Genomic DNA, 228036 nt, shown 5'->3' with positions numbered 1-228036 from the left:
CATTCGTTGCTCCTGTTAGTTATCCCAGCCGCGTCATTGCCGGGCTTGCCCCGGCAATCCATCTCTTGAAATCTGCGGCCATCGTTTGAAGGATGGATACGCGGGTCAAGCCCGCGTATGACGAATCCCCTACGCCCAGCTCACGTCATGACGCGCGAGCACCTCGCGGACGCCGGCGACGAGCTCGTCCTCCTTGCAGGAGAACTGCGCCGGGCGGCTCTCGCGCCATTCCTGGTTGGAGGCGATTGCGGCCGCCGCCTTGGCGCCCTCGATCAGGTCCTTGATCTGCACCTCGCCGCGTGCCTTCTCGTCACTGCCCTGGATGATGACGCAGGGCGCGTTGCGGCGGTCGGCATATTTGAGCTGGTTGCCCATGTTCTTCGGGTTGCCGAGATAGAGTTCGGCGCGGATGCCGTGATTGCGCAAGGTCGACACCATCTTCTGATAGTCGGCGACGCGGTCGCGGTCGAACACGGTGACGACGACGGGGCCAAAGGCAGGGCGCGTATCGAGCTTGCCGAGCAAGGTCAGCGCGGCCTGCAAACGAGAAACGCCGATCGAGAATCCGGTCGCCGGCACCGGTTCGCCGCGGAAGCGCGAGACGAGACCGTCATAACGGCCACCGCCGCCGACCGAGCCGAAGCGCACGGGACGGCCCTTCTCGTCCTTGGTCTCGAGCAGGAGCTCAACTTCGTAAACAGGGCCGGTGTAGTATTCGAGGCCGCGGACGACGGACGGTTCAACCCGAACGCGGCTATAGCCATAGCCGGCCGTGCTGCACAGCTTGGCGATCTCGGTGAGCTCGTTGATCCCTTCGGCATAGGCCGGCGAGGACATGAACAACGTCTGCTGAGCTACGCTCTCCAAAACCTGAGCGTTGAACTGCAAATCCTGTTCCTCGCTTTGGATTTGCGGCTCCGCGACCTTCATCTCAAAGAAGGCCAGCAAGGAGTCGATCTGGCTTTCAGTCAGACCCGCGCCCTTAGTGAAATCGCCCTTACCGACTTCACCGCCATCCCAGCGGCCCTCGCCGAGCAGCTTCTTTATTTCAGACACCGGAAACTTGTCGGCCTTGTCGATCGCTCTGAGTACGGTGAGCCGACGCCCTACGTGCTCCTCGCCACCAACGCCGATCGCCTCCATCACACCGTCGAGCACCTTCCGGTTATTCACCTTCACCACATACGAGCCACGCGGAATCCCGAGCGCCTCCATCGTGTCGGCCGCCATCATGCACATCTCGGCGTCCGCCGCCGGCGACGCGGAGCCGACCGTGTCGGCGTCGAACTGCATGAACTGGCGGAAGCGGCCCGGGCCGGGCTTCTCATTGCGGAACACATAGCCCGAGCGGTAGCTGCGATAGGGCAGCACCAGGCCATCGGTGCCGTAGCGTTCACCGACATAGCGCGCCAGCGGCGCGGTGAGGTCGTAGCGCAGCGAGATCCACTGCTCGTCATCGTCCTGGAACGAAAAGACTCCCTCGTTCGGACGATCCTGGTCGGGCAGGAACTTGCCGAGCGCGTCGGTGTATTCGAACGCCGGCGTCTCCACCGGCTCGAAGCCGTAGCGCTCATAGACGGCGCGGATCTTCTCGACCATCTCGCGCGTGGCGGCTATCGCCGCGGGGCCGCGATCCTCGAGCCCGCGCGGCAGCCGCGCCTTCAGCTTCTGGGGTTTCTTCGGTTTGTCGGACATGGGGACCGGAACGTAGGGTGGGCCAAGCGCAGCGGGCCCACCATGGCTGATAAACGCCGAAGTGGTGGGCACGGTCCGCTACGCGGCCCTTTGCCCACCCTACGGGATGGAATGCGTTGCTTGGTTGGTAGCAGCCGGGGCCCGGGGCGGCAACCCGAAGGCCGATCACACGCTGGCGCGTGGTACCGTTTCCAGCATTTCAGTAAGAGCCAAGCTTGCGCCGCGCATTCAGTGCGCCCCTCCCCCGCTTGCGGGGGAGGGTTGGGGTGGGGGCGCCCCAGCGGCAGTCTTTACGGGGCTTCCCCCTTCCCAGCCCTCCCCCGCAAGCGGGGGAGGGAGCAAACCGTCATCGCGGCTAGACTGTGCCCAGAACCTGCAAGCGCAAGGGAGCCCGGCCCCTCACTTCACATCCCGGATCCACTGATGCGGATCGGGGCTGCGGCCGTACTGGATGTCGACCAGCTGCTTGCGCAGGCCCATGGCGACTGGGCCGGCCTCGCCGCCGTTGATCAGGACGTCGCCGGTCGCCGAGCACACCTTGCCGATCGGCGAGATCACCGCGGCGGTGCCGCAGGCGAACGCTTCCTTCAGCTTGCCGCTCTTGGCGTCCGTCCGCCACTGGTCGATCGAATACGCCTCCTCGCGCACCTCGCGGCCGGCATCACGCGCCAGCTTGATGATGGAATCGCGGGTGATGCCGGGCAGGATGGTGCCGAGCGGCGGCGTCGACAGCGAGCCATCGTCGAACACGAAGAACACGTTCATGCCGCCGAGCTCCTCGACATAGCGGCGCTCGATCGCATCGAGGAACACGACCTGGTCGCAGCCATGCGCGATCGCCTCGGCCTGCGCCTTGAGGCTCGCGGCATAGTTGCCGCCGCATTTGACGCCGCCGGTGCCGCCGACCGCAGCCCGCGTGTAGTTCTCCGAGACCCAGATCGAGACCGGCGCCGGCCCGCCCTTGAAATAGGAGCCGACCGGCGAGGCGATGACCGCGAAGATGTATTCCGCCGACGGCTTGACGCCGAGGAACACCTCGTTGGCGATCATGAACGGGCGCAGATACAGGCTGCCCTCGCCGCCCGGGATCCAGGCGCGGTCGATGCGGACGAGCTGCTCGACCGCCTCGATGAAAACCTCCGGCGGCAGTTGCGCCATCGCCATGCGCTCGGCCGAGTTCCAGAACCGCTTCGCGTTGGCATCGGGGCGGAACAGGTTCACGCCGCCGTCGTCACGCTTGTAGGCCTTCAGGCCCTCGAAGATCTCCTGCGCGTAATGCAGGACGGCCGCGGCCGGATCGAGCGGGAAGTTGGCGCGGGATTCGACCCGCGCGCTGTGCCAGCCCTTGTCCTGGCTGTACTGGACCACGGCCATGTGATCGGTGAACACCCGGCCGAAGCCCGGGTTGGCGAGCTTGGCAGCACGCTCCTGGTCGGAGGTCGGGTTCGTCGTCGGCTTGATGTCGAATGTCAAAGTCATGTCCTTGCTTCCCCCGCTTGATCGCCATTCGCGAGTTCTGGCGCCGACCCGTCCGATCGGGCCAGTCGGCTTTTTGAATTTCGGACCTGCCGCGACCGGCTTTTGAGCCGGTCACCGGGCAAGCATGCCACCACAGGACATGCTTTTGCGCCCGGCGGAAGTCCAGTATGGTTTGCCGAAATGCCGCTCGACATCACACGGTTGTTCGATACGTCGCCCAGGGATGCCCGTCGGGGTTGCCTTCGGCCCGTTCAGACACGCCTGGAGACCCATCGCCCGCCGATGAAACGATCTAAAATTTCGTAGCGGACGATTGTTTTGTAACATTGAACCGCAGAAACGTCAATATGGCTGACATAAATTTCTCGTCTCCGACGTTGAGCCCCGAGCTGCGCGCGGCTGAGCCCTCCGCGACGGCCGGCGAGCCGCTGCGCTGGGACATCATCGAGCTTTTGTTCTTCGCCTACCGCGACTTCGTCGGCGATGCCGACCATGAGCTGGAGGCGTTCGGCTTCGGCCGCGCGCATCACCGCGTGATGCATTTCGTCACACGCTATCCCGGCCTGAAGGTCGCCGATCTGCTCGACGTTCTCCGCATCACCAAGCAGTCGCTCGGCCGCGTGCTCAAGCAGCTGCTCGACGAGGGCTACATCGTGCAGAAGACCGGCAACAACGACCGCCGCCAGCGCCTTCTTTTCGCCACGCCGAAGGGCGAGGCGCTGGTCGCCAAGCTGGCCGGGCTGCAGACGCGGCGCATCGATCGCGCGCTGGAGCAGATCGGACCGGCCGGCGCCGAGAAGGTCCGGCAGTTCCTGCGCGCGATGATCGATCGCGACGATCCGGACAAGGTGCTGGAAGCCATCTTCAAGACGCCTGTCGCCGCTGCCAAGGAGTGACCGTGACGATCGCCGCCATCGCCCCGCATCATCAGCAGACGCCGGCCGACGACGCGCCGCATCTCTTGCTCGTCGACGACGACCGCCGCATCCGCGACCTGCTGTCGCGCTTCCTGCGCGGCGAAGGCTATCGCGTCACCACCGCGGCGAGCGCGAGCGATGCCCGCGCCAAGCTGACGGGACTGCATTTCGATCTCCTGATCCTCGACGTGATGATGCCCGGCGAAAGCGGCTTCGACCTCGCCCGCTTCATCCGCACGCAATCGTCGGTGCCGATCGTGATGCTGACCGCGCGCGCTGAGCCCGACAGCCGCATCGAGGGCCTGCAGCTCGGCGCCGACGACTACGTCGCAAAGCCTTTCGAACCGAGAGAGCTTGCGCTGCGCATCGGCAACATCCTCAAGCGCGCCGCGCCGCCTCCGGCGGAAGAAGTCGTCGAGCAGATCGCGTTCGGCCCGTTCGTCTATCATCTGGCGCGCGGCGAGCTGAAGCAGGGCGAGGAGATCGTCCACCTCACCGACCGCGAGCGCGAGATGCTGCGCATCCTCGCCAATGCCCGCGGCGAGACCGTGCCGCGCGGCGCGCTGACCGGCAACGGCACCGTCAACGAGCGCGCCGTCGACGTCCAGATCAACCGCCTGCGCCGCAAGCTCGAGAGCGATCCGGCCAACCCGCTGTTCCTGCAGGCCGTGCGCGGCATCGGCTACCGGCTGATGACGTCGGGTTGAGATGAGCGGTTGATATGCCCGGCCATTCCGACCACGTTGCCTTGAAAGCATCTGAGCTAGCTTCCTCACCGCAAGACCTGAAACGACCTGGCATCTCCGCGTCATTGCGAGCGAAGCGAAGCAATCCAGAGTCCCGCGACGATTCTGGATTGCTTCGTCGCGGAGCCTGCCCTCGGGCTCGCCGCGGGCGAGACCCGGGGACTCCTCGCAATGACGGAAACGGCGAGCGTTAGGATTATCATGAGCACGCTCGACACCGGCCTCACCCTGATCCGCACCGCCTCGCGGCGGGTGTCGCGCGCCAACAGCCTGGTCGGCAACGCGTTCAAGGGCTGGATGCCGACCGGCCTCTATGCCCGCGCGCTCTTGATCATGATCGTGCCGATGGTGATCCTGCAGACGGTGGTCGCGGGCGTGTTCATGGAGCGGCACTGGAACACGGTGACGCGACGCCTCTCCGCCGCAGTTGTGCAGGACGTCGCCGCGCTGATCGACATCTACAAGGGCTATCCGCAGGACAAGGACCGCACCATGCTGCGCCGGATCGCGCAACAGCGGCTCAACCTGGTGGTCGACTTCCTGCCCGCCGGCGATATGCCGCCGCCGGGGCCAAAACCGTTCTTCAACCTGCTCGACCAGTCGCTGTCGAGCCAGATCGGCCGCCAGATCAGCCGTCCGTTCTGGATCGACACCGTCGGCCGCTCCAATCTGGTCGAGATTCGCATCGCGCTCGATGACGCCGTGATGCGCGTGTTCGCGCAGCGTGGCGCGGCCTACGCGTCGAACACCGATATCTTCCTGTTCTGGATGGTCGGCACCTCCTCGATCCTGCTGATCGTCTCGGTGCTGTTCCTGCGCAACCAGATCAAGCCGATCCTGCGCCTTGCAGATGCCGCCGAGAGTTTCGGCAAGGGCCGCGAGGTGCCGAACTTCCGGCCGCGCGGTGCGCGCGAGGTGCGACGCGCGGCGCACGCATTCCTGGAGATGAAGGCGCGCATCGAGCGCACGCTGGAGCAGCGCACGGCGATGCTGGCCGGCGTCAGCCACGATCTGCGCACCATCCTGACGCGCTTCAAGCTGGAGCTGGCGCTGCTCGGCGACAGTCCCGAGATCGACGCCATGCGCAAGGACGTCGACGAGATGTCGCACATGCTGGAGGACTATCTCGCGTTTGCGCGCGGCGACAATGGCGAGATCGCGCAGCCGACCGACATCTCCAACGCGCTCGAGGAGCTGCGCGGCGACGCCGAGCGCAACGGCCATTCCGCCACGGTCTCGTTCCACGGCCTGCCTGTGGTCACCGTGAAGCCGCAGGCGCTGAAGCGCTGCCTCGGCAATCTCGTCTCCAACGCCGCCCGCCATGCCGATGCGATCGCCATCACCGGCCATCGCGACCACCGCTACCTCACCATCACCGTCGACGATGACGGCCCGGGCATCCCGGCCGACATGCGCGAGGAGGTGTTCAAGCCGTTCCTGCGCCTCGACGACGCGCGCAACCAGGACGAGGGCGGCACCGGCCTCGGCCTCGCCATCGCCCGCGACATCGCCCGCTCCCATGGCGGCGACATCACCCTCGGCGACAGCCCGATGGGCGGGTTGCGGGCGAGCGTGCGCATTCCGGTTTAGCGCGCTGCTTAGCTCATTCCTGCGCGACCACGGCGTCGAGCCAGGCGCAGTTCAGTGCCGGAACGCGAGGATCCGGCACGCGAACGCCGCGTGCAGCCGCGGACAGCCGCATATCGCGCAGGCGCTTGCGCTGCTCATCCGGCAGGTACAATCGCTCGTGCCCCCACAGCGACGGGCCGTCAAAGGTCTCATGCGGCTGCCAGGTCGCGGGATCGATCACCCGACCGCCCCAGCCATATTCGATGAAGAAGCCGGAGGGCGTGTTGACGTAGAACGAGGTCATGTGGTCGTTGGTGTGACGGCCGAGCGTGTAGGCTACGCGCCCGTCGTCGAGCTGTGCCAGGTCGTAGCCCTGGCCGACGTCATCGAGACTGCCGAGTTCCACCATGAAGTGATGCAGTGTGCGGCGACCGGAGCCGACCATCGCGAAGCTGTGGTGGCGGCCGTTGACGTGGAAGAAATAGAGCTTGTACGGCGTCAGGCCGAAGTCGGACACCTTGAAGCCGAGCAGGTCGCGATAGAACCGCAGCAGCGGCTCGACGTCCTCGACGTTGAGCACGACGTGTCCCATGCCGAGCGGCCCGGTGCGAAAGCCGGAGATCGGACGTCCCGGCCTGAAGGGATCCGAGGCGACGGCTGCACCCCAGAACACCTCGATCGTGTTGCCGGCGGGATCCTGAAAGCAGATCAGCTCGGTGACATGACGCTCGTCGACCAGTGCCTGCGAACCGCGGGCCACCTTCACGCCGTTGTCGTCGAGACGGCTCGCGAGGCGCGCGAGCGCCGCGGCGTCGCCGACCTCCCAGCCCATGACGGCGAGCCCGCCATCGCCGCTGCCATCGACGATCAGCCGCTGCTTGCGATCATCCATCCGATAGGCCCGCACGCTGGCCGCGCGATCCACGCGCTGCATCCCGAGGAGCTCGGTCGCCATGCGTCCCCACTGCTCCGCTTGGGACGACTTGATGCCGATGTAACCGAGCGCCGTTATTTCCATCTTGTTTTCTCCCGAAAGGTGCGGGCGGAATTTCGTATCAGCTCCGCGCGGTCCTGCAGTAGACTGCCGCCCCTGCATCCGGCTCGCGTTCTCAAGACGGTATCGGCGGACGGAAACGAAGAACAGGGAGGATTTTCCAAGTGTCCAAGCAACGGACGCGATCTCCGCAAGCCCGTCCTGCGGAGGGTGTCCGCGCCTTCAAGCGGGGGCTCGACGTGCTGCGCGCGGTCAATCGGTCCGGGGGCATTCGCGCCGGCGACGTGGCGCGCCAGCTCGATCTACCGCGGCCCACGGTCTATCGGTTGCTCGAAACACTCGAGGAACTCGGCTATGTCGCGCGCAGCGCCAGCGACGACCGCTTCCGGGTGACGCGCCACGCATTGAGCCTCGGCGACGGCTATGATCCCGGCATCTTCATCTGCCAGGTCGCCGCGCCCTATCTCGCCGAGCTCAGCCGCAGCCTGATCTGGCCGGTCGATCTGTCGACTTATGAGAACGGCGCGATGGTCATCCAGGAGACTACGCATGCGCGCAGCCCGCTCTCGATCGACCGCAGCATGATCGGCAAGCGCCTGCCGATGCTGCAGACCTCGGCCGGCCGGGCCTATCTGGCCGCTTGCCCGCCCGCAGAGCGGGACATCATCATCAACCACCTGCGACGCATCGAGAATGCAGAGGACGTTTCCTTCCTGGCGCCCGAGCGGCTGCAGCGCATGGTGACGGAAACGGCTCAGCGCGGCTATGCAATCCGCAACGAGGGCGAATTCAATCCGAAGACATCGTCGATCGCGGTGCCGATCGTGCGGGGCGACGTCGTGTTCGGCTGCATTTCGATCATCTGGATCCGCTCCGCCATGACCCTCGAGGAGGCTGTCGCTCAGTACGCGGCCCCATTGCGCGACGCCGCGGCCGCGATCCCCGTCCAGGCCTGAGCGTCCGCTGCGCGGACAGTTTGCGACCGCGCCTTGAAGGTGCGAGGCGGTTGCGGAACAGATGCGGCCATGAGCAACATGGCTGCACATTCCGGAAGCTTCGACGTCGTCATCGTCGGTCGCGGGCCCGTGGGCTCGACGCTCGCCAACCTGCTCGGCCTGTGCGGCATCCGCACCCTGATCCTGGAGCGCGAAGCCAAGGCCTATCATTTGCCGCGCGCGGTGCATTTCGACGACGAATGCATGCGCGTGTTCCAGACCATCGGCCTTGCCGACGCCATCCTGCCCCACCTTACATTGAGTCCCGGCATGCGCTTCGTCGATGCCGAGGGACGGCTGCTGCTCGACTGGCCGCGCACCCCCGAGCTGACCTCGATGGGCTGGAATCTGAGCTACCGATTCCACCAGCCCGATCTCGAAAACGTGCTCAACAAGGGACTCGAGCGCTGGCCTCATGTCGAGCTGCGCACGCGCTGTGACGTCTTCGCGCTCGAGCAGGACCACAACGGTGCGCGCGTTCGCTATGAAGACCTCGGTACCGGCCGGCTCGTCGACATCTCCTGCGCCTATGTCATCGGCTGCGACGGTGCACGTTCGCTGGTGCGCCGCTTCATCGGCTCGGCGCTGGACGATCTCGGCTTTCACGAGCGCTGGCTCGTCTGCGACGTGCTGCTGAGGGAGGAGCGGCCCGATCTCGGCGATTTCAGCGTCCAGCACTGCAACCCGCAGCGTCCCGCAACCTATATTCGCGGCACCGGCAACCGGCGCCGGTGGGAGATCACGGTTCGTCCTGACGAGGACGCGGTCGAGATCACCCAACCGGCTCGCGTGTGGGAGCTGCTCTCGCCCTGGCTCCAGCCCGCAGAGGCCGAGATCGAACGCGCCGCCGTCTACACATTCCACTCCGCGGTCGCCCAGCAATGGCGCGGTGGACGGTTCCTGCTCGCAGGCGATTCCGCGCATCAGACCCCGCCTTTCCTCGGTCAGGGCATGTGTGCCGGCATTCGCGACGCAGCCAACCTCGCATGGAAGCTGGCCCATGTGATTGCCGGCAAGGCAACGCCTGATCTCCTCGACACCTATCAGAGCGAGCGCGCGCCCCACGTGCGCGAATTCATCGAGCTCGCGATACGGCTGGGCGGACTCATCAACACCAGGGCGGTCGAGGCGGCGCTCGCGACCGGCACGGCACAGGGCGACGGCCAGCTCAAGCTCGACGTGCAGAAGCCACTGCTCGGCCCGGGCCTTGCCGGCGGCGATCGCAGCATGACGGGAAAGCTAGCGCCGCAATTCCGCAGCCGTGATCTCGGCCGCAGCGACGACCGCGTCGGCTATCGCTTTGCGCTGTTGTGCCGGTCTGGCCTTGGTGCCGCGGTCATCGAGCAGGAACATGCTAGCTCGGCGGTCGCTGACGTCGCCATCATTTCCGGCGAGGAGGCTGGCGGCCTCGACGGTTGGCTCGACGAGCACGGCTTCGCCGCCGTGCTGATGCGCCCGGACCGCTACATCCTGGGTGCCGTGCAGAAGAGTGAGGATCTCGCCGCGCTGTTGTCCGGCCTCGCCGTCCTCGCGCCGCGGCCGAGCGCCGCCTGATCGTTTCCGTTTTGCTGAGAGGGTTCACGTATGAAGCTGGTTTCCTTTGTCATTGACGGGCGTCCCGGATACGGCGCGGTGAAGGGAGACGGTGTGGTCGACCTCGGCCGGCGCCTGCCGTCGAAGAGCCTGCGCGCGCTGCTCGAGGCGGATGCGCTCGGCCAAGCCGCCGCGCTGCTCACCTCCGAACAGCCCGACTATCCGCTCAGTGCGATCGCCTTCGCGCCCGTCATCCCCGATCCCGGCAAGATCATCTGCGTTGGCCTGAACTATCGCGACCACGTCGCCGAGACCGGGCGGGCCGTCACCGAGAAACCTGCGCTGTTTGCGCGCTTTCCCACCAGCCAAGTCGGCCATCTGCAGCCGGTCATTCGCCCTGGTGTCTCCGAACATTTCGACTACGAGGGCGAGCTTGCGCTCGTGATCGGGAAAGCCGGCCGGCATGTCCGGCGCGAGGACGCGCTCACGCACATCGCCGGCTATTCCTGCTACAATGAAGGCAGCATCCGCGACTGGCAGCGCCATACATCGCAATTCCTGTCGGGCAAGACCTTCGACCGCTCCGGCGCGTTCGGCCCCTGGCTGGTCACGGCTGATGAAATTCCCGACCCGTCGAAACTGACGCTGCAGACCCGCCTCAATGGCGAGACCGTGCAGCGGACCACCACGGATCTCCTCATCACCGATGTCCCCGATCTGATCGTCTATTGCTCGACGATCATGACCTTGCTGCCAGGGGACGTGATCGTCACCGGCACTCCGGGAGGCGTCGGCTTCAAGCGCACCCCGCCTCTGTTCATGAAGCCCGGCGATACGGTCGAGGTCGACATTTCGGGCATCGGCGTGCTGCGCAATCCCGTGGCTGCCGAACCGGCAGCCTGACGTCTCCGCCTCGCGGAGAACCGCGAGGCGCACCAATCAAACACGACAAAAAACCAAGTCTTCAAATCCGGGGAGGATCATCATGTCGCGCTGTCTCAGATCCAGCATCGCTGGCCTGCTGCTGCTTGCAGGCTCATCCGCGCAGGCCGAAATCAAAGGGAGTGCCATCCGTATCGGTGTGCTCACCGACATGACGGGCATTTTCGCGACCGCGATGGGGCCCGGCTCGGTGGACGCGGCACGGATGGCTGCAGAGGAATTTGGCGGCAAGATCAACGGCAGGCCGATCGAAATCATTCAGGCCGACCATCAGAACAAGCCGGATATCGCGGTCGCGATCGCCCGGCGCTGGTTCGAGCAGGACGGTGTGCAGGCGATCGCCGACGGCGGCAGCTCCGGCGCGGCCCTTGGGGTCCAGGAGCTGGTGCGTAGCAACGGCAAGATCTTCCTCATCTCGGGGGCCGGCGCCAACCAGCTGACCGACGAGGCCTGCGCCCCGACCTCGGTGCAATGGACGCACGACGCCTATTCGACCGCGACAGCCGTCGTGTCGGGCATCATGCAGACCAGCAAGGAGCCGTGGTTCTTCATTACCGGCGACTACGCGTTCGGCCATTCGGTCGAGGCGACCGCGCGCGCCCGCATCGCCGAGCTCGGCGGCAAGGTCGCCGGCAGCGTCAAGGCGCAGCTCGGCACGCCGGACTACGGCTCCTTCCTGCTGCAGGCCCAGGCCTCCCGCGCCAAGATCCTGGCGCTCAACGTTGCCGGCGACAATGCCACAGCCATCAAGCAGGCCGAGGAATTCGGGCTTGCGGCCCAGGGCATGAAGATCGTGCCGATGTCGTTCCAGAACGTGGACATTGAAGCCATCGGCCTCAAGGCGACGCAGGGCGATCTCATCGTCACCAGCTTCTTCGAGGATGCCTCTCCCGCCGCGCGCCGCTTCTCCGACGCGTTCTACGCGCGCCGGAAGGCGATGCCGTCACAGATACAGGCCGGGGTCTATTCGGCCGTGCGGCACTATCTGCAGGCGGTGAAGAATGCCGACAGCGACGACGGCGCAAGCGTGATGGCGAGGATGAAGGCGACGCCGGTCTCGGACGCCTATGCGGACCACGGCCAGATCCGCGACGACCAGCGCATGGTGCACGAACTGTATCTGGTCCAGGTCAAGACCCCCGCCGAATCGAAGGGCCCCTGGGACTTCGTCAAGCTGGTGACGAAGATCGCCCCCGATCAGGCGTTTCGCCCGCTCGACCGCAGCAAGTGCAGCCTGGTCGGTAAGTGAGCACATGAGCGACCAAGCATGATTCCGGACGATCAGCGCGCCGTCATCATCACCGCCGCGGGCGGCCCGGAGGTCCTGTCGGAGCGACAGGACTGGCCGGTCCCGCGCCTCGGACCAGACGATGTGCTGATCGAGGTCGCAGCCGCCGGCATCAACCGTCATGACTGCAACCAGCGCGCTGCCGGGCCGTCGCGGGAGCCCAATCCCGTGCCGGGGTTGGAAGCCTCGGGGCGCATCGTGGCCTGCGGCACCAACGTTCCCCGGGAACGGCTGGGTAAAGCGGTGATCGCACTGACCGACGGCGGCTCATACGCGCAATACGTCGCCACCGATCAGCATCTTGCCCTGGACTTGCCGAGCGGCCTCGACTGGATCCAAGGCGCCGCCCTGCCCGAAGCGCTGTTCACGACCTGGTTCAATTTCTTCGAGCTGATGCGCATGGCGCCCGGCGAGACCGCCTTGATTCATGGCGGCAGCAGCGGCGTCGGCACGATCGCGATCCAGCTCCTGCGCGCGCTGGGTCATCCCGTCATTGCCACCGCCGGCACCGCAGAGAAGCGCGCCGCGGCGCTCAGGCTCGGCTGCAGCGCCGTGTTCGACTACGCCGATCCTGATCTCGCCGAGCAGATCCGCGCGGCGACGGGGACGCGCGGTGTCGACTGCATCCTCGACACCTCCGCAGGCGCTCACATCGCGCAGGACCTTGCGGCGCTCGCAACGGGCGGACGGATCGCCCTGCTCTCAGCCGGACATGGGAACGAGTTGGCGGTGCCGCTGCGGGGCCTGATGGCGCGCCGGGCCAGCATCACCGGCGCATTCCTGCGTTCGACGGCACTGGACCTCAAACGACGCATCGCGGCCGACCTGCGGCAACGCGTCGGGCCCCTTCTCGGGACGGCCATTCGGCCGCACATCGACAGCACCTATCGCTTGTCTGAGGCGGCCGATGCGCACACCCGAATGGAGACGAGCCGACACATCGGGAAGATCGTGCTTTGCGTCCGCGAATGAGCGACGATCCATGTCTCTGCGCTCGTGCCGCCAAACGCAACGGCCGCCCGCCTACTGCTTGGCGCCCGGAATGAGGTTCTTCAGCTTGTTCATGTCCTTGATGTTCATCTTCACGCCACCGGGCATGACGATGTCGCCGGGCTTCTGGTCGGGCTTGCAGGCGCCGAGCCACTTCGCCTCGATGGTCACCGCGGTTTCCTTGGCGGCTCCGGCGGCACCGCCCTGGATGCGCGAGGTGGTCTTCACCGTGTAGGCAGAGTTGAAGTCACCGGTGATGTCGGCATGCGAGGTCGTGTTCATGCCGCCGAAGCTGCAGACGGCATCACTGACATAGCCGGTTGCGGTCTTCTGGATGTCCTGCTTGGAGCAGACCTGCTGCGCCATCGGCGAGGCCATGTTGTTCATGTCCCTGTCGGTGGTCTCGTCGGTGCAGTGCTGCATGGTCATCTCCGGCAGCTGGCCGCCGGACCTGACCATCTTCAATTCCCACAGGCCCGCCTTGCGCACCGGCAGCTCGACCGCCTGTGCGGTGCCTGCGGCGCCGCACAGCACGCCACAGCAAAGCAATCCGAAGGTGAAGCGCAGGCGTGTCATGGTTCGGTTCCGGGCTTGATGGCGACCGGCGGACCGATGACGCCGAATCGTGGCGTTAGTACAGCGTCCGCAGCGGCCGCTGCGCCGAGCCATAGGGCACCCAGCGGCAGGCGAACGAGACGTAGCCGCCGTAGCGCGCATCGACGGCGCGGAACTTCGCGACCTTGCCGTAGGAGGCGCAATGATCGACCGCGAGCTGACGCGCATCCGTGCGCTGGGCCAGCTGGTAGGCGATGATGCCGCCGGTGTCGTTGCCCTTGAAGGGCGGCACCACGTCGGCGTGGGCCGATGCGGCAGCCAGCAGCATCCCAACGGCCACGAGGCCTGCAGTCTTCACGAATCCGGCCTTCAGCGTCCGCATTGCATTCTCCTCGATCTGGCGTGCCATCCTAAAGGTCCTGTGCGGTCAAGAAAAGAACACCAGCCTCGCGTTAACAGGACTAATCGTGGAGTGTTGCCGCGTTGCACTTGACCTCCTGTGGCCGCCGCGGCACGGTCCACGCTCCCGGATCAGCCTTGCGGACGGCCCATGCGCGACTTCAGCTCACCTTTCAAGATGTTCGGCGCCGCTTGTGGCGCGCTGCTTGCCGCCATTGTCGCCACCGCCCCGGCTCAGGCCGCCAATCCGCTCGAGATGAACTTCTGGCTGTCCGGCCCGAAATATGAAGGCCGGGTCGCGCCTTGCGAGGCGGCCATTCCGACCATCGTCTCGCGGTTCCAGGACAAGGAGAGCACCTTCTGGAATTCCTCGCTGACGATCACCGGCGTCGCCAATGTTCATGAGATCGCCTTCCGCCCCTGGCAGTCCGACAATATTCCGCGCCGCTTCTGCACCGGCAGCGTGATGATCAGTGACGGCAAGGCGCGCACCGTCAACTTCTCGATCATCGAGGATGGCGGCTTCGCCGGCTATGACCAGGGCGTCGAGTTCTGCGTCGTCGGCCTCGATCGCAACTGGGCCTTCAATCCGGCCTGCCGCGCCGCCAAGCCCTGATTCGACTTTGTCGGACCATCGGCCGCTCGCGCGGGCGGCCGGCTGACGAATGGCTGCCTCGGGGCAGCCATTTTTGTTCTTGAAATGTTCCAGCGCGCTGCTAGGCTCCTGGCATTGTCCGGGGAGTTCGCCATGTTCGATTGCCTGCGCCGACCTGCCGTCCTGTTGTCCAGAACGATCGCCTGCTTTGCCCTCTTGCTCGGTGTGCTCACGGCTGGCGCCGCCGAGGCGCAGGACCGCCGCCAGAATGCGCCGGGCGCGTTCGACTTCTACGTTCTCTCGTTGTCGTGGTCGCCCTCGTACTGTGCCGAAGCCGAGGAGCGCGGCGGCCGCGGCAACCGGTCCCAGCAGTGCGGCGGCCGACCTTACTCGTTCGTCGTGCACGGGCTGTGGCCGCAATACGAGAACGGCTACCCCGAATATTGCGAGCAGCCGGCGCCGCGCCTGCCGCGCAACATCATGACCTCGATGCTCGACCTGATGCCGGCGCCGGGCCTGATCTACAACGAGTGGGACAAGCACGGCACCTGCGCCGGCCTGTCCGCGAAGGCCTACTTCGAAATCATCCGCAAGGCCCGCGCCGCCATCAAGATCCCGCCGGAATTCCTCGATCTTGCGGAGGCCAAGACGGTGGCGCCGGGGGCGGTCGAGGAGGCCTTCATCAAGGCCAACCCCAAGCTCACGACATCGGGCATTGCCGTCACCTGCAACCGCACCAGGCTGAGCGAGGTCCGGATCTGCCTGTCGAAGGATCTGGAGTTTCGCAACTGCGACGAGATAGACCGCCAGGCCTGCCGGCGCGACGAGGTCAACATGCCGCCGGTCCGCGGCGGCTAGCGACTGCCGAATTGGGCGACCGCAGTGCGTCGGCCTGCGGCGCCTCTCGGCGCGGCGCTGATCCGATGCTCTCTGGATCCATCCGGCGCATCGACGGGGTACCCTTTTGACGCGGAACGGCGTAACTCGTGCCGCATGAACTACCGACACGCCTTTCACGCCGGCGGCTTTGCCGACGTCATCAAGCACATCGTGCTGACGCGCATCCTGGTCTACCTCCAGGAGAAGCCCGCTGCGTTCCGGGTGATCGACACCCATGCCGGCGCAGGCCTGTACGATCTCACCGGCGATGAGGCCATCCGCAGTGGCGAGTTCCTCACCGGCATCGCTCGCGTGCTGCAGGCGCGCTTCTCCGAGCAGGCCTATGCACTCTTGTCGCCCTATCTCGACATCATCAGATCGTTCAATCCGAAGGCCGAGCTGGTTGCCTATCCCGGCTCGCCGCTGATCGCCCGGGCGCTGCTGCGGCCGCAGGACCGCATGACCCTTTGCGAGCTCGCACCGATCCCCCGCAAGCAGCTGATCGATCAGTTGCGCCGCGACACCCAGGCCCGCGTCGTCGATCTCGACGGCTGGGTCGCCCTGCCCGCCTTCGTGCCGCCGAACGAGCGCCGGGGCGTGGTGCTGATCGATCCGGCGTTCGAGGCCAAGGATGAGTTCGAGCGGCTCGCGGACCGCTTCGCTGCGGCCTTCGCAAAGTGGACCACCGGTATCTACGTGCTCTGGTATCCCGCCAAGAGCCGGCGTGCGACGGAAGAGCTGACCGATCGCGTCGCGGCGCTCGCGGCCGCGGCCAAGCCACCGGGCAAGGTGCTGCGGATCGAGTTCAGTGTTGCGCCGCAGATCGAAGGCGAGGCGCTGACCTCGACCGGGCTGCTGATCGTCAACCCGCCCTGGACATTGCATGACGAGTTGAAGCTCATCCTGCAGGAACTGCAGAAGCCGCTCGGCCAGGGCGGCGCGGCGCGCTTCCGGATCGAATTCCCCAAAGCTTGAAACGGCGACTGGTCGAAAAGCCGTAGTCAATCGGCGCGGAACCGTATTATTGTGTCTGATTGTAAGACTGGCTTTACGTTCCGCTTCCGCGAATGGTTGCGGCGGGGTGATCAAGGCCTAACAAGATCCAGACGATCCGGCGTGGCGAGCGCTGGGCGTTAAGGTGGCCAACGCTTTCCGATCAAAGTGATGTCCGGTCGGACGCTGCGCAGAGCGCGCAGTGGAGGAAGCATTGCGGGGGAGGAGTTTCCCGATGGCCATGACTGGGACGGTCAAGTTCTTCAATGGTGAGCGCGGCTACGGCTTCATCAAGCCGGACGACGGTGGACGCGACGTGTTCGTGCACATCACGGCGGTGGAGCGCGCGGGCCTGAAGGATCTGACCGAGGGACAACGGATCAGCTTCGAGGTCGAGCCGGACAAGAAGGGCAAGGGCCCGAAGGCGGTGAACCTGGTCCTGTCGTCTTAGGGCGAGCCCGCCAGGCGACGGTTCACGCACCAGCGTGAGACTGCAGCCGCGGGCGCCTCGACGGCATCTCATTCGTTCGTTTGGAAGCTGCCGGCAGCGCCGCCGGCTCGCATGCACAGCATTGCCGGCTCGTACGTGCAGGCCGCGCGCGATGATGCATGCCTCCAGATTGCACGGAGCGCTACGACAAAAGGGACTACGACGAAAAAATCCCGGCCGCGCGAGCGGCCGGGAGGTTGTCGTTCGACGTTTCTTCTTCCTATTCCCTCGTTGCCATCAGAAGTGGAAGTTGATGCCTGCGCGCACAACTCCAAACCGATAGTCGTTCTTCGCCCCCGTGATCACGAAATTGCTGCTGTCGAGATCGACGTAGAGATACTCGATCTTGGCGGTCCAGTTCTGCGCCAGGCCGAACTCGGTGCCGGCACCGAGCGTCCAGCCCACCGTGGTGTGCGATTCCGAAAGACCGAAGGTCTCGGCGCGCAGGCCGCCAAAGGCGAGGCCGCCGGTGCCGTAGAACAGGATGTTGTTGAAGGCGTAGCCGGCGCGGCCGCGCAATGTGCCGAACCACGGGTTCGAGAACTTCCACGGCGCGAAGGTGTCGTTGGCGCCGGTCAGGTTGATGTCGCCCTCGGCGCCGAACACCCATGGGCCGTTCTGCCAATTGTATCCCGCGGTCAGGCCGCCGGTGAGACCGGACGGCTTGGTCGGATTGTTGCCGACGGTGCCCCATTCGTAGCCCAGCGTGCCGCCGAGATAGGGGCCGGCCCAGCTATAGGCGTTGAGGGGCTGGTTCACGGTATAGGGCGCGCCGCGCCCATAGCCGAGATCGGCCGCCTGCGCCGAGACCGATCCGAGAGCCGCCGCGCCCAAGCCCGCCGCGGCGGCAGCACCGACCAAGAACCTGTTCATCGCTCACTCCACGCAACTCGCCGTCACCACCCGGAGCATGCGCCGCGCGACTGTGCTGCGCGGGCCGACGTGGTTACGGAACTCTCGCTTCTTTCGTGAGCATTTATCGAGAGTTTTAGGTTAAGCCGTTGTTAAGCCGGGTTACCCGGCCATTAACGTGCTTAACGAAGCGTTACCGCCCTGCCCTGTGCATGGCGCCATCGCAAGCTGGCGAGGCGGCGCGGCAGCGCTTAATTTGTTGGACATGACCACCCACAGCTCCGACCCATCCAAGGCGCCGACGCCCCCGAGCCGGCGTGGCGCCTCTGCCGACCTGCCCCCCGAGGCCATCGACACGCCCGACCTCGATCCCGCCGCCCCGGCTGCGGACGAGGACGATGACGGCCGGCTGCCGGAGCTGGCCGAGGAGAGCCTGGAGGCGGTCGGCGAGGGCCCGCTGGCGATCGGCCATGCCGCGATCGAGAACGCGGTGCGGCTGGCGCCGACCTCGCCCGGCGTCTACCGCATGCTCAACGCAGCCCATGACGTGCTGTATGTCGGCAAGGCCAAGAACGTCAAAAAGCGGCTGTCGTCCTACGCCCGCGCCAACGCGCCGCTGCCGGCGCGCATCCTGCGCATGATCGCCGCCACCGTGACTGTCGAGATCGTCTCCACCACCACGGAGACCGAGGCGCTGCTGCTCGAAGCCAACCTGATCAAGCAGCTCAAGCCGCGCTTCAACGTGCAGCTGCGCGACGACAAGTCGTTCCCCTACATCCTGATCACCGGCGACCATTGGGCGCCGCAGATCCTCAAGCACCGCGGCGCGCAGTCGCGACCCGGGCGTTATTTCGGACCGTTCGCCTCGGCCGGCGCCGTCAACCGCACCATCACAGCGCTGCAGCGCGCCTTCCTGATCCGCTCCTGCACCGATTCGTTCTTCGAGAGCCGCACCCGCCCCTGCCTGTTGCACCAGATCCGCCGCTGCGCGGGTCCCTGCACCCAGGAGATCGACTTCCCCGGCTACACCGAGCTCGTGCGCGAGGCGACCGACTTCCTGTCCGGACGCAGTCAGGCCGTGAAGGCGCTGCTGGCGACCGAAATGGAGAAGGCGTCTGGCGAGCTCGAGTTCGAGACTGCCGCTGTCTATCGCGACCGCCTCGCGGCGCTGTCGGCGATCTCCTCGCAGCAGGGCATCAACCCGCGCACCGTCGAGGAAGCCGACGTGTTCGCCATCCACCAGGAGGGCGGCTATTCCTGCGTCGAGGTGTTCTTCTTCCGCACCGGCCAGAACTGGGGCAACCGCGCCTACTTCCCGCGCGCGGAGAAGAGCTATCTGCCGGAGGAGGTGCTGTCGGCGTTCATCACGCAGTTCTACGACGACAAGCCGCCTCCGAAGCTGATCCTGCTGTCGCACGAGATCGAGGAAGCCGAGTTGCTCGCCGAGGCGCTGTGCGTCAAGGCCGGCCACAAGGTCGAGGTGTCCTGCCCGAAGCGCGGCGAGAAGAAGGACCTGGTCACCCATGCGCTGACCAATGCGCGCGAGGCGCTGGGCCGCAAGCTCGCCGACACCGCAACGCAAAGCCGGCTGCTGGAGGCGATGACCACAACGCTCGGCCTGCCGCAGGTCCCGAAGCGCATCGAGGTCTACGACAACAGCCACATCCAGGGCACCAACGCGGTCGGCGCGATGATCGTCGCCGGCCCCGACGGCTTCATGAAGAACCAGTACCGCAAGTTCAACATCAAGTCGGAAGGGCTGACGCCCGGCGACGACTACGCCATGATGAAGGAGGTGCTGCAGCGCCGCTTCAAGCGGCTGGTGTCGCCGTCGGAGAAGGATGTCGCACGCGCGGCCAAGGAGGACGACGTGCCGCAATGGCCCGACCTCGTCATCATCGACGGCGGCCGCGGCCAGCTCAATGCCGTCCGCGAGATCTTCACCGAGCTTGGCGTCACCAACGTCGCGCTGATGTCGGTCGCCAAGGGCCCCGATCGCGACGCCGGCCGCGAGACGCTGTTCATCCCGGAGCGGGAGGCGATCAAGCTCGAGCCACGCGACCCCGTGCTGTATTTCATCCAGCGGCTGCGCGACGAGGCACATCGCTTCGTCATCGGCTCACATCGCAAGCTGCGCAAGAAGGACATCCGCGAGGCCGGCCTGCAGGAGATCCCCGGCATCGGTCCGTCGCGCAAGCGCGCGCTGCTGCACCATTTCGGCACGCTAAAGGAGATCGAGCGCGCCTCGATCGCCGACCTCGGCAAGGTGCCCGGCGTGAGCGCCGAGAGCGCGCGGAAGATTTTCGAATATTTTCACAGCAACGCGGGTTGAGGCTGCGACCTCCCGATCCGGCGCAAGCCCGGCTCTCTCGGCCCGTTCATTTCGGGGGAGCCCGCAGCGAGCCCGGAATCCATACTCACAGGCGGCGTGGGGACCGGACCCGTTGTGGCGCTCACCCCCGCATCATCCAGACAATCGTGGTTATGGATTCCGGGCTCGCGGTACGCGCGCCCTGGAATGACGGAGCGGCCGGGCCCGCCGCCTCCCGACGGCGATGCCAGCACGCAGAAAGTATTTTACCCGGATAGAAATATCCGATATACGCCCGGGTGATAATCAGGAGCCCGTCATGACCCCCGACCAGCGCAAGGTGGCCGTCGCCGCCTACAAGGAGCGCAAGAGCCCTGCCGGCATCTTTGCCGTCACCTGCGCCGCCACCGGGGAGCGCTGGATCGGCTGCGCGCCGGATCTCGACAAGATCCAGAACCGGCTGTGGTTCACCCTGCGCCAGGGCGGCCACCGCCGCGGCGGGCTGCAGGCGGCGTGGACCGCCCACGGCCCTGACGCGTTCAGTCTTGAGGTGATCGAGACGTTCGATGAGGAGACGCTGGCCTATGTCCGCGACCGCGTGTTCGCGGAACGCCAGGCGCATTGGTGCGCGGTGCATGGCGCGGAGGCCATCTGAGGCTTCCGCTCAAGCATTCGCCCGGCTGTCACCGCACTGCAATAAGGTCGCGGCCACGCGTCGCGGCCGCCGATCTGGGCACTGGCGCGACCGCGTCCGGTTGCTTAATGAAGCGTTGCGGCTCGCGTTGCCTCGCGCGCGAGAGTTCCTATCTCCGCAAGGCTTTGTTGCGATTTGCGTCATATCTGCGTCATCCTGTCCGGGCGGCTCGGCTCGAAGGTTGACGTTCGCACGGCATCAGTATTGGTACACCGGATGAATATTGCGACCACACGCGTGCCCAGCAAGACGTCGACGTCCCTGCCGAACATCCTGACCTATACGCGGATCGCCGCGATACCGGTCGTGGTCGGCTGCATCTACGCGCAGTCGATCATGGACTATCCGCTGTGGCTGCGCTGGGTTGCGGTCGCCGTGTTCATCGCCGCCGGCGTCACCGACTATCTCGACGGCTACTACGCCCGCATCTGGAACCAGCAATCGGCGTTCGGCCGCATGCTCGACCCGATCGCCGACAAGCTGCTGGTCGCCTCGTGTCTGCTGATGCTGGCCGCCGACAACAGCATCCATGGCTGGACCCTGTGGGCCGCGATCGTGATCCTGTGCCGCGAGATCCTGGTCTCGGGCCTGCGCGAATATCTCGCGGCGCTGCGCGTCAGCGTGCCGGTGACCAAACTCGCGAAGTGGAAGACCACCATGCAGCTGATCGCGATCGGCTTCCTGCTCGCCGGCGAGGCCGGTGACATGGTGGTACCGGTGGTGACCATGACCGGGATCGTGCTGCTGTGGGCTTCGGCGATCTTCACGATCTACACCGGCTATGACTATTTCCGTGCCGGCATCCACCACCTCATCGAGGAAGATTCGCGATGAAGGTGAAGTATTTCGCCTGGGTGCGCGAGCGCATCGGCAAGGCCGAGGAGACCATCGAGCCGCCGGCGGATGTCCGCACGGTCAGCGAGCTGATCGCCTGGCTCAGCGCGCAGGGCGAGGACTACGCCTATGCGTTCGAAAAGCCCAAGGTGATCCGCACCGCCATCGACCAGACCCATGTGCAGCCGGATGCGGCCATCGCCGGCGCCCGCGAGATCGCGTTCTTCCCGCCGATGACCGGCGGCTGAGGCCGAGCGCCGGACCGGCAGACCAGGACACGGCATCATGACCGCGATCGTCACCGTCCGCGTGCAGCACGAGGATTTCGACACCGCCGCCGAGATCGCGGCGCTCAGCCATGGCCGCACCGACATCGGCGCCGTCGTCAGCTTCTCCGGCCTGTGCCGCGGCAACGACCATGACACGCCGATCAGCGCGCTGACGCTCGAGCACTATCCCGGGATGGCGGAAGCGGAGATCATGCGCCATGCCGAACAGGCGATGACGCGCTGGCCGCTGCAGGGTCTGACCGTGATTCACCGATTCGGCCGGATCCGGCCGGGCGAGAACATCGTGCTGGTGGTGACCGCGTCGAGCCACCGCCAGGCGGCGTTCGAGGCCGCGGAGTTCCTGATGGATTATCTCAAGACCAACGCGCCATTCTGGAAGCGCGAGGAAACCGAGGACGGCGGCAGCTGGGTCGAGGCCAGGAGCCACGATGACGCCGCCGCAGCGCGCTGGACAAGGTGATGGCGAAGACGGTCAAGACGGCAGCGCCGCGCAAGGCGGCGGCACTGAGGCTGCCGAAGGTCAATGCGGGCGAGCTGGTGAGCCTGCTCGACTACCTGCGCTACGCCGTGAGCTGCTTCCAGAACGCCGATCTGGTGTTCGCGCACGGCACCACCGATCCGGTGTCCGAGGCCGCCTTCCTGATCGGCGAGGCGCTGCATCTGCGCCCCGATCAGTTCGAGACCTTCGTCACGGCCCGGGTCACCGCCGCCGAGGGCAGGCAAATCCTCGACCTGATCACCGCCCGAATCACCACGCGCAAGCCGGCGGCGTATCTGGTCAACAAGGTCTATATGCGCGGCCTGCCGTTCTATGTCGACGAGCGCGTCATCGTGCCGCGCTCGTTCATCGGCGAGCTGCTGGAGACGCATTTCGGTGGCGCCGAGGGCGACGGCACCTCGCTGATCGACGATCCCCTGGCGGTCGACAGCGTGCTCGACCTCTGCACCGGCTCCGGCTGCCTCGCGATCCTCGCGAGCCGCCACTTCCCGAATGCAGTCATCGACGCCGTCGACATCTCCAAGGACGCGCTCGCCGTCGCGGCGAAGAACGTCGCCGCCTACGACCTCGGCGAGCGCATCTCGCTGCACCGCGGCGACCTGTTCGCCCCCCTCAGCCAGCGCCGCTACGACCTGATCATCACCAATCCGCCCTATGTCGATGCCGAGGGCATGGCCGGCTTGCCGCGGGAATGCCGCGCCGAGCCGGCGCTGGCCTTCGATGGCGGCGCTGATGGCCTCGACATCATCCATCGCATCCTCGGCCAGGCGCGCGACCACCTGACCGCCGAGGGCGGGCTGTTGTGCGAGGTCGGCCGCGACCGTCCGCAGATCGAGGCGGCGTATCCCGACCTGCCGCTGCTCTGGCTCGACACTGAGGACTCCGAGGGCGAGGTGTTCTGGATCACCGCGCGCGATCTCGTCTGAGACGCGGCTGCCTGAGGCGCACCCGCGCGGTTGGCGCGAAATGACGCGGCGACTTCCAATATGCGGCACAATCTGCTGCTGCTGTGCAGAATCCGCTCACCAGGGCAGCAGGAACGCCGGACCTTTGACATTTCCGTCTGCGCGCGAAGCTGATAACTTGCAACAGGCCTGGATCAGCGGCTGACAACGTCGGCGTACGCATTCAGGCCCATCAAGCACGATCCGTTTCGGCAAGCTTTTCTGGCACCGGTTCGCCACCTTTCCGGATCATGCTGCCGCCGTCGCACAACCGTCCGAGAGGTCCCCATGCTGGACAAGAGCCCCCGCCCCGCCGTCACCGTTCCGAATGATCTTGCCGCGCATTGGATGCCGTTCACCGCGAACCGCGCCTTCAAGAAGAACCCGCGCCTGCTCGCCGGTGCCAAGGACATGCACTACATCACCGTCGATGGTCGCAAGATCATCGACGCCGCCGCCGGCATGTGGTGCTGCAATGCCGGCCACGGCCGAACCCAGATCGCCGAGGCGATCGGCCAGCAGGCCGCGGCGCTCGACTATGCGCCGCCGTTCCAGTTCGGCATTCCCCAGGCCTTCGAGTTGGCGAACCGCATCGCCGACCTCGCGCCCGCCGGCCTCGATCACGTGTTCTTCTGCAACTCCGGCTCGGAGGCGGCCGACACCGCGCTGAAGATGGCGCTGGCCTACCACCAGATCAACGGCCAGGGCAGCCGCACCCGCCTGATCGGCCGCGTCCGCGGCTATCACGGCGTCGGCTTCGGCGGCACCTCGGTCGGCGGCATCGTCAACAACCGCAAGCTGTTCGGCACCTTGCTGACCGGCGTCGACCACATCCCGGCCACCTATGACCGCGAGAAGCAGGCCTTCACCAAGGGCGAACCGGAATACGGCGCGCACTTCGCCGATGAGCTCGAAAATCTCGTCAACCTGCACGGCGCCAATACCATCGCCGCCGTGATCGTCGAGCCGATGGCCGGCTCGACCGGCGTGATCCCGGCGCCGAAGGGCTATCTCAAGCGCCTGCGCGAGATCACCCAGAAGCACGGCATCCTGCTGATCTTCGACGAGGTCATCACCGGCTTCGGCCGCCTCGGCTACGCCTTCGCCGCCGAGCGCTACGGCGTGACGCCTGACCTGCTCACCTTCGCCAAGGGCGTCACCAACGGCGCGGCTCCGATGGGCGGCGTGCTGGTGCGTGACACCATCCATGACGCCTTCATGAGCGGCCCCGAGCACATGGTGGAGTTCACCCACGGCTACACCTACTCGGCGCATCCGATCGCCTGCGCGGCCGGCCTCGCCACGCTCGACATCTATCGCGACGACAAGCTGTTCGAGCACGCCCGTGCGATCGAGCCGAAGTTCGCCGACGCGGTGATGTCGCTGAAGGGCCTGCCCAACGTGCTCGACATCCGCACCGTCGGTCTCACTGCGGGCATCGATCTCGCCTCGCTGCCGGACGCGGCCGGCAAGCGCGGCTACTCGGCGATGGAGACCGCTTTCCACGACAACGACCTGATGCTGCGCATCGCCGGCGACACGCTGGCGCTGACCCCGCCGCTGATCGTCAGCGAGGATCAGGTCGGCGAGATCATCGAGAAGGTCGGCAAGGTCATCAAGGCCGTGGCGTAGGCCGCGGGACGATAAAACGGCAGCAAGCAAAATGGCGGCTCAAAGAGCCGCCATTTTTATCTGCGGGCGCCTCGCCCCAGCGGAGCATTTGCTATGCTTCCATAGTCGCCGAACTATCCGTTCCCTCCCCCCTTGTGGGGGAGGGGTAGGGAGGGGGGTAGCCTAGGATGCCGCACGCAGTCGTGAGCGACCGCCATCGCAACAGAGCGAAGCAACTTCGCCAAGCGATGACGCGTGCCGAGACGCTGCTATGGCGGTATATCAAGGCGAACCGAATGGACGGCGTGAATTTTCGCCGTCAGGTACCAATTCAAAACTATATCGCGGACTTTTTCTGCTTCTCGGCAAAGCTCGTGATCGAGCTCGACGGCGAGTCACACGATTTCGCTCAGCGCCAAGCAAAAGATGCCAAGCGCGACGAGTTCCTTGCAACCGAAGGATTTGAAGTCCTTCGGTTTACCAGCGCGCAAGTGACGTCGAACCTCGAAGGCGTCGTTGAGGCGATCCGCCAGGCCCTTGCCAATCAAGCCCGCGGCCTACCCCCCCTCCCCGGCCCTCCCCCACAAGGGGGGAGGGAGCGGAGAGAGTTGCGCGAGCGGCAAAGACGACACGCGCGACAAAAGCCCCAAGAGGACCAGAGGCAGGCAGCCATGACATTCACGCTGTCCTAGCTTAAGGACGATCTCGACGTTGCGCCGCAGGGAGAAGCAACGGCGCCCGATCTGCACCCGCCTTCCCGCAGGGAACCTTCGCAAATCCTCCACGTTCATGTCGCGAGCCGGCGGTTTGCGCGGCGAACGGATTGTCGGAGGACGCGCATGCTTGCACCGCCAGGAGAGCTGTTGCGCTTGGGACTCGAGCAGAGGCTCAACCGCGTGAAGCGCGCGACCCAATCCTACATACGTGATCGCGCGCGGCAGGCCACCGGCACCGTGACGTCCTACGCCGTCGCGGCCGGGATGTTCGCCACTGCTGGCGTCTTCCTGATCGCCGCCTGCATTGTTGGGCTGACGGCGCTGTTCCGCTGGGTGGAAATGACCTACGGCCTGTTCACCGCGTTCGCGGTGGTCGGCGGCATCCTGGTCGCGCTGGCGGTGATCTGCGCGATCATCGCCGCGGTGAAGCTCCGCAGCCCGTCGCCGCATTATCCTTCGCTCTCCAGCCGGCTGCGCGTGGCGATCGCCGCGCCGGTGGCCCAGGAACCCGATGCGGACGAGATCGATCCCGACACCATCCCCTTGGCGCCGTCATCGACGTCGCCGAATCACGCGAGCGGAGTTGCGGGCGCACTCGGACGGGTCAACGTGCCCGTCGGTGTCGCCGTTGCGGCACTGCTGCTCGGCGTGGCCGCCCTGCGCAGGCGTCACCGCAGCAAGTGAACCTGCCCGGACAGCGACAGGCGCGGTTCGACGGACATCGAAGCATAACCGGCTCAGTTGAGCTGATCCGCGTCGGGATCGCTGCCGCTCCTGGAGCGCCTACATGCGCCGATCAGCCGAAGGGCGTCGCGAGCATGTCTAAAGATGTCTGGAATCCGCACGGCGCGTACTCCGGCGTTCTACGGACCCGCGACACTACGATGACACTCCGCTTGCCGAGCTGAACTTGCGTAAATGACACGCAGACGAGAAATCATCGGCGTCTCCCGGTATTTGAATCCCGCCCACTATCCTCGCGAATCAACAGAAGTGCTAAGGTTGCGTTCGGTTGGGAGCGTCGCGCAGCATGATCCGTATCTCCACGATTTTCATTGCCGTTTGTATGGTTCTGGTCGCGGCCTCGCTCGGCCTGATCCTGTATTCGGTGGCCGGTATCAGTGGCTCGGAATCGGCGATCGTCGCGCTCACCGCACTGACCTTCCTGATTCTCTACAACGCCGTGTCGATGCGACTGCGCGACCGCACCGATGTCGGCAGCCAGATCGCCGATCTGTCACGCGGCACCGCCGACCTCGCGCGCCAGGTCGCCGAGTTCGGCCGGCGCCTGTCGGCGGTCGAGGGACGCATCGTGTCGTCGAACTCGGTCAGCGTGGATCGCCTGCAGGGTGTGATCGGCGAGATCAATGAGCTCGGCGGACTGATGAAGCAGCTCGCCGTCACCGTGGCCCAGCACGAGGACCTGATCGCGGCCATCCCGCCGGCAACACCACCGGGAGCTGGGGCCAGCACGGTTCGCGACGCCGATCGTCCGCTCCCGGCGGCCGCTTCCTCCAGCGGCGCGCTCGAGATGAACGCGCTGCCGTCGAGCGGCGTCGAGCAGAAGGTGGCCGAGACCTCCAAACCGCAGGCCCCGGCGGTCGCTGCCGTGCCAGCAGCCTCCAAGATCACGACGCCAGCTCCGTCGGCGCCGGTTGCCCCCGCCGTGCCGCGCAGCCAGCCGCAGATCCTCGCCGCGGTCAAAGGTGCGATCGAGGACAACCGCCTCGACATCTATCTGCAGCCGCTGGTAACGCTGCCGCAGCGCAAGGTGCGCTTCTACGAGGCCGTAACCAGGCTACGCGACGAGCGCGACCAAGTGGTCGCGGCCGAGGACTTCATCGGCATCGCGGAAGCCGCCGGCCTGGTCGGGCGCATCGACCACATGGTCCTGCTTCGCTGCGTCCAGGTGCTTCGCCGCCTGATGGTTCGCAACAAGGACGTCGGCATCTTCTGCAACATCTCCTCGGCCACCCTGAGCAGCCCTGCAAACTTTTCACAATGCCTCGATTTCCTCGAAGCCAATCGCGCCCTGGCGCCGTCCTTCGTGCTCGAATTCAAGCAGTCGACCTTTCGCAGCCTGGGCCCGACCGAGACCGAGCACCTCGCGGCCCTGGCGCAGCGCGGTTACCGCTTCTCGATCGACCACGTCGCCGACCTCCGGTTCGAGCCGCGCGAGCTCGCTGATCGCGGTGTCCGCTTCATCAAGGTTCCGGCCGCGCTGCTGCTCGACCCCAAGCAGAGCTCGGCCTCGGACATTCATCCAACCGATCTCTCCGATCTGCTGGGCCGCTTCGGCATCGACCTGATCGCCGAGCGGATCGAAGGCGAGAACAGCGTCGTCGACCTGCTCGACTACGACGTCCGCTTCGGCCAGGGCTTCCTGTTCGCGCCGCCCCGCCCATTGCGACCGGAGGGCGCATCTGCTACCGGCGATGCCGCCGCCGGCCCATCGGGCGGGCAGGACATCAAGATTCAGGACCCCAATGCCGCCGGCACCACCTCTCTCGACGTGTCACACACCAACGCTCCGACGCGCAGCGGCAATGCTGCCCTCGCCCGCCGTGTCGCCGGCACCATCTGAGATCAGCCGCCTGCCATGACCGTTCTCCGCTTCGAAGAGCGGCTGCGCGATCTTGTCGGCCGCAAGCAGGTTTTGCTGAGCGACATCTGGGGCGTGGTCCATAACGGGTTGGAGTCCTTCCCCGACGCCTGCGACGCGCTGCACCACTTTCGCCGCCAGGGCGGTACGGTGATCCTGATCACCAACGCACCGCGTCCGGCCGATTCGGTCCAGCGCCAGTTGCGCAAGCTCGGCGTCGCCGACGAGGTCTACAGCGCCATCGTCTCCTCCGGCGATTTGACCCGCCACTACGTGGCCGATCATCCCGGCGGCAAGGTGTTCTGGCTCGGCCCCGAGCGCGACAACTCCATCCATCGCGGTCTCGACCTGGCGCTGTCGCCGCTGGAGGAAGCCTCCTACATCATCTGCACCGGCCTCTACGACGACGAGACCGAGACCGCCGAGGACTACCGGCCGATGCTGCTGCGCGCCCGCGAGCGCAGGCTGCCGCTGATCTGCGCCAATCCGGACATCGTGGTCGAGCGCGGCGACCGGCTGATCTATTGCGCCGGCGCCATCGCCGAGCTCTACCGCGAGCTCGGCGGCGAGGTGATCTTCTACGGCAAGCCGCATCGACCGATCTACGAGCGCGCCATGATGCTGGCCGAGCAGCACGGCGGCCGGCCGGTGGCGCGCGAGGAGGTGCTCGCGATCGGCGATTCCGTGCGCACCGATCTCGCCGGCGCGCACGGCTTTGGCATCGACTGCCTGTTCGTGACCCGCGGCATCCATTCCGAGGAGTTCGCCGGCGTCGAGCAGCTCGACCCGGCCTCGGTCAAGGAGCTGTTCGGCCACCCGCCCCGCGCGCTGATGCGCGAATTGAAGTGGTGAACGGATCCTGAAACGAAAAACGCCCGGCCGAGTGCCGGGCGTCTGTCCTGTGGGAGTGGATCAGGCGGGCTTCAGGCCGTCGCCATGTCCGGGAACACCGCCTCGATCTTGGTCTTCAGCGTCGCGGCATTGAACGGCTTGACGATATAGTTGTTCACGCCGGCCTTCTTGGCCGCGATCACGTTCTCGGTCTTGGATTCCGCCGTGATCATGATGAACGGCGTGGTCGCCAGGTTCGGATCGGCACGGACCTCGCGGAGCAGGTCGTAGCCGGTCATCGGCTCCATGTTCCAGTCCGAGATCACGAGGCCGTATTTCTTGGCGCGCATCTTGTTCAGCGCCATCGAGCCGTCGCTGGCATCGTCGATGTCCTCGAACCCGATCTGCTTGAGAAGATTCCTGATGATACGGATCATGGTGCTGTAATCGTCGACGACGAGCACCGGCATCGTCAAATCAACCGCCATCTTGACTCCCCCAGACGCGAACACAACGCGCAGACTGTTACAAAAACGCTGTTGCGGCACGGGTCGTAACCGACCCCGCCATCCGCTCCGAGCAGTAGCATCAGCCGTTAAACAGCGCGTTAACTGCGCTGCGTCTGCATGTCGCTATTGCTGCGCTGCATGAGCGGAGGAACCCCTTCGGCTTGACTTCGCGGAGCCGGCCGCCCACGGTCGAGGGCAACGCCGCCAGACGGCGGCCCACCGAAATCCGCGAGATATTTCCGTCACATGCCCGATTTCAAGATCATCCGCGATTCCACCCCGCCGTCGGACATCCTCAGGGGCGCGGTGGTGGCGATGGGCAATTTCGACGGCGTCCATCTCGGTCACCGGGCCGTGATCGAGGCGGCGATCGACATGGGCAAGGCCAAGGGGCGGCCGGCGCTGGCGCTGACCTTCGAGCCGCATCCGCGGCGCTTCTTCAGCCCCAATACCCCGCAGTTCCGCCTGACCGACGAGACCGCCAAGCTGCGGCTCCTGGCCGGAACCGGCCTTGCCGGCGCCGTGGTCATGGCCTTCGACAAGGGCCGCGCCCAGACCTCGGCGCAGGATTTCATTCACCATGACCTGATCGGGCGGCTCGGGATCGCCGGAATCGCGGTCGGCTACGACTTTCATTTCGGCAAGGGCCGCGTCGGCTCGCCCAGCCTGCTCGCCAACGAGGCCCCCAAGCTCGGCATCGAGGTCGACATCCAGGCCCATGTCGACATCGACGAGCGGCCGGTGTCCTCCACCGCGATCCGCGAAGCGCTGGCGGAGGGCCAGGTCAGCGAGGCGACCGCGATGCTCGGCGGTCCCTGGTTCGTGAGCTCCGAGGTCATCCACGGCGAGAAGCGCGGCCGCGACCTCGGCTACCCCACCGCCAACATGCGGCTCGACCGTGATTGCGGGCTTCGGCACGGCATCTATGCCGTCCGGGTCGGCCGCGGCCGCGGCGCGAGCCGGGTGCTGATCGACGGCGTCGCCAATTTCGGCCGCCGGCCGACCTTCGACAATGGTGCTCCGCTGCTCGAGACCTTCCTGTTCGACTTCCATGGCAGCCTCTATGGCGAGGTCCTGGACGTCGCCTTCATCGGCTTCATCCGCGAGGAGGCCAAATTCGGCTCCATCGAGGCCCTGATCCGGCAGATGGACGACGACAGCGCCATAGCCCGCGCCCTGCTGGCGGCCCATCCTGGTCTCTTCCCCCGGCTTGGCGAGATCGGCTGATCCTCCTGCTCCATCGGTGACGTCATTCCGGGGCAGCCCGCCAGGGCTGAACCCGGAATGACGCTGAACAACGATCCCGCAGCGTTGCTGCCGCAGGATCGCTTTGCGATTTCGCAGGCCCCCTGCTATGAGGGAGCCCCATGTTGATACGGCGCATCATCGGCATTAGCGGCCCGGCTTCCGCCTGAGCTTTGAGCTCGGCGCAAGACCGGGATGTCTCTGCTCGTTCCGCCGCCCGCGATCGAAATCGCGTCTCAGCGCCTCATCTCTCAGCCAGCCAGATCACGATGTCCGAAAAGCCGCAAAAGCCCGACGCCCAAAAATCCGACGCCAAGGACTATTCCAAAACCCTCTATCTGCCGCAGACGGACTTCCCGATGCGCGCCGGCCTGCCGCAGCGCGAGCCGGAGATCCTGAAATACTGGGGTGACATCGACCTCTACGGCAAGCTGCGCGACACCGCCAAGGGGCGGCCGAAATTCGTCCTGCATGACGGCCCGCCCTACGCCAACGGCAACATCCATATCGGGCACGCGCTAAACAAGATCCTCAAGGACGTCGTGACCAAGAGCCAGCAGATGCTCGGCCACGATTCCAACTACGTGCCCGGCTGGGACTGCCACGGCCTGCCGATCGAGTGGAAGATCGAGGAGGAGAACTACCGCAAGAAGGGCAAGACCAAGCCCGACTTCCGCGACTCCGCCGCCATGGTCGCCTTCCGCCGCGAGTGCCGCGCCTATGCCGATCATTGGCTCAACGTGCAGCGCGAGGAGTTCAAGCGTCTCGGCGTCATCGGCGACTGGGACCATCCCTACGCCACCATGACCTATCCGGCCGAAGCGCAGATCGCGCGCGAGCTGATGAAGTTCGCCGCCAACGGCACGCTGTATCGCGGCTCCAAGCCGGTGATGTGGAGCGTGGTCGAGAAGACTGCGCTCGCCGAGGCAGAGGTCGAGTACGAGGACTATCAGTCCGACACGGTGTGGGTGAAGTTTCCGGTGACCTCGCCGGCGCATGGCGCGCTCGCGGGCGCCTCGGTCGTGATCTGGACCACCACGCCCTGGACCCTGCCCGGCAACCGCGCCATCTCGTTCTCGCCGAAGATCGCCTACGGTCTCTACAAGGTCACGGATGCGCCCGCCGACAATTGGGCCAAGACCGGCGATCTCCTGATCCTCGCCGATGCGCTTGCCGATGGCGTGTTCAAGCAGGCGCGCGTCACGTCGTATGAAAAGGTGCGCGACATCCCCGGCGATACGCTCGATGCCGTCGAATGCGCGCATCCACTGAAAGGTCTCGCCGGCGGCTACGGCTTCACCGTGCCGCTCCTGCCCGGCGACCACGTCACCGACGACACCGGCACCGGCTTCGTGCACACCGCGCCCGGCCACGGTCGCGAGGACTTCGACGTCTGGATGGCCAATGCCCGCGAGCTCGACGGCCGCGGCATCGCCACCACGATCCCCTACACCGTCGATGAGAACGGCGCGCTGACCGACCACGCGCCGGGCTTCACCGGCAAGCGCGTCATCAACGACAAGGGCGAGAAGGGCGACGCCAACGAGGCGGTCATCAAGGCGCTGACGGACGCGGGCATGCTGCTCGCGCGCGGCCGGCTCAAGCATCAGTATCCGCATTCCTGGCGCTCCAAGAAGCCGGTGATCTTCCGCAACACGCCGCAATGGTTCATCGCGATGGACAAGGACATTGCCGATGACGGCAAGGCCAAGTCCGGCGACACGTTGCGCGCCCGAGCCCTGCGCGCGATCAGCGTCACGCAATGGGTGCCGGCCGCCGGCCAAAACCGCATCAACGGCATGATCGCCAACCGTCCGGACTGGGTGATCTCGCGCCAGCGCGCCTGGGGCGTGCCGATCGCGGTGTTCGTGCGCGAGACCGGCGACGGCTCCGCCGAGATCCTGCAGGACGAGACGGTCAACAATCGCATCACTGATGCCTTCGCCAAGGAAGGCGCCGACGCCTGGTACGCCGACGGCGCGCGCGAGCGCTTCCTGGGCTCGCGCGCCAATGAGGACTGGAAGAAGGTCGACGACATCTGCGACGTCTGGTTCGACTCCGGCTCCACCCACGCCTTTGTGCTCGAAGACCCCGTGCACTTCCCCGGCCTCGCCGGCATCAAGCGCAAGGTCGATGGCGGCCGTGACACCGTGATGTATCTCGAAGGCAGTGACCAGCACCGCGGCTGGTTCCACTCCTCACTGCTGGAGAGCTGCGGCACCCGCGGCCGCGCGCCGTATGACGTGGTGCTGACGCACGGCTTCACGCTCGACGAGAACGGCCGCAAGATGTCGAAGTCACTCGGCAACACCGTCGAGCCGCAGAAGGTGATCAAGGATTCCGGCGCGGACATCCTGCGGCTGTGGGTGTGCGCCACCGACTACGCCGACGACCAGCGCATCGGCCCGGAGATCCTGAAGAACACCATCGAGACCTACCGCAAGCTGCGCAACAGCATCCGCTGGATGCTCGGCACGTTGTATCATTACAAGCGCAGCGATGCCGTCGCCTTCGCCGACATGCCGGAGCTGGAGCGGCTGATGCTGCATCAGCTGTCGCAGCAGGCCGAGGTCATCAGCCGCGCCTATGCCGCGTTCGACTACAAGACCGTGATCGCGAGCCTGGCTGCGTTCATGAACACGGAGCTGTCGGCGTTCTATTTCGACATCCGCAAGGACACGCTGTATTGCGATCCGCCGTCGTCGGTGGCGCGCAAGGCGGCGCTGACCGCGATCGACCTGATCTGCGACGCCATCCTGAAATGGCTGGCGCCGGTGCTGTCCTTCACCACAGACGAGGCGTGGCGGATGTACCGCCCCGACGCCGAGCCGTCGGTGCATCTGACGCTGTTCCCGGAGGCGATGGACCAGTACCGCGACGATCATCTGGCGGCGAAGTGGGAGACCATCCGCAACATCCGCCGCGTCGTCACCGGGGCGCTGGAGCTCGCGCGTGCCGCCAAGACCATCGGCTCCTCGCTCGAAGCGTCGCCGATCATCTATGTGGCCGATCGCGCGCTGCTCGGCACCTTGTTCGATACCGACCTCGCCGAGGTCTGCATCACCTCGAACTACGAGGTCCGCGAAGGCGACGCACCGGCCGATGCGTTCCGGCTCGATGCGGTGCCAGGGGTCGCGGTCGTCGTCGAAAAGGCCGTGGGCAAGAAGTGCGCCCGCTCCTGGAAGATCCTGGAGAGCGTCGGCGACGACAAGGAGTACCCCGACGTCTCCCCGCGCGACGCGCAGGCGCTGCGCGAGTGGAAGGCGCTCGGGGTCGGCGTGTGAGGCTCGCTGGTACGACACCCACAACTGTCGTCCCCGCGAACGCGGGGACCATAGCCACCGGCGCCCTTTGTAGACAAAGACAGATGACCCAGAGCCTTTTTCAACAATTGGCCATCCGCGGTATGGGTCCCGGCCTTCGCCGGGACGACAGCGGTGTTTGCCGCGAGTGGCCCGGCATGATCGCCAACACGCAATGACCTCCCGCCTCCGCCTCGGCCTCATCGCCGGTTTCGCCACCCTGGTCGTCGACCAGGCCTCCAAGCTGTGGCTGCTGTACGTGTTCGACCTGCCCAACCGCGGCACGGTCAGGATCACCCCATTCTTCGACCTCTACCTCGCCTGGAACATCGGCATCAGCTTCGGCTGGCTGCAGAGCGAGAGCGCGCTGGCGCAATATGGACTGATGGCGGTGAAGGCCGTCGCGGTGGTCGCCCTCGCCATCTGGATGGCGCGCGCGGAAAGCAAGCTGGCGACGGCGGCGCTCGGCCTGATCATCGGCGGCGCCATCGGCAACGGCATCGACCGGCTGGCCTATGGCGCGGTGGTCGATTTCGCGTTGTTCCACATCCAGATCGGCGGCACGGTTTACAACTGGTACATCTTCAACATGGCCGACGTGGCCATCGTTGCCGGGGTGGCGGGCCTGCTGTATGACTCCTTCTTCGGGGCTCCCGCCGCAAAAGCGCCCTGATCCGGGTCGATACCGGCCGGTGCCGATCCAGGGTCAAGAGCCTGATGATCTTCACGTTTTCGAGATCGGCGCGATGCCTGGACGGCCCCCGTCGAATCGAGGATCGCAATCGGTGGGTTCGCGGCCGGTTCGTCGGAGCACGAGCACTGGACAAGCGAGGACAGGGAAAGCCATGCGCAAGACCGAAGTCAGCGGCCGGATCATGACCTACGCGGCCTTTCGCACTCTGCGCCTGTCGGCGGCTGCGCTTTGCATCGGCGTCATCATGGCCGCGGGCGTCGCCCGTGCCCAGGAGGACGAGGAAGACGACAAGACCTTCGAAGAGAAGATCATCGACAACCTGATGCGCGGCCTCGGCGGCACCAACATGGAGACGCCGACCATCAATTATCGCGAGCGCTCGCCGCTCGTCGTGCCGCCCAAGCTCGATCTGCCGCCGCCGGCTGCCGCGACCCAGGCCAATGCCCCGAACTGGCCGAAGGACCCCGACGAGCAGCAGCGCCGTGCCGCCGCCGCCGCGCGCAAGAAGGAAAACAAGGATCCGGTCAATGCGGCCCGCCCGCTGACCCCGGCCGAGATGAAGATGGGCCGGACGGCGGCGGCGAAGCAGACCGAGCCGGTTCAGCCGGGCGTCAGCAACAATCCGATGATGAGCCCGTCCCAGCTCGGCTTCAAAGGTACCCTGTTCGGCCTGTTCAAGGGCAATGACAGCGAGACCAAGCCGTTCACCAGCGAGCCGCAGCGCGAAAGCCTGACTCAGCCGCCGCCGGGCTATCAGACGCCGTCGCCGGGCTATGCCTACGGGACCGGCCCGCAAGAGCCGCTCGGCGGCAAGCAGATGGACATCATGACCGGCAAGGAACGGTGACGGCGGCCAGCCGCCGGAGTCCCGGACTTGCCGCGTTTGCCGGGCATTAGTGAAATTTAATGTCTCGCGGCGGCACCATGCCATCGCCGCTTTGTGACGCCGGGCTCCGTCCGGCGCGATGTAGCATGCTGCGCTCAAACCCGATCGCCCCTCCCCGCGGGCCCTCAGAAGGATCATGATGTCCTCGCACCGGTTCATTCCCGTCGCCGCCGCGCTCGTCTCCATCATTGCGTTCACGGCCGGCGCTTCGGCGCAAACGACGTTCGCCTCCGAGCCCCCTGCCAGCTTCACCCTCCCCAACGGCCTGCAGGTCGTCGTGATCCAGGATCACCGCACCCCCGTGGTGACGCAGATGATCTGGTACAAGGTCGGCTCCGCCGACGAGACGCCCGGTAAATCAGGCCTCGCCCATTTCCTCGAGCATCTGATGTTCAAGGGCACCGAGAAGCATCCGGCCGGCGAGTTCTCCAAGACCGTACTCAAGATCGGCGGCAACGAGAACGCCTTCACCTCGGTCGACTACACCGGCTACTTCCAGCGCGTGCCGCGCGACCAACTGCCCAAGATGATGGAGTTCGAGGCCGACCGCATGACCGGCCTCGTGCTGAAGGACGAGAACGTGCTGCCCGAGCGCGACGTCGTGCTCGAAGAATACAACATGCGCGTCGCCAACTCTCCGGAAGCCCGGCTCAACGAGCAGGTCATGGCGGCGCTCTACGTCAATCATCCCTATGGCCGCCCGGTGATCGGCTGGAAGCCGGAGATCGAAAAGCTCAGCCGCGAGGATGCGCTGGCGTTCTATCGCCGCTTCTACGCGCCCAACAATGCGATCCTCATCATCGCCGGCGACACCGACGCCAAGGAAGTACGTCCGCTGGTCGAGCAGACCTTCGCCAAGATCCCCGCGCAGGCCGACATTCCCGCGCGCCGCCTGCGGCCGCAGGAGCCGCAGCCGGTGGCGCCGCGCACGGTCACGCTGGCCGACCCACATGTCGAGCAGCCCTCGATGCGCCGCTTCTACCTGGTGCCGTCGGCGACGACGGCCGCGCCCGGTGAATCCGCCGCGCTCGACGTGCTGGCCCAGCTGATGGGCAACGGCAGCAACTCCTATCTCTACCGCGCGCTCGTCATCGACAAGCCGCTCGCGATCAGCGCCAGCGCGTCCTATCAGGGCACCTCGCTGGATCCGAGCCAGTTCTCGGTCGCGGCCGCGCCGAGACCCGGCGTGGAGTTCGCCCAGGTCGAGGCGGTGGTCGACAGCGTGATCGCCGAGCTGGCGCAGAACCCGGTTCGCGCCGAGGATCTCGAACGGGTCAAGACGCAGCTGATCGCGGAGGCGATCTACGCCCAGGACAACCAGGCCACGATGGCACGCTGGTATGGCGGCGGCCTCACCACGGGGCTGAGCATCGAGGACATCCGGAGCTGGCCCGATCGCATTCGCGCCGTGACCGCCGAGCAGGTGCGCACAGCGGCGCAGAAGTGGCTCGACAAGAAGCGCTCCGTGACGGGCTATCTGATCAAGGACAATGCGGCCAAGCGCGAGGAGAAGCGGTCGTGATGAACACAATGACCTTCGCGCGCCGCTTCGCCTGCACGCTCGCCGTCGCTGCCGCAGCGCTCGCCGTCACGTCGGCTGCACAGGCCGCAACCAAGATCCAGCGCTTGGTCTCGCCCGGCGGCATCGAGGCCTGGTTCGTGCAGGACGCGACCGTGCCACTGATCGCGATGGAATACGCCTTCCAGGGCGGCGCCTCACAGGATCCCATTGGCAAGCCCGGCGTCGGCAATCTCGTCGCCGACCTGCTCGACGAAGGCTCCGGCGATCTCGACTCCAAGACCTTCCACGAGCGGCTCGACCGCCGCGCCATCGAGCTCAGCTTCCAGGTATCGCGCGATCAATTCCGCGGCTCGCTGCGCATGCTGCGCGACAACAAGGACGAGGCGTTCGAGCTGCTGCGCACCGCGCTGACCTCGCCGCATTTCGACAGTGCCGATGTCGAGCGCATCCGCTCGCAGGTGATCTCCGGCCTGCGCCGCGAGACCACCAACCCGAGCTCGCTGGCAGGCCGCAAGTTCCTCGAGCTCGCCTTCCCCAACCACCCCTACGGCCGTCCGGCCAACGGCACGCTGGACAGCGTGCCGACGATCACCGTCGACGATCTCAAGGACTACACCGGCCGCGTTCTCGCCAAGGACACGCTGAAGGTCGCCGTCGTCGGCGACGTCGATCCGGCGACGCTCGGCAAGCTGCTGGACCAGACCTTCGGCGCACTGCCGGCGAAAGCGACCCTGACGCCGGTGCCTGACGTCATCGCCACCAAGCCGCCGCAGCGCGTGCTCGTCTCGCTCGACGTGCCGCAGACCGTCATCACCTTCGGCGGCCCCGGCATCCGCCGCCACGACCCGAACTTCATGGCGGCCTATGTGGTCAACCACATCCTCGGCGGCGGCGGCCTGTCGTCGCGGCTCTACAAGGAGGTGCGCGAGAAGCGCGGCCTCGCCTACTCCGTCTATGACGCGCTGCTGTGGATGGATCACTCCGCGCTGTTCATCGGCAACACCGCCACCCGCTTCGACCGCGCCAGCGAGACCATCGCCGCGGTCGAGGGCGAGATCCGCCGCATGGCCGAGGAAGGCCCGACCCAGCAGGAGCTCGACGAGGCCAAGTCCTACATCAACGGCTCGCAGATGCTGGCGCTCGACACCTCCTCCAAGCTCGCCCAGGCGATGCTGCAATATCAGCTCGACAAGATGCCGATCGACTACATCGAGAAGCGCAGCGAGATCGTCAAGGCCGTGACGCTCGATGACGCCAAGAAGGCGGCGAAGCAGCTCTGGAGCCAGGGCCTGCTGACGGCGGTCGTCGGCCGCACGCCCCAGGCCGCCGCCGAGCCGTCCCAGGCGCCGGCCACGGCGCCAGTGACGAAGACGAACTGAGCGGGCGCGGCACTCTCGTCGCACGACGCTTCGAGGTCGCTGACCATCGCTGTCTCCACAAAAATGGTGTCGTCCCGGCCTTGAGCCGGGACCCATACTCCAGGGAGATGTTTGAGGCAGGCAGGTCATTGACACCTCCCGCCTCACGTCGGCTGCGGCGTATGGGTCCCAGGTCGGCGCCGTCAGCCACGCTTCGCGTCGCTGACGGCTTGCCCGGGACGACAGCGGAGGATCGCGCGTCGACTTCCGATAATAATAATTATCTTGCTATTTTTCGGAAATCATGTTCTTCTCCGCCATCCCGCCTCACTGCGGAGGGGCGTTGCGCGCGATCGTCACGACACGCGAGGCGGGGAGCGGTGGCCGCGAGAGATCGCAGCGTCTTCTTGCGAGGGCGCGGACGAACGATCGCTTGCGGACGTGAAGTCGCAGCGTCCTGACACCCCGATGCTGGTGTCACGTTCGCGACGGCGCTAACGCGCCGCGTGGATCATGGTGGCCAACAAGCCCGGCGCACCAGGGAGACTGCGTATAAGCGTGAAGACCACCGCGCGGGGAATGCCGGGATGTCTCGGCTGAACCTGTGGTACCTGCCGCCTGCATTTTTTTCGCAGGCGGGCCATGGGTGCGGCCAGCGCCCGGCATTCCCCGCGCCCTCTGCACTTTCAAGAGGGACGAACTGATCGCAGGGCTCGGGCATGAGATGCCGCGAGAACGCAGCGTCATGACTGAGCTGATCGACACCTGCTGTTTGAGCCGTGAATCCGCCATCCCCACCGCTGTCGTCCCGGACAAGCGGCGACGCGCGCCAGCGCGGCGCTGCGCCGATCCGGGACCCACACTCCGCGGCCGACGTGATACGGGAGGTGTCAACGACCAGCCTGCCTCAAACTTCTCCCTGGGTTATGGATCCCGGCGTTCGCCGGGATGACAGTGGAGGTTCTCGCACCGGCCCCTGGCCAACCCGCGACGCAATGGTGCGAACCCGCGCACACCGGCCCTAAACCCGCTATGGTGCGCGCGAAAGCCTCGATTCCACCTGGTGCCCCATGCTGCGGATCTCCCGCGACCTTGCCATCGACGAGAACGACATCGAGATCTCGTTCGTCCGCGCCTCCGGGCCCGGCGGCCAGAACGTCAACAAGCTGTCGACCTCGGCGCAGCTGCGCTTCGACACGACCCGGATCACACTGCCCGAGGATGCCGCGGCACGGCTGGCGCGGCTGGCCGGCCAGCGCATGACCAAGAACGGCGTGATCGTGATCCAGGCCGAGCGCTTTCGCACCCAGGAGCGCAACAAGGCCGATGCGATCGACCGCCTGGTGGCACTGTTGAAGGAGGCGATGATCAGGCCGAAGGTGCGGCGCCCGACCAAGCCGACCTTCGGCTCCAAGCAGCGCCGGCTCGAAGGCAAGAAGCTTCGCAGCGACGTCAAGGCGGGACGCGGCACGCGCCGCTTCGACGATTAGTTGGACTGCATCACACCCACCGTCATTCCGGGGCAATCGTCGATGCGCCGCCGCGCATCGGCGATTGAACCCGGAATCCCGAGATGGGTGGGAATGAGCGCCAGCCAAACGCGCGATTCCGGGTTCAAGGCCTGCGGCCTTGCCCCGGAATGACGCTGGTGCTGATGCAGAAGATGAGTTCGCACCACGCCCGTCCCGACCACACCGCACGACGCCCCATGACGATGAGTCTGCATTGCTGACGCACCTTGCGCACCGCAAACACCTGCGCATGCTTTGTTCTCGCTGAAACAGCCGGCTACTACCACGACGCTCCGGCCGCGACCTACGCTCAGAAAAAATCGAGAGCGAGGACCGATGTCGGGACGGCGTGCGGCGCGATATGCGCCTCTTCTGTGCGGGTCATTCGTTGGCGCGGTGCTGAGCACCACGATCGCCTCGGCGCAGATGGCGCTGCCCGCACCCAAGCCGGCCGACGGCGCCACCCTGTTCAAGCAGCAATGCGGCGTCTGCCACACGCTGAGCAGCGGCGAACCGATGCGACAGGGACCGCCGCTATCGAAGATCGTCGGCCGCCGCGCCGGATCGATCGACGGCTTCCGCTACTCGGCCGGCTTCGCCAAGGCCGACTTCAGTTGGGACGAAGCCAAGCTCGACGCCTGGCTGACCAATCCGCAAGAGCTGATCCCCGGCGCCGTGATGGCCTATCGCCAGGCCAAGCCCGAATTGCGCGCCGCGATCATCACCTATTTGAAGGACAATTGAGATGGCAAAGCCCGTTCATTCCATGATCCGCGTGCTCGACGAGGCCAAGGCGCTCGACTTCTACACGCGCGCCTTTGGCTTGGAGATCGCCGACAACCTGCGCTTCGACGGCTTCGCGCTGATCTATCTGCGCCACCCGTCGTCGCCGTTCGAGGTCGAGCTGACCGTCAATTTCGACCGCAAGGAGCCCTATACGCTCGGCGACGGCTACGGCCATCTCGCTGTCGTGGTCGACGATCTCGATGCCGAGCATGCCCGCTTCGAGCGCGAGAACCTGGCGCCAGGCCCCTTGCGCGATTTCAAGCACAATGGTGCGACGCTCGCGCGCTTCTTCTTCGTCACTGATCCCGACGGCTACAAGATCGAGGTGATCCAGCGCGGCGGCCGCTTCGGCTGAGCCGCTGAACTACGACCGTACATCAACAAAATCACACGGAGGATACCCATGAGAGAAGTCGATCGCCGCAACAAATACGACCGCCGCGTCTTTCTCAAGGGCGCGGCCGCGACCGTGCCGGCCGCGGCCGTCGCCTCCGCGACGGGCCTCGGCGTCACCGACGCCTGGGCCGAGGACGCCAAGGCGCTGACGCCGGCGACCCTGAAGACGCTGGTGAAGGTCGCGCGCGACATCTACCCGCACGACTTCCTCGCCGACCGCTACTACATCACCGCGGTCAAGCCGTGGGACGGCAAGGCGGCGGAGGACGCCGCCGTGAAGGCGATGATCAATGACGGCGTCGCCCGGCTCGACCAAGACGCGCGCGACCGCCACAAGGTGCCGTATGCGCAGGTGCCATGGGAGATCGACCGTGTCGCGCTGCTGCAGGGCATCGAGCAGACGACCTTCTTCAAGACCGTCCGCGGCGACCTCGTCGTCTCGCTCTACAATCAGAAGGAGCTCTGGCCGAAATTCGGCTACGAGGGCTCCTCCGCCGAGCATGGCGGCTACATCAACCGTGGCTTCTCCGACATCGACTGGCTGCCGAAAGCCTGACGCCGGCGAACAACAGAGAACACGGAGGAAACCACCATGGCAAAATTCGATCAGAACGATTCGAGCGTCATCGTCATCATCGGCTCGGGCGCCGGCGGCGGCACGCTCGGCAACGAGCTCGCACAGAAGGGCATCAAGGTCGTCATTCTCGAAGCCGGCAATCGCTACGAGATTCCCGACTTCATCAACGACGAATGGGAGAGCTTCACCCAGCTCGCCTGGACCGACATGCGCACCACGTCCGGCACCTGGCGGGTGGCAAAGGACTTTGCCAACCTGCCGGCCTGGATCGTCAAGGCGGTCGGCGGCTCCACCGTGCACTGGGCCGGCGCCTCGCTGCGCTTCGACGAGCACGAGTTCAAGGCGCGCACCACCTATGGCGGCGTGCCCGGCACGAGCCTCTTGGACTGGCCGGTGACCTTGGCCGAGATGGAGCCGTGGTACGCCAAGGCCGAGTTCAAGATGGGCGTCACCCGCACCAACGACATTCCCGGCCTGCCCGGCAACAACAATTTCAAGGTGCTCGAGGCCGGTGCCCGGAAGATCGGCTACAAGACCGTGCACACCGGCAACATGGCGATCAACTCGCAGCCGCGCGACGGCCGCGGCGCCTGCCAGCAGATCGGCTTCTGCTTCCAGGGCTGCAAGTCCGGTGCGAAATGGTCGACCTTGTACACCGAGATCCCGAAGGGCGAGGCCACCGGCAATCTCGAGGTGCGGCCGGGCAGCATGGCGATCAAGATCGAGCATGACGCCTCGGGCAAGGTCACCGGCGTGGTCTATGCCGACAGCCAGGGCAAGATGCAGTTGCAGAAGGCCCGTATCGTCGCCGTCGCCGGCAACTCGATCGAGAGCCCGCGGCTGCTGCTCAACAGCGCCTCGAACATGTTCCCGGACGGCCTTGCCAACTCCTCCGGCCAAGTCGGCCGCAACTACATGCGGCACATGACCGGCAGCGTCTATGCGACGTTCGAGAACCCGGTGCACATGTATCGCGGCACCACGATGGCCGGCATCGTCCGCGACGAGGCGGCGTTCAATCCGAAGCGCGGCTTCGTCGGCGGCTACGAGATGGAGACCTTGTCGCTCGGCCTGCCGTTCATGGCGGCGTTCCTCAATCCCGGCGCCTGGGGCCGCAGCTTCACGGCGGCGATGGAGACCTATCCGCGCATGGCCGGCATGTGGCTGGTCGGCGAGGACATGCCGCAGGAGACCAACCGCATCACGCTCGATCCAGTCGCCAAGGACAAGTTCGGCATGCCGGTGGCGTCAGTGCATTTCGACGATCATCCGAACGACGTCGCGATGCGCGCCCACGCCTACAAGCAGGGCTCGGCGATCTACGAGGCGGTCGGCGCCACCGTGACCTATCCGACTACGCCCTACCCCTCGACCCACAATCTCGGCACCAACCGGATGAGCGAGAAGGCCAAGGACGGCGTCGTCAACAAGTTCGGCCAGACGCACGACATCAAGAACCTGTTCGTCTCCGACGGCAGCCAGTTCACCACGGGCGCGGCGTGCAATCCGACGCTGACCATCGTGGCACTGGCGATCCGGCAGGCCGACTACATTGCGGGAGCGATGCAGAAGAAGGAGATCTGATTGGCTGGCAGCGGTGTTGTGCACGCACTCGCCGCGCAATCGGTCAGCGCCTCCCCCCGCTTGCGGGGGAGGTCGGATCGCATCGCAGATGCGATCCGGGTGGGGGAACGCTCCGGAAAGACCGCCGCAGTGGCGCCCCCACCCGCCCTCCCCCGCAAGCGGGGGAGGGAGACGAGGCAGCGAATTCTTGGCTACTCCGCCGCGTCCATGATCGCGGCCGCGGGAAAATCCGGCAGCGCCGCGGTCGCCTTGGCCCGGTAGATCAGACAGGAGCACCTCAACAGCGACGCAAAATTCTTCACCTCGCCGTGATGATCGAGCACCTCGGCGTACAGCGTGGTCACGAACTTGGCGAGGCTCATGCCCTCCTTGGCGGCGATCTCCTCGAGCGTGTCCCAGAACGCCATTTCGAGCCGGATCGAGGTGCTATGGCCGCCGATCCGCAACGAGCGGGTCTGCGATGCATAGTCGCGCTGAGGCTGGTGTGCGAACAGATGGCACATGGGCTTCCTCCGGCTGATCGTTATTTTTGCGAAACGATATACTGGCCCCGCCCGCCTCACAATCCCGTTGGAGAACGCCGCATTCGTCTGCCGCACTGCGTGAAAAACGCTATTCTCCCGGCAACACAAGTGGCGCCGCGACAGCGGCGTCGCATCAACGTTCCGAGCCGCACCATGCCCGTCCGCCAGCTTCCCGAACAGATCGTCAACCGCATCGCCGCCGGCGAGGTGGTCGAGCGGCCGGCGAGCGTGGTCAAGGAGCTGGTCGAGAATGCGATCGATGCCGGCGCGAGCCGCATCGACATCTTCACCGATGGCGGCGGCCGGCGAAAGATCGCGATCACCGACGACGGTGGCGGTATGACGGCGGCCGATCTTGCGCTCGCGGTCGAGCGCCACGCGACCTCGAAGCTCGACGACGAGGACCTGCTGCAGATCCGCACCCTCGGGTTCCGCGGCGAGGCGCTGCCCTCGATCGGCTCGGTGGCACGGCTGTCGATCACGACGCGGCACAAGAGCGAGCCGCATGCCTGGGCGCTCGCGGTCGACTGCGGCGACAAGTCTCCGATCGTGCCGGCCGCGCTCAACCAGGGCACCCGCGTCGAGGTCGCCGATCTGTTCCACGCCACGCCGGCCCGGCTGAAGTTCCTCAAGACCGACCGCACCGAGGCCGAGGCGATCCGCGAGGTGGTGCGGCGGCTGGCGATGGCGCGGCCCGATATTGCGTTTACGCTGGCCGGGGAGGAGCGCGCGCCGGTGACCTGGGCGGCCGCGCTGCCCGGCGCGCCGGGCCAGCTGACGCGGCTTGGCGACATTCTCGGCGCCGACTTCCGTAGCCATGCGATCGCCGTGCGCAGTGAGCGCGATCATGTGATGATCGAAGGCTTCGCCGCGGCGCCGGCGCTGACGCGGGCCAATGCGCTCGGGCAGTATCTGTTCGTCAACGGCCGCCCGGTACGCGACAAGCTGATCCTCGGCGCGGTGCGTGCTGCCTATGCCGACTATCTGCCGCGCGACCGCCATCCCGTCGTAGCGCTGTTCGTGACGCTCGACCCGCGCGAGGTCGACGCCAACGTGCATCCGGCCAAGACCGAGGTGCGCTTCCGCAATGCCGGCCTCGTGCGCGCGCTGATCATTCACGCGCTGAAGGAAGGCCTCGCCCGCGAGGGCCGCCGCACCGCAGCCAATGACGGTGGCGCGACCATCGCCGCGTTCCGCCCGGCGTTCGCGCCGCAGCCGCGGCCTGCAAATTGGGATTGGCAACGCTCGCCGTCGGCGCCTGTGATGCCGCACTTCGGCGGCTCGTTCCCATCAGCCGCGCCCTCGCCCGCTGCCACATCATTTGGTCTCGCCGAGTCGACGCAATCCGCATTCGACGTCGGCGCGCCGAGAGCGGACATACGGCTGCATGAGCAGCCGGCCGCGCCCGACCTGCTCGATCGTCCGCTCGGCGCCGCGCGTACGCAGATCCACGACACCTACATCGTGGCGCAGACCCGCGACGGCCTCGTCATCGTCGACCAGCACGCCGCGCATGAGCGCATCGTCTATGAGCGATTGAAGGCCTCGCTCGCCGCGCATGGCGTGCAGCGGCAGATCCTGCTGATCCCCGACATCGTCGAGCTGGACGAGGCGACCGTCGAGGCGCTGCTCGCGCGCTCCGACGAGCTCGCCTCATTCGGGCTCGCGATTGAATCCTTCGGCCCCGGCGCCGTTGCCGTGCGCGAGACACCGTCGCTGCTCGGCAAGATCAATGCATCCGCGCTGCTGCGCGATCTCGCCGAGCATATGGAGGAATGGGGCGAGGCGCTGCCGCTCGAACGCCGCCTGATGCACGTCGCCGCCACCATGGCCTGCCACGGCTCCGTCCGCGCCGGCCGCCGCCTCAAGCCGGAGGAAATGAACGCGCTGCTCCGCGAGATGGAGGACACGCCCAACTCCGGCCAATGCAACCACGGCCGCCCGACCTACGTCGAGCTCAAGCTCGCCGACGTCGAGAAGCTGTTCGGGAGGAGATAGCGGCCACGAATTGGAGCACGACGAGAGCGACAAACTGGCTGTCGTCCCGGGCAAGCCACCGGCAACGCGCAGCGTTGTCCGGCGGCGCCGACCCGGGACCCATACGCCGCAGCAGAAGTGGCGTGCGAGTACGCCGTCGCGAGCGTCGCGCGTCCCAACCCGATCCTGTGGTTATGAGCCCCTGCGTTCGCAGGGGCGACAGTGAGCAAGGATCACGCGCTGCGCAAAAATACGAACTCGGTGTCGTCATAGGCGCGGCGTTCGAGTTCGGTGAAGCCTTCAGGCACCTTGAACGCGGCCTTGGCTTCCTCGACGACCAGCAGCGCCGATGGCGTCAGCCAGCCGCCGTCGCGCAACGCGGCCAGCGCCTTCTCGGCCAGACCCTTGCCATAGGGCGGGTCGAGGAACACCAGCGAGAACGGCTCGACCGGATGCGCAGGACCGAGATTGGTGGCATCGCGGCGGTAGACCTTGGTGACACCGCCGAGGCCGAGCGCCTCGACATTGTTGCGCAGCAGCGCCCTTGCCTCGGCGCCGTTGTCGACGAACAGCGTGAACGCCGCGCCGCGCGAGACAGCCTCGATGCCGAGCGCGCCGGTGCCAGCGAACAAGTCGAGCACGCGCGCGCCGTCGATCGGATCGTCGTAGGCGTGGACGAGGATGTTGAACAGCGCCTCGCGCAGCCGATCCTGCGTCGGCCGAATCTCGCGCGACGCAGGCGAAGCGATGTTGCGGCCTCTCAGCCGTCCACCGACGACACGCATCGCAACGCCCTACTCGTCCTGCGGCGTGATATCGCGCTTGCCGTGATAGCCGCGCTTGGGCCGCCGCGGCGGGCCGGGAAAGCGCGCCTCGGCCTCGTGGCGCTCGCGCGCCTCGTCGCTGCCGGTACGCTGGACCAGCACGCGGCGGCCCTTGCGATCGGCGACCACCTCGCGCTTCGGCTTGGGCTTCGGATCCGGCAACGGCTCGCGATTGCCCTTGCCGGCCGGACCGAGATCGGCGCCCGATTGCGCGATGACCTTCTCGCCGAGCTGCTCGCGCAGAACTCGCGTCTTGACCTCCTGCACCTCGCCCTCGGGCAGCTCCAAAAGCTGGAATGGGCCGTAGGAGACGCGGATCAGGCGGTTCACCTCGAGGCCGAGATGAGCGAGCACGTTGCGCACCTCGCGGTTCTTGCCCTCGCGGATCGCAACCACGAGCCAGACGTTCGCACCCTGGTCGCGTTCGAGCGTGGCTTCGATCGGTCCGTATTTGACGCCGTCGACCTCGACGCCTGCGGCGAGCTGATCGAGCTGCGCCTGCGTGATCTCGCCATGGGCGCGGACGCGATAGCGCCGCGTCCAGCCGGTGTCCGGCAATTCGAGCACGCGCGCCAGGCCGCCGTCGTTGGTGAGCAGCAGCAGGCCCTCGGTGTTGAAGTCGAGCCGGCCGATCGAGATCAGCCGCGGCAGGCCCTCGGGCAGATTGTCGAATACCGTCGGGCGACCCTCCGGGTCGCTGTGCGTCGTCATCAGCCCGCGCGGCTTGTGATAGAGGAACAGCCGGGTGCGCTCGCGCTCCGGCAGCGGCGCGCCGTCGACCTGGATGACGTCATTCTCGGTGACGTCGAGCGCGGGCGAGTTGATGACGCGGCCGTTCACCGTCACGCGGCCCTGCGTGACCATCTCCTCGGCGTCGCGGCGCGAGGCGAGGCCGGCGCGGGCCAGCACCTTGGCGATGCGCTCGCCCGCCTTCTTCGGCGCGGCCGGTTCGGCCGCAGCGCGGGCACTGCGCTTGTCGGTCTCGGGCTTGCGTTCGCGATAGGCGCCGCGGCCGCCGAACGCCGGACGCTTGGCGAAGACCTTGCTGTCGTCTTCATTCTCCCGGCGCGGCCGATCGCCGAAATCGCCGCCGCGGCGCTCGCTGCGCGGATGCTCCTGCCAGTCGGTGCGGCCCTCGGGATGGCGACGCGGCTTGTCGAAGCCGCGGTCGTCGCCGCGATCACGCGGACGATCGAATTTCGGCCTGTCGAACTTCGGCTTGTCGAACTTGGGACGATCCTCACGGCTGCGCTCGGTGCGCGGCCGGTCAAAGCTGCGCCCGCCTTCTCGCGACGGACGCGCACTGCGCTCCGGACGATCTCCCTCCGCGCCGCGCTTCTGCCACGGCTTGCTCTCGCCACGGGCCGGACGATCACCAAATTCCTTGCGCGGACCACGCGGTCCGGCCCCGAACTTGCGCTCTCCACGATCGCCATCAGCACCGCGGGAAAACTTCCTTTCGCCGCCGAACTTGCGCTCCGGCCGATCGCCGCTGCGCTGCGGACGGTCGCCGAAGCTGCGCTCGGTGCGCGGCCGATCGCCGCGATCACGCGCGCCTTCGCCGCGCGGCGTATAGGGCCGCTTGTCACCGTCACGCTCGCGCGCGGCGTAGGGCTTGCGCTCGCCGAACTTGCGCTCGGACGATCGCCCGGCAGGACGAGCCTCGTCGCGACCAGTGCGCGGCGTGTAGGGACGCTTCTCGCTGCCCCGCTCGTCCCGATCGAATTTGGGCCGGTCACCCCGCGGCTTGAAGGCGCGCTTCTCGCCATCGCCGTCCCGCGCCGGGCGAGCGGCATAGGGCCGATCGCCACGCGGCCGCTCATCGCGGTTGAACCGTGGCTTGTCGCCAAAGGATTTGCGCGGCGCATCGCCCTCGTCGCGGCGGCGCGGCGCACGGCCCTCGTCGAAGGAGCGCTTGCCCCGGCCCCCCGCTTCCTTGTCGCCGAAGCCGCGCTTGGCGAACTTCTTCTCCGGCCCGCGCGCGGCGCCCGAGCGTCCCTTGCCGCCCTCGGACCGCCCCCGCGGGGCGCCGCCGCGGCGGCCGCGGGAATCGTTGTCTTTGTCGGTGGTGCGGGGCATGAAGGTCTCACTTCGAGGTGCAGGACGAGGCGTGAACCGCGCGCTTCTGAAGCAGCGCATGTCACGCAGGAAATCGGGGTCCGGTTGTGCTGAAGGGCGATCCAGTAGCAGACTTGGGCGGGCGTGACGAGCCATGAACGGCCCTTCTTTCATGGATTTGGCGCTGAAAGCGGCCGAATCGGCCGCACTTTCCGGCGAGGTGCCGATCGGCTGCGTCGTGGTGCGGAACAACGCGGTCATCGCCACCGCCGCCAACCGCACTTTGACCGACCGCGACCCGACCGCACATGCCGAGATCCTGGCGCTGCGGCAGGCGGCCCAGGTCGTCGGCAGCGAGCGGCTGGTCGAGTGCGACCTCTATGTCACGCTCGAGCCGTGCACGATGTGCGCTGGCGCGATCTCCTTCGCGCGCATCCGACGGCTGTATTACGGGGCGGCCGATCCGAAGGGCGGCGCGGTCGAGTCGGGTGTGCGCTTCTTCACTGCGCCGACCTGCCATCACGCGCCGGAGGTCTATTCGGCTGTGGGCGAGCAACAGGCGGCGCAGATGCTCAAGGAGTTCTTCAAGGCGCGGCGATGAGGCTCGGTCAGCCTATGCAGCCGCCTCGTTGCGCAGCGCGCGAAAGCTCATGCGAACAGGGAGGCTGGAGACGCCGCTCATGAAGGGCGACCGCACCCGGCGCACCCGCCCGGCCAGTTCGATCCGCTCGGTCCGGCGCAGCAGTTCCGCAAATAGCACCCGCATCTGCATCCGCGCCAGCTGCAGTCCCATGCAGATGTGCGGGCCACGGCCGAAGGCGATGTGCGGGTTCGGACTGCGATCGATCCGGAACGCGCCGGCATCCTCGAACACGGCCTCGTCGCGATTGGCCGAATGGAAGAACAAGGCCAGCGCATCGCCTTCGCGAATGCGCTGCCCCGCGACCTCGGTGTCGCAGACCGCGGTGCGCATGAAGTGCCGCACCGGCGAGGTCCAGCGCAGCATTTCCTCGATCGCCGGATCGAGCAGCTCCGGCTCGGCCCGCAGCCGCGCCATCTGCTCGGGCGCTGCAAGCAGCGCCGCCAGGCCGCCGGCCAATGCGAGCGCCGTCGTATCGTGGCCCGCCGTGACCAGCAGGATGAAGTAGGAGATCAGCTCGTAATGCGGCATCGCTGCGCCATGCGGCGCGGCATGCGCAATCAGGCTGGCGAGATCGTCGCGCGGCTGGGCGCGCCGATCGGCCACGACGGCTTCGAAATAATCGCGCAGCGCCAGCATGGCCGTCCGCATCGTATCGCCCGGCGACTCGGCCAGACGGCGCTTCGGATCCTCGGCGCCCACGAAGGCCTGGGCCAGCCACGCAAGCCGGGCATCGTCGGCCTCCGGCGTGCCCAGCATGCGGCCGATCACCCGGAAGGTGAAGGGCAGCGCCACGTCGCCTGCGAAGTCGCAACTGGCCCCGCGCGCCGCAACCCGGTCGATGATCTCGGCAGCCCATTGCGACAGCCATGTCTCCATCTCGCGCAAGGCCGACGGCGCAAAGGCGCCCTGGATGATGCCGCGATAAACGCCATGATCCGGCGGATCCATCTCGGTCAGGCCGCGCACGAGTTGCGGCTTACCGGTGACACGCTGCAGCACGGCCTCGGAGGTCTCGCTGGCAAGATAGGTGCGCGGGCCCGCGGCAAACTCATTGCTCCGTGTCTCGATCGAGACAATGTCGGCGTAGCGCGTGACAGCCCAGAACGGACGAACGCCCGAGCGTTCGACCCAATGCAGCGGCGCGCGCTGGCGCAGCCGCGCGCAGGCGCGTTCCAGCCGCGTTGGATCAGCGTGACCTCGCGAGGAGATCAGCACGTCCACAGCGCGCTCGATGGCGGCGCTGCGGCGATCTGTCTGCGAGGATAGCGACGGAATAGCCGACATCAGTGCGAGGGCCCCGCTTGCGACGGAGCGGCATCGAGGCAAGCGGCGCACCAGGAGCGTGAACTCCTTCATGCCGTAGTTGCCGATGACCTCGACGGCCGCCGCAAACTCCTGCTCGCAGTGGGTGGCCCAAACGTCCGGCGTCGTGCGATACAGGCGCGCCTTGGCAGGATCGCCTTCCTGCTCCTCGTCCGCGGCAGCTCGCATGAAATTGACGGCAAAGCCGCGCCGGCTGGTCGCGAACATGCGCTGCAACATGGCCTTGATGTAGCCTTCCCAGGCGTCGCGCGAATAGCCGACATTGACGTTCATGATGCCGGAGGCGACCGAATAGTCGGCGATGCGCGGGCTTTCCGCCGCCACGATGAAACGTCGCTGCGGGCCGGCAAAGCGCCGACGGGCGCGGCTGATCATGGCGCGCGACAGATCGATGCCGAGATAGTCGATCTCGCACGCCGGATAGCGCGCAGCCAGGAACGGCACCAGCGCGCCATAGCCGCAGCCGATGTCGTTGAGGCTGAACGGCGCAGACGCATCGCAGAGCTTCATCAGCTGCACGAAGCGCAGGCCCTGCGTCGCTTCGCACGACCAGTCGACGCCGCGCGGCGTCGCGCCATGACGCGCGACGCACGCTGTGTAGTAGGCATCGACGTCGGAGCAGATGGCTTCACCAGAAGGAGCCTCGTGTCCGACGACGCTGCCCGAGGTCCCACTCATTTCTTCTTGCCGCGCTTCTGAACACGCCTGGTGCGCGCAACCTCGGCCAGATTCTGACGCGCCTCCCGCCCAGGAGTGGTCGGTATCGAAACGATCACGTGCGTTTCGAGCGAGAAAACGACCGGACGGCCTTGCGTAACCGTCACCCGAGGATCGTCCGCTGCCGAATGGCAGACGATCGAAACAGGCAAGGGCTTCTCGGATTCGAGGTCGTCCTTGAAAGCACGGATGACACGGTCGTGACCATTCACGCCATCATGATCCGACGGATAGGTCCTGAGGTGTTCCAAGAAGCGGTACCAGCGGCGACGCTCAGTCCAATCCTGCGGCACGATTCCCAGCAAGGCGAAAGACTGCTGCAAACCATGCTGCAGGGAAAAAACTCCGAACTCGCGCTGCAGCTCGACCATCTCCGGCAATGCTTCGGCCTCGAAACGCCTATTCAACTGCACCAAAATATCGAGTGTCGTACTGTCTTTAATCATCATCCCCATGTGCCCAGCCCTCCTAATAACGCTTCATGGAAAGCGGGCATACTGCACGGGTCATCTAGTACCTTCAAGGGACGATCGGCACGCTATCAACATGGGTCTGTAGATCTCGGCACCGGAGACGTCCAGCAGGCGCTCGGCGTCGAGCAGCGAGACGAAAGCTGCTGCGTCGTTGCGCAAGTCGGAATCGGTCGCGCTGACCAAACATTGCAGCAGCACGGCATGGAGTTCGCCGATCCGATCAGTCCTGCGCCGGGCGATGACGCTGGCTTCCTCAGCAACATCGAACGCGCCACGCAGGTCTCCTGCGCGATACAGGACGTCAGCCAGATCACTCATCATGCGCGCCTCGAACTCGAGGCCTGCTCTGGCGCGCCTCGAGTACTCGATCGCCTCCCGGAGATCATACGCAGCGTGAGTGAAATCGCCTGCGGCCGCCCGGGCAAGACCAGCCCCCGCCAACGCCTGCACACGAATATACGGCATCCCCGACGCTTCAGAGATCTGAAACAGTTCGGCCGAGTGCAGGGCTGCGGCCTCAGCACGATCTTGGCATCGCGCAAACTCGATTGCAGCGAAGTGTGGGATAAAGCGTATGACGGGAGCCAACTGTTCGGGAGGGGTGTTCAACAGTTCGAAAAGCTGGATTTCAAGTTCGGCGAAACGGCCGAGCTGCACCAGGATTCGCGTCTTGAGGCATTTGATCCAGTATTCGACATCGAACCCCAGGATCTGATTTGGCGTCAGACCCAGGGTCACATTACTGTCAAAACCACCTTGGCTGGCGATCGCCTCTTGGGCCGTGTCGGCCGCCGCCAGCGCTTCTCGTGCCCTGCCTGACATAAGAAGTGCCTGCGCCAGCATGGCGTTGACAGTCGCGTAGCGGCCGACATCCCCCTCCTCCGAGGTCAGCTTGACCGCGTTCTGCACGAGGTTAACGTAGTCGTCGGCCGCGCCCGTCGATGCGAGGACGCGGCCGTAAGCGCCGAGCAGGATCGGCTCATGCATCTTGTCGGAGGAGCGGGCATAGCGCAGCGCCTCCTCAGCGAAAGGCCTCACCTCCTCGGCCGAGATGCCCTCGCGCCATCCGCAGTTGAGGATCTGGCCGCTGGCCAGGGCGCGCAGGCGATCGACGTGCTCTGACGGCGGCAGCGTCTGCAGCATGGAGCGGATCTTTTTCCAAAGCCGCAGCGCCTCCGCCGTGTTGGTGCGGCCGATCCAGCGCGCCGCGCGCTGCAGATGCTCGACGGCCTGCATGGTCTGGCCGGCGAATTCGTAATGCGAGGCGATCAGGGCGGCGAACTCGTCCTGCGTGCCCCAATCCAGCGCCTCGATCGCCTTGGCCACGGCCACGTGCACGCCGCTCAGGCGCGAGCGCAGCTGCATGGCATAGGCCACCTCCTGGATCAGCGGATGGCGGAAGGCGAGCACGCCCATGTCGAACGGCGGCAGATCATAGAGAAGATCGGCATGTCTCAGTTGTGCGAGCGCGTCGAACAGGTCCGCCTCGCTGAGCCCGACGACCGGCTTGAGCACGGCGAGCGCGACCGAGCGGCCGATCACAGCCGCTGTTTCCAGGACGCTCTTGGCGGTCTCGCTCAGACGGTCGATGCGGGCCGCTACCACGGCATGCACCGTCGGCGGCAGCGGAATCGGGCCGATCCCGCCCTTCAGCCGATAGGCGCCGCGCTCACCCTCGAACCCGCCGCTCTCGGAGACCGCGCTCGCCAATTCCTCGAGGAAGAACGGATTGCCCTGAGCGCGCTCGACGATATCGCGCGCCAGCACCTCCAGCGAAGGATCGTCACCGAACACCCCGCGCAGCAGCTCGCTTGCCTCCTCGGAGGCCAGCGGGACGATGTGCAGTTCGTGAAATGGGACCTGCTGCATGAAGGAGGCGGCGAAACCCGGCCTGTAGTTCACGACCAGCAGCGTCTTGGTGCCGATCGTGGCCTCCGCGAGCGCCTCGACGAACTCCTCGCTGGCCTCGTCGATCCAATGCAGATCCTCGATCATGATCACCATGGCGCCATCAGCCGGCGCGGCGCGGAACAGCGTCTTGAACACGTTCAGGAGACGGGTCTTGAACACGCCGGGATCGAGCCGGAGCGCCGGACGTGACGGATCGGCGAGGTTCATGAAGTCCAAGAGCAGGACCAGCGCCGTGTCGGGCATGGCAATGGCTTCGAGCCGGTCGACCACGCGCTGGCGCGACACCTCCACCGGCTCCTTCGGCCGGATGCCGAAGAAGTCGCGCAGCAATTCGAGCACCGGCTGGAACGGGGTGGCGCGGCCATGCGCCAGCACGCGCGCCTCGTAGACGCGAATGCCCTGGCGGCGACAGTGCTCGGCGAACTCGAAGCACAGCCGGCTCTTGCCGATGCCGGCCTCACCCACAATACCGACGACAGCGCCGCGCGCCGCCGGGACGTCGTCGAGCTCGCGTTCGAGCACGGCGAGCTGAGCGTTGCGCCCGATCAGCGGCAACAGGCGCTGGCCGCTACGGAAGACGTCGCTCGCCGGCGCACTGAGGCGGCCGATCAGCTTGTAGATCGACACCGGCGAGGCAATGCCGCGCAGCGTGTGGGTGCCGAGCGGCTCGGCTTCGACGAACTGCCTGGCGCCGGTGTAGGTTTCCTTGCTGATCAGGATGGTCCCGGGCTCGGCCATGTGCTCCAGACGATTGGCCAGATGGACGTTGGCGCCGGCCGCGTCGTAGGTCTGGTACATGCTGTTCTCGACGACCTGGACGATCACCTCGCCGGTGTGCAGTCCGACCCGGACCTGCAAATGCGGGTCGGCGAGGCGCGCGATGGAGTCCTGCATCGCCAGCGCGCCGAGGCAGCCGCGAACCGCATGATCCTCATGCGGCACCGGCGCTCCGAACAGGGCCATGACGCCGTCGCCCTGCGTCTTGTTGACGACGCCATCATAGCGGTGAACCGCCTCCTTCATGAGGTTGAGCACCGGGTCGAGCCGCTGCATCGCGAGCTCGGGATCGCCGAGGCTATCGATCAGCTGAGTGGAATCGCGGATGTCGGCGAACAGGATGGTGAGACGCTTGCGTTCTCCGCCCTTGCTGCTCAGCGTCCTCAGGACGCGCTGCGCCGCCTGGTCGGGCGGAGCCGGCCGGCCGGGCAACGGCGCACCGCATTGGCCGCAGAAGCGATTCGACGGGCTGTTGGTCTGGTTGCAAGCCTCACATCTGAGGCCGAGCGGCTCGCCGCACCGGTCGCACGAGGCTCTCCCTGGCTGATTCTGCCTGCCGCACCGCGCGCATTCCATGGCCCCTCCGTTCCACGGCGGAACTGATTCATCCCATCACGGCATGAGTCTATGGAACTGCCACAATTCTCGCGGGAAAAATAGCCTTGTGGGGCCGAAGGCGGCGATCACGATGCTCAGCCCTGAGCGCTTTCCTGCGCCACCGCCTGCCAGGCAATGTCGCGCCGGCAGAAGCCGTCGGTCCATTTGATGCGGTCGACGGCCTGATAGGCCCGCGCCTGAGCCTCGGTGACGCTCTTTCCCGACGCGCAGACGTTGAGGACGCGTCCGCCATTGGCGAGAATGGCGCCGTCCTTCGCCACCGTGCCGGCGTGGAAGATCTCCACGCCCTCGATCCGCGCGGCGTCGTCGAGCCCCTCGATGACACCGCCTTTGGCGTAGTCGCCGGGATAGCCACTCGCGGCCATGACCACGGTGACGGCGGCGTCGGGAAACCAGCGCAGGTCGAAATTCTTCAACTGTCCGTCGCAGGCGGCCAGCATGGCGGGCACGAGATCCGACATCATCCGCAGCATCAGCACCTGACATTCCGGATCGCCGAAGCGCACATTGTATTCGAACAGCTTCGGCCCCTGGGCGGTCAGCATCAGGCCGGCATAGAGAATGCCCTTGAACGGTGTGCCACGCGCGTTCATGCCGGCGATGGTCGGCTGAATGATCTGATTCATGATCCTGTCATGAATCTCCTGCGTGACGAACGGCGTCGGCGAATACGCCCCCATGCCGCCGGTGTTCGGTCCCTGGTCGTGATCGAACACCCGCTTGTGATCCTGGGCGGAGGCCAGCGGAATCGCGGTCTCACCGTCGCACAGCGCGAAGAACGACACCTCCCGACCTTCGAGAAACTCCTCGATGACGACCTCGGCGCCAGCGACGCCGAAGCCGCCCTCGAACATCATCTTGATGGCGTCCTCGGCCTCGGCAACCGTCTTGGCCACGACGACACCCTTGCCGGCCGCGAGCCCGTCTGCCTTGACGACGATCGGAGCGCCGTGCTCGCGGACATAGGCGAGCGCCTCGGGGGCATTGTCGAAGCGGCAGTAGGCGCCGGTCGGGATCTCGTATTCGGCGCAGAGATCCTTGGTGTATCCCTTGGAGCCCTCGAGCTTGGCGGCGAGCCTGGACGGGCCGAACGCCTTGATGCCAGCAGCCTCGAGATCGTCGACGATGCCGGCGGCGAGCGGCGTCTCGGGGCCGACCACCACCAGATCCACCTTGTTCGCCCGGCAGAAGGCGATTACCGCCACATGATCGGCGACGTCGAGCGCGACACATTCGGCCTCCTTGGCGATCCCGGCATTGCCGGGCGCGCACCACAGCTTGGTGAGCAGCGGCGAGCCGGCAATCTTCCAGGCGAGCGCGTGCTCGCGGCCGCCGGAACCAAGGAGCAGAATGTTCATCGTGGATGCCGTCGCAGGGGTGGGCCAATTTGGACGCCCCAATTGCCCGGCCGTCGCTACAGAGTCAAATCATGGCTCGGACGGCTTGACGGCGGCGCCGGCGATGATCTCCTGCAGGCTGGCGACGTGGCGGGCGAACGCCGCCCGGCCGGCCGCGGTCGCCGTCACCGTGGTCTGCGGCTTCTTGCCGACGAAGGCCTTGTCCACGGCGACGTAGCCGGCGCGCGCCAGCGTGTCGATATGGGCGCCGAGATTGCCGTCGGTGGCGCCGGTCAGCTTCTTCAGCCGGACGAATTCCAGCCCGGCCCCGGCAGGCAGGGCATTCAGCGCCGCCATGATCTTCAGCCGCAGCGGCTGGTGGATGATCTCGTCGAGCTCCGCCAAACCGTCAGCTCCGCCGCATCCACAAGCCGCCGAGAACCAGGCCGCCGCCATTGACGAACGCCATCCACAACGGGAAAGCCGCGCCGATGAAGAGGTAGCCGACCAGGGTCAACGCGGTGACGCACAGGCCGAACACCGTGAAGGCCGCGCCGAACCACAATCCGGCAAGGCCGTAGAACAGCATGAAATAGACCGGCCAGAACGCGCCCATTTCACGCGGTCCGAAATGGCCAATCGCTTCGACGAAGAAGCCGAACGCAAAGAACATGACGAAGGCGAGCAGCGCCCGGAGATCGAAGCTGCGGACGCCGGAACGCGCCTTCTCCGTCGCGCCCAACACCACCGAGCCGGCCAGACCGAGGACATAGACCGACAGCCAGGCCTTGTCGGCGTGGTAAGGCGCCAGATAGGTCACGAGATTGCCGGCAAAGACGAGGACGCCCCAGAGGATCATCATCAGGCTCGACAGCCGATAGATCTGCGACTGCCGCACGCGCTTCGTGACATCCTCGATGTCGCTGAGCGCCCGCGCGGCTTCCAGGCTGTCGATCATGCGGCTTGAACCCCTAGCGCGTCGCCACGTCCTCGGCGATCGCGCTTACCGCCTGCGGCGCCGACACGATCTCCATGTGATTGACGCCCGCGATCAGCTTCACGTCAACACCGGGCGCGACGGCCTGCACCGCGCCGGCATATTTGTCGGCGCGCATCAGCTCGTCGTCGGCGCCGGCGATGACGGTCACCGGGTGCTTGGCCGCAGCGAAATCGGCCTTGTAGCCACGGGTCGCGAAATTGCGGAACAGCCGGTAGCTGTAGGTCGAGGCCACGAACTTCTCCGAGTTCGGCCTGACAGCAAAGGCCAGCGCGGGCAGCGCCTCGCAGCATCTCAGGCCGACGCGATCGAGCACGCCGAGCGCGAGGATGCGCGGAATGTCGGGACTGGCCCAACCGCCCGAGTTCTCCCGGTTGGTGGGCGCGTCATAGCCGAGATAGGGCGACAGCAGCACGGTGCGCGCGAACAGGTCCTGAATCGGCGCGCTCGCGGCGCGCAGCGCGAAGCCGCCGCCGGCCGAATGGCCGAGCAGCACGATCGGCTGGGACGGCGCGGTCCTCCTGACCTCTGCGACGAGATCGGCCAAATCGTCATCGAGCTGGCCGAGATAGCCGATGTCGCCGCGGGTGCCTGAGCCGCCATGGCCGCGAATGTCGGGCGCGAACGTGTCGATGCCCCGGGCGGCGAGCCCATCCGCCAGCGCATGCACGGCGACGCTCGAGCCGGAGGAGCCGTGCACGAGGATGGCAACCTTGCCGATCGGCGTCGCCCGCGCCGGATAGTGGCGGTAGGCGAGCTCCGTGCCGTCCCGGGCGCTGAAGCGCTGTAGGGCTGGCATGGTGCTCCGATCGACACGCCCGACGGTCTCCGAGATCGATTTCAGCTCGGGCGGGCGCACCAACGGCGTCGCGATCATCCCGCCCAGAAGAAGGGCAAGGGCCCCGGCGAGGCCAAAGCCCCAACCGATGAGCCGACGCACGATCTTGATGCTTGCCCGCATACCCCTCTCCATCTCCTATCTATTTAGAGAACTCTGTATTACAGAGTTATCGAAAAGGCAACGGCTTGATTGGCGGCGAACGCGGAAAGCCCCTACCTTGGCAACTGCTCCCCGAACCGAATCAAACAGCGATGCCGCCTGCGGAAGCCTTGCCCAACGCGCCCGAATTCACCGTCACCGAGCTGTCCTCGGCGCTGAAGCGCACGGTCGAGGACCAGTTCGGCCATGTCCGGGTGCGCGGCGAAATCACCGGCTTTCGCGGGCCGCATTCCTCGGGGCATTGCTATTTCGCGCTCAAGGACGAGAGCGCCAAGATCGAGGCGGTGATCTGGAAGGGCGTGCATGGCCGCATGCGCTTCAAGCCCCAGGAAGGGCTCGAGGTGATCGCCACCGGCAAGCTCACCACCTACCCGAATTCGTCGAAGTACCAGATCGTCGTCGAGGCGCTGGAGCCGGCCGGGATCGGCGCGCTGATGGCGCTGATGGAGGAGCGCAAGCGGAAGCTCGGCGCCGAAGGACTGTTCGATCCCGCACGCAAGCAACTGCTGCCGTGGCTGCCCGAGGTGATCGGCGTCGTCACCTCGCCGACCGGGGCAGTCATCCGCGACATCCTGCACCGGCTCGAGGACCGCTTTCCTCGCCGCGTGCTGGTCTGGCCCGTGAAGGTGCAGGGCGAAGGCTCGGCCGAGCAGGTTGCCGCCGCGATCCGCGGCTTCAACGATTTGCCGCAGGATGGCCCGATCCCGCGGCCCGACGTGCTGATCGTCGCGCGCGGCGGCGGCTCGCTGGAGGACCTGTGGTCGTTCAACGAGGAGATCGTGGTCCGCGCCGCGGCCGAGAGCATGATCCCGCTGATCTCGGCGGTCGGCCACGAGACCGACGTGACCTTGATCGATTTCGCCGCCGACAAACGTGCGCCGACGCCGACGGCAGCCGCGGAAATGGCGGTGCCGGTGCGCAGCGAACTGATGCAGGAGGTCGCAAGCCTCGCGCGCCGTGTCAGCGTCTGCTGGCAGCGCGGCCAGGAGAGCCGCCGCAACGAGCTGCGCGCCGCCGCGCGCGCCCTGCCCGGCCCTAGCGATCTGCTGGCCATTCCCCGGCAGCGGCTGGATTCGGCGGCCGCCAGCCTGCCGCGCGCGCTCAAGACCAACACGCATGTGCACTTTCGCCAATTCGCGGCGGCGAGCGCCAAGCTCACTCTGCGCGTGCTGCACGCGCAGATCGCGCAATCGCGCCATCGTCTCATCGCGTCGTCCGAGCGGCTGTCGCTGTCGTCGCGCGGCCAGTTGCACCGGCGGCGCGAGCGATTCGAGGCGCTCGACGCCCGCTTCAAGGCCTCGCGCCAGGCCTATGCGCAGGCCAAGCGCCAGGCCATCGGTCGCGAGCGCGACCGAACCGAACGTCTTGCCGAGCGGGCCCGGCGCGCGTTGCAGACTCAGCTCCAGCGCCTGACGGCCCGCGTGGGACAGAACGAAAAGCTCCTCACCGCGCTGTCCTATCGCAGCGTGCTGGCGCGTGGATTTGCGCTGGTGCGCGACGAGGCCGGCCATCCGTTGCACCATGCGGCGAGCATCGGTCCGGGCGCCGCACTCTCGATCGAATTTGCGGACGGCAAGGTCGCGGCCACGGCGGGCGCGGACCGCCCGCTTCCAGCCGCGGCGCCAGCATCGCCAAAAGCCCCGCGTGAGGGCAAGCCTTCGGCGCCGAAGCGCACGCCCGATCCCGCCGATCAGGGCAGCCTGTTCTGAGTGGTCCTCAGCGCGCGAGCCAATCGGCCACGAGCTTCTGCGCATCGGCACGCGCCTCGGGATCCGAGCCGACATGGCCGCGCTCGGGCGCCCCGGCGTCCGACCCTGCGACCTGATGCAGCGGCAGGTTCACACGATCGAAATCGTGATAGGCGCCGGGATAGATGACGATGCGGGTCAGCGCGCTGCGGCCGCGCGCGCCATCGATCATCTGCCGGCACGCCGGCGGCGAATAGACGTCGTCCAGGCCGCCGATCAGCACCAATGTCGGAACGCGCGTGCTCCAGCCGAGGCCGGACGAGGCGCGGCAATCCGGATAGAACGCCACCGCCGAGCGGAAATCCGGCGAGACATGCTCGGGCAATTGCGGGCGCACCGCCCACAACAGCGCGCTCGCGCCGCTGGCCCAGCCGACGAGGCTGACCCGGTCGGGCATCGCCCAGGCTTGCTCGGCCAGCCATTTCTGCGCGATCACGATGTCGGCGACACGCTCGCGCCGGCCGCTGATACGACGCTCCTTGACGCGGCATTGCGGCCCCAGTCCGCGCGAGCCGTAGCTGTCCGGCAGCAGGACGGCCTTGCCGTCCTTGACCAGTTCCTCGGCCCAGTCGCGATAGCGCGGCAGCACCGGCTCGGAGCGGCCGGAAAGCCCGCCGCAGCCGTGCAGCGCAACCACGACCGGAAATGGGCCGGCTCCCTTCGGCCGGTAGAGCTGGGCGCGCAGCACATAGCTTCCCGAGGGGATCTCGACCGCGATGGGCGCCGGCAACGGCTCAGCCAAGGCCGAAAACGCCATGGCGCAGAGCATTGAGACGACGATGGCGACGAGGGAGCGCATCAAACCAGCCGGGCGGGACAAGCGGCGGATATTGAAACCTAGCTAGCACGGAGTTTCGAGCAGAAGCATCACAAATCAGTGGGTTTGCGCGGGGGGACAGCGTCCCCCATCTATGCTAGGAAATCATCGAAATTCGGCCTGTCGTGTGCGCGCTGCGCCTGCGTAGGGGGACTTCACGTCAAGAAATTGGAGATCGCGGACGTGCTCAACAAGTTTGGTCCCTCGGGCCAGGGCGAGGCGCAGGTGCAGTATCTGGATGGCGATTTCCGCGTGATCTCACCGGGAAGCTATGTGCGCTGCGCGGTCACCGATGTGCGGATTCCGCTGGACGAGCTGAAATATTGGAGCGTCGATCTGCAGGAAGCCTACGCCCTGCCGAGCGCCGTGCTGCAGCGGCACTATCCCGGCGCATTGAAAGCCAGCGGCTGACCGTTCCGCTTCGCTGACAGCCGCTGCACAACCAGCGCGCGCAACGCGGCGAGATCGCCGAAATGCAGTGTCACCGGGAATGCCATGACATCGGGCGCGGCCTCGTGGCCGCGGAACCGCACGAGATCTTTTTCCGTGGTCACCAGGGCAAATCCATCACGCCTGGCTTCGTTGGCAAGGGCTATGACGTCACCCGTCGTGAATGGGTGGTGATCCGGAAAGGCACGCTCGCGCCTGACGTCGAGACCGGCGCCGCGAAGGGTGCGGAAGAATCGGGCGGGATCGCCGATCCCGGCGAACGCCAGCAGCGGCCTGCCCTGCAACGCCGCGACGGTCTGGGCATCGGGCTGCAACGCGGCTGAAAACACCGGCTTGCCGGCCGCCAACAGATGTGAGGCGACAGCCTCGCTGGCTCGGCCGCTACCGATCACGACCAACGCGTCGGTGCGCGCCAGCTGCGGTGGCAGCGGCGCGCGCAACGGGCCCGCGGGAAACACCTCGGAATTGCCGAGGCCGCGCGCGCCGTCGATCACGATCAACGCGAGATCCTTGGTGATCGACGGATTCTGGAAGCCATCGTCCATCAGGATGACGGAGGCGCCCTGCGCCTTGACGAGACCGATGCCGTCGGCGCGGTTGCGCGCCACGACGACCGGCACTCGCGCCGCCATCATCAGCGGCTCGTCACCGACATCGGCAGCCTCATGGACAGCTGGATCGACGACGACGGGCCCGTGCAGCCGGCCGCCATAGCCACGGCTCAGCACCACCGGCTGCTCGCCGAGGTCACGCAGCATATCGGTCAGCGCCAGCACGGTCGGCGTCTTGCCGGCTCCGCCGACATGGAAATTGCCGACGCAGATCACCGGCAGGCCGGCATCGACGCCGCCTTGTGCCATCCGGCGTGCGGCAACGGCGCCGTAGAGTTTCGAGAGCGGGAACAGCAGACGCGATTGCCAGGACGGCGGCCGATGCCAGAAGGCCGGCTCACGCATCGCCGGCTGCCCCCATTTCGAGCCTGACCTGCAACAGATACGGCTCCAGCGCCGACAGCGTCCGCTCCAGCGCGCCACCGAGCTGATCGACCACGCGCGTTCCTGCCGCAACCAGGCTGTTGCCGGCTGCGGGATCAGCGAGCAGCTGCCGGAGTTGGCGGATCAGCGCCTCCTGATCGTGGGCGAGCCTGGCTCCCCCGGCTTTGTCCAGCGACTCATAGACGTCGGTGAAGTTGAACACGTGGGGTCCGTGCACGATGGCCGCGCCGAGCTTGACGGCCTCGATCGGATTCTGGCCGCCATGCTCGACCAGCGACCCGCCCATGAACACGACCGGCGCCAGCCGGTAGAACAGGCCGAGCTCGCCCATCGTGTCGGCGACGTAGATGTCGGTGCCAGCGAGCGGCTGTTCCTCGCGCGAACGCAAGGCGCCCTGCAGGCCGGCGCTTGCGACGAGTTCGGCGACGGCCGGGCCACGATGCGGATGGCGCGGCACGACCACGGTGAGCAGCGACGGATAGGTAGCCGACAAGGCCTTGTGGGCCGCGATCAGGATCTCGTCCTCGCCGGGATGCGTGGAGGCGGCGACGACGACCGGACGGCCGCGCGTCATCGCCGTGAGCCGATCGAGCTTCGCCGGATCGGCGGGCGGCGCCGGCACGTCGAGCTTGAGATTGCCGGTGGTGATGACGTTGCGCGCGCCGAGCGCGGAGAACCGGTCGGCATCCGCCTGCGACTGCGTGAGGAAGAGATCGAAGCGTCCCAGCAGGGCGGAGATGGTGCCGGACATGCGGCGCCAGCGCGGGAACGAGCGCGGCGACATGCGGCCGTTGATCACCACCATCGGCACCCGCCGCGAGGCGCCGGCGAGAATGAGATTCGGCCAGAGGTCCGACTCGATGAACAGCCCGAGCGAGGGACGCCAATGATCGAGAAAGCGCTCCACGAAGCGCGGCGTGTCATAGGGCACGTATTGGTGGATCACGTCGGGCGGGAAGCGCTTGGCCACGATGGTGGCCGACGTCACGGTGCCGGACGTGATGAGGATGCGGATGTTGAGCTCACGCAGCCGCTCGATCAGCGCCGCCGCCGCCAGCACTTCGCCGACGCTGGCACCGTGAATCCAGACCAGCGGACCCAGCGGGCGCGTGTCGTGGCTCAGGCCGCGCCGCTCGTCGGTCCGCTCGGGATCCTCCTTGCCATGCTTGAGCCGCTGTCTGATCAGTGCCGGCGCAAACGGCACCGCCGCCGAGGACAACCCGCGGTAGACACGCAGGGCCATCGGCAGCGGGCTAGGCACTCGATGCTCCCGACGCAACCGGCGGAGGACAGGCCTCGGGACGGCCGACGATCTCATAGGCGCGGCGCATGCACTCGTTCAGCGTCGCCTCAAGGTCGAGACGCGCCTCTTCCATCATCGCGGCGTCGGCATCGCGCGGCACGTTGATTTCCTTGATTCCCACCAATGCGCCGCGGCCGAATGGCAAATTGATGGTGGTGCTGTCCCAGTTCTTCAGGCGGATGAAGCGGCTCGTGACCATTGCGAACGGCATGATCGGACGTCCTGATTCGCGCGCGAGCATGATGATGCCCAGCCCCGCAATCCGCGCACGCTTCGGCACATCGGCGGTCGATGCAACATTATAGTTGTCTTCGAGCGCCCGCACCATCTCCTTGAACGCCCCCACCCCGCCTTTCCGGTGGAAGGAGGAGCCATGATCGCCGGAGCCGCGGATGGTTCCGATGCCGAGCCGCTCTGCGGCGATCGCGTTGAACTCGCCGTCGCGATGGCGGGAGATCAGCACCTTGGCGCGATAGCTCGGCTTGTTCTTGATGAAGGGTGTCAGCAGATGCTGGCCGTGCCAGAACGCGAAGATCGCCGGCATCTGCGGCTCGACGATGTCGTAGACCTCGGGCGGCTCATAGGTGAAGCGATTGGTCAACCACACAAGGCGCAGGTACTCGGCCGCGAGGAACCCGACGGCGCGCTGGAACCAGCCGCTACGCAGCGTATTGCGGATCAGGTGTTTCAAGTCGCGAGCTTTGCGTCTTACTTCGCATCCTGACCGGGATCGAGCAGCCGGTGCAGGTGAACGATGAAATAGCGCATGTGGGCGTTGTCGACCGTCATCTGCGCCTTGGCTCGCCAGGCGGCGTGGGCCGCCGCGTAGTTCGGATAGACGCCAACGATATCGACCTTGTCGAGATCCTTGAATTCGTTCTTGTCGAGATTGATGAGCTCGCCGCCGATCACGAGGTGAAGGAGCTGCTGCGAGGCGCTATCTGTCATCGGTATTGTTTCCTAGTCAACGCCTTGCAGGCGACGTGGAGGGTGCGATCCAAGGGCGTTCAGTCCGGCGGTAACCTGCGATACTGCGCGACGATGTCGGCATGTCGGTCGCGGCCCGCTGCCACCAGCATCCCGTGCACCACCTCCGGACGATTATAGAGGATCGCCTCGCCGGACAACGCGGTCATTTTACCCCCCGCTTCCTGCACGATCAAATGAGCCGCCGCAAGATCCCAATCGCGGCTTTGCCCGCCTGCAAAAGCGGCATCGAGCCCGCCATGCGCGACACGGCACAGGCGCAGCGCCAATGATCCGATTCGCGGATGGAGTTCAATCCGCGCAGAACTCGGAGCCAACCGCTCAACCAACGGTTTTGGACCGGCCACCCGCGCGAAGTCGAGCACGCGTCCGGTCGAGGCCTGAACCGGCTCGTCGTTCAACGTGGTGCCGCTGCCGCGTGCGGCAAAGAAGAACTCCTCGCTGACCGGGACATGCACCGCGGCGAGTATCGGCGCACCGTGCTCGACCAGCGCGACGCTCACGCACCAGTCGTGGCGGCCGCCGAGATAGGACCGCGTGCCATCGATCGGATCGACGATCCAGACCCGCGACCGACCGAGTCTCGCCCGATCATCCGCGCTCTCTTCGGACAGCCAGCCGTAATCCGGCGTTGCCGATCGCAGCCTGAGCTCAAGCAGCGCATTGACCGCCATGTCGGCTTCGGAGACGGGCGACGACGCACCCTTGGTCCATTTGCGCAACTCCGTTCCGAACATCGAACGTGCGAGCTCGCCGGCTTCGCGCACCGCCTCCTTCAGGAGCCTGGCGTCTGCCGCGAGGCTGGTCTCGTCCGGTTTCTCGATCTCATCGTCCGCCAAGCGTCAATCCTTCGATGCGCACCGTCGGCGCATTGACGCCATAGCGGAATTCCAGATCGCTGGCAGGCGTCATCGACTTGAAGATCTCGAACAGATGCCCGGCGATCGTCACCTCGCTCACGGCATAGCCGATCTCGCCATTCTCGATCCAGAAGCCGGACGCGCCACGGCTGTAGTCACCGGTGACGCCGTTGACGCCCGAGCCGATCAGGTCCGTAACGTAGAAGCCCTGCTTGATGTCCGAGATCAGCTCCTTCGCTGTCACGACGCCGGCTTCGAGATGCAGATTGAACGGACCGGGCGAAGGCGACGACGACACGCCGCGATGGGCGTGGCCGGTCGTCACCATGCCGAGCTCGCGCGCGGTGCCCGAATCCAGCAGCCACGTCGTCAGCACGCCATCGTCGACCAGCGCGGTCTGCTTCACCTTCACGCCCTCGGCGTCGAACGGCTGCGACCGCAGCCCACGCTTGCGCAGCGGATCATCGATGATGCGGATGCCTTTGGCGAACAGTTGCGCGCCGAGCTTGTCCTTGAGGAAGCTGGTCTTGCGCGCGATCGAGGCGCCGTTGATGGCACCGACCAGATGTCCGACCAGCGAGCCCGACACGCGGGGATCGAACACGACCGGCACCTGGCACGTGGCAACCTTGCGCGGATTGGCGCGCGCCACCGCGCGTTCGCCAGCGCTGCGCCCGACGGCCGCGGGCGCCAGCAGGTCGGCGCCGTGCGGAGCCGCCGTGTAGTCGTAGTCGCGCTCCATCCCGGTGCCTTCGCCGGAAATGGCGGTCGTCGAGATGCTTTGGCTCGAGCGCAGATAGGCGCCGTGAAAACCGTCGCTCGTCACCAGCACCATGCCGCCGATGCCGGTCGAGGCCGACGCACCACCGGACTTCGTCACGCCCTTTACACCGAGCGCGGCAGCCTCCGCCTCCTGGGCACGGCGCTCCAGCTCTGCGGTCGAGGGAATCTGCGGATCGAGCAGGTCGAGCTCGGGAATGTCGCGCGCCAACAGCGCCGGATCGGCGAGGCCGACATATTGGTCGTCAGGCGCCACCCGCGCCATCGCCACGGCCCGCTCGGCCAGCCGCGCCACGCCGTCCCCGCTGACGTCGTTGGTCGACACCACGGCCTGGCGCTTGCCGACGAGAACGCGCAGGCCGACATCGTCGCCTTCCGAGCGCTCGGATTCCTCGACCCGCCCGTCACGGACCTCGACGCCTTGCGAGATGCCGCGCACCGCGATGGCGTCGGCGGCATCGGCGCCGGCCTTCCTCGCGGCTTCAACCAGCCGCTCGGCGAGCGTTCGCAGGGCAGATTGGTCGAGCAGATCTGATTGGGCTGATGTCGACGATGAGGCTGAGGAAGAGGTCACGAACACGATCCGATCGATGTCAGGTGGGCGGCGAAGACGGCTCAATCCAAAGGAAATGTGGCCTGTTCACGCCGACTTCAAGCAGGACGGCAGACGGCACATCGGATTGTCGGCAAATCGGCAAGGTCTCGTCAATCATGCGGGGCAAGCGCTTGTCAATCATGACGGTAGGAGGATCACGCGTGAGATCTGATTAACCAGGCTTGTTAAGCCGATACGGGCGATCCGCGTGGCAAGGTCACACGCATCGACCGGGAGCATAATCCCGGCGGGGAGACCAAGCCGTGAGGCGTCAAACAGCAACAGGCGGAAGCCATTCCGCTGGGTCGGGCCGCGCCCTGCGGCTCGACCCTCTTTCCCTGCCCGTCTCGTACAGCGCGCACGATACCCGTGCCGATGGCGGAATCCGGCAGATCGAATTGCACCGGGAGCGCGTGGTCCTGCGTCGTGCCGTCAGCGGCATGCGCATGGCCCTGAACCTCCGCGTCAGCGATTTCCTCGGCATCGGCGTGCGCGAGATCGACGACACCCAGGTGATGCTGGTGCTCGTTCACCGCGACCCTTCCCTGACCATCCCGCTCTGCGTCAGCGACGACCAGAACGAGATCGTTGCCGCCTGGGCGATGTGGAGCGAGACCTTCGCGCTGCCCCAGTTGCAGGACACGCGCCGGGAGGCCACGCCGCGCCGCCGCCGCCGCAACGCGATCCGCTCGCGCCGCCCGCGCTTCCTGATGCGACGCCGTGTCGGCTACCAGCTCAATCCAGCCTCGATCCATCGCGGCGAGCGCGAGATCGTCGCGCGCAACTGATCAGGTTGCGCGCAGCACGGCATCGACCAACAGCCCTGCGAACAGCAGCAGTCCGGCATCGCGGTTCGACTTGAACACCCGCAGGCACAGCGCCGGATCGGCGATATCCAGACGCCGGATCTGCCAGCCGAGATGGGCGGCAAAACACGCCAGCCCGAGCCACGCCGCGACATGCACGTGGGCGGTCGCGAACGCGGCCCCAATCAGGATGACGGCCAGACTGTAGAAGATGACCAGCGCCAGATGCGTGCGGTCGGCAAACAGGCGCGCGGTCGACTTGATGCCGATCAGCGCGTCATCCTCGGCATCCTGATGCGCGTAGATCGTGTCATAGGCGATCACCCACGAGATCGACCCGGCGTAGAGCAGCAGCGCGGTGGCATCGATGCGGCCGAACGCGACCGCAAATCCCATCAGCGCGCCCCACGAGAAGGCGAGACCCAGCACGACCTGCGGCCACCAGGTGACACGCTTCATGAACGGATAGATCGCGACGATCAGCAGCGAGGCGATGCCGGTGGCGATCGCGAACCGGTTGAACTGCAGCAGCACCACCAAACCGATCAGGGCCTGCGCCACCAGGAAGGCGAGCGCCTGCTTCACGCCGACCTGACCGGCGGGAATCGGTCGCGAACGTGTGCGCTCCACCTTGGCGTCGAGATCGCGGTCGGTGATGTCGTTCCAGGTGCAGCCGGCGCCACGCATGACGAACGCGCCGACGAAATAGAGCCCGATCCACGCCGGCAACATGGATAGATTCCCGGCGATCCCAGCAGCCAGAGCGGCCGACCACCAGCACGGCATCAGCAGCAGCCACGATCCGATCGGGCGATCGAAGCGGGCGAGACGCAGGTAGGGCCGGCTCCAGACCGGCGCCAGCGTATCGACCCAATTGCCGGTCGCGTCAGCAACGCGGACGGCCGTGTCGCTCATCGGGTGAGAACGTTGCCGGTCATGGTATCGAAGGCGGATCCGCCCTTCTTGGTCGTGTTGGCCTCAGGCAACGCGGCCGACGAGCCCAGGACGTCGCTCAGGCTCGGAGCGGAGGGCCTTCCGGCCCCCGACTGCATCTGCGCCGCCACGGCACAAACCTTCTTTTCCAGCGCGTCGGTGTTCTTGTGACCGGCCTTCAGCTGATCGGCGATCTGCTGAGGAATGCCGCAGCTCGCCGAATGCGCCTCGACATATTTGATCATCTTCACTTCGGCCTTGCCGAAATTTGCGATCAGCTTGCAGGCCTCGTCAGGCGAGGCCTTGCGGTCGCTCGCGGCCTTGATCAGCTTGCCGCGACGCTCGGCTTCCTCGCGCAGCGGAATGAACTCCTTCATGCAGCTCTCCGGCGGGCCACCCTGCGGCGCGGCTCCCATCGGGGCCGGCTGGAAGCCACCACCGCCGCCGAACGCCGAGGCGCCTGGACTGGGGAACGGACTTGCCGGGGCTGCGGCTCGGGTCGGTGCCGCGCCGTTGATGGGCGGAAACGGCGAGTTGCTGGTCTGGGCCTGGCCAGGCATCGGCGCGGGAAAGGAGCTCTGCGCGAAGAGCTGCCCTGTGGAGAGCACCAGGGTGGCAATGGCGAGCGGCATGAAAGACTGGCGGACGATCAAGGCTGGTTCTCCGGTAAGACCAAGAATCCTCAACACTTCCGGATGAAAGCACGATCCGATCCGGGGCTTTTACGATTCTCGCCCGTCCAGCACAACCGCGGAGTTGATCACAGCCGCGGCGGAGGGACGCAGCCGGGTTCCAACCGGCGCGGAGGCCCAAAACGAGGCCCTTCCCGAACGTCGGGGCCCAAAATCCGTTCACTCCGCGCCCTCGCCCACCTGGTCAGGCCGGAGTTGCCAGTTCGGCGGTCGGCGGGACGGTTCACGTCGCCGTGCAGACCTTGCGCATCACGGCCAGGGTGTTTTCGTGATTCGCCTTCAGCTGATCGGTGATCTTGGGCGGGATGCCGCAGAGCGAGGCATGGGCGACCGCATAGTCGATCATCTTGGTCTGGGCGAGCTCGTAGTCATGCACCAGTTGGCAGGCCTCGCCGGGCGCAAAGCGCCGCTCGGTCGCCGCCTTGAGCAGCTTGGCCCGGCGCGCGGTCTCGTCCCGCAGCGGGGTGAACTCCTTCAGGCAGGTTTCGGGCGGGCGAAAGCCGGCCGCACCGACACCGCCCGGAACCGCGGGGGCCGCCCGTTGGGGCGGCGCCGCCTTGTCATCGGCCCGGGACGGCGCAGCGACCATTACCGGGACGATCGCGGCGAGCGCCCAAATCGCAAGCGCCCAAGTCGAAGGTCTCAAGATCAAGGCCGTTCTCCGCTTCAAGGCTCTCGGAATCATCGGATGCCCGTCCCCGAAGGGACGACAGCGGGATCGAACCGGTAAAATCTGTCGACAGCACGGCCGAAAGGCGCCATCGCCAATACCCGATACAACACCCCGTGACGGCCCCGCCGGCTTTGCGGCCGGCGCGCGGTCTGGTTAAGCAACATTCCATCATCGGCACCGCTTCGCTCCATGCCCGCATACGACTTCACCGCCCCGCGCCTGTTCGTCGACGCCCCCTTGCAGGAGGGAGGCACGGTCGCGCTCGACCGCAATCAGGGCAACTATCTCGGCAACGTCCTGCGTCTCGGCACCGGCGATCACGTCTTGGTCTTCAACGGCCGCGACGGCGAATGGCGGGCCGTGATCGAGGGCCGCAAGCGGCCAGATGCCCTGACGATCCAGCAGCAGAGCCGGCCCCAGGATCACCTGCCGGACATCGCCTACGTCTTCGCGCCGCTCAAGCACGCGAGGCTGGACTACATGGTGCAGAAGGCGGTCGAGATGGGCGCCTCGCGCCTGGAGCCGGTCATCACCCGTCACACCCAGGTGTCGCGCGTGAATGGCGAGCGTATGCGCGCCAACGTGGTCGAGGCCGCCGAACAATGCGGCATCCTCAGTCTCGCCGAAGTCAAGGACCCGGTGCCGCTGGAGCGCTTCCTCGCGCAGCGGCAACCTGAGCGGCTGCTGGTGTTCTGCGACGAGGCCGCCGAACTGGCCGATCCGCTGCAGGCGCTGCGCGGCGGCAAGGACCCGGCCGGCATCGACCTGCTGATCGGACCGGAGGGCGGTTTTGCCGACGACGAGCGGGCGCTGCTGCTCCGCCAGCCGCACGTGATCAGGCTCGCGCTGGGCCCGCGCATCCTGCGCGCGGATACGGCCGGCGTTGCCGCCCTCGCCGTGATCCAGGCGACGCTCGGGGACTGGACCGGCCCCCGCGGTTAAGGCATCCGGCCAATTGTGGCTTGCCGCGGCCATTCGCAGTCGAAACCGTCAAACGGCCATGCTAAGGGGCAGCCGCGGCCTCCAGAGGCGCTCACTCCACTTTGGAACTCGATCGACATGACCGGACCCGCTCCAACCGGACCCGCCGCGTGGGCGGACATGCTGCTGCAATCCTTCGCCCAGGCCGGCTATGAGCGGGCCGAACCGGCGATCCTGCAGCCGGCCGAGCCGTTTCTCGATCTCTCCGGGGAGGACATCCGCAAGAGCCTCTATCTGACCGGTGACGCCGCCGGCGAAGAGCTCTGCTTGCGCCCCGACCTGACCATTCCCGTCGCCCGTGACTACCTCGCCTCGGCCCGCGCCGGGCATCCGGCTGGCTTCAGCTATCTCGGTCCAGTATTTCGTTACCGCGAGGGCCGTCCGAGCGAGTTCCTGCAGGCCGGCATCGAATCGTTCGGCCGTCAGGATCGGCCCGCCGCGGATGCCGAAATGCTGGCGCTGGCGATCGAGGCGACCGCCACCGCCGGCCTTGCCGCGGTGGATATCCGCACCGGCGACGTCGCGCTGTTCACGGCCTTGATCGACGCCCTCGATCTCTATCCGGTATGGCGGCGGCGGCTGATCAAGGACTTCAACCGCAAGCGCACCCTGGCGCAGGACCTCGAGCGGCTGGCGATCGCCTCGGTGGCCCCGCGCAACGAGTATGAAGGGGTGCTCGCCGCCTTGGCCGGCTCCGACCGCAAGGCGGCGCTCGCCCTGGTCACCGACCTGATGTCGATTGCCGGCGCAACGGCGGTCGGCGGCCGCACGGTGGCGGAGATCGCCGACCGCTTCCTCGAGCAGTCCACCCTCAAGAGCGGCGCGCTGCCGCGTGACGCGCTGGACCGTATCAAGCGCTTCCTCGCAATCAGCGGGAGCCCGACCGAGGCTGTCCAGCAGCTTCGCGCGCTCGCCGCCGACGCCAAGCTCGACATTTCAGCGGCGATCGACACGTTCGAGGCCCGCGCCGGCTTCATGGCCCAACGCGGCATCGACATCACCAAGGTGCGCTTCGCCACGTCGTTCGGCCGCGGCCTCGACTACTACACCGGTTTCGAGTTCGAGCTGCATCATCCGGGCAATGGCGACGAGCCACTGGTCGCCGGCGGCCGCTATGACGGCCTGCTGAGCCAGCTTGGCGCCGCCGAGTCGATTCCGGCCGTCGGCTTCTCGATCTGGATCGAGCGCCTGGCCCAGAGCAGCGCCGTGGGCAAGTCCTCGCGCGGGAGAGCATCATGAGCGGCCCCCTCGTCCTCGCCGTTCCCTCCAAGGGGCGTCTGCAGGAGAATGCCGAGGCCTTCTTCGGCCGCGCCGGACTGAACCTGTCCAAGCCCGGCGGCGCGCGCGACTATCGCGGCACCATCGCAGGTCTCGACAATGTCGAGATCGCCTATCTGTCTGCGAGTGAGATCGCTTCGCAACTGGCGCGCGGCACCGTGCATCTCGGCGTCACCGGCGAGGACCTGGTTCGCGAGAGCATCACGGATGCCGACAAGCGCGTGCTGCTGATCGATACGCTCGGCTTCGGCGGCGCCAACGTCGTCGTCGCCGTGCCGCAGGCCTGGATCGACGTCCGCACCATGGCCGATCTCGATGACGTCACCACCGGATTTCGCGCCCAGCACAATCGCCGGATGCGCGTCGCTACCAAGTACATCAACCTGACGCGCAGCTTCTTCGCCGCCCATGGCATCGTCGATTACCGCATCGTCGAGAGCGCCGGCGCCACCGAGGGCGCGCCGGCGGTCGGCGCTGCCGAGCTGATCGTCGACATCACCAGCACCGGCTCGACGCTGGTGGCCAACGGGCTGAAGGTGCTGGACGACGGCGTGATCCTGCGCAGCCAGGCCAACCTGGTCGCCTCCCGCGACGCCGACTGGTCGGAGGGGCCGCGCGAGAGCGCCCGGATCATTCTCGACCACATCCATGCCCGCGCCCGCGCCAGCAAATACCGCGAGGTCCGCACCCGCTTCAAAGGGTGCGACGCAACAATGCTGACCGAGGCGCACAACTGCTTCGGCGTCGTGGCGCCGTTCGGCGGCCCGACCTCGTCCGGCATGCTCACCCTGCACTGCCCGCCGGCGCAGATCTACGCGCTCGGCAGCTTTCTGCGCGCGCATGGCGCCGAGACCGTCTCGGTCGCCTCGCTCGACTATGTGCTCGACCGCGAAAATCCGCTGTTTGCTCGCCTCGAGGCCTTCCTGCGATCATAAATCGCCGTTCATCGTAGCGACAGGCGAGCGCAGCTACCATATGTTGGTAGCAGAACGAGGACGCTGAGCAATGCTGGGAACTGACGTGTCGGATCTGACCACGACTGCGGCCGACGCCGCGTCGCAGGGATTGTCGATCGTTATCCCCGTCTACAACGAGGGCGCGGGACTGACGGCGCTGCACGAGCGGCTGAACAATCTCGCCCGTACGCTGCGCCAGCGCTTCGGCCTCGCCTGCGAGCTGGTCTATGTCGACGACGGCAGCCGCGACAACACGCTCGCGATTGCGCGCACCTTGCAGGCCGATGCGCTCGACATCCAGGTCGTCTCGCTGTCGCGCAATTTCGGCAAGGAGGCCGCGCTGATGGCCGGCCTCGATCATGCCCGGCGCGGCGCCGTGCTGTTCATGGACGGCGATGGCCAGCATCCGCCGGCCCTGGTCGAGCAGCTCGTCACGCACTGGATCAAGGACGGCTATGACGTCGTCTATACCGCCAAGGCGCATCGCGACAACGAGCCGTTCCTGCGCCGCGTCGCCGTGCACGGCTTCTACGCGCTCATCAACTGGGGGGCGCGCCAAAAGATTCCCGAGGACGCCGGCGACTTCCGCCTGCTCTCGCCGCGCGCGGTGGCGGCGCTGCGGCAGTTGCCGGAGCGCAACCGCTTCTTCAAAGGACTGGCGAGCTGGATCGGCTTCCGCCAGATCCGCGTCGACTACGAGCCTGCCGCGCGTGCCCATGGCGTGACGGCCTTCAACCTGACCAGCCTGCTCGGCCTGTCGATCGAAGGCCTGACCTCGTTCTCGGTCGCCCCGCTGCGGTTCGCCAGTCTGCTCGGAATCCTGCTCGCCTCGGCGGCCTTTCTGTTCGGCCTCTCGATCCTGTGGGAGACTTTAGCTACCGGCAAGTCGGTGCCCGGCTATCCTTCGCTGATGGTCGGCCTGATGACGATCGGCGGCGTGCAGCTGATCATGATCGGCATCATGGGCGAGTATATCGGCAAGATCCTGTCCGAGCTGAAAGCGCGTCCGATCTACTTCGTCGCCGAGCACAGCGAGAAGCGTGCAGCGCTCGATGCGCGGAGCGACGGCGCCGAGAGGAACGCCGCCGAATGAACGCGACGCCGCGCCGGCGCATCTGGCTGTGCGCCGATGACTATGGCATCAGTCCCGGGGTTAACAGCGCCATCCGAGACCTGATCGCGCGCGGTCGGCTGAACGCAACCTCGGTGATGACCGTGGGCGCCGCGATCGGGCGCGACGAGGTGACGGAGCTGACCAAGGTCGCGTCCGACAGCCCGCGTTGCGCCATCGGCCTGCACGTCACGCTGACCGCGCCGTTCCGGCCCCTGACGATGCATTTCCGTCCCTCGGAAGGCGGCATGTTCCTGCCCTTCCCGAAGCTGCTGCGCGCCGGACTGACCCGCCGGCTCGATCCCGAGATGATCCGTGCCGAGGTCCTGGTTCAACTTGCAGCGTTCGGCGATTTGTTCGGTCGCGCCCCCGATTTCGTCGACGGCCACCAGCATGCCCAGCTCTATCCGCAGGTGCGCGAGGGCTTTCTCGCCGCCGTCAAGGAAACTGCGCCCACGGCCTGGGTGCGCCAGGGCGGCCGCAATCTGCCCCTGATGCAGCGGCTGACGGCGCCGAAGGCGCTGCTGCTGGATGTGCTCAGCGCGCAATTCCGCCGTCAGGCCAGGCGGGCCGAGATCGCCTTCAATCCCGGCTTCGCGGGCGCCTACGACTTCACCAAGGCCTCCGACTTCGGAGCTTTGATGGATGGCTTCCTCGACGAGTTGCCCGAGCATGGGCTGGTGATGTGCCACCCCGGTTTCGTCGATGACGTCCTCATCGAGCTCGATCCGCTGACGGTGCAGCGCGAGCATGAGCACGCCTATCTTGCCGGCGAGCATTTTCCGGGCCTGTTGGAGCGCCGCAAGGTGACGCTCGGCTGATGGATGTTTCGCGTGCCCCGGCGAACAAAACCCGGCGCGGCGGCGTTCGAAGTGGGAGGGAGGCAGGCATGCCGTCCGCCTTCGGCTTCCGAAACGCCTCGCAAGTGCAAAGACGCTTTGTCGCATACGGAAATTTAATCCGCGCCCCGGCTGGCCGGGCCACAAAGTCCCCCTAAATCTTGGCCGCGCTTGGCCGGAACAAGGCAAGCGGCAGGAGAACGACATGACACCGCAAGAACGCCAACTCATCGACGATCTGTTCGACCGGCTTGCCACGTTGGAGAGTGCACCGCGTGATCCGGAGGCTGCCGCCGCCATCGCCCAGGCGCTGCAGCGGGCTCCCAATGCCGTCTATGCGCTGGTGCAGACGGTGCTGGTGCAGGACGAAGCCCTGAAGCGCGCCAACGCCCGCATCGAGGAGCTGCAGCACGCCCAGGCCCCGCAGGGCCAGTCCGGCGGCTTCCTCGATTCGATGCGCGACAGCATCTTCGGCTCGGGCAGCCGCGGTTCGGTCCCCAACGTGCCGCCGCCCTCGCAGAGCCGCCCGGTCTGGAACAGCGGCCAGGCGATACCCCCGGGCTACCAGGGCCAGCCCGGCTATCCCGGCCAGCCCAGCTCCTATGACCAGGGCGGCTTCGGCCAGCCGCGCGGCGGCATGTTCGGCGGTGGAGGCGGCTCGTTCCTCGGCACGGCGGCGGCCGCAGCGGCCGGCATGGTCGGCGGCTCGCTGCTGCTCGGCGGCATCCGCTCGATGATGGGCGGCGGGTCGCATCAGGCGTTCGGTGACACCACGATCATCGAGGAGCGGGGCGGCGGTGCCAGCCCGTGGAGCGGCGACCAGTCCGGCGGCTCGCTGGCGCGCGACGCCGGTCTCGAGGACATCGGCCGCCCGGGCGGCGACGGCGGCCGGGCCGGCCTGTTCGACCAGGCGAGCCATGACGACAGCGGCAATGACAGCGACGCGGCCGACTTCGATGCCGATGACGGCTATGGCGACGACGACGGTGGCAGCGACTACGCGTGAAGCTCCCGGGTCGCAGCCAACTCAAGAATGCAAAGGCCGCCCCCACGGGCGGCCTTTTTCTGTTGCTGATGTCGCGCAGCGGCCGTCGTCAGAGCACGATGACCCGGGCACCGACGTTCACGCGGCCATAGAGGTCGATGACGTCCTCGTTGCGCATCCGGATACATCCTGACGAGACGTTGGTGCCGATCGTCCATGGCTCGTTCGAGCCGTGGATCCGATACAGCGACGAGCCGAGATACATCGCGCGTGCGCCGAGCGGGTTCTGCGGCCCGCCCTCCATGTGCCGCGGCAGGTCGGGCCGGCGCGCGAGCATTTCCGGCGGCGGCGTCCAGTCCGGCCATTCGCGCTTGGCCGAGATCGTCTTCACGCCCGACCAGGTGAAGCCGGGGCGGCCGACGCCGATGCCATAGCGGAGCGCCCTGCCCTCGCCCTGGACCAGATAGAGGAACTTGTTCGGCGTATCGATGACGATCGTGCCCGGCCGTTCTTTGCCGTCATAGTCAACGATCTGTTTCTCGTATTTCGGATCGAGTGGCCGCTGCGTCTGCTCATAGGCCTCCTCATCCGGCACTCCCTGCTGCGGGACCATGCCCGGCGCCAGCCGCTGCGGCTCGTAGTAGGACGGCTGCTGCTGGTACATCGGCTGTCCCGGCGGAGGCGCGCCGCGGCCGCCTTGCTGATCCCCGAACAGGAATTCGATGAAGCCGCCACCCATGCGCGAGCGTTCAACATAGGCGGTGCGCACCGGCGCGGACTGCTGCGGCGGGCCGCTATAGATCACGGTCGGCTGCTGAAACCCCTGGGCTGCGGCGCGGCCCAGACCTGCATGGAAAACGCATGCGCCGGCCAGCAGCGCTGCGGATACTGATTTGAACATCGACGTACTCTGTACTGTTTCGTCTGAAGACTGTTCATCGCGCGAGGCAAATGCGCCGCCGCGTATCGTCAATAAAGAGCAAAACCCGATCGCTTTGGTAAACGCAGGAGGCGCCGGGATTCACCATCGCGGCACACCGCGGCGGTTTTGATCGCTAGCGTTTATTTTGCGTGAAGGCCGGCGGAGCATGGTTAATCGTTGACGCACGATGCACGTCAGCGTTGCTCAACGGCGGTTCCTGGCGTGAACGCGATGTTAAATAGCCTTTGCGTAGAACTGATCCGAGCAAAAGGTCAGGGATACTATCATGGCTGTTCGCAAGCGTTTCCGTATCGAAGAAGCAATCGTCGGCCATATGCCGGAGCCTGAATTCGTGGGCGGCGAGATCGGCCCCAACCACAAGGAAATCATGGACGAGCTCCGCGCGATCCGCTCCCAGATGGCCAATGCAATCCGCAGCGGCGGCAGCAACACGGCGAACGCCGCCATCGAAGAGTCCGCCGCACGCGAGGTCGCCGAAGCGCGCGCGCTGCTCGAGACCTATCGTGCCCAGATCGAGCAGTGCGAAAAGCTCAAGGTCGAGCTCGACCTGATCCACGACGCGATCAACCGCACCAAGGGCGAGATCGCGACCCTCCATGCCAAGAGCTTCAACGGCGAGGAGATGGCCAAGGTCAACGGCGAGCTCGGCGCGGTCGTCGGCGGCACCGAGCAGGCGACCCAGCAAATCCTGGAAGCCGCGGAGGCGATCGACCAGGCCGCCAGCGCGCTGTCCAAGGTGGACTCGGCCGACCAACAGAAGATCCTGAGCGAAGAGATCCAGGAGCGGGTGGTCTCGATCTTCGAGGCCTGCAACTTCCAGGACCTGACCGGCCAGCGCATCAACAAGGTCATGACCACGATGAAGTTCATCGAGCACCACATCGTGGTGATGATGGACATCTGGGGCGGCGTCGACGCCATCAAGGCGCATACGCCGCCGATCGTCGACCACCGCGAGGGCGACGCCCGGCTGCTGAACGGCCCGAAGGCGGAAGGTGACGTCGGCCACGCTTCGCAGGACGACATCGACGCGATGTTCAACTGACCTCGTCGGCCATTCCCAGCGACCGCTCTAGGCAACGTCACCCTACAGGAACGCCGGCGCTATCGCCGGCGTTTTTCGTTCGACTCTCGACCTTTGCAGAATGTTCGCCCGGATCTCAGGCGCGCGGTCCGCAGCGGACGTAGACCATCGTCTGGTAACGGGTCGCCGCATCCTTGTCGACGAAGCGGGTGATCAGCACACGGCCGTCAAAGGAGACGACCTCGCGGTCCTGCTCGCCGCCAGGCGGTCCGGCCGGGCCGATGTAGTTCTTGCCGCTGGCCGACCCCTTCAGGCGCAGTTCCTGGGGAGTCGCCTGGTCGGCCAGATGCATCACGACACCGCCGGACGTGCCCGCCCCGATGACATAGGGCTGTTTGCACTGCGCCAACGCCATCTTCTCGGTGCGCGGACGGTCGTTGGGGTTGTTGTAAGCGGCGAGGCCCCATTTGCCGACGAGATCCTCGGGGCGGATCGTCGCCGGAACCTCGGGCTCGACCGGCGCCTCGGTCTGCATGGGGGGCGACGGCGACAGGCTGAAGCCCGTGCACGCTCCCAGAAGCATCGTGAGCGCCGACGCGATCGCGAGATTGGCAACCGGCCGCGCGCACCGTGAACTCGTCATGGCATCCCCTTAGGAACAAGATCGTAGCTGCCCCGTCCGGCAACCAAACCCAAAACGCTCGTCAGAGCAATGACGTCGGATGACGACGCCGCTCCACTAACATGTCTGGCCCGGGACAACATCCCCTAACAGCCTCAAGAACGGCTTAACTGCCGGCCGTTGCTTGACAGGAACAGCCGCAAGCCATATTTCCCCGAGCGGTCTTTAGCACTCGGAGGGCGCGATTGCTAAGGCTGCGAGCCAGTTGGCGCCAAGTGGGCGTCAAATGTGGCCGCATTCAGATTTCCTCCGACAGCAACAACTTATCCAAGCACCCCAAAAGGGATCCGTCATGGCCAAATCGAAGTTTCGTCCCCTGCACGACCGCGTCGTGGTTAAGCGCATCGACGCCGAAGAGAAGACCAAGGGCGGCATCATCATTCCCGACAGCGCCAAGGAAAAGCCCTCGCAGGGCGAAGTCGTCGCCGTCGGCCCGGGCGGCCGTGATGAGAGCGGCAAGCTGATCCCGATCGACGTCAAGGTCGGCGACCGCGTGCTGTTCGGCAAGTGGTCCGGAACCGAGGTCAAGCTGGACGGCGAGGAGCTCCTGATCATGAAGGAGTCCGACATCATGGGCGTCGTCGCCTGATTCCGACCTGCCGGGGGCGGCGATCAGCCGCCCCGGGCGAAAATGCTCTGCAACCTCGTTCCGGCGACAGACGGGCGATCACGCCCCTCGCCGTCGAGGTCTACTCCAGGAGAATTTTGAAATGGCAGCCAAGGACGTCAAATTCGCCGGCGACGCACGCGACCGCATGCTGCGCGGCGTCGACATTCTCGCCAACGCCGTCAAGGTGACGCTCGGCCCGAAGGGCCGCAACGTCGTCATCGAGAAGAGCTTCGGCGCTCCGCGCATCACCAAGGACGGCGTCACCGTCGCCAAGGAGATCGAGCTGGAGGACAAGTTCGAGAACATGGGCGCGCAGATGCTGCGCGAGGTCGCCTCCAAGACCAACGACACCGCCGGTGACGGCACCACCACCGCGACCGTGCTGGCCCAGGCCATCGTGCGCGAGGGCGCCAAGGCGGTTGCCGCCGGCATGAACCCGATGGATCTCAAGCGCGGCATCGACATCGCGGTCGCCGCCGTGATCAAGGACATCGAGAAGCGCGCCAAGCCTGTCGCCTCGTCCTCCGAGGTCGCCCAGGTCGGCACCATCTCCGCCAATGGCGACGCCGCGATCGGCAAGATGATCGCCCAGGCGATGCAGAAGGTCGGCAACGAGGGCGTCATCACGGTCGAGGAGAACAAGTCGCTCGATACCGAGGTCGACATCGTCGAAGGCATGAAGTTCGACCGCGGCTATCTCTCGCCGTACTTCGTCACCAACGCCGAGAAGATGACCGCCGAGCTCGACGACGTCTACGTGCTCTTGCACGAGAAGAAGCTGTCCGGCCTGCAGGCCATGCTGCCGGTGCTCGAAGCCGTGGTGCAGTCGGGCCGTCCGCTGCTGATCATCGCCGAGGACGTCGAGGGCGAGGCGCTGGCGACGCTGGTCGTCAACCGCCTGCGCGGCGGCCTCAAGGTTGCCGCTGTCAAGGCGCCGGGCTTCGGTGATCGCCGCAAGGCCATGCTCGAGGACATCGCGATCCTGACCGGCGGTCAGCTGATCTCGGAAGACCTCGGCATGAAGCTCGAGAACGTCACGATCAAGATGCTCGGCCGCGCCAAGAAGGTCGTGATCGACAAGGAGAACACCACGATCGTCAACGGCGCCGGCAAGAAGGCCGACATCGAGGCGCGCGTCGGCCAGATCAAGGCGCAGATCGAGGAGACCACCTCGGACTACGACCGCGAGAAGCTGCAGGAGCGTCTGGCCAAGCTCGCCGGCGGCGTCGCGGTGATCCGCGTCGGCGGTGCGACCGAGATCGAGGTCAAGGAGAAGAAGGACCGCGTCGAGGACGCCCTCAACGCGACCCGCGCTGCGGTGCAGGAAGGCATCGTCCCCGGCGGCGGCGTGGCGCTGCTGCGCGCCAAGAAGGCGGTCGGCCGCATCACCAACGCCAATTCGGACGTCCAGGCCGGCATCAACATCGTGCTGAAGGCGCTCGAGGCTCCGATCCGCCAGATCTCCGAGAACGCCGGCGTCGAGGGCTCGATCGTGGTCGGCAAGATCCTGGACGAGAAGTCCGAGACCTTCGGCTTCGACGCCCAGACCGAGGACTATGTCGACATGGTCGCCAAGGGCATCATCGACCCGGCCAAGGTGGTCCGCACCGCGCTGCAGGACGCCTCGTCGGTCGCCGGCCTCCTGGTCACCACCGAGGCCATGGTCGCCGAGCTGCCGAAGGACGCAGCTCCCGCGATGCCGGCCGGCGGCGGCATGGGTGGAATGGGCGGCATGGGCTTCTGAGCCCCCCTTGCCTCACCGAGACGTTCAGGAAGGCCGCCTCCGGGCGGCCTTCTTTTTGGCCGAGTGTCCGCGCCCGGGGGTGCAGCGATCGCAAATCGGCGCTACAGCTTAAGGCCGATTCTGCCCCCACAAGGATTTTCAGATGCGCGCGATTTTGCTTGCGCTGGCCGTGATTGCAGCGGCCGCGCCGGAACTCGGTTGGGCCCAGAGCAAGAGCGGGACGAAGGCCGCCCCCACCAGCGAGACACGTTATTTCACCGCGATCGACGGCCTGATGGACGGCAATGCCGACGTGATCCTGAAGGAGACGCGCCAAGGCAAGACCGTCACCGCGGCCACGCTCGACGTCTGCTATCCCGTCGCGAAGAATTCGGACCGCAAGGACCGTTTCGTGGTGAGCCTCACCGTCAATGGCCAGACCTTGACCGGCGCGACCCAGAGCAACGGCGCCAAGGAGCCGGTCACGGTGAAGCTGAATCGCAAGCCGACCGGCGACACGTTCGAGTTCCGCGGACAGATCGCGATCGGCAAGACCGTCACCGAGGTGGCGTCGACCGACAATTCCGACGTCAGCGAGAAAGAGTTCCAGGAGAGCCAGTCGAGCGACGACGGCATCAGCGCCCAGCCGAAGGACTTCACCGACGTCTCGCCCGAGGCGGTCTCGGTCCGGCTCAAGCTCGACGCGGTGACCGACTTCCTCAAGAGCCTGAAGGGCGAGAACGTCGAAGTTTCGCTGTCGAGCCTCATCGTGAGCTGCGACGCACTGCGCGCGGGCGAGCAGACCATCAGCATGACCGTCGACCCCGAACGAGCCGGCGCACTGATCGCGAAGGCGCGGACCATGAACGGCGTCGTCACCGCCGGCTGGACCGCCGGCACGGTCGAGATGGACCGCACCATCCGCTTTGCGGCGGCCGACTGGCGCGACGGTGACAAGATCAACAAGGACAAGCTGGCGGGCGCCATCTCCGACGTGCTGGCCAAGACCTACAATGCCAAGCCGACGAGTGCGGCGTGGAATCCGGTCAGCGGCAAGCTGAAGCTGACGTTGAAGCGGCCGAGCCAGCTGATGCCGGCGCTCGAGCTGACCGACGTCATCGAGGTCACCGGCCTCGTCTCGGCGGACAAGCCGGGCGGCGCGGACGCGCTGATGCTCTGGATCAGCAGCCCGACGACGACCACCATCGATGAGGCATCGAGCGCCAAGCTGATCCTGTCGGACGAATCCTCGGGCGACGAGGAAGGCGACACGCGGGATGATGGCGGCGCCATCGACGAGCTGGCGAAGGCCTTCAAGGCCAAGCGCTGGGATGCGGACAACTCCGTCTGGAAGTAAAGCGAGCCATGACGGCAGGCGCCGCGCTGTCACCCTCCCCTGGAGGGGGAGGATCGATCGCGCGCAAAGCGGGCGAGCGGGGTGGGGTGAGCCGCGGAAACCGGTGCAAGTGGAGAGAACACCCCACCCCGGCTCATATGCGCGAAGCGCATGTGAGCCGCCCCTCCCCTGGAGGGGGAGGGTGACAGCGGGGATCTCCATGTCGATATCGATGTGACCAGGACTTGGAAACGGCCGTCTCGGCTCAATTGGTGTTGAGCCGGAAGCGCAGCGTCTTCGGTCCGATGAAGATGATCAGGTCGCCCTGACGCTTCCAGTTCGTCGCCGCGCTCAGCGCCGCGATCAGTTCGTCGTCGGCCTGGGCGCGCGCCGCCGGGCAGTTGCGATCCTCGATCTTGCTGGCGATGAACACGATGGTGTTGCCGGCGACCGAGAACTGCCCCTTGCCGCCCTTGCACCAGAGCTCCAGCACCGTCTCGCCGTTGTCGCCGATGTCGAGATCCGGCACGCGCTTCGAGCCGGGCATTGGTAACGCATCGAGCGTCATCTCCATTCCGAAGGGAAACTCCTCCGCCGACGCGCCGGCAAGCGGCAGGCCCGACATCGACAACGCCATCATCGCCACGGCGCAGCCACGCTTCAACACTTGCATCGTTCCTCTTCAGACCAATCACACGCAGGGTTGCGCCTTCCAGGCGACGACCGTGATCCCCGCCGCCACGGCTCCCGCACAAATGTGTTCCAAACATAGCAAACCCCGCGCCGCAGCTGCGGCGCGGGGCTTTTGTCGCTGCCGGTGTTGCTACTTCAGCACCATCGCCGTGAACGGATAGACGTAGGCCTGCAAGGTGACGAACAGGCCGACCAGACAGGCCAGCACGATCGAATGCAGGAAGACGTAGCGCAGGATCGAGCTCTCGTGGCCGTACCAGTTGGTGGCGGTCGAGGCGACCACGATCGACTGCGCATCGATCATCTTGCCCATGACACCACCGGATGAGTTGGCAGCCGCCATCAGGACAGGCGACAGGCCGAGCTGCTCGGAGGTGATCTTCTGCAGGTTTCCGAACAGCACGTTCGAGGCCGTATCCGATCCCGTCAGCGCCACGCCCAACCAGCCGAGCAAGGTGCCGAAGAACGGATAGAGCACGCCGGTCGCAGCGAAGGCGAGGCCGAGCGTTGCGTCGACGCCGGACAGCCGGGTCAGCGTGCCGATCGCCAGCATCGCCGAAATCGTGATCAGCGAGATCGCGCACAGACGGATGGTACGGCCATATTCCGCGATCAGCTTGCCCGGTCCGACACCCATCAGGAAGCCGGAAATGATCGCGGCGATCAGCATGCCGGTGCCGGTGAAGGTCAGGTAGGTGAACGAGAACACCGCGCCTTCCGGTGTCGGCTTCGCAGCCACCGGCGGCATCTTGTTGATCAGCTTGTCGAGCTCGGGCACCGGATAGTTCCAGGTGAAGATCGAGTTCGCCCAGGCCTTGAAGGCGCCGTTGCCCCAGATCAGCATGATCACGCAGACGATGATCCAGGGCAGCAGCGCGCCCCAGAGCTCGGCTTGCGTCAGCGGCGTGCGGTCCAGTGGCTTCGCCGCCGTCATAGTGGCCGCCGATTCGTCACGCCCGCGCAACGCCGGCGACAGCCACAGCTGCCTCGGCTGCCAGACCTTCAGGAACAGGATCAGCGCGCCCATCGAGATCAGCGAGGCGCCGATGTCGACGATCCACGGATTGATGTAGTTCGAGATCAGGAACTGCGGCACCGCGAAGGAGACGCCGGTGACCAGGATCGCCGGCCAGATGTCCTTCATGCCCTTCCAGCCCGCGAACGCCCAGATCACCCAGAACGGCACGATCAGCGAGAACACCGGCAGCTGCCGGCCGACCATCGCACCGAGGATGTAGGGGTCGAGACCGGTGACCGAGGCGAGGCCCTGGATCGGCGTGCCCAGCGCGCCATAGGCGACCGGGGCGGTGTTGGCGATCAGCGACAGGCCGGACGCCGCGAGCGGCGAGAAGCCGAGGCCGATCAGCACGGCACCGGTGATCGCCACCGGTGTGCCGAAGCCGGATGCGCCCTCGAAGAACGCGCCGAACGAGAAGGCGACCAGCAACAGCTGCAGGCGCCGGTCCTCCGTGACGCCGCCGATGGCGCGCTTGAGCAACTCGAAGCGGCCGGTCGAGACCGTGACCTGGTAGAGGAAGATGACGTTCAGGACGATCCAGCCGATCGGAAAGAAGCCGGTGATGACGCCCAGAAACGTCGCGCGCAGCGACATGTTGGCCGGCATCGTGAACACGAAGATCGTGATCAGGTTGGTCAGGATCACGGCGATGATCGCCGCGATGTGTGCCTTCACCTTGCCGCTGGCGATCAGCACCAGCAGCGTCACCACCGGGACGGCGGCGGCCAGCGTCGACAGCGCCGGGCTCCCCATCGGGTCGTAGATTTGATTCCACATCGTGACTTCTCCCCCCACGTTCTTGTTGTTGGACCCGGTCCGGCGGGACGGATCAGGTCTGCTCGCCCAGGCCCCCAAGCCTGGCAAAGGTCGGAAAAGGAGATCACAAAACCGGCAACGCCCAACTCTGCTCAAATTCTCGCGAAATCTGGCGGCGGTCGCAGTCCCTCTCCCCTGCCCCATGCTACGGTTTGTCACACGCGACCGACAAGCCGGCGGTCACCCGCCATATTACGACTTTAGTCTATACAGGCGGCAATCACTGCGATTTTCTCGTTTTTCGTCAGCCCGTTAAGACCTTTTCTCAGGAGCAGCCCCTCTGTGAACAATCTGCGCTCGACCGTCGCCACCGTCTGGCGGATCGCCATTCCCTACTTCCGCTCCGAGGACAAGGTCGCCGGCCGCATCCTGCTCGCCGCCGTCATTGCGATCGAACTGTCGCTCGTTGCGATCCAGGTGCTGGTGAACCAGTGGCAGAACAGGTTCTTCAACGCGCTGCAGCAGTATGATTGGAACAGCTTCATCTGGGAAATCGGCGTGTTCGCCGTGCTGGCGACCATCTTCATCATCCTGGCCGTGTACCAGCTCTATCTCAATCAATGGCTGCAGATCCGCTGGCGGCGGTGGATGACCGACGTCTACCTGCGCCGCTGGCTGGACAACGCCACGCACTATCGCATGCAGCTCAAGGGCGACATCGCCGACAACCCGGACCAGCGCATTGCCGACGACGTGCAGCTGTTTGTCGACAAGACGCTGAACATCACCATCGGCCTGCTCAGCTCGATCGTCTCGCTCGCCTCGTTCATGGTGGTGCTCTGGGGGCTGTCGACCGATGCCCCGCTGCAACTGTTCGGCACCGACATCGCGATCCCCGGCTACCTGGTCTGGATCGCGCTGATCTATGCGGTCTTCGGCACCATACTGACGCATTGGATCGGTTCGCCGCTCGTCAATCTCAACTTCGAGCAGCAGCGCTACGAGGCCGACTTCCGCTTCAACCTGGTGCGGGTGCGCGAGAGCTCCGAGCAGATCGCGCTGCTGCGCGGGGAAGGCGCCGAGCAGGGTCAGCTCGGAACCCGCTTCGGCCGGGTCGTCCAGAACTGGTACCAGATCATGAGCCGGACCAAGCGGCTGACGGCCTTCACGGCGGGCTATTCACAGGCGGCCGTGATCTTTCCCTATGTGCTCGTTGCGCCTGCCTACTTCGCCAAGTCGATCCAGATGGGCGGCATCATGCAGACGGCGTCCGCCTTCTCGACGGTGCAGGGCGCGCTGTCGTTCTTCGTGACGACTTACCGGACGCTTGCCGACTGGCGCTCGACCGTCGCCCGCCTCGACGGCTTCGACATGTCCATCGAGAGCGCGCACAAGCTCTCGGGCGAGCCGCAGACGATCGATGTCGTCGACCATGCCGGCGACAGCATCGATCTCGCCCAGCTGCTGCTGAAGCTGCCCAATGGCCTGCCGCTGGTCGCGGCCGACGGGTTCAGCATCGGCAACAACGAGCGCACGCTGCTGACCGGCCCCTCCGGCGCCGGCAAGTCGACGCTGTTCCGCGCCATCGCCGGGGTCTGGCCGTTCGGCAGCGGCGCGATCAGCGTGCCCGCGCATGCCAAGCTGATGATGCTGCCGCAGCGGCCCTATTTCCCGATCGGCGCGCTCAAGGCGGCGATCGTCTATCCCGCGGCCGCCGACGCTTTCAGCGTCGAGCAGGTCAGGGAGGCGCTGGTGGCCGTCGGTCTGCCACAACTTGCGGACCGCCTGGACGAGGACTCGCACTGGAATCGGATGCTGTCGCTCGGCGAGCAGCAGCGGCTCGGAATTGCCCGCGCGCTGCTGCATGCGCCCCAATATCTCTTCCTCGATGAGGCCACGGCCTCGCTGGACGAGCCGAGCGAAGCGAGGCTGTATCGGGTCATCGCCGAACGCCTGCCCCAGACCACCGTCGTCTCGATCGGCCACCGCTCGACCCTGCACGAGTTCCATGATCGGAAGGTCGAGCTGATTCGGGATGGCGACCGGTTCGCGCTGCGACAGACTGAGAAGGCTGCCGACGCGACCGCGGGTGGAGGCAATTGAAGGGAGCGCCGCGACCTCATGGAATGGAGATGTGCCGCAAGGCGGCGCGCCTCCATCGGCAAGGGGTCTGAGAGATCCGTCCCGAACGCAGCCCATTGTCCCGAGGGCGCGCCAGGGATCTCATCGCGCCCCTGCGCCGATGATGAGAAGTACAATTGCCCCGGCGGCGTCCGAGCCATGGCGTTCCAGAAGATGGCGTTCCAGAAGGACGGCAAGACGCCCGAGCGACCACGGCGAGCCACCGCCAACGCAGAAGGGCGGCAGATTGCTCTGCCGCCCTCGTCAGGAATTTCGATCCGCCTTGGGACGATTACTTCAGGTTGGTCATCGCCGTCAGGTCGACCGAGAGCTTGGCGATGCCGGTGGCACCGCACCACTTCGAGCCCAGGCCACCCGGGTTGATCGCGGTGACGTTGGTGGTGCCGCCGGCGGTGAAGTCGCCAGTGAAGGCGTTGCAATTGCCCTTCGACAGGTTGGTGTCGGAATAGCGCAGGTCCAGCGTGAACACCTTGTAGGTGAAGCCGACACCAACGTTCCAGGTGTTGTAGTCGGCGTAGTGGATGCCGTTCGGGAAGGCCGCGGTGCCGTAGAAGCTGTCGGTGGTACCGAACCACTGGCGACCGAACTCACCCGAGACGTACATGCCGACGCCGCTCGATCCAAACAGGGTGCTCGGAGCGGTATACTTGCCGGTGACCGAGGCGTAGTTGCCCCAGGCGCCGGAGTTCAGGAAGCTCGGGGTATAGAATTCGGTGACGCCGAACGACCAGTTGTCGTTCACCGTATAGGTGCCCTTGCCGTAGACCTCGAAGAAGCTGACGTCCTTCTTCATGGTGTTGAAGTTCGTCAAGGTGTTGGCCTGGCACTCGGCGCTCAGCGCGCGGCCGGCGAAGTCCGTCGTGGCGCCGCCGCCGTAATAGCAGGTGCCGCCCGGATACAGGTAGCCCCAGACGCCGATGTCGAAGGCGAAGGCGCCGAAGGTCGGGCGGATACCGCCGTAGATGTCGATCTCGGCCGCAGCCCGGTTCGGGAAGGAGATGCTCTCGCCAGCGACGCCGACGTAGAACTGCAGGTCCTTGTTGACGTTGAAGCGCGGCTCGAAATAGGCGGCGACCGACGGCTTGTGGTTCGACTGAGTGATGCCGCGGAAGACGTAGTCGTTCATGATCGCCGCGCCGAACGCGATATCCCACGGTTCAAACGCGACCGGGGGCGGAGCCTTATAGGCCTTGACCGCCATGTCCGCCGCCGAAGCCGATCCCGAAACCATTGCCAGCGCCGTTGCCAGCAAAGCCCACTTTTTCATGACGATCCCCATCACCCTATTTCGAAAAAGCCTGCCCCACATTGGCCCCCCAGGGCGCAAACAAGACCGGCCGCGTCATCCAGACGCAATTTGTGCCAGGGTCTCGCCGCAGGTGAAGCAAAAAAGCGCGGCATCTGCCGCCTTTTTGGGCGTTTTGACAATTCCACGGCAGGTAGTCAGCGCGTGTTGCATTTGAACAACAAATCTCCGTGTCCTAGAGCCCCCCAGGACGCACATTCGGGTGTGCCGGCACGCTGACTCGTCGTGCCGCAAGCGAAATGGCGCAGCGCATCGGGATCGGATTCGCCCGGCCGTAGATCTGCGGGGGCGACGCTGGCGACAAGCAGATCGACAAGATGGCCAGCCAAAACGGAGCCAACAGACGGAGGCAACAACAAACGAGAAGGCCGCAGCGTTGCCGCCGCGGCCTCCCGATGTGAATTCGTTCGGTGGTGAAAACGATCCGATCCGGAAAGATCAGCTCCCGGAGGCAGTCCCCTCTCCGTCCTCGTGCTCCTCGGGTGCCACGCTCGGCATCGCCCAACTGGTTTCGGCAGCCGATTCGGTTGCGCTCACTTCGGGGGTCTCGACCAGGGGAGCCATCTTCGGGGCCCGCTTCTTGGCGGCCTTCTTCTTCGGCGCAGCGGGAGCCTTTGCGGCCGCCGTCTTGGCCTTCTTGGCGGGAGCCTTCTTCGCAGCAGCCTTCTTGGCAGGCGCCTTGGCCGGGCTCTTGGCCGCCTTCTTCGCCGCGGCCTTCACGGTCTTCTTCGCCTTCTTGGCCGGCGCCTTTGCAGCCTTCTTGGAAGCCTTTTTCGCGGACTTCTTGGCAGCCTTCTTGGCGGACTTCTTCGTCGCCTTCTTGGCTGTCTTGGCCTGCGCCATCAGCTTCTTCTTGTCTTTCTTGTCCTTCTTCGCCTTCTTGTCCTTCGCCATCAGAATCCCTCCAGTTGCCGCCGATCGATCAACTCATCCGGCGGGACGGGCCGGCAGTCAGCACGCGCCCGTCCGTCAAATCATTCCTGGTCGCGGACCGCCCGTCGCCCAGTCGAGAAGCTCAACGGTGTGCACGACGGGAACGGTGGTGCCGCTGGCAATCTGCATCATGCAGCCGATATTGCCTGCCGCGATCACATTCGGCTTGACGGTCGCGATGTTGGCGACCTTGCGATCGCGCAGCTTCATCGCGATGTCAGGCTGGAGAATGTTGTAGGTCCCCGCCGAACCGCAACACAAATGACTCTCCGGTATATCTTTCACCACGAATCCGCACTTGGAAAGCAATTCTTTCGGAATGCTCGTGATTTTCTGCCCATGTTGCAGCGAGCAGGCGGAGTGATAGGCCACGACGAGGTCGTCGTGCCGAGATGCGGAGACCAGATCGAGACCTGCGAGATACTCGCTGATGTCCTTCGCCATGGCCGACACGGCCGCAGCGGGCGCTGCATATTGCGGGTCCTCGCGCAGCATGTGTCCGTAGTCCTTGATGACGGTGCCGCAGCCCGAGGTCGTCACCAGGATGGCGTCGAGACCGCCGCGCTTCATCTCCGCGGTCCACGCGTCGACATTGGCGCGCGCCCGCGCCAGCGCGTCGGCATCCTGCCCCATGTGATGGGTCAGCGCACCGCAGCATTGCTCGTCCCTGACCAGCACGACCTCGACGCCGTGCCGCGTCAGGACGCTGATCGCAGCCTGGTTGATGCGCGGCGCCAGCGCCGCCTGCGCGCAGCCCTGCAGCAGCGCCACGCGGCCGCGACGCTCGCCTTGCGCCGGAAATACGCTACCGCCCGCGGGCCCGGGCGGCGGCAGCGCCGCGGCCGGCGCCAGGTCGAGCATCGCCCTGACGCGCCGCAGCAGGCTCGGCACAGGTCCCTGCGTCGCGGAGGACGCCGGCAGCAGCGCCTTGAACGGCCGGCCGAGCCGCGCCAGGGTCATCGCGAGGCGAAACTCGCGCGGCCGCGGCAGCACATAGGCGAGCACGGCGCGCAGCAGCCGGTCCGTCAGCGGGCGCTGGTAGCGCTGCTCGATTCGCCCCCGCGCCTGATCGACGAGGTGCATGTAGTGGACGCCCGACGGGCAGGTCGTCATGCAGGACAGGCACGACAGGCAGCGGTCGATATGCTTGACCACGTCGGCGGTCGGGGCCTGGTCCTTCTCCAGCATCTGCTTGATCAGGTAGATCCGGCCGCGCGGGCTGTCGAGCTCGTCGCCGAGCAGCACGTAGGTCGGGCAGGTCGCCGTGCAGAAGCCGCAATGGACGCAGGCGCGCAGGATCTTGTCGGCGACCGCGATGTCGGGATCGGCGAGCTGCGCCAAGGTGAACTCGGTCTTCATGACGCAACGCTCCGCCTGATACGGCCGCGGTTGAGAATGGTCTTGGGATCGAAGGAGACGCGAACCCGCTCCTCCAGCGCGGCGACACCCGGCGGCTGCGGCTGGAAGACGTCGACCGCCAGACGCATCTCGTCCCACGCGCGGAGCAGGGTGGCGTGGCCGCCAACGGCCTCGGCCTGCTTGCGCACCAGCCCCGCGGACGCATCGGGCTGCGGCGGCAGCGCGGCCCAGATCAGCCCGCCGCCCCAGTCATAGATCACCTCGCCGCCGGTCTGGCGCGTCAGCGCCTGTCCGATGACGCCGCCGGATACGGGCGGACAGACGATCCGCCAGACCGGCCAGGCGCCGAGCGGGCCATTGGCCGCGAACGGCAGCACGTCGCGGACGGCGCTCCAGACATCGGCGGAGGCGTCGTCCGCGATGATCTCGGCCGGACCGAAGGTCGCGAGCTGCTTGGCGAGCGACGCCGCCCGATGCGCCGCGGACGCCGTGATGCCCTCGAGCCTGATCACCGTGACCGCCTCGCGCGGCGAGCCGATCGGGCTCAGCCCATCGACCTCCGGCCGCAGCGTGGAGGCCGGCAGATGCGCGGCGCCCGACACGTCGAACGGCGACCCCAGCGCCGCGGTCATGGCGCGGTTGGCCTTGAGGTCGTCGAGCCCGCGCAGCACCAGGGTGCGCTCCGACTCCGGCCGCGGCATCACCTTCAGCGTCGCCTCGGTCATGACCGCGAGCGTGCCCCAGGAGCCCGCCAGCAGCTTGCAGAGATCATAGCCGGTGACGTTCTTGACCACCTTGCCGCCGGTCTTGAAGCTCTCGCCGAAGCCGGAGACGGCATGCGCTCCGAGCAGATGGTCGCGCACCCCGCCGGCGCGGATGCGCCGCGGACCGGCCAGCCCCGCCGCGATCATGCCGCCCAGCGTGCCCCGGCCCGTCGTCCCGAGCAGCGGTCCCGTGTCCATCGGCTCGAACGCGAATTGCTGGCTCTTCGAATCGATCAGCGACAAGAGGTCGGCGAGCGGCGCGCCGGCCTGCGCGGTGATGATCAGCTCGTTCGGCTCGTAGGCGATGACGGCGCTCAGGGCCGACAGATCGAGCACGGCATTGGTGGTCGTGATCTGCCCGATCTGGCGCTTCGAGCCATGGCCGATGACGTCGAGCGGCTGCTCGCTGGCGATCGCGGCGCGAACCACCTCCTCGACGTCGGCTGCGTTGCGTACTTTGAGGGCGTCCACCGCTGCTCGCCTTGCTTGTTGATGATGACAGGCGGCCCGGCGCAACGCGCGGCCACCAGCGTTGGAGCCCTTCTAAAGCGTTGCCGGCCGGACACAAGGGCGGCCACGACGGAACGTTCACGCGCGATCTGCATGGCCCCGCCGTCGTGCTCTGCGGCATCGAGGCCTCGCTGCCCTGCAGGACTATCGCATATGACGCCGTCAGAGTCCGGCCGAGCTGTCTCAACGTCGTCATGGCCGGGCTTGTCCCGGCCATCCACGTCGTCGAATCCGGAGAAGGAAAGACGTCGATGCCGGGCCTTCGCCCCGCGAGGCGCCGGGCCCCGCAGGCGGAACAAGCCCGGGCATCGCGTACTCCCCAGCCCGTAGGGCGGGTTAGCGAAGCGTAACCCGCCGACCTTCCGAGACACATGGCGGATGACGCCTTCGGCTAATCCGCCCTACGCCCTCATGTGCACATCCATCCTTCGTCCGCCATCGAAAGATCGGGTGCAGGAACTGCGGTATCGTTGCCCTTGCAGCACTTCAACGAAAGGACCGATCACGATGACCGGATATGCAATCGAGACGAAAACCGTGAACGAGGCCGTCAGCGGCGGCGGCCTGCTGGTGGTGGCACAATGGGAGGCCAGGGACGGCGAAGCCGACCGCATCGCCGAGATCCTGTCGCGCTTCCTGCCCGAGGCGCAGCGCGAGCCCGGCGCCGCGCTGTTCCTGATCTCCCGCGCCAAGGATAACCCGGCGCAGTTCCTGTTCTACGAGCTGTTCCGCGACGAAGCCGCGTTCAAGGCCCACCAGGAGAGCGACCACTTCAAGACCTATATCGCCGGCCAAGCCCTGCCGCTGCTGGCCCGGCGCGAGCGGATGCAGTACGGGCTGATTGAGACGACGGTTTTTTGAAATCGGCCCTCGTGGATGGGTTGAGCTCTCGCTATTCCCAATACGGTCATGCTCCCCCCGCGGGTCTCACCTTCGGCGTGGCGGCGCTGCCTTGGAGCGGCCGTTCGGGGTATCGCCTCATGACTTTTCAGTCATCGCTGGTGCGGAGCGCAGTCACGACGGCGAGGGCGCGGCCGCGTTCAAGGCCTGGGCAATGTCGGCGATCAGGTCGGTGGGATGCTCGATGCCGATCGACAATCGGATCGTCGAATCCAGGATGCCGATCTTCTGCCTGACAGCAGCCGGCACGCCGGAATGGGTCATGCTGGCGGGCAGGCTTGCGAGCGACTCCGTGCCGCCCAGGCTGACGGCCAGCTTGAAGATCTGCAGCGCGTTGAGGAATTTGAAGGCGGCTGCCTGACCGCCTTCGATGTCGAACGAGAAGGTCGAGCCGGCGCCGGTGCACTGGCGCCGGAAGACGTGGCCTGCGGCCGAGGCCTGGTCGAGATGGCCGAGGTAATGAACCTTGGCCGCCTTGGGGTGGTCCCGCAGATAGTCCGCGACGATGAGCGCGTTGGCATCGGCTTTCTCCATCCGGATGCTCAAGGTCTCGAGCGAGCGGCTCAGCATCCAGCAGGAGTGCGGGTCGAGCTGGGTACCGATGGCGCCGCGCAACGCCTTCACGTCCTTCATGATGGACTTGGCGCCGAGCGCGGCGCCGCCGATCAGGTCGGAATGACCGCCGATATATTTGGTCAGCGAGTAGAGCGAGATGTCCGCGCCGTGCTCGATCGGCCGCTGAAACACCGGGCCGAGCAGCGTGTTGTCGCAGGCGACCAGCGGCGTATGTCCCTGCGCCCTGCCGATTATGTCGGCGACACGGCGCACCATCGCGATGTCGACCAGGCCGTTGGTGGGATTGGCCGGGGTTTCGATGAAGATCATCGCGACCCGCCCCTTGCGCATCGCATCCTGCGCCGCCGCGTCGACCACGGCTTCGTCAACGCCGTCGGCGAAACCGACCGCGCCGATGGACAGGCCAGCCAGCGTCTTGCTGAACAGCGTCTCGGTGCCGCCATAGAGCGGCTGCGAGTGCAGGATCACGTCGCCCGGACGCACGAAGGCGAGGATCGTGGTCGCGATCGCCGACATGCCGGACGAGAACAGCGCGCATTTGTCGGTGCGTTCGTAGATGGCGAGCCGGTCCTCGACGATCTCGCTGTTGGGGTGGTTGAACCGCGAATAGACCAGACCCGCGCCGCCCTCAGGCGGCTCGCGGCGGCCCGAGACGAAATCGAAGAAATCCTGTCCATCCTCCGCGCTCTTGAACACGAAGGTCGAAGTGAGGAACACCGGCGGCTTGACCGCGCCTTCCGACAGCTGCGGATCGTAGCCGTAGTTCAGCATCAGCGTTTCCGGATGCAGCGCATGGTTGCCGATATGGGTTTTTGACGGAAACGGCTTTGTCATGGTTCACCCCGCTGTACGAATGATCGGACCGCAGCCGCGAACATCGCGCGGCCGCCACCATGTCGTTAGTCTATCAGATGATGGGCGGCGCGCGTGCAGCGTCGTGAAGGTTCCGCGAAAGCCAAGCGGACGCGTTTTCACGGTCATTTCCGGACAACGTCAGTGCGAGGACGCGAAGCGGCTCCGCGTTGGTGATTGAACGCGGAATAGCCGTGACAGCATTGATATGGCCGAAAAATCGGACAATGCGATAAGGCAACCGCTCCCGAAGGACGACGAAGCCGCCAGGTTCTATCGGCATTTCGGGTTTGTGCCGTCACCAACTGATCCGCGTCATCTCTTCATGATTATCAAAGATCAGGCGGCGGGCCAGGAGCCTTAGCTGTTCTTTGACTGCTGCACGCGTTGCTGTCGAATTTGGCGGTCGTGGAGCGAATAGAGCCCGACCGGCGTAGCCGGGCGCGCCATTTCTTGACGGAATAAGTCGCCCAGCCTAGCGTCCACCAATCTTCAACACAACGGCCGTGCGTCATGAACTACCGCTATCAATGGCAGATCATTGCCAGCCGCGTGCGCGGTTTGATGCAGGCCGCCGAGCTTCACGCGCGGTTCCTGTCCGTTCGGTCTAGTGACTCGTATGGCAGAACAGGGCGTCTTCGCGAAGAAGGTGAGCGTATCATTGCGGAAGTTTCGGATTTCGGCGATCGCTTTCAGAAGTCGCTGCCTCGGGAGGTCGCTAATCGCATTGAGGAGTTTAAGAAAAAAGCGACCCCGCTATTCCAAAAAACGGACGGCACGCCTGACAGTCGCGAGGAGTTGGTTTGGGCGGGACTGGTCACGCTGAGCGCGTTCGAACCGGAAATCTCTTTCCTGCTCGCCGATGTGCAGCAGGCCATCCGGTCGCGATCAGAATTGGCATTTGCGCATTTGCAGAGGTCGATTGTTGTCGACGAAGAATTTCGAAAAAAATGGCAGGCCGCATTCTCTTCCGGCGAGGTGCAGTGCGAAGCGCTCGGCGCCGTCCATCTGCTCTCGCATGGGATTTGGGCCTTCAAGGTTAGTGCCGAAGGGGAACGAACCGATCTTGTCTATCAGGAATCGGCAGCGCGATTTGAGCGTGAGCAGAGCAACGCCGAGGGTCTCGTCCTGACGGAGTGGAAGAAGGCTGCATCGAAAGGGCAAGCCGAGGCCAAGTTCAAAGAGGCCCGCGATCAAGCACGTCGGTACGGACGCGGCGTTCTCGCGGGCAATGAGCTGACCAGCTATCGCTTCGCTATCGTCGTTTCCGAAGAACACATTCCGGCGCCGGACGACATCAGTCACGAAGGTATTGTATATCGTCACATCAACATCGCCGTGAAACCCAAGCCGCCCTCGAAGAGCTAAGCTTCGTGGATGGTGAGCCATAGCGTCACTCAATTTTTGTTATGGTTGTCGCCCGCCTTGGCTATCGTCGCACTCTTCGTCGCTTATTGGATGCTGCGCAGGAAGAATATGTATCGGCGTGAACTTCCCCGGGTCTTCGAACTGCATGACTTGGTCATGCCGTCATCGTCGCCGGATTCATATTTTCGTAACTTTGAGCAATCGCTGTCCGAAATTCGTCAAAAGCTGAGGCAGTTCCGCGACATCGAAGCGGATTTGCAGGGACTGGACGCGGAAGCGTGGGCGTTCTTGAAGAGTGAGGTAGCGCCATTGCTTAGAGTAAGACATCTGACGCGCGGATGGCAGTTTCTGTTCGACAAGCTTAATCAGGCGAAAGCGTACAATTATCTGAAGAGCGCGGGATATCCAAATGTACGTTTCATTCCGCCGTCTGCCGTCCCCGGCCAGCAAACGCCGGACCTGGAGGCCGATGGCGTGCTCTGCGAGGTCAAGACAATCAATGTTTCAGATGCTGAGGCCAACCGCAGGCATAGCGGTGGCGTCGGGAGCGTCGCCGACCAGTTGGACGAAGGCTTCTTCAGAAAACTGTCGTCCGATCTGAAAAAGGCCAAAGCGCAGATGGTGTCGTACGACAACCGCAGCAAGCACATCGTCTACATAATTGCCAATTTTGACGACAGCCTACATGAATATGCCGACCGTTATCAGCGTCAGATCGACCGCTATGTCGCGGTCGATCCAGTGCCGGGGCTTCAACTGGTGGTATTCGACGTCAAGCCGCCATTCTACACGGCGATGGCCTGACGCGTCGCAATGCGGTTAGGGGCCGTCGCGGCTCTGGCGCATCTCGCGCAAGGTCTCTTCCGCGACCTTCGAGGCCTTGCCGTCTGGATCGGCAAGCCATTCTGGATCATTCAGCACGGTCTTGAGTGAATCGAAATTCGATCCAGCGATTCCCGGGCTTTGTCCGGTCAACTGGCGCCAGCCGGAAGCTCGCTGCCATTCGTATGCGCCGGTATTAGCGAGCACGATGACTCGGGAAAATGCGGAGCCGTCTAAACTCGGCACCGAAGTAGAATCGCTGACCCCTGTGAGGTCGAGCACCATTTCAGAGATGCGCACGCCGCACTGGATCACGAGCCATTGTTCGTCGGCCGGGCGGAACTTCTTGCGGGATTTCTCGGCGACGATGTCGGCGATAGTCTGGCCGGGTCTTGCGACGTAGCCGAACGCGACGCTCGAATACCATTCAGCGTACCGGTCGTGACGCAGGTAAAGCGTGCGCAGAAATTGGCGCATCATGGGCGAGGCAAAGTTCTGCGGCCAGAACGTCCGACTCTCTGACGAAAGCTCGCCCGCGTGTTCGCTCGCGAACGCGGCGATCTCGGCGATGAATTCCGCGTGTTGGCGTTTCGGGGGCACCGCTCCCGCGAAAATCAGGCCAACGCTGATGTCTCGGAACTCGGGATTGGCCTGGCGATAGTCGTCGGCGGCAGCTTTGAGCAGCTCCCACTCGCTCTCGACCTGACGGCGGCGGGTGCCGCCTTCGATCACATCACCAGATCGGTACATGGTGATCTCTACGCCAATGGTCTTGCCCGACACAGGCACCATGAAGTCGGGGGTCTCGCCCTCGACCGGTTGGCGATCAGCCTGAAGGCCAAGCACCGCCAGCGCCGCGTTCAGTGTCCGGCGTTCGTCGTCCTTCTGGCTCGCCCTAGTCATGGCGCAATAATACACCTGTCGCGCCGGTTCACGAAGGGATAGTACGCATAGCCAAGACAGACCGGGCGGATCGTCGATGCCGCAGCGGCTTGAGTCGCGATAATTTGGCTAGCTAATGCCGAAAACTGGCGTAACCTCTGCGTGTTGGAGGAAACCTCGCAATTCTGCCCCCCCATGGCCGACGAGAATCAACATTGGGTTCCGAAACTTCTGCTGAAGAAGTTTATCGATATAGACGGACGCGTCTATCGGCTGGATATCCAATCAAATGAGATATCGAAGCCTCCACCAAAGCATGCTGCTTCCGGTCCGAACTTCAATGAATTTGATATCGAAGGGCAGATCGTATCCTTCGAGGATCGCTTAGAGAAAATCGAGACCAAGGCTGCACCGGTTCTCAAGCGAATCATTGAGGCTAAATCACTTTCAGGCCTGTCATCGCCAGACCGCAAGAAAGTGGCTGATTTCGTTGCCGCGCAGAGCTTTCGAACTGAAGCTTTCTATAGGGGGCTCGCCAACAATCCTTCGCGAAAGGACTTTGGGCCGATCTTTGCCCAACTTTGGGATAGCAGTTTCATCGTGTCGGGGCAGATCGAGAGGAGGCATTGGGTTTTAATGGTCATCGATCACGATGACATTTTCTACCTTGGCGATCAGCCGGTAGTGTTACAGCGCTCATTCGATCCGAAGAACGGCAGCGACCTCGGTTTCGACGTGAAAGGCGTGGAGGCCTTTATGCCTCTGAGTCCGAGCTGCGCTCTTTTCATGCCGTGCCGGTCTGTAAGTGATCCCCTCATCGCAAGTTACGAAGCTGCGTTGGATCTTCATCGGACCGTACGCTCTGCGGTTATGCGAGGACACCCAGGCGGGTCGGTCGAACTCGCGACGGCCCAAGACGCGATTCGACGCGGCGGCCCACTCTACCAGTCTTACACAACTGGGGTGCCCTTGGCCGCGAAACCCGAGAACGTTGAAAATCTGAATTATCTGCAATGCAGTTGGGCTCATGCCTGGGTGTTCAGCAATCGGCGCGACTTTACCTTTGCCAAAAAAGTATTTTCTCAAACGCCGCACTACAAGAGCACGCCTACAACGCGTCTTGTGCACAAGACCGCGCTTGTGCCTGACATGCCCAACGCAGCATCAAAAAGTTGAACGGTAGCGCGGTCGAGCACGCCGTTACTCTGACGAAGAGATTCGAACTCCTGCGCCATAAATCGGCTGTCCGTTCTTCTTGGCTGAGCGCGCGAGAGAGTCGCTTTTCTGTCGTGACGAGCAGACTCTGCGGTTCACCATGGACGACTCAAGTAACGTTGCACGCGCGCCTGGACCGGCTCCGTCGCCCGGCCCGTGATCTGTCTCACCCGTCCCGGCGTTTAGACCGGGACGGTGAGTGAGTTATGACAGAAGTGGTTGCGGGGACCCGCAACCAGCGCCGCCCTAAACTACGCCGCTGGTGATTCCCCTTATCCTTAAAGATTTCGCCTTGCCTGCGGTGGCAGCTAACCGAACCCCTGGCTATTTTCACTTGAATCCGAAGCAGGCATTTATGAGCGCGCTCCACTGTCCGGTAAAGAATCCTATGGCCAACAGGCCAATACCGCCGACTGCGACCGTGAGGCTCGTAAGCACCCCTTCGGCCTGAACTCCTGACTTGCTCACCGAGATCTTTTCCCGTTGTGCCATGCCACAGCTCCTGTGAAGTCTGATGGGGCTAGTAAGGACCGATTCGGAGCGGTGGTATAGCCAAACAAGCGATACTGAAGTGCCTTCAACTTGATTTGAACTGCTCGTCGTGAGCTCCTTGATTGTTTCGCCGACCGCTGTGACGGAGGTCTATGCGAGACAGACGCCCCGGAAGAGGATTCTCCGAACCGACGGGCAAATCACCTTTCCGGTTTCTGCGATCTGCCCTGCACAAATATGACCTCAGAAGCAGAAATCGGCTCGAACTGAAAAGAATAATTCGGGAGCTATTTCAACGCGCTACTGCAACGCTCCCTTCGAACACCAAAACTTCCTCTTTCGTTTTTACAGAATTCATGTATGACTCCGCCCATCCCGCCTCGCCGAGAGGGGCGTACGCGCGGTCGTCACGATACGTGGGGTGGGGATGCGGTGGCCGTGTCGGGTCGCAGCGTGGCTTCGGCCGTGCCGACGAACGATTCTGATGCGGACGTGAAATCGTGTGGTCCTGGCCTCCCGGTGCTGAGGCCAAGCGGGCGATGCCCTTTGCGGGGCTCGCAGGCGACGGGGGCAAGAACGCCGGTCCCCGAGGAGATCACGTATAAGCGTTAAGACCAGCGCGCGGGGAATGCCGGTTGATCGGCTGAACCTGTGGTACCTGCCGCCTGCATTTTTTTAGCAGGCGGGCCATGGGTGAGGCCTTCACCCGGCATTCCCTGCGCCCTCTCGTTTGTTTTGGAGGGCATGTCGATCGCACGATCCGGGCGTCATGCGCCGCGGGGATGCGAAGTCATGTCCGATATTGTCTGGGATGTGGATATGGACCTCACGCCGTCGGCATGGCTGGACGGGCCTCATGGTTCAAGACGGCGCTGCGCGCCTCCTCACCATGAGGGGCCAGGTCCGAGAGCGGCGCGGCACATGGACTGTCAGCAGCGTCGTCGTGGAGAGAGCGAGAGTGCTGGATCGATCTACACGGTACGTGTTCTGGGCACGACTTCCGCTCCTCACCCTGAGGAGCCCGCCGCAGGCGGGCGTCTCGAAGGGCGAGGCCCAGACGGCGGCCTCATGGTTCGAGACGGCGCTCCGCGCCTCCTCACCATGAGGGTCTCCAGCGTTTGCAGGACGTGAGAGCGAGGAGGCATCACATGACGTCGCTCTGCTCTGCCGCGCGCCCGTCAGAATCTCGGCAGATCGGGAAACGCCAGCTTGCCGCCATGGACGTGCATCCGCCCGAGCTCCGCACAGCGGTGCAGCGTCGGGAAGACCTTGCCGGGATTGAGCAGGCCCAAATGATCGAAGGCGCACTTCACCCGCTGCTGCTGGTTGAGGTCGATCTCGGAAAACATCTCCGGCATCAAATCGCGCTTCTCGATGCCGACGCCGTGCTCGCCGGTCAGCACGCCGCCGAGCTCGACGCAGCAGCGCAGGATGTCGGCGCCGAACGCCTCGGCCCGCTCCATCTCGCCGGGCTTGTTGGCGTCGTAGAGGATCAGCGGATGCAGATTGCCATCGCCGGCATGGAAGACGTTGGCGCAGCCGAGCTGGTACTTCTCCGAGAGCTGGCGGATGCGCGCCAGCGCCTTCGGCAGCGCGCCGCGCGGAATCGTGCCGTCCATGCACAGATAGTCCGGCGAGATGCGGCCGACGGCGGGGAACGCCGCTTTGCGCCCGGCCCAGAACAGGTTGCGCTCGGCCTCGGAGGTCGAGATCCGGCAGGTGGTCGAGCCGCAGCCGTTTGCAATCGTCTCGACGCGGCCGATCAGCTCGTCGACCTCGACGCCGGGGCCGTCGAGCTCGATGATCAAGAGCGCCTCGACGTCGAGCGGATAGCCGGCATGAACGAAGGCCTCGGCGGCGTGGATGGCGGGCTTGTCCATCATCTCCATGCCGCCGGGAATGATGCCGGCGCCGATGATGCGGGCGACGCATTCGCCGGCCGCCTCGACCTCGGCGAAACCGACCATCAGCGCGCGCGCCGTCTCCGGCTTCTGCAGGATGCGCACCGTCACCTCGGTGACCACGCCGAGCAGGCCTTCCGATCCGGTGATCAGGCCCATCAGGTCATAGCCGGCGTTCTCGGTGCACTTGCCGCCAATGCGCAGCACCTCGCCGGTCATCAGCACGAACTCGCAGCCGAGCACGTTGTTGGTGGTCATGCCGTATTTCAGGCAGTGCACGCCGCCGGAATTCTCCGCGACATTGCCGCCGATCGAGCAGGCGATCTGCGACGATGGATCGGGCGCGTAGTAGAAGCCGGCATGCGCCACCGCCTGGCTGATGGCGAGATTGGTGACGCCGGGCTCGGTGACGACGACGCGGTTGTCGAAGTCGATGTCGCGGATGCGCTTGAACTTGCCGAGCCCGAGCAGCACGCCATCGGCCAGCGGCAGCGCGCCGCCGGACAACGACGTCCCCGAGCCCCGCGGAACCACCTTGATGCCCTGCTCGTGGCAATATTTCAGGACTCGCGAGACCTGCGCAGTGGTCTCCGGCAGCACCACGACCATCGGCGGCTGGCGGTAGGCCATCAACCCATCGGACTCGTAAGGCAGCATCTCGGCGGCGCTGTCGATGACGCCTTCGCCCGGCACGATTGCGCGCAGTGCAGCAACGATCTCGTCGCGGCGCGCCAGCACCGCCCGATCAGCTTCCGGCATCATGATCGCCATCGCGTTCCTCCGGCCCTCGATTTGCCCTGGCATATCAATCACAACGGAAACGGTTTGGATAGGCAGCGGATCAGCATCGGAGTTTGCGGCAGAGCAACAAGCTCAGCCATTATGCTGATTTGCCTCAGCGCTTCCCCGCTTGTGCGTCGCTTGAGGCCATGCCACAACCTGCGCGCAAACTCGTCTCGTAACCCACAGAGCCTGATCCATGAAGAAAATGACTTTGAGCGCGCTCGTCATCCTCGCCTCGTCGTCGCTGGCGTCTGCCGCGCTGGCGCAGGATGCGGCCGCCGGCAAGACGTCCTTCAACAAGTGCCTGCCCTGCCACGCGATCGGCGAAGGCGCGAAGAACAAGGTCGGTCCGGAACTCAACGGCCTCGATGGACGCAAGTCGGGCAGCGCGCCGGACTACAATTATTCGGAAGCCAACAAGAACTCGGGCATCACCTGGAACGAGGCGGTCTTCAAGGAATACATCAAGGACCCGAAGGCCAAGATCCCCGGCACCAAGATGACCTTCGCGGGCATCAAGAACGAGACCGAGATCAACAATCTCTGGGCCTATGTCGCGTCGTTCGACAAGGACGGCAAGCAGAAGCAGTAGGCGGCCGGCCGCGGCCCTCCGCTCGAGACCTGGAGGCCCCGGCAGACGCCGGGGCCTTTCCATCATCAGGGCGCCGCTTCGACGGCCGTGAGCGCGCTGACCATCCGATCGACCTCGCCCACCACGAGCTCCGGCACCACATTCTGGACCATGTGCCCGAGGTCGGGCACGACGATCAGGCGCGCCTGGGGCAAGACCCGCGCGAGCGGCCGGGAATGGATCTCGGTATAGACCGTCCTGTCGGCATCGCCGGCCAGGATCGTGACCGGCACCTTGATCTCGCCATAGCGCGGCGCCTGCTCGATCACCGCCTGCTTCAGGGTGACGAGGTCGCGCGCATTGGCCAGGAATTCGCGCGGCCGCAGCAACAGCGGCGTCGCGGTCTGGTCGACGAAATCGTCCGGCATCTCCTGCGGCGCGAACACGCCGCGGGCACCAGGCGCCATCAGCGCCAGGCCGAGCGGCAGCGTGATCGTATGCGCCAGCAAGGGCCCCATCACCGGCGTCGTGACGGCCGCATTGTACTGCCCGACCCCGCCCCGCCAGGGATAGGCGACCGGCGCCAGCATGACGAGGCCCGCGACCCGGTCAGGGAAGTCGAGTGCCATGCGCAGGCCGAGCGCACCGCTCCAGGAATGGACCACGAGGATCACCGGGCCGATGCCGAGCCGGGCCAGCGCCTCGTCCAGCATGCGGGCCTGAACCGCGGGCGTCGAATCCTCGGCGCGATCGCGCGGGCTCCAGCCGTGGCCGGGACGGTCGACCAGGAGCACCCGATGACGCCGGGCGAGCAGGTCGCCGAGCGGCCTGCGCATCGCCTCGAGGTTCGAGCTGGCGCCGTGGACAAGCAGAAGCGGCGGCCGCTCCCCGTCACGCGGCCCGATATCCACAAGATTGATGGTCGCCCCACCGACCTCGACCGCCTCTCCCTGGGCCGGATAGCGTCTTTCCATCAGCACGACGCCGGCCTGGGTCAGCAGCGCCAGCAGCCCCAGGGCCCCCACTACGAGTATTGAAATCATTGATGATTTTCTGCCTATCACCTGGACAGATACGGGTCAGATCGCAGCAGGTTGCGGCTGCGGCCGCCGTCTCCCGCCGTTTGGCTTGCGAATCCTGTCATCATGGCGTCGTCGGCCATTTTATAACCATGGTCAGGACATTTCCTCGCAATCAGCCGATGGCCGTGAATTACTTCCGGTCGGGTCATTGCGCAGTCGAAGCACGATGACCGGCCCTGCGTTTAGTTTGGTGTTTTGGGAGGGGGTTACCGATGAGCTTTCGTTCAAGCGAGGCAGCCATCGACGAGATCGTCGCGAGCTGCAACGGCGACCTTCGCGGCGCGCTGAAGGCGCTGCTGCTGGTCAACGAGCATCTCGAGGCCGAGATCGCACAACTCTATGCCGCGGCCGCCCAGTACGGCCTGCCGGACCGCCGCAGCACCGCGTTCCACTGAGCCGCCGGCCCGCTCGCGGGCGAGCCGATCAGTCCTCCTGCGTCATGTCCTTGTTCGGGCACGCGTTGATCGTGGATCTCGCGAGCTTGGCGTCATCCTTCGATTTGAAGGGGCCGGACGCGAACCAGATGTCGCCCATGATCGTGACGACCGGATTGCTGGTCACGATCTCGCAGCGATTGGTGGCGCGGTTGCCGACCACCCAGAACAGATCCGGATCCTCGGCCCGGGCGGCCGACATCGTCGTCATCACCAGCGCTGCCGTCAGCACCGCCCGCCGCATCGCGTCTCTCCTGCCGAGATCCATCGTTGAGAGGCAGCTAGGTTCGCGTGGCCGGACCGACAAGGACGGTCGCCCAGATGTGGTTAATCGGCCGTTACGGCTAGATGTCGCGCCCCTCGACCTTCTCAGTGAGGGTTTTGACCAGCTCCGGCACCTTGTCCAGATGCGGATTGACCTCGAGCGCCTTGCGGAACGCGTCCAGCGCCCGCTTCTCCTCACCGAGATCCTGCATGATCATGCCGAGACCTGCGAGCGCGCCGAAGTGCCGCGGCTCACGCAGCAGGACCTGCTGGATGTCGGCAAGCGAGCGGCCGTAATCGTTCTGGAGGTAATAGATGGTCGCGCGACGGTTCCAGGCCTCGACATAATCGGGCCGGAGCTTGATCACCGAATCGAGCAATTTGAGCGCAACTTCGTTCTGCTTCGCGTCCATCGCGGCTTTGGACCGCGACATCAGCAGGGCGACGGTATCGCTGGGGGTCTGCAGCCAGATCGCCCAAATCCGCGCCTCGACATGCTTGGCGCTGATCTCGTCGGGCGCCGCCTTCAGGGCACCGAACAGGAAATCGAGGCCCTTGGTCTTGTCGGCGCCGATCTTCGGCAGCTTGGCCGGAGCCTCGGGCGGCTTTGGCTTGACGCCGGCCCGCGGCTCCCCCTGCGCAAAGGCAAGATGCGGTACCGAAATGACGACAACGGCGAGAAGAATCGCCCGCAAGGATCGCTTGGCCATGCCCCAAGTCTAAACGCAGTCGGTACGTCCTGCAAAGCAGCACGCGCCTCAAAGACCTGTGAGGAGGCCCCTCTTCTCGAGGGGAGATCTACGGGATCAGCCCTGGCGCGCCTTGAAGCGGCGCTGGACCTTGTTGATCACATAGACGCGGCCCTTGCGGCGGACCAGACGGTTGGCGCGATGGCGGCCACGCAGCGACTTCAGCGAGTTACGGACCTTCATGGGACATCCTGATACGTTGAAAGGCCGTGTTGGACAGGCCGGAAGTGGCAAATACAAAGGGAGTTCCGCAAGCGACCAAGTCACCCGGATTGGCCGGTTTCTAACCACCGGCCCGCCGGATGTCAATCATGGCGGGCCCCGGCTTCAACAGAACCGGCCGGCGACGCGCCCCTCGATCCAACTTGGCGATTGCCAAATTTGTTATATCCTATAATCAATTTTCCAAAGCCAAGAACCAACCGCCGGGAACGCCCATGCCCAAGCTCGCTCTGCCCAAGATCGACGATGTCGTCGCCATCGACATCCATACCCATGCCGAGGAGCCCTGCGGCATGCATGCGGATGACGGCTACGACGATTTCCAGGCCCAGATGGCCGACTACTTCAAGTCGCCGCACAAGCATCCGCCGACGGTGCCGGAGACGGCCGCCTATTATCGCTCCAAGAACATCGCCGCGGTGATCTTCCCGGTCGACGCCGAGCGCGAGACCGGCTTTCGGCGCTACAACAATTACGAGATGCTCGAGGTCGCCTCGGACCATCTCGACGTCCTCATCCCCTTCGTCAGCATCGATCCGCACAAGGGCAAGCTCGGCGTGCGCGAGGCGCGCAAGCTGATCGAGGAGTATGGCGTCCGCGGCTTCAAGTTCCACCCGACGATGCAGGGCTTCTACGCCAACGACCGGCTGGCCTATCCGCTGTATGAGGCGATCAACGACGGCGGCGCGATCGCACTGTTTCACACCGGCCAGACCGGCGTCGGCTCGGGCATGCCGGGTGGCATGGGGATGCGGCTGAAATATTCCAACCCGATGTACATGGACGACGTCGCGGCCGACTTCCCCGACCTCAAGATCATCCTCGCCCACCCCTCCTTCCCCTGGCAGGAGGAGGCGCTGTCGGTGGCGACCCACAAGCCGAACGTCTACATCGACCTGTCGGGCTGGTCGCCAAAGTACTTCCCGCCGATCCTGGTGCGCTACATCAACTCGATCCTGCAGGACAAGATGCTGTTCGGCTCGGACTGGCCGGTGATCACCCCCGACCGCTGGCTCGCCGATTTCGCCAAGCTCGAGATTCGCGACGAGATCCGGCCGAAGGTGTTGAAGGCCAACGCCCGCAAGCTGCTCGGGATCTGACTTCGTCGGTCCTGCCCTTGCCGCCCCGCGCAAGTCACGGGCATCATGCTATCATCCGCAGGCGCGGTGGCCATCAGCCGTCGCGCCTGTCTGCTTTCGATCAGGTGAGCGCCGTGCCCTTCAAAGCCGTGGTCTTCGATGCCTATGGCACGCTGTACGACATCCAGTCGGTAGCGGCCGTGACCGAGCAGGCCTTTCCCGGCCATGGCGACATCATCACGCAGATCTGGCGCATCAAGCAGCTCGAATACACCTGGCTGCGCTCGCTGATGCAGCGCTACGTGGATTTCGCCGTCGTGACCCGCGACGCGCTGAGCTACACGCTGCGCATTCTGGGCCTGCAGGCCGATGCCGCCACGCGAGACCGAATCATCGCCAAATATCTCGATCTCGATCCCTACCCCGATGCGAGGGCTGCGCTCGCCGCGATGAAGGATCATCGGCTCGCGATCCTCTCCAACGGCAGCCCTGCGATGCTCGACAGCCTGGTCAAGGCCGGCGGCTTCGATGCTCCGCTCGATGCGGTCATCAGCGTGGATGCCCGGAAGATCTTCAAGCCGAGTCCCCAGGCGTACGCGCTGATCGAGGAGACGCTCGGGTTTGCGCCCGACGAGGTGCTGTTCGTGTCCTCCAACCCTTGGGACGTCTGCGGCGCTAAGGCGTTCGGATTGAACGTCGCCTGGATCGAGCGCGTCACCCCGGACGCCATGGCGGCTGCCTGCAACAAGACCGACCTCGTCGCGCCGCTCACCCTGTTCAAGGCGCTGCGCAGCCAGATGGACGAGTTGGGTTTTGCGCCGGACTATCGTATTGCTGCGCTATCCGAACTGCCCGAGATCGTCGCCAAACATGAGCCTTGATTCCGTCCGCGCCTTCTTCACCGAAAAAGCCCCCGACATCGACGTCCTCGTCTCCAGCCAGAGTTCCGCCACCGTAGCGCTCGCGGCGGAAGCCTATGGTGTCGAGCCGGCCCGCATCGCCAAGACGCTGTCGCTGCGCGTCGGCGAGCGCGTTATCCTGATCGTCGCCGCGGGCCACGCAAGGATGGACAACAAGAAGGTCAAGGCGCAGTTCGGCGGCAAGCCGAAGATGCTCGGCCTCGACGAGGTCGCCGACATCACCGGTCACGAGGTCGGCGGCGTCTGTCCGTTCGGGCTGAAATCGCCGCTGCCGGTCTATTGCGACGTCTCGCTGAAAGCCTTCGACATCGTCGTGCCAGCGGCAGGCTCGACCCATAGCGCCGTCAAGATCACGCCGGACCGCATGGCCGAGCTGACATCGGCCGAATGGGTCGACGTTTGCGAGGTCGCGACTTAGTCGTCGCACCGAAATGATACCAGGCGCGGCAGCTTCATCGCGTCGTGCGCTCATTTGGCGACTGACGAAAGCTCGCTCTGTTGCGAGCGAGCGGTGCCCGACTTCAAAAATAGCGCCCCCATGAGCGCCATGAACCATGCAACGAACGGATGCCAGAGCGGCACCGCCAGCAGTCCGAACCATCCGAAAGCGATTTCCGGCACTCGAGCGTTGCGCTCATAGCTCGGGGACGCGGGCATGAGTCCACCATTTGCGTCGTTGAAGGTGCAGGGTCCACGCCGGGCGGTCTCGACGCCGTCTTGTGTGTAGACGATCAACGCACGTGCACGCACGGAGCAGATCAGCACATCTCCCGCATCACTGACACCGATATCGAAGGCGCCGCCTTGCGAACCGACGTAAAAACCTCGCTCGAAGCCCTGGGGACCATAGCGCTGCACTCTCCCCAACGGCTCGCTCGCAACAAACACGCGTCCATTTGGAGCTGCAACCCGGGCCGAGCCAAGCGCGTTTGGAAGCTCGATCGCATTCAGCCAATCGTCCGGAAACACCCCCAATCCGAGCGGTAGCAAAAACCCAATGATTCCGAGAGCGACGGCGCACCTTGCAACGGCGCTCGGCAGCTGCTTCCACATGGAAACCACTCCCCCGAACGTCACTTGCGCTTCCCTTTCGCCAGCTCCTTGACCAGGAACTCCGCCAGCACCTCAACCCGGGCGGGGCGCGGGCCGCCGGGCGGCATCACCAGATGCATCGCCCCTTCGGGCTGGCTCCAGCCCTTCAGGATCACCTCGACCTCGCCCGAGGCGATCGCGTCGCCAACGATGAAGTCCGGCAGGTCGGCGATGCCGAGGCCGGCGAGCACCGCCGGCAGCACCGCCTCGCCATTGTTGACGCGCAGCTGTCCGGCGGGGCGCACGCTTGCCTGCTCGCCGGCTGCATTGGTGTAGTGCCAGACGCCAGCGGTGGAGAGATAGGCGTAGCCGAAGCATTTGTGCTCGGCAAGATGCATCGGATGCGTCGGCCGTCCGTGCCGCTTCAGATAGGACGGCGCCGCCACCGTATAGCGCGGCATCGCGCAGAGGCGGCGCGCCACCAGTGATGAGTCCGGCAGCCGCGCGATGCGCAGCGCGAGATCGAACCCCTCGCCGATGAGATCGACGGTCGCATCGCTCATGTGCAGATCGATCGACACTTCCGGATATTGTTCGAGAAAGACCGGCAGCAGCGGTGCGATCTTCTTCACACCGAAGGTCATCGGCACCGCGAAGCGCACCAGCCCGCGCGGCGTCAGCGATTGCGCCAACGCCTCGGTCTCCGCCGCCTCGCCATCCGCGAGCAGTTGCGCGGCCCTCTCTGACAGCCGCTGCCCGGCATCGGTCAGCGCCAGACGGCGCGAGGTGCGGTTGAACAGCCGCGTGCCCAGGCGTTCTTCCAGCCGGCTCACGGCCTTCGACACTGACGCCTTGGACAGGCTCAGCTCCTGCGCCGCGCCGGCGAAGGAGCGCAGCTCGACGACCTTGGCGAAGATCGCCATCGCCTCGAAATCCGGAAGTCGCGCCATCGGCGGCAATCTCACTTTTGGAAACAATGGGTTTCAATAGTTTCTATTTCTATACTCGGATCGTCAGCCTATTCCAGTGCCCAACGGCACGGCGGCTCGCGGCCGACGTGCAACAACGGAGCAAACCCATGATCGAATTGAAGCCCTTTGCGGCGCTGGGCGGCGCCGACCACGGCTGGCTGAAGGCCAAGCACCATTTCTCGTTCGCGAACTATTACGACCCCAGCAACATGGGCCACGGCGCCCTGCGGGTTTGGAACGACGACGAGATCGCCCCGAACACTGGCTTCCCTGCACATCCGCACCGGAACATGGAGATCATCACCTATGTCCGCGAAGGCGCGATCACGCATCAGGACAGCCTCGGCAACAAGGGCCGCACTGAGGCCGGCGACGTCCAGGTGATGAGCGCGGGCAGCGGCATCCGCCACTCCGAGTACAATCTGGAGCCGACCACGACACGGATCTTCCAGATCTGGATCGAGCCTACCACCGATGGCGGCCAGCCGACCTGGGGCGCCAAGCCGTTCCCGAAGTCCGACCGCTCCGGCAAGCTGGTCACGCTGGCGAGCGGCTTCGCAGATGACGGCGACGCGTTGCCGATCCGCGCCAAGGCGCGCGTACTCGGCACCACGCTGAAGGCAGGCGAGACCGCCGAGTACAGCGCCGACAAGGCCCGGCACATCTATCTGGTGCCCGCGGCCGGCAGCGTCGAAGTGAACGGCGTCCGAGTCAACGCCCGCGACGGCGCCGCCATCCGCGACGAGGCCACGCTGAAGATCACCGCGCTCGAAGATTCCGAGCTGGTGCTCGTCGACGCCGCCTAACCGTCTCACGCGATCCCGGCCGGGCGTCCGGCCGGGACGCTCTTCCCGATCATCCTCGTCCCCACGGAGACTGCCATGACCAAGGTTCTCGTTCTCTACTACTCCGCCTACGGCCACATCGAAGCGATGGCCAACGCGGTGGCCGAAGGCGCCCGCGAGGCCGGCGCCACCGTGGACGTCAAGCGCGTGCCCGAGCTGGTGCCGGCCGACGTTGCCAAGGCCTCCTACTACAAGCTCGACCAGGCTGCCCCGATCGCCAAGGTCGAGGAGCTCGCCGATTACGACGCGATCATCGTCGGCACCGGCACCCGCTTCGGCCGCATGGCCTCGCAGATGGCCAACTTCCTCGATCAGGCCGGCGGCCTGTGGGCCAAGGGCGCGCTCCACGGCAAGGTCGGCGGCGCCTTCACCTCGACCGCGACCCAGCACGGCGGCCAGGAAACCACCCTGTTCTCGATCATCACCAACCTGCTGCATTTCGGCATGACCATCGTCGGCCTCAACTACGGCTTCGCCGGCCAGATGAAGCTCGACGAGGTCACCGGCGGCTCGCCCTATGGCGCCACCACCATCACCGGCGGTGACGGCAGCCGGCAGCCGAGCGCGAACGAGCTGGCGGGTGCGCGCTATCAGGGCCGCGTCATTGCCGAGACCGCAAAGAAGCTGCATGGCTGATGCGACTGGGGCGGCACTTCCGCAAACGAAGTGCCGCCCCATTTCACAAGAGTTGGAAAGTAGGAGAGGAGTCCGCAATGCCCGCCATGCTCGAACTGGTGACGCTGGCCCGGTTGGCCCGCCATCCGCTGCAGATGATGGCGCGCCGCTGGTACTGCAAGAGCCTCTACCGCGCCAGCCGCGGCCAGCGCCGCTGCCCGGAATGCACGGCCGCTACAGCGGCTTGATCTGCACCTTCCTGAACTTCACGACGCCCGAGCCGTATTGCAGGGCGACCGGTCCCGCCGCGTGCTTGCTGTCGTCGACATCGGCGGTCTTCTCGCCGTTGAGGATCACGGTCAGCCGCGTGCCCTTGGCGGTGATCTCATAGGTATTCCACTTGCCGCCGGCCTTCGGCATCGGATCGACCTTGGACACGTCGACGATCGCGCCGGTGCCGTATTTCGGATCGGGCCGCTTGTCGAAGATGTTGACCTCGTAGCAGATGTTGGAGTCGATCTTCGCCGACTGGTCGCAGCGGATGAAGATGCCGCTGTTGGCGGCGTCATCGACCCAGAACTCGGCCTTGATCTGGAAGTCCTTGTAGCTCGCCTTGGTCACCAGATACGATGGATCCTTGCCGTCGAGCTTGTCGGCCGACAGCGCGCCGTCCTTCATCTCCCAATTGGCCTTGCCGACCTCGGTGAAGTCGGCCTTGGTCGTGGAGTCGACCAGGGTCACCCAGCCGTCATCGGCCAATGCCGCTCCCGTCATGCCTGCGCCCGCAATCAATAGTCCGGCCGCGAGGCCACTCAAGCGATACCGCATCGAAACGCCTCCCTGATTTCTGTTTCGTTCGTCGCCACGATAGCAAAGCGCCGGACAATGCAAACGGGTTTCGATGCTGCACCTGCTCTATCGTCTCCTCCAACTACACCGCCGTGGCGCGCGCAAAATCGACATAGATCTCGCGCAGCCGCGCCGCCACCGGTCCCGGCTTGCCGTCGCCGACGGGCTTGCCGTCGATCGTGACCACCGGCTGCACGAACGAACTCGCGCTGGTGGTGAAGGCTTCCTTCGCCGCGAGCGCCTCCTCCACCGTGAACAGCCGCTCCTCGACCTTGAGCTGGCGCTCCTCGGCGAGCTTCACCACGGCCTTGCGGGTGCAGCCCGGCAGGATCGCGTTCGAGTTCGGCCGCGTCACAATGACGTCGTCCTTGGTCAGGATGAAGGCCGAGGACGAGCCGCCCTCGGTGACATGACCGTCCTCGACCATCCACGCCTCGCCGGCCCCGGCCGCGGCGGCCGCCTGCTTCGCGAGCACCTGCGCAAGCAGCGCCACGCTCTTGATGTCGCGGCGCGCCCAGCGGATGTCGGGCACGGTGATGACGCCAATTCCCGTCTTCGCCGAGGGCGCATTGATGATGTCCTTGGCGGTGACGAACATCACCAAGGTCGGCTTGACGTCGCCCTTGGGAAACGGGAAGTCGCGGCCCTTGTCGGCGCCGCGCGTCACCTGCAGATAGACCATGCCCTGGTCGAGCCGGTTGCGTGCGACCAGCTCCTTCTGCAGCTCCTCGATCCGCGCCAGGCTCTCCGGCAGCGCCAGCCCGATCTCGCCGACCGAGCGCTCCAGGCGGGCAAGATGCGGGGCACTGTCGACCAGCTTGCCATCGAGCACCGCCGCCACTTCGTAGATGCCGTCGGCAAACAGGAAGCCGCGATCGAGGACCGAGACCTTGGCCTCGGACAGGGGCACGAAGGCGCCGTTGACGTAAGCGATCGGGTCCAAGGACGTGTCTCCATTCTCATCTGCGCACGCAAAGCCATCTGCGTACACCAATTGTTACTCTCGCCGTCATTCCGGGGCGATGCGCAGCATCGAACCCGGAATCTCGAGATTCCGGGTTCGCCCTGCGGGCGCCTCGGAATGACGGACGCAACTAATGCGACAGGATCTTCGACAAGAACTGCTGCGCCCGCTCGCTGCGCGGCTGGCCGAAGAAATCCTCCTTCTTGGCGTCCTCGACGATCTCACCGCGGTCCATGAAGATGACGCGGTGCGCGACCTTCCTGGCGAAGCCCATCTCGTGGGTCACGACCATCATGGTCATGCCCTCGCGGGCGAGATCGACCATGACGTCGAGCACCTCGCTGATCATCTCCGGATCGAGCGCCGAGGTCGGCTCGTCGAACAGCATCGCGATCGGGTCCATGGCGAGCGCACGTGCGATCGCCACGCGCTGCTGCTGGCCGCCGGAGAGCTGCGCCGGAAACTTCTGCGCCTGCTCCTTGAGACCGACGCGATCCAAGAGCTTCATGCCCTTCGCGGTCGCTTCCTCATGGCCACGACCCAGCACCTTCTGCTGGGCGAGGCAGAGGTTGTCGATGATCTTCAAATGCGGAAACAGCTCGAAGTGCTGGAACACCATGCCGACCCGCGAGCGCAGCTTCGGCAGGTTGGTCTTGGAATCATTGACCTTGAGGCCGTCGATCGTGATCACGCCGTCCTGGAACGGCTCCAGCGCGTTGACGCATTTGATCAGGGTCGACTTGCCGGAGCCGGAGGGGCCGCAGACCACCACCACCTCGCCCTTGGCGACCGAGGTCGTGCAGTCCTTCAGCACCTGGAAGCTCGGGCTGTACCATTTGTTGACGTGGCTGATTTCGATCATGGGAGCCGACTATCTGATGATGGAGATGCGCGACTGCAGGCGGCGGACGCCGTAGGACGCGACACAGGAGATGGTGAAGTAGACCAGGGCCGCGAACAGGTACATCTCGACCAGACGGCCGTCGCGCTGGGCGACCTTCGAGGCTGCGCCGAGGAAGTCCGGAATCGAGAGCACGTAGACCAGCGACGTGTCCTGGAACAGCACGATGGTCTGGGTCAGCAGCACCGGCAGCATGTTGCGGAACGCCTGCGGCAGCACGACGTAGCGCATGGTCTGCGCATAGGTCAGGCCGAGCGCCGAGGCCGCGGCCGGCTGGCCGCGCGAGATCGACTGGATGCCGGCGCGCATGATCTCGGAGAAATAGGCCGCCTCGAACAGGATGAAGGTGATCAGGGAGGACGCGAACGCGCCGACCTTGATCGGCCGCGACGAGCCGGTGATCCACTGCCCGATATAGGGCACCAGGAAGTAGAACCAGAAGATCACCAGAACCAGCGGCAGGGAGCGCATGAAGTCGACATAGAGCCCAGCGATAAAGCCCATCACCCGATAGCCGGACAGCCGCATCAGCGCGATCAGGGTGCCGAACACAAGACCGCCCGTCGCCGACAGCGCCGTCAAGGTCAGCGTGAAGGTCATGCCGTCGATGAAAAGATAGCTCAGCGAGCGGCGGATGACGTCGAAATCGAAATTGGCCAGCATCTCATTTGCCCGTGATGTAGCCAGGGACCGCCACCGCGCGCTCCAGGAGCCGCATGCCGATCACGACGATGACGTTGATGACGAGATACATCAAGGTGGCGGCGCTGAAGGCCTCGAACACCTGGAACGAGAATTCCTGCATGGCGCGCGCAGCGCCCGTCAGCTCGATCAGACCGATCGTGATTGCGACGGCGCTGTTCTTGACCGTGTTGAGAAATTCGGACGTCAGCGGCGGCAGGATGATGCGGAAAGCCATCGGCAGCAGCACGTAGCGGTAGGCCTGCAAGGTGGTGAGGCCGAGCGCGGTCGCCGCCAGCTTCTGGCCGCGCGGCAGCGAGCCGATGCCGGCCGCCAATTGCACGGCGACACGCGCCGACATGAACAGGCCGATGCCGACGGCCGCCGTATAGAATGGCGCATTGGGCATCTGCTTCAGCCACAGGCCGATCGTGGGCGGCAACAACTCCGGCAGCACGAAGAACCACAGGAACAGCTGCACCAAAAGCGGCATGTTGCGGAAGAACTCGACATAGGCGAAGGCGATCCAGGTCGCCAGCTTGGACGGCAAGCTGCGCAGGATGCCGACGATCGTGCCGCAGATCAGCGCGATCACCCAGGCCGACAGCGAGGTCACGATCGTGACCTTCAGCCCCGCCAGCAGCATGTCGAAATAGGTGCCGGCCCCGGTCGGGTTCGGCTCCAGGAAGATGTGCCAGTTCCAGGTGTAGTTCACGGGGACATCCTGAGAGGGAATTAGCTCGCAAGTCGCATTAAACAGTCTTTGCCAAGAACTCGCTGCGCTCCCTCCCCCCTTGCGGGGGAGGGTCGGGGTGGGGGTCCACACGGGCAGTCTTTCCTGAGACCCCTCCCCGCAAGGGGGAGGGGGGCGCATCGAATTCGGCGCGAGAGCTGCGACCTCACCTTACGGCTTGTACGAATCCGGATCCGGCGAATCCGACGGCTTGGCGAACTCGGCCTTCAGCTCCGGCGACAGCGGGGTGTTGAGGTTCAGGCCCTTCGGCGGGATCTTCTGCATGAACCATTTGTCATACAGCTTGGCGCCCTCGCCGCTGGTGTAGATCTTGGCGGTCGCCGCATCGACCACCTTCTTGAACTGCGGGTCGTCCTTGCGCAGCATGATGCCGTAGGGCTCCGGCTTCGAGAACGCGTCCTTGGAAACGACATAGGCGGCCGGATCCTTGGAACCGGCGACGAGGCTCGCCAGAAGAATGTCGTCCATCACGAAGGCGACGGCGCGATCGGTCTCCACCATCAGGAAGGCCTCGGCATGATCCTTGGCCGGGATGATGTTGATGCCGAGATTGCGCGCGGCATTGGCCTCGGTCAACTGCTTGATGTTGGTGGTGCCGGCGGTCGACACGACCGATTTCCCCTTCAGATCGTCGATCGAGTTGATCTTGCTCGCCTTCTTCGAGACGTAGCGGCTCGCCGTCAGGAAGTGGGTGTTGGTGAAGGAGATCTGCTTCTGGCGCTCGGCATTGTTGGTGGTCGAGCCGCATTCCAGATCGATGGTGCCGTTGGCGAGCAGCGGGATGCGAGTCGACGACGTCACCGGGTTGAGCTTCACATCGAGCTTGTCGAGCTTGAGCTCCTTCTTCACGGCATCGACGATGCCCATGCAGATGTCGATGGCAAAGCCGATCGGCTTCTGATTGTCGTCGAGATAGGAGAACGGGATCGAGGAGTCGCGGACGCCGAGCGTAATGGTGCCGGTCTCCTTGATGTTCTTCAGGGTCCCCGTCAGGTCCTCGGCCTGCACCTGGCCGGCGCAGAGCGCGGCGGCGACGGCAAGACCGAATAGGCGAAGCTGCTTCATAACTGATCTCCTCAATCCGGCTGATCGCCGGATGCTTGCATAAACCACAGCGAACTCAAAATGGCCCCCGCCCCCCGGACGATCTCCGGCCGGACGAGCGCGGGCACCATAGACCGCCCCGCGGCGGGACGTCCTCGGACGATCGCGACAAATTGCCTGTCCCGCGTCCCCTTCGACAAGACGTTCGGGCTGAAACGGCAGCGCCGAACGTCGGGATGGTAAACTGCGAGGGGCTCGCGAGCCCCTCGACCAGACGAAAGTCTCACTCGGGTGGTTCCCGCACGCGGCAATGCAACCGCACAGCACACGGGCCTCGTGGTTCGAGACGCGCCGCGCGCAGCAAGCCCGCCTTCCATCTTCCTGATCGGCGCGGCGTTCCTCACCATGCACGTCACCACGGAGTTCGCCAAGGCACCAGTCCTCGCCCTGAGGAGCCCGCCGAAGGCGACCGTCTCGAAGGGCGGCCGCAGGCGCTGAACACGACCGGCGCGTCGCTCCCCCCGCCTCAGACAGCGAGAGGTGAGCACCGATAACGCCAAGAGATGTGTGCTCATGCCCCCTTTCTCGCCTCACAACGGCTTCTGCAACTCGCCGAGATCCCAGAACAGCCCGGCCATCAGGCCGAGCGCCTCCTCCGTGACATCCAGCAGAATGTGCTCATCCGGCGCGTGCTGCGAGCAGCCCGGATAGGAATGCGGCACCCACATGGTCGGCATCTTCAGCACGTCGGCAAACACGTCATTGGGCAGCGAGCCGCCGAAGTTCGGCAGCACGGCGGGCGCTTTGCCGGTGCTCATCTTGATGGAATCCGCGGCCCATTTGATCCAGGGGCTGTCGATGTCGGCGCGCGAGGCCATGAAGCTCTGCGCCATGCTGACTTCGATCATCGGGAAGCCATGCGCGGCGAGATGGTTCTTCACGTCGGCCACGATGCTGTCGACCTTGGTGCCGACGACGAAACGCAGCTGCAGCACGGCGCGGGCGCGGCCGGGGATCGCATTCGCCGGCTTGTCGATATTGCCGGAGGAGATCGCGAGCACCTCGAGCGTATTCCAGGCATAGAGCCGCTCCGCGGGCGTCAGCCCCTCCTCGCCCCAATTGTCCGACAGCGCCGGCTCGTCGGCGGTCGGCTCCACCTTCACGTCGGCGAGGATGGCGCGGATCGCATTGGTGAGACGCGGCGGCTTCAGCGACTCCAGCTTGATGCGGCCATGGCCGTCGACCAGCGTGGCGATCGCGTTCGCCAGAATGGTCGCCGGATTGGCGAGCACGCCGCCCCAATTGCCGGAGTGATTGCCGCCCTCGCGCAGGTTGACGTCGAGATGCAACCGGATGCCGCCGCGGCAGCCGAGAAAGATGGTGGGGCGCGCGGTCGACAGCCGCGGGCCGTCCGAGCCGATGAAGACGTCGGCCTTCAAGGCGTCGCGATGCAGATCGGCCACCTTGGCGAGATCGGGCGAGCCGATCTCCTCGCCCATCTCGATGATGAACTTGGCATTGAAGCCGAGCTTGCCGCCACGCGCCTCGCGCACCGCGCGCAGCGCCGCCATGTTGACGCTGTGCTGGCCCTTGTTGTCGGCGGTGCCGCGGCCATAGAGACGATTGCCCGCCGGCGTCACCGCCCAGGGATCGCGGCCGTCGCGCCATTCACCAGCCATGCCGTCGACGGTGTCGCCGTGGCCATAGCTGAGCACCGTCGGGGCGCTGTCGCTCTCGTGGTAGGTCGCGATCAGAAACGGCGACTTGCCGCTCGGCGAGGGCACGATCTCGGAGGAAAAGCCGAGGGCGGCAAAGGACGGCGTCAGCTCTTTGGTCAGATACGCCGCGAGCTCGTCCTTGCGCTCGGGATTGAGGCTCTCGGTGCGATAGGCGACCCGGCGGCCGAGCTCGGCCAAGAAGTCACCGCTCGTCAGGCTCTGACGGGCACGGGCAATTGCATCAATCCTGGTCATGGCGCTTTTCCAGTCACAACGAAGGCGGCGTCATATCGGGATCGCGCGGCGAGCGGAAGGGGCTGGGTTTGAATTCAATGCTGATATCAAGCAAGTCTCGGATTTCGGAACCGCGTAGCCTGCCATCAAACTCGGTGGTTGGATCGTGCTGCGGCTTGCTCGGTACTCCTCGCCCGCCCGTGTAACGCCAGCCCCGTCCTCGTCCCGGACGAAAGTGGTCAACTGACAATCCAGAGGCGCAGTCTCTCAATTCACCGCGTGGCTGACCATCACCTCGATCAGCCTGGCGCCGGGCCTGCGGAACGAGTCCGACAAGGTCGGCTTCAGCTCGCGCGGATCACTGACGCGCATCGCCTCGCAGCCGAGCGACTGTGCCAGCCCTGCAAAATCCACCGGCGGGTCGGCAAAATCCATGCCGATGTAGTTGTCGTCGCCGTGGAACGACAGCAGCCGCTGCTTGATGATGCGATAGCCGCCATTGTTGACGATGACCACCGACAGCGGCAGCTTGTGATGCGCTGCGGTCCACAGCGCCTGGATCGAATACATCGCGCTGCCGTCGCCGGAAAAACACACGACCGGACGATCGGGATTGGCGAGACTGACACCGACCGAGGCCGGCAGGCCCCAGCCGATGCCGCCGGAGGCGAGGCCGTGATAATTGTAGCGGTCGCGATAGGGCCACAGCGCCGTCATGTAGCGCGCCGAGGTCAGGCCCTCGTCGACCAGGATGCCGTGCTCCGGCATCGCCTCGGCGACCTGCAGCGCCAGATAGTCCGGGTCGATCGGCGTCCGCTCGCGGGCCGCCTCGATCTGCGCCGCCAGCGTCCGGCGCCGTGCGCTCCAGTTCTTCGAGGACAATTCGGCCACGCGCTCCTGAGCACGCGCCTGCAGGGCCGCGCCACCGAGCTCGCGCAAGAGCGGCGTGAGCTGAAGCAGCGTCTCGCGAACGTCGGACTTGAGCGCGATCTCGGCACCGAAATTCTTTCCCAGCTCCCAATCGACGAGGCCGATCTGCACGATCGGCAAGCCCTCGGGCAGCGGCTCGATGTCGCTATGCACGGACATCCGCAGGGGATCGGCGCCGAGCACGATGAGAAGATCGTGTGGTGCGAGCAGGTCGCGGACCTGCTTCTGCACACGCGACAATGAGCCGATGTAGCAGGGATGCTCGGACAGGAAATGCGCGCCATAGGGCGCGGACTGCTGATGCACGGGAGCGCCGATCGCCGACGCGAACTCGGCCGCCTGCCGCAGCGCATCGCTCTTGACGATCTCGTCGCCGGTGATGATCACCGGCCGTTGCGCCTTGAGAATGCGCTGCGCCAGCGCCTGCAACGCACCAGAGGCCGGCAGCACGCGCGCATCGATCCGGGTGGAACGGCCGAGCTCGATGCCGGCTTCATCATTGAGGATATCGCCGGGCAGCGAGATGAAGACGGGACCGGTCGGCGGCGTGGTCGCCACCTTGGCGGCGCGCCTGATGATGCGCGGCAGGTCCTCCAACCTCGTCACCTCGACGGCCCATTTCACCAGCGGCTCGGCCATCCGCACCAGCGGGCCGTAGAGCAGCGGCTCCATCAGGCCGTGGCCCTGCTCCTGCTGGCCCGCGGTGAGGATCATCGGCGTGCCCGTGAACTGCGCGTTGTAGAGCGAGCCCATCGCGTTGCCGAGACCCGGCGCGACGTGAACGTTGCAGGCGACGAGGCGTCCCGAGGCGCGGCTGAAGCCGTCGGCGATCGCCACCACCAGGCTCTCCTGCATCGCCATCACATAGGTGAGATCGGGATGGTCCTTCAGCGCGTGCATGATCGGCAATTCGGTGGTGCCGGGATTGCCGAACAGATGCGTGATGCCCTCATCCTTGAGCAGCGCCAGGAAGGCCGAGCGTCCGGTGGTGCGGTTCTTCATGGTGGCGTTTTCCTCTGGGTCGTGGCCTTGTTCGTTCTCGGCAAGCTCTCACTCCGTCATTGCGAGCGAAGCAAAGCAATCCAGCGTCTGTCATAGAGGCAGTCTGGATTGCTTCGGAGCTGACGCTCCTCGCAATGACGGCGGAGGGGCCGTTGGTCCGGCTTCTCATCGATGGCTCCGGCTAAGATCATGTCACGACCTTGCCAATCAGTACGGCTCCTTGAGTGCGCTCATTGTGACGATGCCAAGCTGCCCGCGGATCAGAACATCCCTTCGCGCGAGCCGCGCTTCTTGCGCTGCGCGCGCTGCCAGACCACGCCGGGAAAACCCCTCAGCGGCACCAGGGGCGCGCCGGTGTAGGCCCAATCCGGCGCCTCCTCGATGGCAACGTGATAGAGCGGCTCGCGACCGGTTCGTGCTGCAAATAGCGCGCGCGGGATGTTCACCATGTGCGGCGAGCGGGCGCGCTCGTAGAACACAGGCGAGCCGCAGCTGCTGCAGAAGCTGCGCGTGGCTTTCGCGGCGTCGTCCTCGTAGCGGGTGATCGCATCCGCACCCGAGGTGATGCGAAGGCGCTTGCGCCAGCTTCCGACATAGGTGGCGTAGGCCGCGCCATGGGCGCGGCGGCTGGGCGATGAATGATCATGCCAGGCCCAGCGCGCCGGGACGTCGATCTCGAAGGCGACGCGGCCGCACAGGCATTGGCCGGAGGCGATGCCGGCGGGAGCGGATCTGGGCATGACAAGCATCCATCCACGGCGTCATTCCGGGGCAAGGCCACCGGCCTTGAACCCGGAATGACAATGAAAACGCGACTGCTCGGCTCTCGTGACGCAGTCGAGCTAAGCGGGCGCCATCTCGTCATAGGCCGGATAGTCGGTATAGCCCCTGGCGTCGCCGCCATAAAAGGTGGGACGGTGATACGGCGTCAGCGGCCAGCCGTGCCGCAGCCGGCGCGGCAGGTCCGGGTTGGAGATGAAGTAGCGGCCGATGGCGATGGCGTCGGCGTGGCCGGCCTGGATCGCGGCTTCCGCCGGCTCGCCGGTGAAGCCGCCGGCGCCGATCAGCACGCCCTTCCATAGCGGCCGGAACAGAGCGATGGCCGACGGCACGTTCTGCCAGTTGACGTCGGCGCGGCCGGCGCCGGAGGAGCGCGGCTCGATCAGATGCAGATAGGCGATGCCGAGCTTGTTAAGCGCCTCGATCGCGTAGGTATAGAGCGGCATCGGCTCGGCCTCGCCGGAGCCATTGGCGATGCCATAGGGCGACAGCCGCACGCCGACCTTGTCGGCGCCGCAGGCGTCGATCACCGCCTGCGTGACCTCGAGCAGGAAGCGGCAGCGGTTCTCGATTGCGCCGCCATACCGGTCGGTGCGCTGGTTGCTGCGGGTCTGCAGGAACTGCTCGATGAGATAGCCGTTCGCGCCATGCACCTCGACGCCGTCGAAGCCCGCCGCGATCGCGTTGCGCGCAGCCTGGCCATAGGCCGCGACGAGCGCGGGGATCTCGTCCGTCTCCAGCGCGCGCGGCGTCTCGTAGGCCGCCGGCTTGCCGTCCGCCGTCATCGCCTTGAGATCGTCGCCGATCGCGATCGCCGACGGCGCCACCGGCAGCGCGCCGCCCGGCTGGAACGAAGAATGCGAGACGCGGCCGACATGCCAGAGCTGCAGGAAGATGACTCCGCCCTTGGCATGCACCGCGTCGACGACCTGCTTCCAACCCGCGATCTGCGCCGCGCTGTAGATGCCCGGCACGTTCGGGCTGCCGGTGCCGGTCGGCAGCACCGGCGAGGCCTCGGCGATGATCAGGCCGCCCGGCGTCGCGCGCTGCGCATAATACTCGACGTTGAGCGGCCGCGGCGCGAGGGTCTCCCTTGCGGCGCGCATGCGGGTCAACGGCGCCATCACGACGCGATGCTTGAGGCGATACGGACCGATCGTGAGCGGTGAAAACAGCGCAGGCAGCATTTCGTCCCCAGATGTCATTGTGATTGTCGACTGCGGTCATCTTGTTCGCAAAAGATGATGGTGGCAATGTCCGCCCCACGTCAGTACGAGCAGACCCTCCATGCCGAAAGCGAACGCCCTCCCCTCCCTCAGCCTGCGCATCGATCTCGATGACGGCAGCCGGATCGGGCCGGGCAAGATCGCGCTGCTGGAGAACATCGCGCGGCACGGCTCGATCTCTGCGGCCGGGCGCGCGATGGACATGTCCTACAAGCGGGCCTGGGACCTCGTTGACGAGATCAACCGGGTATGCCGGCAGCCCGCGGTCGCGCGGCAGACCGGCGGCCGCAATGGCGGTGGCGCGGTGCTGACGACGTTCGGCGCGCAGTTGGTCGAACGTTACCGGCGCATCGAGCGTGACGCAGCTGACGCCGTGAAGAAGGATCTCGCCGCGCTGCGCAGCGACATCGAGAAGCCAAGGAAGACCCGCGGGGCCAGGGCCGCGTCGTAAGCCGGTTCCAGCCGACGCGATGCATCCGCGACTGGACTGATGCGCCTCGCGTTGCAGCCGCAAAAAACCGTCTTGCCGTCAGCCGGATGATCTTGCGGCCGCGCCAAGACGTCATACACCAGCATCTCGTCGCCATGCCGGAGAACCTGCCGTGTCTCACCCTGCCTTGTCCGCCGACCACACCGCCGTCGTCACCGGAGGCGCCTCCGGCATCGGGCTCGCCGCCGCCATGCGCTTCGCAGAGCGCGGCATGAACGTCTGCATCGCCGATGTCGACGAGGCCCGGCTGCGCGACGCCGCCGCCAGGCTCGCGGCTGCGGCCAAGCGTGGCGAGGCTGCGGTCATGACCGCCACGGTCGATGTGAGCAACCGGGACAGCGTGGTCGCGCTCGAAACGGCGGTGCGGCAGCGCTTCGGCGCGATCGACGTGCTGATGAACAATGCCGGCATCCAGCCGGGCAGCAAGATGCTTGCCGACGACAATTGGCAGCGCATCCTCGACGTCAATCTGTGGGGCATCATCCACGGCTCGCAGGTGTTCGCAGCCAACATGATCGCGCAGAGCAAGCCGGCGCTGATCATCAATACCGGCTCCAAGCAGGGCATCACCACGCCGCCCGGCGATCCCGCCTATAACGTCTCGAAGGCCGGCGTGAAGGCGTTCACCGAGGCGCTGCAGCACGAGCTGCGCAACACGCCCGGCTGCCAGGTGACGGCGCATCTGTTCATTCCGGGCTTCGTGTTCACACCGCTGACGGCGAATGGCCGCGTCGAGAAGCCGGCCGCCGCCTGGACGCCGGAGCAGACGGTCGACTTCATGCTGGAGCGCGTCGCGGCCGGCGACTTCTACGTGCTGTGCCCTGACAACGACGTGCCGCGGGCGCTCGACGAGCGGCGTATCCTGTGGGCGGCCTCCGACATCGTCGAGAACCGGCCGCCGCTGTCGCGTTGGCATGCCGACTACACCGACGCATTCGCGGCGTTCGCAAAGATATCGCCATGATCCGGCCACATCGGAGCGGCGGCGCGTAGCTGCTCCCGGTCTCATCACAAGTTCCCAGACGCGTCGGATCGTCGCAAGGCGGTCCGCGTGCGTTCGGGACGTCTACCCATCGACCGAATCGCTACGGTCGAACGCTCTTGCAACTCACTGATTTGCCGCGGGCGCGACGTCGCCGCTGGTCGCCGGCTCTTGAAGCGCCCCTCGACCGTCAAGCGGTGAGATGTCGCAGCTCTGCGGGAGCGCCACCCGTACGCCGCACGACAATCTGACGCAGACGCATTCCACAATCCCTGCGCGAAGCAGCCACGAAGCAGGCAGCAGATAGCCCTCATCATCCGCACCCGCGTCAGCCGCGCCCCGTTGCTTCGGCTCATCCGCAGTGGTGCGCAGCTTTGGGGAGTACGTCGGACATGTCGCGCCATCACCGTCACCATCACGACAGTCACCACGGTCACCATCATCACAACGACCACCACCACCATCATCATCACAATCATCACTGCCAGCCGGCGCCTGCGCCAATGCCTCCGACGCCGCCCACGCCGCCGGCGCCCGCGCTCGGCTTCGCCGATCTCGGCGTCGTCTTCAACGACGCGACGCGCTTTCTCGAAGGCGGACTGTGGCGCAACGTGGTCGAGGAAGGCGGCCAGGGGCTTGGCAGCGTCTACAACTACACTGGCGATCTCACCGTAATTCAGGATGGCCTGAAGGCGATGGTTGCCGCCGGCCAGTTCACCGGGCAGACGCTCACCAACATCAACAAGATCCTCGCCGACATCACGGTCGCGCAGGATGCCGCGATGGCTTCGGTGACCGGCGGCGGCGCGTTCGGCAGCATCGCCGCCGCGGAGACCGCGCTGCGCAACGCGCATCTTGACATCCTCAACGTCGTCAACAACGATCCGAACCTTGCGGGCAAGGCGACCAATGCCGACGGCGCCACCGGCTTCCTGCAGGCGCCGGCGCTGCTGCCCGAAGGCGTGACGGCCGCAACCGCCGCCAAGGGCACGCTGGCCGAGCTCGGCCTGATCTTCAACGATGCCGCCAACCGGCTGATCGGCGGCGTGAACGAAAGCAATGTCGATGTCATCCAGGACGATGTCGACGCGCTGATCGCCGGCCTCAATGCGCTGGTCGCCGCCAATCCGCTGCAGTTCGGCGGCCTGACCGGCGTGCACGCGCTCGCCATCATCGACCAGCTCGCGCTCGTCAACACCCACATCAACGGTGCGGCCGGCAATGTCGACATCGGCCGCGCGCTGAACGACGACTTCCTTGACATCATCGACATCGTCGCCGGCGACACCAATCTCGCCAACATGGCGCAGCAGAACGGCCTGAACGGCTGGAGCGGCTTCGGCGACTTCCTTAACCCGACGCCGGCCTATCAGGACAACCAGGCACAGACCGATTTCTGGGCCATGTTCATCGCCCAGTCCAACGCGCTCGGCAAGGCGGCGATATCAGCCGTCAATTCCGGCGACGCCGCCGCGATGGCCAAGGTCACCGCCGACCTGATGACCTTCAAGAAGGACGTCACCGATTTCGACGCGGCGCAGGGCGGCATCTTCCAGGCCCGCTTCGACAACGAGCTGCTCGGGGACCAGAGCACGCTGGGCGCCGAGATCGCCAAGATTCTCGAAGGCTTCCAGGCCGGCAACAAGGCGCTGGTCGCCGCGGCCGCCGACCAGATGCACCAGAACGCAGCCGATGTCGGCGGCAACAACATCCCGGTCAATGGCGGCGCCTACAATGTCGACGGCACCACGATCGGCCAGGTGCTGGCGACCACCGGCGGCGGCAACAGTGCCGACGCCGCCGCGCTGCTGGCCGCGATCACCAGCGCGCCCGCCTCGAACGTGATCATGCTTCCCAGCGCCGCGCCGGCACACGGCAGCGCCGCGCCGGCAACCCTGGTCATGGACGGTCCGATGATGGAGGGGCCGATGATGGAGATGTCACAGCATCAGCATCATCACATGTGGGCGTGATCACCTGTCGCTCGGGCGCCTGCACCAGCAGGCGCCCGACGAGCGCGAGCGCGGTTTCCGTGGCCGGATCGGCCGAGATCACGGAGACCGCGAGCACGATGAGATCGACCGGCCGGTGCGACAGCACGATGACATGCGTCGCATGCCGCGCATCCATCAGCGCCACCACGCGCTCGACAACGGGGTCGGTGACCGCCCGCCGCCACGGCGCATCGGCCCGGCGCAGCACACGGCTTGACGCGAGAAAGTCGCGCAGCAGCGGCGGATCATAGGCGGTCAGCTCATCCTCGCGACAGCGGCGTGCGCTTTCGAAGACCGGCTGGCGCGTGAGCTCGGCGATCAGTTCGTCGCGCGTCGCCGCGATCGAGGCCCCGATCGAGTCGAGCACGCCCGGCTCGCGGGCTTGCAGCATCGCGCGCAAGGCATCGCCGATCAGCCCGATCGTGAGCACGCCGGCCACCGCGACCGCGCAGAAACGCATCAATTGCGCCGTATCGACGTCCGGCGACAGCGCTGCCGCGGCAGCGCCGAGCAGGGCGGCGCCGAGGATCCGCAACAATGTCAGCAGCCCGCCCTGACGCTGCGTCTCCGCGCTGGCGCCGGCGATCAGGATCGCGGTCACCGCCAGCAGCGCGCCCAATGCGCCGAGCCGCACCGGCATGCTCGGCGCCAGCACGCGGAAATCGGTGATGATGAAGGGAATGACCATGACGGCGCCGAACGCGACGCGATCGATGACGCGGTTCTCCCAGGTCAGCAGGCTCGCGCGGTCGCGGCGAAGCAGCAGCCAAGCGCAGGTCGCAAAGCCTGCGAGCTGAAAGGCCGACAGCACGATGGTGTGATGGCTTTCGAACTCGACCGGACCGAGCGCGCCGGCGAGCGCGAGCACCACGCCGCCGGCCAGCGCGATCGCCTTGAGCGCGCGATGCGCGTGCCGGCGCAACAGACCTTCCGTCACCACCAGCGCGCCGAGTGGGATCAGCGCCGCCGGAATCAGCGAGACGCGGTCGAGAAAAGCATTGTCCGTCCACCAGGCGACGCCGCGCAGCAGGAACAGCGAGGCGACGGTCCCGAGCAGAACGACGAGCCGCGCCGTCAGCGGTCCCCTCGGGTCGCGCCGGTGCAGCATGGCGGCGGCCACCGCGAGGCCGATCGCGCCGCAGAGGTTGACGACGGAGTCGGCAACGATGCCGGCCGTCATGGCGCGGGCTCGCCGGACTGCAGGCGCGGACGGAGCGTGCCGAACGTCCTGGTGTCGTCGAGCCAATGCACCAGCGGCAGGATCATCCGCTGCAGCGCCAGCACGGCCGAGGTCGCCAGCAGCGCCGGCAGCGAGCCGGAGGGGATCTCGCGCAGCAGATAGCGCCGGGCGGCGGCGAGATCGATTCGGCCGAGCTGCAGCAGATCGTCGCCCCTGGTGTAGTCCAGCTCGCGCGCGCAGAAGCCGTTGTAGATGGCGTCGCGATGCTTGGGCGCATCGTCATACGTCTTCTTCAGCGCATCGGAGCCGCCGGTATAGGCGTTGGTGATGATGAAGCGCGCCTCGTCGAACCCGGCCTCGCCGCCGACGCCGAACACCGCGCGATGCGCCCGCATGATGCCGCGCGCGAGCTGAAGATGCGCAAAGCTCTGTCGGGCCTGCGGCAGCGGCGACGGATAGACGTCGGAGAAGGTCTCGCAGACCATGCCGGCCACCGCCGGCACCTGCGTGACGTTGGAGATCCATTTCGGCCGCAGGCCGTCGCGGATGAACAGCAGCAGCGTCGTGAGGCCGTAAAGCACGCCGGACAGGCCTTTGCCGCGCGCTTCCGGGTCGACCATCACCAATCCGAGATGGATCACCTGCTGGGTGTCGCCGTCGCGCTCGACCTGCATCACCGCGAGCGCATTGAAGGCGATCGGCCGGCCGCCCGCCTCCTCCGACACCACCGTGATGATGGCGCGCGCGAGCGGGTCGCGCTCGCCTGAGAAGATGCCATAGGTGAGCTCGCCGGCGGGCAGCGTCTTGCCGGCGACGGTGCGGAGATCGGCCACGAGCGCCGCCAGCGCCGCGTCGTCCAGGGTCGTGCCCGGGCTCTCGACGATGCGCGTGCGAAACTCCGCATGGGTGCGCAGCGACAGGTCCATCGCCTCCTGCCCCAGCGCCGTCAGCCAGAAGCCGACATTGTCGTGGATACGCCTGGCCGTTGCGACGACGTTCATTGTCCTCATCCACCTGCCCGATCAGAAACGTCTCGCCGAAGCTGTGCCTAAAGTTCACGACATATGCTCCGCGCCGTTAATTCATGATCATGACGCAGGACGGAGCGTCAGTGACGGTAAACGCAGGTTGAACGACCGCAAGCGGTGGACGCCATCGCATCCACCGCTTCCCGGCACGCGCGGAGTGTCCTCCTCACCGGATTGCATCTTCGATGCAATCCGGCCTCTACCCGCGAGTGGGAAGAGGCGAGGAAACCGCTGCTCACGCCGCCTTCGACACCTCCATCAGCAGGCGCTCGGCGCGGGCGTCCTCGATGCGGTTGACGAGCTTGCCGCTCTCGTGGCGGTCACGCAGGGTCTTGGTCAGGGTGACGCAAGTCTGCACCAGCATGACGATGCCCATCGTCAGATAGCCCTTCATCCAGAGATCGATCGGCATGAAGAACACACCGAGGGCGACGAGGAAAGCGGAGGCGGCGAACGAGGCGTAGGAGAAGGTGATGAAGGCGCTGCTGTGGGGCTGGGTGTTCTGGTTCATGGTCGGCTCCTATGATGACAATCAGGTTGGCTGGTGCGTTTCGATCGGTGGTGACGAATTTCAGTTGGCCGGTGCAGTACGGCCGGCTTTCAGCCGCGCCAGCACGTCGTCGGCAGTGGTCTTGATGCGCGGGCCAAAGCCCTGCTCGGCGAGCTTCTCGGCCGTGGTGATCGGCCCCGTCGCGGCATCGAGCTCCATCAGCGCCTCGTCGGCGGCCTGCGCCTCGATCTGCCGCTCCCGCAGCCGTTTCAGCGTCGCCTCGGCCTCGGGCAGCGTGCACTCGTAAGGACGCGCCGCCTCGATGCCGCCGCGGCGCAGATTGCGCACGGCCTCGGAGGCCCGCGCAATCCGCCGGCCGCGATCAAGCTCGGCAATGCGCGCCTCGGCGTTGGCGACATGCTTCTTCAGCCTGGTGATCTCGGACGCGAACAGCGCCCGCGCCGTCCTGGCAGCGTCACGCTCGGCCTCGAGGCCAGCGATCGCCTGCGCCGCCTCGCGGGCCAGATCCTCGCGGCCGCCGTCGAGCGCTGCGGTGGCGCGCACCTCGAGATCGGTGATCCGCACCAGGGTCGCCTCGAGCCGCTTGCCCTCCTGCTGGTCCTGCGCGATGGCCAGCGCCAGCGCGCGCTTGCTGCGATCGACGGCGGCAGCGGCGTCACGCAGCTGCTGATCCAGGATCACCAGTGCGGTACGGTCCTGCAGCTCCTCCTCCGCGACGGCCACGGTTCCCCGAAACAGCGTCAGAACGGTCTTGAACATTGTGAACTCCCTGTTATGAGCATTGCTCATAGAGTTTCTTCTAACGCAATCATGAGCGTCGCTCAAGGAATATTTTGAGCGTCGCTCAATATTTTGGTTAACAATGTCCAAGACACTGGAAAGACGTGCAAAACAGCGCGAAGCCCTGATCGAAGCCGCCGAGCGGATGATCCGCACGCGGGGTCTCGTCGGTCTGAAGACGCGCGATCTCGCCCAAGAGATCGGCGTCGCCAATGGCGCGGTCTACAATCTCGTCGCCGATGTCGACGAGCTGGTGCTGATGGTTGGATCACGCACCCTGGCGCGGCTCGACGCGGAATTGTCGGCGGCCGAAAGCGCCGGGCCGCCGGGCCCAGAGGCTGCGCTGGTGCGCATCGCGATCGCCTATTGCGACTTCGCCGCCCACAATCTCGAGCTCTGGCGCGCGCTGTTCGAGCATCGCATGGCGCCCGAGAAGCCGCTGCCCGACTGGGCCATCGCCGACCAGATGCACCTGTTCCGTCACATCCACCAGCCGCTGGCGGCGTTGTTTCCGCAGCGCTCGTTCGACGACATCAGCGTCACCGCGCGCAGCCTGTTCTCGGCGGTCCACGGCATGGTCGCGCTCGGGCTGGAGCAGAAGCTGATCGCCGTTCCGCTCGCCGCCCTCCGCCAGCAGATCGCGACCATGGTGCAGGCGATGGTGACGGGACTGGCGGCGGAGGAGACGACCGGCCGGTGACGCGCAGCTTGGCGTCGCGCGCAGCGTCATCGGACGCCTGACGCCAACGATCAAACACGACTGCTTCACGGCATTTCTCTCCTGCCTGCTGTGATAGCTAGTTGCTGCCCCGGCGGCGCGGCTCCCGCCTTGTTCAGCCGGAATTGACGGCGAGAACAAACAACCGCCCCATTGCTTCGCAGTATCATGCCGACGTTCGGACTTGTTCCAGACAACATGTCTGGAACTGCCGATCCACCAACGCTCGATGACGAGTGTTAGTTCGTGTGACATGCGCAGATCTCGGCGCATGGCCACGCTCATCCGGCCGGCAGAGCCTGCAGCGTATGGCCGCCGCGCGATCAGGAAAAAGCGCCAACGAGTCCAGGACGCGCGAGCCAAGGGGGAAATCGTGAGACATTTGCGTGCGCCCAACGACGACCACGATCCGCCATTCTCGTCCGGTTACGACGATGGCCGGCGTACGTTGTATGAACAATCGTGGCGCGACGAGCACGACCGGCCCTCGCCTGCGGAATTTGCGTCCCGTTTCGGCGTGCAGGAGGTTTCCCCGCCGCCACGGGAGCGACGATTCCTCGGCGCGTTGAGCATACTGGGGCTCGTGGCTGTCGCCGCAGGCGTGGCCGGCTTTGCAGCGACGAAACTTCCGACGCGGTGGACCGCTGCGCTCTCCGCCAACGGCCGTGCGGAGGTTGCAACCACGGCAACGGTGCCGTCACCGCCGGCCCGAGCCGCGCAGACCGTTGCACCGGTCCAAGATGCTCTCCCAACTGGAGCGATTTCGAGCGCCGTCCCCGTCGTCGCGCCGGATCAGAGCCCGCCGCTGAGGGAGGAGGACCGCGTGCCGAAGTTCGATACGCGGATGGCCAATGCCGCGTCGGCGCAGCCGACCAGCGCGCGGCCCCCGGTCCAGGGCGTGACGGAAACCGAAATCAGCTTCGGAATGGCGGCGCCGTTCTCGGGTCCGGCCAGGGAGATGGGCCATCAGCTCAAGCTCGGCATCGACCTCGCCTTCGCGCAGGCCAACGAGGAAGGCGGCGTGCATGGCCGGCAGCTCAAGCTCTACACGGCCGATGATGCCTATGAGCCGACGCGGACGCTGAACGCGATGAAGGAGCTCTACGAGCAGCACAAGGTGTTCGGCTTCGTCGAGAACTACGGCAGTCCGACGGCCCTGATCTCGGTGCCGTACGCGCTCGAGCATCATGCGCTCTATTTCGGCGCCTTCACCGGCGCTCCTTCGCTCCGCCACGATCCGCCGGACCGCTACGTCTTCAACTACCGTGCCGGCTACGCCGAGGAAGCCCATGCGCTCGTGAACTATCTCGTCAAGAGCCGCAAGCTGCGTCCGCAGGAGATCGGAGTTCTCACCCAGCAGGATGCCTACGGCGACGCGGGGTGGGAGGGTGTCAGCAAGGCGATGCACGGGCTGCGCGGCGGCGTGGGCGACGCCTTCCGCATGAGCTACAACCGCAATACCGTCAATGTCGACGAGGCCATCGCGCAACTGCGGCGGCAGAAGCATGCGATCAAGGCGGTGGTGCTGGTCGCCACCTTTCGCGCCGCGGCCAAGTTCATCGAGAAGACCCGCGACCTCTATCCCGACATGATCTACGCGACGATCTCGGGCGTCGGCAGCACCGGCCTCGCCAGTGAGCTGATGGTGCTCGGCCCGCGCTATGCGGACGGCATCATCTGCACCCAGGTCACGCCGGCGGTCGACGGCTACGCGTCCGTCACCCTGAACTACAAGAAGGCGCTCGACAGATATTTCCCGGGAGAGCCGGCGGACTACTCGTCCCTGGAAGCCTATCTCACCGCCAACATCCTGATCGAAGGACTGCGTCGCGCCGGTCCCGCTGTCGACACCGAGTCGCTGGTCGATGTCCTCGAATCGATGCTGAATTACGAGCTGGGCGTTGGATCAAAGGTGAGCTTCGGCCCGTCCGACCATCAGGCGCTGCACAAGGTCTGGGGCACGCAGCTCGACAAGACCGGCCAGTATCACGCAATAGATCTCGAATAGGCTGAATGGCCTGGGCTCGCCGCTCCGTGCAGCGTGCGTGAGCGGGTTGCTTTCATCGGCGGTTTCGGCCATATCGATCGCATGATCAAGACTGAGACCTTGCACGCTAACACGTGGTGGCGCTCCATCTAGGAGCGGCACGGCCTCGTCATTCATTCGCCCGTCGCCGCCGTTCATCGGCCTGCGACGCGGTTCTTGTCATCAACAGCATCGAAGCGCTCGATCGAGCGGCGGTTCTCACTTTTGGAGAACCACGATGCCTCTCTCAATGCCAGAACGTCCCGTCATCCTGACCGGCGACAGGACCACCGGCCCCCTGCACCTCGGCCACTATGTCGGCTCGCTGCAGAACCGCGTCGCGCTGCAATCGACGCATCGGCAATTCCTGCTGCTGGCCGATGCCCAGGCGCTGACGGACAACGCCCACGATCCGGGCAAGGTGAGCCGAAACATCCTGGAGATCGCGACCGACTATCTCGCCGTCGGCATCGACCCGGAGATGACGACCATCTGCCTGCAATCGCACCTGCCGGCGCTGGCCGATCTCACGCTGCTCTACATGAACTTCGTCACGGTGGCGCGGCTCGAGCGCAACCCGACCATCAAGGACGAGATCCAGGCACGCGGCTTCGGCCGCGATATACCGGCCGGCTTCCTGTGCTATCCCGTCGCGCAGGCCGCGGACATCACCGCCTTCAGGGCGACCATCGTGCCGGTCGGCGAGGACCAGGCGCCGCTGATCGAGCAGACCAACGAGATCGTCCGCCGCATCAACCGCCAAGCGGGCACGGAGGTGCTCCCCGAGGCACGCGCGCTGATCCCGAGCGTCGGACGCCTGCCTGGCGTGGACGGCAAGGCCAAGATGAGCAAATCACAGGGCAACACGATTCCACTCTCCGCCACCGCGGACCAGATTCGCGATGCCGTCCGCCGCATGTTCACAGACCCCAGCCACGTCAGGGCCGCGGACCCCGGTCGCGTCGAAGGCAATGTGGTTTTCATCTATCTCGACGCGTTCGACGACGATCATGCGGCGGTCGCGGACCTGAAGGCGCGCTACGTCCGCGGCGGCCTCGGCGACAGCGTCGTGAAGCAGCGACTTGATGACGTGCTGCAGGCCGTGGTCGCGCCGATCCGCGACCGGCGGGCGGCGTTTGCGCGTGATCCCGACCATATTCTCGAGATCGTCAGGCACGGCACCGAACTGGCGCGCACCGTCACCGATGCGACCTTGCGCGACGTCCGCGAGGCGCTGGGTCTGTGCGCGCTGCATTAGCGGTGCGATGCTAATGCTCAATAACATGAATTAACTAATTTCGCTCCGCAGCGTCACTGGAACATGAAACGGCTGTGCGTGTCCCGTCGAAAAAGACGCTATGCTGTCAAGCGGCCGCGAAAGGCGCTATGCTGCGTTCGCGCCTGCGCAACTGTGATGCCGAGATCCGGCTTCGAAGTATTCAGCACTCGCGTTTCACCCGGAGAACACATGGCGAAGCGACCCATCGTAAAGCCGCCGGCGGCCGCAAAGCCGCAGCCAAAGAAGCAGGCTTTCGATCCGGCGGTGTTCCTGAAGACCGAAGGCCCAGGCCGAACGATCGGGAAATATCGAAAGGACCAGCAGATCTTTTCCCAGGGCGGCCTCGCCGATGTGCTGTTCTATATCATCACGGGCACGGTCAAGATCGTCGTCCATTCCGAGCAGGGCAAGGAGGCGGTCATCGCGCTGCTCGGTAAGGACGATTTTTTCGGCGAGGGCTGCCTGGCCGGCCAGTCTCACCGGCTGTCGACAGCGTCGGCCATCACCGACAGCGAAATCCTGCGGATCACCAAATCGGCTGCGCTGAGCGCCCTGCGTGAGCAGCCGGCGTTTTCCGAGATCTTCGTTTCGCACATCCTCGCCCGCACGATCCGCGTCGAGGCCGATCTCATCGATCAGCTGTTCAATTCGAGCGAAAAGCGCCTTGCGCGGGCGCTACTGCTGCTGGCCAATTTCGGCAATGACGGCAAGCCGCAGCGGGTCATCGCGAAGGTCAGCCAGGAGATGCTGGCCGACATGATCGGCACCACCCGCTCGCGGGTCAGTCACTTCATGAACAAGTTCCGCAAGCTGGGCTTCATCGACTACAACGGTCACCTCGTGATCCACAGCTCCCTGCTGAATGTGGTTCTGCACGATCAGCCGCATATCGCAGGCGTGAAGTCGGTTGAAGGCAAAGCTCCCCTCAAGAGCCTATGACCGAGTATCTCGAGATCGAGCTGGGCCGCCCTGCTCGATCCACGCCACCGCTAAATCAATGCTGGCTGCGCACCGCCGTCGTGGGCGGCTGGAGAAATGCATCGAACCGCTGCTTGACGATGGCGTAGCATTCGCACGAGGCTTTCTCGAGGCCGGGCCGGTCGAGCACCTGAATGGTGCCGCGACGATAGCTGATCAGGCCGGCCGCCTGCATGGATTGCGCGGCAAGCGTCACCGACTTGCGATTGGCCCCGAGGATCTGCGACAGGAATTCATGCGTGTACGGAAGCACCGCCCCTTCTGCCCGGTCGTGCATCATCAGCAGCCATCGGCAGATGCGCTCTTCGGTCGAATGCATGGCATTGCAGGCCACCGTCTGCTGAACCTGGGACAGCAGCGTCTCCGAGTAGCTGACGAGAAGATTGCGCACATGTTCGCTGGAGTCGAACTCACGCTGCAGCAGCTCGATCGGACACCGGACGGTATGCCCTTCGAGTTGAACGATGCAACGATTGAAGGAGGCCCGGCTGTACATGGCGGCGAAGAGGCCGAAGGCGCCCTCGCGACCGATATTGGCCGTCTCGATGGCGTCGCCGTTCTCCAGCACGGTCAACAGCGACAGCACCGATCCTCTCGGGAAATAGGCATGCCTGAGATGGCCGCCGGCCTCGCAGACCACGGCGCCGAGCTTGAAATCAACGGGCTCGAGGTGCGACTCGATACGGCTGCGGCTGTCCGGCGCCAGGGCATCAAGCAGCTGATTGCTCCGCAGATCGCGATCGGTTTGCGCCTTGATCATTCCAAAACCGACAATCGGCGATGATGAGGGACGGAGGCAACGGCGCAGAGGCGGCTATCCGCGCCGTCCCTCCCCCACTTCTTGGGCGCTCTCGACCGGCAAGTCTGAGCAAAATTGCTCACGAGTTCCCGCACGCAACGCTTCCCCGCCGCACCGCAACAATGGCCCTGCTCGCTCGTCGCGCATCCGGCGATTTCACTAACTCAGATCGTCCGTTTCCGCGTTGGGATTTCCGGCCGCCCGATCGGTCCAGAAGGCGGCCATCCGCTGGCAATGCGCCTGCACGTCCGGATCGACGGCATCGCGCGCAAGTTGCGTGAAATCCGCCGCCAGACGCAGGCATTCACGGATAAAATTGAGGTCGTTGACGGATTCGGACAGGACACACCCCTTCGATGGGATCCATCTGTCACACGCCCCACGGCTCGCTGTCGGTGGGCCACACCACCGAGCGGAAAGAATTGCCGCCGAATGAGCGGATCTGGCCGACGCGCCAACGGCCTGCCGCCTGGCTCGCATAGGGCGGTCTCCGGTGATGAGGGTGCTGCCCCGCCCACTGAAAGGCTGGCATGAGCACGCCTCTCGCCACGGCATCAGTGCCCGCTCTCCGTGGAAGGTCCTCTGGATGAGCGCGCGGGGGGCACAGCGAGCGTCAGGTGCTACTGCCCGCGCCGGGGAGCCATTCTCCTCGATTCGGCTCCCGACGAATTGCGCTGCGGCAAACTGGACCCATGTTCGCTTTTGCTCAGACTCCGACCGGTGAACGGCAACAGAATAATCTCATAATATCAAATTGTAAGGAAGAGAGCAGCGGGGAATTTGTAGTCGGAGTGCGTCCTGTTTTGGAGAATCCGCGTGTTGAGACATCAGAGCCAAGATACCGCTTTTCCGATCTTTCTCGAGCGCGCGGGCGTCCGGAACGACATACGCAGCTACAGGCTCATCCAACAATCTGTGCTCGCCGAATTCAGTCGGGCTGCATTGCAGACCCGCGATACCAACAGCGTCCTTCAGCGCGCCGCCGCGCTCTGCGCCAAGGGCCTCAATGCACCGTTCACGATGGCGATGGAATTCGTGGCGGATGGCAAGAGACTGCTGGTCCGCGCGGGTTACGGATGGCCGAGCCCGGTCGAGCAATCATCGTTCGTCGTGGACAGTGCCTCGCCTGCTGGCCGCGCCTTCCAGACGGGTCAAGCCATCATCACCGGTCGCCCCCCCCCGGATGGTCGCTTCGAGATACCGGGGCTTCCAGTAGACCGCGGCATCAAGACGTCGATCAGCGTCCGGATCGATCGCGGCGGACAAGGCGGCGGCTATTTCGGCGTGCTCCAGGTCGACAGTCCGGCCCCCCGCCGCTTCGACGAGGCGGACGCTGCCTTCCTCACTGAATTCGCCGACATCGTCGGGATTGCAATCGAGCGCCTGCATGAGGAGACGCGGCTCCGGGAAGCCTTGGACCATCAAGCCATGCTGACGCGCGAAATGGGCCACCGCGTCAAGAACAGCCTCGCATCCGTCGTGGCCATGCTCCGCGTCCAGTCGTTCGGGTCGCATTCGGCTGAAGCCAAGCGCGCCCTCGAAGACGCAGGATCGCGCGTGGCGGCCATTGCCCAGGTTCATGATCATCTCTCGCGGGCCTCGCAGATCGGCTTGATCGACGTCGACGTCTTCCTCAATGACTTCTGCAGCCGGCTGCAACGGGTCGCGGGAACGAATGTGCTGCGCTGCGACTCCGACCCGATACGGCTTTCGGCCGATCATGCCGTTCCTCTCGGCCTGCTGATCAATGAGCTGGTCAGCAACGCCGTGAAACATGCCTACCCCGGCCGGGACGGGACGATCGACATCTCCGCCCGTGACATCGACGGCTGGCTGCACCTCAGCGTGTCCGATCATGGTGTCGGTCTGCCGGCCGGTTTCGACATCGATCAACCGCGCGCGAGCCTGGGGTTCCGGATGATCAAGGGGATGGTCGAGCAGCTCCGCGGCCGCCTCTCCGTCAGCGCCAACCAGTCAACCGGCACGCGTGTCCTGGTCGAACTGCCGATGCTCCCCCGCAATGAAGGGATTGCCCCGGCGACAGCACTCGTCGCCGCAGAGCGACCGGTGCTGGAGAAGACCCGGTGATCCCTTGGGCGATCATAAATTGCCAGCACGGCCGATGACGTGATCCTCGATGCGCCGCTGACAAGGCCGGCCGCTTCCTCGAACGGCAGCTCTTTGTCAATGCTCCTCGTCCACGTGCCGCTGGTGGCGACGAGCGCGCTACACGCTTCATGGTGAGACCACACCGCCAATCCGAACATGCGCGAGCCCGGCGGCATTTACCGGGCGGAAACCGTTGCTGGCGTTCAATGCGAGCATGGCACAGTTGCGCATGGAAGTTCGCGATTCGACCGGCACCATCCTGCCGGGCTATGGCGACGCATTCTTCGACCTCAGGCTCCCCGGCGATCACCGCCGCGTGGCGCGGACCCTGCTCCAGATCATTCGCGGCGACGATGTCCGCTCACCGGTGCACAGCGTCCACTTCTTCCGGGGCGCTTCCGAGATCGGCTGCTGGTCGGTCGACGACGAGCGCGCGGAGATGAGCTTCGTGGACCAGTTCGCGCACACGCCGCCGGCCGCGGCGTAACAGCTTCCCCGACGAGCTCAAGGCACGCGGCATCGGCCTCACGCGATCCGCGGGTGCGCGGTCTGGTGCCAGGTCCAGGCCGAGCGGATGATCGTGCCGTCATAGTCGGTGCCGAAAATCGCGAAGTCCGGCACATGGCCGAGGATCGCCGTCAGCGCCCGCGGGATCAGGTGCGTCTCGGGATCGCGCAGCTCACCGATCAGGCCTGACGCGTCGGCACCGCCGGCGTTGAAGTGCGGCGATGGCCGGTGGACAGATTGTCGTAGCAGATCGGCACGTAGCCCGCTCCGGCGACAGCCTTGCAGCAATGAGCCCCGATGTAGCCGGCGCCGCCGGCAACCAGGATCGCTCCCTTGTGACCCATGCATGAAAGCCTTCTGATCAGCAAACGGCTGGATCGAGTCGCGGATGAGAAATGTGACCCAGCGGGGCGACCGCTGCAACCGGGCAGCGCGCGCCGGCCGGCGTCACCGACGACCGCTTGGCGGCAGGCCGCTCCGCGCTCTTAACGCTCTCGCACCCGGCCGGTCGTCCGATTGCGGTCAGGTGACGCCGAATAGCTGATGTCACGCGATGACAGCACGACATCTAGCCGTGAACAGACCTCGTACCGGGCCGCGCCGCTGATTCGGACGCGGTTCGTTCAAGCCACGTTCTGAACGTTAACGTGAGCGCGCACGACGTCGCATTCTGGGACATCATGCGCAGGCTGGCCGTGGCAGCGAGTCCAGCGCTGATGTCGTTGGCGCGATCCCGGCGCGGCGATCGCGGGCTGTGCCTGTGCTCAACCTGCTGGCCTGTTAGCTGGTTCATCACGGTCCGATCGCCCGCGGGTTCCGTTCGGCGCGCAGATGTCCATGCCCCGCGACGCATGGCTCACGACCCAGAGTCCAGGTGGCACGCGGCGCAGAATGGGGTACGAGTCGTCGGACTGATCAGCGTCGGCCGATGCAGGAGGCGTCCCTTGAGTGAAACACCGAGCAACGTCAACGCGGCGGCGCGCGCTGCAGCGACGCCACCGCCCTCGTCCGCCGCGGCGCCCGGGCTCTCGGCGCGTCTCGGCATTCCGCTGCTTGCGGTGATCGCAGCGCTCGCCTTCGTGGCGCTCGCGACCACGCGCTGGAACGCCTGGACCGGCAACGCAACGACCCAGTCGACCAACGACGCCTATGTGCGCGCCGACCTGACGCAACTCTCGAGCCGCGTGGCCGGCGAGGTGACGAAGGTTGCGGTCAGCGATTTCCAGCAGGTCAAGGCCGGCGACCTGCTGGTCCAGATCGATCCGGCCGACTACGAGGCACAGGTGTCGCAGGCCGAGGCCAATGTCGAGGCGGCACAGGCGGCGCTCGACAACCTCAGCAATCAGGTCGAGCTGCAATACGCAACCATCGCCCAGGCCGAAGCGCAGCAGGTCTCGGCCGGCGCGGCCGAGGTGCAGGCCAGGCAGGAAGAAGAGCGCCAGCAGTCGCTGTCGCAGAGCGAGGCAGGTACCAAGCAGCGGCTGGAACAGGCAACGGCCGCCTATGCCAAGGCGCAGGCCGACGTGCGCGCGAGCCGCGCGGTGATCGCCGCGCAGCGTCATCAGCTCGAGGTGCTCACCGGCACCAAGAAGCAGCGCGGCGCCGATCTCGCCGGCGCCAAGGCCGCGCTCGCCGCCGCGCGGCTCAAGCTCGGCTACACCAGGATCACCGCGCCATTCGACGGCGTCGTCGGACAGCGCCAGGTGCAGGTCGGCGATTACGTCAATATCGGCAGCAGCCTGATCGCGGTGGTGCCGCTGCCGCACGTCTTCGTCATCGCCAACTACAAGGAAACGCAGCTCACCCATGTCGCGCCCGGCCAGCCGGTCGAGATCACCGTGGATTCGTTCCCGGCCCAGAGGCTGCATGGCCGCGTCGAGCGGATCGCGCCGGTCTCCGGCTCGCAATTCGCGCTGCTGCCGCCCGACAATGCCACCGGCAACTTCACCAAGGTCGTGCAGCGCATTCCGGTCCGCATCGCCCTCGACGGCGACCAGCCGCTGCTCGCGCGGCTGCTGCCGGGCATGTCGGTCGTGACCCACATCCGCACCACCGGCCAGGCCGATGGCGCCAAGTGAGACCGATCGCGGACCGCTGTCGCGCGGCGGCCAGGCGGCGCATCCGCTGTTTGCCGTCGGCGCCGTCCTGCTCGGCTCGTTCCTGGCGAATTTCGACAGCCGGCTGACCTCGGTCGGCCTGCCCGATCTGCGCGGCGCGTTCTCGCTCGGTTTTGACGAGGGCGCCTGGCTGTCCACCGCGGCGATCGGCTCGCAGATCGTCATCGCGCCGGCCGTGGCGTGGCTCGCGACCGTGTTCGGTCTGCGCCGTGTGCTGGGTATTCCCAGCCTGATCTATGCGGTGCTGTCCCTGATCATCCCGTTCGTGCGCGACTATCCGACCTTGATCGCGCTCGCGATCCTGCACGGCATGCTGCTCGGCACCTTCGTGCCGGCCACGCTCATGATCATCTTCCGCAACCTGCCGATCCGCTGGTGGCTGCCGGCGATCTCGATCTATGCGATCCGGGTCGGCTTCGCGCTGGATACCTCGACCTCGCTGGTCGGCTTCTATGTCGAGCATCTCGGCTGGCAGTGGCTGTACTGGCAGGGCGTCGTGCTGGCGCCGCTGATGGCGCTGATGGTCTATCTCGGCACCCCGGCCGAGCCCGTCAACCGCGCGCTGCTCGAGAACGCCGACTGGGGCGGGATGCTGTTGCTCGGCAGCGCCGTGGCGATGATCTATGCCGGTCTCGACCAGGGCAACCGACTCGACTGGCTGCAATCGGGCACGGTCATGGCGCTGCTGTGCGGCGGCGCCGCGCTGTTCGTCCTGTTCCTCGTCAACGAGGCGCTCGCCCCGCAGCCATGGGCGCATTTCAACGTGCTGTTCTCGCGCAACATCGGGCTGTCGCTGGTCGTGATCCTGCTCTACACGCTGACCAGCCTCTCGAATGCGTCGCTGGTGCCGAACTTCCTCGTCACCATCACGCAGTTGCGGCCGGAGCAGAGCGGCTCGCTGCTGTTGTTCTACGGCGCGCTGCCGATGGTCGTGCTGGTGCCGCTGTCGATCGTGCTGCTTCGCCATCTCGATCCCCGCATCGTCGTCGTGCTCGGTCTCAGCGCCTTCGCCGCGGCCAATCTGCTCGGCACCCAGATCACCCACGCCTGGGCGCGCGAGGATTTCATCGTCATCGTCGTGCTGCAGTCGATCGGGCAGGCCCTGACCTTGCTGCCGATCATCATCCTCGCGCTGTCGAATTCCGATCCGGCCCGCGCGACGTCCTTTGCGGCATATATCCAGGTGATGCGACTCGGCGGCGCCGAAATCGGCGTCGCCCTGATGGGAACGTGGCTGCGGGTGCGCGAGCAGGTGCATTCGGCCTATCTCGGCCTCAACATCCGGAGCGGCGATCTCGACGTCGCACGCGCATTGCAACGGTTGACCGGCTATTTCGCCGCGCATGGCGGCGGCCAGGCCAAGGCCCGCGCCGTCGGGACCTTGGCCGCGCAGGTGCAGCGCGAGGCCAACGTGCTCGCTTATCTCGACGCGTTCTGGCTGTGCTTCTGGCTCGCGATCGCCGCGCTCCTGCTGGTCGCCCTGATCACGCGCGCGCCGCCCGGTCCGTTCTCGCCGGCCCCGATTGGGTTGAGAGCGGCGTGGACGCGACGATTCGGATCGTCGCCGACGTGAGAGCGACGACATTCTCCGACGCGGCACGGCTGCAACGTCACAACACACGCGCCTCGCGGCGGCGCCGAGGTTGCTTAACTTTCTGACGCCGGCACAGCAGCACGGCGCGTGCGCCGGAGCTGCATCTTGCATCTCAATTCAGCGTGGCACGAGATGTAGCCGTGAACAGACCTCGTACCGCGACTCGCCGCCGATTCGGACGCGGTTCGTTCCAGCCGCGTTCCGAACGTTAACGTCGCAAACCGCAGCGTCACACTCTGGGACATCGTGCCGCGAGAGCTGCGGCCGGTCATCTTAACCTTTCGCGACCAGGCTAGACGCGGCTGTCCATCGCAACGTCTGGATCTCGTAGGTCGCGGAAGCGCGCCGCGACATCTAGGCGTGAACAGACCCCGTACCGTGACGCGCAGCCGATTCGGACGTGGTTCGTTCCGAGCGCGTTCCGAACGTTAACGGCACGGCCAGCAGCGTCGCACTCTGGGACATTACGCGCGCGATGGTTGCGGAAGCGGGTCGAGCGGCCATTTCGGACGCTTGATCTTCCTGTAGGGCAACGTCGTGACATCGCGCGCGACCACGCCGGGCGCATCGACCATGATGATGTCGGCCGCGATCGGCGCAAATGCCGCGCGGAAATGCTGGGCGGATTTCACCACGACGAGCTTGCGCGTGGCAGGATCGCAGCCGAGCTGCGTGAAGAAGTCGGTGCCGAACGCCTGGCAGCGGAACGTCGTGATCACGACCTCGACGCCATTGCTCCCGATCAACGCGCAATCGCCGAGCTTGGCGGGCGTGCCGGCAAGGCCCGTCATCACCATGTTCTCCTTCAGCGCCTTGATCTCCCAGGTCGCATCGACCGGATCACCCGACAGCGGACCGATCTTGCCGCCGATCCGCAGCGGCAGCTTGGCGCCAACGCCGGCATCGAAGGCGATGCGCACCGCGATCGGGTCCCAGAGTGGACCGAGGCAGGCATTGCCGATGTTGCGGTCGAGCAGCCGGCGCAGGATGAACGTGGAATCGCCGGGCGCACCGCCGCCGGGATTGTCGCTGGCATCGCCGAGCACGATGGTGCCGTCTGTCGCCAATGCCTGGTCGAGGGCGGCATCGACGTCGGGCATGCGTTCGGTCACCGCCTCGCGCATGCCGATCAGTTCGTCCGCAAGGCGGCGGGCCAGCGCCTTCGCCCTGACACCATCCGGATCGACGGCGGCATCGCTATAGACCAGCACCTTGGTACCCATGTCAGGCGTGTCGCCCCAGCCGAAGCCGTGCACGATCGAGACCGACACGATGCCGTCCTTGCCTTCGAGCGCGGTGATGCGGTCGACGAAGCTGCGCACCGGCTCGCGCGTGGTGTGCAGGGTGACGATCATGTCGGTGTCGACAAGGGCCTTCTGCAGCTTCAGCCGCTTCTCAGCAATATCGGTGCAATGTTTCACCAGATCCTGGGCCCGCTCGAGGATGTCGGTGTGCGGATATTCCTTCCAGCAGATCAGAAGATCGGCGCTTCTGACCATCAGCTCGCTCATATGAACGTGGGGGTCGAGCGTCGCGCCGATGACCACATCGGGCCCGACGATCTCGCGGATGCGCGCGAGCAGCTCACCCTCGCAATCATCATAGCCGTCGGCGATCATCGCGCCGTGCAGGCCGATCAACGCCATGTCGATCGGCAGTGCAGCCTTGAGATCGGCGAGGATCTGATCACGCAGGGTCTCGAACGCGGCGCGGGTGACCAGCCCGTTGGGCACGGCCGCGGCCACCAGCCCTTCGATCAGCGTCCAACCCTTGGACGGCCCGACCTGGCGCGCAGCCCATAGTGGCCCGCCATGCATCTGCATCTTGTCCGGGTGCTGGCCGGCCGGGAAGTAGGCGCGCTCATGGAAGGTCGCGAGCCCCGTGGGCATCGGCGCGAAGGTGTTGGTCTCGGTGGCAAGGGCGGCGGAGAAGACACGCATGGAGGGGAGGCTCTTGGTTCGCGCGAGGGACGAGGATGCGGCGCAGGGGACCGCATCGCGTCCATCAGCACAAGCCGGCAGGAAGGAAGAGCGCCCGTCGCCCAGCGCATGAGCGGCGTCAGACCGCCCTCTCAAACGCGACCGACTGATCCTCGATCGCCTTGATCGCGACCAGCGCGACCTGCGTCAGCCCCTCGCGGTCGGCGCCTGACGACGCCATCACGCTCATGCCGGTGATGACGGCCGAGACATAGCGGGCGAGCGCCGCAGGGTCGGCGGTGGCAGCCAGATCGCCTTCGCCCTTTGCGCGATCGAAACGCTGCCGGAGCTGCTCCTCGGTCTGCGCGCGGCGGGCCGCGAGCTCGAACGGCACATTGGCCGAGCCGGAGCCGCAGGCGAGACCGCCCTGCACCAGCAGGCAGCCGGGTGGATTGGACGGATCGGTCTGTTTCTCGGCGACGCCCATCAGCATCCGCGCGGTGACCTCGCGGGCGGTCGGCGCACTCAGCACCTCGTCCATCCAGGCCTCCCGTCGCGCCGTGTAGCGGTCGAGCGCGGCCCTGAGCAGGGCCTCCTTGCTGCCGAACGCGGCATAGAGGCTGGGCGGGTTGATGCCCATGGCGTCGGTGAGCTGGGCGATGGTGGCGCCCTCATAGCCATGGCGCCAAAACACCTCCATCGCCTGGTCCAGCGCGGTGTCGCGATCGAAAGTCCGGGGCCGTCCGATGCCCATGTGCAAAACTCCTGTTCCGTCTCCGCCCCGTCCGATTTCTTATCTAGTTGTTATTGAACGCGATTTCTTTGATCTGGCGCAGTCGCCGAAAGTCGGGCTACTATTTTCGTAGTATCCGTTACATAAGTCTCTTGCGAACCGGTTGCCAGCGCCACATTTGTAGCGAGCACTACAAAACTGGAGCGCGCCAATGCCTTCGCCCGAAATTCGTCCCTCCGGCCGCCTGAAGCGGTGGCTGAGCACCGTCGCCGCCGCTGGCTTGGTGATTGCCGCCGGATCCTATGCCGGCTCCCATTATTTCAACTTCAGTTCCGCGCCGAATGCAGCCCGCGCTGCGGCCCCCGAACAGGCCGTCGCCGTTACGGTTGCCGTGATCGAGCCGCGAAAGGCGAGCCTGTGGGACGAGTTCTCCGGCCGGCTCGAAGCCGTCGAGCGGGTCGAGATCCGGCCGCGGGTGGCCGGTGCCATTCTCGGCACCAATTTCACCGAGGGTTCGCTGGTCAAGGCTGGCGACGTCCTCTTCAAGATCGACCCGGCGCCCTACGCAGCCGAGGTCGACCGGGCGCAGGCGCAGCTGGAAGCGGCGCGCGCCCGCGCCGCTTTCGCTGCCAACGAACTGGAGCGCGGCGCGCAGCTGGTCGGCAATTCGATCGTGACCAAGCGCGATTACGACCAGCGCGACAACGGCAATCGCGAGGCGATCGCCAACGTCAAGGCCGCCGAGGCGACCTTGCAGACGGCCAAACTCAACCTCGACTACACACAGGTGCGGGCGCCGGTCGACGGCCGGGTTGGCCGGATCGAAGTCACCGTCGGCAACCTCGTCGCTGCCGGCTCGGCCTCGCCGGTGCTGACTTCGCTGGTGTCCGTCAATCCGATCTATGCGAGCTTCGACGCCACCGAAGAGCTGGTGTTGCGCGCATTGTCGGCGATCGCCGATGGCTCGGGCAAGCGCGGCAATCTCGACCGCATCCCCGTCGAGATGACGACCTCGGGCGGCATCACGGCATCCGGCCACATCCAGTTGATCGACAATCAAGTCAACGGGCAGAGCGGCACGATCCGCGTCCGCGCCGTGTTCAAGAACGAGGACGGCCGGCTGATCCCCGGCCAGTTCGCGCGCGTGCGCATGGGCCAGCCGCAGCAGCAATCGCTGGTGCTGCTCGACGAGCGCGTCATCGGCACCGACCAGGACAAGAAATTCGTGATGGTGGTCGGTGACGACGAGCGCGCTGTCTATCGCCCGGTCAGCCTCGGCGGCAGCGTCGACGGCCTGCGCATCATCTCCGCCGGTCTCAAGCCCGGCGAGCGCGTCGTCGTCAACGGCCTTCAGCGGGTGCGGCCGGGTGCGTTGTTGAAGACGCAGGTGGCCGCGATGGGCGCACGCGATGGGGCGGCGTCAGACAACAAGCAACTGGCGCAGCGCTGATCGTCATTGAGGCCCGGCTGTCCGCGACCACCACAACTGTCGTCCCCGCGAAAGCGGGGACCATAACCACCGGCCCTGCTTGTCGACCAAGGAAGATGACCCGCAGTCTTTTTCACCAATTGGCCGTCCGCGGTATGGGTCCCGGCGTTCGCCGGGACGACACCGGATGTGAGGCGGCAGCGAACCAAACAGGCCAAGCGAAATCCACACTACACGCTGACATCTCCCGACCACGGGGCCTCCCATGAACCTCTCCAAATTCTTCATCGACCGGCCGATCTTCGCAGGCGTGCTGTCGACGCTGATCTTCCTCGGCGGCTTGATCGCGCTGTTCTCCATGCCGATCTCCGAATACCCCGACGTCGTGCCGCCCTCCGTCGTGGTGCGCGCGACCTATCCCGGCGCCAATCCGAAGGTGATCGCCGAGACGGTGGCGACGCCCATCGAGGAGCAGATCAACGGCGTCGAGAACATGCTCTATATGAGCAGCCAGGCGACCACCGACGGCGCGATGACGCTCACGGTCACCTTCAAGCTCGGCACCGATCCGGACAAGGCCACGCAGTTGGTGCAGAACCGCGTGCAGCAGGCCGAGCCGCGGCTGCCCAACGTCGTGCGCCAGCTCGGCGTCATCACCAAGAAGAGCTCGCCCGACCTCACCATGGTCGTGCATCTGATCTCGCCGAACGGCCGCTACGATACGACGTACCTGCGCAACTACGCGGTGCTCAACGTCAAGGACCGGCTGGCGCGCATCGACGGCGTCGGCGACGTGCAGCTGTTCGGCGCCGGCGACTATTCGATGCGGGTCTGGGTCGATCCGCAGAAGGCGGCCGAGCACGGCCTGTCGGCGTCCGACATCGTCAAGGCGATCCAGGCGCAGAATGTCGAAGCCGCGGCCGGCGTGGTCGGCGCATCGCCCAGCGTCAAGGGGCTCGACCTGCAGCTCTCGGTCAATGCCGAGGGCCGGCTGTCGAACGAGGACCAGTTCGCCGACATCGTCGTGAAGACCGGCGCCCATGGCGAGATCACGCGGCTGCGCGACGTCGCGCGCATCGAGCTCGGCGCCTCGGAATATGGACTGCGCTCGCTGCTCGACAACAAGCAGGCGGTGGCGATCCCGATCTTCCAGGCACCCGGCTCCAACGCGCTGCAGATCTCGGACAACGTCCGCGCCACCATGGCCGAGATCAAGAAGACGATGCCGGAGGGCGTCGAGTATCACATCGTCTACGATCCGACCCAGTTCGTGCGATCCTCGATCGAGGCCGTCGTGCACACGCTGTTCGAGGCCATCGTGCTGGTCGTGATCGTGGTCATCCTGTTCCTGCAGACCTGGCGCGCCTCGATCATCCCGCTGCTGGCGGTGCCCGTCTCAATCGTCGGCACCTTCGCGGTGATGCACTTGTTCGGCTTCTCGATCAACGCGCTCAGCCTGTTCGGCCTGGTGCTCGCCATCGGCATCGTCGTCGACGACGCCATCGTCGTGGTCGAGAACGTCGAGCGCAACATCGAGAGCGGCCTGTCGCCACGCGACGCCACCTATCAGGCGATGCGCGAGGTGTCCGGACCGATCATCGCGATCGCGCTGGTGCTGGTCGCCGTGTTCGTGCCGCTCGCCTTCATCTCCGGCCTCACGGGACAGTTCTACAAGCAGTTCGCGCTGACGATCGCGATTTCGACCGTGATCTCCGCCGTCAACTCGCTGACCCTGTCGCCGGCGCTGTCGGCGCTGCTGCTCAAGGGCCACCACGAGCCGAAGGACCGCCTCACCCGCATCCTCGACAAGAGCCTCGGCTGGTTCTTCCGCGGCTTCAACCGTGCCTTCGTCCGCGCCTCCGACAATTACAGCGGCAGCGTGTCGAAGGTGATCACCGGCAAGGCCGCGGTGATGATCCTCTACGTCCTCCTGGTCGGCGCCACCGCCGTGCTGTTCAAGCAGGTGCCGGGCGGCTTCGTGCCCGGCCAGGACAAGCAGTATCTGGTCGGCTTCGCCCGACTGCCCGATGGCGCCACGCTCGACCGCTCCGAGGAGGTCATCCGCAAGATGAGCGACATCGCGCTGACCCAGCCCGGTGTCGAGAGCTCGGTCGCCTTCCCCGGCCTGTCGATCTCCGGCTTCACCAACTCCTCCAATGCCGGCATCGTGTTCTCGACCCTGAAGCCGTTCGACGAGCGCAAGGATCCATCCTTGTCGGGCGGTGCGCTGGCGATGGAGCTCAACAAGAAGTACGCCGGCATCCAGGATGCCTTCATCGCAATGTTCCCGCCGCCGCCGGTCAACGGCCTCGGCACGATCGGCGGCTTCAAGCTGCAGATCGAGGACCGCGCCGGGCTCGGCTATGAGGCGCTCAACGACGTCACCAAGGCGTTCATGGCGGGCCTGCAAAAGTCGCCGGAGATCGCCGGTGTGTTCTCGAGCTTCCAGGTCAACGTGCCGCAACTGTTCGCCGACATCGACCGCACCAAGGCGCTGCAGCTCGGCGTGCCCGTGACCGAGGTCTTCAACACGCTGCAGATCTACCTCGGCTCGTACTACGTGAACGACTTCAACAAGTTCGGCCGCACCTATTCGGTGCGCGTGCAGGCCGACGCGCCGTTCCGTGCCCGCGCCGACGACATCCGCCAGCTCAAGGTGCGCTCCGCCTCCGGCGACATGGTGCCGCTGTCGGCGCTGCTCAACGTGCGACAGAGCGCTGGTCCCGAACGCGCCATCCGCTACAACGGCTTCCTGTCGTCGGATATCAACGCGGCAGCGGCGCCCGGCTTCTCCTCGGGCCAGGCGCAGGCGGCGGCGGAGCGGGTCGCGGCCGAGGTGCTGCCGCCGGGCTTCGCCTTCGAATGGACCGACCTGACCTATCAGGAGTTCATCGCCGGCAATTCGGGCCTGTGGGTGTTTCCGCTCGCGATCCTGCTGGTGTTCCTGGTGCTGGCCGCGCTGTACGAGAGCCTCACCTTGCCGCTCGCGATCCTGATGATCGTGCCGATGGCGCTGCTGGCGGCGATGTTCGGTGTCTACCTCTCGAAGGGCGACAACAACATCTTCACCCAGATCGGCCTGATCGTGCTCGTCGGCCTCTCGGCCAAGAACGCGATCCTGATCGTCGAATTCGCGCGCGAGCTCGAATTCGCCGGGCGCACGCCGCTGCGCGCCGCGATCGAGGCCAGCCGGCTCCGGTTGCGCCCCATCCTGATGACGTCGATGGCCTTCATCATGGGCGTGCTGCCGCTGGTGCTATCGACCGGTGCAGGCTCGGAGATGCGGCGGGCGATGGGCGTCGCGGTGTTCTCCGGCATGATCGGCGTCACCGTGTTCGGCCTGTTCCTGACGCCCGTGTTCTACGTGCTGCTGCGGACGCTGACCGGCATGAAGCCGCTGACCCAGCACGGCGGCCACGGCACGGTGGCTGCGCAGCCTGCGGAGTAAACGGCATGTGAACAAGCATGATGTCGGACGCGGAGAAACGCAATCGTCTCTTGTTTCGTAGAGGCAAGTGACAGTCGGCGTCCTCATCACGCTTCCCCGATGATCCGGGGCACGATCAATTCTCAGCGACTGTGAACTGGATCACAGACCAGCGCAGCGGAATGGAGGACGCCAACTCCAGCACGTTGCGCCGACCCGGCGGCCTGTCCCGCACCAGGCCGCCGGGTCATTCGACCGAAGGAGTTGCAACATGGATTTTTTGAATCATCTCGTCGCCGCCAGGCTGAAGAAGACGGCAAAGGGTTTTGAACGCATCGGCGCACACGGTGCAGCGCGGCGGCTGCCGGCTCCGACCCGTGCAAAGGCGACGAGCAGACCGGCGCTCGGTCTCGTCGTCGACAATTCGGCGGAGAGCGAACCGGTGCCGGCGCTTGCCTGCCCGGACGATCAAGGCTGCAGCGCCGGATTGTAGGGCCGCAGGCCCCCAACACGTCCCCGGGCGTGAACCCGGCCGGACCAGGCCAGGCGCCGACAGTGGACGATCTCAACACGCACTGCCGCAGCGCGGCCGACGCCGCACCTAGCGCCAAAATGGCATCATCTCACGATCAAAACTCGCGCTTGCCACGGCTGGGAACAGCCGATAGCTTTTTTGAACCTTTCAAAGCGCGACGGATCATCGAGCATGTTTTCACGGCGGACCAGCCCCACGGGTGTGAAGGTGTCGAACGGAACGGGTCGGGCGACGCCACGCGCGGCCCTCACCGTGTCGAAGACGGTGCTGGTGGCTGCGGCAGCCGTGCTGAGCCTCGCCGCGGCGGCGCAGGCGCGCGATCTCACGGTGGTGTCGTGGGGCGGCAACTATCAGGACGCGCAGCGCAAGATCTACTTCCAGCCGTTCGCCGCCAAGCTCGGCGCCACCGTGCTCGACGAGAGCTGGGACGGCGGCTATGGCGTGCTGCAGGCCAAGGTGAAGGCCGGGGTGCCGAACTGGGATGCGGTGCAGGTCGAGGCCGAGGAGCTCGAGCTCGGCTGCAGCGACGGCATCTATGAGAAGATCGACTGGAGCAAGATCGGCGACAAGAAAGGCTTCATCCCGGCCGGCGTGAGCGATTGCGGCGTCGGCGCCATCGTCTGGTCGACGGGCATGTCCTATGACGGCGACAAGATCAAGGACGCGCCGAAGACCTGGGCGGACTTCTGGGACACGGCGAAGTTTCCGGGCAAGCGCGGCCTGCGCAAGGGCGCCAAATACACGCTCGAATTCGCGCTGATGGCCGACGGCGTGCCAGCCAGCGACGTCTACAAGGTGCTGAAGACCAAGGAGGGCGTCGACCGCGCCTTCAAGAAGCTCGACGCGCTCAAGGCCGACATCGTGTGGTGGGAGGCCGGCGCGCAGCCGCTGCAGCTCCTGTCGTCCGGCCAGGTCGCGATGACCTCGGTCTATAACGGCCGCATCAGCGCCATCAACCGCACCGAGGGCAAGCATTTCGGCTTCGTGTTTCCGGGCAGCATCTACGCGGTCGACAGCTGGGTGGTCCTGAAGGGCTCGCCGAACAAGGACGCCGCGATGAACTTCATCGCGTTTGCGAGCCAGGCGGAGAACCAGGCCAAGCTGCCCGAATACATCGCCTACGGCCTGCCGAACATCGCCGCCGCCAAGCTGGTGCCGGAAAAGTTCGCCGCCGAGCTGCCGACGACCCCCGACAATCTCAAGCAGGCGATCGCGCTCGACGTCGGCTTCTGGACCGACAATTCGGAGGAGCTGTCGAAGCGCTTCAACGCCTGGCTGGCGCGCTGAGGCTCGCCGCTTCAGCAAACCGGGCGCGCGATGATCGTCGTCGCGACGCGCGCCTGCCCTCCTCGTGCATGAGTCCCGGCGAGGTCCGCGCCGAAAGCCTCCGTCATGGATACCCCCTTCATCTCGTTCCGGCAGGTGGTCAAGCGCTTCGCTGCGCTGACCGTGGTCGACGATCTCGATCTCGATATCGCCCGCGGTGAGTTCGTCGCCCTGCTCGGTCCCTCCGGCTCCGGCAAGACCACGCTCTTGATGATGCTCGCCGGCTTCGAGCAGCCGACCAGCGGCACGATCGAGGTCGGCGGCGCCAGGGTCGATGGGCTGCCGCCGCACAAGCGCAACATGGGCGTCGTGTTCCAGAACTACGCTCTGTTCCCGCATATGAGCGTGCGCGACAACATCGCCTTTCCGCTCAAGATGCGCGGCACGTCCAAGCCCGAGATCGCGCAGCGCGTCGCCCGCGTGCTCGACATGGTCAAGCTGTCGACCATGGCCGAGCGCAAGCCGGCGCAGCTGTCCGGCGGCCAGCAGCAGCGCGTCGCGCTTGCCCGCGCCCTGGTGTTCGAGCCGCAGGTGGTGCTGATGGACGAGCCGCTCGGCGCGCTCGACAAGAAGCTGCGCGAGCAGATGCAGCTCGACATCCGCGACCTGCACCGCCGGCTCGGCCTCACCATCGTGTTCGTCACCCACGATCAGGACGAGGCGCTGACGATGTCGGACCGTATCGCCGTGTTCAACCACGGCAGGATCGAGCAGATCGGCACGCCGCGCGAGATCTATGAGCTGCCGCGCACGCCCTTCGTCGCCGAGTTCATCGGCGAGACCAACCTGCTGGCGTGCAAGGTCGACGAGCACGCGGGCGAGGCGGTGCGGCTGACGACGGACTCGGGCCTCGCGCTGGCGGCGCATGCCGGCGCCGGCCGCATTGATGGCGGCAGGGTGCAGGTCTCGATCCGTCCCGAGGCCATCCGGATCAACGATCATGCAGCGGCGACCGCGAACCGCCTGACCGCGCGCATCCTGGATGCGGTGTATTTCGGCGATCACATGCGTCTGGTCGCCACGGTCGGCGCGCAGCGGCTGATCATCAAGGGCGATCGTGCCGGTCAGGCTGCGGAGGTCGGCAGCGAGGTCGCGCTGTCGTTCGCGGCGTCGGATGTCTGGGTGGTGGGATCATGCGACCAGACCTCCGCCAACGGTTGACGGCATTTCTTCTGCTGGCGCCGCTTCTGGCGTTCATGCTGTCGTTCTTCGTCGTGCCGCTGGTGACGATGATGAAGTCGGCGGTATCGGATCCGGTCGCGACCGAGTCCCTGCCCCGCACCCACAAGGCGCTGGCGCGCTGGGACCGCATAAGCGTGCCTCCTGCAACCGCACAGGCCGCGTTCGTCGACGACATCCGCAAGCTGGCCAATGACGAGCAGTTCGGCGATCTCGTTCGCCGCCTGAACAGCGCGCAGTCTGGCTTCCGCAGCCTGCTCGGCAAGACCCGCCGCGCGCTCGACGGCGCCGGCGCGGTCGAGCTCGCCGCGATCGACTCGCGCTGGAGCGAGACCTCCTATTGGACGACCATCGCCGAGGCCGTGGCCTCGCCCTGGACCGACAAGAACCTGCTCGCCGCCGTCGACCTCGAGCGCAACGCCGCCGGCAATATCGCTGCGATGCCGGAGGGCGCCTCGGCCAACCGCCTGATCATGATCCGGACCTTCGTGACCTCGGCGCTGGTGACGCTGGCCTGCATCCTCATCGGCCTGCCGTTCGCGATGGTAGCCGCCTCGGTCGACGGCTGGCGCCGGCAGATCCTGCTCGGCGCGGTGCTGCTGCCGCTGTGGACCTCGCTCCTGGTACGCACCGCGGCCTGGTATGTCGTGCTGCAGGACAACGGCCTGATCAACGCCACCTTGAAGGGGCTCGGCCTGACGTCAGCGCCGGTCCCGCTGATGTTCAACCGGCTCGGCGTCGTCATCGCGATGACGCATGTGCTGCTGCCGTTCATGGTGCTGCCGATCTTCAGCGTGCTGATCGCGATTCCGCGCAACCTGATGCCGGCGGCGGCCTCGCTCGGCGCGCATCCGCTGCGCGCCTTCGTCCACGTGCTGCTGCCGCTGGCGATGCGCGGCGTCGTCTCCGGCGCGCTGCTCGTGTTCATGGCCGCGCTGGGCTACTACATCACGCCCGCTTTGATCGGCGGCGCCAACGACCAGATGATCAGCTCGGTGATCGCCTACTACGCCACGGGGGCGGCGAACTGGGGCATGGCCGGCGCGCTCGGTCTCGTCCTGCTGGCGATGACGATCCTGCTCTATGCCGTCTACATCCGGCTGACCTCGGCCGAGGAGCAGCGCGCATGAAATGGCTTCCGCTCATCAAGCTGCTGTTCGCGATCGCCGTCGTCGTGTTCCTGCTCGGGCCGTTGATCGCGGTGCTGCCGTTGTCGCTCACCGACAGCGTATTCCTGAACTACCCCATTCCCGGCTATTCGACGCGCTGGTTTCGCGAGCTGGTCACCGCCGAATCCTGGCGGCTGTCCATCGTCAACAGCCTGCTGATCGGCTCGGGGACCACAGCCCTTGCAACGTTGCTCGGCACGCTCGCCGCGCTCGGCCTGCGCGGCAGGCGCGCCTCGCTGCTGATCTCGACCTTGCGCACCGTGTTCCTGCTGCCGATGGTCGTGCCGGCGGTCGTGCTCGGCGTCGGCATGCAGCTGATGTTTTCGCGCTACGGGCTCACCAACACCTATCTCGGCGTCATCATCGCGCACACCGTCGTCGCCGTGCCGTTCGTGCTGGTCAACGTCTCCTCAGCCTTGCAGGGCGTCGATATCCAGCTCGAGCGGGCCGCCGCGAGCCTCGGCGCCTCGCCCGCCATGGTGCTGCGCTCGGTGACCTTTCCCATCGCGCTGCCCGGCATCATCTCCGGCGCATTGTTCGCTTTCGCGACGTCGCTGGACGAGGTGGTGCTGACGCTGTTCGTCGCCGGCCCCAATCAGCGCACCCTGGCGCGGCAGATGTTCGCCACCATCCGCGAGAACATCAGCCCGGCGATCGTCTCGGCGGCGGCCGTGTTCATCGTCGGCACGATCGCGCTGTCGCTGGCGATGCTCGCGATCCGGCGGCGGATGTCGTGAAGGCCCGACGCGCACGCCTGCCCGTCGAGTTACTCGTCATGCCCGGGCTTGACCTGGGCATCCACGCCCTTTCCTCCACGCATGAAGACGCGGATGGCTGGGACGGTCCCGGCCATGACGTCGTGGAGAGAGCCGGGCTACAACCCTGATCGTCAAGTCAGATCGCCCTACCCCGCCTTCACGTATTTCCGCCAATTGTGCGCTTCCTTGAACCCGAGCACCTCGCGCGTCTTGCGGTTCGACATCGGCGCCTCATGGTCGCCGAGCTCACGGGTGATCGGGACGTTGGGACAGTAGCGGCGCAGCAGCTCGCGCGTCGGGATATCAGCCGTCACCGTGTCGTTGACGGCGTTGAAGACCTGGAAGCCGAGCCCGTCCTTCTGGATCGCCAGGTGCACGATCTCGCCGAGGTCGCGGGCGTCGATATAGGACCACGCATTGCGCTTGCGCGACGGGGGATCGGCGAGAAAGCCGGGAAACCTGTCGTATTCATGCGGCTCGATGACGTTGCCGATGCGCAAGCAATAGATGTCGATGCCGTAGCGCATTGCAAACGCGCGCGCCGTCTTTTCGTTCACGACCTTGGACAGCCCGTAGGAATCCATCGGGTCGGTGTCGTAGTCCTCCTCGAGCGGAAAGCTCCTGAAGTCCTTGTCGCCCTCCGCGAAGCAGACACCGTAGGTGGTCTCGCTGGAGGCGATGATGATCTTGCGCACGCCGAGCTTCGCCGCGGCCTCGATGACGTTGTAGGTGCTGATCGTGTTCACGCGAAAGGTCTCATTGTCGGGCTCGATCAGCACCCGCGGGATCGCGGCGAAATGCACCACCGCATCCGGCGCCCGTGGCGGCCGCCCGGCGTTGAAGCCGCCGAAGCCATGATGCGTGGTCAGCGCGTTGAAGGCCTGGCCGCTGTCCGTCAGATCCGCGATCAGGGTGTTGATCCCGGGCTGATCGAACGGCTTGAGGTCGACGTTGAGGAGCTCGTAGCCCTTGTCCTGCAGATGCGGCAGTACATGCCTGCCCGCCTTGCCTGTTCCCCCGGTGAACACCACGCGTTTGGCTGTCATTATTCTGTCCTCGTGAATGCGTCGGTTCTAGCAGTTTCCACCGCGCCCGCTCCATAGGAACCTCCAACCGGCCGCGGCCCGCTGTCCCTCGACGTCGAACCGTGTTGCCGCGCCGCATGGGCTGAGGAACGCGCCGGCCGGCAGGCAATCCATTTCAAGCTGCTCCTTGTAGATGAAACATTCCAAGCACGATGCCAACAATCCGAATTCGGCCAATGTCCCGACAGGCCAAACCCAAGCAACTCATTCGCGTCTGATCCATCACGGCGCTGGCGACAGCGGCCGCTGAGAATCTTTCTCACCATCAGTAGCCAAGTTCCTGCACTCGTGATAGGTAACTAATTGCCGTTACGTAGATGCACTGGGCGGCTGGTCCGTCCCGGAAAGGAGTTGTCATGCGATTGTCGTCTCGTGTCGTCGCGCCGTCATTCGTTGCAGTATTGGCGACGATCCTGCTATGCGGCCCGGCCGTCTCGCAACCCGCAAAAGGCTCGGCCTCCACGCTTCCCGACGTCACGGTCGATGCGCCAAAGCAGGTGGCGAAGCCATCTCGGCCGCAACACGCGGCCAGCACGGCGACGTCCCGCCGGTCACGGCCAGCCGCTCAGACCGCATCGCCGACCACCCAATCGACGTCGGCCGCGCGGGATTCGGTGGAAGCGAAGCTCGCCAAGCTGGAGAGAGCCGCGAGCAGTTGCAACGGCGGCTGCGAGACGAGCTTCAAATCCGGCAAAGCGCCTTGGGTCGGCTGCGCCCTGTCGGGCCAGGAATTCTCGCATTTCGATACGACCTGCAGCGACACGCTCAGATACAAGCACTACGCGGACTGCGCGGAGACCAAGGCATTCCTCGGCTGGGATCGAAACAAGGTCTGGCTGCATTGTAGCAGCCTGCTGGCCGGGGGCAAGTTTCAGGTCGCCGAACTCAAGCGATCGCGGCGCGCCCGCTAGCGTCCGCCCCAGCTGAACCGAGGGCACAGACGTCGGCCTGCGCATGCCCAGGTCGACACGTCGTGACCTCCGTCGTCTTCCTTACGCGGCCTCGGCATGTTCGTCTCGGCGCGCGATCCTGACGAACGCGCCCTGCTTACGTCAACCGCGAGCCGGCGCGCGGGCATGCACCGTATCCGACTGCGAACTGACTGAAACATATTCGCCAGCCGCCATGGACATGGCGCCGGCAACCAGCCGGGCGATCCCGGTCAAGAGAACATCGCTTTGCGAGACGGCTGCCGACGCTACTCCCAGGATAAGACTTGCAGTTGATATGATCCCATCTGGTCGTCCATACGAGCCGAAACCGCTCGGAGCCGTGCCCAACCGCTGATAGCGGGAGTCCGTCTAAGCCTCGATCAGACCGCGCTCGTAGCAGGCTTCATTGTAGGGAAACACTACGGCCGGATCCGGCCGGTGGAGCCGACGGTGCTTGCCTGGATAGTTCAGCCGCCACAGCATATCGCGAATAATATTGAGGCGCGCATGTTCCTTGTCACCGGCCCTGACCAAGGTCCAGGGCGAGGTGACGGTGTGCGTCCGCTCCAGCATCTTGTCTCGTGCTGCGGAATAGGCCTTCCAATACTTCTGCGCCTTGGCATCGATGGAGCTCAGCTTCCATTGCTTTAGTGGATCCCTTTGGCGGTCGGCGAGCCGTCGCTTCTGCTCTTGTTTCGAAATATCAAGGTAGTACTTGAGCAGCGTGATACCCGAACGCTCGATCATTGCCTCGAATGCCGGCACGGTCTCGAGGAATTCCTCGGTTTCCTCCTTGGTGCAGAAGCCCATGACGCGCTCAACTCCGGCCCGGTTATACCAACTGCGATTGAACAGCACGATCTCTCCTGCCGCGGGCAAGTGCGAAACGTGACGCTGGAAGTACCATGAACACTGTTCCCGATTGCTTGGCGGCCCTAGCGCTACGACGCGGGTATCACGCGGGCTTAGATGTTCGACGATCGACTTGATCGTGCCATCCTTGCCGGCGGCGTCGCGACCTTCGACGATGACGAGGATGCGCTGACCGCGCTCAATCACGCAGCGCTGCAGCTTCACGAGCTCGATCTGCAGCCGGATCAGCAGCCTGTGATAGCTATGGTGGCTCAAATGTTGCGGAAGCGGTGGCCGGTTCTTCATGGTGTGTTCCTCCTGGCCGCCCCAGCCATCCAAGGTGGGCGCACCGACGCGACGTCCACTCATTTACAGCCTCCAACCAGTGGTCGTCTCACAGCTGTCGGATCACGAGGCATCGCGAAACCGATGTTGTGCTGGGACTTCGACACCCGTCAACATGGCCGCATGGATGAATAGCAGCGTTCTTGCCCGATGCCTCGACCGCAAATCCGTCCGGGTTTCGGTCAAATGGATCGACATTTGCATGGGCTCGTCAACTCGGCCACACTTCGGATAGGGAGACTACCCTCAGAGGCTGCCCCCGATTGGAGCTTACGTTGATTGCGCTGAAGGTTCTTCACACGACGACTTACCGATTCAACGAACCCGTGCGCCTCTTGCCGCACCGCTTGATGCTGCGTCCGCGCGAAAGCCGCGAGCTTCGTTTGATTTCGAGCAACGTCACGGTGACGCCGCATGCGGCCTTGACCTGGGCGCACGATGTGTTTGGCAATGCAATCGCGACGGCCACGTTTCAGATGACAGCCTCCAACCTGGTGATCGCCAGCGCCGCCGAGCTTCAGCTCGACGCGGTTGCGTGGCCGGTGTTCGATATCGCTGTCTCGGCCATGTCTTACCCCTTCCGTTATTCTGATGACGATTGGACCGATCTCGGCGCCCTCGCTCTCCCCCAGTTCTCGGACACGGCAGGGGTCCTGCGAAATTGGGCTCAAATGTTCGTTCGAGGAAGTCGGACTGACACGCTATCACTGCTAAAGGACCTTAGCGTCGGCGTTTCCGAAGCGATCCGATATCAGAGCCGTGAGGATGAGGGCACCCAGACGCCGGTCGAAACCCTAAATCGTGGCTGGGGGTCGTGCCGGGATTTCGCGGTGTTATTCACCGAGGCAGCGCGCATGCTCGGGTTCGGAGCCAGGATCGTCTCCGGCTACCTCTACAATCCAGAACAACGCAGCGTCGGATCGAGCGGTGCGGGATCAACCCATGCGTGGGCGGAAGTCTTCGTACCGGGAGCCGGCTGGATCACTTTCGACCCGACGAATCGAAGCCTGGGCGGTCTCAATCTGATCCCCGTCGCGGTCGCGCGCGACATCCGACAGACGATTCCGGTGTCCGGCAGCTTCGTCGGCAGCACCGGCGCCTTCGCCGGGATGTCGGTGGAGGTCTTTGTCACGTCTTAGATCGACGTTCGGCGTATTGCTGGTCGGCTACAGCCAATTGATCCCCGCCAACGGCAACAGCCGTTGAAGGATGGCCGCCAGGCAGATCAGCGCTACCAGCAATTTGAGAAGGCCTGCCAAGCGAGATTCGTTCACGAACCTGTCGATTGCCCAGAAGCAAAGCGCTCCGACGACGCAAATGATCAAGATCCCAATGATGAGTGAAAGCATGAAAGCCCCTGTGCTATCGCACCAGCGACGCGCGTGCGCCACGACGGATGAAACGAAAGATCGGCCCCTCGCTCGTACGCGGAGGCGCGAATGTCTCCAATGAGACAAAATCAAGTTTGTCCAATCGATGCACGCTGACGTTGCGCTAGATCAATTCATACAGGCCTTCTCGGATCATTATTGTTTTTGAGACACCGGATGCGGGTAGCTGCGCTACCCGGAAACGAACTTGGAGATGCTCCTATGAACAAGTCGTCCAAAGCCGTGCTGGCTGCGCTCGTCATCGCCACCACGCCGCTTCTCGTTGCACCTGTCATCGCCGCTCCGGTAACCTCCCCGCTGATGCTGCGCAGCGCCGTGGCGCCATCGGTCGAGACCGTGCGATATCGCCATGGCTGGCACGGCGGCTATGGCGGTGCGGGTATCGGAATTGGCGCAGGCATCGCTGGCGCGCTGATCGGCGGAGCAATTATTGGGGCAACGCAACCCTACGGGTACTACGGCTACGGTCCCGGGCCGGTCTACGTCGCTCCGGCTCCCTATGTGGGCGACGCGGTCAGCTATTGTGCGCAACGCTTCAGGTCTTATGATCCGTATTCCGGCACGTATCTCGGTTACGACGGCTTGCGACATCCGTGCCCGTGAGAGTAACCGGAGTCTCCGCCTGTCTGTTGTGATCAAGCCTGTCATCTATTCAGATCAACCGCTCGAAATAGAACAAATCCGCTACAGCTGGACGCCTCATTGGCGGGCTCCGTTCATCCTTGTCCACTCACGAAAATGAGTGGACATTATTGGACTCCGTGCTCCCCTTCAGAGGCTGCTCCAGTCTCGTCGAGCGCTGTTCTTCTGAAACAAGAGCCTCCTCGTCCGGCGTGACGGAGGTCGACTACTGACGCTATCGTGGCCGCTACTACCGCGCTTCCGGAGTCCGCAATCGGTTCTGGGATTCCTGGCGCCGAAGCTGGAGTCGCCACCTAAGGACCCGGCTATTTTGCGCTGGGCTACTACGCACCAAGCCAATACGGTTGTCCCTACCGCTATCGCCGCCGCCACGTGCCATACTGAGGGCCCGATTAATCCAAGATATATAGAAGAGACGCGGTAGCGCTTATCTGCGTTTCGGAACGTCACGGCTAGACATGCGCCGCGCAGCGCGCCCGAGCTCGTTGTTGTCATTAGGTCAACTCCGTTGACGCGTTCTCCTTTATCGTCATGCCGGCCTTTCCGCCTCGAAATTACCCCGCGGCTTTGCGCTACATCAAAGCCGTCGTGACCGCGAGGAGCAGGCTGTTTTTCTCCTTCTTCAACCTGCGGAGAAACCAGATGAGCCTTCCGAGATTGTGGACTACCAGCCAGGAGCCTGCATTCGACCCATTCAGGGCCATGCGGCGTGAAATGGAGAACGCGCTTCGCGTTTTCGATCAGGGTTTGCCTTCTCCCAGCATCGGTGCCGGGGCGCCAGCAGTCAGTGTGGCGGAAACCAAGGATGCTTTCGAAGTGACCGCCGAACTTCCCGGCGTGGACGACAAAGATATCAAGGTCAGCCTGGACGGCAACCAGCTGGTTATCTCCGGCGAGAAGAAGGCGGAGAGCACGAAGGACGAAAAGGACTGGCACGTCGAGGAGCGCAGCTACGGCTCATTCTATCGATCGATGTCTCTCCCATTCGAGCCGGAAGAGGGAGCCGTCGAAGCTCACTTCGACAAAGGCGTGCTGCATCTCGCCATCAAGAAGCCGGCCAAGGCGGTGAAGACCACCAAGACAATCGATATCAAGGCAGGTGCTCCACCGAGCGCAAGCCCCGCACCGAACAAGGCTGCCGCACCTGGCAAGGCCGCCTAGTTCTGCTCGGCAGAAAGCCGGAGACCAGACCGAGGCAATCCGGTCGCGGTCTCCGGATTTTGTCATTCGCCTTCTCCGGTGCCGCGATGAGACTTCGTAGCTTGATCGGCTTCTTGGTCTCAGCGAGCCTCCGTCACGCTTCTGCGACAGAATGAGAGCTCCGATGAAGAAGTCAGTTCGCTCAATTGAGGAGTCTGAGCAGAAGGTGCCACGTGCCGACCGGCCGCCGTCGGAAGGATTTGTGGTCATTGTCGACGGGCACTTCAAGTCGGCGTTTGAGACGGCCGAAGCGGCCGAAGCATCAGGTCGTAAACTGAAGTCGACCTATCCGATGCTCAAAATCGAAATCTATGACGCCGCTACAAGGGTCAGAACCTTGTTGACCCAAGACACATAGCTATCGCATCGTCCTCGTCGGGAGCGGACAATGGCCTTCCTAAAAAGGGAACTGTATCGCCAGGTAAAAGGCCCCGATATCACACGCGAGGATCGCTGTTTCCTTGTCTTCGATACAGACACCAAGAACTTGTATGTCGAGCGAGAGGTGGCGCGTTTGGAGACTGGCATTGGGGGCACGATCGAATACCAAACGGCGACAATGGATATCTCGGACTATCTGACGCAGGGCGGTCAAACAGCTGGTCACCGCGAACTTTGGCGTTTGCTGAGAGCGCTCTTCAACGAGGACCGCGACGGTGCCGGCCCCTCGCGTGAGGTCTAACTTCGCCGCACCTTTTCACCGCCATCATCTGATGAACTCCGCACCCCAAGCCGACTGATCCGGCGCCGCGCGCACGACGACCTGCGGCGACGTCATGTTGGGCTTTGCTTCTCTTTTACAATTTGCGCCAACAGTCTGCGCACTCGCTCATCGTGAAATGTCATTCCGAAAAGGGCCAGAACGACCTGGCCAGGCGGAAGTTCCTCGTCGCCCTTTGCCTGCCGAATGAACATTTCCATCTCGCCATTTTCACGAACAACGATAGCCGCGTCGTTGGCACGGAGTTCAATGCGAGTCGGCCGTTTCAGCCCGAACATTCTCAACTCCTGTTTGCGCTTTCCGGCAGATGGCAATCTGCGGCCCATGGATGGAATACCATAGAAGCCGATCTCGCGGCTAGACGATTGCGCCCTCGAGTCTTCTTCGGGCCGCCATATGCCTACTTCAACCCGCTGCCGCCCGCCCCGCAGCCTAGTAGAGGGAACGGGAATCGCGTTCGTCTGCTGCTCTTGGACACCCGCCACCTGGACTGCAGCCTAGGTCTCGTTTGCGTCCGTTGATTTGCATCAAAATGACGTAGTGACGGCCTCGTAAGCTTCAACTGGTCAACTCCCGGCACAACAAGAGCGAAGCGCACCAATCAGGATTCCCGGACAATGTCTCGCAATATGCTCTATCTCGTCATCGGCGCACTCGCCGTCGTCGCGGTGACATTAGGCTATCAAGTCTACCGGGATCGACAGAAGACCGCTGGCGTCGAAATCAGCATCGGCGAGCGCGGCATTTCAATAGAAAAGAAGTAGCATAGCTCTTTCCCTGCCGGCGACGGCCTGTGCCGGAAGCTTGAAGATTGCGTACTCAACTCGGACGACCAGGAGACCCAATATCCACAAGGCCCATCAAAAGGAGTCGGGCAATGTCGATCGGACTTATCCTCATCATCCTTCTCGTCATCTTCCTGCTTGGTGGCTTCAGCGGCCGCTTTGGCGGCTACGGCTACGGTTACGGCCACGGCGGGATTGGTGTCATCGGCCTCATCCTGATCGTCCTCGTCGTGTTGCTACTTTTGGGTCGGATCTGATTCTGCCGGTGCCGGCTGCGTTGGCCGGCGCCCTCCAAAGGATCCCGTGACGCGGCGGGACATTTTCTATGTAACACTCACCATTTCTCGGCCTGAAGGGAAGTCTCTGAGGCCGCGCCCAGACGACGTTGGCTAGTATTCCACCGGCCCCCCAATGAGCACCGCAGCCTTGGCCGGCACCGGGCCGTATACCTTGATCCCAATCAACAATTCGGCCTAGCCGTAGCCTATGGTGGCAATGACCATCATTCCAGGCCCGGAGCCAAAGCGAGATGAACACGCAGCTCGGCACTGGTGCTGCGGCCGAAAGCAGGGAAGCTCTGCCCTATGTGCCGCGTCCATCGACTGGACGCCCGGTCAGCGAGCCGGCCGTACAGCCACGATTTGCGACGAGGCGCTGGGTTCTCGTTGGGATCGCGGCACTGCTTCTTGCTGCATCCCTGGGCATCTGGTGGTCGTTCAGCGGCGACGCGTCGGTCCGATATGAGACGTCGCCTGTTGCGATCGGGGACGTCGCGCGCGACGTAAATGCCACGGGGTCGGTCAATCCGGAATTGACGATCATTGTCGGGACCTATGTCTCCGGCGTGATCCAGGAATTGAGTTGCGACTACAACACGCAGGTCAAACGCGGACAAAGCTGCGCCAAGATCGATCCCCGCCCCTATCAGAGCATCGTCGATCAGGCGAAAGCCAGTCTCGCCATCGCGAAAGCGCAGCTGGAAAAGGACAAGGCATCGCTCACCTATGCCAAGGCCAACCTGGAACGCCTCGCCACGCTCGTCAAGACAAGCGCCGTGTCGGAGGACGCCTACGACAATGCGAAAAACGTGTACGATCAGGCTCTGGCGCAAATTACGTTTGACGGGGCCACCATCCAGCAGCGCGAAGCCGTGCTCGCCGCGGCACAGGTCAATCTCGACTATACCAACATCATCTCGCCGGTCGATGGCACGGTCGTTTCGCGCGCCGTCACCATGGGACAAACTGTGGCGGCGAGTTTCCAGACTCCCACCTTGTTTCTGATCGCGACCGACCTCACCAGGATGCAGGTGGACGCCAATGTCAGCGAGAGCGACATCGGCGGCATCAAGAATGGCGACAAGGCGACGTTCACGGTCGACGCATATCCGAAACGTCTGTTCGAGGGAAGGGTGACCCAGGTCCGCCAGTCCCCGCAAACCGTGCAGAACGTCATCACTTACGATGTCGTCGTCAGCGTCAACAACCCTGATCTGGCGCTCAAGCCGGGCCTGACGGCGGCGACAAGGATCATCATCGATCGACGCAGCGGCGTGCTCCGAGTTCCGAACCGGGCGTTGCGTTATGTCCCGACCGGGACCGCCCTTGGCGACACGAAACAAGCGCGCGTTTGGGTGCTGCGGGACGGATCGCCGGTGCCGGTTCAGGTCATGGCGGGGCTCGACGACGACGAGTTTACGGAGATCGTGCAAGGCGACCTGAAGATCGACGACCGGGTGATCGTCGCGGAGCAACGGAATTCAGCGAGAGCACGTTCCAGCGTGCCGCGGCCCCGCCTCTGATCGCATCAGCCACAACGATTGAGGGCACATGGCGGAGCCGGTTATCAGGATTGAGGAAGTGTCGCGGACATATCATGTCGGCGACATCGACGTTCGCGCGCTTTCGGACGTCAGCCTGATCGTCGAACATGGCGAGTTCATCGCCATCATGGGCGCGTCCGGATCGGGCAAGTCGACGCTGATGTCGATCCTCGGTTGCCTCGATCGGCCTACCGCCGGTCATTACTGGTTCGACGGCATCGACGTCGCGCGGCTTGCGGAGCCGGATCTCGCCGGCCTTCGCAGCGAGCGGCTTGGGTTCGTATTCCAGAGCTTCAATCTGTTGCCGCGCACCAGCGCCATCGACAACGTCGCCTTGCCGCTTCTGTACGCGATGTCCGGCCAGAGCCACGCGAGCGCGCGCTTCGAGCGGGCCCGGGCGGTTCTGGACAAGCTTGGACTGCGGGACCGGGAGCGCAACACGCCGGGCCAGTTGTCGGGCGGGCAGCAGCAGCGGGTGGCAATCGCGCGGGCCCTGATCAATCAGCCGAGCCTGCTGTTGGCGGATGAGCCGACCGGCAATCTCGATACCCGCAACTCCAACGAGATCATGCAGACACTCAGCTCGCTCAATCGCGAACAGGGCGTCACCATCATCGTGGTGACCCACGAGCCGGATGTCGCGGCCTTTGCCGATCGCGTGCTGACCATGCGCGACGGCCAGATCATCACGGATGTGAAGAAGACAAAGCCCGCCAAGGCGCCGCAACCGGCGAGCGGGACGGCGGACAAATTGGTCCAGCCCAGGGGACGGTCGACCTACGTCGCAATGTCGGTCGCATCATGGCCCTTTGCCTGGATGGTGATGACGGCGGCCGCCGAGGCGATCTGGCGCAACAAGATGCGTTCAGCGCTGACAATGCTTGGAGTCTTCATCGGCGTCGCCGCATTGATTGTCATGGTGTCCGTCGGCCAGGGAGCGAACGAGGCAGTCCGAAAGGAGATCGCAAGGCTCGGGACCAACCTCGTGGTCATTCTGCCGGGCGCCGCCACAAGCGGGGGCGCTCGGGGGGGCTCCGGAAGCGCTTCGACGCTGACCGTTGCCGACGTCCGGGCGATCCGGCAGGAGGCACCCGCCGCCGGGGCGGTGAGCTACCTCATCCGCCAGCCGGGGCTGATCCGCTTTGCGAACCAGAACTGGACCACCGGCATTCAGGGCGTAAGCGCCAATTATCCTCCGATGACGAACTGGCAGATCGCCGCAGGGCGGGCGATCACTCCGGAGGACGAGCGAAGCTCGGCGCTGGTCGCGGTCCTTGGCGAGACCGTGCGCCGGCAACTCTTCGGCACCTCTCAGAATCCGATCGGGGCGACGGTGCAGGCCAAGGGTGTGTCGTTGCGGGTGGTCGGAATTCTCGAAACCAAGGGACAGACATCTTTTGGGCAGGACCAGGACGATCTGATCATGGTTCCGTTCACCACCGCCGAGCGCAAGATTATCGGCGTTGCCGCCCCAAGCCAGCAGCAAACGGCGATCAACTGGATTTATCCGACGCCGCCGAATCCGTATGGGCTTCAACCGCGCATGACCGGGTATGTGAATCAGATTTACGTGCAGGCGGTGGATCAGGCCGGCATCCAGGCGGCGATCGATCAGGCTACTGAAATCCTGGCGCGGCGTCACCGCATCCGCCCAGGCACCATCAACGATTTTTCCGTGCGCAACCTCAGTCAGATTGCGCAGACCGCGGAGGGAAGCAGCCGCATCATGGCGCTCCTCTTGGCCGCGGTGGCGTCCATCTCGCTTGTGGTCGGCGGCATCGGCATCATGAACATCCTGCTCGTCTCGGTGACGGAGCGAACGCGGGAGATCGGACTACGGATGGCGATTGGTGCGCGGAGATTGCACGTCCTGCTACAATTTCTTGCCGAGGCGATCTTCATCAGCGTCAGCGGCGGCATCGTGGGAATTGTCATCGGCGCGGCGCTGTCCGTCGCCATCTCCATCCTCACAGGCTGGCCGGCGCCGATATCCCTGGCCGCGATTGCCGGCGGGTTCCTGTTCTCGGCAGCCGTTGGCATATTCTTCGGCTACTACCCCGCGCGAAAGGCCGCTCGGCTCGATCCCATCGAAGCGCTGCGCTACGAGTAAGCAATACGTTGGCCAGACGGCCCGGCGTTGACGCTAGCTCGAAAGCAGGAGGGCCCGCTCGATCTCCTTGGCCACGGTGACGCCGTCCTTGGTGATCCGGGGCGAGCGCTAGGCCAAGGGTCCGGTCAAGATCAGCCGGGTGGCGCGAACGTCGTCGGACGCCGATTCATCAAACTTGAGCACGCCACCCATCGCGCAGGGCTTTTGCGTTGTTCTCGACGTGCGGCCGCTTCCTGTGCAGCCATTCAACGGTGCTTGCCGATCGAGTGGCTCGTCACTCGTGAGGCGCGTCGGCATCAATGCGCTGCGCGTCAGCCAAATCGACCGGGCTGATGGAAATCATCTCCATCGTTGAATTGCGCGGCGGCGCCGCCGGCACCATGATCATAGTTGCAACCCGGCGAAACGACGCAAATGACAACCCCTCGATCATCTCCTCGTCGGTGATGACCTCGTAGGCACCCGGAGGCAGGAGGCGGTCGATGCCCTTGATCCGGAAGGGATGCTTGAAAGTGACCGTTTCACATCGCGAGCGCGTGGTCATGATCGGCTATCCTTCCCCGACCCGAGAGCGTCGTGTGACATCTTTTTGATGGCTGGCCAATTCGCGAGACGGTACTTCTGCGCCTGCAAACTCGTTGGGAAAGCGTATGCAAAACGCACTGCCGACGCGCATTCCCATTCGCGATCTCAAAGGATACTTTCTGGGGTCCCTCGTTAATCTCTTGTTCGGTGGGCTTGGGAAACTTGCGCATCCTAACTCCTTCACGAAATTTCGAAAGACTTCGCTCGTATGGACTGAACGAACCAGGCCAGGACGCAGAAGCCTAGTCGACGGAAGCCGCCGCCCCATCAGCAACGCCGTCAAGTTTCGCCAGGCGCTTCGGTCGCGGGCCCGAACTCGCCGTGTTCCGGACCGCCTCGGTCAGCATCTCACGGAGCTCAGCCTTCGTCTTATGCGGTTGCCGAGTGCTCGACTTTTGCCATTTTGCCATCCACCTAATATGGGGATGCCCGCGCAAAATGCCACTTTTTGGTTCCAGGCATGGGTCTTCGGCGGCGACGAGAGACGGAACGCCCAGGAGCTCATACGCACGATCGACGATGTATCCAGAGATATCGTCTGCGAACATGACGCGGGCTTCAGCGAGCAGTTGTCCACGAGTGGACATGTTAGCTCGATTCATGTCCACCCGATGGGGCAACTTGAAATGAACCTGCCGCGCGGACAACTCGGTCTGATGACCTGCCAATCGGCGTCCAAAATTGCCCCCTGACCGGCGTCCAATTTTGACCGCCTCCGGCCGCGTGTTCTGGCGATAGCGCTCGCGGGGGCGGAGCTGGTCGGGGTTGCGGAAACGCCGCGAGCGCGGGATGGGACGCGATCGTCGTCGCGGCTCTTGAAGCGCCAGATGGCTCGCTGCTCCGTGGCGAGATGGCGCGGCCCTGCTCGCCATGCGGCTCACGCCGATGTCGAGCCTCGCCGACCTGGCGTACTGGCACGCCGAGAAGAACAACGAGCTACCGACCCGCGAGCTGATGTGGGCCTGCCGGGGTCGATGGTCGCGGCGGTCCACATGGCCAGGATGACCGAGGAGTCGCGCTGGCGCCGCCTGTTCGAGGTGCAGGCGGCACGGCTGTTGTCCGGGCTGGAGGACACCCCGCGCCCGCTCTGGACCCATGATCTGTATGGCGCCAAGGACCGCTTTCTCGGACCCGTGCATGGCTTTGCCGGCAACGTCATCCCGCTGTTGCTCGGATGGGATTGGCTGACGCCGGCTCAGCAGGCTGATGTGGCCGCGTTCGTGCCGAAGGCGCTCGACGCGCTGCTCCTGGACGGCGGACGCTTCACCTGGGCCGCCGGGCCGCTGACCAAGCGCTCGAACCTCTGCCATGGCACCGGCGGTCTGGCTCGACCGCGCGCGCCAGTTCGCCTGGGATTGCATCGCGGGCGACGCGCGGTTTCCCACCATCGATGTGGTCTGACGTCAGCGGTCTGCTGAGACGGCTTCCAGTCATCCGCACGCAGGGCAAAGCGCCGATGTCGGCCTGGGTGACTCGACGGGGAGCGACGGACGACGACAAGCGATATTTACGCCGAGGATGGTCGGTGCTCGCGAAACGCAGTCGCGAGGGTTCTAAGCGCTTCGCGGGATTTGGCGTCGGAGAGTGTCGAGAGAAGAATGATTTCGGACGAGGGAAGCGAGGGCAGTCCGAACCGCCGGCTAACCTCGACCGTACCGGCCGGCGCGAGCCGGCAAGAGAATACGGCGGTGGCCAAGCCGGCCGAGACTGCGTCGGACACGACGGAGGAACCGCCGCCGAGGAAAACCTCCGTCCAGGCTATTCCCGCAGCGTCGAGCGCGCGGGTGGCGATGTCACGGACTCCGCAGGACGGCGACAACGCGGCCAAACGCAGCGGCTCGCCTGCTCGATGTACGAAGTCCGGAGATGCAAACCAGCCGAAGTGTTCCGGCGCAAGCACCTCGCCGTCGCGCCGGTCGTCCTCCCTGCGGATAATCGCAGCATCGATTTCGCCACGGTCGAAAGCGTCCAGCAGGTTGCGCGAATTGTCGAGCCGCACCTCGATGGTGAGCGCCGGGTCGTGTGCGTTCAACCGCGCCAGCAGTGTCGGAATCTCCGATCCCGCCACATGGCTGGCAATGCCGAGCGCAAACCGGCGACGAGTCGAGGATAGCCCCGCGACGGCGCGGTCATGGGCGGCAAGGAGGTCGCGCGCCGATTCAAGGAACACCGCGCCCTGCGCCGACAGCCGGACCAACCGCGGCGTCCGTTCGATCAGTTTCTGGCCGAGCCGGTCTTCAAGCCGTTTCAGCTTTACACTGATCGCGCCTTGGGTGGTGCCAAGCACCTCCGCCGCCCGTGTGAAGCTCTGCTGATCGGCGATCGTCACGAAGGCCTGGACGGCATCCACGTCCAGTATGGTCATCCCATCTATCCAAATTTGCTGTCTTTGAAATATCCAACCATCCAGTTCTGGAATGGTCAAGTCCCGGCTATGTTGCGTCACACCGCAACACGCGAACCGAGTTGCGCCTCCTCTCATCACCGCTGGATTTCACCATTGCCGACCACAACGTCGGAAGGCCGAATCATGACCCCTGCACTGACACGCCGAAGTACAATCGCCTTGGCCGCCGCCTGCCTCTCGTCCCTCATGTTCGGCCTGGAGATTTCGAGCATCCCCGCAATCCTGCCGACGCTGGAGCAGGTGCTGCGCGCCGATTTCAAGCAACTCCAATGGATCATGAACGCCTATACGATCGCGGTGACGACCGTTCTGATGGCGACCGGGACGCTGGCCGACCGCTATGGGCGCAAGCGCATCTTCATGGTCTCTATCGCCGCGTTCGGCATGACGTCGCTTGTCTGCGGCGTGACCGAGAACGTCTCGGTGCTGATCGGCACCCGATTTCTCCAGGGCCTCAGCGGCGGCGCGATGCTGATCTGTCAGATCGCCATCCTTTCTCATCAATTCCAGGAAGGACGGCAGCGCGCCATCGCCTTCGGCTGGTGGGGGATCATCTTCGGCATTGGTCTCGGCTTCGGTCCGATCATCGGCGGCGCGATCGTCGCGGTCTCGAGCTGGGAGTGGGTGTTCTTCGTCCATGTCGCGTTTGCGATCCTGACACTGATGCTCACCCTCAGCGGCGTTCAGGAATCGAAGGACTCTGAGGCCGGCAGTCTCGACGTTGCGGGCATCATCACACTGTCGTTGTCGGTCTTCTGTCTCGCTTTCTTCATCACGCAGGGACCGGATCTTGGCTTCACCAGCCCGACCGCCCTGGGAGTCATTGGCGTTGCGATCGCGAGCTTCATCGCTTTCATCATCGCCGAAAAGTTCAGCCCGCGACCGATGTTCGACTTCTCGGTATTCCGCATCCGCGCTTTTTCCGGCGCAATCATCGGCTCGGCCGCGATGAACTTCAGCTTCTGGCCCTTCATGATCTATTTGCCGATCTGGTTTCAGGCGGGCCTCGGCTACGACAGTGTCTCTGCTGGTCTCGCATTGCTTGCCTACACCCTTCCGACGCTCGCCGTGCCGCCGCTGGCGGAGCGGCTTTCGCTACGCTATCAGCCCGGTTTCGTCATTCCCGTTGGCCTGTTCATGATCGGTCTGGGCTTCATTCTGATGAAATTTGGTAGCGCCGCCGCGCAGGCAAGCTGGCTGACGATGCTGCCCGGGTCGCTGTTCGCCGGGATCGGCCTCGGCCTGACCAACACCCCTGTTACCAATACGACAACGGGTGCGGTTTCGAGCGATCGTGCCGGTATGGCGTCTGGCATCGACATGAGCGCCCGGATGATCTCACTGGCGATCAATATCGCGGTGATGGGTTTCATCTTGATCAGCGGCGTGCTGGCACACCTCAAAAATGCGCTGCCGGATTCATTGGACGCCGCGCATCTGCGCTTCTTCGCCGAGAGGATCGCCGCAGGAAGTCTTGTTTCCGTTCCAGAGCTGTCGGAGTCGCTCGTCCATCAGGCGCTTGTCCAAGGCTTTGGATGGGTGATGCTTTACGGTGGGGTTGGCGTTTGGGGGCTCGCTCTCGTCAGCCTGCTTGCTTTTCGGCCTCAGGACCATCGATCGATGAAGTCGCCGATGGTTTGAAGGCAGCGCGGTGAATGGTCCGTTCGGCCGTCGGCCAGTCTCTTCGAACTCACGACCCGCCGGCGAAAGATCGAGTGGCCCGGCCCGCCGGGCAAATCGCTGCCGCGCAAGCAGCCTGCACGAGGCGCGATGTGCCGGCTCATCCCCGCGGGCTCGAGGTCGATTGCGGCCCCAACCGCATGCGCCGAAAAACTCATTTCGCGCGCCGGTTCAAACACATCGCCCTCGCCGGCCATTCGAGCAAGAAGATTTCTGTTTCTTTTTTCCAGAAATCGTGCTTTCCTCTCGTCCGTCCCGTCTCACAAGAGGGGCGCTTCGCGGTCGTCACGAACGTCGAGGCGGGATGCGGTGGGCGTGTCGATGTTGCAGCGTGGCTGAGCCGCGCCGACGAACGACGTTGATGCGCACGGTCAAGTCGCGTGGTCCTGGCATCCCGATGCTGATGTCCAGCGCAACGTGCGCAAGCACGTTGTGCGATACGGTGGCCAGAAAGCCCGGCGCACCGGGGAGATCGCGAAGCAGCCGTCAAAACCATCGCGCGGGGAATGCCGGGTGTTCTCGGCTGAACCTGTGGTGACTGCCGCCTGCTTTTTTTCTGCAGGCGGGCCATGGGTGCGGCCAGCGCCCGGCATTCCCCGTGCCCTCTTCGACGAAGAGGGGGGTCGATCAGAACAGCTCGGACGCAAAGCGCGCCGCGAGACAGCGAAGCCATGTCTGAAAATCCAGACCGCAGCATCCACCGACACAGCCGTCCGACGATCAGCAGGCCGCCGATGAAGCGCAAGAGCGGCACCGCGAAGCGCCCGGGCATCCCACCCTTGTCTGTGCAAGCCCCGCGATGTGGATGGCCGGGCCTTTGCCGCGCCGAAGCGGCCGCGGCCGCGCAAGCGGGACGAGCCCGGCCAGGACGACGCGGCGACAGAAGGACAGACGCATGAATTCACGACTATGGTCGCCCTGCCCTGGGGCTGGCGGATCCGCGACGCGAGCCACGGCTGATCCTTGGCTTCGACGTGAGAGGATCTTCAATGATCGTGGGATCGAACGAGGCTGGGTCACCGGCCGGATCGGCCGATGGTGGGCACGACAGGGATCGAACCTGTGACCCCTACCATGTCAAGGTAGTGCTCTCCCGCTGAGCTACGTGCCCTAATCCAATATCCGTTCGGGTGGGCGTCCCTATATCGGCTCCCACGCAGGCAGGCAAGGACGCAAAATGCCGAAATTGGGAATAATCCGCCAGTTCCGGACGTTCGTCCCCGGCGGTCAGGCCGCCAGCATCTTGTTGACCTCGCTGACGAGCTCGCGGAGGTGCACCGGCTTGGACAGCACCTTGGCATTCTTGGGCGCCTCCGAATCGGAGTTCAGCGCGACCGCAGCGAAGCCGGTGATGAACATGATCTTGATGTCCGGATCGAGCTCGGAGGCGCGGCGCGCCAGCTCGATGCCGTCCATCTCCGGCATCACGATGTCGGTGAGCAGCATCTCGAACGGCTCCTCGCGCAGCCGCTGGTAGGCCGACATGCCATTGTCGTGGGGCGAGACCTGGAACCCGGCATTTTCCAATGCCTTGACCAGGAAGCGGCGCATGTCGTTGTCGTCTTCGGCGAGCAGGATTTTGTGCATGGCGAGGGGTTGTCTGGTCCGGGTGAGAGGCGGAGCGTTGCCGCCACTAAGCCTGACGGGCGGTAAATTTCGGGTGAAAGATTGCGCCTTTTGATCCGACATCGGCAAGGCAATTTGAGGGCTGAAGGTGCGGTCTTCGACCGAAACAGCACGCCAGCTCAGAGTTGTTCCAAACGGCGGGTGAACTTTTTCATTGCTTTTCGCTTGGCAGAACGGCTCGGATTATCGAAGATGTGCGTTGGCAAGAGCAGTGTCTGCGTTGTCCAGCGCGAATCGGCCGGAGGATACCGGCGCATCAACGGACGTGACATCGACGCACGTGACCAAGGGGACGGCGCCCAGAGATGACGGACTTTGATGGCGAATTGCCGCCGTTCGAGATCATGGAGCCGACCGAATGGCGCGCGCCCATCATCTTCAATTCCCCTCACTCCGGATCGGCCTACCCCGACGATTTCCTCCAGGCCTCGCGCATCGATCTGCCGTCGCTCAGGCGCTCCGAAGATTCGTTCATGGACGAATTGATCGGAGACCTCCTGTCGCGCGGGTTTCCGGTGGTCCGGGTGCATTTCCCGCGCTGCTATGTCGACGTCAATCGCGAGCCCTATGAGCTCGATCCGCGGATGTTCACCGGGCGGCTGCCGAGCTTTGCCAACACCCGCTCGATGCGGGTGGCCGGCGGCCTCGGCACGATCCCGCGCGTGGTCGGCGACGGCCAGGAGATCTATCGCGACCGGCTGAGCGTCGACGAGGCGCTGCATCGGATCGAGACGCTGTACAAGCCGTATCACCGCGCGCTGCGCCGGCTGATCAACCGCGTGCACCAGCAGTTCGGCACGGTCGTCCTGGTCGACTGTCATTCGATGCCGTCGGTCGGCGTCTCGCGCGACGAGCCGCGCCGGCCCGACATGGTGATTGGCGACCGCTACGGCACGAGCTGCGCGTCGCTGCTGCCGGACCTGGTCGAGGACGTGCTCGGCCGGCTCGGCTATTCCGTCGGCCGCAACAAGCCCTATGCCGGCGGCTTCATCACCGAGCATTACGGCAATCCGGCCACGGGCTTGCATGCGATCCAGATCGAGCTCAATCGCGCGGTCTACATGGACGAGCGCCGCAGGGAGCGCGGACCGCGTTTCGCGCAGGTCGCTTCCGATCTCGCCGTGCTCGCCGAGGTGCTGGCGACGGTGCCGCTCGGCGACCTCGGGCCGTTCCAGGCGGCGGCGGAATAGAGCGGCTGCGCTTTCGGTACGAGGGATTTCGGCTGGTGGCGTCGGCACAAAAAAGCGGGTGGCGTCGGCACAAAAAAAAAGGGCCGCTTGAATGACAAGCGGCCCAAGTCTAGGGAGGAAACGCCCAAGGAGGGCAGCGATAACGCGAAGCGCTACCGCACCGCAACAATATGCAATCGCGCTGCACAAAGCGCAAGGGTTTTTCCGCCCTTCTCCATGCAAAAAAACATAGGCCGGGTTGCGTTCAGCGCGACCCAGCCCTCTCCTTTTCATCATAGATGTCAATGGCTTGATTGGAGATTCCAAACGACCCGAGAGGGACCGCGGGTTTCGCTTTCACTTTCACATGAGAGGCCAGCGACGGATCAATCGCGCCCGGCCAGCGGGCCGGACACCAAACGGTATCCAAGATGCCACGCCAGCGTTCCATATCCGGATGCACGCCGGACCGCTTTGAGCTAGGCATAGCCGCTCATTGCCACCCGATTCCCTCACCCAAGGACGCGTTGTGACGGTCATCGATTTCTCCGCCTTCATCGGTCGTCTGGCGACCGCGTCGGGCGAAACCATCCTGCCGTTCTTCCGGACCTCGCTGCTGGTCGACAACAAGAGCAGCCGGCACGATTTCGATCCGGTGACGGAGGCCGACCGCGCCGCCGAGGCGGTGATGCGCCGCCTGATCAAGGCGAACTTTCCTCAGCACGGCATCGTCGGCGAGGAGTTCGGCAATGAGCGCGCGGACGCCGATTACGTCTGGGTGCTCGATCCGATCGACGGCACGAAGTCCTTCATCGCCGGTTTTCCGACCTGGGGCACGCTGATCGCGTTGCTGCACAAGGGCACGCCGGTGTTCGGCATGATGCACCAGCCTTTCATCGGCGAGCGCTTCGCCGGCGACAACGGCTCCGCCAACTACAAGAACGGCGGCGGCGAGCGCCGGCTCTCGGTCCGGCGCTGCGAGCGTCTCGCGGACGCGGTGTGCTATACGACGAGCCCATTGCTGATGAACGAGGCCGATCGCGCCAGCTTTGGCCGGGTCGAGGCCGAGACCCGGCTGTCGCGCTATGGCGGCGACTGCTACTCCTATTGCATGCTGGCCGCCGGCCATCTCGATCTCGTCATCGAGACCGAGCTCAAGCCCTATGACATCGCCGCCCTGATCCCGATCATCAACGGCGCCGGCGGCATCGTCACCGATTGGGAAGGCGGCCCGGCGCAGAACGGCGGCCGGATCGTCGCCGCCGGCGACAAGCGCGTCCATGAAGCGGCGCTGAAGCGGCTGGCAGCGGGCTGAGCCCGCCTCCACCGGCCTGGCTCCGCCTCGAACTGAACGGAGACGTCCGGCCTGCCGCCGGACGTCTCATGCAGCGGCCCGGCGCAAATGCTCGACGAGCAGTTTCGCCGGACGCGGCAGCGCCTTGAAGCTGCGGGCGCAGATCACGAGCCGGCGATCGGCCCAGGCGTCGCGCAGCGCGACGAGGCTGATCGGCATCGACCGCGCGCAACGCCGCGCCGCCGCTTCCGGCACGACGGCAATGCCGATCCCGGCCGCCACCATCTGGCAGATCGCGTCGAAATCGCGCAGCCTGGCCCGCACGTGCTGGCGGATGCCGAGCCGCGCGGCGTGCCGGCCGATATGGACGTTGAGCGCCGTCCCCTGCGTGAGGCCGATGAAATCCTCCCCCGCGGTCTCGCTGAAGTCGATCTGTCGGCGCGCTGCGAACGGGCTGCGCCGCCCGGCGACCAGGATCAGCCGGTCCTCGCCGAAGGCGAAGCGCTCGATCGTCTCGGGCAACGCATGCTCCGCCGCAAAGCCGAGATCCGCTCTGCCGGACGCGATCGCCTCGGCGATCTCGGTGCTTTCGCGCTCCTCGACGTCGACGTTGATGTCGGGATGCTCGCGCAGGAAGGCAGCCAGCGCCTTGGGCAGATGCTCGGCGAGGCCGACCGTGTTGGCGAGCAGCTGCACATTGGCGCGGCGGCCGGACGCGAAGCCCGAAAGCTCGCCTTGCATGGCCTCGACATTGGCCATGATGATGCGGGCGTGATCGAGCAGGCTCTCGCCCGCCGCGGTCAGATCCACGCCACGCCGGCCGCGCTTGAACAGCTCGACGCCGAACGCGTCCTCCAGACCCTTGATCCGCGCGCTCGCCGAGGCCAACGCCAGATGCGCCCGGTCGGCGCCGCCGGTGATGCTGCGGGCCTCGGCCACGGCAATGAAAAGCCTGAGATCGACCAGATCGAAACGCATGGTCATCCTGCCTCAGTCTTGGACGAAGGCTTGCTCCGTAACCTCCACATTGTGTCGTCGGCGCAGTCTGGTCAATGTGACGACCATGATCGACCCCATCCTCATCTTCATCGCCCTGGCGCTCACCTTGGCCGGCTTCGTCAAGGGCGCGCTCGGCCTCGGCCTGCCGACCATCTCGGTCGGGCTGCTCGCGGTCGCCATGCCGCCCGGCCGGGCGCTCGCCATCGTCATCGTGCCGGCAGTGATCACCAACATCTGGCAGACCTTCGCCGGCCCTTATCTGCGCGATATCGCCAGGCGCCTCTGGCCGCTGATGCTGGGCACCGCGATCGGCATCTGCCTCAACGCCGGCGCGCTCAGCCATGCCTCGACGCGCTGGGGCAACGTCGCGCTCGGCGTGCTGCTGATGCTCTATGCCCTGCTCGGCCTCACCAAGTTCGCCTTCAAGGTCGCGCCCCCGCACGAGAAATGGGTCGGCGGCATCGTCGGCCTCGTCACCGGGCTGATCTCGGCCGCCACCGGCGTGCAGGTCGTGCCCTCGGTGCCGTACATGCAGGCGATCGGGCTCGAGAAGGACGAGCTGGTCCAGGCGCTCGGCGTGTTCTTCACGGTCGCCACCGTCACGTTGGCGTTCAACCTGACGAGCTCCGGCCTGCTCAGCACGGCCACCGCCCTGCCCGGCGCGGTCGCCATGGCCTGCGCCTTTGTCGGCATGTTCGCGGGCCAGGCGGCGCGATCCCGACTGCCGGCCGAGGCGTTCCGCCGTGTGTTCCTGATCGCCATGATCCTGCTTGGCCTGTATCTCGCCGGCACGGCGGTCGTCGAGTTGCTCTGGTAGGTCAGCGGGCCTCGAGCATCGCGATCCGGACGCCGAGATAGATCAGCAGCCCGCCGATCGCGCGGTTGAGCCAGAGCAGCGCGGCGGACGAGCCGCGCACGCGGCGCGCAGCCCGGGCCGCGACGACGGCGACGCCGAGGCACCAGATCGTGCTGTTGACGATGAAGATCGTGCCGAGCACCAGGAAGGCGAGCGCCTTCTGCGGCGCATCGGCGGCGACGAATTGCGGCAGGAAGGCGAGAAAGAACATCGCGACCTTCGGATTGAGAATGTTGGTGAGCGCGCCCTGCCAGAACACCTGGCGGAGCGTCACCGCCGGCATCGACGTCGCATCACTGGCCCTGGCGGTGTCCGGCCGTCGCGCCAGAAGCTGCGTGATGCCGAGATAGACCAGATAGGCCGCACCGGCCCATTTCACCACCGCAAAGGCCGTGGCGGAGGCCGTGAGCAGCGCCGACAGCCCGATCGCGCTTCCGAACACGTGAACGAGGCACCCCGTGCTGATGCCGAAAGCGGCAGCGGCCCCGCCGCGCCAGCCGATCTGCGCGCTGCGGCCAACGATGTAGGCGGTGTCGGGACCCGGCGTGATGTTGAGCAGCAGCCCGGAGACGAGAAACAAAGGCAGATCGTGAATGCCGAGCATGATTGAACATTTCCTAACGATACCGGTCTAATCATCTACCTGGCCTCGGCATTGCTGTCTCGCACAGCAGAGGCCGGCGCGGGGCCGCATGGCAAAGGTGCCGCGATAGGGTCCGGAAAAGCGTTGGATTCGGCCGCCTCGGTCGTGGTATGCGCGAGGCGGGAGCACGATGTGATGGAAAGACGCCTCGCTGCCATCCTTTGCGCCGACGTCGCCGGCTATTCACGCATGATGGGAATCGACGAAGACGGCACGCACGCCGCCTTCAAGGCTCATCGCGGCGCCATCCACCCGATCATTCTCAATCACGCCGGCCGCATCGTCAAACACACCGGCGATGGCTTTTTGCTGGAATTCGCCAACGCCGCCAGCGCCATCCAGTTCGGGGTCGAGATGCAGTCCCTGATGGCGGAGCGCAACGCCGATCTGCCGGCCGACCGCAACATGCGCTTCCGGCTCGGAATTCATAAGGGTGAGTTCACGATCGACGACGGCGAGGCCTTCGGCGACGGCATCAATGTCGCCGTCAATCTCGAATCGATCGCCGTCCCGGGCGGTGTTGCCGTCTCGGCCAAGGCTTATGAGGAGGCCGGCCCGCAACTCCCCATCGAGCTGACCAGCGCCGGAAGCTTCCAGTTCAAGAACCTGCAGGAGCCGGTGCAGGCGTGGACATGGGAGCTCGGCAGCGAGGCGGCGATCCGGACCGGGACGAGCGTCACCGGCCTGCCGCCGCAATATCGCACGGCGATCGTCGGCGTGCTGCCATTCGTCAACCTCTCCGACGGCGCCGACGAGTATCTCGCCGACGGGCTCGCGGACGACCTGATCCATGCGCTGTCGCTGCAATCGTTCTTCCGTGTCCTGAGCCGCACCTCGACGTTTCGCTTCAGGGACCGCGGCCTCAATCCCCGCCTGGTCGCACGCGAGATCGATGCGACCTACCTGATTCAGGGAACGGTGCGGCGCTCTGGTCACAAGCTCCGCGTGACGGCGGAGCTGATCGCGCCCGAGACCGGCGCTCAATTGTGGACCGGTCGCTATGACGGCGACGTCGGTGATCTGTTCGCGATGCAGGACGAGATCACCACCAGCCTGTGCGCGGCGCTGATGCCGGAGATCTATCGTGTCGAAGCCTCGATTCCGGTCCGTGCGCCGGCGACCGACCCGACCGCCTGGGACCGCTTCCTGCGCGGTCTGTCGCACTACTACCGACCGACCAAGGCCGACTACGAGATCTCCATCTCGCTGTTTCGGCAGGCCATTGCGCTCGATCCCACGCTCGGCCTCGCGCACGCTTATCTCGCGACCATTCTGATGCAGGGCATCAATTTCGGCTGGATCAAGGGCTCGCGCGAGCTCTGGGACGAGGCGAAGAACCTGGCGCTGGACAGCGTGCGGCTCGACGCGCGCTCCTCCTTCGCCTATGCGATCCTGGCCTTCGTGCAGGCCATGCAGGGCGCCCACGAGGACGGCATGAAGGCGGCGCGCAAGGCGACCGAGCTCAATGCCTACGACATGGGCGCGCGCGGCGTGCTCGGGCTCTGCCATATGGTCAACGGCGAGCACCAGCAGGCCATCGATCTGTTCTCGATCGCGGCCCAGCGCGGCAACAGCGATCCGCGCTATCAATGGCCGGCGCTGAACGCCTACAGCCACTACCTGCTCGGCCGTTATGAGGCCGCGTTGTCGTGGGCCCGCGAGGAGCTGTTTCTCTACCCGAACCATCTGCAGGCGCTGACGATCCGCGCGGCAACCCTGGCGCAGCTTGGTGCGACCGACCAGGCCGGCGACGCCGTCGACGCGCTGCGCGCGCAATATCCCTGGCTCACGCTGGACCGCCACATCAAGAACATCCGGTGGAAACGCCGGGACGACATCGACCACTACCGCGACGGACTGATCAGGGCCGGGCTGACGTGAGCCAATCGGGCCGCATGTCGCCGGCCCGCCACATGGCCTACACATTGCTTCCGCAAATTGATTGGATTCGACTGCTGTTGCCGTGGTATCGCCCTGAGTAGGAGCAAAGACGGAATGGAGAGACGGCTGGCCGCGATTGTCTGTGCCGATGTGGTCGGTTACTCGCGGATGATGGGCGCCGACGAGGCGGGAACCCATGCCGCGTTCAAGGCGCATCGCGGCGCCATCCACCCGATCATCCTCAATCACGGCGGCCGCATCGTGAAGTACACAGGGGACGGATTTCTCCTGGAATTTCCGAGCGTCGTCGGCGCCATCGCGGCCTCGGTCGAGGTGCAGAAGCTGATGGCCGAGCGCAACGCTCATTTGCCGGCCGACCGGGTGATGCAGTTTCGCCTCGGCCTCAACATGGGCGACGTTATCTTCGACGAGGACGAGGTATTCGGCGACGGCGTCAACACTGCTGTGCGACTTGAAGCCGCAGCACCGCCCGGCGGAATTGCCGTCTCCCACAAGGCCTACCAGGAAGCCAGCAAGCACCTCACGGTCACCTTCGTCGACCGCGGGCCGTTCCGCTTCAAGAACATCGAAGACACCATCAACGTCTGGACCTGGGATCCGTCCTCGCCGGAGAAGAGCCGCGAGCAGCGGTCCACCACGACCCTGCCGGCGCAATACCGGACCGCGATCGTCGGCGTGCTGCCGTTCGCCAATCTCAGCGGCGAGACCGACGAATATTTCTCGGACGGTCTGGCGGAAGACCTCATCCACGCGCTGTCGCTGCAGTCCTTCTTCCGCGTGCTCAGCCGCAACTCCACCTTCGCCTTCAAGCATGCCGGCATGAGCGCCCGCCTGATCGCGCGCGAGATCGATGCGACCTATCTGATCCAGGGCTCGGTGCGGCGCTCCGGCGACAAGATCAGGGTGACCGCCGAGCTGGTCGCGCCGGAGAACGGCGAGCAGCTGTGGGCCGGCCGCTACGACCGCGACATCGGCGACCTGTTCGCCGTGCAGGACGACATTACCGCCAATCTGTGCACCGCGCTGATCCCCGAGATCTACCGTGCCGAGGCGGCGGTGCCGGTGCGGTCCAAGACCACCGACCTCACGGCGTGGGACCGCTTCCTGCGCGGGCTGTCGCACTACTACCAGCCGACCAAGGCCGACTACGAGAGCTCGATTTCGCTGTTCCGCGAGGCGATCAGGATCGACCCCGGTCTCGCCATCGCCCACACCTATCTCGGCACCATCCTGCTGCAGGGCATCCATTTCGGCTGGATCAGGAATTCGCGGGAGCTGTGGGACGAGGCAATGGCGCTCGCCGAGGCCGGCGTCCGGCTCGATTCCCGCTCGTCCTTCTCGTATTCGCTGCTGGCCTATGTCCACGCCATGCAGGGTCGGGTGGAAGCCGGGATGGAAGCGGCACGCAAGTCGCTGCAGCTCAATCCCTACGACATGGGTGCGCGCGGCGTGCTCGGCGTCTGCCATCTCGTCGCCGGCGAGCACCGCCAGGCGATCGAGCTGTTCTCGGTCGCGGCCCAGCGCGGCAACAGTGATCCGCGCTATCAATGGTCGGTGCTGAGCGCGTTCAGCCACTACATGCTCGGCCAGTACGACGCCTCGCTGTCCTGGGCGCGGGAGTCGCACTACCAGAACCCGAACCATCTGCAGTGCCTTGCCATCCGCGCCGCCGCGTTGGCGCAGCTCGGACGCTCGGTCGAAGCCGGCGAGGCCGTCGCGGCGCTTTTGAGCCAGCATCCGTGGATGACGATCGAGCGCCTCCTGAGCAACATCCGCTGGCGCAATCCGGCCGACATCGCGCATTATCGCGACGGCCTCACCAAGGCCGGCGTGCCGCTGACCAAGCTCACCCTGGTGGACACCAAGGCGAAATTCGCGGGCGAGTAGCGCGATCGCGACTTGAGGTTGACACTTGGGCGGGTTACGCCAATCATTGACGATTGCATTGTAACGTTCAGATGGCGGGGCTCCGCCCGTTCCTCGGCGCAATTCGGCGCCGCCCTCGTTTGTTGGCGTGATTTCGTTTTCATCACTCAGGTGCTTTCCAAGGATGTTCTTCGATGCAAGAAGACAGCGCCCGCGTCCGTGACGCCCTGCCCGGACAGCTTCCGGTCTCGTCCGATAACCCGTGTCCCTTCCTGCGCGCGCTCGTCGCCGGCGGTTTCGTCGACGGCCACAGCGTCCCCCTGAAGACCATCGGCGACCGGGTCGAGGCGGCGAGCGGCGAGACCGGCTTCAAGAAACGGCTTGTCGGCATCGAGACCTTCGGCGTTGCCCTGATCGCGAACGGCCTGTCGCCGCTGCGGCTCCTGAAGAGCCTGTGGTCCGGCGCCGATCTCGACCAGTTGCGCAACGGCCCGCTCGACAAGCATGGCGGCGGATCGCGCATCCTCGACGCCGAGGCCAAGGTCCATCCCGGGGAGATCGACCGGTTCGCGAGCTTCGGCAGCGACTATCCCGATCCCAATGGGGGCAGCGAGCGCGGCCTCAACGAGGCGCAGATCCAGACCTTCATGAAGGCCAATCTGACGCGCGACGGCGATCGGGCGCGCTGGTACTTCCCCATTCTGATGCAGGGCGAATGGCCAGTGCTGCTGAACATCCTCGGCAAGGGCGAGGGCGACGGCCGCTATCTGTCCGTTGCCGAGGTCCGCACGCTGTTCGTCGACCGCCGCCTGCCGCAGCGCATCGCCGCACGGCTGACAGCCAAGCCCAAGCCCGCGAACATCGTCTGGCGCATCGGCAAGGCACTCGTCGGCACGGCAGTGCTGGTCGGCGCCGCCATGTTGCTCGCCTGGGTGGCCGCGCCCGACGCCGTCAGCGACAGGCTCGGCAAGGTTCTGCCGAAGAAGGTCGCGGCGTTGATTCCGCCCGCTTTGCCCGAGACCGAGCCGACCAAGGCGGCCTATTGGCTCGATCAGGGCTGGACCACGCAGGACCGGCACTGGTTTCACCACGTGACGCAGGGCACCGCGACCTTTCCGATTCCCTACGCCTGGTTCATGGCGATGGAGCAGCCTTATCTGACGCCGTTCGGCACGCCCGGCCTGATCTCCGACAGCGCCTATCTCGAACGGTTCGGCTTCATCCCGAGCCCGAAGAGCGTCGACGGCGACCCCAGCGCGCTCCGGCCGTTCGGCTACGCCGCCACGGCTGCCAAGACCGAGCCGGCAGCGCCGCTGCCGTCCGGCCTGAAGCCGACCCCGGCCGGCAACGATGGCGGCCTGCCGGTCGGCTTTGCCCGGCTCACTGGCGCGACCGATCCCGCCACCGGCGCCGCGCAGTCCGACAAGATCGGCCTCACCTGCGCGGCGTGCCACGCCGGCAGCATCCACTACAAGGGCGTCAGCGTGCGCTTCGACGGCGGCCCCGGCATGGCCGACCTGCGCAAGCTGGAAGAAGCCATGGGCTTTGCGATGATCTTCACGCAATACGTGCCCGGCCGCTTCTCCCGCTTTGCCGATCGCGTGCTCGGGCCGAACGCCTCCGACGCCGATCGCGAGACCCTGAAGAAGGGCCTGAAGGCCGCGACCGATTTCGCGCTCAACATGCAGGCCAACAACTACAAGACCACGATCGAGGCCAAGGGCCAGACCGAAACGGAGGAAGGCTTCGGCCGGCTCGATGCCCTCAACCGCATCGGCAACCAGGTGTTCTACCTCGACATGGCCTCGAGCGGTCTGCCCAACATGCTCGGCAACCAGGAGGCCATCGACGCGCCGGTGTCCTATCCGCCGATCTGGACCGTGCCGTGGTTCTCCTGGGCGCAATATGACGGCTCGATCGCACAGCCCCTGATCCGCAATGCCGGCGAGGCGCTCGGCGTCTCCGCACAGATCAACTTCTCGCCGGAGACCGCGAGCGACAGGCTGTGGCGGTCGTCGATGGCGATCGATAACCTGCTCTACATCGAGAACATGCTGCGCGGTCCCGATCCGTTCGCGACGACGACGCCCGCGTTCGGCGGGCTGACCTCGCCGAAATGGCCGGAGAAGCTGTTCGCAGGCGACGACGCCTGGAAGATCGATCCGGCACGCGTCGAACGCGGCCGGAAGCTCTATGCCGCTGTTTGCGTCGAGTGCCATCTCGGGCCGGTCGCCGACCCCGTGTTCGACAAGACCTATCCGGACAAGAGCTTCTGGAAGATCAAGCCGGCCGAGGATTGGGAGAGCAAAGGCTGGAATGCCAAGGGTCCGATCCTCGACCTCGTGCAGAAGCCGGTCGACGCGATGCAGACCGACCCCGGACAGGCGAGCATTCTCGCCAACCGCAAGGTCAAGGTGGCAGGATTCCTCGAGGTCGATCCGGCCAAGGATCTGAAGGGCTGCAACCTGCCGCAGGGCTCGACCACCGACATGCCCTATGCGCTGGCGCTGATGGCCGTCGTGCAGAAGGCCAGCGACAAGTGGATGGAGGACCGCAATCTCGGTGAGGCCGAGCGCGCCGCGCTGTGGGGCGACCGCAAGAACTGTCCCAACCCGGCCGGCAAGTCCTATCGCGCCCGCCCGCTCAACGGCGTCTGGTCGACTGCGCCCTATCTGCACAACGGCTCAGTACCGTCGCTGTACTGGCTGCTGACGCCGGCCGCCGAGCGGCCGACCTCGTTCTGCCAGGGCGCGCGCGACTATGACCCGAAGCCGGTCGGCTTCGCCGTGCCCAAGGGCGGCGAGAGCGCGTGCAAGGTCGGACAGACGCTGTTCATGACCAAGGATTCCAGCGGCAAGCCGATCAAGGGCAACAGCACGCTCGGTCATTCCTTCGAAGGTCCGACGAAGCCCAACAAGGACTATCCGAACGGCATCATTGGCGGTGCGTTCTCGGAGGACGAGCGCTGGGACCTCATCGAATATCTGAAGACGCTGTGAGGATGTGAGGCTGCGCACCTTCGTCACGACGAAGCCACGGGCCTCGTGGGACTGATCTCTTGCGGCGAGAGCGGTCCCTCCCCTCCCGGTTGCGGGCAGGGGTTGGGACGGAGGTCCATGAGCTCCGGTCCCTACAACTCATTGAGCGCGACAGCGACGTCCGTGCGCCGACCCGGGACCCATGCTCCCGGGCGGCGATGGGGCGCAGGCTGGCGCCATAGCGTGCCTTACGCGGGCAGAGGTGGATGGAGCGAGCTACGTTCTTCTGCCCGATCAGAACATCGCGGGCGGGCTGACATTCACTCCGTGCTGGACCAGCACGAGAGAAGCGACCACGCCCGTCAACGAGAACATGGTCACCAGACCGAATCCGGAATTGAGCGCATGGGGACCAACCAGCTTCCGCGCAATCATCATAATCATCAATGCCTCCTCCTGAATGTCGTTAGTGGACGTCACTAGAGGGACGGTGCGTTACCGGGGCGTTTCCAAACTTGGAGAGATCGGCGCGTGGTGAATGCATCCTTGAATGCACAGCAGGCCCGGCATGAAGCCCGCTTAACACTGATGGCCGATTTGGATTTGCATCGAGGTGAGGAAAGCGCCGGCGCTCGAAAAAGTTGAATCTTCGTAACAGCGCGCGCTGAACGGATCACTATGTCGACGACAAGGGTGGACCGCTACGCGCGTGGGCACGATGGTTGTGTCGCCAGAGCGATCTTGTGTACGCGCGGCGCGAGAACGAGCAATCCGGTGTTTCCCAGCGAAAGCATATCGACACCTCGAATGACGTGGCCGTAGCCGCCAGGCCATATCCCGTCATCCGGTTGATGATGTCCGGCTCGAGACATATCGCGTCGAAGACGTTCGCGGTCGGCGCCCTGACTCGATCCTATCTCGCCTCATTCATCGCCGTCGCTGCGAGCAGCGCCGCCTCGATCGTGTCCCGGGTCTTGTCGAGATGCGCCGTCATGAGCGTCACCGCGCGCTCGGTGTCGCGCGCCAGCACCGCCTCCATCAGTTCGCGATGCTCGCGCGCGGCATCGCGGTTACCACGATCGGTCTTGCGGGCGAGATCGAGATAGCGCTCGTTATGCGCAAACAGGAGATCACGCACCCGCATCATCCAGGCGCTGCCGCAGGCCTGGGCCAACGCGGCATGGAAATCGGCATGCGCCAGCATCCAGGCCGGCGAGAAGCGGCCGTCATGGGCCGCGATCGGCGTCGCGGCCAGACGGTGATGCGCGGCAACGACCGCGGCTTCCCAGGCGAGATCACCGTTGGCGATGGCGTGGCGCAGGCACTTGGTCTCGATCTCGACGCGCATGTCGGTCAGATCGCGCAGATCGGCCACCGAGACCGGCGCGACGCGGAAGCCGCGCTGCGGCGTCGCCGTCACCAGCCCTTCCGCCGTGAGCCGCGCCAACGCCTCGCGGATCGCCCCGGTGCTGACCGAGAAGGCTGATCCGAGCTCGCTGATCTTCAGCTTCTCCTCCGGACGATAGAGGCCGGCGAGCAGGCTGCCACGCAACTGCTCGTAGACGGCCTGGGTGGCGCTGCCGGACATCGACTCATTCTCGCGGGATAATCGACTCACACTAGCAGAGCCCAAAAGTACATTTTCTTAAAAAAATATATTTTAATTGCACAGCCTCCGCCATCCCCCTATGCTCAACGCCAAAACGCCGCCGGCAGCGCGGCCCATCAGGGAGGTATCCATGCGAAGCGCCATCGCAGCGGCAGGATTGTTCGTCGTCGCGTCCGTCCTCGCCGTACCCGCTCGGGCGGAGGATCAGCCGGGCATCACCGCCAGCGAGATCCGCATTGGACAGACCATGCCCTATAGCGGGCCGGTGTCCGCCTTCGGCATCCTCGGCAAAGGCGAGGTGGCCTATTTCAAGATGGTCAACGACCGCGGCGGCATCAACGGCCGGAAGGTCAACCTGATCTCGCTGGACGACAGCTACGTGCCGCCCAAGACCGTGGAGCAGACGCGACGGCTGGTCGAGAGCGACGAGGTGTCGTTCATCTTCTCGACCATGGGCACCGCGCACAACACCGCGATCGCCAGGTACCTACAGGGCAAGAAGGTGCCGCAGCTGTTCGTCGCCTCGGGCGCCTCGAAGTTCGGCGACCCCGCGCAATTTCCGCAAGCCGTGATGGGCGTGATGGCGCCGTTCCGCAACGAGGCGCGGATGTATGCGCGCTACGCGCTGCAGCAGAAGCCGGATGCGACGTTTGCGATCCTCGCGCAGAACGACGATTTCGGCCGCGACTATCTCGCCGGGCTGAAGGACGTGCTCGGCGAGCGCTTCGACACGGCCGTGACCGTCGCGAGCTACGAGGCCACCGAGCCGACCATCGACTCGCAGATCGTGAAATTGAAATCCAGCGGCGCCGACGCGCTGATCATTGCCGCGACGCCGAAATTCGCCGCACAGGCGATCCGCAAGACCTTCGAGATCAACTGGCGGCCGATGACCTTCCTGACCAACGTGTCGGTGTGGATGTCCTCGGTGATGGAGCCGGCGGGCCTCGAGGCCGGCAAAGGCATCATCTCGACCGCCTATGTGAAGGATCCGCTGGATCCGGCCTGGGCGGACGACCCCGGCGTCAAGGGCTGGCGCGACTACATGGCCAGATACGTGCCGGACGGCGACATCCGCGATTCCAACTACGTCAACGGCTACAACAATGGCATGGTGCTGGAGCACGTGCTGAAGGCGGCGGGCAACGATCTGTCGCGCGAGAACATTTTGCGGCAGGCGCTGTCGATCAAGGACCTGGAGCTGCCGATGCTGCTGCCGGGCATCAAGGTCAGCACCGGCGAGAGCGACCATCTCCCGGTCGAGCAGGTGCAGTTCATGCGCTTCACCGGCAAGCAGTGGGAGCGGTTCGGCGAGGTGCTGTCGACCAAGTAGCGGCGGCTGCCCTGTTGGACTCTCGGCGGCGAAGGCGTAGACCTCTGCCGTCGTCCACAGGAGAGCCGCGGCGCCGATGTCCGAGACTGAACCGCTCACGCTGAAATTCCGCTGTCCGAAGGAGCTCGAACGCCTCATTCCGCAGCCGGTGCCGGCGCCGATGGGCGTTCCCGACTGGGTGAAGACGATGCCGGCCACCGCGTTCAGCGCGCTCAACCAGGCTGAGGAGCAGACCGTCAAGCGTTGCCCGCCCTTCATCGACGCGATGACGACGGGCTTCCTCATTCCGCTGATCTGCGACCTCAAGGTCGAGGATGGCGGGATCAGTTGGGACAACGAGCTGCCACCGGGCGGCGCGATCGATTTTCCGCGCTCGCCGATCAGCTTCCACGACGTCGCGCAGGTCACGGGCTCGCCGCTGTTCGAGACCGACCGCTTCCTGCTCAAGTTTCACAATCTCTGGACGATCGAGGCGCCGGAGGGCTGGGCATTGCTGTTCACGCATCCCGTCAACCGCTTCGACCTGCCCTTCACCACCGTGACCGGACTGGTCGACAGCGACCGCTTTCACGACTCGTTCGTGCACTTCCCGGCGCACTGGCATGACACGGCGTTTCGCGGCGTGATCCCGAGGGGTACGCCGGTCGCGCAATGCATTCCGGTGAAGCGGCAGACGTGGGCGATGCAGACCTCGGCCTTCACCGAAGAGGAAATCGCCGAGATCCACGAGGTGCGCGACGCGCTGAAGCGCGAGACCGGCGTCTATCGCAAGCGGTTCAGGGCTTAGCTGTCGCAGCGCCGTCGATCTGCAGGAATCTGGCGGCATCGCTCGGACGGAAGAAGAAGCGGCCGTGCGAGGTGACCGCGAGCGTGTAGGCCGCGCGTGTCAGCAGATGCGGCCGGCCGCGCACCACCGTGCGCAGCGCCGCCTGAGCGCCATCGCGATCCCCCATCTCGGCGAGGCACATCGCGAGATTGGCGCGGGTCTGGGTGTCGTCGGGCCGCAGGCCTAGCGCATGGCGGTAGGTACCGGCGGCCTCGGCATAGTCGCCGTCGAGGAACTGCACCCAGGCGAGCTCGATCAGGATGTCGGGCCGCCCCGGCGCCGCCTCGCGCGCTGCCAGGAGGTGCGTGCGAGCACGGACGCGGTCATTGGCCTGGAGACAGAGGCGCCCGAGATCGAGCTGGAGGTCGACGCTGTCGGGTGACAGTGTCAGGGCCTCCTCGATCACGGCGACGGCTTCACCGAGCTGTCCCGACTTGGCAAGCCGCCCCGCCAGCTCCTGGAACGCCGGCAGAAAAGGCGGCCGCCGCGCCGCGGTCTTGCGCAGCTGCGCGATGCCATCGGCGGCACGTCTGGATTCGCACAAGGCAGCGCCGAGCAGCGTCTCGAGCTCTGGATCGCTGCCGCGAAGCGCCGCCTTCTCCAGCGGCGCAATCGCCTCGCTCGCGCGCTGCTGGCCGAGCAGCGCATGGGCGTGGACGAGCAGCGCGGCGCGATCAGTCCTGGCTGTGCGCAGGATCGAGGCGGCGATCTGCTCGGCGCGCGCGAACTGCCGCGCGCGCAGCGCGTGGATCGCCTCCTGCAACGCCTGCGCCTGCTGATTTTTCCGCCGTTCACTCACGTCTGCAGCCAAGCTCCGAGGAAGAGGTCGAGTCTAGCTAGCTCGCCGGCCCCAGGAGTGTCCAGCAGCACGCTCACCCGAACAGCGGCGTGCCCGGCACGAAGGCGTCGAACGCAGCCCAGAACTGCGAGCGGTAGCGGTCCTGCTCCTGCAGGATCTCGTGCTTGGCCCCGGCGATGACGAGATGCGAGCCGGCGCGCAGATGATAGGCGAACTCTTCGATCGCCGCGGTCGACACCACGGTGTCGCTGGACGCCGCCAGCATCAGGATCGGCTGGCGGATCTGGGAGGGATAGGTCATGCCGCGGAAGGTCATCATCGCCGAGAAGGCGGAATCGGCCCAGGCCACCGTCGGCGAGGCGATGCCGAGCGTCGGATCCTCCTCGAGGATCGCGGCGTTGCGGGCATAGCGGACGGGATCAGAGGTCAGCGGATTGTTGACGAACGGCGCCAGCCCGCTGATCTCGTCATTGCCGCCCGGCACGTAGCGGCCGCCCTGCCCGGCGATGCGCATGGCCCGCAGCAGCAGCCGCGCCGGCAGCGCGGTGCGGCTGCCCGGCAGGTCGATCATCGGCGCCGACAGTACGACGCGATCGAACCAGCGCTTGCCGGCATGCGCGAGCCGCAGCAGCACGGTGCCGCCCATCGAATGCGCCAGCGCGAAATAAGGCGGCGGACAATCCGGCAGCACGACCTGGGTGACGAAGGTCTCGACGTCGAGTTCGTAGTCGGAGAACGAGCGCACATAGCCCTTGCGGGAATCGCGCAGGCGCCGCGACGAATGGCCCTGGCCGCGCCAGTCGATGATCGCGACCGCAAAGCCGCGGTCGCGCAGGTCGCGCACCGTCTCGAAATACTTCTCGATCATCTCGCTGCGGCCGGTGAACACGCACACCGTGCCCTTGCGCCCGGCCGGCGGGGCCCAGCGCGCAAAGCGCAGCTCGGCACCATCGGGAGTCTTGATGGTGCCGGCGGTGGCGTTTTCGGGGACGGGATTGGCGGGAATCGAGACGAGCGTCATGAGGCGCCCATCGAATAGGTGAAAGGCAGTGGGAATCAAGGGGTGGAACGGCAAAAAGAGCAGGTCTCGGACGCCCTTGAACGTCGAAACGTCCGACCCATATCGAGGCCGTGCAGGCCGTCAGGCTGCACGACAGCCCGGCCCGATGGCGGGCGGGTTTGCCAACAGTCGCTCAATGGAGGACTTTGACCATGCGTACCTACGACCTCACCCCCTTCTATCGTTCCACCGTCGGTTTCGACCGTCTGTTCTCGCTGCTCGACCAGGCCACCAGCGATCCCACCCCCGGCTATCCGCCCTACAATATCGAGCGCACCGGTGAGAACGCCTACCGCATCACCGTCGCCGTCTCCGGCTTTGGCAAGGATGAGCTCTCCCTCGTCGCGAAGGAAAACACGCTGACGATCAAGGGCGAGAAGGCCGCCAACGAGAACGGCAAGAAGAGCGAGTTGCTGTATCGCGGCATCGCCGCCCGCGCCTTCGAGCGCTCGTTCCAGCTCGCCGACCACGTGGTGGTGAAGAACGCCAGCCTCGAGAACGGCCTGCTCCACGTCGACCTCGTGCGCGAGATCCCCGAGGCCAAGAAGCCGCGGTCGATTCCGATCTCGACGAACGCGCAAGCTGAGCAGCCGGCGATCGAGGGTTCGGCCGAGAAGGCCGCCGCGTAACCGGCACACATACTCAGGAATGCGAACGCCCCGGGCAGCCGGGGCGTTTTTTTTGTGTGGTGCTGCAGTGCAATCAAACGACCGTGACTGACGGTAACGGTCTGCGCCCTGCCCGCGAAGACCCCAGTGATCACCTCGCCAACCCGAGCCACTGGAGCCGTTAACATGAACGTCGTTCGTACCCTCACCCTCATCGCCGCCCTGTCGGCTTTTGCCGGCCCCGCTCTGGCGCAGCCGGCGCTGCCGCCCAAGGTCCACAACGTCGTGCTGGTGCACGGCGCCTGGGCCGACGGCTCGAGCTGGGCCAAGGTCATCCCCTATCTGCAGGCCGCTGGCCTCAAGGTCACCGCCGTGCAGAATCCGCTGACGTCGCTGGCGGACTCCGCGGCTGCCACCCGCCGCGCACTGGCCGAGCAGGACGGACCGGCCGTGCTGGTCGGCCATTCCTGGGGCGGCACGGTCGTGAGCGAGGTCGGCACCGACCCGAAGGTCAGCGCGCTGGTCTATGTCGCGGCGCGTGCGCCCGACGCGGGCGAGGATTTCGTCAAGCTCGCCGGTCAATATCCGACACCGCCGGCCCGCGCCGGCATCGTCGACCATGACGGCGACACCAAGCTCAACGAGGACGCCTTCCTGAAGTATTTCGCCAATGGCGTCGATGCGACGACGGCCAAGGAGCTCTATGCGGTGCAATGGCCGACCGCGGCGACGATCTTCGGCAACCGCACCACCCAGGCGGCATGGCACGACAAGCCGTCCTTCTATGCGGTGTCGAAGCAGGACAAGACGATCGATCCCGATTTCGAGCGCTTCCTGGCCAGCCGCATGAAGGCGACCACGATCGAGCTCGACGCCGGGCACCTGTCGCTGGTCTCACATCCGAAGGAGATCGCTGATCTGATCCTGAAGGCCGCCGGTCAGCACGAGTAGTCCGATTGATGGTGCGGGACTCGTCCCAGCGGCAACAAGCAACGCTGTCATGCCCGCGAAGGCGGGCATTCAGCACGCCGCGGCAGTCACGAGCAACCGAGATGCTGGTGGTGACTGGATCGCCCGGTCACGCCGGGCGATGACAGTTGTGATGGCTCGCGGCCGGGCAGACCGCTCAATCGCCTCTAATCCAGCCCCTGCACCGGAGGCATCTTTGCCGTCGGCTGGATCTGCGGTGTCGGCTTGGCCGCGGCCGCCGGCGCTACGGAGCCGGTGGTCTGAGGCGGCGCGGCTGCCGACTGCACCGGCTTGGCATCAGACGGCTTCGCCTCGGATGACTTGGCCTCGGATGACTTGGCCTCGGACGGCTTGGCCTCGCCCGTCTTCGGCCCGTCGGCCTTGGCTTCGACCGGCTTCGTCTCGGCAGGCTTGACGTCGGCGGGTTTGGCTTCGGCCGGCTTGATGTCCGCAGGCCTGGGCGGAAGGGCTTTGGGAGCCTCCGTCGGCTTCGGGTTGAGCGCCGCGGTCTGCGGCGACGGCGCTGCCGGTCGGGCTGCTGGCGTCGGCACCTTCGGCTGAACCGGCACCGCGGTGGCAACGCGCGGCGCAGCCGGCATCGGCGGCACCAGGCGCGGATCGGCCCGGATCACGCTCGGCGGCGGCAGGCGGTCGAGGCCGCCGCGCGGGCTCGGCTCATAGCGCATCCGCTCGTACTCCTCGCCCCATTGGAACGCCGGCACGAAGCGGATGATGCGGCCGGAGCGGGCATCGACCACGAGCTTGCCGTCCTCGCCCTGGCGATCGAGCACCGCCACGACGTAGACATTGCCGCGCTGACGCGGCACGCCGAGCGGCGAGAAGCCGTTGTCGCGCAAAATCGCATAGACCTCATGCACCGGCAGGAACGCCGGCGCATAGCCATAATCCTGCTGGTAGCCGTCCTGACGGTAGACCGGCGCCGGCGGCACATAGCGCTCGTCGCGGTAGCCGTAGTCAGGGCCCGGCCGGTAGCCGTAACGCGGCGGCGGTGCGGGCACGACGGCCGGCGGCGGCAGATCCGGATAGGGCGCATCGAAATCGGAGACCGCCGTGTAGGGCGCACGGACGCCCGATGGCGGCAACGGCTCGGCCTGCGCGGCAAACGGCGCGATCAACGCGGCTGAGACGACTCCAACTAGCAACTTCATGGCTCAAAGCTCCTGCATGCCCCCGCACGTGAAGCTGTTCGCTTCTTCTCAAGTGCCGCGGAAGTTCTGCCGTGATTCCGGCGGTCCTGGGTCGGCGAGGGGGCGGGATCGGGGCGTCAGGTTTCAAAATCGAGCGCAGCGCGTGATCGCCCGGCCCGGTCGGGTCGTTCGGTCAGCGGCGGAAACGGAAGATTTGCCGGGGAATGGGCGCGTTGCGGCGCCCGGACTCAGGACTCCGCGGTGCTTGTGTGATAGGTTAAAGTTTGGCATCTTGCGGTTTAGGACAGAAATGCTGTCTAAAATTTCGTTGCAAAGGTGACCGAGACTTTGCAATGATGTTACGGCGCCTGAGGGCGCTGCGACATGAACAGGCCGCGGTCGTCCAGCGGGGACATGGTCCCCCGGCGGCTGGCCTGAACTCTGCAAATGCGGCTCGCTGACAAGGACGAGCGTTGGCTCCGGAGAGGGGCCGCGCAGCGCCCGGGGTGCGCCGGACGGACTGTACCGGACTGTGGTGAAGGCCCTGACCAATAATTTATGGGGACGGATATGAGCGGATCGAAGGTCGAGCACGGAAAGTTGGGCGGCGCGGTGCTGGCTGTGGATTCGCGTGAAAAACCGGCCGAGATCACCCGCGAGCTGCATACGTGGCGCCCGGAAGCCGAAGGTCTGTATGACCCGAGCCAGGAGAAGGATTCCTGCGGCGTCGGCTTCATCGCCAACATCAAGGGCCAGAAGTCGCATCAGATCGTCGCCGACGCGCTGAGCATCCTCTGCAACCTCGAGCACCGTGGCGCCGTCGGCGCCGACCCGCGCTTCGGCGACGGTGCCGGCATCCTGGTGCAGATCCCGCATGCCTTCTTCTCGCGCAAGGCAAAGGAGCTCGGCTTCACCTTGCCCGCCCCCGGCGAATACGCCATCGGCGCGCTGTTCATGCCGCGCGACGAAGCCTGGCGGAACGTCATCAAGAGCATCATCGCCGACCAGATCGAGGACGAAGGCCTGGTGCTGCTCGGCTGGCGCGACGTGCCGACCGACAACTCCTCGCTGGGCGTGACGGTCAAGCCGACCGAGCCGCGCAGCATGCAGGTGTTCATCGGCCGCAACGGCGCCGCCAAGACCGAGGACGAGTTCGAGCGCAAGCTCTACATCCTCAGGAAGTCGATCTCGCAGGCGATCTATCAGCGCCGCGACCGCGGCATGTCGGGCTATTACCCGTGCTCGATGTCGTGCCGGACCGTGATCTACAAGGGCATGTTCCTGGCCGACCAGCTCGGCAAGTACTACGCCGACCTGCACGAGCCGGACTTCGACAGCGCGCTGGCGCTGGTGCACCAGCGCTTCTCGACCAACACCTTCCCGACCTGGTCGCTGGCGCATCCGTATCGGATGATCGCGCACAATGGCGAGATCAACACCCTGCGCGGCAACGTCAACTGGATGGCGGCGCGGCAGGCCTCGGTGTCATCGGAGCTGTTCGGCAAGGACATCAGCCGGCTCTGGCCGATCTCGTATGAAGGCCAGTCCGATACCGCCTGCTTCGACAACGCGCTCGAATTCCTGGTGCAGGGCGGCTACTCGCTGCCGCACGCGGTCATGATGATGATCCCCGAGGCGTGGGCCGGCAATCCGCTGATGAGCGAGGAGCGGCGTTCATTCTACGAATATCACGCCGCGCTGATGGAGCCGTGGGACGGCCCCGCCGCGATCGCCTTCACCGACGGCCGCCAGATCGGCGCCACGCTCGACCGCAACGGCCTGCGGCCGGCGCGCTATCTCGTCACCAAGGACGACCGCATCGTGATGGCGTCCGAAATGGGCGTGCTCAAGATTCCTGAGGACCAGATCGTCACCAAATGGCGGCTGCAGCCGGGCAAGATGCTGCTGGTCGACCTTGAGCAGGGCCGCCTGATCCCCGACGACGAGATCAAGGCGCAGCTCGCCGCCAGCCATCCCTACCAGGAATGGCTCACGCGCACGCAGATCCAGGTCGAGAAGCTGCCGGATGCGCCGACCACGGGCGCGCGCACCAACCTGCCGCTCTTGGACCGGCAGCAGGCATTCGGCTACAGCCAGGAAGACATCGCGATCCTGATGACGCCGATGGCGGCGACCGGCGAGGAGGCCACGGGCTCGATGGGCAACGACACGCCGATCTCGGCGCTGTCGGACAAGCCGAAGCTGCTGTTCACCTACTTCAAGCAGAACTTCGCCCAGGTCACCAATCCGCCGATCGACCCGATCCGCGAGGAGCTGGTGATGAGCCTGGTCTCGATCATCGGCCCGCGGCCCAACCTGTTCGACCTCGAAGGCGTCGCCTCGACCAAGCGGCTCGAGGTGCATCAGCCGATCCTGACCGATGCGGACCTCGAGAAGATCCGCTCGATCTCGGAGGTCTCCGACAGCCACTTCGTCTCGCGCACGCTCGACACCACCTTCGATGCGAGCCTGGGCGCCGCCGGCTTCGAGCAGATGCTCGACGATCTCTGCGGCCGCGCCGAAGCCGCGGTGCGCGAGGGCGTCAACATCATCATCCTGTCCGACCGCATGGTCTCGGCCGACCGGATTCCGATCCCGTCGCTGCTCGCCTGCGCCGCCGTGCATCATCACCTGATCCGCACCGGCCTGCGCACGTCGGTGGGTCTCGTGGTGGAGTCGGGCGAGCCGCGCGAGGTGCATCACTTCGCCTGTCTGGCCGGCTACGGCGCCGAGGCGATCAATCCTTATCTCGCCTTCGAGACCATCATCGCGCTCAAGGACAAGCTGCCGGGCGCGCTGAGCGACTACGAGGTCGTCAAGCGCTACATCAAGTCGATCGGCAAGGGCCTGCTCAAGGTCATGTCGAAGATGGGCATCTCGACCTACCAGTCCTATTGCGGCGCGCAGATCTTCGACGCGGTCGGACTGAAGGCCGAGTTCGTGCAGAAGTTCTTCTACGGCACCCACACCCGCATCGAAGGTGTCGGCCTGCCGGAGATCGCCGAGGAGACCACGCGCCGTCATCGCGACGCGTTCGGCGACGCGCTGGTCTACAAGACCGCGCTCGACGTCGGCGGCGAATATGCCTTCCGCACCCGCGGCGAGGACCACGCCTGGACCGCGGAATCGGTCGCGACGCTGCAGCATGCGGTGCGCGGCAATTCGAGGGAGCGCTACCAGGCGTTCGCCAGGCTGCTCAACGAGCAGTCCGAGCGGCTGCTGACCCTGCGCGGCCTGTTCCGGATCAAGTCGGCCGAGGACGACAGGCGCAAGCCGGTCCCGCTCGACGAGGTCGAGCCGGCGAAGGAGATCGTCAAGCGCTTCGCCACCGGCGCGATGTCGTTCGGCTCGATCTCGCGCGAGGCCCACACCACGCTCGCGATCGCCATGAACCGGATCGGCGGCAAGTCGAACACCGGCGAAGGCGGCGAGGAAGCCGACCGCTTCAAGCCGCTGCCCAACGGCGATTCCATGCGCTCGGCGATCAAGCAGGTCGCCTCGGGCCGGTTCGGCGTGACGACGGAATATCTCGTCAACTCCGACATGATGCAGATCAAGATGGCGCAGGGTGCCAAGCCGGGCGAAGGCGGCCAGTTGCCCGGCCACAAGGTCGACGCGACCATCGCCAAGGTGCGCCACTCGACGCCGGGTGTCGGCCTGATCTCGCCGCCGCCGCATCACGACATCTACTCGATCGAGGATCTCGCGCAGCTGATCTACGACCTGAAGAACGTCAACCCCGACGGCCAGGTCTCGGTCAAGCTGGTGTCCGAAGTCGGCGTCGGCACGGTTGCCGCCGGCGTTGCCAAGGCGCGCGCAGACCATGTCACGATCGCGGGCTTCGAGGGCGGCACCGGTGCCTCTCCCCTCACCTCGATCAAGCATGCCGGCTCGCCGTGGGAGATCGGCCTTGCCGAAACGCACCAGACTTTGGTGCGCGAGCGGCTGCGCAGCCGCATCGTGGTCCAGGTCGACGGCGGCTTCCGCACCGGACGTGACGTCGTCATCGGCGCTCTGCTCGGCGCCGACGAATTCGGCTTCGCCACCGCCCCCTTGATCGCCGCCGGCTGCATCATGATGCGCAAGTGCCACCTCAACACCTGCCCGGTCGGCGTCGCGACCCAGGACCCGGTGCTGCGCAAGCGCTTCACCGGCCAGCCCGAGCACGTCATCAACTTCTTCTTCTTCGTCGCCGAGGAAGTCCGCGAGATCATGGCCGCGCTCGGCTACCGCTCGTTCAACGAGATGGTCGGCCAGACCCAGATGCTCGACCAGTCCAGGCTGGTGGCGCATTGGAAGGCCAAGGGCCTCGACTTCTCCAAGCTGTTCGTCAAGCAGAAGGAGGCGCCGGGCCAGAAGATCCATCACGCCGAGGCGCAGGACCATCACCTCGAGGCCGTGCTCGACCGCAAGCTGATCGAGCAGGCCAAGCCCGCGCTCGACCGTGGCGCGCCGGTCAAGATCGAGGCCGAGATCAACAACACCGACCGTTCGGCGGGCGCGATGCTCTCGGGCGCGGTGGCGAAGATCTACGGCCATGCCGGCCTGCCGCAGGACACCATCCATGTCAGCCTGAAGGGCACCGCAGGCCAGGCTTTCGGCGCTTGGCTCGCCCAAGGCGTCACCTTCGAGCTCGAAGGCGAAGGCAACGACTACGTCGGCAAGGGCCTGTCGGGCGGCCGCATCATCGTCAAGCCGCCGCGCAACTCTGGCATCGTGCCGGAGGAGTCGATCATCGTCGGCAACACCGTGATGTACGGCGCGATCTCCGGCGAGTGCTTTTTCCGCGGCATCGCCGGCGAACGCTTCGCGGTCCGTAACTCGGGCGCGGTCGCCGTCGTCGAGGGCGCGGGCGATCATTGCTGCGAATACATGACCGGCGGCATCGTCATCGTGCTCGGCAAGACCGGGCGCAACTTCGCGGCCGGCATGTCGGGCGGCGTCGCCTATGTGCTCGACGAGGCCGGTGACTTCGACAAGCATTGCAACATGGCGATGGTCGAGCTGGAGCCGGTGCTGTCGGAGGAGATGATCGCCGAGGACACCTATCACCAGATGGGCGACCTCGAGGCGCATGGCCGGGTCGACGTGTTCAAGAACCTGCTGGCGTCCGATGTCGAACGCCTGCACGTCTTGATCTCGCGCCACGCCAAGGCGACCGGCTCCAAGCGCGCCGCCGACATCCTGGCGAACTGGAAGGACTACGCGCCGAAGTTCCGCAAGGTCATGCCGGTGGAATATCGCCGTGCCCTGAAGGAGCTCGCGGCCAACGCCGACGCCGAGCCGAAGATCGCGATCGGGGCTTAGCTTATCTCCTCATGGTGAGGAGGCGCGAAGCGCCGTCTCGAACCATGAGGCCGACAATGGGACCTCATCCTTCGAGACGCGGCGAAGACGCCGCTCCTCAGGATGAGGGTCTTGAGGGTCGCGTCATTCCGGGGCGCGCGGAGCGTGACCCCGGAATCTCGCCCCACAACTTCGAGATTCCGGGTCCGGCGCTGACGCGCCGTCCCGGAATGACGGAAACGATGACAAGGGACGTCGTAGGTCATGGGCAAGGTCACAGGTTTTCTCGAAATCGAGCGGCACGATCGCAAGTACGCGCCGGTTGCCGAGCGTCTGAAGAACTTCAACGAGTTCGTGGTACCGCTCTCCGAGAAGGAGCTGCGCGACCAGGCGGCGCGCTGCATGAACTGCGGCATTCCCTATTGCCACGGCACCGGCTCGGCCGCGCCGGGCACCACGGGCTGTCCGGTCAACAACCAGATTCCGGACTGGAATGACCTGATCTACAACGGCAACTGGGAAGAGGCCGCGCGCAACCTGCACTCGACCAACAACTTCCCGGAGTTCACGGGCCGGATCTGCCCGGCTCCGTGCGAGGCGTCGTGCACGCTGAACATCGACGACAATCCGGTGACCATCAAGACGATCGAATGCGCCATCGTCGACAAGGCCTTCGAGCAGGGCTGGATCAAGCCCGAGCCGGCCGCCGTGAAGACCGGCAAGAAGGTCGCGGTGGTCGGCGCCGGCCCGGCTGGCCTTGCCTGTGCGCAGCAGCTCGCGCGTGCCGGTCACGACGTCCACGTCTATGAGAAGAACGCCAAGGCCGGCGGCCTGCTGCGATACGGCATTCCCGACTTCAAGATGGAGAAGGGCATCATCGACCGCCGCATCGGGCAGTTGGAAGGCGAAGGCGTCACCTTCCACTATGGCGTCAATGTCGGTGGCAAGGATGGCCTCGATGCCAAGACGCTCTTGAAGGACTATGACGCCGTCGCGCTGACCGGCGGCGCAGAAGCTCCGCGCGACCTGCCGATCCCCGGCCGCGACCTCGCCGGCATCCACTACGCGATGGACTTCCTGCCGCAGCAGAACCGCCGCGTCGGCAACGAGAAGGTCGAAGGCGACGACATCCTCGCCGCCGGCAAGCATGTCGTCGTGATCGGCGGCGGTGACACCGGCAGCGACTGCATCGGCACCTCGCTGCGCCAGGGCGCGCTTTCCGTCACCCAGCTCGAGATCATGCCCGCGCCGCCGGAGCGTGAGAACAAGGCGCTGACCTGGCCGAACTGGCCGCTGAAGATGCGGACGTCGTCGAGCCAGGCCGAAGGCGCGGTGCGCGAGTTCGCCGTGCTGACGCAGAAGTTCGAAGGCGAGAACGGCGCGGTCAAGAAGCTGCATTGCGTCCGCGTCGACGCGCAGTTCAAGCCGGTTCCCGGCACCGAGTTCGTGCTCGATGCGGACCTCGTCCTGCTGGCGATGGGCTTCGTCCATCCGGTGCACGAGGGCCTGCTCAAGAGCCTCGGCGTCGACCTCGACCCGCGCGGCAACGTCAAGGCCAACCTGACCGACTACCAGACCTCGCAGCCGAAGGTGTTCTCCGCCGGCGACATGCGCCGCGGCCAGTCGCTGGTGGTGTGGGCGATCCGCGAGGGCCGCCTGTGTGCGCAGGCGGTCGACAAGTTCCTGATGGGCAAGACCGAGCTGCCGCGCTAGCGGCGGCCGATCAAGCGCGTTAGTTGGATGCGACCCGCTTAGTTGGACTCATCTGTCGCCGCACCGTCGGTGCGCTCCCTCCCCCTTGCGGGGCGGGGTCGGGGGTGGGGGTCTCCATACCCTGAATTTCGTTGCGTTCGCCAGCGCGTCAAATGCGCTTGGTGCGGTCGCAACTCTCGCCGGACGCCCTTCGTCCACCCCCCTCCCGTCATTGCGAGGAGCGAAGTGACGAAGCAATCCAGGACCGAGGAAATGACTCTGGATTTCTTCGCTCGCAATAACGCGGTGGCACCCGCCCGCGGACCTATCGCTCAGCTTTCATATAGAGCGCGACTCGCGGACCCCCACCCCTCCCCGCAAGGGGGAGGGGAGTTCACCGCTTTCGTGTGAGTAGCGAGACTCCAACTCGCTAACAGAAAAAGGGGTGGGGGCTTCGTCGACATGAGTCGCCGCTCGGCCTGAAGTGGCAGGTCAGGCCGTGGCCGCATGATCGATCGGATGAGCGTCGAAGCGTCAGGGTCGACGTTTCAACCGTGAAGCCCCCACCCGTCCTGGCCGTCAGGCCAGCTCGGATGAGCCGCGTCGCGCGGCTCTGATGTCAGGAAGGGTGAGGCCGTGTGCGGCGGTGACAGTCCTGCTCCGACGTCCGCGGCAGGATTAATCGCGTCGCGTGCATCACGATGTCAGTCATGCTGGGCGATCCCCCTTGTTCGACGGCCGGACCCGCGAGCCCCTCGGGTTCCCGCAACCTAAAGGTGCGACTCTTAAGATAAGCCCAATGCGGACGCCGGCATTCCCTTCAAATGCCGCGCAACACGCGAAAAAGCTTCGTATCGACTGTTGCCAGCTCGATCGATTGCGAAGCACGTTCGAGAATCGAACATCATCCACGACACGGTCGTCCGGAGATCAGCTCGACGTCCGCGCCCAGATGTCTTCGACTGGCACCGGAGGCGTCACACGGAAGATGTCGTCGATGAGCCGGCCGAGCTCGTCGGCGCTCTCGATGATCCGCTCCTCGATCACGTCTCCGTCGCGCGCCTGCCGCTGATAGCGGCGGCTGACCAGCTTGTGACGCACGCCGGGCTCGACACGCTCCATCATCAGCGTATGCGTGGCCGGCACGTTCGGGCTGGTCGACGTATACCAGCTGCCGAGCACATAATCGGCATGGATCTGCGGCACGAGGTCGAACGCATACATCATGCGCCAGCCCGTCGGCTGCTTCGCGCTGACCGTATAGAGCCCGTCCCACGTGCCGATGCGAAACGTTCCCATCGGCGTCTGCTGCTCGGGGCCGACTTCGAGACGAATGGGCGCATCCATCATGCAGATGCCGAAGCCGACATCGACGAGATGCGGATAGCCGTCGACCTTGACCATCAGCATCATGTGCTGGCGCGGCCCGAGCGGATCGGTCGGCGCCGAACGCCAGCGCACGCGCCCCGTCAGGCCGCTGACCTCAAAGCCGACCGCTTCCAGCACCGCCTGGAACAGCACGTTCTGCTCGAAGCAGTAGCCGCCGCGGCGGCCGAGCACGAGCTTCTGTTGCACCGACGGCAGGTCGACATGGACGGGACGGCCCATCAGCGGATCGAGCGCCTCGAACGGCAGCGCGTCGACATGCGCGGCCTGCAGCGCTGCGAGCGTCGACAGGTCGGGCGCGAGCGGCCCGCGATGGTCGATGCGGGCGAGATAGGAATCCAGTTGAAGCTCACCGGCCATCGTCATGCCTTCCGTCAGCTCTCGATGCGCTTCCAGATCACATCGACGGGCACCGGAAGCGTGACGCCGAACACATCCTCGATGACGCTGCGCAGCGCATCGGGCGTTTCGATGATCCGTTCGCTCCGCACCTCGCCATCACGCGCCTCGATGACCAGGCGGCGATTGACCAGCTTGTAGCGAGCCTCACGCGTCAACCGCTCCAGGATCAGCATCGAGGTGAACGGCGTCAACGGGCTGGTCGAGGTGAACCAGTTGCCGAGCACGTAGTCGGCATGGATCTGCGGCACCAGATCAAACACATACATCGTGCGCCAGCCGGCCGGCTGCTTCGCCGCGAGCCAATACAGCCCATCAGACAGCGTCAGACGGAACGTGCCCATCGCAGTCGGCTGCTCGACGTCGGGCACCATCTGCAACGGCGTATCGAGCAGGCAGGAGCCGAAACCGACATCGGCGAGATGAGGCCCCTCCGGCAGGTCCACCTTCAGCATCATGTGCGTGCGCGGCGTCAGCGGCGCGTCGGCATCGAGCCGCCAGCGCACCCGCGCCGAGAGCGGCGTCACCGCAAAGCCGATCGCCTCCAGCGCCGCCTTCAGCAGCGCGTTCTGCTCGAAACAATAGCCGCCGCGGCGGCCGTCGACGATCTTGGCCTGCACCGACGTGAGATCGATGTTCACGGGACGGCCGAGCAGCGGATCCAGGCCCTCGAACGCGATCGCATCGACATGCGCCGCCTGCAATCCGGCAAGCGTTTCGAGCGTCGGCGCCAGCGGCCCGCGATAGCCGATGCGCACGAGATATTTATCCAGATCGAATGCGCCCGGCATCGGCTCTGCTCCCTGTCTCGGGCGAGCCCATAGCACGACGCCGCCGTGCCCGGCCAGACCGGGACCGCGCACGTGCCCAAGCTCGGCTCATCCCGTCTGCCGGATCCAGCGCTCGGCAAAACGATGCAGCGGCAGGAAGGTCTCCAACAGCTCGCGCCCCAATGGCGTCAGCTCGTAGCCGCTGTCGCCCAGCACGATGAAGCCCGCCTCGCGCAGCTCGTCCAGCCGCGCCTGCAACACGGTCGGCGAGGCCTCGTCGCAGGCCGCGCGCAGCGCCCGGGAGGTCAGGGCGTCGTCGCGCAGCTCCCAGACGATGCGCAGGCACCAGCGCCGGCCCAACAGATCGAGCAGCGCCATGACCGGCCGGCCCGAGCGCGAGCCGCGCACCCGGCGCGGTTGAACGTCTTTCGGCACGAAAACTCTCCAACAGCTTGCCAAGCGCTACGGAAAGCGTAGCATACTGCTACAGTAAATGTAGCACCGCACAGGAAGAACCGCCATGCCCCGGATCGCCCCGCTGCAGCCGCCCTACCCGGCCGACATCCAGGCGCAATTCGACCAGATTATGCGCGGGGCGCCGCCCTTGATGCTGTTCCGGGTGATGGCCGGCCATGCGCGCGCCTGGACCAAATTTCGCGGCGGCAGCCTGCTCGACCGCGGCCCGCTGTCCCTGCGTCAGCGCGAAATCGTCATCGATCGGACCTGCGCGCTGAATGCGTGCGAGTTCGAATGGGGCGTGCACGTCCGCATCTTCGGCACAGACGCCGGCCTGACGGCGCAGCAGATCGACGCCACCGTGAATGCGCCGGCCGACGCGGCGTGCTGGTCGCCCCCCGAACAAGCCCTGATCGCTGCGGTCGATGCCTTGCACCAGCGGTCGACCTTGAGCGAGGACGAATTCACCCGCCTCCGCCTGCATCACGATGAGGATCAGGTGCTGGAAATCATCCTGCTGTGCGGCTTCTATCGCACCGTGTCGTATGTCGCGAACGCACTGCAGCTGCCGCTGGAGGCCGATGCGGCACGATTCAACGCAGGCTGACCGGTCTTCCCAAGCGCGCCGGAGCCGGGCGCCCGGGAACGACGCTTCGAGCTACGCCACCCCTGCCCGCAGCAGATCATGCATGTGCAGGATGCCGACCGGCTTGGCGCCGTCGGTGACGATCAGCGTGGTGATCTTGGCGGAGTTCAGGATCTCCAGCGCCTCGGAGGCCAGCGCCTCGCGGCGGACGGTGCGCGGGTTCGCCGTCATGATCTCCTCGACCGACGCGGACAACAGATCGGCACGCATCTTCCGCCGGAGGTCGCCGTCGGTGATGATGCCGGCGACGTGGCCGCGAGCATCGACGATGACGACGCAGCCGAGTCCCTTGGCCGACATCTCGGCCAGCGCATCCGGCATGCCCGTGCCCAGCGGCTTCAGCGGCACCGCGTCGCCCGAGCGCATCAGGTCCGAGATGTGCTTGAGCATGGCGCCGAGCTTGCCGCCCGGATGGAAATTGGCGAATTCGAGCGCGGTGAAGCCGCGGCCTTCCAGCAGCGCGATCGCGAGCGCATCGCCGATCGCCGCCTGCATCAGGGTCGAGGTGGTCGGCGCCAGATTGTGCGGACAGGCCTCGCGCGCCTTCGGCAGCTCCAGCACGATGCGCGCCGCCTGCCCCAGCGACGATTGCGCGTTGGAGGTGACCGCGATCAGCGGGATCGCGAAGCGCTTGGTGTAGTTCACCAGCGTCTTCATCTCCGGCTGCTCGCCGGACCACGACAGCGCGATGACGACGTCGTCGGAGGTGATCATGCCGAGATCGCCATGGCCGGCCTCGGCGGAATGGACGAAGAAGGCGGGCGTTCCGGTCGAGGCGAGGGTCGCGGCCATCTTGCGGGCGACGTGGCCGGACTTGCCGAGACCGGTGAGGATCGCCCGGCCCTTGGCCTGGCGGATCAGCTCGACGGCGGCGGCGAAGGCCGGCCCCAGAGGACCGCGCAGTGCAGCGGAGATCGCGGCAATGCCATTGCTGCCGGCGTCGAGCGTGCGCAGCGCCGACTGGATATCTGCGTTTGCGGGAGCGGCTTCGGGCAACGGCTTCGATCTCGGCATGCGGACTTCCAAGGCTGAACAGTCAGGCGCCGCTCTTTAGCATGGGTATGGCAGCAAGGCGCCATCAACAGCCCATTAACCATATTTGTTTTTACTCCCTTAACGAGGCGGTTTGCCGGCGGCGCGGGTGTCCCGACGACGCAATTGATTTTGTTGGAGTATTTTTCATCGTGGGATGGAGGCCTGACAGCGGCCGCGCAGGACGCGCGATAGGGCGCGCGATGTGGCGCGGCGCCTCCGCCGCATGCCTGCTGCTCGGCGCGCTCGGCCCCGATGCGGCCCACTCCCAGACCATCGACGCGTTCCGGCCGGTGCGCGACGGCTTCCTCGCCCCGCAGGACTCCCCGCTGCGACGGACCGTGGTCAGCGGCCTGACCGATGCCGTACCGACGCCAGGGCTGCCCGCGACGCCTGCGCCGACCAGCTCGACCGCACGACGAAATCTGGTTCCCCTGCCCGGTGTGCCCGCAGCGAGCGGCGCTGCCGAATTCGGCTATGATTCGCTGAACCGCAATCGGAAGAAGCCGAAATACTATCCCGCCCAGGCGCGGCCCAAGCCGCCGCCGGGCCCCGGCACGCGACCTTCCGGCGAGCTGACCGGGCAGTTGCGTCCGACCTTGCCGCCGTCGGCCACAGCCAACAGGCAACCGGTCCCGGCCGCCATGGCGGGCACCGTGCCCGGCCAGCCGCCGCGCAAACGGCTCAAGATCGACGACGACCCGTTCGGCGCAGTCGGCGATTACGCCGGCCCGTTCCTGATCAAGGGCGCGGTGGAGCTCTCGGCCGGGTATGACAGCAACCCGGCCCGCCTCGCCAGGCCGCGCGGCATGCCGGCCTGGATGATCGCGCCGGAATTTTTGGCGGTGTCGAACTGGGAGCGTCACGCCTTCGTCGCCGACCTGCGGGGCTCCTTCACCGGCTATGGCAGCACCCTGCCGGCTATCATGGATGGCGGCATCAATTCGGCGCCGACCACGCTCGACCGCCCCGACTTCACCGGCCATGTCGACGGCCGCCTCGACGTCAGCCGCGACACCTCGGTCGGCGCCCAGCTCCGGCTGCGTGCCGCGACCGACAATCCCGGCAGCCCGAGCGTGCAGGCCGGATTGGCGCGCTATCCGGTCTACACCACGCTCGGCACCACCATCGGCATCGACCAGCGCTTCAACCGGCTGCAGGTCTCGGCCGGCGCCACCGCCGACCGCACCAGCTATCAGCAGAGCAAGCTGACCGACGGCACGATGACGTCGAACGACGACCGCAACTACAACCAGTTCGGCGGCATCGGCCGGGTGTCCTACGAGGTCATGCCCGGCCTGAAGCCGTTCGCGGAGGTGCAGGGCGACAGCCGCGTGCACGACCAGCGGGTCGACCGTTCGGGCTATCAGCGCGACTCCTCGGGCGGCTACGCCAAGACCGGCACCTCGTTCGAGTTCACCCGGCTCCTGACCGGCGAGGTCTCGATGGGCTATGCCACGCGCAGCTATGTCGACCCGCGGCTGAACCGGCTGCAGGGCTTCCTCACCACGGCCTCGCTGGTGTGGTCGGCGACGCCGCTGACCACCGCGCGCTTTCTCTCCGACACGCAGCTCGCAGAGACCACGGTGGCCGGCGCCTCCGGCGTGCTGGTGCGCACCTACACGGTGCAGGTCGACCACGATTTCCGGCGTTGGCTGACCGGCATCGGCAAGTTCAGCTTCGGCACGCTCGACTATCAGGGCTACGGCCGCAGCGACCGCACCTATTCGGCGGAGGGCAACCTCGTCTACAAGATGTCGCGGAACGTCTGGGTCAAGGGCACGCTGCGCTACGACAAGCTCGACTCCAACATCACGGGTGCTGGGTCGTCCGGCACGGTGGTGATGCTGGGCGTAAGGCTGCAGAATTGAGCAGGAATCGTAGGGTGGGCAAAGGCGCGCAGGCTCCGCTCTCTCCGCATATTCCCTATTAGTTGGCGCGACGTGCCCACCGTCTCGCGCGCGATGCAGATGGTGGGCACGGCACGACACGGCTATCGCCGCGTCGTTCCTTTGCCCACCCTACGGCACCTACGCCGCGGCCACCGTGAGCTGGGCGCCGTCGGCCTGCACGATGCGGACGCGGCTGCCGGCGGGGGTGTCGGGGCCAGCGACGCGCCACACCGTGTCGTCGATGCGGACCGTGCCGTTGCCGCCGACGATCGGCTTCTCCAAGGTGAACTCGCGGCCGACCAGGGCCGCCGAGCGGCGGTTGAGGAACGGATTGTCCTGCGACGGCGCCGCACTCGCCCGCGCGAAGCGCCGCCACAGCGGCACGGCGGCGATCGAAAACAGCGCGAACAGCAGGATCTGCAGTTGCCATCCCGGCGCAAACGCAAACGACAGCAGCCCGACCAGCAGGGCGGCGAGGCCGAGCCAGAACAGGAAGATGCCCGGCGCAAGCAGCTCCAGCGCCATCAGGATGATGCCGAAGATCAGCCAGTTCCAGGTGCCGAGCGTCACGAACATGTCGCTCATCAGTGTCCTCCCCTGCGTCAAGCCTGCGGCGACGTCGGCGGTTTCGGCGGCGTCCCCGCTGACGGCACCGAGCCGCCGCGGCGCGCGGCTGCCGTCGCCGAAGCCGCGCTCTCGCCGAACGTCGCCTTGGCGATCTCACCGATGCCGGCGAGCGAGGCCAGCATGCCCGTCGCCTCCAGCGGCAGCATGATCACCTTCTGGTTCGGCGAGTCGGCGAGCTGGCCGAACGCCTTGATGTACTTGTCGGCGATGAAGTAGTTGAGCGCGGCGACGTCGCCCTTGGAGATCGCGTCCGACACCATCTGCGTCGCCTTGGCCTCGGCCTCCGCGGCGCGCTCGCGCGCCTGGGCATCGAGAAAGGCCGACTCGCGGCGGCCCTCCGCCTGCAGGATCTGGCTCTGCTTGGCGCCTTCCGCGCGCAGGATCTCCGACTGCCGCTGGCCCTCGGCCTGCAGGATGTCGGCGCGCTTGACGCGCTCGGCCTTCATCTGCCGGCCCATCGCCTCGACCAGGTCGGCCGGCGGCACGATGTCCTTGATCTCGATGCGGTTGACCTTGAGGCCCCACGGCGACACCGCGGCGTCGACGACGCGCAACAGCCGCTCGTTGATCTCGTCGCGATGCGACAGCACCTGGTCGAGATCCATCGCGCCCATCACCGAGCGGATGTTGGTCATGGTCAGCGTGACGATCGCCTGGTTGAGGTTCGACACTTCGTAGCTCGCCTTGGCGGCGTCGAACACCTGGTAGAAGGCGACCCCGTCGACCGTCACGGTGGCGTTGTCCTTGGTGATGACCTCCTGCTCGGGGATGTCGATCACCTGCTCCATCATGTTGATCTTGCGACCGATGCGATCGAAGAAGGGCACGATGATGTTGAGGCCCGGCGACAAGGTGCGGGTGTATTTGCCGAACCGCTCGACGGTCCAGTCGAACCCCTGTGGCACGGTCTTCACGCCGGAATACAGCGTGAAGATGACCAGTAGCACCAGCGCTATGGCGAAAATGTCGAAACCGCTCATGGATCCTCCAAGGGAGGAGACGATCGTCCCCTCACCAGCCTCTGCAGCCATCACAATCTAGGGATTACTGCATGATTTGGTCGGGGGTCCGCTAGGCGCGGTTCAGGAAAGTATTTTCGACGGGCGGACGGCCGTCCGCCTTGCGCCGGCGGGCGGCTCACCTAGCGGGCCGGCAATACCGCCGACGGCTCAGAGCCAGCCTTTTACAACCAGCCCTGCAGCTCGCGCAGCACGAGCTGCCGCAGCACCTCCATGCCGGGCGCGCTGTCGTTCAGGCACGGCACGGCGGAGAATTCCTCGCCGCCATTGTGCTTGAAGATCTCGCAATTCTCGCCGGAGATCTCCTCCAGCGTCTCCAGGCAGTCGGCGGCAAAGCCGGGCATCATCACGGCGATGCGCTTGACGCCGTCCTTGGCGAGCTTCTCGATGGTCTTGTCGGTATAGGGCTGCAGCCACTCCGAGAAGCCGAAGCGCGACTGGAAGGTCAGCAGCAGCTTGGTGTCGTCCATGCCGAGCCGCTTGCGCAGGAGTTCGGTGGTGGCGACGCACTGCTCGCGATAGGGATCGCCCTTGTCGACATATTCCTTGGGCATGCCGTGGAACGAGGCCACGATCAGCTCGGGCTTGTACGCCAGCGTCTTCAGATGATCCTCGATCGAGACGGCCAGCGCCTCGATGTAGAAGTCGTCGTTGTAATAAGGCGGCGTCACCCGCAGCGTCGGCTGCGCGCGCAGCTCGGTCAGCACGCGGAACGCCTCGTCGCACACGGTCGCCGAGGTCGCGGCTGAATATTGCGGATACAGCGGCACCACCAGGATGCGGTCGCAGCCCTTGGCCATGAGACCATCGACGCCAGCCTTGATCGACGGATTGCCGTAGCGCATCGCCCAGTCGACGATGACGTGGCTGCGGTCGGCCAGGCTCGTGGCCAGCTTCTCGCTCTGCGCACGGGTGATCGTCTTCAGCGGCGATTCGTTCTTCTCGGTGTTCCAGATCGACTGGTAGTCTTTCGCCTTCTTGCGCGGCCGGACATTGAGGATGATCCCGTTGAGGATGATCTTCCACAACAGGCCCTGGTCCTCGATGACGCGGCGGTCGGACAGGAACTCCTTCAAATACACCCGCACGCCGGCGGCGTCCGCCGTATCCGGCGTCCCGAGATTGACCAGCAGCACGCCGACGCGTGACGTGCTCGCGGCCGGCAACGGCCTGACGTCGACAGGCCTGGCATTGTCCAGAGAGATGGCGGCGGTCATGATGCCCGTGACTGCTGAAGGGCGTGGCTTGGCGGCTTGTTTCGACATTGTCAAGATAAGGGCCATTTCACCGATGTCATCGGGCTGGAGGAGCCATGACGATTGCCGAATTGTGCATTTTCGCCAGCGTGATGCTCTACCTCTTAACGATCCTGCCGGCGAAATGGATCAGCGTCGACGGTGCCGGGCGCTATGACAACGCCCGGCCGCGAGATCCCGCCTTCTACGCCGGCGGCATCCGCGAGCGGGCGCTGGGCGCCCATCAGAACGGCATCGAGGCGTTCCCGTTCTTTGCCGCGGCGGTGCTGCTGGCCGAGTTCCGCGGCGCGCCGCAGAACCTGATCAACGAGCTGTCGGTGCTGTTCGTGATCGTGCGCACCGCCTATGTGCTGACTTACGTCGGCAACCGGCCGTCGCTGCGCTCGATCCTGTGGGCAATCGGGTTTCTGATCACCGTCGCGATCTTCTTCCTGCCCCTGCTGCGCCAATACCTGCCGGTTTGAGTGGGCCCAGTTTCTGGACGTGAGAAGCGTCACATCTCCGTGTCCGCCGGGATGCTAACCACAACGGCCATGGGGGCTCCGTCTGTACGCCTTTCGTTTCTCCTTTGATCCAGTCCGCTGCGGCCGGTTGATTGGATTTGACGGCGAAATTCCCTATAGGGCGGAGTGAATTCGACTGCCGCAGCGGCACTGTGAGGCCGCCAGAGGGATCGTGATGACTTTGACCAGCTCGGCCCCCGCGCGCGCGCCGCGCGACCCGGGAAATTACCAGACCGCCCTGCAATCGACGGTGCGGGCGGCCGCGGACTGGCTGATCGCCAACCAGAAGCCCGACGGTCATTGGGTCGGCCGCGCCGAATCCAACGCCTGCATGGAGGCGCAATGGTGCTTGGCGCTGTGGTTCATGGGGCTCGAGGAGCATCCGCTGCGCAAGCGCCTGGGCCAGTCGCTGCTCGACAGCCAGCGCCCGGACGGCGCCTGGCAGGTCTATTTCGGCGCCCCCAATGGTGACATCAACGCGACCGTCGAGGCCTATGCCGCGCTGCGCTCGCTCGGCTTCCGCGACGACGAGCCGCCGGTGCGCCGCGCCCGCGAATGGATCGAGGCCAAGGGGGGCTTGCGCAACATTCGCGTGTTCACGCGCTATTGGCTGGCGCTGATCGGCGAATGGCCGTGGGAGAAGACCCCCAACATCCCGCCCGAGGTGATCTGGTTTCCGCTCTGGTTTCCGTTCTCGATCTACAATTTCGCGCAATGGGCACGCGCAACCCTGATGCCGATCGCGGTGCTGTCGGCGCGGCGGCCGAGCCGGCCGCTGCCGCCCGAGAACCGGCTGGACGCGCTGTTTCCGCATGGGCGCAGCGCGTTCGACTACGAGCTGCCGGTCAAGGCCAATGCCGGCGGCTGGGACAAGTTCTTCCGCGGCGCCGACAAGGTGCTGCATGCCCTGCAGAACCTCGGCAACAAGCTCAATCTCGGCCTGTTCCGCCCGGCGGCGACCAGCCGCGTGCTGGAATGGATGATCCGCCACCAGGATTTCGACGGGGCCTGGGGCGGCATCCAGCCGCCCTGGATCTACGGCCTGATGGCGCTCTACTCCGAGGGCTATCCGCTCAATCACCCCGTTCTCGCCAAGGGCCTCGATGCCCTGAACGATCCCGGCTGGCGAGTCGATGTCGGCGATGCCACCTACATCCAGGCGACCAACAGTCCAGTGTGGGACACGATCCTGACCCTGCTCGCCTTCGACGATGCCGGCGTGCTCGGCGATTACCCCGAGGCCGTCGACAAGGCGGTCGACTGGGTGCTCGACCGCCAGGTCCGCATGCCCGGCGACTGGTCGATGAAGCTGCCGCACGTCAAGCCGGGCGGCTGGGCGTTCGAATACGCCAACAACTATTATCCCGACACGGACGACACCGCCGTGGCGCTGATCGCGTTGGCGCCGCTGCGCCGTGATCCGAAGTGGCAGGCCAAGGGCATCGACGAGGCGATTCAGCTCGGCGTCGACTGGCTGATCGGCATGCAGAGCGAGGGCGGCGGCTGGGGCGCGTTCGACAAGGACAACAACCAGAAGATCCTGACCAGGATCCCGTTCTGCGACTATGGCGAGGCGCTCGATCCGCCGTCGGTCGACGTCACCGCCCACATCGTCGAGGCGTTCGGCAAGCTTGGCATCTCGCGCAATCATCCCGCCATGGTGCGCGCGCTCGACTACATCCGACGGGAGCAGGAGCCGAGCGGCCCGTGGTTCGGCCGCTGGGGCGTCAACTACGTCTACGGCACCGGCGCGGTGCTGCCGGCGCTGGCCGCGATCGGCGAGGACATGACGCAGCCCTATATCGGCCGCGCCTGCGACTGGCTGGTCACAAATCAGCAGGCCGATGGCGGCTGGGGCGAGAGCTGCGCCTCCTACATGGACATCAGCGCGGTCGGCCGCGGCACCACCACGGCGTCGCAGACGGCCTGGGCGCTGATGGCGCTGCTCGCCGCCAACCGGCCTGAGGACAAGGAGGCGATCGAGCGCGGCTGCACCTGGCTGGTCGAGCGCCAGTCGGCCGGCACCTGGGACGAGCCGGAATTCACCGGCACCGGCTTCCCCGGCTACGGCGTCGGCCAGACCATCAAGCTGAACGATCCCGCGCTGTCGGAGCGGCTGATGCAGGGCCCGGAGCTGTCCCGCGCCTTCATGCTCCGCTACGGCATGTACCGTCACTACTTCCCGCTGATGGCGCTGGGACGCGCGCTGCGGCCGCAGGGGCATGGGTAGGCGCGATTAGCAGCACGCCATCTTGGAAGCTGCAAGCCACGCCCACCGCTGTCGTCCCGGGCTTGACCCGGGACCCATAACTACCGGGAGTGGTTTGAGGCAGGCGCGTAGTTGGCAGTTCGCCCACCACCACGGCCGCGGAGTATGGGTCCCGGGTCAAGCCCGGGACGACACTGGTTGTTGTTGTGCCATCGTGGCCACTCCACCACTGTCATGCCCCGCGCAGCCGGGTTCATCCATTCCGCCGGAACAGAAGTGGAGGCCGACAAGCGGCGGCTCAGCCTGATCCGATCAGAAGCAGGTGGTGCGCTCGGCGGCCAAGTAGCCGAGCAGCAGGCCGGCGCCGAACAGCAGCACGAGGCCGGCGGCACCGAATTCGAGGCCGCGCATGATCAGTGCGCCGCCGCCCTCGCGGCCGGCACTGAGCCGCCGCGCGACGTCCTTGGCGGCGACGGCGAGCACCGCGATGGTCGCGACCGTCACGGCGGTGCCGAGCCCCATCACGAACGTCGCGGCGACGCCGGCCCAGAACAGGCCCTGCGCCAGCGCGAACACCAGCACCAAGATCGCGCCCGAGCACGGCCGGATGCCGGCGGCGAAGATCGCCTGGAAGCCGCGCTGCCAGCCGCCGGGTCCGGCGAGCTCGCTCGGCGCCGGGCCGTGGGAATGGCCGCAGCCGCAATCGTCGCCATGGACGTGATCATGATGGACGTGATCATGCGCCACCGCATGAGCATGATCGTGGCTATGATGGTCATGACCGTGGTGATCATGGTGATGCTCACGATGCTGGTGATCATGCGCGTGGCCATGATCATGGGCTGACTGCGCCACGGCAGCCGCGGGCGCGCCAGCGAGCGCCAGAGCCGGCGCCGCCGGCTGCCAGGTGCGCAGGAACGCCGCGCCCTTGACCCAGACCAGACGCGCGCCGAGCAGCGCGATCAGGCCGTAGCTCGCGATCTCCACCACTTTCTCGGCGCTGCACATGCTGGCCGCGGTGGCGTTGAGCAGCACGGCGCTGATCCCGACGATGGCGACCGCGACCAAGGCCTGCATCAGGCCCGAGGCGAACGACAATACGATGCCGCGCTTGGCCGTCTCCTGGTTGGCGACGAGATAGGACGCGATGACAGCCTTGCCGTGGCCCGGACCCGCGGCATGGAAGATGCCGTAGGCGAAGGAGATCGCGAGCAGCCACCACACCGCCGAGCCGTCTTCCTTGGCCGCGCGGATCGCCCCCGACATCTGGCGATAGAATTCCGACTGCTTGGCGAGCAGCCAGCCGACGATGCCGCCGACCTGTGGCTCCGCCGGTGCGCCGAACGGCGGCTTGGCGAGCAGCGCATGCGAGGCGGCGTCGGCGGCGACGAGTGCTGCGAGGATCGCAACGCAGGTCAGGAGCGGTCGAGCGGAGCTGGGGCGAGGCGTCATGGACATTCCACCGAGATCTTGTTGGCGAAGTTCATTCCGAAATTGGCGTTCGCCCCGCCGCTCAGGAATGTCTGTTCGTTCATGGTCTGCGCGACGGATCCGCCGTCGCTCGGTCTCACCAGGCCGAACTTGCAGCCCGAGGGAGCGCTGACCAGCGTGACGGGATCCTTCTCCGCCATCTGGAAATCGATGAAATAGCTGGGATCGTAGACCTCGACCTGGAGCTGCTTCGTCTTCACCGGCGCCTTCAGTGGCAGGGTGAAGTGCAGGGTCAGCTTGGTGTCCTTGTATTCGAGATAGTAGTCGACGGGGTCCTCGAGCTTCTGCTTGCGCCCGTCGGCCTTGAGGAAGGTGAAATAGGCATATTCCTTCAGCGACTCGGCGTTGGTCTGCGCCAGCGGCGCCAGCTCCTCGCGGGTGTAGACGCCCTTCTGCTTGGTCTCGAGGCCCTGCAGCGCGTAGGTCGCGAACATGTCGTCGAAGGTCCAGGCATGGCGCACGCCGGTCACCGAGCCATCGGCCGCATAGAGCAGCTCGCTGGTCGCGGTGACCCAGACATGCGGATGGGCGTTCGCCGCGCTCGCGCCGAATACGAGCGTCAGCGCAGCGAGGACGAACCGGACCAGCGCCATCCTCTTCACCTCAAGCGGCCTTGGCAACGTCGAGCAGGCCGCGCCGGCGCAGCAGCGCGTCGGGCTCGGGCTCGCGGCCGCGGAAGGCGATGTAGGCCGCTTCCGGATCGAGCGAGCCGCCGGAGGCGTAGACATTGTCGTGGAGCCGCTTGGCGACCGCCGGATCGAAGATGTTGCCGGCTTCCTCGAAGGCGCCGAAGGCATCCGCATCCATCACCTCCGACCACATGTAGCTGTAATAGCCCGCCGCATAATGGTCTCCCGAGAAGATATGGCCGAATTGAGTCGGCCGGTGGCGCAGCGCGATTTCGGGCGGCATGCCGATCTTCTCCATCTCCGCCCGCTCGAACGCGCGGACATCCTTGGACGCAGACGCCGGCTGGGTGTGGAACTCAAGATCGATCAGCGCCGAGGATACGAATTCGACGGTGGCAAAGCCCTGGTTGAAGCGGCGCGCGGCCAGGAAGCGCTCGAGCAGGTCCTGCGGCAGCGGCTCGCCCGTCTGGTAGTGGCGCGCGAAGGTCTGCAGCACCTCGGGACGCTCCTGCCAGTGCTCGTAGAGCTGCGACGGTAGCTCGACGAAATCGGTGAACACCGCAGTGCCCGACAGCGAGGGATAGGTCACGTTGGACAGGATGCCGTGCAGGCCGTGGCCGAACTCGTGGAACAAGGTGCGGGCATCGTCCGGCGACAGCAGCGACGGCTGTCCGTCGGCCCCCTTGGCGAAGTTGCAGACGTTGATGATCAAGGGCGCGGTGTCGCCATCGAGCTTCTGCTGGTCGCGCAGCGAGGTCATCCAGGCGCCGGAGCGCTTCGACGAGCGGGCAAAGTAGTCGCCATAGAACAGCGCCTTGTGGCGGCCGTCAGCGTCCTTGATCTCCCAGACCCGGACGTCCGGATGCCAGACCGGGATGTCCTTGCGTTCGGCGAAGGTGATGCCGAACAGCCGCGTGGCGCAGTCGAAGGCGGCTGCGATCATGTTGTCGAGCGAAAGATACGGCTTGATCGCCGCGTCGTCGAAGTTGGCCTTCGCCTGGCGCAGCTTCTCGGCGTAATAGCGCCAGTCCCAGGCCGCGAGCTTGAAGTTGCCGCCCTCCGCCGTGATCATCTCCTGCAGCTGGTCGCGGTCGGCCAGCGCCTTGGCGCGCGCCGGCTTCCAGACGCGCTCCAGCAGCCCGCGCACGGCCTCCGGCGTCTTCGCCATGGAATCCTCGAGGCGATAGGCGGCGAAGTTCGGAAAGCCCATGATCTTGGCGGCCTGCTCGCGCAACGACAGGATCTCGCCGATGACGGCGTTGTTGTCGTTGGAATTGCCATTGTCGCCGCGCGCGGTGAAGGCCTTGAACACCTTCTCGCGCAGGTCGCGGCGGGCAGAGCTCTGCAGGAACGGCTCGACCGAGGAGCGCGACAGGGTCACGATCGCCTTGCCGGGCATGCCGCGCTCTTCCGCCGCAGCCTTGGCAGCAGCCACGAAGCTCTCGGACAGCCCGGCGCGGTCGTCCTCGCCGAGCTCGAGGTACCAGTCCTGCTCGTCGCCGAGCACGTGGTGGCTGAAGGTGGTGCCGAGCTGGGCGAGCTTCTCGTTGATCTCGGCCATCCGCACCTTGTCATCGTCCGAGAGGCCGGCGCCGGCACGGCGGAAGCGGGTGTAGGTGCGCTCCAGGAGCCGCTGCTCCTCGCCGGTGAGCTTGAGGTCCTTGCGGTTGTCGTAGAGCAGCGCGATGCGGCCAAACAGCACGGCATTCATCATGATCGGGTTCCAGTGCCGCGCCATCCGCAGCGACACGTCCTTGTCGATCTCCAGAATCGCCGGGTTCGAATGCGCCGACACCAAGTCGTAGAACACCGCCGCGACCTTCGACAGCAGCTTGCCCGAGCGCTCCAGCGCCGTGATGGTGTTGGCGAAGTCCGGCTCGGCCGGATCATGGGTAATCGCGGTGATTTCGGCGGCGTGGTCGGCGAAGGCGCGCTCGAAGGCCGGCAGGAAGTGCTCGGGCCTGATCGCGTCGAAGGGCGGTGTCTGGTGCGGGGTCTCCCAGGCCACGAGCAGCGGGTTGGTCTGGGCGTCGATCACAGCGGTGGTGTCTGACATCGGCTGGGGTCCGTCCTCTCCCGGAAGTTCGATGCGCCCCTCATATCATGGAGCTGGCTCTTTTTGGGTCATTTCCCCTTGAAGGGCCGGGCCTTTTCGGAGAGATTGCGGCCCGCAACAGGACCCTGGACCATGAACGCAGAGACCACCTCCAAAGCCGGCCGCCAGATCGCCTGGCCGACCGTGATCACCGTCATCTCGGCGGCGATCCTGATCGGTGCCGAAGTGTTCGGTGCGGCCTTCGCCGGCGGCTGGGCGCTCGCGATTCTGTTCGGGCTCGGCGATGGCGGCGCGCACATCGTTCAGGCCGTGCTGTTCGCGATCGGCGTGTTTGTGATGATCGGCTTCATCCGTGGCGCGCAGCGCATCGAGCCGTTCACCAGGCGCGCGTGAGTCACGCAAAAACACTGTCCTGCAAGGGTGAACGCGTTACGAAACTTTAAGCTCGCTTAACGTTCGTTCAGACATCTGCGCAGCATGTGTGTCGCGTAAGCACAGATTAGGGAAATCTTTCCCGGCGCCCAAAAATTCCTTGCGAACGAAATTCAAAACGCTTATTTCCGCTTCTGCCCAATTTCGCACGTGCCTGTGGTCGTGTGTCAGTCGGTAGGTATCCGGACAAGAGGCCGGACAGCCGCCAAGGGATGAGGAACCGAGGGGCCCTCGGATCGTTGCGATCAAGATCACCATGATCGAGATCGTCATGCTCCAGAGCCCAGCATCTCTCTCAAGAGATGCCGCTGAAGGTCACCCCATCTTTTGCAACCGTGACTGGCAGCCGGAGGCGAACCGGCGCACCCCGCTCTCAACGGGGGACGCGACTTAAAGCAACGACGGATCGGGCTTTTTTGGTCTCTACCGGCAGTCCAAAGCCGGCGCGGGCTACTGAAAAGGCTTGTCCTTCATTGCCAGGTGTGCGGGCGGGAAATTCCCAACCAATCCACGGCAGCACAATTCGGCTACGGGTTCGAGGTTTTGTCGCCTTTCCATCGGGCGGCAACGCCAAGGCACCCGTGTCGGGATCATTTTGAACGGGTCTCGTCGCTGGGACCGTTTGGAGGGTGCTATGACCGAACGTATCCGGGAATTCCTGCGCAACCGCCGCGAGGAAGGTCTGGACCACGAGCCCTGTCTCGTCGTCGACCTCGACATCGTGCGCGACAACTACATGAGCTTCGCTCGCGCGTTGCCGGACAGCCGCGTGTTCTACGCGGTCAAGGCCAACCCGGCACCGGAAGTGCTGTCGCTGCTCGCCTCGCTCGGCTCGTCGTTCGACACGGCGACCGTCGCCGAGATCGAGATGGCGCTGGCCGCCGGTGCGACGCCGGACCGCATCTCCTATGGCAACACGATCAAGAAGGAGCGGGACATCGCGCGCGCCTATGCGCTCGGCATCCGCCTGTTCGCGGTCGACTGCGCCGCCGAGGTCGAGAAGATCGCGCGCGCCGCGCCGGGCGCCAAGGTGTTCTGCCGCATCCTGTACGATTGCGCCGGCGCCGAGTGGCCGCTGTCGCGCAAGTTCGGCTGTGATCCGGAGATGGCGGTCGACGTGCTGGACCTGGCCAAGCGGCTCGGCCTGGAGCCTTGCGGCATCTCGTTCCATGTCGGCTCGCAGCAGCGCAAGGTGAAGGCGTGGGACCGCGCGCTGGCGATGGCCTCGACGGTGTTCCGCGACTGCGCCGAGCGCGGCATCAACCTGACCATGGTGAACATGGGCGGGGGCTTCCCGACCAAGTACCTGAAGGACGTGCCGCCGGTCGTGCAGTACGGCCGCTCGATCTTCCGTGCGCTGCGCAAGCATTTCGGCAACCAGATCCCGGAGACGATCATCGAGCCGGGCCGCGGCATGGTCGGCAATGCCGGGATCATCGAGTCGGAAGTGGTGCTGATCTCGAAGAAGAGCGACGAGGACGAGCTGCGCTGGGTCTATCTCGACATCGGCAAGTTCGGCGGTCTCGCCGAGACGATGGACGAGTCGATCCGCTACGCCATCCGCACCCCGCATGAGGGCGCGGAGATGACCCCGTGCGTGCTCGCCGGCCCGACCTGCGATTCGGCCGACGTGATGTACGAGAAGCTGCCGTATCCGCTGCCGGTGACGCTCTCGATCGGCGACAAGGTGCTGATCGAGGGGACCGGGGCCTATACGTCGACCTACGCGTCGGTGGCCTTCAACGGCATCCCCCCGCTGAAGACCTATCACATCTGACCTGGCTTGCTTCGCCACCCGCTTGCGGGTGAGACGACGCGAAGCTTCGGGTGGGGCTGCCCCCACCCCGACCCTCCCCCGCAAGCGGGGGAGGGAGCGATAGACCGACACCCTCAACCTGACATCACGTGCTTGCGCGCGGGCGAAAGCCTCCCGGCGCAGGCCGGGGACTGACGTGCCATGACCGCTTTTTGCTCCCAACCGACTGCGCCCCATCGGACTGCCGCTCCGTTCGTGATCCGCAGCGAGCGTGCCTCCGACGTGCCGGCGCGCGAGACGCTGCTGGATGCCTGCTTCGGCGACAACCGCCATGAGCGCACCTGCCAGCGCCTGCGCGACGGACGCGCGCCCGCCGCAGGACTCGCCTTGTCGGCGGTGCGCGGCGGCGCCCTGGTGGGAACGCTACGGTTGTGGCACGTCAGCGCCGGCGGACGCGACGCGCTGATGCTGGGGCCGCTGGCGGTCGCGGCCGAGGCGCGCAGCCTCGGCGTTGGCGCGGCGCTGATGAACGCCGCGCTGATGATCGCGGCGTCGCGCGGCCATAGCGCCGTGATCCTGCTCGGCGACGCGCCCTATTACGCCCGCTTCGGCTTCTCGGTCGCGCAGACCGCCGCGCTGGAGCTGCCCGGCCCGTTCGCGCGCGAGCGCTTGCTCGGGCTCGAGCTGGTCGAGGGTGCGCTCGATGGCGCCGCAGGCCCGATCCGCGCCACCGGTGCCCGAGAGCGGAAGGCCCGCCGCAGCCGCAAGGAGCGGCTGGTATCATGCGCGGCGTAACCGCCCGCGACGGGCACGCACCGCGGCGGCGGACATTGCTGCCGACGCTCCTGCTGATCCTGCTCGGGATCATGATCGTCCGCGACATTGTGGTCCGCCGCTGGTCCAGCGCCCCACCTCCCGGACCCGACGTCACGCGGCTGCGTTAGGCATTCCTGGGCAACCGGCGCCCGGCCCGCCCCGCCAGGGGTTGCGCAGGTGCAGCAAAAGCTCTTTAACCCCCGAAAATCCCCCGACGAGGTCCAAAATGCCCCGCCGCCTGATCTCTACCGGATCACCGTTCGAGAAGACCGCCGGCTACAGCCGCGCGGTGATCGATGGCGATTTCGCCTTCGTCGCCGGCACCACCGGCTACGACTACACCACGATGACGATGCCGGCCGATGTCACGAGCCAGTCACGCAACTGCTTCAAGACCATCGCGGCGGCCCTGCAGGAGGGCGGCTTCGCGATGGCCGACATCGTCCGTGCGACCTACTACATCACCGACGTCAACGATGCCGACGCGCATTTCGCCGTCTGCGGCGAGGTACTCGGCGAGATCCGCCCCGCAGCCACGCTGCTCGTCGTCGCCGGCCTCTACAAGCCCGAGATGAAGGTCGAAATCGAAGTCACCGCCAAGCGCCGCAGCGCCTGATCACTATCGCCTGCTACATTTGCGCCTCGGCGCAGCACTCGTCCGAGAAGAGAGACCAATTATGAGCTCGCAGATCCACGCCAAGATTTCCGGCCCCATCGTGATGATCGGCTTCGGCTCGATCGGCAAGGGCACCCTGCCTTTGATCGAACGCCATTTCGACTACGACAAGAGCCGCTTCGTCATCATCGATCCGCATGACGATGGCGCGCTGGCGAAGAAGCATGGCGTCCGCTTCATCCAGCAGGGCGTGACCCGCGACAACTACCGCGATCTGCTGGTGCCGCTGCTCACCGAAGGCGGCGGCCAGGGCTTCTGCGTCAACCTGTCGGTCGACACCTCCTCGGTCGACCTCATGACGATGTGCCGCGAGATCGGCGCGCTCTACATCGACACCGTCGTCGAGCCGTGGGCCGGCTTCTATTTCGACAAGCAGATGGGCGTCGAGCAGCGCTCCAACTACGCGCTGCGGGAGACGCTGCTCGCCGCCCGCCGCAAGAGCCCGGGCGGCACCACCGCCGTCTCCACCTGCGGCGCCAATCCCGGCATGGTGTCCTGGTTCGTCAAGCAGGCGCTGCTCGACATCGCCAAGGACACCAAGACCGAGATCGTCGAGCCGAAGAGCCGCGAGGGCTGGGCGCAGCTAATGCAGAAGCTCGGCGTCAAGGGCGTCCACATCGCCGAGCGCGACACCCAGCGCTCCAAGAACCCGAAGCCGATGGACGTGTTCGTCAACACCTGGTCGGTCGAGGGTTTTGTCTCCGAGGGCATGCAGCCGGCCGAGCTCGGCTGGGGCACGCACGAGACATGGATGCCGGAGAACGGCCGCCGCCACGCCGAGGGCTGCGGCGCAGCGATCTATCTGCTGCAGCCGGGCGCCAACACCCGCGTGCGCTCGTGGTGCCCGACGCCGGGCGCGCAATACGGCTTCCTGGTGACCCACAACGAGTCGATCTCGATCGCCGACTACTACACCGTGCGCGACGGCGACAAGGTCGTCTATCGTCCGACCTGCCACTACGCCTATCACCCGGCCAATGACGCCGTGCTGTCGCTGCACGAGATCTTCGGCGCCACCGGCAAGATGCAGGGGAAGTGGCACATCCTCGACGAGAACGAGATCGTCGACGGCATCGACGAGCTCGGCGTGCTGCTCTACGGCCACGGCAAGAACGCCTATTGGTACGGCTCGCAGCTCTCGATCGAGGAGACCCGCCGCATCGCGCCGTATCAGAACGCGACCGGGATGCAGGTGTCGTCAGCGGTGCTCGCCGGCATGGTGTGGGCGCTGGAAAACCCGACCGCCGGCATCGTCGAAGCCGACGAGATGGACTTCCGCCGCTGCCTGGAGATCCAGTCGCCCTATCTCGGCCCGGTGAAGGGCTACTACACCGACTGGACGCCGCTGAACGATCGCCCGGGCCTGTTCCCGGAGGATATCGACACGTCCGATCCCTGGCAGTTCCGCAACATCCTGGTGCGGTAAACCTCCACTGTCGTCCCGGGCAAGCCACGACGGCAACGCCGTCGTGGCGCCGACCCGGGACCCATACTCCCCGGCGGGTATGAGACGGGAGATGGAGCTAACAGCCTGCCTCGAACGACGTCCTGGGGTTATGGGTCCCGGCGTTCGCCGGGACGACAGCGGAATTTGTGGCCGCGTTTGGGCCTCTTCAGTTACTTCCGCTCCATCGTCGGCGCGATCTTCTCGGCCGGGGCTGGCGGCAGCGCAGGCTTGGCGCCTTCCTTTTGAGCTTCCACGTCAGGGCGCGCGGGCTCTGGCGCCGGCGTGGTCGGGCGGGTGCCGCCGGGCTTGGACTCGGCCGGTGTCGCGGACGGCTCAGGCGAGGCCGAGGGCGTCGCCTGCGCGACCTGGTCGGGATGATTGGCCTTGATCTCGGTCAGCGAGACGACGGCCACGAGCACGCCGAGGACGAACAGACCCGCTGCCAGCAGCATGTCCCGGCGCAACGTCTGTTTGCTGTTGATCAAGGCCATGGCTTGTCATCCGCATCCTATGATGTGCGGAACAACGGTCACGCGCCTGCGAGGTTCCATCGGAGCCTGCGCCCCAGTGCCCCATCAGAGCCGCAGCAGGCCGGCCTCGCCGCTTTCGTCCGAGAATGCGAGCCACGTTCCCGCAGCATTCCAGCCCAGCGCCACGATCGGCGGCGTCTCGTTCCGCCGCACCAGGATCTCGGCGCCGTCCTGCATCCGCACCATCAGCACGGTGCCGTCCTCATAGCCGCAGGCCAGGATGTCCTGCTTGGGATGGCAGGCGACAGCGGTGACCTTGGCCTTCATCGGCGCCAGCATCGCCGGCTCCTTGCCCATCGGGCCATCCTTGCCGACGAACGGCCAGAGGATGACCATGTCGGCCCCCGAGGTCGCCAGGAAACGGCCGCCGCTGCCCCAGGACATCGACTTCACCCGCGACGGGTAGCCGGTCATCCGCATGTGCCTGCTATCAGCGAGCCGCCAGCCATGCAGCGCCGGCTCGTGCATCGCGGTGACCAGGAACTTGTTGTCGGGGCTGAAGGTGACGGCGTGATGCGAGCCGGCCCAGCCGAGGAATTCCGGCTCGCCCGCCATGTTGGGAAACCACAAGGTGGCGCCGTTGTAATGCGCGATCGCGAGCCGCAGGCCCTTCGGCGCAAACGCAAGTCCGCCCGCGGTCGACGGCACCTCGAGCGACTTCTCCTCGCCCTTGGGCTGACGCACGAACGCGGTCTTGCCGACCGACCAGGCGATCGCACCATCCGGATGAAGCGCAACGTTGTCGATCCAACGTCGCTTCGGATCGGTCACGAGCACGCTGACGCTGCCCGCCTTGTCGAGCGAGGAAACCTTGCCGTCATCGCCGCCGATCACGATGCGCGATCCGTCCGATACCGCAGACAGGATGCCGCCGCCTGACACCTCGACCTTGCTGATCTCACCCTCGCCGTCGACGACCGCGACGCTCTCCTCGGTGCCGACGAAGACGGCGCGATCTCCGAGATGGTGCACGGCCGTGACGGCCATGCCGAGCGAGACCGGCTTCACCTTGTCGGTGACGGACACGATGGATGCGGCCTCGCCGCTCTGGTCGAACGACGTCATCAGGTCACGATGCAGCGTTCGAAACCTTCGCGGATGGCGTCTTCCGGCAGCTCGCGGCCGATGAAGACGACGCGGCTTTCGCGCGCCTCGTCGGGCTTCCACTTCCGCTGGTGATCGCCTTCCAGCATCATGTGCACGCCCTGGAAGACGTAGCGGTCGTCATCGTCCTGAAACGACAGGATGCCCTTGGAGCGCAGGATCTTGCCGCCCTCGGTCTGCACCAGGTTCTGCAGCCACGGCATGAACTTCGACGGATCGAGCGGCTTGTCGGAGCGCAGCGACAGCGACTGCATCTCCTCGTCGTGATAGTGCTTCAGGCCGTGATCGTGATGATGATGGTGATCATGGCCGTGGTCGTGATCATGGTGGTGATGATCGTGATCGTCGCCCGCTTCGAGGAATTGCGGCTCGATCTCCAGAATGCGGTCGAGATCGAACGCGCCGCGCTCCAGCACATCCGAGATCGCGATCTGGCAGCGCTCGGTGCGATGCAGCTTTGCGTAGGGGTTGATGGCGCGGATGCGCGCCTCGACCTCGGCGAGCTCCGGCTTGGTGACGAGATCGGTCTTGTTGAGCACGATCACGTCGGCAAACGCGATCTGGTTCTTGGCCTCCGGCGCATCCTTGAGCCGGTCCGACAGCCATTTGGCATCGGCCACCGTCACCACGGCATCGAGCCGCGCGTTCTTCTGCACGTCCTCGTCGACGAAGAAGGTCTGCGCCACAGGCGCCGGATCGGCCAGCCCGGTGGTCTCGACGATGATGGCGTCGAACTTGCCCTTGCGCCGCATCAGGCCAGAGATGATGCGCACGAGATCGCCGCGCACGGTGCAGCAGATGCAGCCATTGTTCATCTCGAACACTTCCTCATCGGCGCCGACGATGAGGTCGTTGTCGATGCCGATCTCGCCGAATTCGTTGACGATGACGGCGTATTTCTTGCCGTGGTCTTCCGAGAGGATGCGGTTCAGAAGCGTGGTCTTGCCGGCCCCGAGATAGCCGGTCAGGACCGTCACTGGTGTCTTGCTCGCGTCGGACATGCTCACTCCGAAAACCTCAGATCGCGTCGAAAATGGCTCAAAAAGCGCGCCGCCGCGAGGGCTCGAAAACCCTAACGGACCAGCGCGCTCGTCAGGGCCCTTATATTGTGCCTGACCATGGCAATGTAAGTGGGAACGGGGCCCTTTTCATCGCTCAGGGCGTCGGAATACAGCGTGCCGCCGATCTTCGCGCCGGTCTCGGCGGCGATCCGGCCGACCAGCCGGTCGTCGTTGAAATTCTCCAGGAAGACGGCCGGAATCCCAGCTTTTTTCACTTGGCGGATGATCTCGGCGACGTCGCGGGCCGACGGCTCGGTCTCGGTGGAGACGCCGAGCGGGGCGATGAAGGCGACGCCATAGGCATCGGCGAAATAACCGAAGGCGTCATGGGTCGAGATCACCTTGCGCCGCTCGGCCGGGATCTTGTCGATCTCGGCGCGGACCTCGCGGTCGAGTGCACCGAGCTCGCCGAGATAGCGCTCCGCATTGGCCTTGAAGACTTCCGCGTCTGCGGGGTCGGCCGCGACCAGCGCATCGCGGATGTTCTTCACATAGACCTTGGCGTTGCCGACCGACTGCCAGGCGTGCGGATCGGCATCCGAGCCGCGCTTGCGCGGGGTGATGCCCTGGGTGGCGACGACGATCGGCGCCTTGCTGCCGGAGGCCTGCTGCAGCCGCGGCAGCCAGCCCTCCAGCCCGAGACCGTTGACGATCAGGAGCTGCGCGGCGCCGACATCCTTCGCATCATGCGGCGTCGGCGTGTAGACGTGCACGTCGCTGTCCGGCCCGACCAGCGAGGCGACATTGACCTTGTCACCGCCGACCTGGCGGACGAAATCAGCGAGAATCGAGAAGCTGGTGACGACCTTCAGCCGGGTCTCGGCCGATGCGGGGACAATCAGAACAAGGCCGACGAGCAGGCTCAGCGCGGACAGCAGGCGTTTCATGGGCATCGACTTCAAGCTTCGAGATGGCGTCCCGGAAACAGTTGCGGAAGCACGCCGCCCACGCGTCCGAACAGTACCGAGCCGAGATAGAGCAAGGACGCGACCAGGATGATCGCAGGCCCCGAGGGAATGCGGGTCTGGAACGACAGCACCAGACCGACATAGCCGGAGACGATCGCCGAGGCGACCGCGATGCAGATCATCGGCGTGACGTCGCGCGACCAGAACCGGGCGATCCCCGCCGGCAGGATCATCAGGCCGACAGCGAGCAACGTGCCGAGGGCCTGGAAGCCATTGACGAGGTTGACGACGATCAGGGCGAGGAAGATCAGATGCGCCGGCGCACCGGCGCGGCTCACGGTGCGCAGGAACAAGGGATCGACGCTCTCGACGACCAGCGGGCGGTAGATCACGGCGAGCACGACGAGCGTGATGGTGGCGTTGGTCGCGACCATCAGCAAGGTCGGGTCGTCCATCGCCAGGATGTTGCCGAACAGCACGTGCAAGAGATCGACGTTGGTGCCCTTGACCGAGACGATGGTGACGCCGATCGCGAGTGACGCCAGATAGAAGGTCGCGAGCGACGCGTCCTCCTTCAGCCCGGTCGAGCGCGAGACGAGCCCCGATAGCAGCGCCACGGCAAAGCCGGCGATCAGGCCGCCGGTCGTCATCGCAAACAAATTGAGACCCGACAGCAGGAAACCGATCGCCGCGCCGGGAAGGATCGCATGTGCCATGGCGTCGCCGACCAGGCTCATGCGCCTGAGCATCAGGAAGACGCCGATCGGTCCGGAGCCGAGCGACAGCGCGATGACCGCGGCGAGCGCGCGGCGCATGAACTCGAAATCCGAGAACGGAGCGAACAGCACCTCGCGCAGCATCATGCCGCCTTGGAGGCTTGCGCGGGCACGCATGGCGCGGCGGCATCGTCGAACGCCTCGCACATCCGACGCGCCTGCGACAGATTGTCGGCGGTCAGCACCTCCGCCGTCGGTCCCCAGGCCACGGCCTCGCGCGCCAGCAGCAGGGTCTGCGGGAAATGCGCGCGCACCATCTCCATGTCGTGCAGCGCCGCCAGCACGGTGCGCCGCTCGCCATGCCAGTGCTCGATCAGTTGCAACAGGTCGGCCGAGGTCTTCGTGTCCATCGCATTGAACGGCTCGTCGAGCACGATCACGCGGGCATCCTGCAGCAGCACGCGCGCGAACAGCATGCGCTGCATCTGGCCGCCCGACAGCGTGCCGATGCCGCGCCCCTCGAAGCCGGTCAGCCCGACGGCTGCGATCGCCTGCGCGATCTTCTCGCGCGCGACCGCGCCGATGCCGCCGAACATGCCGGTGCTACGCCACAGTCCGGTGCTGACGAAATCGAACACCGAGATCGGGAAGGAGCGGTCGATATCGGCGATCTGCGGCAGATAGGCGATTTCGCGCGGCTTCAGGCCGGCCGCGGCGATGGTGCCGGCGAGCGGCTTCAACAGCCCGACGATGCCGCGAAACAGCGTCGACTTGCCGGCGCCGTTGGGGCCGACCACGGCGAGCAGCGCACCCGTCGCGACCTCACCGGTGAGGTGATGCACGGCGGGGTGGCGGTCGTAGCCCAGAGTCACGTCGCGGAATTGCAGCTGGACCATGGCCGTCATCACCGCATCGCCAGCCAGACGATCAGCCAGAGCACCGCGCTCGCCGCCAGCGCCGCGCCGAGCCGGGTGGTGACCGGCATGCGCAGGATCGACCACGGCGCCGGCTGCGCCGGATGCGGCGCCGCGGGACCGTGGCTGTGGGCATGGCTGTGGCCATGCCCGTGGGCATGGGAATGGCCGTGGCTATGGAGGGCAGGCTGCGTCATTTCGTCATAATGTTACATTATAACATCACCCCTGTCCACCGGCCGGCTGGCGGTGTTTCTGAGGCCGGAGGTCATCGCCTCATCCGTCATTGCGAGCGCAGCGCGCTGCGCTCGCAATGACGGATGAGAGATCGTGCCTCGCTCTGCCCGCCGATCCGTCAGCTCAGATACCGCATCAGCGCGAGGCCGCCGAACAGGCCGGCGATGGAGATGCCGACCGAGCCGAGCACATACAGTGCGGCCAGCCCAAGCGCGCCGCGCTCATAGAGCAGCGCGGTGTCGAGCGAGAACGCCGAGAACGTGGTGTAGCCGCCAAGGATGCCGGTCATCAGGAACAGCCGCCAATGCTGGGGCGCTTCGCCCTTGAAGGCGAGGTAGCCGGCGATCAGGCCCATCACGGTGGAGCCGGTGATATTGATGATGAAGGTGCCGTACGGGAAGTCCGTCCCGAATGCCCTGGCGCTGGCCATGTTGATCGCGTGCCGTAGCGAGGCGCCGCAGCCGCCGCCGAAGAAGACGAGAAAAAAACCGACCAGTTGATTCACGGGACCTTACCTGCAGACCGCATCGAGAGACGGAATGCCCTGCCCTCGTCGCGAATGGAGCAAAACTTTTGCCGCAAGGGCGCCGCTCTTGCAAGGATCGCCCTCGTCAAAAGCCTTGCCATGAAAAAGGGCGGCGAGCCGAAGCCGCCGCCCTGGTCGCTTGCTCGCGTCAGCGATCAGATCGCCTTGCCGTAGAGCTCGTCGACGTAATCCCAGTTGATCAGGTTCTCGACGAACGCCTTCAGATAGTCGGGACGGCGGTTGCGATAGTCGATGTAGTAGGAGTGCTCCCAGACGTCGCAGCCGAGGATCGGGGTCGCGCCGTGCACCAGCGGGTTCTCGCCGTTCGGGGTCTTGGAGATTTCGAGCTTGCCGTTCTTGACCGAGAGCCAGCACCAGCCGGAGCCGAACTGGCCGACGCCGGCGGCGGCGAAGTCGGCCTTGAACTTCTCGAAGCCGCCGAGATCCTCGTCGATCTTCTTCTCGAGCCGGCCGGGCAGCTTGGCGCCGCCGCCGTTCGGCTTCATCCAGGACCAGAAATGGATGTGGTTGAAATGCTGGCCGGCATTGTTGAACACGGCGGGGTTCTTGCCGAACGAGCCCTTGACGATCTCCTCGAGGGACTTGCCTTCGAATTCGGTCCCCTTGATCGCATTGTTGCCGTTGGTCACATAGGCCTGATGATGCTTGTCGTGATGGTACTCGAGCGTCTCCTTGGACATGTAGGGTCCGAGGGCTTCATAGGCGTAAGGCAGGGGGGGAAGCGTAAAGGTCATGGGGGCGGTTCCGCAACTTGTGGAAGACGGGATTTAACGGGACCTTCTTATAGAAGGTTCCGACACCGTAAAACACCGTGAATTTGGAAAAAGCGAGCCGCTTTGATGAGCATCGAGATCGACATATTGAATGGTGACGCCGCCTGGCCGCTAGTCAAGCCGCTTTACGACGCGGTTTGGCCGCCCGAGGTGGTCTCCGGATTGCCGTGGGCAGGTATCACATTTGCGCATGCCGACCTGCGGGTGCTGGTGCAGGACGACAGCGGCGAGGTGCTGTGCCATGTCGGCATCTATCGCCGTCTCGTGAAGTGGAACGGTCAGAACGTCAATGTCGCCGGCATCGGCGGCGTTTTGACGCGTGCCGACATGCGCAACCGCGGTCTCGCCACGGTGGGACTGAACGCGGCGATCCAGACCCTGCGGCACGAGGACTCGATCAACTACGCCGTGCTGTTCTGCGCGGCGGATCGCATCCCCTTCTATACGGCACGCGGCTTCATTCCGTTCGACGGCGACGTCTACGCCGAGCAGCCTGAGCAGGGCCGCATCCGCTTCGACACGCTGTCTGCGCTCGTGCACGACGTCAAGCGCACCGCGCCGACGCGCGGCACCATTGACCTCTGCGGCCTGCCGTGGTGAGGCCGCTCTCCCCTGTCGTCCCGGACAAGCGCGCGGCACGCGCGCGCAGATCCGGGACCCATATCTCCAGGGAGATGTTTGAGGCACGCCGGCCATTCGCGCTTTGCCCATGATGTCCGCTGCGGCGTATGGGTCCCGGCTCAAGGCCGGGACGACAGCGGAGCACATGGCAGTCTTCCGAAAAAAATAATCCTCTTGCGTTTTTTACGAAATCATGATTGTATCCCGGCATCCCGCCTCACCGCAGAGCAACTGTGCTGTGTAGGCCGGCGAACGGCCGGCCTCAAGGCTGGCGCGAGACGCGCCCCCGCCTTCGGCGGCTG

The 228036-nt window shown here is 65.5% G+C and carries 212 protein-coding genes, 1 tRNA gene and 2 pseudogenes (1 of these 215 only partly in view); 117 read left to right on the top strand and 98 right to left on the bottom strand.

Features of this window, described 5'->3' with window-relative positions; genetic code table 11:
• From QW881_RS01075 to QW881_RS01065, 3 genes are all read right to left on the bottom strand, one after another.
• Positions 1-3 carry the 5' portion of a tautomerase family protein gene (locus tag QW881_RS01075; protein ID WP_015669268.1) on the bottom strand. It extends 201 nt beyond the left edge of the window, so the window shows 3 of its 204 coding nt (coding positions 1-3); its start codon is at positions 1-3; its stop codon lies beyond the left edge, outside the window.
• Between the two features lie 126 nt (positions 4-129).
• The gene (gene hisS, locus QW881_RS01070; protein WP_409998957.1) at positions 130-1599 is read right to left on the bottom strand and encodes a histidine--tRNA ligase; all 1470 of its coding nucleotides are present in this window, start codon (positions 1597-1599) and stop codon (positions 130-132) included.
• 495 nt (positions 1600-2094) lie between these two features.
• Positions 2095-3174 (bottom strand): branched-chain amino acid aminotransferase, encoded by a 1080-nt coding sequence (locus tag QW881_RS01065; protein ID WP_315754781.1) that lies wholly within the window; start codon positions 3172-3174, stop codon positions 2095-2097.
• Between the two features lie 347 nt (positions 3175-3521).
• Between QW881_RS01065 and QW881_RS01060 the strand changes: the two genes are divergently transcribed.
• From QW881_RS01060 to QW881_RS01050, 3 genes are all read left to right on the top strand, one after another.
• Positions 3522-4070 carry a MarR family winged helix-turn-helix transcriptional regulator gene (locus QW881_RS01060; protein ID WP_315754779.1) on the top strand — a complete coding sequence of 183 codons (549 nt, stop codon included), beginning with the start codon at positions 3522-3524 and terminating at the stop codon, positions 4068-4070.
• The gene (locus tag QW881_RS01055) at positions 4067-4798 is read left to right on the top strand and encodes a response regulator transcription factor (protein WP_315754777.1); all 732 of its coding nucleotides are present in this window, start codon (positions 4067-4069) and stop codon (positions 4796-4798) included. Before QW881_RS01060 ends, QW881_RS01055 begins: the two co-directional genes overlap by 4 nt.
• A gap of 240 nt (positions 4799-5038) precedes the next feature.
• On the top strand, positions 5039-6427 hold the full coding sequence (locus QW881_RS01050) for an ATP-binding protein (protein ID WP_315754775.1): 1389 nt from the start codon (positions 5039-5041) through the stop codon (positions 6425-6427).
• Between the two features lie 13 nt (positions 6428-6440).
• Here QW881_RS01050 and QW881_RS01045 read toward each other — a convergent pair whose 3' ends face one another.
• Positions 6441-7424: a VOC family protein gene (locus QW881_RS01045; protein WP_315754772.1), complete on the bottom strand. Its 984-nt coding sequence runs from the start codon at positions 7422-7424 to the stop codon at positions 6441-6443.
• Between the two features lie 140 nt (positions 7425-7564).
• Between QW881_RS01045 and QW881_RS01040 the strand changes: the two genes are divergently transcribed.
• The 5 genes from QW881_RS01040 to QW881_RS01020 all read left to right on the top strand — a co-directional run bounded on the left by QW881_RS01040 (position 7565) and on the right by QW881_RS01020 (position 13130).
• Positions 7565-8356: a DNA-binding transcriptional regulator gene (locus QW881_RS01040; RefSeq protein WP_315736615.1), complete on the top strand. Its 792-nt coding sequence runs from the start codon at positions 7565-7567 to the stop codon at positions 8354-8356.
• Between the two features lie 69 nt (positions 8357-8425).
• Positions 8426-9949: a bifunctional 3-(3-hydroxy-phenyl)propionate/3-hydroxycinnamic acid hydroxylase gene (locus QW881_RS01035; protein WP_315754770.1), complete on the top strand. Its 1524-nt coding sequence runs from the start codon at positions 8426-8428 to the stop codon at positions 9947-9949.
• 30 nt (positions 9950-9979) lie between these two features.
• Complete coding sequence (locus QW881_RS01030) at positions 9980-10831, top strand: fumarylacetoacetate hydrolase family protein (RefSeq protein ID WP_315754768.1); 852 nt, start codon at positions 9980-9982, stop codon at positions 10829-10831.
• 82 nt (positions 10832-10913) lie between these two features.
• Positions 10914-12119: an ABC transporter substrate-binding protein gene (locus QW881_RS01025; protein WP_315754766.1), complete on the top strand. Its 1206-nt coding sequence runs from the start codon at positions 10914-10916 to the stop codon at positions 12117-12119.
• Positions 12120-12137: 18 nt separating this feature from the next.
• Complete coding sequence (locus tag QW881_RS01020) at positions 12138-13130, top strand: NAD(P)H-quinone oxidoreductase (RefSeq protein ID WP_315754765.1); 993 nt, start codon at positions 12138-12140, stop codon at positions 13128-13130.
• 51 nt (positions 13131-13181) lie between these two features.
• Here the strand turns inward: QW881_RS01020 and QW881_RS01015 are convergent, their stop codons facing one another.
• Positions 13182-13724 (bottom strand): DUF3617 domain-containing protein, encoded by a 543-nt coding sequence (locus QW881_RS01015; RefSeq protein WP_315754762.1) that lies wholly within the window; start codon positions 13722-13724, stop codon positions 13182-13184.
• A 55-nt stretch (positions 13725-13779) separates the two neighbouring features.
• Positions 13780-14085: a hypothetical protein gene (locus tag QW881_RS01010; RefSeq protein WP_315755150.1), complete on the bottom strand. Its 306-nt coding sequence runs from the start codon at positions 14083-14085 to the stop codon at positions 13780-13782.
• Positions 14086-14253: 168 nt separating this feature from the next.
• On the opposite strand from QW881_RS01010, the gene QW881_RS01005 reads away from it, so the two are divergent.
• The 4 genes from QW881_RS01005 to QW881_RS00990 all read left to right on the top strand — a co-directional run bounded on the left by QW881_RS01005 (position 14254) and on the right by QW881_RS00990 (position 17020).
• On the top strand, positions 14254-14718 hold the full coding sequence (locus QW881_RS01005) for a hypothetical protein (RefSeq protein WP_315713599.1): 465 nt from the start codon (positions 14254-14256) through the stop codon (positions 14716-14718).
• Positions 14719-14850: 132 nt separating this feature from the next.
• Positions 14851-15555, top strand: coding sequence for a ribonuclease T2 (locus QW881_RS01000; RefSeq protein WP_316158088.1), 705 nt, complete (start codon positions 14851-14853; stop codon positions 15553-15555).
• Positions 15556-15690: 135 nt separating this feature from the next.
• The gene (locus tag QW881_RS00995) at positions 15691-16551 is read left to right on the top strand and encodes a 23S rRNA (adenine(2030)-N(6))-methyltransferase RlmJ (protein ID WP_315754756.1); all 861 of its coding nucleotides are present in this window, start codon (positions 15691-15693) and stop codon (positions 16549-16551) included.
• A 253-nt stretch (positions 16552-16804) separates the two neighbouring features.
• Entirely contained in the window at positions 16805-17020 is a 216-nt protein-coding gene (locus QW881_RS00990) for a cold-shock protein (RefSeq protein WP_006612991.1), read from the top strand.
• 276 nt (positions 17021-17296) lie between these two features.
• Here QW881_RS00990 and QW881_RS00985 read toward each other — a convergent pair whose 3' ends face one another.
• Complete coding sequence (locus tag QW881_RS00985) at positions 17297-17932, bottom strand: porin family protein (protein WP_315754754.1); 636 nt, start codon at positions 17930-17932, stop codon at positions 17297-17299.
• Positions 17933-18176: 244 nt separating this feature from the next.
• Between QW881_RS00985 and uvrC the strand changes: the two genes are divergently transcribed.
• The 11 genes from uvrC to QW881_RS00930 all read left to right on the top strand — a co-directional run bounded on the left by uvrC (position 18177) and on the right by QW881_RS00930 (position 29264).
• Positions 18177-20243 (top strand): excinuclease ABC subunit UvrC, encoded by a 2067-nt coding sequence (gene uvrC / locus QW881_RS00980; RefSeq protein WP_316158090.1) that lies wholly within the window; start codon positions 18177-18179, stop codon positions 20241-20243.
• A 298-nt stretch (positions 20244-20541) separates the two neighbouring features.
• The gene (locus tag QW881_RS00975; RefSeq protein ID WP_315736604.1) at positions 20542-20877 is read left to right on the top strand and encodes a GIY-YIG nuclease family protein; all 336 of its coding nucleotides are present in this window, start codon (positions 20542-20544) and stop codon (positions 20875-20877) included.
• Between the two features lie 255 nt (positions 20878-21132).
• Complete coding sequence (pgsA, locus tag QW881_RS00970) at positions 21133-21750, top strand: CDP-diacylglycerol--glycerol-3-phosphate 3-phosphatidyltransferase (protein WP_315754749.1); 618 nt, start codon at positions 21133-21135, stop codon at positions 21748-21750.
• Positions 21747-21998, top strand: a complete 252-nt coding sequence (moaD, locus tag QW881_RS00965) for a molybdopterin converting factor subunit 1 (RefSeq protein WP_315736602.1) — start codon at positions 21747-21749, stop codon at positions 21996-21998. Before pgsA ends, moaD begins: the two co-directional genes overlap by 4 nt.
• Before the next feature lie 37 nt (positions 21999-22035).
• Positions 22036-22500: a molybdenum cofactor biosynthesis protein MoaE gene (locus QW881_RS00960; RefSeq protein ID WP_315754747.1), complete on the top strand. Its 465-nt coding sequence runs from the start codon at positions 22036-22038 to the stop codon at positions 22498-22500.
• The gene (gene prmB, locus QW881_RS00955; protein ID WP_315754744.1) at positions 22500-23465 is read left to right on the top strand and encodes a 50S ribosomal protein L3 N(5)-glutamine methyltransferase; all 966 of its coding nucleotides are present in this window, start codon (positions 22500-22502) and stop codon (positions 23463-23465) included. The genes QW881_RS00960 and prmB overlap by 1 nt, the downstream gene beginning before the upstream one ends.
• 306 nt (positions 23466-23771) lie before the next feature.
• Positions 23772-25115 carry an aspartate aminotransferase family protein gene (locus QW881_RS00950; RefSeq protein ID WP_315754741.1) on the top strand — a complete coding sequence of 448 codons (1344 nt, stop codon included), beginning with the start codon at positions 23772-23774 and terminating at the stop codon, positions 25113-25115.
• 182 nt (positions 25116-25297) lie between these two features.
• Entirely contained in the window at positions 25298-25786 is a 489-nt protein-coding gene (locus QW881_RS00945) for an endonuclease domain-containing protein (protein ID WP_316158091.1), read from the top strand.
• A 147-nt stretch (positions 25787-25933) separates the two neighbouring features.
• On the top strand, positions 25934-26494 hold the full coding sequence (locus QW881_RS00940) for a phage holin family protein (protein WP_315736598.1): 561 nt from the start codon (positions 25934-25936) through the stop codon (positions 26492-26494).
• Positions 26495-26840: 346 nt separating this feature from the next.
• On the top strand, positions 26841-28394 hold the full coding sequence (locus tag QW881_RS00935; RefSeq protein WP_316158093.1) for an EAL domain-containing protein: 1554 nt from the start codon (positions 26841-26843) through the stop codon (positions 28392-28394).
• Positions 28395-28409: 15 nt separating this feature from the next.
• Positions 28410-29264, top strand: a complete 855-nt coding sequence (locus tag QW881_RS00930; protein ID WP_316158094.1) for a TIGR01459 family HAD-type hydrolase — start codon at positions 28410-28412, stop codon at positions 29262-29264.
• A 71-nt stretch (positions 29265-29335) separates the two neighbouring features.
• On the opposite strand, the gene QW881_RS00925 is transcribed toward QW881_RS00930, so the two are convergent.
• Positions 29336-29731, bottom strand: a complete 396-nt coding sequence (locus tag QW881_RS00925; RefSeq protein WP_315736595.1) for a response regulator — start codon at positions 29729-29731, stop codon at positions 29336-29338.
• Between the two features lie 267 nt (positions 29732-29998).
• Between QW881_RS00925 and QW881_RS00920 the strand changes: the two genes are divergently transcribed.
• From QW881_RS00920 to QW881_RS00870, 11 genes are all read left to right on the top strand, one after another.
• Entirely contained in the window at positions 29999-30979 is a 981-nt protein-coding gene (locus QW881_RS00920) for a bifunctional riboflavin kinase/FAD synthetase (RefSeq protein WP_315754734.1), read from the top strand.
• A gap of 287 nt (positions 30980-31266) precedes the next feature.
• Positions 31267-34281, top strand: coding sequence for an isoleucine--tRNA ligase (gene ileS, locus QW881_RS00915; RefSeq protein ID WP_315754732.1), 3015 nt, complete (start codon positions 31267-31269; stop codon positions 34279-34281).
• Positions 34282-34474: 193 nt separating this feature from the next.
• A complete protein-coding gene (gene lspA / locus QW881_RS00910; protein ID WP_315754730.1) occupies positions 34475-34972 on the top strand; it encodes a signal peptidase II in 498 nt (165 codons plus the stop codon).
• Between the two features lie 202 nt (positions 34973-35174).
• Positions 35175-35840 (top strand): hypothetical protein, encoded by a 666-nt coding sequence (locus QW881_RS00905; protein ID WP_315755149.1) that lies wholly within the window; start codon positions 35175-35177, stop codon positions 35838-35840.
• A gap of 175 nt (positions 35841-36015) precedes the next feature.
• The gene (locus QW881_RS00900) at positions 36016-37401 is read left to right on the top strand and encodes a pitrilysin family protein (RefSeq protein WP_315754728.1); all 1386 of its coding nucleotides are present in this window, start codon (positions 36016-36018) and stop codon (positions 37399-37401) included.
• Positions 37401-38780 carry a pitrilysin family protein gene (locus QW881_RS00895; protein WP_315754726.1) on the top strand — a complete coding sequence of 460 codons (1380 nt, stop codon included), beginning with the start codon at positions 37401-37403 and terminating at the stop codon, positions 38778-38780. The genes QW881_RS00900 and QW881_RS00895 overlap by 1 nt, the downstream gene beginning before the upstream one ends.
• Before the next feature lie 1049 nt (positions 38781-39829).
• Positions 39830-40249 carry an alternative ribosome rescue aminoacyl-tRNA hydrolase ArfB gene (gene arfB, locus QW881_RS00890; protein WP_315754723.1) on the top strand — a complete coding sequence of 140 codons (420 nt, stop codon included), beginning with the start codon at positions 39830-39832 and terminating at the stop codon, positions 40247-40249.
• Between the two features lie 447 nt (positions 40250-40696).
• Positions 40697-41014, top strand: a complete 318-nt coding sequence (locus QW881_RS00885; protein ID WP_315737060.1) for a c-type cytochrome — start codon at positions 40697-40699, stop codon at positions 41012-41014.
• 1 nt (position 41015) lies between these two features.
• A complete protein-coding gene (locus QW881_RS00880) occupies positions 41016-41411 on the top strand; it encodes a VOC family protein (RefSeq protein WP_315754721.1) in 396 nt (131 codons plus the stop codon).
• 48 nt (positions 41412-41459) lie between these two features.
• Positions 41460-42008: a gluconate 2-dehydrogenase subunit 3 family protein gene (locus QW881_RS00875; protein ID WP_315754719.1), complete on the top strand. Its 549-nt coding sequence runs from the start codon at positions 41460-41462 to the stop codon at positions 42006-42008.
• 36 nt (positions 42009-42044) lie between these two features.
• Positions 42045-43613 carry a GMC family oxidoreductase gene (locus QW881_RS00870; protein WP_315754717.1) on the top strand — a complete coding sequence of 523 codons (1569 nt, stop codon included), beginning with the start codon at positions 42045-42047 and terminating at the stop codon, positions 43611-43613.
• 191 nt (positions 43614-43804) lie between these two features.
• On the opposite strand, the gene QW881_RS00865 is transcribed toward QW881_RS00870, so the two are convergent.
• On the bottom strand, positions 43805-44116 hold the full coding sequence (locus QW881_RS00865) for a ribbon-helix-helix domain-containing protein (protein WP_315754714.1): 312 nt from the start codon (positions 44114-44116) through the stop codon (positions 43805-43807).
• 174 nt (positions 44117-44290) lie between these two features.
• Here QW881_RS00865 and mutL point away from each other — a divergent pair, with 174 nt between their 5' ends.
• Complete coding sequence (gene mutL / locus QW881_RS00860; protein ID WP_315754712.1) at positions 44291-46135, top strand: DNA mismatch repair endonuclease MutL; 1845 nt, start codon at positions 44291-44293, stop codon at positions 46133-46135.
• Between the two features lie 212 nt (positions 46136-46347).
• Here mutL and rsmD read toward each other — a convergent pair whose 3' ends face one another.
• Positions 46348-46899, bottom strand: coding sequence for a 16S rRNA (guanine(966)-N(2))-methyltransferase RsmD (gene rsmD, locus QW881_RS00855; RefSeq protein WP_315754710.1), 552 nt, complete (start codon positions 46897-46899; stop codon positions 46348-46350).
• A 9-nt stretch (positions 46900-46908) separates the two neighbouring features.
• The gene (locus tag QW881_RS00850; protein WP_315754708.1) at positions 46909-49017 is read right to left on the bottom strand and encodes a pseudouridine synthase; all 2109 of its coding nucleotides are present in this window, start codon (positions 49015-49017) and stop codon (positions 46909-46911) included.
• A 133-nt stretch (positions 49018-49150) separates the two neighbouring features.
• On the opposite strand from QW881_RS00850, the gene QW881_RS00845 reads away from it, so the two are divergent.
• The gene (locus QW881_RS00845) at positions 49151-49597 is read left to right on the top strand and encodes a nucleoside deaminase (RefSeq protein WP_315754706.1); all 447 of its coding nucleotides are present in this window, start codon (positions 49151-49153) and stop codon (positions 49595-49597) included.
• Positions 49598-49609: 12 nt separating this feature from the next.
• On the opposite strand, the gene QW881_RS00840 is transcribed toward QW881_RS00845, so the two are convergent.
• From QW881_RS00840 to QW881_RS00810, 7 genes are all read right to left on the bottom strand, one after another.
• Entirely contained in the window at positions 49610-51640 is a 2031-nt protein-coding gene (locus QW881_RS00840; RefSeq protein ID WP_315754704.1) for a cytochrome P450, read from the bottom strand.
• Positions 51637-52134 carry a hypothetical protein gene (locus tag QW881_RS00835; RefSeq protein ID WP_315754702.1) on the bottom strand — a complete coding sequence of 166 codons (498 nt, stop codon included), beginning with the start codon at positions 52132-52134 and terminating at the stop codon, positions 51637-51639. The genes QW881_RS00840 and QW881_RS00835 overlap by 4 nt, the downstream gene beginning before the upstream one ends.
• A gap of 51 nt (positions 52135-52185) precedes the next feature.
• Positions 52186-55416, bottom strand: coding sequence for an AAA family ATPase (locus QW881_RS00830; protein ID WP_315754700.1), 3231 nt, complete (start codon positions 55414-55416; stop codon positions 52186-52188).
• Positions 55417-55532: 116 nt separating this feature from the next.
• On the bottom strand, positions 55533-56816 hold the full coding sequence (gene purD / locus QW881_RS00825; RefSeq protein WP_315754698.1) for a phosphoribosylamine--glycine ligase: 1284 nt from the start codon (positions 56814-56816) through the stop codon (positions 55533-55535).
• Between the two features lie 69 nt (positions 56817-56885).
• The gene (locus tag QW881_RS00820; RefSeq protein ID WP_315736575.1) at positions 56886-57200 is read right to left on the bottom strand and encodes a transcriptional regulator; all 315 of its coding nucleotides are present in this window, start codon (positions 57198-57200) and stop codon (positions 56886-56888) included.
• Positions 57201-57204: 4 nt separating this feature from the next.
• A complete protein-coding gene (locus QW881_RS00815; RefSeq protein ID WP_315754696.1) occupies positions 57205-57753 on the bottom strand; it encodes a hypothetical protein in 549 nt (182 codons plus the stop codon).
• A gap of 13 nt (positions 57754-57766) precedes the next feature.
• Positions 57767-58753 (bottom strand): alpha/beta hydrolase, encoded by a 987-nt coding sequence (locus tag QW881_RS00810; RefSeq protein WP_315754693.1) that lies wholly within the window; start codon positions 58751-58753, stop codon positions 57767-57769.
• Between the two features lie 131 nt (positions 58754-58884).
• Here QW881_RS00810 and xseA point away from each other — a divergent pair, with 131 nt between their 5' ends.
• Positions 58885-60501: an exodeoxyribonuclease VII large subunit gene (gene xseA, locus QW881_RS00805; protein WP_315754691.1), complete on the top strand. Its 1617-nt coding sequence runs from the start codon at positions 58885-58887 to the stop codon at positions 60499-60501.
• 7 nt (positions 60502-60508) lie between these two features.
• Here xseA and QW881_RS00800 read toward each other — a convergent pair whose 3' ends face one another.
• Entirely contained in the window at positions 60509-61339 is an 831-nt protein-coding gene (locus QW881_RS00800; protein WP_315754689.1) for a dienelactone hydrolase family protein, read from the bottom strand.
• A 201-nt stretch (positions 61340-61540) separates the two neighbouring features.
• On the opposite strand from QW881_RS00800, the gene QW881_RS00795 reads away from it, so the two are divergent.
• A complete protein-coding gene (locus QW881_RS00795; protein ID WP_315736570.1) occupies positions 61541-61768 on the top strand; it encodes a DUF2093 domain-containing protein in 228 nt (75 codons plus the stop codon).
• Here the strand turns inward: QW881_RS00795 and lpxK are convergent.
• From lpxK to QW881_RS00765, 6 genes are read right to left on the bottom strand one after another with little or no spacing between them, the layout of a single operon-like run.
• Positions 61738-62763 carry a tetraacyldisaccharide 4'-kinase gene (gene lpxK / locus QW881_RS00790; protein ID WP_315754686.1) on the bottom strand — a complete coding sequence of 342 codons (1026 nt, stop codon included), beginning with the start codon at positions 62761-62763 and terminating at the stop codon, positions 61738-61740. The genes QW881_RS00795 and lpxK overlap by 31 nt on opposite strands.
• Complete coding sequence (locus tag QW881_RS00785; protein ID WP_316158095.1) at positions 62756-64063, bottom strand: 3-deoxy-D-manno-octulosonic acid transferase; 1308 nt, start codon at positions 64061-64063, stop codon at positions 62756-62758. Before QW881_RS00785 ends, lpxK begins: the two co-directional genes overlap by 8 nt.
• On the bottom strand, positions 64056-64796 hold the full coding sequence (locus tag QW881_RS00780) for a lysophospholipid acyltransferase family protein (RefSeq protein ID WP_315716682.1): 741 nt from the start codon (positions 64794-64796) through the stop codon (positions 64056-64058). The genes QW881_RS00785 and QW881_RS00780 overlap by 8 nt, the downstream gene beginning before the upstream one ends.
• 17 nt (positions 64797-64813) lie before the next feature.
• Entirely contained in the window at positions 64814-65053 is a 240-nt protein-coding gene (locus tag QW881_RS00775) for a DUF4170 domain-containing protein (protein ID WP_009031572.1), read from the bottom strand.
• A gap of 59 nt (positions 65054-65112) precedes the next feature.
• The gene (locus QW881_RS00770) at positions 65113-65859 is read right to left on the bottom strand and encodes a 3'(2'),5'-bisphosphate nucleotidase CysQ (RefSeq protein ID WP_316158125.1); all 747 of its coding nucleotides are present in this window, start codon (positions 65857-65859) and stop codon (positions 65113-65115) included.
• 58 nt (positions 65860-65917) lie between these two features.
• A complete protein-coding gene (locus QW881_RS00765; protein WP_315736567.1) occupies positions 65918-67306 on the bottom strand; it encodes a TldD/PmbA family protein in 1389 nt (462 codons plus the stop codon).
• Positions 67307-67590: 284 nt separating this feature from the next.
• Here QW881_RS00765 and QW881_RS00760 point away from each other — a divergent pair, with 284 nt between their 5' ends.
• Positions 67591-68115, top strand: coding sequence for a DUF6101 family protein (locus QW881_RS00760; protein ID WP_315754682.1), 525 nt, complete (start codon positions 67591-67593; stop codon positions 68113-68115).
• Here the strand turns inward: QW881_RS00760 and ubiA are convergent, their stop codons facing one another.
• From ubiA to QW881_RS00745, 3 genes are all read right to left on the bottom strand, one after another.
• On the bottom strand, positions 68116-69048 hold the full coding sequence (ubiA, locus tag QW881_RS00755) for a 4-hydroxybenzoate octaprenyltransferase (protein ID WP_315736565.1): 933 nt from the start codon (positions 69046-69048) through the stop codon (positions 68116-68118). It lies immediately after the preceding gene.
• Positions 69045-69698, bottom strand: coding sequence for a hypothetical protein (locus tag QW881_RS00750; protein ID WP_315755147.1), 654 nt, complete (start codon positions 69696-69698; stop codon positions 69045-69047). The genes ubiA and QW881_RS00750 overlap by 4 nt, the downstream gene beginning before the upstream one ends.
• 283 nt (positions 69699-69981) lie before the next feature.
• A complete protein-coding gene (locus QW881_RS00745) occupies positions 69982-70347 on the bottom strand; it encodes a hypothetical protein (RefSeq protein ID WP_316158096.1) in 366 nt (121 codons plus the stop codon).
• 273 nt (positions 70348-70620) lie between these two features.
• Between QW881_RS00745 and QW881_RS00740 the strand changes: the two genes are divergently transcribed.
• The 6 genes from QW881_RS00740 to QW881_RS00715 all read left to right on the top strand — a co-directional run bounded on the left by QW881_RS00740 (position 70621) and on the right by QW881_RS00715 (position 76602).
• Positions 70621-71373 carry a 16S rRNA (uracil(1498)-N(3))-methyltransferase gene (locus tag QW881_RS00740; RefSeq protein ID WP_316158097.1) on the top strand — a complete coding sequence of 251 codons (753 nt, stop codon included), beginning with the start codon at positions 70621-70623 and terminating at the stop codon, positions 71371-71373.
• A gap of 117 nt (positions 71374-71490) precedes the next feature.
• Positions 71491-72651 (top strand): ATP phosphoribosyltransferase regulatory subunit, encoded by a 1161-nt coding sequence (locus QW881_RS00735; protein ID WP_315754676.1) that lies wholly within the window; start codon positions 71491-71493, stop codon positions 72649-72651.
• A complete protein-coding gene (hisG, locus tag QW881_RS00730; protein ID WP_316158098.1) occupies positions 72648-73625 on the top strand; it encodes an ATP phosphoribosyltransferase in 978 nt (325 codons plus the stop codon). The genes QW881_RS00735 and hisG overlap by 4 nt, the downstream gene beginning before the upstream one ends.
• 70 nt (positions 73626-73695) lie before the next feature.
• The gene (locus QW881_RS00725) at positions 73696-74739 is read left to right on the top strand and encodes a glycosyltransferase family 2 protein (protein ID WP_315736560.1); all 1044 of its coding nucleotides are present in this window, start codon (positions 73696-73698) and stop codon (positions 74737-74739) included.
• Positions 74736-75578: a ChbG/HpnK family deacetylase gene (locus tag QW881_RS00720; protein WP_316158099.1), complete on the top strand. Its 843-nt coding sequence runs from the start codon at positions 74736-74738 to the stop codon at positions 75576-75578. Before QW881_RS00725 ends, QW881_RS00720 begins: the two co-directional genes overlap by 4 nt.
• Before the next feature lie 223 nt (positions 75579-75801).
• Positions 75802-76602: a DUF2076 domain-containing protein gene (locus QW881_RS00715; RefSeq protein ID WP_315754670.1), complete on the top strand. Its 801-nt coding sequence runs from the start codon at positions 75802-75804 to the stop codon at positions 76600-76602.
• Between the two features lie 88 nt (positions 76603-76690).
• On the opposite strand, the gene QW881_RS00710 is transcribed toward QW881_RS00715, so the two are convergent.
• Positions 76691-77482 carry a L,D-transpeptidase gene (locus tag QW881_RS00710; RefSeq protein ID WP_315754668.1) on the bottom strand — a complete coding sequence of 264 codons (792 nt, stop codon included), beginning with the start codon at positions 77480-77482 and terminating at the stop codon, positions 76691-76693.
• Between the two features lie 307 nt (positions 77483-77789).
• Here QW881_RS00710 and QW881_RS00705 point away from each other — a divergent pair, with 307 nt between their 5' ends.
• Entirely contained in the window at positions 77790-78569 is a 780-nt protein-coding gene (locus QW881_RS00705) for a protein phosphatase CheZ (RefSeq protein ID WP_315716668.1), read from the top strand.
• Positions 78570-78684: 115 nt separating this feature from the next.
• On the opposite strand, the gene QW881_RS00700 is transcribed toward QW881_RS00705, so the two are convergent.
• Positions 78685-79191: a hypothetical protein gene (locus tag QW881_RS00700; protein ID WP_315736555.1), complete on the bottom strand. Its 507-nt coding sequence runs from the start codon at positions 79189-79191 to the stop codon at positions 78685-78687.
• Between the two features lie 331 nt (positions 79192-79522).
• Here QW881_RS00700 and groES point away from each other — a divergent pair, with 331 nt between their 5' ends.
• The 3 genes from groES (at position 79523) to QW881_RS00685 (ending at position 82920) form a co-directional block, all read left to right on the top strand.
• A complete protein-coding gene (gene groES, locus QW881_RS00695; protein ID WP_008961387.1) occupies positions 79523-79819 on the top strand; it encodes a co-chaperone GroES in 297 nt (98 codons plus the stop codon).
• 121 nt (positions 79820-79940) lie between these two features.
• Positions 79941-81584, top strand: coding sequence for a chaperonin GroEL (gene groL, locus QW881_RS00690; protein WP_315754667.1), 1644 nt, complete (start codon positions 79941-79943; stop codon positions 81582-81584).
• Positions 81585-81726: 142 nt separating this feature from the next.
• Positions 81727-82920 carry a hypothetical protein gene (locus QW881_RS00685; protein ID WP_315754665.1) on the top strand — a complete coding sequence of 398 codons (1194 nt, stop codon included), beginning with the start codon at positions 81727-81729 and terminating at the stop codon, positions 82918-82920.
• Positions 82921-83164: 244 nt separating this feature from the next.
• On the opposite strand, the gene QW881_RS00680 is transcribed toward QW881_RS00685, so the two are convergent.
• Together QW881_RS00680 and QW881_RS00675 are read right to left on the bottom strand one after the other, a co-directional pair.
• Positions 83165-83572, bottom strand: coding sequence for an META domain-containing protein (locus QW881_RS00680; RefSeq protein ID WP_315736552.1), 408 nt, complete (start codon positions 83570-83572; stop codon positions 83165-83167).
• Between the two features lie 150 nt (positions 83573-83722).
• On the bottom strand, positions 83723-85387 hold the full coding sequence (locus tag QW881_RS00675; RefSeq protein WP_315754663.1) for an L-lactate permease: 1665 nt from the start codon (positions 85385-85387) through the stop codon (positions 83723-83725).
• A gap of 321 nt (positions 85388-85708) precedes the next feature.
• On the opposite strand from QW881_RS00675, the gene QW881_RS00670 reads away from it, so the two are divergent.
• Entirely contained in the window at positions 85709-87469 is a 1761-nt protein-coding gene (locus QW881_RS00670) for an ABC transporter ATP-binding protein/permease (RefSeq protein ID WP_315754661.1), read from the top strand.
• A 310-nt stretch (positions 87470-87779) separates the two neighbouring features.
• Here QW881_RS00670 and QW881_RS00665 read toward each other — a convergent pair whose 3' ends face one another.
• The 4 genes from QW881_RS00665 to QW881_RS00650 form a co-directional block, all read right to left on the bottom strand.
• Positions 87780-88775: a TorF family putative porin gene (locus QW881_RS00665; RefSeq protein ID WP_315754659.1), complete on the bottom strand. Its 996-nt coding sequence runs from the start codon at positions 88773-88775 to the stop codon at positions 87780-87782.
• A 477-nt stretch (positions 88776-89252) separates the two neighbouring features.
• The gene (locus QW881_RS00660) at positions 89253-89708 is read right to left on the bottom strand and encodes a hypothetical protein (RefSeq protein WP_315754657.1); all 456 of its coding nucleotides are present in this window, start codon (positions 89706-89708) and stop codon (positions 89253-89255) included.
• 75 nt (positions 89709-89783) lie between these two features.
• Positions 89784-91106, bottom strand: a complete 1323-nt coding sequence (glcF, locus tag QW881_RS00655) for a glycolate oxidase subunit GlcF (protein ID WP_315754655.1) — start codon at positions 91104-91106, stop codon at positions 89784-89786.
• The gene (locus tag QW881_RS00650; RefSeq protein WP_315754653.1) at positions 91103-92341 is read right to left on the bottom strand and encodes an FAD-binding protein; all 1239 of its coding nucleotides are present in this window, start codon (positions 92339-92341) and stop codon (positions 91103-91105) included. The genes glcF and QW881_RS00650 overlap by 4 nt, the downstream gene beginning before the upstream one ends.
• Before the next feature lie 576 nt (positions 92342-92917).
• Between QW881_RS00650 and QW881_RS00645 the strand changes: the two genes are divergently transcribed.
• On the top strand, positions 92918-93241 hold the full coding sequence (locus QW881_RS00645) for a putative quinol monooxygenase (RefSeq protein WP_315754651.1): 324 nt from the start codon (positions 92918-92920) through the stop codon (positions 93239-93241).
• 153 nt (positions 93242-93394) lie between these two features.
• Here QW881_RS00645 and QW881_RS00640 read toward each other — a convergent pair whose 3' ends face one another.
• Positions 93395-94690, bottom strand: coding sequence for a cystathionine gamma-synthase family protein (locus tag QW881_RS00640; RefSeq protein WP_315754648.1), 1296 nt, complete (start codon positions 94688-94690; stop codon positions 93395-93397).
• Between the two features lie 531 nt (positions 94691-95221).
• On the opposite strand from QW881_RS00640, the gene QW881_RS00635 reads away from it, so the two are divergent.
• Both QW881_RS00635 and QW881_RS00630 read left to right on the top strand, forming a co-directional pair.
• Positions 95222-96076, top strand: coding sequence for a hypothetical protein (locus QW881_RS00635; RefSeq protein WP_315754646.1), 855 nt, complete (start codon positions 95222-95224; stop codon positions 96074-96076).
• A 9-nt stretch (positions 96077-96085) separates the two neighbouring features.
• Positions 96086-96880: a hypothetical protein gene (locus QW881_RS00630; protein WP_315754644.1), complete on the top strand. Its 795-nt coding sequence runs from the start codon at positions 96086-96088 to the stop codon at positions 96878-96880.
• 15 nt (positions 96881-96895) lie between these two features.
• Here the strand turns inward: QW881_RS00630 and QW881_RS00625 are convergent, their stop codons facing one another.
• Entirely contained in the window at positions 96896-97801 is a 906-nt protein-coding gene (locus QW881_RS00625) for a hypothetical protein (protein ID WP_315754642.1), read from the bottom strand.
• A gap of 174 nt (positions 97802-97975) precedes the next feature.
• On the opposite strand from QW881_RS00625, the gene QW881_RS00620 reads away from it, so the two are divergent.
• Entirely contained in the window at positions 97976-98956 is a 981-nt protein-coding gene (locus QW881_RS00620; protein WP_315754640.1) for a DUF4238 domain-containing protein, read from the top strand.
• A 369-nt stretch (positions 98957-99325) separates the two neighbouring features.
• Here the strand turns inward: QW881_RS00620 and QW881_RS00615 are convergent, their stop codons facing one another.
• Positions 99326-99487 (bottom strand): hypothetical protein, encoded by a 162-nt coding sequence (locus QW881_RS00615; protein ID WP_315754638.1) that lies wholly within the window; start codon positions 99485-99487, stop codon positions 99326-99328.
• A 1178-nt stretch (positions 99488-100665) separates the two neighbouring features.
• The gene (locus tag QW881_RS00610) at positions 100666-102159 is read right to left on the bottom strand and encodes an FAD-linked oxidase C-terminal domain-containing protein (RefSeq protein WP_315754636.1); all 1494 of its coding nucleotides are present in this window, start codon (positions 102157-102159) and stop codon (positions 100666-100668) included.
• Positions 102160-102367: 208 nt separating this feature from the next.
• Here QW881_RS00610 and cycA point away from each other — a divergent pair, with 208 nt between their 5' ends.
• Positions 102368-102763 (top strand): cytochrome c-550 CycA, encoded by a 396-nt coding sequence (gene cycA, locus QW881_RS00605; RefSeq protein WP_315736540.1) that lies wholly within the window; start codon positions 102368-102370, stop codon positions 102761-102763.
• 65 nt (positions 102764-102828) lie between these two features.
• On the opposite strand, the gene QW881_RS00600 is transcribed toward cycA, so the two are convergent.
• Positions 102829-103785, bottom strand: coding sequence for an alpha/beta hydrolase (locus QW881_RS00600; protein WP_315754634.1), 957 nt, complete (start codon positions 103783-103785; stop codon positions 102829-102831).
• Between the two features lie 251 nt (positions 103786-104036).
• On the opposite strand from QW881_RS00600, the gene QW881_RS00595 reads away from it, so the two are divergent.
• The gene (locus QW881_RS00595; protein ID WP_231319498.1) at positions 104037-104219 is read left to right on the top strand and encodes a hypothetical protein; all 183 of its coding nucleotides are present in this window, start codon (positions 104037-104039) and stop codon (positions 104217-104219) included.
• A gap of 28 nt (positions 104220-104247) precedes the next feature.
• Here the strand turns inward: QW881_RS00595 and QW881_RS00590 are convergent, their stop codons facing one another.
• From QW881_RS00590 to ykgO, 3 genes are all read right to left on the bottom strand, one after another.
• Complete coding sequence (locus QW881_RS00590; protein ID WP_315754631.1) at positions 104248-104502, bottom strand: hypothetical protein; 255 nt, start codon at positions 104500-104502, stop codon at positions 104248-104250.
• A gap of 100 nt (positions 104503-104602) precedes the next feature.
• Positions 104603-105232, bottom strand: coding sequence for a tetratricopeptide repeat protein (locus QW881_RS00585; RefSeq protein WP_315736537.1), 630 nt, complete (start codon positions 105230-105232; stop codon positions 104603-104605).
• 96 nt (positions 105233-105328) lie between these two features.
• Positions 105329-105454, bottom strand: a complete 126-nt coding sequence (gene ykgO, locus QW881_RS00580) for a type B 50S ribosomal protein L36 (protein ID WP_006611362.1) — start codon at positions 105452-105454, stop codon at positions 105329-105331.
• A gap of 254 nt (positions 105455-105708) precedes the next feature.
• On the opposite strand from ykgO, the gene QW881_RS00575 reads away from it, so the two are divergent.
• From QW881_RS00575 to QW881_RS00565, 3 genes are all read left to right on the top strand, one after another.
• On the top strand, positions 105709-106593 hold the full coding sequence (locus QW881_RS00575; protein WP_315754629.1) for an amidohydrolase family protein: 885 nt from the start codon (positions 105709-105711) through the stop codon (positions 106591-106593).
• Between the two features lie 113 nt (positions 106594-106706).
• Complete coding sequence (locus QW881_RS00570) at positions 106707-107453, top strand: haloacid dehalogenase type II (protein WP_315754626.1); 747 nt, start codon at positions 106707-106709, stop codon at positions 107451-107453.
• Positions 107443-107910 carry a YbaK/EbsC family protein gene (locus QW881_RS00565; RefSeq protein WP_315736534.1) on the top strand — a complete coding sequence of 156 codons (468 nt, stop codon included), beginning with the start codon at positions 107443-107445 and terminating at the stop codon, positions 107908-107910. The genes QW881_RS00570 and QW881_RS00565 overlap by 11 nt, the downstream gene beginning before the upstream one ends.
• Before the next feature lie 50 nt (positions 107911-107960).
• Here the strand turns inward: QW881_RS00565 and QW881_RS00560 are convergent, their stop codons facing one another.
• The gene (locus QW881_RS00560) at positions 107961-108545 is read right to left on the bottom strand and encodes a hypothetical protein (RefSeq protein ID WP_316158100.1); all 585 of its coding nucleotides are present in this window, start codon (positions 108543-108545) and stop codon (positions 107961-107963) included.
• A gap of 20 nt (positions 108546-108565) precedes the next feature.
• Complete coding sequence (locus QW881_RS00555; RefSeq protein WP_315754622.1) at positions 108566-109474, bottom strand: LysR family transcriptional regulator; 909 nt, start codon at positions 109472-109474, stop codon at positions 108566-108568.
• Between the two features lie 128 nt (positions 109475-109602).
• Between QW881_RS00555 and QW881_RS00550 the strand changes: the two genes are divergently transcribed.
• From QW881_RS00550 to QW881_RS00540, 3 genes are all read left to right on the top strand, one after another.
• A complete protein-coding gene (locus QW881_RS00550; protein ID WP_316158101.1) occupies positions 109603-110301 on the top strand; it encodes a pirin family protein in 699 nt (232 codons plus the stop codon).
• A 75-nt stretch (positions 110302-110376) separates the two neighbouring features.
• On the top strand, positions 110377-110976 hold the full coding sequence (gene wrbA / locus QW881_RS00545) for an NAD(P)H:quinone oxidoreductase (protein ID WP_315754618.1): 600 nt from the start codon (positions 110377-110379) through the stop codon (positions 110974-110976).
• A gap of 77 nt (positions 110977-111053) precedes the next feature.
• On the top strand, positions 111054-111203 hold the full coding sequence (locus tag QW881_RS00540) for a hypothetical protein (RefSeq protein ID WP_315736529.1): 150 nt from the start codon (positions 111054-111056) through the stop codon (positions 111201-111203).
• On the opposite strand, the gene QW881_RS00535 is transcribed toward QW881_RS00540, so the two are convergent.
• From QW881_RS00535 to QW881_RS00510, 6 genes are all read right to left on the bottom strand, one after another.
• Positions 111190-111783, bottom strand: a complete 594-nt coding sequence (locus tag QW881_RS00535; protein WP_316158102.1) for a DUF1080 domain-containing protein — start codon at positions 111781-111783, stop codon at positions 111190-111192. The two genes, QW881_RS00540 and QW881_RS00535, sit on opposite strands and share 14 nt — an antisense overlap.
• Before the next feature lie 103 nt (positions 111784-111886).
• A complete protein-coding gene (locus QW881_RS00530) occupies positions 111887-112747 on the bottom strand; it encodes a D-amino-acid transaminase (protein WP_316158103.1) in 861 nt (286 codons plus the stop codon).
• 151 nt (positions 112748-112898) lie between these two features.
• The gene (locus QW881_RS00525; RefSeq protein ID WP_315736526.1) at positions 112899-113630 is read right to left on the bottom strand and encodes an amino acid ABC transporter ATP-binding protein; all 732 of its coding nucleotides are present in this window, start codon (positions 113628-113630) and stop codon (positions 112899-112901) included.
• Between the two features lie 9 nt (positions 113631-113639).
• Positions 113640-114332 carry an amino acid ABC transporter permease gene (locus QW881_RS00520; protein ID WP_315736525.1) on the bottom strand — a complete coding sequence of 231 codons (693 nt, stop codon included), beginning with the start codon at positions 114330-114332 and terminating at the stop codon, positions 113640-113642.
• Position 114333: 1 nt separating this feature from the next.
• Positions 114334-115065 (bottom strand): amino acid ABC transporter permease, encoded by a 732-nt coding sequence (locus QW881_RS00515; protein WP_315736524.1) that lies wholly within the window; start codon positions 115063-115065, stop codon positions 114334-114336.
• Positions 115066-115254: 189 nt separating this feature from the next.
• Entirely contained in the window at positions 115255-116169 is a 915-nt protein-coding gene (locus QW881_RS00510) for an amino acid ABC transporter substrate-binding protein (protein ID WP_315796014.1), read from the bottom strand.
• Positions 116170-116484: 315 nt separating this feature from the next.
• On the opposite strand from QW881_RS00510, the gene QW881_RS00505 reads away from it, so the two are divergent.
• Complete coding sequence (locus QW881_RS00505) at positions 116485-116646, top strand: hypothetical protein (RefSeq protein WP_315754608.1); 162 nt, start codon at positions 116485-116487, stop codon at positions 116644-116646.
• A gap of 92 nt (positions 116647-116738) precedes the next feature.
• Here QW881_RS00505 and QW881_RS00500 read toward each other — a convergent pair whose 3' ends face one another.
• From QW881_RS00500 to QW881_RS00485, 4 genes are all read right to left on the bottom strand, one after another.
• Entirely contained in the window at positions 116739-118121 is a 1383-nt protein-coding gene (locus tag QW881_RS00500; protein ID WP_316158104.1) for a M20 family metallopeptidase, read from the bottom strand.
• Positions 118122-118367: 246 nt separating this feature from the next.
• The gene (locus tag QW881_RS00495; protein WP_316158105.1) at positions 118368-120032 is read right to left on the bottom strand and encodes a thiamine pyrophosphate-binding protein; all 1665 of its coding nucleotides are present in this window, start codon (positions 120030-120032) and stop codon (positions 118368-118370) included.
• Between the two features lie 260 nt (positions 120033-120292).
• Positions 120293-120772 (bottom strand): GFA family protein, encoded by a 480-nt coding sequence (locus tag QW881_RS00490; RefSeq protein ID WP_315754602.1) that lies wholly within the window; start codon positions 120770-120772, stop codon positions 120293-120295.
• A 102-nt stretch (positions 120773-120874) separates the two neighbouring features.
• Positions 120875-121999 (bottom strand): alkene reductase, encoded by a 1125-nt coding sequence (locus QW881_RS00485; protein WP_315755146.1) that lies wholly within the window; start codon positions 121997-121999, stop codon positions 120875-120877.
• A gap of 100 nt (positions 122000-122099) precedes the next feature.
• On the opposite strand from QW881_RS00485, the gene QW881_RS00480 reads away from it, so the two are divergent.
• From QW881_RS00480 to QW881_RS00470, 3 genes are all read left to right on the top strand, one after another.
• Entirely contained in the window at positions 122100-122489 is a 390-nt protein-coding gene (locus tag QW881_RS00480) for a winged helix-turn-helix domain-containing protein (RefSeq protein ID WP_315754599.1), read from the top strand.
• A gap of 151 nt (positions 122490-122640) precedes the next feature.
• Positions 122641-123492 carry an SDR family NAD(P)-dependent oxidoreductase gene (locus QW881_RS00475; protein WP_315754597.1) on the top strand — a complete coding sequence of 284 codons (852 nt, stop codon included), beginning with the start codon at positions 122641-122643 and terminating at the stop codon, positions 123490-123492.
• 410 nt (positions 123493-123902) lie between these two features.
• The gene (locus QW881_RS00470; RefSeq protein ID WP_315754595.1) at positions 123903-125483 is read left to right on the top strand and encodes a hypothetical protein; all 1581 of its coding nucleotides are present in this window, start codon (positions 123903-123905) and stop codon (positions 125481-125483) included.
• On the opposite strand, the gene QW881_RS00465 is transcribed toward QW881_RS00470, so the two are convergent.
• The 4 genes from QW881_RS00465 to QW881_RS00450 all read right to left on the bottom strand — a co-directional run bounded on the left by QW881_RS00465 (position 125410) and on the right by QW881_RS00450 (position 128982).
• The gene (locus QW881_RS00465; protein WP_316158106.1) at positions 125410-126684 is read right to left on the bottom strand and encodes a hypothetical protein; all 1275 of its coding nucleotides are present in this window, start codon (positions 126682-126684) and stop codon (positions 125410-125412) included. The genes QW881_RS00470 and QW881_RS00465 overlap by 74 nt on opposite strands.
• Positions 126681-127685: a hypothetical protein gene (locus tag QW881_RS00460; RefSeq protein ID WP_316158107.1), complete on the bottom strand. Its 1005-nt coding sequence runs from the start codon at positions 127683-127685 to the stop codon at positions 126681-126683. Before QW881_RS00460 ends, QW881_RS00465 begins: the two co-directional genes overlap by 4 nt.
• A 262-nt stretch (positions 127686-127947) precedes the next feature.
• On the bottom strand, positions 127948-128223 hold the full coding sequence (locus tag QW881_RS00455) for a YiaA/YiaB family inner membrane protein (RefSeq protein WP_315716622.1): 276 nt from the start codon (positions 128221-128223) through the stop codon (positions 127948-127950).
• A 60-nt stretch (positions 128224-128283) separates the two neighbouring features.
• Positions 128284-128982 carry a PspA/IM30 family protein gene (locus QW881_RS00450; RefSeq protein WP_316158108.1) on the bottom strand — a complete coding sequence of 233 codons (699 nt, stop codon included), beginning with the start codon at positions 128980-128982 and terminating at the stop codon, positions 128284-128286.
• 103 nt (positions 128983-129085) lie between these two features.
• Here QW881_RS00450 and QW881_RS00445 point away from each other — a divergent pair, with 103 nt between their 5' ends.
• From QW881_RS00445 to QW881_RS00430, 4 genes are all read left to right on the top strand, one after another.
• On the top strand, positions 129086-129703 hold the full coding sequence (locus QW881_RS00445) for a TetR/AcrR family transcriptional regulator (RefSeq protein ID WP_316158109.1): 618 nt from the start codon (positions 129086-129088) through the stop codon (positions 129701-129703).
• A gap of 841 nt (positions 129704-130544) precedes the next feature.
• Positions 130545-131729, top strand: coding sequence for an ABC transporter substrate-binding protein (locus tag QW881_RS00440; protein ID WP_316158110.1), 1185 nt, complete (start codon positions 130545-130547; stop codon positions 131727-131729).
• Positions 131730-131997: 268 nt separating this feature from the next.
• On the top strand, positions 131998-133005 hold the full coding sequence (gene trpS / locus QW881_RS00435; RefSeq protein ID WP_316158111.1) for a tryptophan--tRNA ligase: 1008 nt from the start codon (positions 131998-132000) through the stop codon (positions 133003-133005).
• A 210-nt stretch (positions 133006-133215) separates the two neighbouring features.
• Positions 133216-133965, top strand: coding sequence for a Crp/Fnr family transcriptional regulator (locus QW881_RS00430; RefSeq protein WP_316158126.1), 750 nt, complete (start codon positions 133216-133218; stop codon positions 133963-133965).
• A gap of 55 nt (positions 133966-134020) precedes the next feature.
• Here the strand turns inward: QW881_RS00430 and QW881_RS00425 are convergent, their stop codons facing one another.
• Positions 134021-134764, bottom strand: coding sequence for a Crp/Fnr family transcriptional regulator (locus tag QW881_RS00425; protein WP_316158112.1), 744 nt, complete (start codon positions 134762-134764; stop codon positions 134021-134023).
• Positions 134765-135619: 855 nt separating this feature from the next.
• Between QW881_RS00425 and QW881_RS00420 the strand changes: the two genes are divergently transcribed.
• Both QW881_RS00420 and QW881_RS00415 read left to right on the top strand, forming a co-directional pair.
• Entirely contained in the window at positions 135620-136891 is a 1272-nt protein-coding gene (locus QW881_RS00420) for a sensor histidine kinase (RefSeq protein ID WP_316158113.1), read from the top strand.
• Between the two features lie 250 nt (positions 136892-137141).
• Entirely contained in the window at positions 137142-137399 is a 258-nt protein-coding gene (locus tag QW881_RS00415; protein WP_315779118.1) for a hypothetical protein, read from the top strand.
• A gap of 83 nt (positions 137400-137482) precedes the next feature.
• On the opposite strand, the pseudogene QW881_RS00410 reads toward QW881_RS00415, so the two are convergent.
• A pseudogene (locus tag QW881_RS00410) lies at positions 137483-137763 on the bottom strand (NAD-dependent epimerase/dehydratase family protein); the annotation flags it as partial.
• 600 nt (positions 137764-138363) lie between these two features.
• Between QW881_RS00410 and QW881_RS00405 the strand changes: the two are divergent.
• Both QW881_RS00405 and QW881_RS00400 read left to right on the top strand, forming a co-directional pair.
• Positions 138364-139497 carry an HlyD family secretion protein gene (locus tag QW881_RS00405; RefSeq protein WP_316158114.1) on the top strand — a complete coding sequence of 378 codons (1134 nt, stop codon included), beginning with the start codon at positions 138364-138366 and terminating at the stop codon, positions 139495-139497.
• A complete protein-coding gene (locus tag QW881_RS00400) occupies positions 139484-141109 on the top strand; it encodes an MFS transporter (RefSeq protein ID WP_315759355.1) in 1626 nt (541 codons plus the stop codon). The genes QW881_RS00405 and QW881_RS00400 overlap by 14 nt, the downstream gene beginning before the upstream one ends.
• Before the next feature lie 485 nt (positions 141110-141594).
• Here the strand turns inward: QW881_RS00400 and QW881_RS00395 are convergent, their stop codons facing one another.
• Positions 141595-143070 carry a M81 family metallopeptidase gene (locus QW881_RS00395; protein WP_315759356.1) on the bottom strand — a complete coding sequence of 492 codons (1476 nt, stop codon included), beginning with the start codon at positions 143068-143070 and terminating at the stop codon, positions 141595-141597.
• A 118-nt stretch (positions 143071-143188) separates the two neighbouring features.
• Positions 143189-143803 carry a TetR/AcrR family transcriptional regulator gene (locus QW881_RS00390; RefSeq protein WP_315759358.1) on the bottom strand — a complete coding sequence of 205 codons (615 nt, stop codon included), beginning with the start codon at positions 143801-143803 and terminating at the stop codon, positions 143189-143191.
• 190 nt (positions 143804-143993) lie between these two features.
• On the opposite strand from QW881_RS00390, the gene QW881_RS00385 reads away from it, so the two are divergent.
• From QW881_RS00385 to QW881_RS00355, 7 genes are all read left to right on the top strand, one after another.
• Positions 143994-145232, top strand: coding sequence for an efflux RND transporter periplasmic adaptor subunit (locus QW881_RS00385; protein WP_315759359.1), 1239 nt, complete (start codon positions 143994-143996; stop codon positions 145230-145232).
• Positions 145233-145476: 244 nt separating this feature from the next.
• Complete coding sequence (locus QW881_RS00380; protein WP_315736501.1) at positions 145477-148659, top strand: multidrug efflux RND transporter permease subunit; 3183 nt, start codon at positions 145477-145479, stop codon at positions 148657-148659.
• A gap of 250 nt (positions 148660-148909) precedes the next feature.
• Complete coding sequence (locus QW881_RS00375; RefSeq protein WP_315759361.1) at positions 148910-149131, top strand: hypothetical protein; 222 nt, start codon at positions 148910-148912, stop codon at positions 149129-149131.
• Between the two features lie 213 nt (positions 149132-149344).
• A complete protein-coding gene (locus QW881_RS00370; RefSeq protein ID WP_315759362.1) occupies positions 149345-150460 on the top strand; it encodes an ABC transporter substrate-binding protein in 1116 nt (371 codons plus the stop codon).
• Positions 150461-150565: 105 nt separating this feature from the next.
• Positions 150566-151660, top strand: a complete 1095-nt coding sequence (locus QW881_RS00365) for an ABC transporter ATP-binding protein (protein WP_315759363.1) — start codon at positions 150566-150568, stop codon at positions 151658-151660.
• Positions 151661-151695: 35 nt separating this feature from the next.
• Positions 151696-152808: an ABC transporter permease gene (locus QW881_RS00360; protein WP_315759397.1), complete on the top strand. Its 1113-nt coding sequence runs from the start codon at positions 151696-151698 to the stop codon at positions 152806-152808.
• A complete protein-coding gene (locus tag QW881_RS00355; RefSeq protein WP_315736497.1) occupies positions 152805-153584 on the top strand; it encodes an ABC transporter permease in 780 nt (259 codons plus the stop codon). Before QW881_RS00360 ends, QW881_RS00355 begins: the two co-directional genes overlap by 4 nt.
• A gap of 167 nt (positions 153585-153751) precedes the next feature.
• Here the strand turns inward: QW881_RS00355 and QW881_RS00350 are convergent, their stop codons facing one another.
• A complete protein-coding gene (locus tag QW881_RS00350) occupies positions 153752-154651 on the bottom strand; it encodes an NAD(P)-dependent oxidoreductase (protein WP_315759364.1) in 900 nt (299 codons plus the stop codon).
• Between the two features lie 653 nt (positions 154652-155304).
• Between QW881_RS00350 and QW881_RS00345 the strand changes: the two genes are divergently transcribed.
• Positions 155305-155601, top strand: a complete 297-nt coding sequence (locus tag QW881_RS00345) for a hypothetical protein (RefSeq protein WP_316158115.1) — start codon at positions 155305-155307, stop codon at positions 155599-155601.
• A gap of 162 nt (positions 155602-155763) precedes the next feature.
• Here the strand turns inward: QW881_RS00345 and QW881_RS00340 are convergent.
• Positions 155764-155970, bottom strand: a pseudogene (locus QW881_RS00340) (VIT1/CCC1 transporter family protein); the annotation flags it as partial.
• Between the two features lie 21 nt (positions 155971-155991).
• Positions 155992-156843, bottom strand: coding sequence for a polyphosphate kinase 2 (gene ppk2 / locus QW881_RS00335; protein ID WP_315759366.1), 852 nt, complete (start codon positions 156841-156843; stop codon positions 155992-155994).
• Between the two features lie 251 nt (positions 156844-157094).
• Here ppk2 and QW881_RS00330 point away from each other — a divergent pair, with 251 nt between their 5' ends.
• From QW881_RS00330 to QW881_RS00310, 5 genes are all read left to right on the top strand, one after another.
• On the top strand, positions 157095-157958 hold the full coding sequence (locus tag QW881_RS00330) for a transglutaminase family protein (protein WP_315759367.1): 864 nt from the start codon (positions 157095-157097) through the stop codon (positions 157956-157958).
• 453 nt (positions 157959-158411) lie between these two features.
• A complete protein-coding gene (locus QW881_RS00325; protein ID WP_315759369.1) occupies positions 158412-158813 on the top strand; it encodes a BA14K family protein in 402 nt (133 codons plus the stop codon).
• 681 nt (positions 158814-159494) lie between these two features.
• A complete protein-coding gene (locus QW881_RS00320; protein ID WP_315759370.1) occupies positions 159495-160013 on the top strand; it encodes an Hsp20/alpha crystallin family protein in 519 nt (172 codons plus the stop codon).
• A 163-nt stretch (positions 160014-160176) separates the two neighbouring features.
• Entirely contained in the window at positions 160177-160410 is a 234-nt protein-coding gene (locus QW881_RS00315) for a hypothetical protein (RefSeq protein WP_315736493.1), read from the top strand.
• A 30-nt stretch (positions 160411-160440) separates the two neighbouring features.
• A complete protein-coding gene (locus QW881_RS00310) occupies positions 160441-160734 on the top strand; it encodes a hypothetical protein (RefSeq protein ID WP_315736492.1) in 294 nt (97 codons plus the stop codon).
• Positions 160735-160826: 92 nt separating this feature from the next.
• Here the strand turns inward: QW881_RS00310 and QW881_RS00305 are convergent, their stop codons facing one another.
• Positions 160827-161051: a hypothetical protein gene (locus QW881_RS00305; RefSeq protein ID WP_315759371.1), complete on the bottom strand. Its 225-nt coding sequence runs from the start codon at positions 161049-161051 to the stop codon at positions 160827-160829.
• A 339-nt stretch (positions 161052-161390) separates the two neighbouring features.
• On the opposite strand from QW881_RS00305, the gene QW881_RS00300 reads away from it, so the two are divergent.
• From QW881_RS00300 to QW881_RS00285, 4 genes are all read left to right on the top strand, one after another.
• Positions 161391-161537 (top strand): hypothetical protein, encoded by a 147-nt coding sequence (locus QW881_RS00300; protein ID WP_315759373.1) that lies wholly within the window; start codon positions 161391-161393, stop codon positions 161535-161537.
• Positions 161538-161650: 113 nt separating this feature from the next.
• The gene (locus QW881_RS00295) at positions 161651-161815 is read left to right on the top strand and encodes a DUF3309 family protein (protein WP_315759375.1); all 165 of its coding nucleotides are present in this window, start codon (positions 161651-161653) and stop codon (positions 161813-161815) included.
• A 272-nt stretch (positions 161816-162087) separates the two neighbouring features.
• Complete coding sequence (locus QW881_RS00290) at positions 162088-163359, top strand: efflux RND transporter periplasmic adaptor subunit (RefSeq protein WP_315759377.1); 1272 nt, start codon at positions 162088-162090, stop codon at positions 163357-163359.
• A gap of 28 nt (positions 163360-163387) precedes the next feature.
• Entirely contained in the window at positions 163388-165490 is a 2103-nt protein-coding gene (locus tag QW881_RS00285) for an ABC transporter permease (protein WP_315759378.1), read from the top strand.
• 274 nt (positions 165491-165764) lie between these two features.
• Here QW881_RS00285 and QW881_RS00280 read toward each other — a convergent pair whose 3' ends face one another.
• Positions 165765-166034, bottom strand: coding sequence for a hypothetical protein (locus QW881_RS00280; protein WP_315759379.1), 270 nt, complete (start codon positions 166032-166034; stop codon positions 165765-165767).
• Between the two features lie 466 nt (positions 166035-166500).
• Here QW881_RS00280 and QW881_RS00275 point away from each other — a divergent pair, with 466 nt between their 5' ends.
• Both QW881_RS00275 and QW881_RS00270 read left to right on the top strand, forming a co-directional pair.
• Entirely contained in the window at positions 166501-166767 is a 267-nt protein-coding gene (locus QW881_RS00275; RefSeq protein WP_315759381.1) for a hypothetical protein, read from the top strand.
• 282 nt (positions 166768-167049) lie between these two features.
• Positions 167050-167493 carry a hypothetical protein gene (locus QW881_RS00270; RefSeq protein WP_316158116.1) on the top strand — a complete coding sequence of 148 codons (444 nt, stop codon included), beginning with the start codon at positions 167050-167052 and terminating at the stop codon, positions 167491-167493.
• An 89-nt stretch (positions 167494-167582) separates the two neighbouring features.
• Here QW881_RS00270 and QW881_RS00265 read toward each other — a convergent pair whose 3' ends face one another.
• Complete coding sequence (locus QW881_RS00265) at positions 167583-168440, bottom strand: LysR family transcriptional regulator (protein ID WP_315759384.1); 858 nt, start codon at positions 168438-168440, stop codon at positions 167583-167585.
• A gap of 165 nt (positions 168441-168605) precedes the next feature.
• Between QW881_RS00265 and QW881_RS00260 the strand changes: the two genes are divergently transcribed.
• Together QW881_RS00260 and QW881_RS00255 are read left to right on the top strand one after the other, a co-directional pair.
• Entirely contained in the window at positions 168606-170123 is a 1518-nt protein-coding gene (locus QW881_RS00260) for an MFS transporter (RefSeq protein ID WP_315759386.1), read from the top strand.
• A gap of 14 nt (positions 170124-170137) precedes the next feature.
• Entirely contained in the window at positions 170138-170524 is a 387-nt protein-coding gene (locus QW881_RS00255) for a hypothetical protein (protein ID WP_315759387.1), read from the top strand.
• Between the two features lie 674 nt (positions 170525-171198).
• Here the strand turns inward: QW881_RS00255 and QW881_RS00250 are convergent.
• Both QW881_RS00250 and cpdR read right to left on the bottom strand, forming a co-directional pair.
• A tRNA-Val gene (locus tag QW881_RS00250) sits at positions 171199-171273 on the bottom strand.
• Between the two features lie 116 nt (positions 171274-171389).
• Positions 171390-171749 carry a cell cycle two-component system response regulator CpdR gene (gene cpdR, locus QW881_RS00245; RefSeq protein ID WP_006610087.1) on the bottom strand — a complete coding sequence of 120 codons (360 nt, stop codon included), beginning with the start codon at positions 171747-171749 and terminating at the stop codon, positions 171390-171392.
• A 344-nt stretch (positions 171750-172093) separates the two neighbouring features.
• Here cpdR and QW881_RS00240 point away from each other — a divergent pair, with 344 nt between their 5' ends.
• Both QW881_RS00240 and hisN read left to right on the top strand, forming a co-directional pair.
• Complete coding sequence (locus QW881_RS00240; RefSeq protein WP_315736485.1) at positions 172094-172978, top strand: N-formylglutamate amidohydrolase; 885 nt, start codon at positions 172094-172096, stop codon at positions 172976-172978.
• Positions 172979-173486: 508 nt separating this feature from the next.
• The gene (gene hisN / locus QW881_RS00235; RefSeq protein WP_315759388.1) at positions 173487-174272 is read left to right on the top strand and encodes a histidinol-phosphatase; all 786 of its coding nucleotides are present in this window, start codon (positions 173487-173489) and stop codon (positions 174270-174272) included.
• Between the two features lie 66 nt (positions 174273-174338).
• On the opposite strand, the gene QW881_RS00230 is transcribed toward hisN, so the two are convergent.
• Positions 174339-175229 carry a LysR substrate-binding domain-containing protein gene (locus QW881_RS00230; protein WP_315737053.1) on the bottom strand — a complete coding sequence of 297 codons (891 nt, stop codon included), beginning with the start codon at positions 175227-175229 and terminating at the stop codon, positions 174339-174341.
• Positions 175230-175314: 85 nt separating this feature from the next.
• Here QW881_RS00230 and QW881_RS00225 point away from each other — a divergent pair, with 85 nt between their 5' ends.
• On the top strand, positions 175315-176067 hold the full coding sequence (locus QW881_RS00225) for a sulfite exporter TauE/SafE family protein (RefSeq protein ID WP_315759390.1): 753 nt from the start codon (positions 175315-175317) through the stop codon (positions 176065-176067).
• A gap of 1 nt (position 176068) precedes the next feature.
• Here QW881_RS00225 and QW881_RS00220 read toward each other — a convergent pair whose 3' ends face one another.
• Positions 176069-176710: a LysE family translocator gene (locus QW881_RS00220; RefSeq protein ID WP_315759392.1), complete on the bottom strand. Its 642-nt coding sequence runs from the start codon at positions 176708-176710 to the stop codon at positions 176069-176071.
• Positions 176711-176884: 174 nt separating this feature from the next.
• On the opposite strand from QW881_RS00220, the gene QW881_RS00215 reads away from it, so the two are divergent.
• The 3 genes from QW881_RS00215 to QW881_RS00205 all read left to right on the top strand — a co-directional run bounded on the left by QW881_RS00215 (position 176885) and on the right by QW881_RS00205 (position 183516).
• Positions 176885-178630, top strand: a complete 1746-nt coding sequence (locus tag QW881_RS00215) for an adenylate/guanylate cyclase domain-containing protein (RefSeq protein WP_315759393.1) — start codon at positions 176885-176887, stop codon at positions 178628-178630.
• A 114-nt stretch (positions 178631-178744) separates the two neighbouring features.
• A complete protein-coding gene (locus QW881_RS00210; protein WP_315759394.1) occupies positions 178745-180538 on the top strand; it encodes an adenylate/guanylate cyclase domain-containing protein in 1794 nt (597 codons plus the stop codon).
• Between the two features lie 173 nt (positions 180539-180711).
• A complete protein-coding gene (locus tag QW881_RS00205) occupies positions 180712-183516 on the top strand; it encodes a di-heme-cytochrome C peroxidase (protein ID WP_316158117.1) in 2805 nt (934 codons plus the stop codon).
• Positions 183517-183789: 273 nt separating this feature from the next.
• Here the strand turns inward: QW881_RS00205 and QW881_RS00200 are convergent, their stop codons facing one another.
• Both QW881_RS00200 and QW881_RS00195 read right to left on the bottom strand, forming a co-directional pair.
• On the bottom strand, positions 183790-183939 hold the full coding sequence (locus tag QW881_RS00200) for a hypothetical protein (RefSeq protein WP_315759439.1): 150 nt from the start codon (positions 183937-183939) through the stop codon (positions 183790-183792).
• Positions 183940-184408: 469 nt separating this feature from the next.
• Entirely contained in the window at positions 184409-185083 is a 675-nt protein-coding gene (locus tag QW881_RS00195; protein WP_315759440.1) for a GntR family transcriptional regulator, read from the bottom strand.
• A 151-nt stretch (positions 185084-185234) separates the two neighbouring features.
• Here QW881_RS00195 and QW881_RS00190 point away from each other — a divergent pair, with 151 nt between their 5' ends.
• Both QW881_RS00190 and QW881_RS00185 read left to right on the top strand, forming a co-directional pair.
• Positions 185235-186437 (top strand): ABC transporter substrate-binding protein, encoded by a 1203-nt coding sequence (locus tag QW881_RS00190; protein ID WP_315759441.1) that lies wholly within the window; start codon positions 185235-185237, stop codon positions 186435-186437.
• Between the two features lie 76 nt (positions 186438-186513).
• Positions 186514-187224, top strand: coding sequence for a hypothetical protein (locus QW881_RS00185; RefSeq protein ID WP_315759442.1), 711 nt, complete (start codon positions 186514-186516; stop codon positions 187222-187224).
• Here QW881_RS00185 and QW881_RS00180 read toward each other — a convergent pair.
• Positions 187214-188062 carry a tetratricopeptide repeat protein gene (locus QW881_RS00180; protein WP_315759443.1) on the bottom strand — a complete coding sequence of 283 codons (849 nt, stop codon included), beginning with the start codon at positions 188060-188062 and terminating at the stop codon, positions 187214-187216. The genes QW881_RS00185 and QW881_RS00180 overlap by 11 nt on opposite strands.
• A 73-nt stretch (positions 188063-188135) precedes the next feature.
• A complete protein-coding gene (locus QW881_RS00175) occupies positions 188136-189083 on the bottom strand; it encodes an alpha/beta hydrolase (protein WP_315759444.1) in 948 nt (315 codons plus the stop codon).
• A gap of 191 nt (positions 189084-189274) precedes the next feature.
• On the opposite strand from QW881_RS00175, the gene QW881_RS00170 reads away from it, so the two are divergent.
• Both QW881_RS00170 and QW881_RS00165 read left to right on the top strand, forming a co-directional pair.
• Positions 189275-189751: an Hsp20 family protein gene (locus QW881_RS00170; protein WP_315759446.1), complete on the top strand. Its 477-nt coding sequence runs from the start codon at positions 189275-189277 to the stop codon at positions 189749-189751.
• 165 nt (positions 189752-189916) lie between these two features.
• Positions 189917-190681, top strand: a complete 765-nt coding sequence (locus QW881_RS00165) for an alpha/beta hydrolase (protein WP_315759448.1) — start codon at positions 189917-189919, stop codon at positions 190679-190681.
• Positions 190682-190866: 185 nt separating this feature from the next.
• On the opposite strand, the gene QW881_RS00160 is transcribed toward QW881_RS00165, so the two are convergent.
• Positions 190867-191868 carry a hypothetical protein gene (locus QW881_RS00160; protein WP_316158118.1) on the bottom strand — a complete coding sequence of 334 codons (1002 nt, stop codon included), beginning with the start codon at positions 191866-191868 and terminating at the stop codon, positions 190867-190869.
• Between the two features lie 549 nt (positions 191869-192417).
• Here QW881_RS00160 and gltB point away from each other — a divergent pair.
• The gene (gene gltB, locus QW881_RS00155) at positions 192418-197154 is read left to right on the top strand and encodes a glutamate synthase large subunit (RefSeq protein WP_315759450.1); all 4737 of its coding nucleotides are present in this window, start codon (positions 192418-192420) and stop codon (positions 197152-197154) included.
• Between the two features lie 243 nt (positions 197155-197397).
• Entirely contained in the window at positions 197398-198846 is a 1449-nt protein-coding gene (locus QW881_RS00150; protein WP_315759451.1) for a glutamate synthase subunit beta, read from the top strand.
• A gap of 909 nt (positions 198847-199755) precedes the next feature.
• On the opposite strand, the gene QW881_RS00145 is transcribed toward QW881_RS00150, so the two are convergent.
• The 3 genes from QW881_RS00145 to QW881_RS00135 all read right to left on the bottom strand — a co-directional run bounded on the left by QW881_RS00145 (position 199756) and on the right by QW881_RS00135 (position 201758).
• A complete protein-coding gene (locus QW881_RS00145; protein ID WP_315759475.1) occupies positions 199756-200571 on the bottom strand; it encodes an arylamine N-acetyltransferase family protein in 816 nt (271 codons plus the stop codon).
• Positions 200572-200585: 14 nt separating this feature from the next.
• Complete coding sequence (locus tag QW881_RS00140; protein WP_315759452.1) at positions 200586-201401, bottom strand: arylamine N-acetyltransferase; 816 nt, start codon at positions 201399-201401, stop codon at positions 200586-200588.
• Positions 201402-201488: 87 nt separating this feature from the next.
• Entirely contained in the window at positions 201489-201758 is a 270-nt protein-coding gene (locus tag QW881_RS00135) for a helix-turn-helix domain-containing protein (RefSeq protein ID WP_315759476.1), read from the bottom strand.
• A gap of 142 nt (positions 201759-201900) precedes the next feature.
• Here QW881_RS00135 and QW881_RS00130 point away from each other — a divergent pair, with 142 nt between their 5' ends.
• Positions 201901-202443 (top strand): carboxymuconolactone decarboxylase family protein, encoded by a 543-nt coding sequence (locus QW881_RS00130; RefSeq protein ID WP_315759453.1) that lies wholly within the window; start codon positions 201901-201903, stop codon positions 202441-202443.
• A gap of 51 nt (positions 202444-202494) precedes the next feature.
• Here QW881_RS00130 and QW881_RS00125 read toward each other — a convergent pair whose 3' ends face one another.
• Positions 202495-203496, bottom strand: coding sequence for a KpsF/GutQ family sugar-phosphate isomerase (locus QW881_RS00125; protein ID WP_315759454.1), 1002 nt, complete (start codon positions 203494-203496; stop codon positions 202495-202497).
• Positions 203497-203666: 170 nt separating this feature from the next.
• On the opposite strand from QW881_RS00125, the gene QW881_RS00120 reads away from it, so the two are divergent.
• On the top strand, positions 203667-205385 hold the full coding sequence (locus QW881_RS00120) for an outer membrane beta-barrel protein (RefSeq protein WP_409999050.1): 1719 nt from the start codon (positions 203667-203669) through the stop codon (positions 205383-205385).
• A gap of 159 nt (positions 205386-205544) precedes the next feature.
• On the opposite strand, the gene QW881_RS00115 is transcribed toward QW881_RS00120, so the two are convergent.
• The 3 genes from QW881_RS00115 to hemH all read right to left on the bottom strand — a co-directional run bounded on the left by QW881_RS00115 (position 205545) and on the right by hemH (position 208269).
• Positions 205545-205991, bottom strand: a complete 447-nt coding sequence (locus QW881_RS00115) for an NfeD family protein (RefSeq protein WP_315736462.1) — start codon at positions 205989-205991, stop codon at positions 205545-205547.
• A gap of 17 nt (positions 205992-206008) precedes the next feature.
• Complete coding sequence (locus QW881_RS00110; RefSeq protein WP_315759456.1) at positions 206009-207013, bottom strand: SPFH domain-containing protein; 1005 nt, start codon at positions 207011-207013, stop codon at positions 206009-206011.
• Positions 207014-207216: 203 nt separating this feature from the next.
• Positions 207217-208269, bottom strand: a complete 1053-nt coding sequence (gene hemH, locus QW881_RS00105; RefSeq protein WP_315759457.1) for a ferrochelatase — start codon at positions 208267-208269, stop codon at positions 207217-207219.
• 95 nt (positions 208270-208364) lie between these two features.
• On the opposite strand from hemH, the gene QW881_RS00100 reads away from it, so the two are divergent.
• Together QW881_RS00100 and shc are read left to right on the top strand one after the other, a co-directional pair.
• On the top strand, positions 208365-208772 hold the full coding sequence (locus QW881_RS00100; protein ID WP_315736460.1) for an MAPEG family protein: 408 nt from the start codon (positions 208365-208367) through the stop codon (positions 208770-208772).
• 214 nt (positions 208773-208986) lie between these two features.
• Complete coding sequence (gene shc, locus QW881_RS00095) at positions 208987-211041, top strand: squalene--hopene cyclase (RefSeq protein ID WP_315759458.1); 2055 nt, start codon at positions 208987-208989, stop codon at positions 211039-211041.
• Positions 211042-211332: 291 nt separating this feature from the next.
• Here the strand turns inward: shc and QW881_RS00090 are convergent, their stop codons facing one another.
• The 3 genes from QW881_RS00090 to QW881_RS00080 are packed head-to-tail and all read right to left on the bottom strand — an operon-like array spanning position 211333 to position 215196.
• Positions 211333-212472: a nickel/cobalt transporter gene (locus QW881_RS00090; RefSeq protein WP_315759459.1), complete on the bottom strand. Its 1140-nt coding sequence runs from the start codon at positions 212470-212472 to the stop codon at positions 211333-211335.
• Positions 212469-213104 (bottom strand): DUF1007 family protein, encoded by a 636-nt coding sequence (locus tag QW881_RS00085; protein ID WP_315759461.1) that lies wholly within the window; start codon positions 213102-213104, stop codon positions 212469-212471. The genes QW881_RS00090 and QW881_RS00085 overlap by 4 nt, the downstream gene beginning before the upstream one ends.
• Before the next feature lie 10 nt (positions 213105-213114).
• Positions 213115-215196 carry a M3 family metallopeptidase gene (locus QW881_RS00080; protein ID WP_315759462.1) on the bottom strand — a complete coding sequence of 694 codons (2082 nt, stop codon included), beginning with the start codon at positions 215194-215196 and terminating at the stop codon, positions 213115-213117.
• A 132-nt stretch (positions 215197-215328) separates the two neighbouring features.
• Here QW881_RS00080 and QW881_RS00075 point away from each other — a divergent pair, with 132 nt between their 5' ends.
• The 5 genes from QW881_RS00075 (at position 215329) to QW881_RS00055 (ending at position 220302) form a co-directional block, all read left to right on the top strand.
• Entirely contained in the window at positions 215329-215589 is a 261-nt protein-coding gene (locus tag QW881_RS00075; RefSeq protein WP_315716541.1) for a hypothetical protein, read from the top strand.
• A 673-nt stretch (positions 215590-216262) separates the two neighbouring features.
• A complete protein-coding gene (locus QW881_RS00070; protein ID WP_315759463.1) occupies positions 216263-217405 on the top strand; it encodes a type III PLP-dependent enzyme in 1143 nt (380 codons plus the stop codon).
• Between the two features lie 180 nt (positions 217406-217585).
• A complete protein-coding gene (locus tag QW881_RS00065; protein WP_315759464.1) occupies positions 217586-218179 on the top strand; it encodes an N-acetyltransferase in 594 nt (197 codons plus the stop codon).
• 247 nt (positions 218180-218426) lie between these two features.
• Positions 218427-218816, top strand: coding sequence for a RidA family protein (locus QW881_RS00060; RefSeq protein WP_315759465.1), 390 nt, complete (start codon positions 218427-218429; stop codon positions 218814-218816).
• Between the two features lie 61 nt (positions 218817-218877).
• The gene (locus QW881_RS00055) at positions 218878-220302 is read left to right on the top strand and encodes a homospermidine synthase (RefSeq protein WP_315759466.1); all 1425 of its coding nucleotides are present in this window, start codon (positions 218878-218880) and stop codon (positions 220300-220302) included.
• Positions 220303-220493: 191 nt separating this feature from the next.
• On the opposite strand, the gene QW881_RS00050 is transcribed toward QW881_RS00055, so the two are convergent.
• The 9 genes from QW881_RS00050 to QW881_RS00010 all read right to left on the bottom strand — a co-directional run bounded on the left by QW881_RS00050 (position 220494) and on the right by QW881_RS00010 (position 227074).
• The gene (locus QW881_RS00050) at positions 220494-220814 is read right to left on the bottom strand and encodes a hypothetical protein (RefSeq protein ID WP_315759467.1); all 321 of its coding nucleotides are present in this window, start codon (positions 220812-220814) and stop codon (positions 220494-220496) included.
• An 84-nt stretch (positions 220815-220898) separates the two neighbouring features.
• Entirely contained in the window at positions 220899-221918 is a 1020-nt protein-coding gene (locus QW881_RS00045) for a WD40 repeat domain-containing protein (protein WP_315759468.1), read from the bottom strand.
• Complete coding sequence (locus tag QW881_RS00040; protein ID WP_409998878.1) at positions 221918-222958, bottom strand: CobW family GTP-binding protein; 1041 nt, start codon at positions 222956-222958, stop codon at positions 221918-221920. Before QW881_RS00040 ends, QW881_RS00045 begins: the two co-directional genes overlap by 1 nt.
• 71 nt (positions 222959-223029) lie before the next feature.
• Complete coding sequence (locus QW881_RS00035; protein ID WP_315759469.1) at positions 223030-223905, bottom strand: metal ABC transporter substrate-binding protein; 876 nt, start codon at positions 223903-223905, stop codon at positions 223030-223032.
• A gap of 11 nt (positions 223906-223916) precedes the next feature.
• Complete coding sequence (locus QW881_RS00030; RefSeq protein WP_409999051.1) at positions 223917-224789, bottom strand: metal ABC transporter permease; 873 nt, start codon at positions 224787-224789, stop codon at positions 223917-223919.
• Positions 224786-225547 (bottom strand): ABC transporter ATP-binding protein, encoded by a 762-nt coding sequence (locus tag QW881_RS00025; protein ID WP_315759470.1) that lies wholly within the window; start codon positions 225545-225547, stop codon positions 224786-224788. Before QW881_RS00025 ends, QW881_RS00030 begins: the two co-directional genes overlap by 4 nt.
• A complete protein-coding gene (locus QW881_RS00020; protein ID WP_315759471.1) occupies positions 225547-225753 on the bottom strand; it encodes a hypothetical protein in 207 nt (68 codons plus the stop codon). The genes QW881_RS00025 and QW881_RS00020 overlap by 1 nt, the downstream gene beginning before the upstream one ends.
• 158 nt (positions 225754-225911) lie before the next feature.
• Entirely contained in the window at positions 225912-226298 is a 387-nt protein-coding gene (gene crcB / locus QW881_RS00015) for a fluoride efflux transporter CrcB (RefSeq protein WP_315759472.1), read from the bottom strand.
• A gap of 176 nt (positions 226299-226474) precedes the next feature.
• The gene (locus QW881_RS00010; protein ID WP_315759473.1) at positions 226475-227074 is read right to left on the bottom strand and encodes a superoxide dismutase; all 600 of its coding nucleotides are present in this window, start codon (positions 227072-227074) and stop codon (positions 226475-226477) included.
• Positions 227075-227179: 105 nt separating this feature from the next.
• Here QW881_RS00010 and QW881_RS00005 point away from each other — a divergent pair, with 105 nt between their 5' ends.
• Positions 227180-227713, top strand: a complete 534-nt coding sequence (locus tag QW881_RS00005) for a GNAT family N-acetyltransferase (RefSeq protein WP_315759474.1) — start codon at positions 227180-227182, stop codon at positions 227711-227713.
• Positions 227714-228036: the final 323 nt, after the last annotated feature.

The organism is Bradyrhizobium sp. SZCCHNS3016, from assembly GCF_032484535.1.
Lineage (GTDB): Bacteria > Pseudomonadota > Alphaproteobacteria > Rhizobiales > Xanthobacteraceae > Bradyrhizobium.
Note: the sequence above shows the minus strand (reverse complement) of the source record. Positions and strands in the feature narration are given on the sequence as shown.

Bases quoted from the DNA above. Each gene is read 5' to 3' on its own strand.
- hisS (WP_409998957.1), bottom strand. From the start codon at position 1,599: ATGGTCGAGAAGATCCGCGCCGTCTATGAGCGCTACGGCTTCGAGCCG.
- QW881_RS01065 (WP_315754781.1), bottom strand. From the start codon at position 3,174: ATGACTTTGACATTCGACATCAAGCCGACGACGAACCCGACCTCCGAC.
- QW881_RS01060 (WP_315754779.1), top strand. From the start codon at position 3,522: ATGGCTGACATAAATTTCTCGTCTCCGACGTTGAGCCCCGAGCTGCGC.
- QW881_RS01050 (WP_315754775.1), top strand. From the start codon at position 5,039: ATGAGCACGCTCGACACCGGCCTCACCCTGATCCGCACCGCCTCGCGG.
- QW881_RS01045 (WP_315754772.1), bottom strand. From the start codon at position 7,424: ATGGAAATAACGGCGCTCGGTTACATCGGCATCAAGTCGTCCCAAGCG.
- QW881_RS01035 (WP_315754770.1), top strand. From the start codon at position 8,426: ATGAGCAACATGGCTGCACATTCCGGAAGCTTCGACGTCGTCATCGTC.
- QW881_RS01030 (WP_315754768.1), top strand. From the start codon at position 9,980: ATGAAGCTGGTTTCCTTTGTCATTGACGGGCGTCCCGGATACGGCGCG.
- QW881_RS01025 (WP_315754766.1), top strand. From the start codon at position 10,914: ATGTCGCGCTGTCTCAGATCCAGCATCGCTGGCCTGCTGCTGCTTGCA.
- QW881_RS01020 (WP_315754765.1), top strand. From the start codon at position 12,138: ATGATTCCGGACGATCAGCGCGCCGTCATCATCACCGCCGCGGGCGGC.
- QW881_RS01015 (WP_315754762.1), bottom strand. From the start codon at position 13,724: ATGACACGCCTGCGCTTCACCTTCGGATTGCTTTGCTGTGGCGTGCTG.
- QW881_RS01010 (WP_315755150.1), bottom strand. From the start codon at position 14,085: ATGCGGACGCTGAAGGCCGGATTCGTGAAGACTGCAGGCCTCGTGGCC.
- QW881_RS01005 (WP_315713599.1), top strand. From the start codon at position 14,254: ATGCGCGACTTCAGCTCACCTTTCAAGATGTTCGGCGCCGCTTGTGGC.
- QW881_RS01000 (WP_316158088.1), top strand. From the start codon at position 14,851: ATGTTCGATTGCCTGCGCCGACCTGCCGTCCTGTTGTCCAGAACGATC.
- QW881_RS00995 (WP_315754756.1), top strand. From the start codon at position 15,691: ATGAACTACCGACACGCCTTTCACGCCGGCGGCTTTGCCGACGTCATC.
- QW881_RS00990 (WP_006612991.1), top strand. From the start codon at position 16,805: ATGGCCATGACTGGGACGGTCAAGTTCTTCAATGGTGAGCGCGGCTAC.
- QW881_RS00985 (WP_315754754.1), bottom strand. From the start codon at position 17,932: ATGAACAGGTTCTTGGTCGGTGCTGCCGCCGCGGCGGGCTTGGGCGCG.
- uvrC (WP_316158090.1), top strand. From the start codon at position 18,177: ATGACCACCCACAGCTCCGACCCATCCAAGGCGCCGACGCCCCCGAGC.
- QW881_RS00975 (WP_315736604.1), top strand. From the start codon at position 20,542: ATGACCCCCGACCAGCGCAAGGTGGCCGTCGCCGCCTACAAGGAGCGC.
- pgsA (WP_315754749.1), top strand. From the start codon at position 21,133: ATGAATATTGCGACCACACGCGTGCCCAGCAAGACGTCGACGTCCCTG.
- moaD (WP_315736602.1), top strand. From the start codon at position 21,747: ATGAAGGTGAAGTATTTCGCCTGGGTGCGCGAGCGCATCGGCAAGGCC.
- QW881_RS00960 (WP_315754747.1), top strand. From the start codon at position 22,036: ATGACCGCGATCGTCACCGTCCGCGTGCAGCACGAGGATTTCGACACC.
- prmB (WP_315754744.1), top strand. From the start codon at position 22,500: ATGGCGAAGACGGTCAAGACGGCAGCGCCGCGCAAGGCGGCGGCACTG.
- QW881_RS00950 (WP_315754741.1), top strand. From the start codon at position 23,772: ATGCTGGACAAGAGCCCCCGCCCCGCCGTCACCGTTCCGAATGATCTT.
- QW881_RS00940 (WP_315736598.1), top strand. From the start codon at position 25,934: ATGCTTGCACCGCCAGGAGAGCTGTTGCGCTTGGGACTCGAGCAGAGG.
- QW881_RS00935 (WP_316158093.1), top strand. From the start codon at position 26,841: ATGATCCGTATCTCCACGATTTTCATTGCCGTTTGTATGGTTCTGGTC.
- QW881_RS00930 (WP_316158094.1), top strand. From the start codon at position 28,410: ATGACCGTTCTCCGCTTCGAAGAGCGGCTGCGCGATCTTGTCGGCCGC.
- QW881_RS00925 (WP_315736595.1), bottom strand. From the start codon at position 29,731: ATGGCGGTTGATTTGACGATGCCGGTGCTCGTCGTCGACGATTACAGC.
- QW881_RS00920 (WP_315754734.1), top strand. From the start codon at position 29,999: ATGCCCGATTTCAAGATCATCCGCGATTCCACCCCGCCGTCGGACATC.
- ileS (WP_315754732.1), top strand. From the start codon at position 31,267: ATGTCCGAAAAGCCGCAAAAGCCCGACGCCCAAAAATCCGACGCCAAG.
- lspA (WP_315754730.1), top strand. From the start codon at position 34,475: ATGACCTCCCGCCTCCGCCTCGGCCTCATCGCCGGTTTCGCCACCCTG.
- QW881_RS00905 (WP_315755149.1), top strand. From the start codon at position 35,175: ATGACCTACGCGGCCTTTCGCACTCTGCGCCTGTCGGCGGCTGCGCTT.
- QW881_RS00900 (WP_315754728.1), top strand. From the start codon at position 36,016: ATGATGTCCTCGCACCGGTTCATTCCCGTCGCCGCCGCGCTCGTCTCC.
- QW881_RS00895 (WP_315754726.1), top strand. From the start codon at position 37,401: ATGAACACAATGACCTTCGCGCGCCGCTTCGCCTGCACGCTCGCCGTC.
- arfB (WP_315754723.1), top strand. From the start codon at position 39,830: ATGCTGCGGATCTCCCGCGACCTTGCCATCGACGAGAACGACATCGAG.
- QW881_RS00885 (WP_315737060.1), top strand. From the start codon at position 40,697: ATGGCGCTGCCCGCACCCAAGCCGGCCGACGGCGCCACCCTGTTCAAG.
- QW881_RS00880 (WP_315754721.1), top strand. From the start codon at position 41,016: ATGGCAAAGCCCGTTCATTCCATGATCCGCGTGCTCGACGAGGCCAAG.
- QW881_RS00875 (WP_315754719.1), top strand. From the start codon at position 41,460: ATGAGAGAAGTCGATCGCCGCAACAAATACGACCGCCGCGTCTTTCTC.
- QW881_RS00870 (WP_315754717.1), top strand. From the start codon at position 42,045: ATGGCAAAATTCGATCAGAACGATTCGAGCGTCATCGTCATCATCGGC.
- QW881_RS00865 (WP_315754714.1), bottom strand. From the start codon at position 44,116: ATGTGCCATCTGTTCGCACACCAGCCTCAGCGCGACTATGCATCGCAG.
- mutL (WP_315754712.1), top strand. From the start codon at position 44,291: ATGCCCGTCCGCCAGCTTCCCGAACAGATCGTCAACCGCATCGCCGCC.
- rsmD (WP_315754710.1), bottom strand. From the start codon at position 46,899: ATGCGTGTCGTCGGTGGACGGCTGAGAGGCCGCAACATCGCTTCGCCT.
- QW881_RS00850 (WP_315754708.1), bottom strand. From the start codon at position 49,017: ATGCCCCGCACCACCGACAAAGACAACGATTCCCGCGGCCGCCGCGGC.
- QW881_RS00845 (WP_315754706.1), top strand. From the start codon at position 49,151: ATGAACGGCCCTTCTTTCATGGATTTGGCGCTGAAAGCGGCCGAATCG.
- QW881_RS00840 (WP_315754704.1), bottom strand. From the start codon at position 51,640: ATGAGTGGGACCTCGGGCAGCGTCGTCGGACACGAGGCTCCTTCTGGT.
- QW881_RS00835 (WP_315754702.1), bottom strand. From the start codon at position 52,134: ATGGGGATGATGATTAAAGACAGTACGACACTCGATATTTTGGTGCAG.
- QW881_RS00830 (WP_315754700.1), bottom strand. From the start codon at position 55,416: ATGGAATGCGCGCGGTGCGGCAGGCAGAATCAGCCAGGGAGAGCCTCG.
- purD (WP_315754698.1), bottom strand. From the start codon at position 56,816: ATGAACATTCTGCTCCTTGGTTCCGGCGGCCGCGAGCACGCGCTCGCC.
- QW881_RS00815 (WP_315754696.1), bottom strand. From the start codon at position 57,753: ATGATCGACAGCCTGGAAGCCGCGCGGGCGCTCAGCGACATCGAGGAT.
- QW881_RS00810 (WP_315754693.1), bottom strand. From the start codon at position 58,753: ATGCGGGCAAGCATCAAGATCGTGCGTCGGCTCATCGGTTGGGGCTTT.
- xseA (WP_315754691.1), top strand. From the start codon at position 58,885: ATGCCGCCTGCGGAAGCCTTGCCCAACGCGCCCGAATTCACCGTCACC.
- QW881_RS00800 (WP_315754689.1), bottom strand. From the start codon at position 61,339: ATGCGCTCCCTCGTCGCCATCGTCGTCTCAATGCTCTGCGCCATGGCG.
- lpxK (WP_315754686.1), bottom strand. From the start codon at position 62,763: ATGCGTGAGCCGGCCTTCTGGCATCGGCCGCCGTCCTGGCAATCGCGT.
- QW881_RS00775 (WP_009031572.1), bottom strand. From the start codon at position 65,053: ATGACAGATAGCGCCTCGCAGCAGCTCCTTCACCTCGTGATCGGCGGC.
- ubiA (WP_315736565.1), bottom strand. From the start codon at position 69,048: ATGAGCGACACGGCCGTCCGCGTTGCTGACGCGACCGGCAATTGGGTC.
- QW881_RS00750 (WP_315755147.1), bottom strand. From the start codon at position 69,698: ATGCCGCTCGCCATTGCCACCCTGGTGCTCTCCACAGGGCAGCTCTTC.
- QW881_RS00745 (WP_316158096.1), bottom strand. From the start codon at position 70,347: ATGGTCGCTGCGCCGTCCCGGGCCGATGACAAGGCGGCGCCGCCCCAA.
- QW881_RS00740 (WP_316158097.1), top strand. From the start codon at position 70,621: ATGCCCGCATACGACTTCACCGCCCCGCGCCTGTTCGTCGACGCCCCC.
- QW881_RS00735 (WP_315754676.1), top strand. From the start codon at position 71,491: ATGACCGGACCCGCTCCAACCGGACCCGCCGCGTGGGCGGACATGCTG.
- hisG (WP_316158098.1), top strand. From the start codon at position 72,648: ATGAGCGGCCCCCTCGTCCTCGCCGTTCCCTCCAAGGGGCGTCTGCAG.
- QW881_RS00725 (WP_315736560.1), top strand. From the start codon at position 73,696: ATGCTGGGAACTGACGTGTCGGATCTGACCACGACTGCGGCCGACGCC.
- QW881_RS00720 (WP_316158099.1), top strand. From the start codon at position 74,736: ATGAACGCGACGCCGCGCCGGCGCATCTGGCTGTGCGCCGATGACTAT.
- QW881_RS00715 (WP_315754670.1), top strand. From the start codon at position 75,802: ATGACACCGCAAGAACGCCAACTCATCGACGATCTGTTCGACCGGCTT.
- QW881_RS00710 (WP_315754668.1), bottom strand. From the start codon at position 77,482: ATGTTCAAATCAGTATCCGCAGCGCTGCTGGCCGGCGCATGCGTTTTC.
- QW881_RS00705 (WP_315716668.1), top strand. From the start codon at position 77,790: ATGGCTGTTCGCAAGCGTTTCCGTATCGAAGAAGCAATCGTCGGCCAT.
- QW881_RS00700 (WP_315736555.1), bottom strand. From the start codon at position 79,191: ATGACGAGTTCACGGTGCGCGCGGCCGGTTGCCAATCTCGCGATCGCG.
- groES (WP_008961387.1), top strand. From the start codon at position 79,523: ATGGCCAAATCGAAGTTTCGTCCCCTGCACGACCGCGTCGTGGTTAAG.
- groL (WP_315754667.1), top strand. From the start codon at position 79,941: ATGGCAGCCAAGGACGTCAAATTCGCCGGCGACGCACGCGACCGCATG.
- QW881_RS00685 (WP_315754665.1), top strand. From the start codon at position 81,727: ATGCGCGCGATTTTGCTTGCGCTGGCCGTGATTGCAGCGGCCGCGCCG.
- QW881_RS00680 (WP_315736552.1), bottom strand. From the start codon at position 83,572: ATGCAAGTGTTGAAGCGTGGCTGCGCCGTGGCGATGATGGCGTTGTCG.
- QW881_RS00675 (WP_315754663.1), bottom strand. From the start codon at position 85,387: ATGTGGAATCAAATCTACGACCCGATGGGGAGCCCGGCGCTGTCGACG.
- QW881_RS00665 (WP_315754659.1), bottom strand. From the start codon at position 88,775: ATGAAAAAGTGGGCTTTGCTGGCAACGGCGCTGGCAATGGTTTCGGGA.
- QW881_RS00660 (WP_315754657.1), bottom strand. From the start codon at position 89,708: ATGGCGAAGGACAAGAAGGCGAAGAAGGACAAGAAAGACAAGAAGAAG.
- glcF (WP_315754655.1), bottom strand. From the start codon at position 91,106: ATGAAGACCGAGTTCACCTTGGCGCAGCTCGCCGATCCCGACATCGCG.
- QW881_RS00640 (WP_315754648.1), bottom strand. From the start codon at position 94,690: ATGACAAAGCCGTTTCCGTCAAAAACCCATATCGGCAACCATGCGCTG.
- QW881_RS00635 (WP_315754646.1), top strand. From the start codon at position 95,222: ATGAACTACCGCTATCAATGGCAGATCATTGCCAGCCGCGTGCGCGGT.
- QW881_RS00630 (WP_315754644.1), top strand. From the start codon at position 96,086: ATGGTGAGCCATAGCGTCACTCAATTTTTGTTATGGTTGTCGCCCGCC.
- QW881_RS00625 (WP_315754642.1), bottom strand. From the start codon at position 97,801: ATGACTAGGGCGAGCCAGAAGGACGACGAACGCCGGACACTGAACGCG.
- QW881_RS00620 (WP_315754640.1), top strand. From the start codon at position 97,976: ATGGCCGACGAGAATCAACATTGGGTTCCGAAACTTCTGCTGAAGAAG.
- QW881_RS00615 (WP_315754638.1), bottom strand. From the start codon at position 99,487: ATGGCACAACGGGAAAAGATCTCGGTGAGCAAGTCAGGAGTTCAGGCC.
- QW881_RS00610 (WP_315754636.1), bottom strand. From the start codon at position 102,159: ATGGCGATCATGATGCCGGAAGCTGATCGGGCGGTGCTGGCGCGCCGC.
- cycA (WP_315736540.1), top strand. From the start codon at position 102,368: ATGAAGAAAATGACTTTGAGCGCGCTCGTCATCCTCGCCTCGTCGTCG.
- QW881_RS00600 (WP_315754634.1), bottom strand. From the start codon at position 103,785: ATGATTTCAATACTCGTAGTGGGGGCCCTGGGGCTGCTGGCGCTGCTG.
- QW881_RS00595 (WP_231319498.1), top strand. From the start codon at position 104,037: ATGAGCTTTCGTTCAAGCGAGGCAGCCATCGACGAGATCGTCGCGAGC.
- QW881_RS00590 (WP_315754631.1), bottom strand. From the start codon at position 104,502: ATGCGGCGGGCGGTGCTGACGGCAGCGCTGGTGATGACGACGATGTCG.
- QW881_RS00585 (WP_315736537.1), bottom strand. From the start codon at position 105,232: ATGGCCAAGCGATCCTTGCGGGCGATTCTTCTCGCCGTTGTCGTCATT.
- ykgO (WP_006611362.1), bottom strand. From the start codon at position 105,454: ATGAAGGTCCGTAACTCGCTGAAGTCGCTGCGTGGCCGCCATCGCGCC.
- QW881_RS00575 (WP_315754629.1), top strand. From the start codon at position 105,709: ATGCCCAAGCTCGCTCTGCCCAAGATCGACGATGTCGTCGCCATCGAC.
- QW881_RS00565 (WP_315736534.1), top strand. From the start codon at position 107,443: ATGAGCCTTGATTCCGTCCGCGCCTTCTTCACCGAAAAAGCCCCCGAC.
- QW881_RS00560 (WP_316158100.1), bottom strand. From the start codon at position 108,545: ATGTGGAAGCAGCTGCCGAGCGCCGTTGCAAGGTGCGCCGTCGCTCTC.
- QW881_RS00555 (WP_315754622.1), bottom strand. From the start codon at position 109,474: ATGGCGCGACTTCCGGATTTCGAGGCGATGGCGATCTTCGCCAAGGTC.
- QW881_RS00550 (WP_316158101.1), top strand. From the start codon at position 109,603: ATGATCGAATTGAAGCCCTTTGCGGCGCTGGGCGGCGCCGACCACGGC.
- wrbA (WP_315754618.1), top strand. From the start codon at position 110,377: ATGACCAAGGTTCTCGTTCTCTACTACTCCGCCTACGGCCACATCGAA.
- QW881_RS00540 (WP_315736529.1), top strand. From the start codon at position 111,054: ATGCCCGCCATGCTCGAACTGGTGACGCTGGCCCGGTTGGCCCGCCAT.
- QW881_RS00535 (WP_316158102.1), bottom strand. From the start codon at position 111,783: ATGCGGTATCGCTTGAGTGGCCTCGCGGCCGGACTATTGATTGCGGGC.
- QW881_RS00525 (WP_315736526.1), bottom strand. From the start codon at position 113,630: ATGATCGAAATCAGCCACGTCAACAAATGGTACAGCCCGAGCTTCCAG.
- QW881_RS00520 (WP_315736525.1), bottom strand. From the start codon at position 114,332: ATGCTGGCCAATTTCGATTTCGACGTCATCCGCCGCTCGCTGAGCTAT.
- QW881_RS00510 (WP_315796014.1), bottom strand. From the start codon at position 116,169: ATGAAGCAGCTTCGCCTATTCGGTCTTGCCGTCGCCGCCGCGCTCTGC.
- QW881_RS00500 (WP_316158104.1), bottom strand. From the start codon at position 118,121: ATGACCAGGATTGATGCAATTGCCCGTGCCCGTCAGAGCCTGACGAGC.
- QW881_RS00495 (WP_316158105.1), bottom strand. From the start codon at position 120,032: ATGAAGAACCGCACCACCGGACGCTCGGCCTTCCTGGCGCTGCTCAAG.
- QW881_RS00490 (WP_315754602.1), bottom strand. From the start codon at position 120,772: ATGCCCAGATCCGCTCCCGCCGGCATCGCCTCCGGCCAATGCCTGTGC.
- QW881_RS00485 (WP_315755146.1), bottom strand. From the start codon at position 121,999: ATGCTGCCTGCGCTGTTTTCACCGCTCACGATCGGTCCGTATCGCCTC.
- QW881_RS00480 (WP_315754599.1), top strand. From the start codon at position 122,100: ATGCCGAAAGCGAACGCCCTCCCCTCCCTCAGCCTGCGCATCGATCTC.
- QW881_RS00470 (WP_315754595.1), top strand. From the start codon at position 123,903: ATGTCGCGCCATCACCGTCACCATCACGACAGTCACCACGGTCACCAT.
- QW881_RS00465 (WP_316158106.1), bottom strand. From the start codon at position 126,684: ATGACGGCCGGCATCGTTGCCGACTCCGTCGTCAACCTCTGCGGCGCG.
- QW881_RS00460 (WP_316158107.1), bottom strand. From the start codon at position 127,685: ATGAACGTCGTCGCAACGGCCAGGCGTATCCACGACAATGTCGGCTTC.
- QW881_RS00455 (WP_315716622.1), bottom strand. From the start codon at position 128,223: ATGAACCAGAACACCCAGCCCCACAGCAGCGCCTTCATCACCTTCTCC.
- QW881_RS00450 (WP_316158108.1), bottom strand. From the start codon at position 128,982: ATGTTCAAGACCGTTCTGACGCTGTTTCGGGGAACCGTGGCCGTCGCG.
- QW881_RS00445 (WP_316158109.1), top strand. From the start codon at position 129,086: ATGTCCAAGACACTGGAAAGACGTGCAAAACAGCGCGAAGCCCTGATC.
- trpS (WP_316158111.1), top strand. From the start codon at position 131,998: ATGCCAGAACGTCCCGTCATCCTGACCGGCGACAGGACCACCGGCCCC.
- QW881_RS00430 (WP_316158126.1), top strand. From the start codon at position 133,216: ATGGCGAAGCGACCCATCGTAAAGCCGCCGGCGGCCGCAAAGCCGCAG.
- QW881_RS00425 (WP_316158112.1), bottom strand. From the start codon at position 134,764: ATGATCAAGGCGCAAACCGATCGCGATCTGCGGAGCAATCAGCTGCTT.
- QW881_RS00415 (WP_315779118.1), top strand. From the start codon at position 137,142: ATGGAAGTTCGCGATTCGACCGGCACCATCCTGCCGGGCTATGGCGAC.
- QW881_RS00400 (WP_315759355.1), top strand. From the start codon at position 139,484: ATGGCGCCAAGTGAGACCGATCGCGGACCGCTGTCGCGCGGCGGCCAG.
- QW881_RS00395 (WP_315759356.1), bottom strand. From the start codon at position 143,070: ATGCGTGTCTTCTCCGCCGCCCTTGCCACCGAGACCAACACCTTCGCG.
- QW881_RS00390 (WP_315759358.1), bottom strand. From the start codon at position 143,803: ATGGGCATCGGACGGCCCCGGACTTTCGATCGCGACACCGCGCTGGAC.
- QW881_RS00385 (WP_315759359.1), top strand. From the start codon at position 143,994: ATGCCTTCGCCCGAAATTCGTCCCTCCGGCCGCCTGAAGCGGTGGCTG.
- QW881_RS00380 (WP_315736501.1), top strand. From the start codon at position 145,477: ATGAACCTCTCCAAATTCTTCATCGACCGGCCGATCTTCGCAGGCGTG.
- QW881_RS00375 (WP_315759361.1), top strand. From the start codon at position 148,910: ATGGATTTTTTGAATCATCTCGTCGCCGCCAGGCTGAAGAAGACGGCA.
- QW881_RS00370 (WP_315759362.1), top strand. From the start codon at position 149,345: ATGTTTTCACGGCGGACCAGCCCCACGGGTGTGAAGGTGTCGAACGGA.
- QW881_RS00365 (WP_315759363.1), top strand. From the start codon at position 150,566: ATGGATACCCCCTTCATCTCGTTCCGGCAGGTGGTCAAGCGCTTCGCT.
- QW881_RS00360 (WP_315759397.1), top strand. From the start codon at position 151,696: ATGCTGTCGTTCTTCGTCGTGCCGCTGGTGACGATGATGAAGTCGGCG.
- QW881_RS00355 (WP_315736497.1), top strand. From the start codon at position 152,805: ATGAAATGGCTTCCGCTCATCAAGCTGCTGTTCGCGATCGCCGTCGTC.
- QW881_RS00350 (WP_315759364.1), bottom strand. From the start codon at position 154,651: ATGACAGCCAAACGCGTGGTGTTCACCGGGGGAACAGGCAAGGCGGGC.
- ppk2 (WP_315759366.1), bottom strand. From the start codon at position 156,843: ATGAGTGGACGTCGCGTCGGTGCGCCCACCTTGGATGGCTGGGGCGGC.
- QW881_RS00325 (WP_315759369.1), top strand. From the start codon at position 158,412: ATGAACAAGTCGTCCAAAGCCGTGCTGGCTGCGCTCGTCATCGCCACC.
- QW881_RS00320 (WP_315759370.1), top strand. From the start codon at position 159,495: ATGAGCCTTCCGAGATTGTGGACTACCAGCCAGGAGCCTGCATTCGAC.
- QW881_RS00315 (WP_315736493.1), top strand. From the start codon at position 160,177: ATGAAGAAGTCAGTTCGCTCAATTGAGGAGTCTGAGCAGAAGGTGCCA.
- QW881_RS00310 (WP_315736492.1), top strand. From the start codon at position 160,441: ATGGCCTTCCTAAAAAGGGAACTGTATCGCCAGGTAAAAGGCCCCGAT.
- QW881_RS00305 (WP_315759371.1), bottom strand. From the start codon at position 161,051: ATGTTCGGGCTGAAACGGCCGACTCGCATTGAACTCCGTGCCAACGAC.
- QW881_RS00300 (WP_315759373.1), top strand. From the start codon at position 161,391: ATGTCTCGCAATATGCTCTATCTCGTCATCGGCGCACTCGCCGTCGTC.
- QW881_RS00295 (WP_315759375.1), top strand. From the start codon at position 161,651: ATGTCGATCGGACTTATCCTCATCATCCTTCTCGTCATCTTCCTGCTT.
- QW881_RS00290 (WP_315759377.1), top strand. From the start codon at position 162,088: ATGAACACGCAGCTCGGCACTGGTGCTGCGGCCGAAAGCAGGGAAGCT.
- QW881_RS00285 (WP_315759378.1), top strand. From the start codon at position 163,388: ATGGCGGAGCCGGTTATCAGGATTGAGGAAGTGTCGCGGACATATCAT.
- QW881_RS00280 (WP_315759379.1), bottom strand. From the start codon at position 166,034: ATGACCACGCGCTCGCGATGTGAAACGGTCACTTTCAAGCATCCCTTC.
- QW881_RS00275 (WP_315759381.1), top strand. From the start codon at position 166,501: ATGCCCGCGCAAAATGCCACTTTTTGGTTCCAGGCATGGGTCTTCGGC.
- QW881_RS00270 (WP_316158116.1), top strand. From the start codon at position 167,050: ATGGTCGCGGCGGTCCACATGGCCAGGATGACCGAGGAGTCGCGCTGG.
- QW881_RS00265 (WP_315759384.1), bottom strand. From the start codon at position 168,440: ATGACCATACTGGACGTGGATGCCGTCCAGGCCTTCGTGACGATCGCC.
- QW881_RS00260 (WP_315759386.1), top strand. From the start codon at position 168,606: ATGACCCCTGCACTGACACGCCGAAGTACAATCGCCTTGGCCGCCGCC.
- QW881_RS00255 (WP_315759387.1), top strand. From the start codon at position 170,138: ATGGTCCGTTCGGCCGTCGGCCAGTCTCTTCGAACTCACGACCCGCCG.
- cpdR (WP_006610087.1), bottom strand. From the start codon at position 171,749: ATGCACAAAATCCTGCTCGCCGAAGACGACAACGACATGCGCCGCTTC.
- QW881_RS00240 (WP_315736485.1), top strand. From the start codon at position 172,094: ATGACGGACTTTGATGGCGAATTGCCGCCGTTCGAGATCATGGAGCCG.
- QW881_RS00230 (WP_315737053.1), bottom strand. From the start codon at position 175,229: ATGCGTTTCGATCTGGTCGATCTCAGGCTTTTCATTGCCGTGGCCGAG.
- QW881_RS00225 (WP_315759390.1), top strand. From the start codon at position 175,315: ATGATCGACCCCATCCTCATCTTCATCGCCCTGGCGCTCACCTTGGCC.
- QW881_RS00220 (WP_315759392.1), bottom strand. From the start codon at position 176,710: ATGCTCGGCATTCACGATCTGCCTTTGTTTCTCGTCTCCGGGCTGCTG.
- QW881_RS00215 (WP_315759393.1), top strand. From the start codon at position 176,885: ATGGAAAGACGCCTCGCTGCCATCCTTTGCGCCGACGTCGCCGGCTAT.
- QW881_RS00210 (WP_315759394.1), top strand. From the start codon at position 178,745: ATGGAGAGACGGCTGGCCGCGATTGTCTGTGCCGATGTGGTCGGTTAC.
- QW881_RS00205 (WP_316158117.1), top strand. From the start codon at position 180,712: ATGCAAGAAGACAGCGCCCGCGTCCGTGACGCCCTGCCCGGACAGCTT.
- QW881_RS00200 (WP_315759439.1), bottom strand. From the start codon at position 183,939: ATGATTATGATGATTGCGCGGAAGCTGGTTGGTCCCCATGCGCTCAAT.
- QW881_RS00195 (WP_315759440.1), bottom strand. From the start codon at position 185,083: ATGTCCGGCAGCGCCACCCAGGCCGTCTACGAGCAGTTGCGTGGCAGC.
- QW881_RS00190 (WP_315759441.1), top strand. From the start codon at position 185,235: ATGCGAAGCGCCATCGCAGCGGCAGGATTGTTCGTCGTCGCGTCCGTC.
- QW881_RS00185 (WP_315759442.1), top strand. From the start codon at position 186,514: ATGTCCGAGACTGAACCGCTCACGCTGAAATTCCGCTGTCCGAAGGAG.
- QW881_RS00175 (WP_315759444.1), bottom strand. From the start codon at position 189,083: ATGACGCTCGTCTCGATTCCCGCCAATCCCGTCCCCGAAAACGCCACC.
- QW881_RS00170 (WP_315759446.1), top strand. From the start codon at position 189,275: ATGCGTACCTACGACCTCACCCCCTTCTATCGTTCCACCGTCGGTTTC.
- QW881_RS00165 (WP_315759448.1), top strand. From the start codon at position 189,917: ATGAACGTCGTTCGTACCCTCACCCTCATCGCCGCCCTGTCGGCTTTT.
- QW881_RS00160 (WP_316158118.1), bottom strand. From the start codon at position 191,868: ATGAAGTTGCTAGTTGGAGTCGTCTCAGCCGCGTTGATCGCGCCGTTT.
- gltB (WP_315759450.1), top strand. From the start codon at position 192,418: ATGAGCGGATCGAAGGTCGAGCACGGAAAGTTGGGCGGCGCGGTGCTG.
- QW881_RS00150 (WP_315759451.1), top strand. From the start codon at position 197,398: ATGGGCAAGGTCACAGGTTTTCTCGAAATCGAGCGGCACGATCGCAAG.
- QW881_RS00145 (WP_315759475.1), bottom strand. From the start codon at position 200,571: ATGGCCGGTGAGCTTCAACTGGATTCCTATCTCGCCCGCATCGACCAT.
- QW881_RS00140 (WP_315759452.1), bottom strand. From the start codon at position 201,401: ATGCCGGGCGCATTCGATCTGGATAAATATCTCGTGCGCATCGGCTAT.
- QW881_RS00135 (WP_315759476.1), bottom strand. From the start codon at position 201,758: ATGGCGCTGCTCGATCTGTTGGGCCGGCGCTGGTGCCTGCGCATCGTC.
- QW881_RS00130 (WP_315759453.1), top strand. From the start codon at position 201,901: ATGCCCCGGATCGCCCCGCTGCAGCCGCCCTACCCGGCCGACATCCAG.
- QW881_RS00125 (WP_315759454.1), bottom strand. From the start codon at position 203,496: ATGCCGAGATCGAAGCCGTTGCCCGAAGCCGCTCCCGCAAACGCAGAT.
- QW881_RS00115 (WP_315736462.1), bottom strand. From the start codon at position 205,991: ATGAGCGACATGTTCGTGACGCTCGGCACCTGGAACTGGCTGATCTTC.
- QW881_RS00110 (WP_315759456.1), bottom strand. From the start codon at position 207,013: ATGAGCGGTTTCGACATTTTCGCCATAGCGCTGGTGCTACTGGTCATC.
- hemH (WP_315759457.1), bottom strand. From the start codon at position 208,269: ATGACCGCCGCCATCTCTCTGGACAATGCCAGGCCTGTCGACGTCAGG.
- QW881_RS00100 (WP_315736460.1), top strand. From the start codon at position 208,365: ATGACGATTGCCGAATTGTGCATTTTCGCCAGCGTGATGCTCTACCTC.
- shc (WP_315759458.1), top strand. From the start codon at position 208,987: ATGACTTTGACCAGCTCGGCCCCCGCGCGCGCGCCGCGCGACCCGGGA.
- QW881_RS00090 (WP_315759459.1), bottom strand. From the start codon at position 212,472: ATGACGCCTCGCCCCAGCTCCGCTCGACCGCTCCTGACCTGCGTTGCG.
- QW881_RS00085 (WP_315759461.1), bottom strand. From the start codon at position 213,104: ATGGCGCTGGTCCGGTTCGTCCTCGCTGCGCTGACGCTCGTATTCGGC.
- QW881_RS00080 (WP_315759462.1), bottom strand. From the start codon at position 215,196: ATGTCAGACACCACCGCTGTGATCGACGCCCAGACCAACCCGCTGCTC.
- QW881_RS00075 (WP_315716541.1), top strand. From the start codon at position 215,329: ATGAACGCAGAGACCACCTCCAAAGCCGGCCGCCAGATCGCCTGGCCG.
- QW881_RS00070 (WP_315759463.1), top strand. From the start codon at position 216,263: ATGACCGAACGTATCCGGGAATTCCTGCGCAACCGCCGCGAGGAAGGT.
- QW881_RS00065 (WP_315759464.1), top strand. From the start codon at position 217,586: ATGACCGCTTTTTGCTCCCAACCGACTGCGCCCCATCGGACTGCCGCT.
- QW881_RS00060 (WP_315759465.1), top strand. From the start codon at position 218,427: ATGCCCCGCCGCCTGATCTCTACCGGATCACCGTTCGAGAAGACCGCC.
- QW881_RS00055 (WP_315759466.1), top strand. From the start codon at position 218,878: ATGAGCTCGCAGATCCACGCCAAGATTTCCGGCCCCATCGTGATGATC.
- QW881_RS00050 (WP_315759467.1), bottom strand. From the start codon at position 220,814: ATGGCCTTGATCAACAGCAAACAGACGTTGCGCCGGGACATGCTGCTG.
- QW881_RS00045 (WP_315759468.1), bottom strand. From the start codon at position 221,918: ATGACGTCGTTCGACCAGAGCGGCGAGGCCGCATCCATCGTGTCCGTC.
- QW881_RS00040 (WP_409998878.1), bottom strand. From the start codon at position 222,958: ATGTCCGACGCGAGCAAGACACCAGTGACGGTCCTGACCGGCTATCTC.
- QW881_RS00035 (WP_315759469.1), bottom strand. From the start codon at position 223,905: ATGAAACGCCTGCTGTCCGCGCTGAGCCTGCTCGTCGGCCTTGTTCTG.
- QW881_RS00030 (WP_409999051.1), bottom strand. From the start codon at position 224,789: ATGATGCTGCGCGAGGTGCTGTTCGCTCCGTTCTCGGATTTCGAGTTC.
- QW881_RS00025 (WP_315759470.1), bottom strand. From the start codon at position 225,547: ATGACGGCCATGGTCCAGCTGCAATTCCGCGACGTGACTCTGGGCTAC.
- QW881_RS00020 (WP_315759471.1), bottom strand. From the start codon at position 225,753: ATGACGCAGCCTGCCCTCCATAGCCACGGCCATTCCCATGCCCACGGG.
- QW881_RS00010 (WP_315759473.1), bottom strand. From the start codon at position 227,074: ATGACCTTTACGCTTCCCCCCCTGCCTTACGCCTATGAAGCCCTCGGA.
- QW881_RS00005 (WP_315759474.1), top strand. From the start codon at position 227,180: ATGAGCATCGAGATCGACATATTGAATGGTGACGCCGCCTGGCCGCTA.